Source organism: Psychrobacillus syltrankelensis, from assembly GCF_055454035.1.
In genome coordinates, this window is sequence record NZ_CM144227.1 from 1,268,266 (window position 1) to 1,498,951 (window position 230,686).

Here is a 230,686-nt window from a genome sequence, read left to right on the forward strand (position 1 = left end):
CCAGCAATAACCTTACCTTCGATTTGATTGCCACGACCATGCTCTTTTGCTTTCGAACGTACATACATCATTGGTAGTTCTAGTACATCACTAACCCATGCGGCATGTGGAATTCCTGCTGTTGCAGTTCCTGCTACGACTTCTGTTCCTGGGTAGTTTTTCTCGATTGCTTCCGCTAAACCATTAGCAATTTCCTTACGAATGGCTGGAGATGACATCGTAATGCGATTATCACAATAGATTGGTGATTTAATACCCGAAGCCCATGTGAAAAGATCATTTGGTTTTAATTCAACCGCTCCTACTTGAAGTAGGGCTTTTGCTATTTTATTTTCTAAAGTCATACGTGTTCCTCCCACATTTTTAAAATATTTTCGTATGCTTGAACTGGATTTTCTGCTTTTGTGATTGCACGACCTACGACAATATGTGATGAGCCTAGTATCCTAGCGTTTACTGGAGTAGCAACTCGGACTTGATCGTGTGCATCTCCTTCTGCTAATCGAATTCCTGGAGTTACACGTAAGAAGTCATTACCACATAATTGAGCAATTTTTTTCGCTTCTAGTACCGAGCAAACAACGCCGTCTAGGCCCGCAATTTTTGCTAAATTTGCATAGTGAATAACGGAGTCTTCAATCGTCTTATGAATAAGTTGTTCTTTTTGCATTTGTTGTTCGGAGGTAGATGTAAGTTGTGTTACAGCAATAATAGAAGGTCTCTTATCACCAGCTGTTGTTCCTGCTTCTAAACCTTCTTGAGCAGCAATCATCATTTCTTTTCCACCAGCTGCATGCACATTTACTAAGTCTGCTCCTAGTCGTGCTAACCCTTTCATCGCTTGACCTACCGTGTTTGGTATATCGTGCAATTTCAAATCAAGAAATACATCATGTCCCATTTCTTTCAATTTATAAACAATGGAAGGGCCTTCTTGCAAATAAAGCTCCATACCGACTTTTACAAATAGGGATTGGTCGAATGGTGATAAAAATTGGAATACATCTTCTGAAGTAGCAAAATCTAATGCGATAATTGGACTGTTTTTCATAATCGATGGCTCCTTCCAACTAAATCTGATACAGTGTTAAATCCAAGTTCATCTAACTTTTTTTGTAGCTGATCAATTAAATTTGGACAAATAAATGGATCAACAAAGTTTGCTGTTCCTACTGCTACTGCACTAGCACCTGCTGAAAGAAAATCAATTACATCATCTATTGTAGAGATTCCGCCCATTCCGATAATTGGAATCGAAACTTGTTTAGCAACATCATATACCATTCGAAGAGCAACGGGTTTAATAGCAGGTCCGGATAATCCGCCTGTAATATTAGCAATTACAGGACGACCTGTTTTCGTGTCTAATCGCATACCAAGTAATGTATTAATCATCGTAATACCATCAGCTCCACCTGCTTCCACTGCTTTTGCTATGTCATTTACGTTCGTAACATTTGGTGATAGCTTTACATAAACAGGAACGGAAGATACTGCCTTAACAGCTCTAGTTAATTCTTCTGCAACTATTGAATCTGTACCAAACGTAATTCCACCTTGCTTCACATTTGGACATGAGATATTTAACTCAAGAGCATGAACATTAGGGGCTTTTGAAATTGCTTCTGCAACAGCAACATAATCTTCCGATAATGTGCCAGCAACATTTGCAATTATTGGTACATCAAATTGCTCTAACCATGGAAGTTCATTTTGCATCACTTTTGAAAGTCCTGGATTTTGTAACCCAATGGCATTTAGCATTCCGGCAGGTGTTTCCGCCACTCGTGGAGTTGGATTTCCTAGTCTTGTCTCGAGCGTTGTTGCTTTAATCATAATCGCTCCAAGCTTAGACAAATCATAAAGTTGAGCATACTCTTTCCCAAATCCAAAGCAACCGGAAGCTGGCATAATTGGGTTTTTCAATGAAAGTCCTGGCAATTCAACCGCTAATCTATTCATATACGAACCACTCCTGACTTGAACACTGGACCATCTGAACACACTTTCACATAATCAGCTTCTGTACTTTCCGTTGTTTCACAAACACATGCAAAGCAAGCACCAATTCCACAACCCATTCGTTGTTCAAAAGATAAATATCCTTCTTTTTCTGGATACATTTTTTCAAGTGCTGTAAGCATTGGTGTTGGACCACAGCTATAATATACAGAGAAATCTTCTTCTAAATTTTCTAACACATTTGTAACAAATCCTGCATGACCATAACTGCCATCTGCTGTTACAATAAACGTTTCACCTAGTTCATTAAATTGCTTTTCGTAAAAGACAACATCTTTCGATTGAAAGCCAAGAACGTGAATTGGCTTTACTCCTTTTTCTACTAGTCTCTTAGAAAGTTCATACAATGGTGGTACTCCAATTCCCCCCCCAACGAGAAGAGCTTTTTGACCTGATTCTACATTATCAGTAGGAAAACCTTTACCAAGAGGTCCAAGTACATCTACTTGGGCCCCTTGTTTTTTTTCAGATAGGAGAGTTGTTCCTCTTCCATCTGCACGGTAAATCATTGTGAATTCCAATGTTTCTTTATTAATAGAGGAAATACTAATTGGTCTTCTTAGTAAAGGTTCCATTTGATCAGACACACGTATGTGGACAAATTGTCCTGGCTGGTTCATATCGATTACATGCTGTCCATTTAATGTTAGTTCAAAAATGTTCGTAGCAATTTCACTCTGTTTCACGACTTGCATTTGTCCTTGTCTAATCATGCACGAACCTCCTGATGTTTCATCGTCTCTGTAGAAAATGTCATGGATTCAATCACTCGTAGCATCGCCTCAGCAGTATCTAAAGAAGTTAAACATGGAATGCCATTCTCCACAGATTCTCTTCTGATACGGAATCCGTCACGTTCTGGCTGCATGCCTTTTGTTAGAGTATTAATAACAAATTGTGCATTTCCCTTTTGAATAACATCTAACAAGGTAGTTCCTTTAGACCCAATTTTATCAACGACATCAACTGGGATACCAGCTTTTTGTATAGCTTCTGCCGTTCCTTGTGTAGCAATGATGCGGAAGCCAATGTTATTGAATCGCTTCGCTATCTCCGTTGCTTCTTCCTTATCTTTATCTGAAATAGTCATTAAAACGGAACCATGATCTTTAATTTCCATTCCTGCAGCTACTAGACCTTTATATAATGCTTTTTCTAAGGTAATATCTTTCCCCATTACTTCCCCAGTAGATTTCATTTCTGGTCCAAGCGTAATATCTACTCTGCGTAATTTTGCAAAACTGAAGACAGGAACTTTTACATATACGCCTGGACTATTTGGAGCAAGTCCTGGTGTGTATCCTTGTTCTATGATCGATTGCCCTAATACTGCTTTTGTTGCGATATTCGCCATTGGGATCGATGTAATTTTACTTAAAAATGGTACTGTACGACTTGAGCGTGGATTTACTTCGATTACATATACTTCATCTTTTGATATGACATATTGGATATTCATCAACCCAACAATTTTTAAACCTTTCGCGAGACGAGTAGTGTAGTCCACTAGTGTACCAATATGTTTTTGTGATAATTTTTGTGGTGGATATACTGCGATTGAGTCACCAGAGTGTACTCCTGCTCGTTCAATATGCTCCATAATACCTGGTATTAAAACATTCTCCCCATCACAAATTGCATCAACTTCCACTTCTGTTCCAGTTAAGTAACGGTCGATTAGCACGGGTTTTTCAGGGCTTGCTTCTACTGCATGTTCCATATAATGTTTAATTTCATGCTCGGTATAGACGATTTGCATTGCACGACCGCCAAGTACGTAAGATGGTCTTACTAATACTGGGTATCCTATTTCTTCGGCTATCACTACTGCTTCTTCTACTGAAACTGCTGTTTTTCCAAGTGGTTGAGGTATACCTATATCGTGAAGAGCAGCTTCAAACTTGTTACGATTTTCAGCACGGTCTATATCTTCTAGAGTAGTACCTAAAATTTTAACTCCTCTTTCTTCTAGCGCTTCCGCTAGATTAATAGCAGTTTGTCCACCAAACTGGACAACTACCCCTTTTGGCTGCTCCAGATCAATAATATGCATAACATCTTCTATAGTTAATGGTTCGAAGTATAATTTGTCAGAGATAGAGAAATCTGTTGAAACTGTCTCTGGGTTATTATTGATAATAATTGCTTCATATCCTGCTTCTTTAATCGCCCAAACGGAGTGTACAGTTGCATAGTCAAATTCCACCCCTTGGCCAATACGAATTGGACCAGAACCTAATACGATGACACTTTCTTTATCTGTTCGGATAGATTCATTTTCTTCTTCATATGTTCCATAAAAATAAGGAGTTTCCGATTCAAACTCTCCTGCACATGTATCTACCATTTTGTACACTGGTACGATTCCGTGTTCCTTCTTAAAATTATATACGTCGATTTCTTTTACATCCCAATATTTTGCAATTGTTTTGTCCGCAAAGCCCATACGTTTTGCTTTGTATAATACATCCCGATCAAATGAATTTGATTGGATTACTTTCTCGAATTGAACGATGTTTTGAAGTTTGTTTAAGAAAAATACATCTATTTGACTCCATTCGTGAATTTGCTCCACTGATACTCCGCGTCGAAGTGCTTCTCCTATGAAGAATAAACGCTCATCTCCTGCACGACAAATACGCTTTTTCATCCATTCATCTGTTATAGACTCACTGTTTTTCATTTCTAAATGGAAATGTCCAGTTTCAAGCGATCGCACTGATTTCAGTATAGCTTCTTCGAATGTTCTTCCTAAAGACATTACCTCACCGGTTGCTTTCATTTGAGTGCCTAGATTACGTTTGGCAGATTCAAATTTATCAAATGGCCATCTCGGAATTTTAGCAACAATGTAGTCTAGCGCTGGCTCAAAGCATGCATAGGTTTTTTCTGTTACAGGGTTCATCATTTCATCTAACGTTAAACCTACTGCTATTTTCGCTGCAAGTTTAGCAATTGGATAACCAGTTGCTTTGGATGCTAGCGCTGAAGATCGGCTTACACGTGGGTTAACTTCGATAATATAATAGTTGAAACTAAGTGGATCGAGTGCTAATTGCACATTACAACCGCCTTCAATTTTTAACGCTCGAATTATTTTAAGAGAAACATTTCGAAGCATTTGGTTTTCACGATCAGATAATGTTTGAGTCGGTGCAACAACTATAGAGTCTCCAGTATGAATACCAACAGCATCAACGTTTTCCATATTACATACTACAATTGCATTATCTGCAGAGTCCCTCATTACTTCATATTCAATTTCCTTATAACCTGCAATGGATTTTTCAAGTAGGCATTGTGTAACCGGGCTATATTTTAAACCACTCGTGACGATTTCTACTAAGTCTGCATCGTTATGGCAGATTCCACCACCAGTTCCCCCTAATGTAAAGGCAGGACGCACAATAACTGGGTAACCAATTTTCTCAACAAATACTTTTGCTTCATCCAAATTATGAATGATGTCACTTTCCGGAACGGGTTCATTTAATTCATTCATTAATGTTCGGAATAAATCACGGTCCTCTGCTTTATGAATTGCTTCTAGTTTCGTACCTAAAATTTCGATTCCTAATTCATCTAATATACCTGATTCATCAAGTGCAATCGCCATATTCAAGCCGGTTTGACCACCTAGAGTTGGTAGAATGGCATCTGGACGTTCTTTTCGAATAATCTTACTCACAAATGGTAGTGTGATTGGTTCAATATATACCTTATCTGCGATCTCAGTATCAGTCATAATCGTTGCAGGATTAGAGTTCACAAGAATAACACGATATCCTTCTTCTCTTAGTGAAATACAAGCTTGCGTACCAGCATAATCAAATTCAGCAGCTTGACCTATGATAATCGGACCAGATCCAATTACTAATATTGTTTCTATATCTTTACGTTTAGGCATGTGAATTCTCCTTTTTGCTCTCTAGTATCATTAATTCGATAAACTGATCAAATAAGTGTGTAGAATCTTCCGGACCCGAGGATCCTTCTGGGTGGAACTGGACACAAAATACAGGGAATTTCTTATGTCGTACTCCTTCCACAGTACCGTCATTTAAAGCAATATGTGTAATTTCCAAGTCTGTATTTGCAATGGAATCTGCATCAATTGCATATCCATGGTTTTGAGAAGTTAGTTCTGTTCTTCCAGTAGTTAAATCCTTCACTGGGTGATTTCCTCCACGATGTCCAAACTTCAGCTTAAAAGATTTGGCGCCACTTGCTAGTGAAATAAGTTGATGACCAAGACATACCCCAAAAATTGGAACCTTCCCAATTATTCCTTTGACCATTTCGACTACTTCTGGGATATCTGTTGGATCTCCTGGTCCGTTTGAAAGCATTACACCATCTGGTGCCATTCCTAAAATATCTTTTGCAGATGTATTATAAGGAACGACGATAATATCGCAATCACGCTTATTTAATTCTCTTAAAATACCGTGCTTCATACCAAAGTCTACAAGTACAACTCTTTTACCGCGCCCAGGGCTTGGATATGGACGAGTGATGGAAACCTGTTCAACTACGTTTTTTGCAATTTCGGTAGCTTTCAATGTTTCGATTTCTTTATCCAAGTTCACTTCTTCTCCTGCTTTTGTTAGTAGACCTTTTAAAGATCCGTGTTTGCGAATAATACGTGTTAACTTTCTAGTATCAATTCCTTCAATTCCAGGAACATTTTTTGCTTCTAAAAATTCACTTAGTGTGCTAGTACTTCTAAAATTAGAAGGTTGATCCGCAAGCTCTCTAACAACTACTCCAGATAGACCAATTTGAATTGCTTCAAAATCATCAGGATTCACCCCATAGTTACCCACCATTGGATACGTAAAAGTTAATATTTGACCACAGTTGGATGGGTCCGAGATTGATTCTTGATAGCCGGTCATTGCGGTAGTGAAGATGACCTCACCGATTGTTCCTTCTTCACTTCCAAATGCATTACCTTTAAATACAGTGCCGTCTTCTAATATTAAATATCTCGTTTTCATGCTTTTTCCTCCTGCCATACGATTTCTCCGTTAAAAATGGTAACTTGCGGCCAGCCTGAGCAAACCCAACCGTTAAATGGTGTGTTTTTACCTTTTGATAAAAATGCTCCTTTTTCGATTGCTTTTTCTTTTTCTAAGTCAATTAAAACTAAATCTGCTGGTGCTCCAACTTCTAATTTTCCAAATTCAAACCCGAAAACATTAGAAGGTTTAGTAGTTAAATATTCTAAAAGTTGTTTTAAAGTCCACTCTCCACTTTTCACGAAATGAGTATATAAAAGTGGGAACGCTGTCTCCAAACCGACAATTCCAAATGGCGCCTTTTCAAATCCTGGTGCTTTTTCTTCCTCTGTATGTGGCGCATGATCCGTTGCAATGAAATCTAAAGTTCCGTCTAATAAACCTTCCCGTAAAGCAAGCATATCCTCTTTTCCTCTGAGCGGAGGATTCATTTTCCAGTCTGCATCATTGGATGGTATATCGTCTTCACAAAGTAATAAGTGATGAGGACTTACCTCTGCTGTTACATGTATTCCTGCTTTTTTTGCATCTCGTATTACACGGACAGATTCTTTCGTACTAACATGACAAACATGGTAATGAGCTCCAGTAGCTTCCGCGAGTAAAATATCCCTTGCAATATGTACTGACTCTGAAACAGAAGGGATACCTTTTAACCCAAGCTCCTCGTTTCGTTTTCCCTTATGCACTACACCACCGTAAATTAGCGTATTATCTTCACAATGTGCAACAACTGGTATACTAAATTTTGCTGCTTCCTCCATTGCTTCTAACATCGTCCCAGCAGCTTGTACTCCTACCCCATCATCTGTTAGAGCAAAAGCCCCTAACTGTTTAAGTGCTTCAATGTCTGTTCTTTCTTTTCCAGCTTGGCGAATTGTAATCGATGCGTATGGTAAAACTCGAATAAGTGCATTTTTTTCAACTAAATCTAACACATGGGAGAAGTTTTCAACTGTATCTGGTACCGGTCTTGTATTTGGCATTGCACAGATTGTCGTATAACCGCCTTTTGCTGCTGCCCATGTTCCAGTTTCAATTGTTTCTTTATGTTCGCCACCTGGCTCACGTAAATGTACATGCACATCGATAAACCCTGGAGATAGTAGCATTCTCCCTCCGTCAATAACGTCTGCTCCATCTATGGATGCATTCGCTTCGATTTTAGTAATTTTACCTTCTTGTATGACAACGGAAGTAATCTCAAATTCTCCTTTATTGTTAACTATTTGAACGTTATGAATAATTTTTGTCATTCTATTCTCTCCCTTTCAAAATCATTTCAATGATTGCCATACGAATGTAAACGCCATTTTCCATTTGCTTAAGAATTCTAGAACGATCGCATTCTATTAATTCGCTAGCAATTTCAACGTCTCTATTAAAAGGACCTGGATGCATGATAATAGCATTTACCTTCATTCTTTTTTCTCTTTCTTCGGTTAATCCAAAGGTCGTGTGATATTCTGCCTTCGAGAAGTTAGATATTCCATGATGTCTTTCATGTTGAACTCTTAACATCATAATGACATCACTCGTATTAATTACTTCATCAAAGTCGTTTTTTGCTTCAAACTCACCTTGCCATTTAGGAGGACATACAAAATGTACTTTCGCTCCAAGTCTTGTAAGTGCGTCAGCGTTGGATCTAGCAACACGACTATGTCCAATATCGCCAACAATACTTATTACTATGTTTTCTAACGTTCCAAACTCTTGCCATATTGTATAAATATCAAGTAGGCTTTGAGTTGGATGATTTCCTGTTCCGTCACCGCCATTAATGATGGCTGGTTTTACTTTTCCAATCAGTGATTCAAAATAATTATTTTGTTCATGTCTTATTACTAATGCATCTATTCCGATTGATTCTAAAACTTTTACGGTGTCATATAGTGTTTCGCCTTTTAATGTACTTGAAAATCCTGATTCGAAGGGGAGTACATTTAAATTTAACTTTCTTTCTGCCATTTCAAAGCTCATTTTCGTTCGTGTGCTAGGTTCAAAAAACATATTCGCCATTGTATAATTTTGTTTTAATTGCGAACTCGCACCTTCTTGGAATAATTGTGCTTGTTTTAAAATAGCCATTATTTGTTCTACAGATAAATTTTTCATTGATACTAAGTTTTTCATCTATATCCCCCTCTTTCAGCAAAAAAATGGACCTTATCGATAAGTCTCGAAAAGGTCCGTTTTTTGCATGCACAAGTAAAGGTTACTTTTCTAAGTACCATTACTCATCTAGCCGAACCTTTCGTTGACTCTCTGGACAACTATTTAAAAGGTCATTTATTCAATTTGATCCATACCTGCTATTTGTTCATCTTTTCTACCTGGTAATACTAAGTTTAATATAACCCCAATGATCGCGGCTAAAGCCATTCCCTCGATACTTAATGATTCAGAAACAACAAACTTTGCTCCTCCGATTCCGATTACTAAGATGACGGATGCAATAACTAGATTTCGACTATTTCCAAAGTCTACATTCGCTTCCACTAACATGCGTAAACCACTTGCTGCGATTATTCCAAATAGCAAAATGGATACTCCACCAAGAACTGCTGTTGGAATCGTGGCAATGACAGCCATAGCCTTTCCAAAGAACGATAATAAAATAGCTATCACTGCTGCACCCATAATGACATACACACTATAAACACGTGTAATCGCAAGCACACCTATATTTTCCCCGTATGTCGTTTTCGGCGGACCACCGAGCAATGAACTTACTAATGTACCTAGGCCATCACCGAGTAATGATCTATGTAACCCAGGTTCTTTAATATAATCACGATTAACCACTTTACCTAAGACAAGCTGATGACCAATATGCTCTGAAATCGTTACGATGACAATTGGCACCATAACCAGTAGAATTTTAGGAGTAACTATAAATTCATAATGTATACCAGGTATCAAGAAATCTGGTAATGCGAACATTTTTGCTTCTCTAATGGGTTCAAAATTAACAATCCCAATTATAATGGAGTAAATATATCCAACTACTAAACCGATTAAAATCGGCATAGTACTTAATATATTTTTAAAATAAATTGTACAAAAAATTGCTGTAAACAATGTTACAAGAGCCGCTGAAAAATGTAAGAAACTATATTCTTTTAAATCTGTACCTTCAATGGGAATGTTCATTGCCATATCAACCGCTACACCTGCAAGACCTAGACCAATTACCATAATTACCGGTCCCACCACGATAGCAGGCAGTAACTTCATAATCCACTTGTAACCACTCTTCCAAATTATAAGGGATACAATACCGTATACTAACCCGACGAACATTGCACCGATCATTGCATTTCCTGGATCAGTCTTACCATTCGTCGCAATAATAATCGGTGTGATAAATGCGAATGATGAACCTAAATATGCTGGAACTTGAAATTTAGTTACTATTAAGAAGATTATTGTTGCTATACCGCTTGTTAGTAAAGCAATTGCAGGACTTAATCCAACGAGCTGTGGTACTAATATTGTCGAGCCGAACATGGCGAACATATGTTGAAAACTTAACGTGATCAGTTGTCCACCTGATGGCTTTTCATTAACATCTAAAACTGTATTTGACATGGATTATACCTACCTTCTCCAAAAGACTTCTTATTCAAAAATTGTTACTGCGTCCATTTCATCTATTTCTATTACTTTTACAACAATACGTTCATTGCTAGATGTTGGAATATTTTTTCCAACATAATCTGCTCTTATCGGCAACTCTCGGTGTCCTCTGTCTATTAAAACAGCAAGTTGAATTTGAGCTGGCCTTCCTAAATCCATAACAGCATCCATAGCTGCGCGAACCGTTCTCCCCGTGTATAACACATCATCTACTAAAATAACTTTTTTATTTGTTACATCATGCGTAATATCTACTTGTTGAACGAGTGGCTCATTTGAATCATTTTTTAGAGATAAATCATCTCTATATAGCGTAATATCAAGTTCTCCCGTTTTAATAGCTTTACCTTCTATAATTTCAATTTTCTTCGCTAATCTCTCTGCTAAAAAAGCACCTCTAGTTTTTATACCAACTAAAATACATTCCTCAATTCCTTTATTACGTTCAATTATTTCATGTGCAATTCGTGTTAGTGCTCTATTAATTGATTGTTCATCTAAAATACTAGCTTTCTCCGCCATTGTTCTCCTCCTATATTGACAAAATAAAAAACCTCTCGAGCAGAGATGCCCAAGAGGTTGTATGTGCGCAATAAATTATAGTAATTACACAATAAAATCCGCAGACCTATAGTGTTAATCACTTTCACATGTACCTTCTCAGCCTCTCTGGACCGTTATTAAAGGTGAAACTATTCACTTGAAATTAGTATAAAGCATTAATCTTCTTTAATCAATGATTGTTTTCTTAAATCTTGTATTAAATTTGAGAAATCCTCTGGAATTGGATAAGAAAACTCTAAATATTCGCCAGTTTTAGGTTGAATAAATCCTAGTAAGCCAGCATGTAAAACTTGACCATTAAAATCGATTGTCTTCTTAGGTCCATACTTTGGATCTCCTGCTAGAGGATAACCAATATACTTCATATGCACACGAATTTGATGTGTTCTTCCAGTTTCTAATTGGCACTCGACCAATGTAAATTTATCAAAACGTTCTAATACTCGAAAATGTGTAACAGCATGTTTACCGTTGTCTACTACTGCCATACTTTGTCGTTCCTTTTTATCTCGACCTATAGGAGCATCAATTGTCCCTTTATCATGGGGAATACGACCATGTACGAGTGCAATATATTTACGGGTAACTGTTTTCTTCACTAATTGATCAACTAATGAAACATGAGCTATGTCATTTTTCGCAACCATTAATAATCCGGTTGTATCTTTATCAATCCTGTGTACAATCCCAGGACGCATAACTCCATTGATACCTGATAAATCTTTTATTTGATACATTAGGCCATTCACAAGCGTTCCACTAATATGTCCTGGTGCTGGATGAACAACCATTCCACGTGGCTTATAAACGACAAGCACATCTTCATCTTCATACACAATTTCTAAATTTAAGTTTTCAGCAACAATATCAAGCTCAATTGCTTCAGGAGGAGCAACAACAATAACGTCGCCTACCTTCACTTTATAATTTGATTTGGCTACTTCGTTATTTACGAGTACATGTCCTTCTTTTATAAAGTTTTGAATCTGTGTACGTGACCATTCTGTTTCATAAGATGCAATCGCTTTATCAATACGCTCTTTTGCTTGTTCTTTTTCTATTATAAATGTAAATTCTTCCATTACTTCACCTTTTTCTTTCCAGCTCGTTCTTCTTTTAAAATGAATAATATGATAATTACAACACCTATTGTTAATGATGCATCAGCAATATTAAAAATAGGGAAATCATAATTAATAATTGGTATTAACACATGGACGAAATCAACTACTTCGTTTCTCCAAATACGATCGATAAAATTCCCAATCGCTCCACCTAATAACAACATTAAACCAACTTGAAACATTGGCTTTCCTTTAGCTTCTTTATGAAAATAATAAATGATTGCAATAATTACGATAATCGTAATTATTGTAAATAAACCCATTTGTCCTTGTAACATTCCCCATGCGGCACCACGATTTCGATGAGAAAGTAATTCAAAATAAGGATCTAATATAGAGATTCGTTCTCCATAAACCATATTTTTTACAATGAGCCATTTTGTCCACTGATCAAGCGCTATAACAAATGCAGCAAGTCCATAAAATTTCCACACAATAGTTCCCCCGATTTAACATAATCTAAACTAGTTTACCACATATAGTAACCACAAGTAAAAAAGCAACATAAAATTCATCCTAAATTAGAAAAGCACAAGCGCCCTTTAAGTGCATCTTGTCTTCTCTATATCTAGAGTGCTTTGGACTAACCCTCCGCTACACTATGACCGTAGTAATTTGGCTCGTGAAGTGACTGCGTCACTTCACGAGCCATTTTTTCGGTAATCTTGTGGCGGATGTTTGTCCCTCACCATCTTGGAATTTGTGAAGACATGGTGCTTTTGGTTTGGATAATGAAAGATAATATCCTAACCATTCAAAAACAAACTAATTTATATTTACTTTGGACAGTGAAATGAAAGGCATTACTTTTAAGCACCTATAAAACCTATTTCCACCTAAAAAGTCGTTATAAGCACCTAACCTGGGCCCATCAGCACCTAAAGTAAGTACATAAGCACCTATAAAACCTGTCTCCACCTAAAATAGTCGTTATAAGCACCTAACCAGGTTCTATCAGCACCTAAAGTAAGCCCATAAGCACCTATAAAACCTGTCTCCACCTAAAAAGTCGTTATAAGCACCTAACCAGGTTCTATCAGCACCTAAAGTAAGCCCATAAGCACCTATAAAACCTATCTCCACCTAAAAAGTCGTTATAAGCACCTAAAGTAAGTCCATAAGCGCCTAACAATTTTATCTTCACTTAAAAAGCGTTTATAGAACCAGTTTATTATTTCGACATGTCTTTTATTATTGAACTTTTTATTTAGCGACTCCTAGGGGATTAGCAAGCAAATCAAGAACCTGGCTGTTGCGTAGCGAAATTAATTTCTGTGACGAGTAACTGCAGGAGCTACGAAAGTGCCTCGGTTCTTTCCCTCTAATGAAGCGTCCGCATGCAGCGGAAATCAACCTGTTTTTTTCATGAAAATTCATATACTTTATTGAACAAAAAATGTGGTCCTACTAAATTCGGACCACATTCATTACATTAGATATAATGTTTTTCTATTACATCCGCACAACGAGTACATAATGTTGGATGTTTTTCATTCGCTCCAACTGTTTCAGAAATTGTCCAGCAACGCTCACATTTCTCTCCGTTAGCTTTTTCAATTAATACTGATGCATTTTCAAGAGCTAAACAATTTTCAGGTGCATCTTGTTTAACACCACCAAGTGTAAATTGAGATACAATGAATAATTGAGCAAAATCAATTGTATCTGTGTCAAACAACGGCTTAAATTCATCTTTTACAAACAACGTTACTTTCGCTTCTAAAGATTTACCGATTGTTTTAGCATTTCGGGCTTCCTCAAGTGCTTTCAACACATCATCGCGTAATTCCATTATTTTATCCCATTTCGCAGCTAATGCATCGAATTCTGGATATTCAACAACTTCTGGCATATCTGTCAATTGAATGCTTTCTTCCGTTTCATTATCTAAATAAGCCCATAGTTCATCTGTTGTATGAGGTAAAATTGGCGTCATTAGTTTCAATAAAGCGAGAAGTGTATCATACATTACCGTTTGCATTGCACGACGATCTGTATGATCTTGACCATAAATATAGACAACGTCTTTTGCAATATCTAAATAGAATGAACTTAACTCGCTTGATACAAAGTTATTAACTGTATGATAAACGCTCGCAAAATCATAACGCTCATATGCTGCTTCTACTGTTTTAATAACTTCTTGTAATTTCATGTATAAATATTGATCTACTTCACGAAGATCTTTAAATTCTACACGGTCATTAACAGGATGGAAATCACTAACATTACCGTGTAAGAATCGGAATGTATTACGAATTTTACGATAAACTTCCGATACTTGTTTAAATATAGCATCTGATACACGAACGTCAGCAGTATAATCTACAGAAGCAACCCATAATCGAACGATATCTGCTCCAAGTTGGTTGATCACTTTGGCAGGTACGATTACGTTTCCAAGTGATTTACTCATTTTACGTCCATTTCCATCTAACGTAAATCCATGGCTTAATAAACCTTTGTACGGAGCATGCCCAAACATTGCAGTGCTTGTGATTAAAGAAGAGTTAAACCAACCACGATATTGGTCAGATCCTTCTAAATACAAATCTGCTGGGAAAACTAAATCATCACGTTCTTCTAACACACCTTGATGTGTTGAACCAGAATCAAACCAAACGTCCATAATATCAGTTTCCTTCGTAAAGATACCATTCGGACTTCTAGGATGTGTAAATCCTTCTGGTAATAATTCTTTTGCTTCTTTTTGGAACCAAATATTAGAGCCATGTTCACGGAATAACTTTGATACATGAGAAATTGTTTCTTCTGTCAGGATTGGTTCCCCATCCTCCGCGTAAAATACTGGAATAGGAACTCCCCATACACGCTGACGAGAAATACACCAGTCTCCACGATCGCGAATCATGTTATAAAGTCTAGTCTCACCCCAAGCAGGTGTGAAGGATGTATCACGGATTGCTTGTAATAACTCATCTCTAAATGATTCAATTGATGCAAACCATTGTGCAGTTGCACGATAAATAACTGGTTTTTTTGTACGCCAATCATGAGGATATGAATGTGTAAAGAATGTAAGTTTTTCAAGAGCCCCTACTTCATCAAGTGCTTCAGTGATTGCTTTGTTTGCTGTATCATAGAATAATCCTTCGAATCCTGGTGCTTCTGAAGTCATAACACCACGATCATCTACTGGACATAGTACATCTAGTCCATAAGCTTTACCAACGTAGAAGTCATCTTCCCCATGTCCAGGAGCTGTGTGAACACATCCTGTCCCTGATTCAGTTGTAACATGCTCTCCAAGTATTACAAGCGAATCTCGATCATATAAAGGATGTTTGGCAACAAGTCGATCCATATCTTTCCCGACTACAGTACGTTCTATCGAATATTCTTCCCAACCAAGCTCTGTAGCTACAGATTCTACTAAATCTTTTGCCACCACAAATTTAGAATCTTTTGCACTAACTACAGCATATTCTACTGCTGGATGCAATGAGATAGCCAAGTTAGCTGGAATTGTCCAAGGAGTTGTCGTCCAAATAATAATTTTAGTACCCTCTTCAAGAACACCTTTTCCCTCTGTTATAGCAAAGCTAACATAGATAGATGGTGACTTTTTGTCTTGGTACTCAATTTCTGCTTCCGCTAGTGCAGATTCACTTGAAGGTGACCAATAAACCGGTTTTAGACCTTTATATATATATCCTTTTTTCGCCATTGCACCGAAAACCTCGATTTGACGAGATTCAAAAGCTGGAGTAAGGGTTACATATGGATTCTCCCAATCTCCTCGCACTCCTAGACGCTTAAATTGAGAGCGTTGGTTATTAATTTGTTCATACGCATATTCTTCACAAAGCTTTCTGAACTCTGCTAAAGACATTTCTTTGCGCTTTACTCCTTTATTAGTAAGTGCTTGTTCAATTGGTAAACCATGTGTATCCCAGCCAGGAACATAAGGGGCATTGAAACCACTCATTGATTTATAACGAACAATCATATCTTTTAATACTTTGTTTAGTGCGTGTCCCATGTGCAGATCACCGTTTGCATAGGGAGGGCCATCATGTAATACGAAGAATGGACGACCTGCTGTTCTTTCCTGTACTTTTCTATATATGTCCATTTCATTCCATTTTTCTTGAACATCTAATTCTTTCACTGGTAAATTTCCACGCATTGGGAAATCTGTTTTTGGCATTAATAACGTGTCTTTGTACTCCATTTAATAATTCCTCCTTAATTTAATCAAAATCGCCTTGGTTTCTTGCTTCCGAGTCACTTTGTTCAGATAGGCAGAAAACATTTGCTTAAAGTGCAAGCATTAATTTTCTCAATTAATTGTTTCTACTTGAAACAAATAAAAAAACTCCTCATCCCAAAAAGGGACGAGAAGTTATTGCTCGCGGTACCACCCTACTTGCGATTTACAAAAAAATCGCCGCTTAGTATGCCATAACGGGACATAAACCGAAAACACTTACCTTTAAGTTCAGTGTCTTTGCTCCAAAGTGATAATCTAAAAAGTTTCATTGCTTGAGCTTTCACCATCCTCAAGTCGCTATTTCTAAAACTCATTTAGACGTCTTTTTCAACGCATAATTATATGATATGAAATTATTATAGGAAAAGTATGTGCATCAGTCAAGAATGTATTAGTCCTCTGTGATAGAAATGCGATCTATTTCTGTTGTATCCACATCATATTCCATTAAATGATTCCAGTCATCGGTATTAATCAAGTCTAATTGTGCTTCGACAAGCATTTTGAAACGATTCCTGAAAACTTTAGATTGTTTTTTCAGTTCTTCAATTTCAAGAGCTATCCTTCTTGCTTTTGTAAGTGCTTCGTTCACAATTCGGTCCGCGTTTTTTTCTGCTTCTTTTACAATTAGCTTAGCTTCTTTTTGTGAGTTGCGGCGTACTTCCTCTGCAGCTTCTTGTGCGACAACAATAGATTTATGTAAAGTTTCTTCAATCGATGTAAAATGCCCAACTCTTTCGCTTGATGATTTAAGTTTTGTTTCTAGTTCTTTTTTTTCTTTTAATAGAATTTCAAGGTCCTTCATAATTTGATCTAAGAATTCATTTACTTCATCCTCATTGTATCCTCTGAAACCTTTACTGAATTCCTTGTTATGTATATCAAGTGGTGTTAATGGCATATATTCCATCTCCTTTACTGTAGTTTCCTAGCATTCTTATTTTCTATTATACATTTAGGAGCTAGCGAATACATCAAAATTCGAACATATTTATTGATTATTTAATTTTTTGTTCTAATCGACCTATTTGTAGTCTAATTTTGTCTTTTTTTGTCCTACCTTCAATCATTAATATTTTTACTCTTCCTAACCCTCTAATAGAGATTAAATCTGATTCTTGAAGCTCCATGGAAATTTGATCTTTTTCAGACCAGTTCACTTTTACTTTACCACTTTGTATGAGAGCTGAAGATTTCTGGCGAGAAATATTAAAGACTGCTGAAATAACTGTGTCTAATCTTAAGGAACTTACTATTAAAGATTCAGATGTCCATTCCTCATGCTGCTGAAAATATTTTAATCGATCCTCCACAATTTCAATATGAACTTTTACTTTTCCAATACCAACAAAATTTGCTCGCACATAATCTATTACTTCCGTTGCAACAACAAATTGAATTGCACCGTCTTCGACACGAATATCCCCAAATTTACTGCGATCAATTCCTAATGACATCATTGAACCTAATACATCCTTATGACGTAAGGTAACAAACTTATTAGGGTAATGAACTTCTACAACGGTCATAGCAAAATCATCATTGGTAGGTACATAGTAGGTTGGATATAAAAGAACTCTCTTTCGCTCTACATCCTCCAATGCACCATCTGAAACAGATTCTATATCTCCATATTGTCTTCTTATAGAGTCTACAATAAATTGCTGCCTAGGATCTAAAAAATCAGTTAACTTCGGAGCATATCGATCCTCTACTTCACGCATAATATTCACAACTTGTTCTATGAATGGCTGCTCTTCTTTTCTAAAATGCTGTAATACATTTTCCATTATAATATTCCCTCTCGAAGATAGTAAAAAACCTCACAGAAGTGAGGTTTATAAAAAGTAGTTTGCTAATGATATTATTCCTTTAAGTGCAATATTTAATACAAAAATTGCAACAATTGGAGAAATATCAATCATACCGATTGGAGGAATAATCTTTCTAAATGGTTCTAAATATGGTTCGCATATTCTTCCTAACAAACGTCCAAAACTTGATTGTTGAATACTTGGTACCCATGACATGAATATGTAGATGAATAATGCATAGGTATAATATTGTACAAGTTTACTTAACAAGATTAATACTAAGATCATGATAATATTTACTCCTCTTTCAATCTAGGTCGTTATAATAATAATCCGATATTGCTCCAGCAACTTCTACAGAATCTGGTGCACAAAGGAATATATCCGTACCTATCCGCTGTATGTCTCCTCCTAAAGCGTACACTGTCCCACTTAAAAAGTCGATGATTCTTATTCCTTGTTCTTTATCAATGCGTTGTAAATTTACAATAACAGCCTTTTTACTTTTTAAATGTTCGGAGATATCTTGAGCTTCTGCATATACTCTTGGTTCGATTAGAATCACTTTAGATGACTTTTGTACATTTTGAATACTTACAAGATTAGATGCAGCTGTTTCTTTAGGTGCTGTATTATATTTTCTTTCTTTAGTGGAGGGTCTAACCGGCTGCTGTTTTATATTACTTTCCACTGGCTTCTGTTGTTGAGTTCTTAGTTGCTGATCTGTTGAATTTTCTTCATCTTCTTCCAAGTAAAAGAAATTTTTCATCCAGTCTTTCATGCTCATTTAGTATCCTCCCTCTCTTTACCGACTAAAGCTGTACCTATTCTAACATATGTTGCGCCTTCTTCTATTGCAATCTCATAGTCACCTGACATACCCATTGATAATTCCGTACAAGGTGCATGTGCTAAGCTTTGTTTTGAAATTTTCTCCTGTAGTTGTCTTAAGTTATGAAAGACCTTTCTAATAACTGACTCATCCTCAGTATTTGGAGCCATTGTCATTAAACCTATAACTCGTATTCGTGAATAACTTTCTAGTTCTTTTATAAAAGATTCTACATCATCTATGGCTAATCCATGTTTGGATTCTTCTTCAGCTACATTCACTTGTACAAAGCATTCCTTAACCGACGTCGCTCTTTTTTCTATTTCCTCCGCTAAACTTATTCGATCTAATGAATGTAAAAAATCTATATTATTAATGACCGATTTTACTTTTCTTGTTTGCAGTGTTCCTATGTAATGCCATTTGACATTTTCTTTAATGGCATCTAATTTATTTTTTAGTCCTTCAGGACGATTCTCACCTAGATGTTTCACTCCAGCTTGAATTACCTGTTCCGTTCTTTCTACAGAAACTTCTTTCGTAACAGCAATAATAGTCACCTCTGAAAGGTTACGATTCCCACGTAAACTAGCAGTTTTCATATTATCAATTATCTTTTCTAAATTTTGTTGAACATTTGTCATGTAAAAACCAACTTTTCATCAATTGTTTTTGTTTATTGTATCAATGAAATAGCGTTTTATCAATTATGAATCAATCTAGTAACATATTTTTTGAGACAATTATTACATCTTTACCAATTATCGATATATTTTGAACAGCAATTTTTTTCGTTTCGTTCTTCTTGTTAAAAAAATTTGGATATGTTCCTTGTGCTTCTACTATGAACGATAGGATGAAACCAGTATCTTTATCAATTTCCGCATCAACTATATATCCCAGTAATTGACCACTATTCGCTTCAATAACTTCTTTTTGTTGTGCATCAGAAAATTTCAACCCAACTCCCCCTTTTTCTTATTATATGAATAAAAAATACAAAAAAAAACGCTTTTTCTTTTAAGAAAAAGCGAAATACTAGTATTAAGATTCTTTTGGGTTCAACTGTCCTTGAATAATTGATAGAGCACTTTTTTCAAGTCTCGATATTTGTGCTTGTGATAATCCTAGGTCCATCGCAATTTCTGTTTGTGTAGCACCATAGTAAATGCGTTTTGTCAAAATCTTCTTTTGCCTGTTATCTAATTTTTGAAAAGTTTCTTTCACTGTAAAATAAGTAACCCATTGCTCTTCCGATACATCATTATCACATAATTGGTCCATCATATAGATAGCATCTCCCCCATCGCTGAAAATTGGTTCTTGTAGGGAAACGGGGTCTTGTATTGCATCTAATGACAACAATATATCTTCCACTGGTATTTCTAATACTTTGGAGAGATCTTCCAAAGTCGGTTCTTGCAAATGTTCGTTAATATATTGTTCTTTTGCTTTCATCGCTTTATATGCAATATCTCTTAATGATCTAGAAACTCGTACGGAATGGTGGTCTCTTAAATGCCTTTTTATTTCACCAATTATCATAGGAACAGCATATGTTGAAAACCGAACATTATGCTTTAAATCGAAGTTTTCAATTGACTTGATAAGCCCTATACACCCAACTTGAAATAAGTCATCTGCTTGTTCACCACGATATGCAAATCGTTGAACAAGACTTAATACTAATCGTAGATTACACATAACCAGTTCATCTTTTACTGCATTTTCTCCTGCTTGTAAACGGATAAAGAGTGCCTTCATTTGTTCGTGGGAAAGTAAAGGAAGCTTAGATGTATCAATGCCGCATAATTCTACTTTTGTTCTCGTCATAGATCTTCCTCCGGACTTTTTAATTGTTCTTAATCAGTTTGTCCGGTAGGTTGAACTTTATTCGGAAGGAGCGGCATCCAATTTCACCCATCAGGCAATTGGTTCATTTAACAGCTCTTTTAAATCTAAAATTATTTTTTTCTCTAAACGAGAAATATACGATTGTGATATTCCTAAATGATCTGCCACTTCTTTTTGAGTCATTTCTTCCTTTCCATTCAGTCCAAAACGACATTGCATAATATACTTTTCTCGATTACCAAGTAAATTAATGGCTTCGAAAACATGTTGTCGTTCTAATTTCTTTTCTACATCTTCAATAATTAAATCTTCACTTGTCCCTAAAATATCTGACAAGAGCAGTTCATTACCATCTGAATCAGAATTTAATGGTTCATCAAAAGAGACTTCTGATTTCATTCGGTTCGTTTTGCGTAAATGCATTAAAATCTCGTTTTCAATACATCTTGAAGCATATGTTGCAAGTTTTATACCCTTATCCAAATTAAATGTCTCTACTGCCTTAATAAGACCGATTGAACCAATACTTATTAAATCTTCGATATTTGTATTTGTTTGGTCAAATCTCCTTGCAATATACACTACAAGTCTTAAATTTCGCTCAATTAATACATCTCTCGCATATTCATTTCCATCCATAAAAGCAAGAAGCATTTCTCTCTCTTCATCTCTGGATAATGGTTTAGGGAGTGATTCATTACCGCCGATATAATGTACTCCACTTCTTCTTAAAGAGAGGAACCAAAAATAAATTCTACGAAAAAATTTTAATATCATCATCCTAAACTCCTTTTCTTTAGATGGTAATATGCTGAGCTATGTAATATCCCTTCAACTCCATGTGGAAATTTATCACGTAGCTTTGTCATAACAATATATCCTTTGGGCAAATCCTGTCCGTCTACTTTCCAATTCTCGTATTTTATCCCAATTACCCACGTTTTTTCTTGTTGAATCGTTGCAATTGGTATTAATCTTAATTTGGTTACGAACTCTTTTGGTAGATTATCCAAACCAACTTTTCGATCAAATTCCCATTTGCTAATTGCTCGAAACAAAGATTCGGGAAGAATCTCCTGTAACACTTCAGCAGCCACAAAATGAACTGGGTCATTAGAAAGTGGCTCTTTGCAAACATTACCTGAGTCAATAAAAAGAGTAAGTTCTTTTGCTTTGCCGAATAATGTGACACTAGAAGAATACAATAACCCTCTTTCCGTTTGAGCAATATTAATATTCAATAAATGTTTTGTTAATAGATACAAGCCTCCAGTAACAATTAAAGCAAAATTGATCAACATAAAGAGATAGCTACTATTACGATAGAAAGATGAAATTGCAGTTAATAATCCTCCAGCAAAAAGACTTGCTAGCAATGTTAACGAAATGGCTTTAATGATTTGCGTTCTTTTATGCCAAAATGCAATTCCAATCATTAAAAAGAATGATAAAAAAACAGTAATGAAATAGTTGGAAAATGTAACAGTTAAAATTCCTGCAACCAAAGAGGCAAGAAACAAATATCTTCTTTTGTTTTCAATCCAGCCAATTCTGTTTGCAAATTCTAACATGGTATAATTAAAAAAAGTATTGGTTGCAATCATTACTTCTGCGTACATAGCTTCCCTCCTTTGTTTAAATCGTAACATGCGTTTTGTAAGAAAATTGTCAAATGAGCAGACCAATTGATTCTTTTTTTACGACATTAATTGCATGAGGTTACTTATTTTGGATCTCTAATGATAAATAGCCCCCTTGATTAGTTCATAATCCTATTTTCCTCTTTAGTGAGTGCTTAGAAGAATTTGTGTTTTTTACTTCTATAAGAAAAGCCTAGAAAAACGCTCGATCCTTTTAAGATGTGAAGCATGTGAATGCCATTACTATCCGCTACAGTGGACGCTTTTCGCAGGCATTGCTTCAGTCTCCTAGGTCAACAGGATGTTGGTCATGAAGGCGTTTCCTCAGGGAAGAGGCGTCTTTAGCCTTCCTTCCCTCTCATGCCTTCCTGCGGGGCCGCTTCGCTTTAGGTGCAGGAATATCTGCTATTCCCACAGAAGTCGCCTCCTACGCTCCATTAACTAGAATGTATGGATTTAATTATAATTGCTTAGATAGATTACATTTAGATCTTTTGAACATTAGTTAGAGAACTAAATTTTATCCAGATACACAAAATTCCACAAAAATTTTTAAAAGCAATAGCATCTCTTATTCGGATTAGACTAATTCTATCCTCTTAGTGATAGATGAGATAAATCTCCTTGTTAGTCACTACTCACTTAATGGATCGGAGTGAAAGGTAGCGACTCCAGTGAGACAGATGAGCCATCACAATGAACGCGTGACATCTTCACGAGCTATTCCTACAAAAAAGTTTACCTTTAGTTGATGGAGTGAAAGGCGGAGACTCTTAAGGGGCCTAGCATTCAAATCAAGACCAGGTGTCGTGCGCAGCGAAATTAATTTTTACGATGAGCTTGCGCAGGAGCACATATCTTTTTGCTCCTGCAGAGGAATTCTACCTGTTCACTAGATAAAAAAAAAAGCAACCACCTAATTGGTGATTGCTTTCTAAAAGTATTAGTTTCTTCTTTGACGATTTCTTAAGAAAGTTGGAATATCTAATGCATCCTCTTGTTGATGATGTGTATGTGAAGCTGGTCGTTCTTGATGGATCGGTTGTTGTTCTTCTTTTCGTTGCTCCCGTACTGGAGTTGTAGCTGCTTGTTGTGCTCTTGCTGCTCCAAAACCAGCGTTTCTTGGTTTACTTTGGGTGATTACTTCTTCATTAAAACCCGTAGCAATTACGGTAACAATAATTTCATCTTTTAAATTATCGTTTATAACGGAACCAAAAATCATGTTTACTTCTTCATCTGAAGCGGATGCAACGATATCTGCTGCTTCTTGAACTTCAAATAAACTTAAATTTGAACCACCTGTAATATTCATAAGTACACCTGTAGCACCATCAATCGATGTTTCTAGTAGTGGACTTGAAATTGCTTTTTTCGCGGCTTCTGCAGCGCGATTATCTCCACCAGAGATTCCGATACCCATAAGTGCAGCACCTTTGTTTGACATAATTGTTTTTACGTCAGCAAAGTCTAAGTTGATAAGTCCAGGTACTGCGATTAGATCTGAAATACCTTGAACCCCTTGACGTAGCACATTATCTGCTTCTCTAAATGCTTCGAGCATTGGTGTATTTTTGTCAACAATTTCAAGAAGACGATCGTTTGGAATAACAATAAGTGTATCTACAGCTTCCTTCATCATTCCAATACCACCAATTGCTTGTGTTGAACGTTTGCGACCCTCGAATGTAAATGGACGTGTTACAACCCCAACTGTAAGTGCACCAATATCACGGGCAATTTGTGCTATAACAGGAGCTGCTCCTGTTCCTGTTCCACCGCCCATACCAGCAGTAACGAAAACCATATCAGCGCCTCTTAAAGCTTCTTCGATTTGTTCTTTGCTTTCCTCTGCTGCTTTTTTACCAACCTCTGGATTTGCACCTGCTCCCAGTCCTCTAGTTAGTTTTCCCCCTATTTGAAGCTTTACTTCAGCTTTAGACATATTAAGTGCCTGAGCATCTGTATTAACTGCAATAAAATCCACGCCTTGAACTCCATGTTCGATCATCCGATTTACTGCGTTATTTCCGCCGCCACCAACTCCAATAACTTTAATGATGGCTAGTTGGTCTTCGTTCGTTTCAAATTCTAGCATGCTATTGCCTCCTATATTCTTTCAACTATGTTAAATGTATTTTTATTCAAAAAACTTGTCGAAAAACTTTTTAGCTTTCGTCATTGCACTTTCTTTGTTTTCATTATTTGAAGTTTGAGAAGCTTGTTTATGTTTCTTAGGTATAGAAACGGCCTCACTTGGCGCCATTTGTGATAAAGCATGGCTGCTACCAATTTTACCATAAAAAAGGTCTTCTTTATAGGCATATCTTATAAGACCGACAGCCGTCGTATATTGGGGTTCCCGTACTCCAATATAATCAGGCGTATATAAGCGAACTCTTGTTTGTAGTATATGCCTTGCAAGCTGACCAATACCATCTAGTTTGGCAACTCCTCCAGTAATTACAACACCACCGGGTAAGTCTTGTAGACCCATACGATAAAATTCTTCTAAGACGAGTTCAAATAATTCTTCTAATCGAACGCCAATTATTTCAGCAATATATCGCTGAGAATATTGTTCTTTCATATCTGCACCAATAACAGGAACCTCGAAAAGTTCATCATCAGATGCATCATCGTAGAAGGCATGTCCATATTGAAGTTTAATCATTTCTGCTTGTTCGGTAGGCGTTTTTAGTACGATTGATAAGTCTTTTGTAATATGTTCGCCCCCTACAGGGATTACAGAAGTATTGATTAAATGACCTTCGCTGAATATAGCAATCGTTGTTGATCCTCCACCTATATCAATATAAGCGGTACCATGGTTTTTTTCATCTTCGGTAAGTGCGAAATAACCACCAGCTAATGGTTGTAAATAGATTTCTCTAATTTGAAGTCCTGCACGTTCCACACATCTTAACACATTATGTAAAATTGTTTTCGATGTAGTCATCATAATTCCGTCCAATTCAAGTCGAGTTCCAATCATTCCCCGTGGATCTTTGATTTCATCTAAATGATCAACGATAAATTGCTTGGGAGCAATATTGATAAGCTCTCGTTCAGGAGGAATAGACATTACTTGTGCAGATTCTATGACTCTATCTAAATCTGTATCTGTAATTTCCCGATCCTCCCGATTTACAGCTACTACACCTTTAACGTTCTGTATGTTTGCTAGATTGGCTGGGATACCAAGTACAATTTCATGAATAGACATCCCAATCATTCGTTCTGCCTCACTCACAGCTTTTTTAATGGACTGTACAGTTGCGTCTATATCGACAATAGATCCTTTCCGGATACCATTTGATTTAACATTTCCTACACCTATAACATGCAGCGAGTCCTCACTCATTTCTCCGATTAATACTTTTATCGAAGACGACCCAATATCTAATGAAACGTATAATTCTGATTGATTCAACCCGTGGCACCTCCTAATTACTCTTTATATATTATTCTATTGTAAAAAACGTATAAAGTCTAAAATTTTCTAAACAAATAGTTAATATTTCATTGCTTTAATCAAAATTTCCTATTTATTTTTTCTTTCGGACCATTTAGTTAATAACAATCGACGAATTACAGCTATATTTTGAAATAAACGAACTCCAAAAGCAAAAATTGCGGCTAAATATAAATCTACTCCTAGATGGACTCCTAAAAATGCTAAAGCGGCTGCTAAAGCGATATTAAAGAAAAATCCTGAGACAAATACTTTATCATTATACACATGTTGTAATTGTGCTCTAATACCGCCAAACAAAGTATCTAACGCAGCCAATACAGCTATAGATAAATAACTTTCATATAATTCAGGAATTTGAATATCTGTTAAGAGACCCAAAGAAATTCCAAGTATTAGACCTAATAACGGTAACCACATCTCATTTTTCTCCCCCTGGAATTTCTAATAGAAATTGTTTACTGATAGACTGATCATATGCGGCTATTTTAATATTACTTTCAGGTTGTCCAATATCTAATTTTAAATTATCAATGTAAAAGTCATCTCCAATAGAAGAAGCTTCTAGTTGATTATACATTTTTTTAGCATCTTCGAAGGTGGAAGTGCCTATTCTTATTAAAAATGGTGCTTTTTTAATGGCAAGATTATTAACAGTTGTTTTGCCATTAACATCTCTAATTGCGGATGAATAAATCATTCTTTTCCCATCCACTTCAATTGCTTTAGCTTTGAATCGATTTATTTCGTTAATTAATCGGACTAGTAAGTCTGGAGTTATTCCTTGGATAGGTTGTCCCACCGCTATGCTTTCTAAAGATGGTTCGACCTTTATCGTGAGACCAGGCCCATTAAAATCTTCTAATCCAATTTCTTTTTTTAAAAGTTTCACTGTGTCTTTTAATGCGATTTCTGGACTTTCAGTTACCATATTCTCATATTTACCAAGGGTTTGGTCTAGGCCACGCACTTCGGACAATAACTCTGAGTGTAATTCTGTTTCTTTAGCTAACTCTTGTCGAACTGCCCATATGTCTCTTGTATCCCGTGTCTCTGGATTTTGAACAGTATTATATTGGACTGCTAACATAAACCCAACAATTAACAAAATTAATGTAAACCGAATATAGACGGTTTTTTTCATTATTCGGCCTCCTTCACTTTGTTTAGTTCTTCTCATCCCTTAAAGCAGGCATTGCTATTCTCCCTTTTTCTTCAACTGTAACTACAATATTATCGCTAGTTAATTGATCCACTACTCCACCGCTAAGATTAACAGAAGCGAGTAATACATTTGGATCACCAACTGCTTCAACCGTAAAAGGTGCGGGAAAGGTTTTTCCATCAACCGTAATAACTGGACCAGTACAACGGATATATGAATTCGAATGAAGCCTTTGACCATTTATAGAGATAGCTTCTGCACCAGATATTTTCAGTTCATTAATAACCTTAAATAGATGACTTTCATGAACAATATAATCATTGGGATTTTCTTGTGAAGGATTATATGCACCATCTTGCAGTGAAACTGAAACCCCTTTTCCTTGGGAAGGTATATCGCCAATTAATAGTCGCAGCATTTCAGCTTCTTTCACTAACTCCTCTACACTTGTTTCACTACTAGCAAATGATTTTTCATAATTTCTAATATCTTGTTGTTTTGCATTTATTTCTTCTGTTAGCTCTTTGTTTCTCTCTTTTTGGTGAATCAATTCTTGTTTATATTTTTCTTGTTCATTAAATCCAACAGAGTTTGAAGGATTTTGTTCTTTATTCGCTGAGGAAATACTATAAGAGTATGCAAGTATAAATCCCAAGACTAAACTAACTAATGAAATCAATACTAGACCTCTGGAAGGAATTCTAAGGAGTTTGTTCTTCTTCAATCTCCATCGCCTCCTCTTCGCCCGCTTTTTCATTCATATCTTTAAATGGTTGAAAATAAGAACCAACTTCTAAATCAATAATTCCTTTAACGTCTGGGTTGAGCTGTGCCACAATGGATGGATAAAAATTCATTTTTTTAGAGAAGGATGGAATGATTGCTTGTACTTCATTACCATCATTCATGAATACTTGGATAGAATAAGCATCATTCTCAGTAGGAGTATAATTGATTTGTGAAATTGTCATTAATACTTCTGAGTTAAGACTTTTTAATTCTTTTAAGAGTCGGAGTCTAATTTTCTCGTCTTCAAATCCTGATAAAATTGGTCCATCCATTGGTACAACTTGTCCATCTGTCTCAATTTTCTTTCCATTTTCTAAAATTATGTCAAGATTATTTCCATTTTCTTCATATCCGATTTTTTTATATTCTTTGACTTGAATATTTACTCCCGTTAACCAATTTCGATGAACTTCTGCAGAAGCTATCCATTCGTTTTGCTCTATTAACTTCGAAATCTGGTTTTCTCTAAAGCTCCACATCGAATCACCTAGATTTAAAGTACTTTGCTTTATGTACTGTTCTTTTGGTACAAGAACTGCTCCAAAAACTCTGATTGTTTGAATTTGACTATAACTAGATTGAAAATAAAGTACTACAAGTAAAGTTGTGACAAAGAGAAAAAGTAGAATGGAAAACTTTTTATTTGTCCTTCTTCGCCTACGTTCTTTTAGAGTGGGTATTCTATCTTCAATATCTATGATTTTTTCCATTCTACCGCCTCCCTTCTTTTGAAGTATCATTTGCCAAGTTTAATATGATTCCTATTATCCCCCAAGTAGTTACTAATGAAGACCCACCATAACTAATAAATGGTAATGTAACTCCTGTAACAGGAAGTAAACCCGTAACAACTCCCATATTTAAAAACGTTTGTATAGCAAGTAAAGAAGTAAATCCAATTATCGTTAATTGGGAAGATCTTGTTTTCACTTGGGAAGCCAGAGAAAAGCCGGTTGTAAAAAACACAATAAATGCAGAAATAATGATGAAACCCCCGATAAAACCTGTTTCTTCCAGTAAAATCGAGAAAATAAAGTCATTTTGTGGCTCTGGCAAGTATAAGAACTTTTGTCTACTATTCCCGTATCCGAATCCAAACAAACCCGCAGGTCCTACAGCAAGTAATGATTGAATTGCTTGAAACCCAGTACCTAACGGATCTTTCCATGGGTCCAGATAGGATTGAATTCGAGCAAGACGGTATGGCGCAGAAGCGATTAATCCAATTAGAGCAATGATTCCTGTCATTCCAATCGTGAAGAAAAACTTTATAGGCAAACCTGCCGCAAATAGTAATATAAATGATGCAACAATTAAAACAAAAGCAGAACCAAAATCTGGTTGTAGCATGATTAGTGAAATTGGTAGTAATAATATTACAGCAGTCTGTGTATAGAGTTTTAGCTTTGACTTTTTTTCATTCGCTAGTGAAAAAGAGAGCATCCCTAATACCGCAATCTTGGATAATTCCGCTGGCTGAAAGTTAATAATACCTAGTGAAATCCAGCTTTGTGAGCCATTACGCACAACTCCTATTCCAGGGATCATAACTCCTATTAAAAATAAGATAGATAGTACGTATGTCATTATCCAGAACTTAGGGAGTCTTACAAAGCTTTTATTTCTTATAAAAAACGCTCCAAGAATGCCGACAACTAAATAGCTAGCTTGTTTAAAAGCAAATGGCAATTGATTCTTATAATGCACTTCACTCCAGTATGAGCCGGCAGAATGAACAAAAAGAATACCTATAATGGATAGGAAAAGGACAGACGTCAAAAATAAGATTATTCTTTTATCTTTCGATTACTTCATCCCTTCGTTATTCGTTTAAAGCTAACACTTGCTCTATAAATTCATCACCACGAATCTCAAAACTTTCGTATTGATCCCAACTTGCACATGCTGGAGACAGTAAAACTATGTCTCCTTCTTTCGATATTTTTACAGCTTCGGCAATAGCTTCTATAAGGGTATTTACTGATACAACAGAAGGAATTAATTGTTTTTCTCCAAATTCCTGTAAGCGTTCTGTTGTTGCACCATAGTGAATTAACGCTCTCACATTTTGTAAATGCGGTATTAATTCATCAAAAGAATGGCCCCTATCCACCCCGCCAGCAATTAGTACAACTGGCTCCGAAAAACCTTCTAAAGCACTTTTCGTTGCCAGTGCATTTGTTGCCTTTGAATCATTATAGAACTTTCTATTTTTCCACTGACGAACAAATTGAGTACGATGTTTTACACCATGAAAAGTGGAGAGGACTTCTTTAATATTTTCTATGGAACAATCAAATATAAGAGCAGCAGCAGTCGCTGCTAATACATTTTCTAAATTATGCTTTCCACGAAGTCCAATGATGGATCGTTCAAATAGCTTTTCACCGTTCCAATATACATATAAATCATCTGCACTTATGCCCTCTTTCATTTTTCCACTTACATAAAAAGGAACCTTACGTGCTTTACTTTTAGCTGCATAATCCGTCACACTTTTTTGTTCTCCATTGTATATAAACCAGTCGGATGCATCTTGTTTTTTCGTAACATTAAATTTTGCATCTGTATATTCTTTAAAATTGGTGTGATAATCCAAATGTGCTTCATATAAATTCATCAAAACGGCAACTTTTGGTTTAAGTTCTACTGTCCCCATTAACTGAAAGGAGGATAATTCCGTTACAATAGTATTCTCTTCTGTTGCTTTGGATGCTACAGCACTTGCAGCTGTACCAATATTACCAGCTATCAGTGGTTGTTTCCTTCCTACTTCTAGCATTTCAAATATTAATGTAGTTGTGGTTGTTTTTCCATTGGAACCAGTTATTCCAATCATCGGTGCATCACTAATACGATATGCTAGTTCGACTTCCGTCCAAACAGGAATGCCTCTTTTTATAGCTTCAGCTATAACTGGATTCTTATATGGAATACCTGGATTCTTTACTATAAGACTGAAACCCTCGTCTAAAAGGCTTTCTGGATGACTACCACAAATAACGGTCATCCCTTTTGAAAGTAAATATTGAGCATTTTCATTTTGTTCAAAAGGTTTGGAGTCATTCACTGTTACAAATGCACCTAATTCATGTAAAATCTCAGCAGCAGCTGTACCACTTTTTGCGAGACCTAATACAAGAATTTTCTTATGATAGACTAATGGTAATTGCTTCATTTTATAAAACCTCCAGGAATACAACAATCATTGCCGAGATAAAACCAATTGCCCAAAACACCGTTACTATTTTTCTTTCAGACCAACCAGAAAGCTCAAAATGATGATGAATAGGACTCATTTTAAAAATGCGCTTGCCTGTTGTTTTAAAACTTATAACTTGTAGAATAACGGACAATGTTTCAATGACAAAAATGATACCTACCAATAGTAGGATAAGTTCTTCCTTAACAAGGATTGATACCATTGCTAATGCCCCACCTAGTGCAAGCGAACCTGTGTCACCCATAAAAACTTTTGCCGGGTTTTTATTGAATAACAAAAATCCTAACAGTGCACCTGAAACACTAAAAGCAAAAATTGCAATATCTGTTTGCTCATAAGCAAGCGCAATAACACCAAAAGTTGCAAAAGAAACAGATGCAGTTCCAGACACTAACCCATCTAATCCATCTGATAAGTTTACCGCATTAGAAAATCCAACCAACCAAAATATAAGAAAAGCTACGTAAAATTGGCCAAGTGATATTACTATTTTTGTAAAAGGAATAGCAAGCGTTGTATCAAATGGTCCTAGCTTCAACAAAAAATAAGCAATTACAGAAATAATAATTTGGCCAATCAATTTTTGTATAGAAGTTAAACCTAAATTTCTCTTTAATACAACTTTAATGAAATCATCTAAAAATCCAATAAGTCCAAAACCTACTAAAATAATAAGTAGTACTATCGTTTGTGTCGTTAACTTATCGAAGTAAAATGATATCGCTAAGGTTGATATAATAATAGATAATAAAAATATGATTCCACCCATTGTTGGCGTTCCAGCTTTTTTTTGATGAGATTCTGGCCCTTCTTCTCTAATACTTTGGCCAAATTTCATTCTTCTTAAATACGGAATAACAATTGGTGCAAGAATAACAGACAATAAAAAGCTAAAAATAATTGTAATAATAGTTGTAGATAATGTCATAAAAAATCTCCTTAATTGCAATCAACTATCAATAAGTGAACTATAGTTGATTATTTTGTGTAAACGTGTATTTTTCCATCAATTGGAATTAAACTATTCTCTTTTGGTAATTGAGAAAGTATTTCTTCTCCGTCACCATGCCAAACAATTTGAAATGAATACATGTACTCGGTTATTTCTTTTTTCTTCGTTCCTACTAAGTTTGGTACACGAACTTGTTGGATATCCCCCCAACGATATTCTTTTTCTAGTTGAGTTCCACCACCAGTTACTTTTAATGAATCTTCGATAATTTGCCCAACAATAGGGGCTGCTATTACTCCTCCAAATTGAGAACTATGTTTAGGATTATCAATCGCTACATATACAATTAACTCTGGATCATCTGCTGGAGCAAAACCGATAAAGGAAACGATGTACTCTCCGTCCATATATCTCCCGTTTTGCACTTTTTGTGCAGTACCAGTTTTACCACCAATGCGCAACTGATCTCTATAAGCATTCCGACCTGATCCTTCCGCAACTACATGTTCGAGCGCATCTCGTACCTTTGCTGACGTTTCTTCACTAATTACTTGATGCTTTAGTTCAGGTTCAGAACTAGATAAAACTTCATTTGTTTCTCCATCTAAAACGTTTTTAACAATAAATGGTTTATATAAATAACCCCCATTTACTGCAGCTGCTACCGCCTGCACTTGCTGGATTGGTGTAACAGAAATACCTTGACCAAATGACGTAGTAGCATGTTCAACTGGACCATATCTTTCTTTACTAAATAAAATACCCGTTGATTCTCCAGCCATACCAGATCCTGTTGACTGACCAAATCCAAATTTACGTATGTAATCCTGAAGCTTTTCTGGACCAACTCTTCTTCCTAGTTCTATAAATCCTGGATTACATGAATTTTCTACAACTTCTAAAAATGTTTGATCGCCATGACCTTCTCTTTTCCAACAACGAAGACGTGACCCTTCTACCATCGTGTATCCAGGATCATAAAAATGATCTTCTTCCAAATCGACTACATTTTCCTCAAGTGCAGCACTTAAAGTAATAATTTTAAATGTAGAACCAGGTTCAAAAGTCATCCAAACTGGTAAATTACGATTATAGATGGTAGAGTCCACTTCTTGATAGGAGGATGGATCGAAATTTGGTGTGGAAGAAAGCGCAAGTATTTCACCATTCTTAGGATTCATCACAATTGCAATAGCTTGCGTCGCTTCGTATTTTTTCATTGCTTGCGAAAGTTCTCTTTCTACGACCTCTTGAATTTTCAAATCAATAGTTAGTTGGACGTGATTTCCTGAAACACCATTTTTTAAACCATCATCTACATGAGGAAGTGGCACGCCTTTAGCATCAGTGTACATTCGAATTGCGGAGGATTTCCCCTTTAATATAGAATCGTATTGGTATTCAATTCCCGCAAGTCCTTGTGTATCATATCCTGTGAACCCTAGCAATCTAGAAAGCATATTTCCATGTGGATAGTCTCGTACATAATCGACACCTGAATATAAGCCTTTAATATTCATATCTTGAATTTCCATTGCAAGTTCAGCAGAAATATTTTTTCCAGCTGGTGCAATTTTTATGATAGACTTCCTTTTATTGAGTTGTTCAAATAATGCTTCTTTTTCCATGTTAATCAATGGTGCAATTTGTTGTGCCACTTTCTCCGGATCATCATTTTGAGAAGGCATGTAAAATAATGTTGGCGAAAGCTTATTTCCAACAATCACTTCCCCATTTCTATCCAAAATATTACCTCGAAGTGATGCATAAGGTAATTCTCGATCCCAGCTTTCTTTTGCTTTCTTTGTCAATTCGTCAAATTGAAAAAATTGTAGCTGGATTAATTTCAATATTACTGCTAAAAATAGCAATATGGTAATTACCCAAATAACTCGCAGACGCATTATCTGTTTTAATTTTGAAATTACATTTTCTCCTTTTATTCGTTTTAGATAACGTATGAGAAAATGACACTAACTATTCTATCACTAATTTAGTCTTGTGAAGAGGTTTCCATATTTTGCTTTACTTCGGACTGAGTTTCTAATTCCTTAGGCGTCGATAAATGAACGACAACAGGGGTATTAACTGAAACAGCAGATCCTGCTGTAAGACTTTGACTTGTCACAAAACCTTCCCCAACGATTTCAATTGGAACTTTTGATAACGATTTGTATATCATAAGATTTCGTTTAGACCACCCAGAAAAATTGGGTAACTGAATTTCCCCATCGCCTTTAACAAATACGCTACCACTTGCTAACATGGAAGTTCCTTCAGCAGGGAATTGTTCTCTAACTTGCTCCTCTTGCCCAATTATAACAGTTTTTAAACCTTGCGACTCTAGTAAACTCTGACTTTCTATTACATTTTTACCAACTACATTTGGCATTTTAATAGGAGATGCAAGCTCTAAATTCTCAGGCTGAATATTTAAGTATTTCAAGCTATTTTCTACAACAGATTTAAATATCTCTGAAGTAGGTTCAGAACCCACTTCCGAACCTTCCAATTGTGGTTTATGAACTGCCACATACACGATTAATTTTGGGTCTTCTACAGGCGCCATACCTAAGAAAGAATATAAAAAGAAATTACTTCCCCAATAATATCCTCCACCAGGTTTGGCTATTTGCGCAGTTCCAGTTTTTCCAGCAGTTGTATATTCATTTAATTTAAATCGCTTTGCTGTACCATGTTCAGACGTCACTGTACTTGCTAGTATTTCTTTCACTTGATCAGCTGTTTTTGCTGAAATTGGAGATTTCTTTTCCGTTGGTTTGTGATCAGTTATAACTTCCCCTGTGTTTGGATTGACAATTTTATCGATAACATACGGCTGCATCATTTTTCCTTTGTTCGCAATAGAAGTCATACCCTGTATTAGTTGCACTGGAGTAACTGTTGTTCCTTGACCGTACGTAGTTGTTACTCTGTTGATTGGATACTGATCACTTACCGTTCCACTTGCTTCATGTGGTAAGTCAATGCCTGTTTTTTCACCGAAACCAAATCGATGGATATATTCTATAAATGTTTCGTCTCCGATTCGGTTTAATAAGTAAGCCATTGAGACGTTAGATGATCGCTGAAATCCTTCTAAAAATGTTATTGTTCCCCATCCATATACATTATGATCTCGAATTGTTCTATCATACACAGTATATGAACCAGATTTATAAGTAGCATTTGGTTGCCATACACCTTCTTCAATAGCTGATGCCAATGTGAAAATTTTCATCGTTGACCCAGGTTCGATTGTTTGCTCTATCGCTTCATTTAACCAGTTCGTAGAAAGACCATCTCTTGTATTAGGTTCAAACGTTGGTCTTTGAGACATTGCAAGAATCTCACCTGTTTTTGGATTCGCAACTATCGCAGTCATCTTTTCAGGATTGTATTTTTCTTGTGCTTTATTTAGTGCATCTTCAAGAAAATTTTGAATCGTTTTATCAATTGTTAAATAGATCGTGTCTCCGTCTTGAGGTTTCGTGATCATTTTTTCTGCATTTGGTAATAAAAATCCTTTCGTATCACCCTTAAATTCGACTTTTCCTGGCGTGCCAGTTAATTCTTTATCATAGATATATTCAAGCCCCATCTTTCCAACTGCAACCGCTTTCCCATCATCTTTCTCTTCTTTTAAAGCAAAGCCTATTAGATGGGAAGCAAACTGTCCATTTGGATATAGTCTTTTCATGTCTTGAATAAAAATAATACCTGGAAGTTTATATTCTTTTATTTCCATCATTTTTTTATAACTAATATCGCGTCCAGATTTTCCAAATTCTACTTGATACGTCTTTCCGTTTTTTATATTTTTATTGAGTAAATTAACAATTTCTTGTTCTGACATATCTATATACTTGGATAATACTTGCGCTGTTTTTTCTGGATCGGTTACATGGCGGGGATTATTACTATTACTAGTTGCCTTAGGACTAATAACGGCAATTATTTTGTAACTTAGTGTGTCTTCTACAATTACTTCTCCGTTACGATCCACTATTTTTCCCCTATTTGCTTGAATCAATTGCTCTCTATTATACTTTGATTCTGCTCTAGCTGATAATACTTGCCCGTCCGCAGTCCCTGTTACTTGTATAAATACAAATCGACCTAGTAATAGAAAAAAGAGCCCTCCATATAGTAAAAACATTAGAAAGGCTCCCCATTGAAAACGAAATTTTTTATTCATTGTCCTGGTACTACCTTTACGTTTTGCTCATTTAATTTCAAACCGAGCTCTTCCGCCTTTTTCCAAATACGATCATAGGTAGATAATTCGCTTACTTGTATGGACAAGTCTGTATTCTCTTTTGAAGTATTATCGATTTGTTTTTCCATAAGTTGTATATCCGCACTCGTTGTACGAACGGCAGCCTGTGTTTGAATGATAAATATCGAAAGTATTGTTACTACAGATAATAAACCGAGAAATAGAATTTTTTCACCTTTTGTTAATAACTTTTTATGTTGTTTTGCCTGCTTCTTTATATGTGGTTGTTCAGGAAAAGAAGGGCGACTTATGTATGTTTGTGACTGGTGTTTGCGTAAAGCCATTTAGACACTTCCCTTTTCATAAATTTTTTCCACAATTCTTAGTTTAGCTGACCTAGAACGGTTATTTACTTCTAATTCTTCTTCTGAAGGTAAAATTGGTTTTCGTGTTATTAGTTTCAAAGTTGGCTCCATACCTGCCGGAATAATTGGTAAGTTTGGTGGTAAATCAGGTAATGAAGCAGCTTCCTTAAAAATGGTTTTTGTTAATCTATCCTCAAGAGAATGGAATGTAATAACACTAATTCTTCCACCTACTCTTATTACCTTAATAGCATCTTCTAAAGACTCTTCTGCTGCCCCTAATTCATCATTTACAGCAATTCTTATTGCCTGAAAAATTCGTTTGGCAGGATGTCCACCTGTTCTTCTAGCTGCAGCAGGAATTCCAGCTTTTATTAAATCCACCAGTTGAAATGTTGTTTCAATTGGAGCTATTTCTCTAGCCTGTTCTATTTTTCGAGCAACTTGCTTTGAAAACTTTTCTTCTCCGTACCGAAAAAAGATTTTCACAAGCTTTTCATATGGCCATTCGTTTAGTACATGATAGGCAGTCAACTCGCTCGTTTGATCCATCCTCATATCGAGCGGAGCATCATAGTTGTAACTAAAACCGCGCTCTGGTGTATCAAGCTGAGGTGAAGAAACACCTAAATCATACAAAACTCCATCTACTTGGTAAATTCCAATATTCGCAAGTTCTTCTTTTAGATAACGAAAATTAGCGTGAATAAATGTCACTTTATCCAAATGAGGAGCTAATCTTTTTTTAGCATTTTCAATAGCAGTTATATCTTGGTCAAAACATATTAACCTACCGTTATCATCTAGTTGCTTTACTAAGTATTCACTATGCCCCGCACCACCAAGTGTACAGTCCACATAAATACCATTAGGACGAACGGCAAGTCCATCTACCGTTTCTTTTAATAATACCGTTGTGTGATGAAACAAACCTTTTTCCTCCTCTTTTCTAATTCGCGTAGCTAATTATGAGTCTAAATTGTTTGAGAGCTAGCTCTATAAACATCTCAAATAGTTCTGTGACATCCGTCTAGGCTATAACTTTATCTCCAGTCTTAATATCGCAGAGTTAAGTTATATATCAAAACCAATCATATTTTCAGCAATATCATTGAAAGAATCCTCGGATTCTTCAAAGTAATTCTCCCACGCATCCTTCGCCCAAATTTCTAGACGATTTGAAACACCAAGAATGATACATTCTTTATCCATCTTTGCATAACTGCGCAAATTACTAGGGATATTAATACGACCTTGTTTGTCAATTTCAACTTCCGTTGCACCTGAAAAGAAAAATCGAGTAAAAGCACGAGCATCTTTTTTAGTAACTGGAAGTTCTTTTAATTTTTCTTCGAGTTTTCGCCATTCATTCATAGGATAACCAAATAAACAATTATCAAGACCACGTGTTAAAACAAAGCAATCTTCTAAATGCTCCCGAAATTTGGAAGGTATGATTAACCGGCCTTTCGGATCAACGTTATGTTGATACTCACCCATGAACATGCTACTCACCCCACTTTATGAGATTAACATACCACATCGCCCCACTTTCCTCCACTCATTTTTAGAATTTAGGCATTATATTTTTTAAAATGCGTAAATAGTACTTGTTGAGATAACTGAAAAGAAGAAAATTTTAAAAAAACTGTGTAAAATCAAGATATTTTACCCATATAAAAAGCCTCCAAGTTTTGGAGGCTTAAAAACTAAATTAACACTATATGATGTTTTCCGTTAAATTCAAATGGTATCTCTAAAAGATCTTTAATGAGGTTCGCTCCAACCTCATTTAATAGTTGAAGTGGGGAATACGTTCTTTCTTGTAATCCACCATCCGGTATCAATTCCATAATCAATCGATCATAACGATGAATAGAAGCATCGATCTTTCCAAGGAATGTATCCTCAATTGCATTCTGGATAAAAATTAATTGTTTTTCGTGATAACCCAAATTTTTATTTATTAATGGAACTAACTTTAAATCTTCGTTTTGAAGAAGTTTCTCAAGTTCTTGGTACTTGGCTGATAATTCTTGCTTAATAGTTCCTATAAGCTCAGGTATTTTTTCATTTCTATGCTCATTAATAAATTGTTGTTTAGCTGCTTCTACTTTGCCTTCCCATACATCTGGAACAGAAAAAGAAAACTTTTCCAACAAGTTTTGGGTTTTCGAATTCACAATTGTTATGCTTAATCTCGGCATAATAACGGGCATTTTCATGTTAAAGAGCTCAAATGCTGTTTTTAATGTACCCCAATAAGCAATTTCCCCAGGTCCACCGATAAAACTTAAAACAGGGAAGACCATTTCTTGCATAATAGGTCTAGTTACGACATTATTACTTAACTTTTCTGGATAATTTTTAGCGAGATTTATCATTTCTTCTTCTGAAAAAGATATTCCTTTTGCTTCATGGACAAAATTTTCATTTTTTCTTTCAAGCAAAAATCTTTCCCCATCTTCTACATAAAATAAATTAGCTGCACTCTCTTTTGTTTGAATTGGTGTACCAAATCCCTTTTGTTCAAATGCCACTTCATTTTCAAAAACAACCTTTGCGAGTTGCGCAGAATTCTTCACCATAAGTTGAAAATATTCACTTTCTAGTTGTCGAAAGGGTTCATATGCTGCATCTATTAATAGTAAACCTTCCTCTTGGAAAAGATAGTTCATAAACGCCGCAAAAAAATCACTGTACGTTAAATTACTTTCTAACAGTAAGGTAACCTTTTGGAATAATTCTTTTGTGTTTAATGTTTCTGGCAAGCTTTGAAATAATTCATCTAAGTAAGAGTTCATAATTTCTTTATCTAAAGTGGTTTGAGAAGCCATTTTTTTTATTTTGGATACTTCAGGATATACAAACTTTTGAAGTCTTCTTCCTCTTTCTATGTACACATGATTTATCTCGTCTATATCATGGTCTTCTCCAGCTATCCAAAATACTGGAATTACAGGTACTCCAAGAATTTCTCTTTGCTGCTTAGCTAAAGTAATAACTGAAATCGCCTTATGAATGGAATACAACGGACCCGATATTAATCCCGCTTGTTGTCCACCAATAATGACAATTCCGTTATCTTTCAATTCTTCTAAATGCATATTGCTTTTTTTAGATATTCCAAATTGACCCATATAATTTTTTAATACTTTAACAAGGTCACTTCTTTTATGCTTATTAAAATCAGTTTCCCGTAGCCTATTGTTTAATGCCTTTTGATTCCATTCATAATGAAAGAAAGAAGACAAACTTGCTGGATCTTCTAAATATTTCTTATAAAATGAGGAAGCGAATGGTTGTGTGTATTGCTCTACTCGCACGTTTTTTCCACCTCTAATTATTAAATTCACCTTGGCTTCTATATTCTGTTTCATCCTAAAAAGCTACACAGAAAATTGACTTCGCACTAGGCATAAACTTTTGCAGGAAACAAACACTGCAAGATTAGTTTAATTACCTTAAAAGTATATCACTTCGATGTACCTTGTTAAAAATTATTAGCTTGAGTTAATTTCATAAAGGCGTTTAATTATTGAAAAACGAACTATACTTAATTTGCTGATTGGAGCGACAGGCGGCGGTGATGGCTCATCGCTTACCCCGCGGAATGCGTCCACTTATAGCGGAAATCATGCTGATTTATGAAAAGTATATTATACATATTTATACATTTCACATTCATATAGTTCGTGTTTTATGCTCTAAATTTGAATCATAAAATTGATTTAGCTTATATATTTTAAAACATACTGGAAAACACCGATAAACAAAATCAATGCATATGTCACGCATAATAATATAAATAACAATCTCCATATTTTTCGAAGGAGAGGCATGACTTCGATTTCTTTTTGGTTTCTCCAATCTAAATATGTAAATATTGTTGCTATTAGCAGAGAGATAATGATCATCAACAAAGAGATACTTTTTGAAAATACAATAGAAAATGCATTAGAGACAGAGAAAAATAATAAAAAGGTGGTCACATCCGCTGCAACACCGAATGATTTTTTTCTTTTATGTAATAAGTATTTCGAAATTGTAAAGGATAAGATAAATATAATTACAGGAAATAATATAATAAAGGAAAGTATTTTAGTAATGATGATCACCTACCTTGTTCATTTCTTTTAACATTAAGTAGAAAGTGTGCAACACAGCCAATTCTTTATCTCGTTTTTTCGCTTCGTCAATTACCGCCCCGACAATCGTATCAATCTCCATTAAACGACCATTCTCATAATCCGTAAGCATAGAAGAACGATTAAATTCCGTATTTTTACACAGTTCTACAACCTCCTCCCAAGCAAGTAGCTCTCTCCACTCCTCGAAGGCACCCATTAATTCTTCATACATATTTTTTAAAATAATTCTATAGGAGTCATTTTTTATTAATACTCCATTTTCAACTTGAGTGATTGTAGTTAAAGGATTTATTAAACAATTTAGCAAGGCTTTTTTAAAAAGGATAACTTGAATGTTAGTAGTTAAAACAATAGGAAACTTGTTAGAAGAACATTGTATTAAAGCGTCTACCTCATCCCAGACACCTCTATGAATCCCAATAGTTGTAATCCCAATTCCAAGATGACGAACAGTATTCTGATTTACTTTCGTAGCACCGTGCAATACAGAACCAATTAAGATGGTCGTTTGCTTTAATAGATCAGCAAATGGTACATGGAGTAAACCGTTTTGTACAAATAAAAGTGGTATATTTATTGGTAGTAAATCTAATTCACTTTTTAAATGATTTAAATGATGATACTTCACTGCGATAATAATCATATCTACCTCAAACAAATCTTCTATTTTATATACTTGATTACAAACGATACGTTCAGGAACGTTTGGTTCTTTTTCTATGTATAAATTTTCTATTTTATTATTCTTACGTACATAAAATAATATGTCATTTTTCTGATCTGCTAAATATGCACCAAAAAGCATTCCTACCGCCCCAGCACCAATAATACCGATTTTCAATTTTCCCACCTCATCTTTCTTGTTTGTAAGAAAAGCGCAAGCGCCCTTAAAGTGCATCTTGTCTTCACCGTTATCAGAGTGCTTTGGACGAAGCATTGGCTACACTATTACAGCGGGAATTTTGGATCGTGAAGTGACTGCGTCACTTCACGATCCATTTTCTCGGTAATCTTATGGCGGATGTTTGTCCGTCGCCCTCTTGGAATTTGTGAGGACATGATGCGTTTGGTTTGGATAATTAGAGAAAAATACTTCTCTACTCTTTTAAAAGCTTCCGAAGATACCATTTCGGAAGCTCTTCACTTCTTTATCGGTAAATACTACCTATTTTTCTCTGTTTCCGCTTGCCATATTGATAAACAAAGAAAAGTACCAGTTCATTATTTCTATCAAGCATATTTCCTTGCTTATTTGCATTGTTGATTGAAGCGGAAGGCGGCGACTCCTAGGGGATTAGCAAGCAAATCAAGACCCTGGACTGAGCGCTCAATTGTTCAAAGGCTAAGAGCGCCACATCGTGTGGCAACGCCTTTGTGACCAACGTCATGTTGGCCCGAAGCGGCTTGATGCTTGCCCCCTGGAAAGCGTCCGCCTGCAGCGGAGATCAACCTTTTCATGTAATAGTAGTGAAATATACCATAAATACTAGGTTCATTGCACAAAAATTCATTTTAAAAAAGGCCAACCATAATGGTAGACCTTTTTTTATCAAATTACTAGACAATTAAACCTAATTTTATTACCGTGAAAGTTGTTTTTATTAAACTGGAAGCACTGGATGTTTTCTAGGTGCCACCGCAATTTCTTTATTTTCGTAGTATCTAAAACGATTTGCAAGTTCGTTGCGCAGATCACTTGGCGCAACAATTTCATCAATAATCATTTCAGATGCAAGTTTGTAAATATCAATTTCTTCTTTATATTCGGCATGCTTTTCTTGCACAAATTTTAACCGTTCTTTTGGATCTTCGATTGCTTCAATTTTATTGGAGTATACAGCGTTAACTGCTGCTTCTGGACCCATAACCGCAATTTGTGCAGTAGGTAATGCTATACATACATCCGGTTCAAACGCTGGACCTGCCATTGCATATAAACCTGCTCCATACGCTTTTCGCACAATAACAGAGATTTTTGGAACTGTTGCAGAACTCATGGCAGCAATTAGTTTCGCACCATGTCGAATAATTCCCGCGCGCTCTACCTTTGTTCCAATCATAAACCCAGGGACATCTGCTAAAAATAGTAATGGAATGGAAAATGCATCACAAAGGGATATAAACTTCGCAGCTTTATCTGCTGAATCTACAAAAAGTACTCCACCCTTTGCTTTTGGTTGGTTCGCGATAATACCAACTGCTTGTCCTTCGATTCGAGCAAACCCTGTAATTAATTCTGGTGCGAATAACTTTTTCACATCAAAGAAAGAGTTTTCGTCAATTAGGGCATCTATCGCTTCATACATATCAAATGGTGCATTTTGATTTTCCGGAATAATCGCTTCAAGCGTTCTTCCCTCTTTTATTGCTTTAGGTTCTACTTTTTTAGGTTTTTCCGTGTAGTTCGCTGGGAAATAACTTAAATATCGTTTTGCTTCATAAATTGCTTCTTCTTCCGAAGTTACTAGGACATCACCACATCCACTGACAGTACAGTGCATGCGAGCTCCACCCATTTCTTCTAATGTCACTTTTTCACCAATAACCTTTTCAGCCATCCGCGGTGAACCTAAATACATTGATGCATTACCTTCTACCATTATAACTAAGTCACAAAAAGCCGGTATGTATGCTCCGCCTGCTGCAGATGGTCCAAATAACAAACAAATTTGCGGGATAAAACCAGAAAGTCTTACTTGGTTATGAAATATTTTTCCCGCTCCCCTACGATTAGGAAACATATCTAATTGATCTGTTATACGAGCACCTGCCGAATCTACTAAATACAACATTGGTACTCTATTTTTTTCAGCTATTTCTTGAATTCGAATAATTTTCTCAACAGTGCGTGATCCCCATGAACCAGCTTTTACCGTTGAGTCATTTGCCATAACACAAACTGTTTGTCCGTTCACTTTTCCAGTAGCAGTAACAACACCATCTGCTGGTAAATCACCAGCTTCTACATTAGCAAAGCGACCATCTTCAATATATTCCCCATTGTCAAAAAGTAAAGCTAATCGATCACGAACAAATAATTTCTTTTGTTCTTTCATTTTTTCATGGTACTTCGAATGCCCACCAGCAAAAATGGACGTCAGCTTTTCTTCTAATCGTTCATTATATACCTTATTTTCTCCCACTTTGAATACCCCCTTAATAAAGAAATCGAAACATACTTGATAAAGCTTCTTGGTCGAGGTTAGTCGACCTACCCGACGCTAAGGCGGAAAGCATTTATCTTTATTTTTTATTCAAATGTCACTAGAACATCGCCTTCGTTAACGAAATCTCCTTCTTTTGCATGAATGGTAGCTATCTTTCCTGCCATTTCAGCTTCTACCGGAATCTCCATTTTCATTGATTCTAATACCATTACTATTTGACCAGCGGATACCTCTTCCCCCACTGTTACGTTTACAGTAAATACTGTTCCTGCCATTGTCGATTCTAAATTTTTCATTTTAAACTTCCTCCCTTTGTTGTTGCATCCATTCCCCTAAAACGGATGTTGAATAAATTCCACTCTTAAAGCTGTCTGCATCTAAAAATTGTTTAAACAATTCAATATTTGTTTTCACACCTTCTATTTTAGCAGAAGAAAATACTTTTTGCGCTTTCTCGATTGCCATTTTTCTATTTTCTGCGTGGATAATAACTTTTGAAATCATTGGATCATAAAAAGGAGTTACTTTGTTCCCCTCTTCATATCCTGCATCAAATCGAATTTCTGCGGAATCTCCCCAGTATTCTTTCGTGATTGTTCCTGGTGAAGGAAAGAATGTCTTTGGATCCTCCGCATAGATTCTAAATTCTAATGCATGTCCATTTGAAGTAATTAATTGTTGGTCTTTTACAGGCAAATCTTCTCCAGCTGCTACCTTTAACTGCCATTCTACTAAGTCAAATCCTGTAACCGCTTCTGTTACTGGGTGCTCTACCTGAAGTCTTGTATTCATTTCTAAAAAATAAAATTGATGATTTTGATCCACTATAAATTCTACTGTTCCTGCATTTACATAATCTACTGCTTTCGCAGCTTTAACTGCAGCTTCAAACAATTTTTGTCGTGCTTCCTGCGGGAAATTAGGTGATGGTGACTCTTCAAGTACTTTTTGATTTCTGCGTTGAACAGAGCAATTACGTTCAAATAAATGAACGATATTTCCAGCTTTATCTCCAAAAATCTGCACTTCAATATGTCGGGATGCATCGATAAACTTCTCTAAAAATACGACATCATTACCAAAGTAAGATTTTGCTCTTGTTTTAATGGACTCAAAGTGTTTCTCTAGAGTCTCCACATCGTCACAACGAATCATTCCGATTCCACCGCCACCAGCACTTGCTTTAAGCATAATAGGATAACCGATTTTTAAAGCGGCCTCTTTTGCATCCGTAATAGTCGCTAAACCTTCTTCAGTTCCAGGAACAACAGGAACTTCTGCTTTAATCATTGTCAAACGAGATGCAATTTTATCTCCCATCTTTTCAATTGTTTCTGGTTTAGGACCAATAAATGTGATTCCAGCTGCTTCCGCTTTTCGAGCAAAATCCGCATTTTCTGATAAAAAACCATATCCTGGATGGATGGCATCAACTTGCTCTTTTATTGCAAGTTCAATAATTTCGTCTACTTTTAAATACGATTGTTGAACTGGATTAGGTCCGATTAAAAATGCATAATCTGCTTCTTTCACATATGGTAGCTCTTCATCGGCCTCCGAAAATATTGCGACAGTTTCAATGTTTAACTTTTTACATGTCTTTATAATACGTCTAGCAATTTCTCCCCTGTTTGCAATTAATACTTTTTTCATTATCTTACCCCCTAAGTTAAAGAACGTGTTTATCCATCTCTATTAGTCTATACGAATTATGAAAGCGAATTCAACTAAATATCATATTTTTTATAAAAAAAAGCCTCTACTATTAGAGACTTCATTTGTACCTTATTCTATATGCGTTATTCCTTGTTTCACCCAATTTACTAATTGTTCATAATCTCTTTTTAACAAGTTGTAGGCGTTAGAAATTTCATCATAGGACTGTTTCATTTCATCATAACTTTCCATAGCCAACTGCAGATGGTTTTGTAAAGTAGATGAGTCTGGAACTTCTCTTGCTCTCACTTCTCTAATAGATGTTTTTCTTTGAAGGACAATTGGCCGTAAGTTTTTGTTCCATCTAAATGCACATGCCTGTTTGGAGCGACCTAACAAAATGCTTGCTTCTTCAAATCCTGAAATTTGGGTATGACCTTGCTCTATTTTCTTTAATACTAATTCTTTTAATAGATTGTCTTCTTCCACAGTCCAGCTATCTTTTCTAATTTTAACATTCATGTTTATCACCCTTTGCTTTTTTACTAATATATGCAAAGTGGGTACAAATAGACTCTAGATTTTATTTCTTTTTCTCTAAAAATGAATCGACTGCTTCATGGTGAATTTCTTGCTCCCAAAGAACAGCACAAGTTGCGACTTCTTCCATAACTCGGTTAAATAATTTCTCTTGTTCCCATTTTCTTATGACTTGGGACTTATAAGCTTTTAAAACAGATGCATGAGGAATAATCATGTTTCGGGTAAACTTATTTAGAGCAACTAGTTTATCTCCCTCAAAAAGTTCGGTTGCCCAACCAATCGACAAAAGGTGATCAGCAGGATAAGGAACTGCTTCTGTTAGCATCCGAAGTACATAATCATGTCTCATTCCCTTTTCAAAAAGATAGGTTCCACCACCCCATCCCGAAGTAATCGCTAATTTCCCTTGAATAAATCCGCATTTCGTTTCTTTTTTTACTAGACGATAATCGCAAAGTGTTGCTATTTCACAACCACCCCCAACTGCAGTTCCATTGATTAAAGCAATTGTCGGAATTGGTAATGTAGCTATTTCGTATAAAACGTTAGCTATATTAGCTAACATTACATAAGATTCTTTCTCCGTTTTTAATTTATGGAAAACAGATAAATCTCCTCCTGAACAGAATGATTTTTCACCTGTGCCAGTTATTACTGCCAATTTAATTGTTTCATTTGTTTTTACACTATGTATGAATTGCTTGAATCCCTCAATAACTTCTTCATTGATGGCATTATGAATGGAAGGTCTATTTATTTCAAAAATAATCATTTCATTTTTAATTTCGATTGAATAAGCCAAAGTTAGCACCCCTTTTCGAAAATATAAATAGAGAAAAAGGCTACCGAAGAGCCATGGTCTCTTTGGTAGCCTTTTAAGGAACAAATACTGAATTATTTGCTCACTACTTCTTTCCCTTTGTATTGACCGCATGATTTACAAATTCGGTGAGCCAATTTCATTTCACCACAATTTGGACAAGCAACCATACCAGGTACGGATAATTTAAAATGTGTACGACGTTTTCTTTTTACAGTTTTAGAAGTTCTTCTAGCTGGTACTGCCATTGGTGGCACCTCCTTACAGATCTATTATTCGTCTGTTTGATCAAAATACTTAGCTAATTCAGCAAGTCTTGGATCCAATTTTGGTTGATCATTTTCTTTTTCATCATTTAGATCTTCGTCTGTTGTATATGACCAGCCGGTTCCACCTTCGTGTTTAAATTGGTCTGCACCTTCTTTATACACTTGCAAAGGAATTTCTAATAGGATTAACTCCTCTAGAACTGGGTCTACTTGAATAACATCGCCTTCTACGATATGAAAATTATCATATGCTTGTGCAGATGCTAATGCAGTTTCAGACCAGCTGAAAATTTCATCAGATTGAATTTCAAATGGGTATTCTACATCTTCCCACGTGCGAGCACAGGGTAATATGAGCGTCCCAGAAAGTTGAAAATGACAAGTCATTTGCGCTGCACCAAACGTGCAGTGCCCTTTTACATGAACGGGTGAAATACTTCGAACGTCTGGGTTTCGTTCCTTCACATTTTGGAGAGTAACGAATTCATCTAACGTCATCCCGTTATCACGATATTTAGCTAATTGATGAATTGCCCATTTCATACGATTATCACCTCAAGACAACAAAGTTGATTATATAATGACTGGTTTTAGATGTCAAGATAATTTCTTGTCACTACATTATTTTAACATTATAATTGGAGAAAGAAAAGCGAAAGTGTCAATGTCTGCCCCGACAGGCAAGTGTAGGTCTGCAAAATTCGCCACATCCTGTGGCAAAGCAGACATGACCCGCGTCGTGCTCCCCAGCCACTACAAACGCATTGTTTGCGGCGAACTTCCGCGGAGCAAGGCGCTGTAGTCTGGACATTAACGAAAGGATTTGATGGATGGTGAAAGCTACAGGAATTGTTGTAGAATACAACCCTTTTCATAATGGTCATTTACATCACTTACAACAGTCTCGATTAAAAACAAACAGCGACATTATTGTAGCAGTTATGTCTGGAAACTTTCTACAACGTGGAGAACCCGCACTTGTTGATAAATGGATGCGGGCTAAAATGGCAATCTCTGCTGGTGTTGATTTAGTTATTGAATTACCATATGTGTTTGCAACTGCCCAAGCAAGCGATTTTGCAAAAGGCTCCATTTTTTTGTTAGACGCATTGAAATGTGATTCTTTTTGTTTTGGAAGTGAAGAAGGCTCTTTAGAAGCATTTCAACATACTTATCATTTATTATCGACCAAAAAAGAAGAATATAATACTGCTATTTCAAATTTTATTAAACGAGGCATAAGTTACCCAAAAGCATTGAACGAAGCATATAAAGTTATCTCAGAAGATTCAACGATGTCTTTAGTTGATCTGTCTAAACCGAATAATATATTAGGATATCACTACATTGAGGCTGCTTATCAGTTAAATGCAGCAATTAGACCCGAAACGATCCATCGAGTTGTTGCAAACTATCACGATGAAGCAAAACCTTCCGAAACTATTGCAAGCGCTACAGGGATAAGAAAAGTATTATTTAATGAAATGGATCTTACATCAATAAAACACTTTTTGCCAGAAACGAGTTTAAACGAATTAAAAGAATGGAAAAATACTTTCCAAACATTCGGAAGTTGGGAGGTATTTTGGCCAACTCTTCGTTTAATAATATTACGTCATTCAAAAAAACAACTTGCCAACTACGCTGAAGTAACAGAAGGTATGGAAAACGCTATTTGGAATGCTGCAATGAGAAGTAATTCTTTTCAGGAGTTTATGTTACAAATAAAATCGAAACGATTCACTTGGACAAGAATTCAACGAATGATGACTCATATATATACGGGGTTTACTTGGGAACAATTAAAAACGATCGATTTGCCAACTTATATTCGTCCTCTTGCCATGAATAAAAGAGGTCAGAATTATTTGCAATCGATAAAAAAAGACTTACCACTACCACTAGTTAGTAGAGTAGCAGCATTTAAAGAAATTGATATGCTAGGACTTGATCTAAAGGCTGCAAATTTATATTATTTAGGTTTACAAACTGAGTATGCACAAAAAATGATTGGAAGTGATTATAGCATCACCCCAATCATTCAATAATTACATCTTAGGTTCTAATTTATCCAAGTACGCTAGAGCATCATCTACAGTTTTGACTGGCACAATTTTCATTTTTGTGCCAATTTTTTTTGCAGATTTTAATGCCTCTTCATAATTGGATGTGAGTCCTGGATTGTTTGCTAAAATTGCAGGATCAATTTCATCGTTAGGAGCAAACATAATTTCAATCCCTTTTCGATCAGCTGCTATTACTTTTAGTTCGATACCACCAATACGTCCAACTGTTCCATCTGGTTTCATTTCTCCAGTTCCAGCAATGTTATATCCTTTTGATATATCCTCTGGTAAGAGCTGGTTTAATATCTCTAATGTAAACATCAAACCAGCAGACGGCCCTCCAATGTCCTCTGAGTTCATATGAACAACTGGGGTAGTTTCTACTTTTTTATCTTCGGTATACGATATCCCAATACCTGGTTTATCTAAAACGCCAGGTACTTTCTTTAATGTCACTTCTTTATTTAGTGTTTCTTTGTTTCTTTCAATTTTTAAATGGATTGCATCACCTTCACCTTTCCCACTTAAATAGGTTTTTAATTTTTCCTCTGTTAGATCCTTTAAATCATCTAATGCAATTATTTTATCACCAGGTTCTAAAATACCATCCGCTGCACTATCCTTTAAAACATTAAAAATAAATATCCCATTATTAATTATGTGATAAGTCTTATTTGCACGATTATACGCTACAGATATTGCATTAAATTGAGAATCAGACATAAGCTTTAATTGACGAATATTATATTCTTTTTCATTTTCGTTTGGATTTCGAATTTGTTTAGCTTTATAAATTTTCCTATTGTCAGCTATTTTTGCATACAAATAAGTTAATGGAGTCGCTTTTGATAAAGATATAGTTAGAAGACTCATCTTTCCTTTATCATTTTTATCTCCGCCTTCTACTTGAACAAATGGTGATAGTTCATATGCTCCACCAGGTTTGGATATATAAGAATCCATTGGATAAAAGGTTAGGGATGCAACTATAGCTAAAATTAATAGGAAAATTATCGGTTTTTTATTGAACATAATTTATTTATCCCTTCCTTTCTTTTTCATACTCATAAGTTTATCACTTCCATTTTTTTCTGACAAAACAAAAGTTAAATAAAAATAATATGATTTCGTTAATTTTTAGAACGATATTTTCTATTAAGCTTTTTAAGGGGAACGCCTATTTATGGGACGTTCTAAGTAGGAATAATGGTTTTCTATTGTATAGGATGCTTACCAATGACTAAGCAGAAAAAAATTCAGATCAGATTATAAAGGATGAATTCATTTGCACAAAATAGTGACGTTTAGTAGTTGGGCACTCATTATTCTTCTGTTTTTGCAACCAGGTGTTGCTCATAAGGGAGCAATTGAAGGAATGCGGATATTTACAACAGCTTTACTCCCTTATTTACTTCCATATCTTGTTATCACTCAGATGTTTATTCGATCACAAAATACTTTTTTAAAAACCAAAAATAAGTTCAAATTGTATATAAATATCTTCCTTTTGAGTGCTATAGGGGGCTTTCCAAGTGGTGCAGCCATTATTTCATCTCTTAAGGAAATGGGGACTTTAAATAATCGAAATGCAAGTTGGTTGTTGGGAATTTGCCATGCACCAAGTCCTATGTTTGTCATTGGATTTGTAGGTATTGAAATTTTCCAAGCAGAAATTCCCGGATTAAAGTTGTTAATCATTATCCACGCTCTAAACTTTTTATTTTTGTTAGTATTCATCATATTCTCTCCCTCTATTCAAATGAATGTTGAAACAGTTAAAACATCATCTTCACCATTTCAAGAAAGCATAAGAGAAACCTCTCAAATATTAATGCTTATTGGTACAACTGTTGTATTTTTCACTACCGTTAGTATTATTGTTTTCGAATCCGTAAAAGAGATACTTCCTGCCATATCACCGTTGTTACTTGTATTTGTTGCCTCTTTCTTTGAAATGACTGGTGGTATTAGTCTCGCAGGAGAAATATTATCTGGAAAAGCCATGCTTCCTATAGTCGTCGCCCTAATCATTGCATTTAGTGGGATAAGTATTCACATGCAAATAATCGTTTTAGCACAAAAAGCAGGCATCTCTATACGTAAATACCTACTTTTCCGCATACTCCATATAATCCTTATCCCTACTATCTTCTTCTTCATTGCATGATTATTACAAAGATGTTACTGGTGCCTGGCACCAGTAACATCTTTGTAATAACTTAGAGGTAGGTGGAACTTTTTAAGCAAAAAAATAAACCTTGCAATGTCTGCAAGGTTAGTTTGTTTTATATTTGGACTTTAGAGCTGCTTCAACTTGTGGAGGTACAAGCTCACCAATGTATCCTCCGTATTTGGCAACCTCTTTTACAATACTTGAACTTAAAAATGAGTATTGGTTTTTGGTCATGATAAAGAATGTTTCAATTTCATCATTTAATACTCGGTTCATTGAAGTGATTTGCATTTCATATTCAAAGTCTGATACTGCTCGTAATCCTCGAATGATTGCGCTCGCATCAACGCTTTCAGCATAGTCCATTAATAATCCAGAAAATGTTTCTACTTTAACATTTTTAAGATGAGAAGTTGCATCTACGATGAGCTCCATTCGTTCTTCAACTGTAAATAAAGGATTTTTAGATGAGTTATTTAACACAACAACATTCACTTGTCCAAAAATAGATGCTCCTCGACTAATTATATCTAAATGCCCATTTGTAATCGGATCAAAACTTCCTGGTACGACTGCAATTTTAACCAACTTAATTCCCCTCTTCCATACTTTTACGATAAATTGAAATAACAGTACTTCCATAAGTTTCTCGTCTAACAAGCATAAAAGTTCCTAAGTTATCTTCTAAACTAACAGTTTTCTCATGTTCGCAGACAATAATACCGGTATCCTTCATACATCCAATTTCAACAATTTTTTTTGCTAAATCATAAAACATTTCTTTGCTATAGGGGGGATCTATAAATAACAAATCAATTAAAAGTTCTCTCTTTTCAAATGCTTTTACTGCTCTAGAAGCATCGATTTTATATAGTTCACTGTCTTCTTCAAATCGACATTTCTTTAGATTTTCTAGAATGGTTTGAAGTGCTTTTTGGTCTTTTTCGATAAAAATACAAGTATCTATTCCTCGACTCATCGCTTCAATGCCCAAACTTCCACTACCAGCAAATAAATCGACAGCAATCCCACCATCGAAATAAGGACCAATCATATTAAAAATAGATTCCTTCACCTTATCTGTTGTAGGTCTCGTATTTGTTCCTGGAACTGCTTTTAAAGGCAATCCTTTTCTTGATCCTGATATTACTCTCATATCATTTCTCCTAGCATCAAATTCTTCTAGAAGGATTTGTTTCCCAGAGTAGCTTTCCTTCTTGAAGTTTAGCCTCAAAGGAATCATTGAACCCCACTGTTTGTATACTTTACATTTACTAATCCGATTAAAATAAAGCAGATTGCGTTATATTAATCCTTTTATCTTGCCTTTCAATATCAACTAAAAACAAACGAATCATCCATGATTCTTCAATATAATAATCAGATCCAATTTTTTCGAATGGTTCTGACATCGCATTATATCTTTTTTTGTTTAATACATAAAAAGATTCATGGATCGGAAACCGAAAAGCTCTCGTGTCATTTTGAATGTATAGTCCTTTTTCTGTTTCTTTAAAGGTGTATCCCAAAGTCTCTAACAATGGTTCAGCTCCAAATAAGACTTTCCCATCTTTTAACAATACTTTCATATCTTCTTGTTGTAGTTCATTAATATAAACAGTTCGACTGTCTTCAAATAATAATGGGAAATATTCCTTCCCAGCCTGCAAATTAAAAGAAAAATAAGAAGTTTTTAGACCAATTGTATTGGACAATAACTTATCTAACTTCTCAGCATCTAATTTTCGAGTTCTGTTAACTTTTGAGTTCCAATCAGCCAGTTGATCTGATGTAAAATAATTATTTAGAGTTTCATACATCGAAATAGCCTTCTCCGATCCAATTGGATGATTGACTAAATAACTACTAATAACCTCAGCTAACAATAAATCGGAAGAATCCACCCCATATTTTAACAAAACATTTTTTACGATTAATTCTCGTTGTACAGTGGCAATGTCTTCACTATCAATAAAAGTAATCCTTGCAGCATTTATATCTTTATTATTTTTTTCCATAAGAACAGATACATGTTCTCTATTTGGTACATGTAGTCCTTGTAATGTAGTAATAAATTCTTTAGAGAGATCTTTCTGTGAATAAATAGTAAAATAATCATCTTCGTATTTTACAGGTAACATATCTTTTTGCCAATATAAATCCGAAATATCACCTGGACCATATGAAAGTGAGTAATCAATTAAGTTTAAAGAGGTGCTTCCAATAATAGGCAGACCACTTACCCACATTCCACCTCGTTTTAGCTCGTCTGTGATATGAAGAGTTGTATATGAAGACTCACCATTTTCAATTTTGGCAAGAAACCCAGAGAATAAATTTCCATCCTGAAAAGCTTCAGTAAATGGTAGTTCATAAGATATACTTTGTTGAGAAGATTCACCCTCTTTAAAAACAGTTAAATCCTCGGATAAGCGTTGACAACTCTCTCCTATACTTAAATCACAACTTCTATTTTCGCTTGAGATAGGCCATAAAATAGTCGTTTGCTCTTTTGGGAGATTATTAAAATGTTGTTTAACAATGATCTTATTACTTTTCAATTTCAATTCTATCTCTTGTTCATAATAAAATGATGTTCCATCCTCTTCCAAAGTTGAGGAGTAAACGTGATATTGAAATAGTAAAAGAACACTATTCGTAACAATGAGTAACATAGATAAAAAACTTATAACAAATTTCATAGAACTGTCCTCCAACAAAGTGGTAAGATGGATTGGAAAGGAAGTGTTTTCAATGATTCAACGATTTATTGAACTTGGTGAGGGCTATGGAGATATATTTGAGCTTTGTGAACTTGCTAAAGTTAACAAAAGTCGAATTTACCGGGCTTTTATCTTTACCTCTAAAAAACAAGAGCAAGAATATTGTTCTATCGCAATTGCCCTTAAACCAGTCAATAATGCTAATTTTTTTCCGATTTACATAAGTCTTGAAGGAATACCTAATGTAACACCAATATCCAAAAGGCTTTCTACCTTTAATGAAACTCTAGAAGAGCTAAGTATTGTGCCCGTTCATATGGATATTAAACATTCAACGAGCTTTGTTGATAAAGGATTATTCTATCAGTATGTCATCGGAATTCTCCGTTTAAATCATTTTATACCGCGATTACAATAGTTTAAGTTATAAACCGATTTTATAATCGTATTCTTTCGCTTTATCTGGCTTACTATTTTCAAATTCAGTCTTTAAAAATGGACGATAAGATTCCAAAATTTCTTTCACAAAAGGAAGTTTATTCATCTTTTGTTTAGCATTTTCTATCTGATCTTGATCGCAATATAAGACAACATATTTTAGTCTTTTCGAAATATAATGGACATGTCCATATTTGCGTAAAGATTTTGCTTGTTTTAAATGATGCACATAGACAATTAATCCTTGTCTTTCTGTCATACAATTCCCCTCATTTCTTCCTTTCAAGGATAACATATGCATGAATTTGTTAGCAACAACAACTAGCTGACAGTTTGAAAGCATTTCGATATAATAAAAACTACCTTTGGATTTAAAAGGAGGATTAAAAAGTAATGGGTAAAAAAACGAACGTAGCCTTTGCCATTGCAGCAGCCGCTGGAGCAGCTTGGGCTAGTACAAAAGCATTTTCCAAACCTCAAGTTCGCTCAGCAAAAGAAGCTCTTGAATACGAACATCCCATTATTCTTGCGCATCGTGGAGGATCAGCACTCGCACCAGAATGTTCACCTTCCGCTTTTGAGATTGCAGCAAAACTAGGAGTTCATGGATTTGAAATAGATTTAAGATTAACAAAAGATGAGGAAATCATTGTATTTCATGATGAGTATTTAGGTAGAGTTACGAACCTTTCAGGTAGGGTAGCAGACTATCCATTACACGAACTAAAAAAAGCTGATTTAGGATACCATTTTGTAGATTTAGAAGGGAAAAATTCTTACCGAGATGGTGGAGAGCAAATAATGACATTAGGTGAACTTCTAGATAAGTATCCTCAGATGTTGATAAATATCGATATTAAAGATGCTCCACAAACATACGAGGGTAGTTTAATGCCTTCTAAACTTTGGAGATTACTTGAAGAGAAAGAAGCATTTCAACGAGTTGTTGTCTCGAGTTTTTATGATGAACAAATTGATCGCTTTAACTTATATGCTCAAAACACTGTAGCACTTGGGGCTGGAGAAAGAGAAGTACGTAAAGCCTATACAGCATTTACTAGTCAATTTAAACATTTATACCATCCTAAGGCTGACGTTTTTCAGATACCTGTAAGATCAAGTATGTTTCCTTTAGACAGTGCGCATTTCATTAAATTTTTAAGTTCATTAAACATTCCAGTTCATTATTGGACAATTGACGATCCTATTATGATGAAAAAGCTTATTAAAAACGGAGCAAAAGGAATAATTACAGATCGACCAGATTTAGCAATCGAAGCATTAAAGCTAGACTAAGAAACTAGAAAAACGCAAATGCCCATAAAGTGCATCTTGTCTTTACTATTTCCAGAGTGCTTTGTACAAAACACCAACTACACTATTATCGTTGGAATTCTTGTGGATCGTGAAGTGACCGCGTCACTTCACGATCCATTTTTTCGGTAATCTTGTGGCGGATGTTTGTCCGTTGCCCTCTTGAAATGTGTAAAGACAATGTACATAAGGTTAGGATAATGAAAGAATAAATCCTTTCCTATTCATATTAAAAGCGGACGAAGATATAATTTCGTCCGCTCATCGCTTCGTTAGTAATGGATGCTATCTATTTTTCTCTAGTCCTCCTACTCTAATCATACACCCACTGATTCATGTATACTGTGTACAGTAAAACTAAAAAAAGCAAGCGACCTTTAAGTGTATCTTGTCTTCATCAATCCCAGAGTGCTTTGAAAGTAACATTAGCTACACTATAACCGGAGAAATTTTTGTGGATGGAGAAGTGAATGCGTCACTTCTCCATCCACTTTTTTCGTTTATATTGTCGCAAGTATTGTCCGTCACACTCTTGGAGTTTGTGAAGACATGATACGATTTAGGAGCTTCGGCGTTCACACCACGGAAAGCGAATAAATCAGTGAAATCTAGACAATAACTATATAGTAACGTTATACTAAAAAGGATGTGTGCTAGTTTGCACACATCCTTTTATTTTATTATGCAGAACATGAACATGATCCACCTGTTCCACAACCGCTTCCACAGCTAGAACCGCTTGATGCGAAGAATGGATTACTTACCGGTACTTTAACGCCTTCTGAAACAGATTTACCGATCAACAAGCTTACTTCATCTAACAAGTCTTGCAAGTCGTTTTCAGCAACTTTAAGTGTTGCAATTTCATCCACCATATCCAGTTTCCTTTTAGTTAATCGGATATCCTTCATGACTTTTGAATAATCTGGATGATATTTTCCGAACCGTTGAACCTCTTCATATTGGTCTTTTATTTTCGTGAAGTGATTTATTTCACTAACTAGGTTCGAATTTGTATATACAGCACGATGTGCATCTAAGTATCGATAAAATAGTTCAGAGGAAAGAATCATTTTACATAGTTTATCTGAGTGGTCCATTAAAATAGCCCATTCATTGGTCATAATCATTTGACAATCCTCCTGTCCTATTTATCATAACAAAAACTAAAACTAATTGCTAAACTATTATCTTATTGTTGGGAGTAATATAATGAATGAATTACAATCATTGATCCACCAAGTTACTAAAAATGCTTCAGATGTTGAAATAGATTTACTTACTGAATTTTTGAAAGGCATACAAAACAAACAACAAAATGACGCACCCACATATTTAAATGCAGTTTTCCATATGGATACTCAATTTATAGAGGATACATGTGTCGTAACTTTACCAGTAACTCCTCTATCCTTTAATAGCTTCGGAATGCCACATGGTGGAGTTATAGCGACTCTTTCAGATAATGCAATGGGATTTCTAGTTAATAAAAACTTAAGTTCTGAGGGTAAGGGTGCGGTGACTGCAAACATGACGATTCATTTTGTCAAAGCATCTACAGAAAAAACGTTGATAGCTACTGCTTCATACTTACATAAAGGGCGTCAAACTGTAGTAGTGGAATGTACAGTGACACAGCCAGATGGTAAAAAAATTGCTTATGCAACTGGATCATTTTTTGTTATCACTCCACCTAACTCATCGAAATAATTTCGTACAACTTCATGATCAGAAAAAGGGACTACAAGTTCATTAATAATTTGTTCTTGTTCATGTCCCTTTCCTGCTATTAACACAATATCCCCTTTTTTAGCATTGTTTAAAGCAGTAATAATTGCTTGTTTCCGATCCGTTTCAATGATAACCTTATCTGTATCTGCCCCTTTTAAAATATCTTCAATAATATCGATAGGGTTCTCATTTCTTGGATTATCGTTCGTTATAATAGCAGTTGTAGCATATTTTGTGGCAACCTCTCCCATCCACTTTCTCTTTTGCTTATCTCTATTTCCGCCACACCCAAAGACAACATATATATTCCGATGGGCATAGGCCGATACGGTGGATAGACTTGCTTCTAATGCATCGGGAGTATGAGCATAGTCAATTATTACTTCAATTCCTTTATCATTATGAATTCGCTCTAACCTTCCCTTTGGAAGATCTACCTTTTTCAATTGGTCAATTTTAATGTTTAAAGCTTGCATTACCGCAATTGCAGCTGCTAGATTCATTCCATTATAATAACCATTATTATTCATAACTACTTGCAATTCTTTTTCTTTCATAAAATATTTATATCGAACTGTTTCTGTTGTATAATCCCTAATTTGATAAACAACATCACTTCTTTCATTATCTCCAAATCGAATTACCGGTAAAAAGGAATTATCTCCAATCGATTTACACCACTCATCATCCTCATTAATAACAAGTTTCTTAGAAAGGTAAGTGAGCAATTCCTTCGACTTTTTATAGGGAACCATCCCTCCGTGAAACTCAATATGATCTTTCCCAATATTTAAAAATACACCAACGTCTATGGGGTAATTACCAAGTCTTTGATCTAACAACCCTTGAGAAGAAGCCTCTAACACAATATACTCCACATTATTTTCATAACAATATTTAACTACTTGGATAAAATCATAAAATGGTAAGGTTGTATTATTACGTAAATAAGAATCTAGTTTTTCACCGTTTATATAGACTCCTAAAGTTCCAATAACACAGACAGATTTTTTTTGTTGCATTAATAATTGACCTACAAAAGAGGCTACAGTAGTTTTGCCGTTTGTTCCGGTAATACCGATTGTTTTAATTTGTTTTCCATAAAGTTTATATGAAACAATAGATACTCTTCGCATAAAATGGTCCATTTCAGAAGGAATTATTATTTGCGGAACAATACAATCATGGATAAAACGTTCTGTTAAGATCGCAATTGCTCCTTTTTGAATTGCTTCCTCGATAAATGACCGACTGTTTGTCAGAGATACAAAAATATCCCCTTCTTGAACTTGTTTAGAATGGTCTATCCATCTATATATCGTTAAATTTGACACATCTCCAATAATCTCATACTGCAATCCACCTAATAATTCTCTTAAAGAATAAATAATTCATCACTCCCTACACCATTCTTGTATGTTCGCATAAAGTAAAATGATTCCTTGTATCGTATGAACGGAGTGAATAAAATGTCACGAGTAAAGTGGATGAAGTTATGATTATTCAAAAATATGGTGGTATTGCAATGCAAGATCATCAAAGCAGGCAATTAATCATTAAGCATATTCAAAAAGCAATGAGAAATCATGAACAAGTGTTGGTAGTTGTTTCTGCCATGGGAAGAAGAGGTCAGCATTATTCAACCGATTCGCTTTTAGACCTTATTCCAACAACTCTTAGTAGTGTTGAGTCAGATCTACTCTCAGCTTGCGGTGAATTAATTTCTGCGTCTGTTTTATGTGCAGAATTAAAAAAAGGAGGAATTAACACTACAGTTCTTTATGGACGGAACGCCGGAATCATCACAAATGAAGCATACGGAAACGCAAATATAATAGATGTGAATACGAATATATTAAATTCTACATTCAATGATTTTCCATGCATTATAGTACCTGGATTTCAAGGTATATCTGAAAAAACACACAATTTCACAACACTAGGTAGAGGTGGAAGTGATTTTACTGCGGTTGTATATGGGCATCATTTAAAAGCGGAGGTTGTGGAGTTTTATAAAAATGTTCCTGGTGTAATGACATCAGATCCTTCTACAAACCAAACGGTCGAATTAATACCTGTAATGTCTTACGAAGAACTTCAAACTATAATAAGTGCACCTGTTGAAATCATTCAAAAAAGAGCAGCTAAATTTGCTGCTCTGTACAGAGTTCCATTGCATATACGCTCGTTATATGAAGAGGAAGATGGAACTTTCGTCTTTCATTAGTTATTGCCTACCCTCTTTAGCAATCAATCTTTCAATAAGGTTTTGAGTATAATAATTTCCATACACTCCTACACCAATGTGAGTGTACTTTCTCCCTAATATGGTATCACGATGACTTTTTGAATTTATCCAGCCATTTACCGCTTCTCCAGCATCAAAATAAAAAGCAGCAGTATTCCCACCAGCTCTTGAAAACTCTATGTCCGATTCTTTTAAAGTATCACTCAAACTAGGAATTTCATTTGATTCATTTATTACAACATTATTTTTAGCCATTTCTTTACTTTGCTCTCTAGCAATATTTTGTAATGCCATATCTGACTCCAATACACTTACACCATGTCTAAGTCTAAATGCATTTGTAATTTCATAAATTTGTCTTTCATTTGCTCGATCTACTGCAATTTGGAAAGATGAAGATGGTGTAGGAGTTTCAATCATCGAACCACTATACAAAATATCATATGGTTTCTGTAATAAAAGAGTCTCTGGATCAGAGAATCGGACTGCTTCTAATAGTTTATCATTTACATCAATATATAAAATAGCAAGTAAATTATCAAATTGGACTAAAATTCGATCATTTATATCTTCTTCATTTAACGAAAAGGTATATGTATTTGAATCGATAGTAATGGTAATTTCAGATTGAACAAGTGTAAAACGATAAATATCTTCAATAGATTGGCCAATATTATATGGTGTGACATCCACTTTATTACCTATAACAAATACTTGTTTTACTTTTTCATCTGAAATTCCAATTAATTGATAACTCGAAAAAGAAGTATTATATACCCACCAATCATAACCATATGCAGATGGCTCAATTCTTGTTGGTTTTCCCAATAGCTTAATTACTTCTGAAGATGGTCGACCAACTAATACGGAAATACCCGTTTTTGGCCTGGAAAAAATACTGTTGTTTTCGACAATTTCTTCTGTTTCTTGCGGAATTATCTGTCCTTTGTTATTCGATCCGGTAAGTAATTCATTCTCTTGAATAGGATTATCAAAATATATAAATAACACTAGTATAATAGCAATAGCGATTAAAATACGAAACAGAATTTTCATCTTATTTAACTCCTTAGTTTTTAATCCATTTTCACTAGTATATCAAGCTTACACACAAAGACACAATGTTGTCATTGCAACATATTCAATTTTGAATTAATATTAATAAGAACGTATTCTTTGGTAATTTGAAAGTGAAGGAGGACAATTCAATGGATTTCGAAAACACAGGTATAGAAAACACTGTCATTGATCTTAACGTATTAGATGATTTAATGAAACAGCACGGTTTAATTCGTGCGGGTCAATGGGATTATGAACGCGTTACTTATGATAAAAAATATGAAATAAAAGAAGGTATCTTTTATCTTCGTGTATTTGGATTTACAAAAGACGGTGACGTTGGATCACATGATGCAAATATCACATTATTAAAACCTGCTCTTGGTAAACACTACTACCCACACGGTATTGAATATGGTGAAAACGAGGTTTTTCCTAATCATTTAGTCAAATCTTGTGAGAAAACATTAACTGCACTTAAAGCTGATTTAAAAGCTTTTGAAATAAATGCATAATTTGAATGCGCTAGAGAAAAAAGTTCTCTGGCGTTTTTTCTTGTTCAAAAGTATAAATTTTGACTATACTTAATATAACAATCATAAGAAGGTGGTACTGCAATTGATAAACAAAGTGTATATTAAAAAAAATATTAAATACTTTTTTCTTCTTTTGTTCCTTTTTTTGATTGCATTTTTTATCTTGCCCGTCTCGGTTCCAATTGTATTAGCTTTACTTACCGCGATTGCGATTGAACCTCTAGTTAAGTTCACACAATTAACTTTCAAATGGAATAGAAAACTTGCTGTAATTACAAATTTTTCCTTCTTTTTATTGATTATCTCCGTTGGTTTATATTTTGCCATTACTAAACTTATCTCGCAGTTAATATACACAACAAAAGTAATTCCAAATTATCTAAACAATGTTACTGGAATGTGGATAGATATTCAAAATAACTTATTTAAATATACAGACGGATTACCATCGGAAGTGGTATTGTCTATACAGAATAAGTTGGAGGATACTTTAGTAAGTTTAAAAGAATCTTTACTTGATTTATTAAGCTACTCGAATATCACTGCCCTGCTTACAAATATCCCAAATTTTTTAGTTAGTTTCCTCGTTTTCATAGTAGCATTATTTTTATTTATGCTTGATTTAGAACTTTTACGACTAAAGCTTTTTCAATATTTTTCCGACACTACTGCTGAAAAAGTACGATTCATGGCAAAGGGAATTAAAAAAGTTGTCATTGGCTTTTTAAAAGCACAAATATTGGCAAGTTTTTTCATTTTAGGAGCTACTGTTATAGGATTAATGTTAATTGCTCCAAAGCACGCAATAATCATGTCAATTATTATTTGGATTATTGATATAATACCAATTTTAGGTTCTATCATTATTCTTGCACCCTGGGCTCTCTATCATTTCTTTACTGGGGATGTCGTTTTAGGTACAAAACTTACTATTCTCGCTGTTATTTTAATCATTATTAGAAGAACAGTTGAACCTAAATTAATGGGTTCACAAATGGGGATTTCACCATTAGCAGTCCTCATTGCAATGTTTGTAGGTGCTAAGTTATTTGGTTTCCTTGGATTTATAATAGGACCAATTATAGTAATTATATTTATTACGGCAAAAGAATCTGGAATGATTAGACTTAATTTTAAAGTATAAAAATGCGCAGTTACACAACATTTGCCAAACTATTAAAAAGACATTAGGGGGAAGTGACTACGTCACTCCCCCCTTTATTATCGGTAATCCTGTGGCAAATGTTTGTCTATCGCCCTTTTTGAATTATTTGAAGTCCCGGTGCTTTTGGTTTGGAGTAATGAAAGATAATATCCTGTTCTACTGTTTATCAATTGTTACTACTTATCTTTGTGCAACCGATTATAACTGTGTTAATTGATATCATAAGACCTACGGGAATAGAAAAACTGAAGAGACCCCACCTGCTGTATCGTCCTAAGGCCATGCCTTCATGACCAACATTGTAGGATGAACTATTAATGAAAAGCAAGATATTCAACAATTCAATTGTCGAATACCTCACAAAATTTCCGATGCCTTTTGAACGTTAATACAAAGTCGCTAGTGTTATAAAATTCAAAATTTTCCTGGTAATTATTAATATCCAAAAAGATTAAAAAAGTAGCCTGCATCGTTATACAGGCTACTTTTTTTATTCTTTTTGTGTTATCCACCAATTATTGCTTTTATTACAGAGGTAGTTTCTCCACCATGATAAAATACATACAATAGTAAATAGACAGCTACTCCTGTTATTGCAACAAAGAACCAAATGACACTTGTAATTGGTCCAATTTTACGGTGCTTTGTGATATTATTCTTTAAAGCTAAATAAATAGTCACAATTCCAAACACTGCCCCTGTAGTAGCTAATGTAATATGAAAAATCAAAAAGATTGTATAATATATTTTGATATCTTCAGGTCCACCAAAAGCAGTATTACCAATAAAGATTGTTCGTGAAAGGTAAATGATAAAAAATACTAAAGCAGATATAGCAGCAGCAAACATCATTTTCTTATGTGCTTCTATTTTTCTTTTTTTTATCAATACCCAACCTATTGCAATTAATATAGCACTTAGCACGATAAAAAAAGTGCTGATGGTAGGTAGTATAGGTAAACTCATCCTCATTCTCCTCAAAATACTTTGTTATTTTAACTAAGCAAAATTTAATTTTATCCTTGATTTATTATGCTCTGCTTGAATTATGCAAATCATCCAATGCTTTTTGTGTAATATCATCCGCATTTTCTTGTTCATTCCGATACCACGCAAAGAAAATCGAGAATAGTACAAACCCATAAATAATTTCTTGAATAATTTTCATAATAACTCCACCAAGTTGTTGATCCTCAAAAGGAGGCATATTGGAAAATAGCTCTGGTCCAGATAAGGAAAGACCAGCTAAAGTACTATTGGGTACACATAATGCCATAGCTTTTAACCACGCATCCGGATTTGTATATGTTGCGTACATTGGTGTATCAGAGAAGATAATAAGCGCACATGCAGGAGTTATCAAAACCGCACTTGCGATTATGTAGCCTATTTTCTTTAACCCATGTAATTTATTTTCTACCCCATTAATATCGATAATTGACCACCACATAAAAATTGCAGAAATAAACAATATGAACGTATAAGTTCCATGTAAGCCTTCATTTAATTTAATATAATCAAAAATTAATGGAATATGGTAAAGAGAAAATAGACCAGAAAATAACACTAATGCAAACAAAGGTCTTGTAAAAAAAGTAAAAACCTTTTTAACAACTGGTAATTCTATTACCGCTTTCCATACCCACCATGGGATCCCCTTCATCATAAGAGGTGGGACTAGTAATAACAAGAGTGCCATTTGCGTCATGTGAAAAGAAAACATAATATGACCCATTAAATCTATAGGAGAGCCTTTCACAATATATAAAAGGACTAGACTAATTAAAAAATATACTGCTTCTATTTTTTTCAGTGGTTCGGAAACTTTAAAGTCTTTTCTCCATTTAACTGTAATTAAGAAATATAATATTGTTATTAAAATTAAAACACCAATCATGATAGGACTCCACAATGCTTGAAAACCAAATATACTTAAAGGCATTAGATACCTCGCTCCTTCCTACATTACTTTACCTATTATAATGCTCTATACCTATAACTTCAATGAACGAACTATGACAAATACAAATAAGAAAAACACAAGTGTTCTTTAAGTGCATCTTGTCTTCGTTAATTCCTGAGTGCTTTGGACGAACCATTTGCTCCTGCGGTTAATCGTCGCAAAACTACACTATTACCGGTGGATTTTGTCATCTTGTGGCGAATGTTTGTCCGTCGCCCTCTTGAAATTTGTGAGGACATGATGCGTTTGGTTTGAATAATTAGAGAAAAAAACCTTTTTTACTCAATTTAAAACTTCTGAAGATAACATTTCGGAAGCTCTTCCCTTCTCTACCTTTAGATACTATCTATTTTTTCTCTGATTCCACTTGCCATATGGATAAGCTTTAGAAAGTGCCAGTTCATTATTTCAACTAAGCATATTGTCATTATTATTTGCACTGTGGATTGTAGTGAAAGGTGGCGACTCCAGACGGAGGACAACAGGATGTTGGTCACGAAGGCGTTACCACACGATGTGGCGCACTTAGCCTTCGTTCCTCGGAGTCAGATGAGCCATCACAACGAACGCGAACGCGGCGGTGATGGCTCATCGCTCACTCCGAGGAACCGCGTCCACCTGTAACGAAAATCCCCGGTATTATTTAATTCTTTCAAGTACTATGAACTGGTTTCGCAGGACGATATACCATAAACTTTCTTAGCTTTCAAAAAAATATCAAAGATCCCTTTAAAATCAAAAACGAGACTAAGAATAATCCTAGTCTCGTTTTATGAATTGACTTACCACCAAACAATCGTTAAGAATGTAAGGATAAAAGTAAATGCAAATGTAGCACCTAGATATAAGAAGAACGCAGTAATACCATGATTCTTTTCACTCATATGCATGAAGTAGTAAAGTTGTAATACTACCTGGATTGCAGCAAGTAATAAAATAATTGGTACAACAAAGTATTTTGAAAAGTCAGCTGCAACAGAAGTAAATGCAACTAAAGTCATAAAAATCATAATTGCAAATGTAGTTACTTGACCACGCATTTCTTCTCTTCTTTTACGACGAGTATATTCATACTCTGTTTGAGATTTGACATAAACGTGAGCGTCATGAGACATATTAACGAACAACTCCCATCAAGTATACTACTGTAAAGATAAATACCCACACAACGTCGATGAAGTGCCAATATAAAGAAGCAGTATAGTATTTTGGTGCATTATATAAGCTAAATCCGCGTTTAGAGTTACGTAAAAGCAGTAAAACAATCCAACCTAGACCAATTACTACATGGAGTCCATGCGTTCCAACCAATGTAAAGAAAGCGGATGAAAATGCACTTTGACTATAATTAAATCCTAAGTGAACGTAATGATTAAACTCATAAATCTCTAAAGCTAAGAATCCAAGACCTAGTAAAACAGTAACCGCCAACCATGTTTGCATTCCTTTAAAGTTATGGTTCTTCATATGATACATTGCATATACACTTGTTAAAGAAGAAGTTAAAAGCAACATAGTCATAACAAAAGCAAGTGGCAACTCATAAAGAGAATGAGTAGAAAATTCCATTCCACTTGGTCCCTTATCTTTAAGAGCTAAATAAGTAGCAAACAAACTAGCGAACAGTACAGTTTCTCCACCTAGAAATAACCAGAAACCTAAGAATTTATTTTTACCTTCTAAGGTAACTTGCTCTGGATGATCTGGCCAAGATTGTGGGGTGTACTTCGTATTATAGTCCATTATTATTTACCCCCTTTTTCATTCAATAATTCTTCTTTATGAATATGATAACCGTGATCATCTTTAACTGAACGAACTGCCATTGAAATTAAAGTAATACCTATACCAATTACAATAACTAGTGTACCTAATGAACTTTGAGCATGATATAGTGCACCAAATGCGGCTACAAATAAACCAAATGACATTACGAAAGGAATAAATGAGTTGTTCGGCATATGTATGTCAGAAATTGGTTCTGCATATGTCATTCCTTCTTTATTACCTTCTTGTTTCTCAATCCAGTAAGTATCTAGTCCTCGAACAAGTGGTGTTTGTTTAAAGTTATAATAAGGAACTGGTTGTGGGATAGCCCATTCTAACGTACGGCCATCTTCCCAAGGGTCGTTTCCAACTTTTTCATTTTTAGCAATAGTGATAATGATGTTAATAACTAAAATGATTACACCAATTGCCATTAACGCAGCTCCTAAAGAGCTTATTAAGTTGAATAAATCCCAACCTTGACCTTCTCGGAATGTAAATACGCGACGTGGCATACCCATTAGTCCTAAGAAATGTTGAATAAAGAAAGTGCAGTGGAACCCAAGGAAGAAGAACCAGAAAGTCCATTTTCCAAGCTTTTCACTTAACATTTGGTTAAACATTAAAGGCCAATATAAGTGTAATGCTGCTAAAATAGCAAGTACTACTCCACCTACGATTACGTAGTGGAAATGGGCAACGATAAAGTATGAATCATGTAACTGATAATCAAGTGGAGCGGCAGCTTGCATAATACCAGTAACTCCACCTGCTACGAATGAAGGAATAAATCCTAAAGCATACAGCATAGGAACTGTGACTTTAATACTTCCTCCCCAAATTGTAAGCAACCAGTTAAAGATTTTCATACCAGTAGGTACAGCGATAGCCATTGTAGCAACGGCGAATATAGCATTAGCTGTTGGTCCTAAACCAACTGTAAACATATGGTGAGCCCAAACCATGAATCCTAAGAAACCGATTAATACAGTTGCAAAAACCATGGATGAATAGCCGAATAAACGTTTCCGTGAGAATATAGAGAAAATCTCAGAGAATATTCCAAAAGCAGGTAATATTAAGATATATACTTCAGGATGCCCGAAAATCCAGAATAAATGCTCCCAAATTATTGTATTACCACCCATTGTATGGTCAAAGAAGTTTGCACCGAACATACGGTCAAAAATTAAGAAAAACAATCCAACTGTAAGTGGTGGAAAAGCAAATAGAATTAACGCACTTGCAACAAATGTAGTCCAAGTCATTAATGGCATACGCATATATGTCATACCTGGAGCACGCATATTAATGATTGTTACAAGGAAGTTAATACCTCCAATATAAGTTCCGGCACCGGCTATTTGAAGTCCTAGTGCGTAAAAGTCAATACCATGTCCTGGTGAAGCTAACGATAATGATGCGTATGAAGTCCACCCTGCATCAGGAGCACCGCCTAAGAACCATGATAAGTTAAGGAAAATCCCTCCGAATAGGAATAACCAAAAACCTAGAGCATTCAGAAATGGGAATGCTACGTCACGCGCACCAATCTGCAATGGCATAACGGCATTCATAAATCCAAACAATATTGGCATCGCCGCTAAGAAAATCATCGTTGTACCATGCATTGTTATAATTTCATTAAATAAGCCAGCACTTACAAAATCATTATCCGGTTTTGCTAATTGTATACGAATTAGCATTGCCTCGAGACCACCGATTACGAAAAACAAACCGCCGGCAGCGAGGTAAAGGATAGCGATTTTTTTATGGTCTACTGTCGTTAAGAAGTCCCATACTGTTGCGCCAAAGCCTTTTTTCTTTGCGATTGAACTCACAACTTTAACCTCCTTTAATTTTATCTATTGCATTACTTTTCAACAGATAATCCCATTAAATATTCAGCAAGAGCATCTAATTGCTCATCAGTAAACGGTTTGCCATTGTTTAGTGTTTCAGGTTGTGGCATTTTGTTACCTGGTTTATAACTTTGTGGATCATTAATCCATAATTTGATATTTTCTTTTGTATGATCCATGAATCCAGCAACACGATTACGGTCTCCAAATGCACCTAAGTTAGGACCCATGCCTCCACCTGAACCTGCTGTAGAAACTGCGTGACATCCGATACAACCTGCACCGGTGAATAGAGCTTCACCTTGCTTTGCAGTGTCTCCAACTGCAACGTGTTCTGTAGTTTTCGCACTTGCTACCCATGCATCAAAATCTTTAGGATTCATTGTTTTTACTTTGAAGTCCATTAACGCATGAGAAGGACCGCAAAGTTCAGCACATTTACCATAGAATACGCCTTGCTCTAGCCCAGCAGATTCTTTATCAAACTCCAAATAAAATTGGTTTACATTATCTACGTTTGTATCCATTTTACCACCAGCTGTTGGAATCCAAAATGAGTGTTTTACATCAGCTGCTTTTAAATTGAAGTAAACTTTTTGGTTTGTAGGTACTACTAATTCTTGTGCAGTCACTACCCCTAAATCAGGGTATTCAAACTCCCACCAATAAAGTTTAGCAGTTACATTGACAGTAAGAGCAGTTTTATTACCTTCTGCATTTACTTCTTGCATTCCAGCTACGTCTGCATGTTTATACGTATAATAGACTGTAGGTACAGCAAGAATTAATAGAAGAATAATTGGAATAACTGTCCAAACTATCTCTAATGTATGGCTTCCTTCAACTTGTTTAGGAATAACATTTTCTCCTACTTTTGAGCGACGGAATTTCACGATAGCAAGTACATAGATAATTACTACTACAATAATAACTAAAGCCATAATAGCAGAAGAAAGTAGTAATAAATTAAATTGATCTCTTCCAACTTGTCCAGCAGGTGTAAGCGTAGATAGGTATTCTTCGCCACAACCCGATAGGAAAATCGTTAGAGCTGCTAACACTGAAAAAAGTCGCCATTTTTTAAGCCCTTTCATCATAGCTAAATCAAACCCCTCTTTCATAGTTGTATTCATGTGTTGTTGGACTGTGGTTCATTTTATATGAATTCTTGTTGACTAAAGAAAGAATTCCACTAGTTAAATAAAAATTGAAAAGATAATCATTGATACGAATAGAATGGTCATATAGTTTAGTGAATAAACAAACATACCAGTTGCCCATTTCAAGTCATCTTTTACCCTGAATCCTTTAATTGCAAGTAATAGCCAACCTATATTTAGTATAGTAGCTAAAACTATAAAGACAATTCCTAAATCCATTAATAAAAATGGTAAAGGGAAAAGAAAGATTACCCATAAAAGCATTGAACGTTTAGTACGTGCAAATCCTTTTATAACTGGGAGCATTGGAATACCAGCAGCTCTATATTCTTCTGTTCGTTTCATTGCAAGTGCATAAAAATGCGGTGGTTGCCATACAAACATAATTAAGAATAGTGCGAGAGCTCCATAACTTAAACCCGGCTCAACTGCTGCCCAACCGATCAGAGGTGGTATTGCTCCTGAAATACTTCCTACTACCGTATTACTAACATGCTTTCTTTTTGACCACATAGAATATAGAACTACATAACTAATGATGCCCGCCAGTCCCCAAACTCCAGCAGATGTTGAAGCAAGGAATAACAAAATTTCGCCTACAACTAATAAAGTAAGAGAAGTTGTCAGCACGGCAGTCGGTTTAAACCTTCCGGTAACTGTTGGTCTTGCTCTTTTACTTTTCATTATAGGGTCAATATCACGATCTATGTAATTATTCATCGCACCTGATCCAGCAATTATTAATGCTGCACCAAAAAGGGTATAAAACAATAGATCTAATTCCTGAAGAAAATTACGGTTAGTAAATTGAAAAGCTAACCAGATGCCAGTAAACGTCGTTACTAAATTCGAATTGACAATCCCAATCTTAATAAGTGCTAGAAAGTCTTTGATGAAAGAAGTTGTTTCTGGAACTTTGTCAGTCTCGGTAGTAGCGGTAATTGATTGACTATTTGACATGCTGCCCCTCCTTTCAAAGTTGTAAGCATATTCCGCTATCCTTTACTATATCGAAAAACCTTATTAATTTCCATAGTGAATAATGTTTTTTCGAATAGTTCTAGAAGATTACTCTTAATAATAGAACAATATCAATAGTAAATCATTTCTTTTACTCTTTTGTGAAGGTTCGAGCACGAATTTATGAACAATTTGTGAAATGGTTATGTCATCTTTTACTGTTCAATGTATAAACATTGTTTTTTCTTTCATATTTCGATATTATCAAAAAGCAGATACCGTCTTTTTAGACGATCAAGATACATAAAGTAGGTGGCACATTGCATATTCATAAAATTTTAAAATGGTTAGCTGTAGCTTCTACTGTTGGAATGCTTCTCATTCTATTAGGAGGAGCTCTTGTTACAAAAACCGACAGCGGTATGGGTTGTGGAAGACATTGGCCCGGCTGTAATGGACAACTTATACCAGATAAAATAACAACAGAAGTACTTATTGAATTCTCACACCGAGTAGTTACGGGTGCTGTTGGAATACTAATTGTTGCTTTAGCAATTTGGGCATGGCGTGCTTTAGGGCACGTTCGTGAAACAAAGTTTTTATCAATTATGGCGGTTTTCTTCTTAGTTCTACAGGCACTAATCGGTGCAGCTCAAGTAAAATGGGGACAAGGAGATTTTATACTGGCTTTGCATTTTGGTATATCCCTCATTTCATTTGCAGCAGTTCTATTACTTACACTACTTATTTTTGAAGTAGATAGAAAATTTGACACGGATAAAATAAGAATAGGTAAAACATTAAAGTTTCATACAATTGGAGTTGCACTTTATTCCTATATAGTTGTATACACAGGCGCACTTGTTCGTCATACAAAATCAAGTCTTGTCTGTAAGGATTGGCCACTTTGTAGAAATAATGAATTTACGTTACCTACAAATTTATACGAGTGGGTCCAAATGGGACATCGAGCTGCAGCCGGATTGATTATTTTATGGATTCTCATTATTGCCATTCATGCTATAAGAAATTATAAAGAACAACGAGCAATTTATTGGAGTTGGATTATTGCATTAATTCTAGTTCTCTGCCAGGCTTGCACTGGTATGTTAATAGTATTCACTAAACTAAATTTGTATATTGCATTGTTGCATTCTTTATTTGTTTCGTTACTTTTTGGATTGTTGTGCTATATGGTATTACTTCTGTCCAGAAGTCGGTTAAAAATTTAAAAAAGCGCACCTTGTCTTTTTCAATTCCCTAGTGTGCTTTGCACTAAACCTTGACTACATTATTTTCAGTAGATTTTGAGGAGTTGGAAGTGATTACGTCACTTCCAACTCCTCATTTTTGTTCATCTTGCGGCGAATGTTTGTCCGTCGCCATCTTGGAATTTCCCAGGACATGATGCGTTTGGTTTGGATAATTAGAGAAAAAAATACTTTCCTACTCTTTCAAATGCGTCCGAAGATACACTTTCGGACGCGGTTTTGATACTTTATCAATGGCTACTACCTATTTTTCTCTATGTTCACTTGCCTAAGTAGCCCAGTTCATTGATTGGACGAGGCATCTTGCCTTTCTTATTTTCACGGTTGATTGGAGCGCAATACATCGACTTCTAGAGAATTTAGCTAGCAAATCAAGACCCTGGAAAGCGTCCGCATGCAGCGGAAATAAACCTGTTCATCTCATCCCAATTGGTATACATCTCTCAAAAAAGACTGTAGACCAACTCTTTTGAGGAGTTTTTCTACAGTCTTAGGTGCTTGGCAATCTTAATTGTCAAACACCTTTTTTATTCTTTTTCAATTTCGATTAACAAGTCTCCAGTAGCGATTGCTTCACCTGCAACTACATGAATCTCTTTAATCACTCCATTGAATGGAGCTTGGACTGTCGTTTCCATTTTCATCGCTTCTGTAATAAGTATATGCTGCCCTCTTTTTACTTTACTACCAATAGACACAGCGACTTTCAGTACAGTTCCTGGCATTGTGGCTCCAATATGTTGCTCATTCGCCACTTCGGCTTTTGCTCTAGATAAATGACTCACTTCAATTGTCATATCTTGAATCGAAATTTCACGCGGTTGACCATTTAATTCAAAGTAAATAATTCTATTACCATCATTCGTTGGTTCACTTATTGAAACTAATTTAATTATTAGCGTCTTCCCTTTTTCGATTTCAACTTCTATTTCTTCACCGAGTCTCATTCCATATAAGAAAGTTGGAGTGTCCAGTACAGATACATCACCAAAACTATTTTCCATTGCAGAATATTCATCAAATACTTTTGGATATAACGTATATGCTAGTATCTCTTGACTTGTAACAGGACGACCTAATTTATTGAATAGATTTTCTCTAATAGTTTGAAAATCCGCTGGTTCAAGTAACTCTCCAGGTCTGACTGTAATGGCTTGGCGATCTTTTAAAATCACTTTTTGTAGCTCTTTTGGAAAACCACCGTACGGTTGACCAATATATCCTTCAAAAAACTCGATAACAGAATCAGGGAAGTCTATTGTTTTCCCTCTAGTTATCACTGAAACTTCATCTAAATTGTTTTGTACCATGAATAATGCCATATCCCCAACAACTTTAGAGGAAGGTGTAACTTTCACTACATCACCAAATAGTAGGTTTACACGGGAGTACATCTCTTTTACTTCTTCCCATCTTTCCCCTAAACCAACTCCTTTTGCTTGTTGCTGAAGATTACTATATTGACCGCCTGGCATTTCATGTATATAAATCTCTGTATGCGGGCTAATCATGCCACTTTCAAAGTCTTTATAGTATTTGCGAACATCTTCCCAATAATAGGAGATTTTTTCAAACGCATTTACATCACCAATCACTTCTCTACTTCCGCCATTTAACGCATAACTTAAAGTACTTGCACTAGGCTGAGAAGTTAATCCAGCCATTGCACCTATTGCAGTATCGACGATGTCAACCCCAGCTTCAATTGCTTTCGCGTACATAAAGATGCCGTTTCCACTAGTATCATGAGAATGTAAGTGTATTGGTAAATCTGTCGCACTTTTAAGTTCGCTAACTAGCCGATATGCAGCTTCTGGTTTTAATAGTCCAGCCATATCTTTAATAGCCAAAATATGCGCTCCTGCAGCCTCTAATTCTTTTGCCATGTCTTTATAGTACTGAACTGTATATTTAGCTCGAGTGTCATTTAAAATGTCTCCTGTGTAACATATAGCCGCTTCTGCAATCTTACCCGATTGTCTAGTAGCGTCGATTGCTACTTCCATTCCTTTAATCCAGTTCAAACTATCAAAGATTCGGAATACATCAATACCCGCTTCCGCTGATTCTTGGATGAACTCACGAATTACATTATCAGGATAGTTTTTATAACCAACCGCATTTGCACCTCGAAATAACATTTGAAAAAGAACATTAGGAATCATTTCTCTCATTTTTAATAAACGATCCCAAGGATTTTCTTTTAAGAACCGATAGGCAACGTCAAATGTTGCTCCACCCCACATTTCATAAGAAAATAAATCATGCATCCCTCTTGCTGATTCTTTAGCTATTCCAAAAATATCATGTGAACGTACTCTTGTAGCAAGAAGCGATTGATGTGCGTCCCTAAATGTAGTATCTGTTAATAGAACTCCTTGCTGTTCCTTCACCCATTTAATAACACCTTGTACTCCCTGTTGTTCTAATATCTGCTTTGTGCCAGCTATTGGTGGAATGGAAATATCCATCTTTGGTTTTCTAACAGCATTAAAAATAGGTTTAGATTTTTGTTCTATTCCCGGAAAACCATTAACTGTTACATTCCCAATATAACTTAATAATTTTGTTCCACGATCCTTTCTATTAGGGAACAAGAATAATTCTGGTGTAGAATCTATAAAACTTGTATTAAAATTACCTGATAAAAAACTCGGATGCTTCACTACATTTTCTAGAAAAGGAATATTTGTTTTAATCCCCCTTATTCTGAATTCCTGCAAATTTCTGACCATTTTAGCTGCAGCTTCTTTAAATGACATGCCCCAAGTAGAAACTTTAACTAATAATGAATCGTAATAAGGAGTAATGACAGCACCTTGGAATCCGTTTCCAGCATCTAAGCGGACTCCAAATCCTCCTCCAGATCGATAAACCATTAGTTTTCCTGTATCAGGCATGAAATTATTTGACGGATCTTCTGTTGTTACACGGGATTGAATAGCGAAACCAAAAAGCCGAATATTTTCTTGACTTGGTATTCCCATTTCGTCACTATTTAACGCTAAACCATCCGCAATTTTAATTTGCGCATGGACGATATCTACACCTGTAATCATTTCCGTAATCGTATGCTCCACTTGAATACGAGGATTTACCTCAATAAAGTAGAACTCATCATTCGTTACTAAAAATTCAACAGTACCTGCATTTATGTAGGATACCTTTTTCATTAATTGAACTGCAGCTTGACATATTTTATCACGGAGTGCTGGACTTAAAGAATTTGAAGGAGCTATTTCAACCACCTTCTGATGTCTTCTTTGGATCGAGCAATCACGCTCGTATAAATGAATTAAGTTACCTTTTGTATCTCCAAGAATTTGGACTTCAATATGCTTTGGTTGGTCAATAAATTTCTCTACATAAACTTCATCGGAACCAAATGCCGCTTTTGCTTCAGATTTAGCTCGTTCATAGGCGCTTTCAAGTTCTTCTTCAGAAGGAATAACGCGCATTCCACGACCACCTCCACCTAGAGAGGCTTTAATCATAAGCGGATATCCGTGCGTTTGACCAAACGCTTGAACTTCTTCAATACTTCCAACTGGACCATCACTACCAGGAATAATAGGAATTCCAGCCTTGACTGCCTGCTCACGTGCTTTAACTTTGTCACCAAACATATCTAAATGCTCGGAAGTTGGCCCAATAAAAATAATTCCTTCTTCTTCACAACGTCTTGCAAAATCTACATTTTCAGCTAAAAAACCATATCCTGGGTGAATTGCATCTGCTTTACTGTCTTTTGCAATCCGAATAATATCTTCAATGTCCAAATAAGCATCAATAGGCTTTTTTCCTTCCCCAACCAAATATGATTCATCTGATTTAAAACGATGGAAGGACCCACTATCTTCTCGGGAATAAATAGCAACTGTTCGAAGATTTAACTCCGTACAAGCACGAAATATTCGAATCGCTATTTCTCCTCTGTTTGCAACGACAATTTTATTAATTCTCCCCAAAACTAACACCCCTTACCCCTTGGTTTTTTCATACTTTACAAACATAGAAACATTCATCAATATACCAATTGCAGCAGATAATAATATAACGGAAGTTCCCCCATAACTTATAAAAGGTAGAGGCACTCCAGTAAGTGGGATTATTCCCAACATGCCGCCTAAGTTCACGAATGTCTGAAAACCAATAATACTACCAATTCCCGCAGCAATCATTCGTGCTTGGGGATCTTTTGTAGTTATAGCAATCTTAATCGCTTTGAAAACAATGAAAAATAGTCCACAAAGAACAATTAGTACTCCTATTAAGCCAAGTTCTTCCGCAATAATGGCCATGATAAAATCTGTATGTGGTTCAGGAAGATACCCAAATTTCTGATTGGAATTTCCTAAGCCAAGGCCTTTTAAACCACCGCCACCTATTGCAATATAACCATTAACAATTTGATAACCGTAGCCTTGTTCGAAATCAAAAGGATGTAAGAATGCTTCTAATCGACCAAGTCGTTTCTCAGTAATCAGTTTGTCTTTCATCATATAAATTACAAACAGACCAACCGTTAAAACAACACCTATTAATCCAATAAATTTTGCAAATGACTTGAATTTTATACCACTTGCTGCAATAACAGAAATTGCAACAAAACCAATGATCATTGTATTCCCAACATCGGTTTCCAGCATTACGGAAACAAAAACAAAAAACAATACAATTAGTGGTGGACCAACTGATTCGTTTAACTTATCTAACGTTCCATTTTCATGTTTTTTCGCAAATATTCCAGCAAAATACAAAACAATTATTATCTTTGCAACTTCTGAAGGTTGTATGTTTCCAAAACCTAAATGAATCCAACTCTGAGCACCACTTTCTCCACCAGTTCCGATAATGTGCACTAAGAATAAAAGAGTAAACATGATAAATAGCATTATTTTCATCATTTTTTTATTTTTATAATGCTTATATGGGAAAAAAGCAGTTAAAAAAAACGCAGGTATGCAGAGCAATAGATTTAGTCTTTGTTTTTTAAAGAAATAATCAGGCTCCCAGCCATAATTAAGCACTGACCAGCCATAACTAGCACTATAAATCATCACAAGGCCAAATAAACACAGGGCTAAATAAATAAAAAATAAGGAATAATCAAAGTTTTTTAAATAACGTTTAATATATGGAATCATTTTGTAAAACCTCTATTTCATAATTTGGAGCAAACATATTAGTCTATGAATATATTAAATATTTCTAGTAAAAAAACTCAAACAGAAATTTTGTTTGAGTTTTGTAATTATTTTTCTGTATGGATCTCATGTAAAATTGATAACTCTTTTTCAAGTGAAGCTATAATTTCTCTTCCTTCACCCTTCTCTAAAAGTCCTAGCTTAACTGCAAAATCAATTTCACGTGATAAACCAAACATTTGAGTGTCTAGAACCTCTTCATATAGAGGACATTGAGGCATAGTTAAATTATCCATCTGCACTTTTATAAGCTGTGCGATTTTTTCGGCATCTTTTTTTAATAGTTCTAATGCTTTGTCTTGATATGAAAGTTGTATATTAGTATCCATGAGGACGCCCCCATTATTTATAATTTCTAATTCTTTACCTCCCTAAAGTGTATCTTTTGCGGTGAAAAAATGCAAGTTTTCTCTCATTCACATTTTAACAGATTGTAATTTATATCTTTTAGTTTGCAACTATTTATACTTCACCACTTATTCTTAAAAGCATCTATCGCCGGCTTTTTCTTTTTTAGTTAATTATTCTTTTAGACTTCTCCATTTAACGGTATACTTAATTAGATTAGATAGTTTAGAGGAGGCAATTTTTTTGGAACGTATTATCCCTATTAAAGGTGCTGTCAAATTCAACATTACACTCGATCCTACAGTATGGATTTTTGATGATCGAAGAATCGACTTAGATGACTTTTTTTCTGGTAAGTATGAATATAAGGATGAGTTAGAAGAATATACAAAAGTGACTTCCGCTCATTGGTCTCGAGAAATTATAGAAGGCGCTACTTTCCCCCCAACCCTTCAAACAGAAAAAAAATATGAGCGTACTAAAGTATTAACGAGTAGTTTTGGTGTTGAACCGAAACAATTTATATTAAATGCTGAGCCACTAAAAGGTGCCACTACGCTTGTTATTGAAACTATAGAGGGAGAACATACATTTCCTTTTAGCGAACTAGATTCTTTGTTATTAAAGTTTAGTCATAAAGGAAAACCACTTCGTGAAGATGGGCCAGTTCATGTTCTCAAAAAAGACGGATCCAATATCAATAATCCGATAAAGCATGTTATAGCATTCCGCATAGAATAGGAGTTGTTTATATGAAGGTACAGTGTGCCATTTGCGATCGAATTGATGAACTTTCTAATGATTTGCCACTTGCGAAGAAATTGAGAAATCGTCCTATTCACACTTATATGTGCCCTACATGTCACGACCGAATTGAAGAAAAAACAAAAGCTAGATTAGCTACAGGTAAATTCATTTTTTATAAAAGCTCCAAGCTCATTGAAAATGAATTTTAACTAAGAAAAGCCCAAGCCTTTTAAGTGCATCATGGGATCACTAATTCCTGAGTACTTTGGGCGAAACATTGGCTACACTATTACCGGTAGATTTTGAGGAGTTGGAAGTGACTACATCACTTCCAACTCCTCATTTTCGGTCATCTTGTCGCGAATGATTGTCCGTCTCCCTCTTGGAATTTATGAGGACATGATACGTTTAGTTTGGCAAATTAGAGAAAAAATACTTCCCTACTCTATTAAAGAGGTTGGGACAAAACTCTCTACAAAAATAAATAGCCCCGAAAATTTTACGACCAGTAAAGTTTTCGGGGCTTCTATTGAAATTTACCTGTAGTTGTTTTCCGTTACGGCGGACGCTTTCCGGGGGCACGGCTTCAATCTCCTCGTCGCTTTGCTCCTGCGGGGATTTCAGCTCGCACTGTTCCCCCATGAGTCGCCGCCTTCACTTCAAACAACTAGTATAGAAAGGCTTCTAACATAAAAATCTGATTGAAAAGTCAAATCAAAATGCTTGCCCCATAGATAGCGCCCGCCTGCAGTGGAAATCAACCTACTCATCGCATCACAATTAATATACATTATCTTAAGAGCGTATATCTTTTCCATACTTAATATTTCCAATAAAAAAATAAAAAAACTGAAGGCAAACTCGAGTTTTTACCGAGTCTACCTTCAGTCTGAAGCTCCACTACTATCGCAGCTAGAGCTAGTTTTATTAATCTATAAATCTTTTCTATGCAGTCGGACTTTGTTTTCTTTCTAGTCGTAAGCGAATTTTATATATGATAAGGATTAATGCAGCTACAATTAGACCTTCTACTACTGGAAGGAAAAACGCTAAGAATGTTAACATTAAACACCCTATCAACAAAAATGCATAAATGACTATGTTTTGTCCTAAACGTAATTTTTTTGCAAATCCAAGCTTGTAAACAACCACAGAAAGCAAGAAAATTACTAAAAATAATACATAACCCGCTATAGCGTAAGTTGGCATAGTTTCATAAATGAATCTTGCAATACTAGACATTCTGCCAAATACGAATTGCTTTTCCTCCAAGGTTTTTCACCCTTTCAGTTACTATTCAAGTTCTGCACTTTTCTTTTTCTTCGTAACACGTTCACGTTCACTTTTCTCTAGAATTTTTTTACGTAAACGAATAGATTCAGGTGTTATTTCACAGTACTCATCGTCATTTAAATATTCAAGAGATTCTTCTAATGTCATTAGACGTGGTTTTTTCAGTGTTGTTGTTTGTTCCTTATTTGCAGAACGAATATTGTTAGCAGCTTTTACTTTTGTAACATTGATTGTTAAATCGTTATCACGAGTATGCTCCCCAACAATCATACCTTCGTATATTTCAGTACCAGGTTCTACGAAAATTGTACCACGGTCTTCAACACCTAAAATACCATAAGTAGATGCTGTACCAGTTTCCATTGATACAAGAACACCCTTACTACGACCACCTACACGGCCTGCAGCCATAGGTCGATAATCTTCAAACGTATGGTTAATAATACCATAACCACGAGTTAAAGTTAAAAATTCTGTAGTATAACCGATAAGTCCACGTGCTGGAACTAAGAATACTAAACGAACTTGTCCACTGCCGTTATTTACCATATCCAACATTTCGCCTTTACGAGCACCCATTGACTCAATAATAGAACCAACGTTTTCTTCAGGTACGTCAATTTGTACACGTTCTACCGGCTCACTGCGAACTCCATCAATCACTTTTACGATTACTTCTGGTTTAGAAACTTGTAATTCAAATCCTTCGCGACGCATATTTTCGATTAAAATCGATAAATGCAGTTCTCCACGACCTGACACAATCCAAGCATCTGGAGAATCAGTAGGATCTACTCGTAAAGATACATCTGTTTGAAGTTGTGCATCTAAACGCTCTTGAATTTTACGAGATGTTACCCATTTACCTTCACGACCAGCAAACGGACTATTATTTACTAAGAAAGTCATTTGAAGAGTTGGCTCATCAATGTGTAAAATTGGTAGTGCATCTGGATGCTCTACTGGACAAATTGTTTCTCCAACATTGATATCTTCCATACCTGAAATAGCGATTAAATCCCCAGCAGAAGCTTCCTCGATTTCCACTCGTTTTAATCCCATAAACCCAAAGATTTTTGTAACACGGAAGTTTTTCACGGAACCATCTAGTTTCATAAGTGATACTTGTTGTCCAACATGAATTTTCCCACGGAATACACGACCAATACCGATACGACCAACATAGTCATTATAATCAAGTAATGATACTTGGAATTGTAATGGATCTTCACTGTTATCAATTGGCGCAGGAATTTTATCTACAATCGCATCGTATATAACTTGCATGTTTTCTTCTTGATCAGCAGGATCATCAGAAAGACTTGCTGTTCCATTAATACCAGATGCATATATAACAGGGAATTCTAATTGTTCATCGTTTGCATCTAGCTCAATGAATAATTCAAGCACTTCGTCCACTACTTCCGCAGGACGTGCAAAGTCACGGTCAATTTTGTTCACAATTACGATTGGTTTAATATTTTGCTCTAAAGCTTTTTTCAACACAAATCGAGTTTGTGGCATACAACCTTCATATGCATCTACGATTAATAGAACACCATCTACCATTTTCATGATACGCTCTACTTCACCACCGAAATCGGCATGTCCAGGTGTATCTAAAATGTTGATTTTTGTTTCTTTATATTGAATCGCTGTGTTTTTTGCTAATATAGTAATCCCACGTTCGCGTTCAATATCTCCAGAATCCATAGCTCTTTCATCCACATGTTCATTCGAACGGAACGTACCAGATTGTTTTAATAATTGGTCGACTAATGTCGTTTTCCCATGGTCAACGTGTGCAATAATTGCAATGTTTCTTAAATCTTGACGTAATTTTGTCATATTTCCACTCCATATTCTTTTTTCGAGTCCATAACTGTGTTATTATATCACAAGTGAAACTAAAGTAATAATATTTTTAAACATTATTTTTGGAGGTAATGAATTGGGCAATATTAAATGGATCTTTGTTCTATTTTCTCTAGGCGCTATTTTGGCTATGGCATTTATCGGTATTGCAGTTGCATTAAGAAGTATCCCTCTAATTATTCTTGGCATTGTTCTACTTTGTTTAGTAATGGGCTATGGTTTTAAAACTAAGAAAAAAATGCGTGATCAAGGATTATTATAGTAAGAGTCGGCAAATTTTTTGCCGACTTTTTTATTATTTCAAGCGAATGTAATTGGTTACTAATTCCTTATGTAAACCTGGTTTAGAAATTATAAAAGTATTTTGTTCTAATAAATTGATTGGTTCATTTGCAAGATTTGTCACAATTGCCCCTACCTCTTTAGCAATTACCATTCCTCCTGCTATATCCCAAGGCGATAAACGCATCGACATATAGGCATCTAATTTACCAGTCACCACATACGATATCTCTATTGCTGCGGAACCATATGATCTCGTACCTCTAACTTTTTGTAACAGCTTTATCATTCCTTCATGATCAATGTGTTTATTTGGAACTACCCAACTTGCGTTAATACCAATAATAGATTGTTCCATGTTCGCTTTTTTAACAGATGGAATACGTACATCATTAAAATACGCTCCCTCATCCATGGTTGCTGATATTAATTCGTCTTCCATAACATTATAAATGTAACCAAGTATTCCAATACCATCTTTGTAAATACCTAGTGAGATTGCAAAATTCTTTTTTTGATGAATAAAATTCATTGTTCCATCAATTGGATCAAGTATCCATATATATCCTTCTAAATCATGTAAGTCATCTCCAAAACCTTCTTCCCCCAAAATACGATGGTTTGGAAAATCTCGTTTAATATGATGAATAAAAAATTGTTCTGTTTCTTTATCGATATTTGTGACTAAATCATTTGCCTCTGATTTCGTTTCAATTAAAAGATCTGTCGTAAAAGAGGATTTTATTCTTTCTGCTGCTACCTTAATTAATGATTTTGCATACTTATCCAATCTATGTAAATTCACTATACCCATCCTTTCTTCCCATTGCCTTCTAAGTATAAAGAAAAAAACACCGGCTGTCTTTCCATTTAGCAGGTGTTTTTTAAGTGGTATTCATTAATAACCGTTCAGTCAAGTGCATTTAATTCTCGTAGTAAATCATGAATTTCTTTTAGTCTTACTTTGGAAGCATGTATTTCTTTTTCCATTTTACTATTAATAGCATCAAAAAGCGTTGCCAATTCATAATCCAGCTCTAATTTCAATGTATTAATCTTTTCTTTTTCCATGTCATTTTTACGAATAATATGAACAACCTGTCTCATCACTACACCCCTTCGCCTTTTATATCATAATATTCAAAATTTTTATAATGATTTACGCTTTCTAGAAATTAATAAACATTTATTAACCAAAAATTCTACTTACATGATTTTTACCCATAATTGCTATAAAATAAACATGCAAAGGGAAAGGAGTTTATAAAATGAGTAAAAGTTTTTGGGAAGACAAAGATTTCAATGTATTCCAAATAGATGGGTTGGAAAATCGAATGGAAGCGTTAATTAAAAATATACGACCAAAATTTGAGGAACTAGGAAAAAAGTTTAGCTTATACTGTTCCGGCGTTCTAGGGGATGAATATTTTGACCATGTTGCAAAACACGCTAGGCGATCTGTAAATCCTCCTAAAGATAGCTGGGTAGCATTTGCTCCATATAAAAGAGGCTATAAAGCATTACCTCATTTTCAAATTGGTTTATGGGGGAGTCATTTATTTATTATCGTAGCTGTTATATATGAAGCTCCTGATAAGGTAGCCATTGCCGAAAGACTATTAAAGAAAAAATCATTGTTAGCAAGACTTCCAAGTGAATTTATTATTTCTGGTGATCATATGAAGCAAGATGCAATTTCTTTGAAGGACGCCAAAAAAACTGATATTGACCATATATTAACTAGGATGCGTGATATAAAAAAAGGAGAATTTCTTGTGGGTAGACATATAGCTAGAGAAGAAGCAGTAAAACTCTCTGAAGAGGAGTTTTTACTTCTAGCAGAAAAGACTTTTGAAAAGTTAATACCAATTTATAAAATCATGATTAATTTTAAGTAAAAAGATGCCTCCAATAACTTGCTTAATAAACAGCTATTGGAGGTGTTTTTCAGCCTCTAATTAAAACTCCATCCTCATTTTCTTTCATTTTTTTTATAATCGGATAACTTTCATAGCCGCTTTCTTTTTCAAAATCTCGAAAATAAGTTTTTTCCTCGGCAATTGATGGAACGATTTCTTTAAAACGGCGATACTTTTTTAATAGTTCTTCTCGCTTAACACCTTTTTCATAAGCATTTTCGATTGCCTCAAAAAACTGAACGACATCAACTATTTCATCTGTCGACCAATCTAGAGAGAATGGATAAGTATATTCCATTTATGTAGCCTCCTATAATTTCCATTTTTCTCGTATCTCTGTTGCCTCATTTACCATTCTCATAATTAAGTCTTCAACAGTAGGTATATCTTTTATCAAACCTACCGCTTGACCTGCCCATCCAAATCCTTTTTCTGAATTACCTTCATAAATAAATTGCTTATTTGCCTTACCACTAATGTAGTCCTTTAAAGCATCATATGTTGGATTCTCTTTTTCAATACTTAGAATCATTTCTGTCCAACTATTTTTAATAGCTCTAGCAGGGGCCCCTATTGAACGTTTAATGACAACAGTATCCATTTCTCCACTTTCTAATATTGCATTTTTATATGCATTAGATGCATGAGCACATTCTTTTGTAGCGATGAATCGTGTGCCCATTTCAATTCCCTCTGCTCCTAGTGCGTGAGCGGCCATCCAACCTCTGCCATCTGCAATTCCTCCAGAAGCTATTACAGGTATAGATACCGCATCAACCACTTGAGGGATTAACACCATTGTGCCAGTGTCATCCCTCCCTAAATGTCCTCCTCCCTCCTGACCTACAACCATCACAGCATCAGCACCAAGTTGTTCAGCCTTTTGCGCTTGACGTTTTGCCGCTACTAATACAAGCTTTTTAATATTTGTATTTTCAAGTTTCTTTAAAATTGGAGATGGGTTTCCTCCTGTCATCGTAATAACTGGAACATTCTCATCTATAGCAACCTGCAACATATGCTCATAAGGTCTTCCCATTTGTCCTATAGCGAAATTTACACCAAAAGGTTTATTCGTTAAATCTCTAACCTTTTTTATTTCATTTCTCAGTTCTTCTGGTGTTGTTAAGCTCATTGCTGTAACTTGACCCAGTCCTCCTGCATTCGAAACAGCTGCACATAGTTCGGAATAAGCTAAATAAGCAAGTCCTCCCTGGATAATTGGAAATTCAATTCCTAACAAATCTGATATCCTCGTATGAAATGTCAAATTAATCCCCCCATTGTCCTTAAGTGTAAAAGAAATAGCAATCTGATTCAATTAACAAATATTTTTATAGTCACGTAGGTAAGGAAATGCTATAATTCACTTGTTTTAAAAAAAGTGCAAGGTGCATTTAAGTACGACAGGCAAATGATGGTTTAAAAAGGTATATCTCCTGATATCCAACTTCTTTTGTTTATGATGAGCTTGAACGGAAGCAACTTGCATTGATATGTTAAGAAAATAATATTAGAGGTGGTATGAACGTTGTCACAATTAGAAACTCCTTTGTTCGATGCATTACTAAAGCATCGTAACCGTCATCCTATCCAGTTTCATATTCCTGGGCATAAAAAAGGGAAAGGGATGGATCCTGCATTTCGAGAGTTTGTTGGAGATAATGTACTTTCCATAGATTTAATCAATATCGCCCCTTTAGATGATTTACACTCCCCTAAAGGTGCCATCAAACAAGCACAACAATTAGCTGCTGAAGCATTTGGTGCAGATCAAACATTTTTTTCTGTTCAAGGTACAAGCGGAGCAATTATGACAATGATCCTAACTATTTGTGGACCTGGCGATAAAATATTAGTCCCACGAAATGTTCATAAATCTATTATGTCAGCAATCGTTTTTGCAGGAGCTATTCCTGTATTTATTCATCCGGAAGTAGATAAAGAGTTAGGTATTTCTCATGGTATTTCCGCAGAATCTGTTGAAAAAGCCTTGGATGCTCATCCAGATGCTAAAGGGTTACTCGTTATAAACCCAACATATTTTGGCTTTGCTGCAGACTTAAAAAAAATAGTTGATATGGCACATGAACATGGAATTCCTGTAGTCGTAGATGAGGCTCATGGAGTACATATTCATTTCCATCCCTCCTTACCAGTTTCTGCAATGTCAGCTGGAGCAGATATGGCTGCTACTTCCGTTCATAAACTTGGCGGATCAATGACACAAAGCTCTGTTTTAAATGTAAGAGAAGGTTTAGTTTCAGCAAAACGTGTTCAATCCATTATATCTATGCTAACAACAACTTCTACTTCCTACCCATTATTAGCATCATTGGACACTGCAAGACGACAGTTAGCTATCCATGGGGAGGATTTAATAGGAGATACAATAAGGCTCTCAAAGGATACACGGAAGCGAATTAACTCAATACCACATCTTCGTTGTGTAGGAGAGGAAATTTTAAATTCTTCCGCAACATATGACATGGATCCAACAAAACTATTAATAAGCGTGAAAAATTTAGGGATTACTGGATATGCAGCTGAATCGTGGTTAAGAGAAAATGCAAATATCGAAGTAGAACTGTCTGATTTATACAATATTCTTTGCTTGTTTACAATAGGAGATACTAAAAAAGAAGCAAACTTACTCGTGAATGCACTTGTTAGAATGGTAACTGCTTTCGAATCCGATGCAGTTATAGTAGAGCCGTCCGTTACTTTACCTGATATTCCTGGACTAGCGATGTCTCCTCGTGATGCATTTTATGCTCAAACGGAATCTATTCCTCTAAAGAAAGCTGAAGGACGGATATCTGCTGAATTTGTGATGGTTTATCCCCCTGGAATTCCTATTTTTATTCCCGGGGAAATAATTACGCAAGGAAATATCGATTATATCCAAATGAATATAGAAGCTGGTCTGCCTGTTCAAGGTCCAGAAGATGATACGTTAGAAATGATTCACGTTATTAAAGAGCAACAAGCGATTAAATAAGTAAAACGCAATCAACCTTTAAGAGCACCTTTTCTTAACAATTTCCAAGTGCTTTGGACGAAACCTTGGCTACACTATTACTGTTAGATTTAGAGAAGTTGAAAGTGACTGCGTCATTTCCAACTTCTCTATTTTCGGTCATCTTGTGGCGGATGTTTGTCCGTCGCACTCTTGGAATATGGAAATTCAAAGTACATAAGGTTTGGATAATGAGGAATAAATCCTCTCCTATTCTCTTAAAAGCGGACGAAAATGCAATTTCGTCCGCTTAAGCCTTCCTTATCAATGAATACTAACTATTTTTCTTAAGTTCCTTCTTAATATACTTACTTAAATTTTATAAACTTTGTGAAGTAAAGATAAGAAAACAATACCTACTTTTAAAAATAACAAATAATCAAGCACAGATAATAACGAATTTCTGTTTTTTCGCAAGGTCTTCAGTGCTATAGTTGGATTATCCTGTTACGAACTACTTTGGCGGATTCGTAATCATATAGGATATCGTGTTGAATAAGGTGAAATGCGACTTTCAGGAACTTATTCACACATGCGATTACCGCAACCTTATGATGCATACTCTGAGGTTGCTTTTTTAGTTGATCATAATAATCTACAATTTGATTTTCTGAACTTTTTCGCTGCGAAATTATCGACATTATCAAGGTCTGTTTGGCATGCAAATTAGAAGGAAAAAATCCTAATAGAGTAATTAATTTTAAAGGTGATTATTGATAAGTCCCCTTTTTTAGTTTTCAGGCACTCGACTCCTGTGGGAATAGCAGATGTTTTCCTGCACCGAAAGCGAAGCGGCAGGTGCATGTGCTTTGAGACCCCGCAGGTAGCGAAGCGAACGAGGAGGCTCAAGCCATGCCCGCGGAAAGCGAGCGCAGGAACGGAAAGCAACAACTCGTTGAATGGATTACTATCTTTAATTTGCTTTTTATAGAAATTACTCTTGACTAGAGGTAAGAATGCGTCCGCCTGCAGCGAAAATCAACCTGTTTATGGCAAAAAATATTTGCGTGAAATGATATTCACGCAAATATCTTATCCCAAATTATTATATTCCCTTAATCGTATGCGGATCGATAAAATCATATCCTTTTTCGCGGAAACCTTCCACTATTCCTCTTAGGGCTTCAGCTGTCCACTTTCTATCATGCATTAATAAATTTGCACCGTTCGTTAAGTACTCTGTATTTAGCATAATATCTGTTAATTTAGCAGAATCCATATATTGTTTTTCCCAATCATATCCATACGTCCAGTTCATAAGGAGCATTCCTTCACTTTGAACAAGTGCTCTACTGAAATCCGTATTTACACCAAAAGGAGCGCGGAAGAATTTAGGTTTTTCCCCAGTAATAGCTTCCACAGTCTCATTTACTTTAAGAATTTCTTCCTTTTGTTGTTCCTCGGAGCTATTTTTTAAATTGGCATGTGTTTGCGTATGATTTCCAATTAGAAATCCCATATCTTGAATAGCTTTTAGATTGGCTTTTCCTTTTTCCGAATCGAGAAAATGACCATTAACAAAAAATATAGCGGGTGCATTTAATTCTTTTAAAGTCGTAGCCATTTCTACTGCATATTTATCTGGTGCATCGTCTATTGTAATTAGTACTACTTTTGGATTGGCATCACCTATAGGTTTAAAAGTCCAATTTGCAGGGTTTAATTCGTAGAGAATTTCTTGCTTCTCCTCTTCTACAGGTTGTTCTATGTTTTCTTCAGGTGCTACCACTACAGTTTCTTCTGATGCCACTTCCGATGGTTGTTCACTTTCTTTATCTTTCGTTTTTTCTTTATCCACTGCACATGCCGAGAGGACAAGCAATAATGCTGCAAATACGAACCATTTTACAAGTTTCAATTTAATCACCATTCCTTCCACCCTAATTCTACCATTAATAAAAGATGGCTGTGTAGAGTATATCCACACAGCCATTTTAAGTATCTTTAGTTATTTGAACCTTTTTTTCTTCTAAATTTTGCAAAAAATTCATATACCATAGGCACGAAAATTAATGTTAATAAAGTCGAACTTGTTAAACCACCGATAACCGTTACTCCTAAACCTTTCGAAATAAGTCCGCTACCTTCCGCTCCGATAGCAAGTGGTATTAAAGCTCCTATTGTAGCAAGTGCAGTCATTAAGATTGGTCGAAGTCGTGTTGCACCAGCTTCTAAAATAGACTCACGTGTGGAAAGCCCTTCTTTTTCTTTATGAATTACTCGGTCAATTAATACAATGGCGTTTGTTACAACAATACCAATCAACATAAGCAATCCGAGCATCGAGGATACACTTAATGTTTCACCAGCAATCGCTAAGCCTACTAGAGCCCCAATAGCAGTGAATGGTAAAGAGAAAAGGATTGCAAATGGTGCAAGACCTCCACCAAAGGTAATAACCAATATTAAATACACTATTGCAATGGCAGCAAGCATTGCTAAACCTAATTGTGTAAATGCTTGTGCAATATCTTCCGTAACCCCAGCAGTATTGATTTCCACTCCTGCAGGTACATCTAATTTATCAATTTTAGCTTGAATATCTTTCGTAGTTTTGGCTACATCTTTGGCAGTTAAAGTACCAGAAACACTAGCAAAGATTTTTCCTTCTCTACGACTTACTGTGTCTGAACTTTTTCCTTCTTGAATTGTTACTAATTCAGAAATAGGAACTTCAAGTCCGACTGGAGTTGCAACAGTTTGTTTTAGTAAGTCATCTACGGAAGATGGTTTTTCCTTCTGCTGATCGATATACACATCCACTGTCTGATTATCTTTTGTGATAGTTGTTAACACTTCACGTGGGACATTTGGGTTTAACTTCATACCAATTTGTGCTGTTGTTAAACCATATTGTGTCAATTTTTCTTTATCAACAACAAATGTATATTCTTTATATGATTTTGATAAGCTTGTATCTACATCTTTTAAATCCTTTTCATCTTCTAATATAGATGCGATTTTTTCAACTACTGGTTCAATATCTTTTTTATTGTTTCCGTAAACGTAATAACTTACTTGGTTACTTGAACCACTTGTAGAGAATTCTTGTGATTTCCATTCACCTTTCACATCAAATGCTTGAATATCTTTCAATGCATCTTCTTTTACTTTGGAAAATTCCGCTGTATCTGAATCGAATGTGACATACATTAACGCGCTATTAGAAGCTCCTGGAGACATTGGATTAGCTCCACCGATAGATACTTGAACTATATCCACTTTGTCTTTTTTCAAGAAATAGTTTTCTACTTTTTCGACACTAGCGTTTACATCCTTAGTAGTTTCACCAGCGTCAGGTGTGTATGTTACATACATCATTTTTTGTTCTTCATCAGGCAAGAAGCTTACTCCTACAACAGGGATTAAAAACAAACTAGCTACTAAAACAATTACAGCTAATATAGACGTGATTGCCTTGTGGTTTAATGCACCATTTAATATTTTTTTATAACCTGATGCTAGTTTTCCTTGTGTTTCTTTATGAGCTCCTACCCCTTTTTCCATATTCTTTCTGAATAAAGTGTGGGATAGCATTGGAACTATCGTTACTGCAACTAAAAGAGATGCAAGTAGAGCAAATACCATCGTTAATGCAAATGGTAAAAATAACTCTCCTACCATGCCACTTACTAAGCCAAGTGGTAAGAATACCGCAATGGTTACTAAAGTGGACGACATAATAGGAATAAACATTTCTTTAGTTGCTTCACGAATTAAATCTCTACCTTTTAGTTTTTCGCTTGGTAAACTCATACGACGATAGATATTCTCCACTACAACAATCGAATCATCAATTACCCGAGCTATCGCAACCGTCATCGCACCTAAAGTCATCATATTTAGCGTAATATCCATTTGGTTTAGCAAAATAAACGCAATTAATATGGATAGTGGAATTGATATAATGGAAATAATTGTTGACTTAAAGTTACGTAAAAATAACAAAATGACTAAGACTGCAAATAATGCTCCAAACAACGCCTTATTAATCATCGTATCAACAGAGGCTTGGATTGGTTCTCCTTGGTCTAATGTTATTTTAAGATCTAAACCGTCAAAATCTTTTTTTAACTCTGGAATTATATCTTTAACAGCATTTACCACTTCTACCGTATTTGCGTCTTGCGCTTTAACTATTTGAATGGCAATTGCCTCTTGGCCATTTGTACGAGAAATAGATTCCGCTTTTCCAATAAAGTTAATTTTAGCGATTTCCTTTAGCGTAACTGAGGTCATCCCCGCTGGATTCGCTACCGGAATCTTAATATTTTCTAAGTCTTCTAATGTAGTAACTTTCCCGTCTACTACAACTGATTGTTCTTCATCTTCAAATTGAAATAAACCTAAAGGCATTGTTACATTAGTTCCTTGTACGATCATTTTAATCGTAGATTCATTTAGTCCTAATTGAGCCAATTTCTCTTGGTCAAAAACTAAACTTACTTCATCTACTTGTTGTCCTGAAACTGCTACAGAAGACACGCCTTCAATGCCTTTTAGTTTAGGAACAATTATTTTTTCTACATCGTTTGTTAACGACTCTAAATCTTTTTGTTTATTTGAAACACTTAAAGCGATGACCGGGAATGCATTTATGCTAATTCTTGCAACAGAAGGATCTTTCACATTATCTGGTTTCTTTATCTTGTCTAATGCGTCTTTTACTTCGGTTTCCGCTTCCTTCATGTCAACTCCATATGTATACTCGATTTGAAGTGAAGAGGCATTTTGAAAAGAAGTGGAACTAACCGTTTTCACACCTGCTAGATTACTAACTGCTTTTTCAAACGGTTCAGATACATCTTGTGCAACTTGTTCAGGTGTTGCACCGGGATAAACAGTTGTTACAGTAATTACAGGTATTGTTATATCTGGAATTGTTTCAAGCTTCATTCGCGTTCCTGCATAAATACCTGCAACCGTTATTATCAATGTTAAAAGCCATACCGCTAATTTATTCTTCATTACGAAGTTAATTATGGAATTCATTATTCTCCCCCAGGTTTGATTATTTTGACCACTCAGTCACATTACTTTATAATAGTAAATGACCAGTCAGTCATTCGTCAACTATTTAGAAAGCAGGGTGTTCATTTGCCAGATAAAAAATTATTAATAATCGAAAAAGCAGTTGAACTTTTCGCAAAAAACGGCTTTGAAACAACTTCTGTTCAAGAAATTACGGAAGCTTGCGGCATTTCCAAGGGAGCATTTTATTTATATTTCAAATCAAAGGAAAGTTTACTTTTCTCCATATTTGAATTATTTATTGACAGAGTTTCTAAAAAAATTAAGAGCGTATATGATATGGATAGTTCACCAAAAGAGAAACTTAAACTTTTTTTATGTATTCAATTTGAAGAAATAGATCAATATTCAGACTTTATATTAATGCTTTTGAGAGAACAAACAAAGCCTGATGACAGAGAGTTGTTCATATTAATGAAAGAAATGGATAAACAACTAAATGATGCTTTGAAAGCTTTGTTAGTGGAGGCATATGGTTCAACAATACAAAGTCATGTTGCTGATATGACTGTGATTATCAAAGGCATCATTAAGGGTTATGTGGAGTTAATTATTATGTATAATAAAAAATTTGATTTTAAAAAGTTAGCAACTTTTCTACTTGCTAGAATCGATTCTTTAGTGGCTGGTTTGACGACTCCTTACTTAGAAGTGGAATTTTTAGTGAATATAGAAAACAAAAAAACTACTTGAAGATGAAAATTTCATCTATCAAGTAGTTTTTCTTATAATTTTATTTTGAAAGGATATGGATTGGATGCCCCATAACAACTTCTGCAGCTTCCATTGCAATTTCTCCAAGAGTTGGATGTGCGTGAATTGTCATTGCAATATCTTCCACAGTCATACCAGCTTCAATTGCCAAACCAAGTTCAGCAATCATATCTGAAGCACCTTGACCTACAATTTGTGCTCCAAGAAGTAATCCATCTTCTTTGCGAGAAACTAGTTTAACGAAACCATCACTAGCATTTAGTGCAAGTGCGCGACCATTTGCACCAAATGGGAACTTCCCAGCTGCAACGTCATATCCTTGCTCTTTTGCTTGTGCTTCATTTAAACCAACTGTAGCCATTTCTGGATCTGTAAAGCAAACTGCAGGGATTGCTAAATAATCTACAACAGAAGATTGACCAGCAATCGCTTCTGCAGCAACCTTACCTTCATATGATGCTTTATGAGCAAGTTGAGGACCTGCTACAATATCACCGATTGCATAAATGTTATTTATGCTTGTACGGCATTGTTTATCTACCTCTAATAATCCGCGTTCAGCAAATTTGATACCCAGCTCTTCTAGACCCATTTCATCAGTGTTAGGTCGACGTCCAACAGTAACTAATACATAATCAGCTTCAACTTTTTTCTCTTCTCCGCCAACTTCATATGTTACTACTACACCAGTTTCCGATTCTTCCACACCTTTTGCAGAAGCTTTAACCGCGATTTCAACGCCTTTTTTCTTCAAGCCTTTTTTAACGATAGTTGTCATTTGTTTTTCGAAGCCAGCTAAAATATCATCGCCGCCTTCAAGAATTGTTACGTTTGATCCTAAGTTAGCAAATGCAGAACCAAGCTCCGTACCAATATAACCTCCACCGATTACAACAAGGTTCCCTGGGATTTCAGGTAAGCTTAAAGCTCCCGTTGAATTAAGTACACGTTTAGTGTATTTAAACGTAGGAATTTCTACTGGACGAGATCCAGTTGCAATAATTGCATTTTTAAATGTATACGTTTGAGCAGATTTTTCATCCATAACACGAACAGTGTTAGCATCAACAAAATATGCTTCACCCATAACTACATCAATTTTGTTTCCTTTTAAGAGACCTGAAACACCGCTAGTTAATTTTTTTACAACGCTATCCTTGAAAGCTTGAGCTTTTGAAAAGTCAATTTTAACATCAGTAGCTGTTATACCCATATCATCTGCATGTTTCGCTTGTTCAAAACGATGTCCAACAGAAATTAAAGCTTTAGATGGTATACAACCAACGTTTAAACAAACGCCACCGATATGTTCTTTTTCTACTACTACTACTTTTTGTCCAGTTTGTGCAGCACGAATTGCAGCTACATATCCCCCGGGACCGGAACCAATAACTAAAGTGTCTGTTTCAATCGGGAAATCTCCTACTACCATTTTTTACGCCTCCATTAATAATAATTCTGGACTGCTAAGCAAACGTTTAATATGGTTCAACGCATGTTGAGCAGTCGCACCGTCGATCATACGATGATCAAAGCTCAAAGATAATGCTAACACAGGAGCCGCTACAATTTCACCATTTTTTATCACAGGTTTTTCAGAAATTCGTCCAATTCCAAGTATAGCAACCTCTGGATGGTTAATAACTGGTGTAAACCATTGGCCACCAGCAGATCCTATATTCGTAATTGAGCATGAAGCACCTTTCATCTCAGCAGGTGATAATTTTCCATCACGTGCTTTACCTGCAAGTGAGTTAATTTCATCTGAAATAGCAAATACTGATTTTCGGTCTGCGTGTTTAATGACAGGAACTAATAATCCCTTGTCCGTATCTGCAGCGATTCCAATATTGAAATAATGCTTTTGAATAACTTCACTTGTTGCATCATCATAAGATGTGTTCAATTGAGGGAATTCACGTAAAGTACTAACTAATGCTTTTACAACATATGGTAAATAAGTTAATTTAATATTTTTCTCAGCAGCAATGTCTTTAAACTTTTTGCGATGTACTACTAATTCTGTTACATCTACTTCGTCCATTAATGTTACATGAGGAGCAGTGTGTTTAGAATGTACCATTGCCTTTGCAATTGCTTTACGAATACCAGAAATCTTTTCTCGCGTTTCTGGGAATTCACCTTCTAATGAAATTGGTGCAGAAGCTTTTACTTCTTTATTCGTTTCTTTCGGAGCTTCGTCCGTTTTTGTTTCGATTGCAACTTCAGCCGGTTTTTGATCACCTGATAAGAAAGCTTCGATATCTTCTTTTAGGATACGACCATTTTTCCCAGTACCAAGAACTTCAGCGATATTTACTTCGTTATCACGTGCAAATTTACGTACTGATGGCATGGCTATTATACGTTTGCTACCTTTTGCTACTTCTTTTGGCTGTTCATTAGATAATTCTTTCTTCTCAGGAGCTTTTGTTGCTTCTTTATCTATCTCTTGACCTGCTTCTGCTGTAGATTGAACTTGTGCTTCTGTTTTTTCAGTTGCAGCATTAGACTCGTGGTCATGGCCTTTAAAATGCAAATCTTCATATCCAGGAGCATCTAATCTTATTAGTACGTCTCCAACTACCGCTACTGTACCTTCGCTTACTAAAACTTCCGTAACTTTCCCTTTAACAGGGGAAGGAATTTCAACGACTGCTTTATCGTTTTGGACTTCGCATAAAATATCATCTTCTGCAACTTCGTCTCCTGCTTTCACAAACCATTTAACGATTTCGCCTTCATGTATACCTTCTCCGATATCCGGTAATCGAAATTCAAATGCCATAGTATTCACCCTTTCTACCTAAAAATTGTGTTATTAAAATGTTAATACTTTTTTAGCTGTTTCTACTATATCCTTAACTCCAGGTAACCAAACTGTTTCTGCTTGAGAGAATGGGAATACAGTATCTGGAGCAGTAACGCGTAATACTGGAGCTTCTAAACTTAAAATAGCTCTGTCTGTTATTTCTGCAACTACATTTGCCGCAATACCAGCTTGTTTTTGTGCTTCTTGAACAACCATTGCGCGACCTGTTTTTTCAACTGATGCAATAATTGTTTCAATATCAAGTGGTTGAATTGTACGAAGGTCTACAACTTCTACAGAGTGACCTTCTTTCTCTAACTCTTCAGCAGCTTTTAAGCTCTCATGGACCATTGCACCATAAGAAATGATGGTTAAATCAGTTCCTTCACGTTTTACATCCGCTTTACCTAGTGGAATTGTATATTCTTCTTCCGGAACTTCGCCACGGAATGAACGATATAACTTCATATGCTCCAAGTAAATAACTGGATCATTGTCACGGATAGCTGAGATCAATAAACCTTTTGCATCATAAGGTGTAGAAGGTATAACAACTTTAACTCCAGGAGTTGATGTCATTAATAATTCTAAGCTGTCTGCATGCATTTCAGGTGTATGTACTCCGCCTCCGAAAGGTGAACGAATCGTAACAGGGGCATTAAATACTCCTCCTGTACGGAAACGCATACGAGCAAGTTGACCGCTAATAGAGTCCATTACTTCAAAAACGAAACCAAAGAATTGAATTTCAGGAACTGGACGGAATCCTTGAAGAGATAGCCCTACTGCTAATCCACCAATTCCTGATTCAGCTAGAGGAGTGTCAAATACTCTATTTTCTCCAAATTCTTTTTGCAATCCTTCTGTCGCACGGAATACTCCTCCGTTAACGCCAACGTCTTCACCGAAGACTAGAACGTTTTCATCATTTTTAAGCTCTGTACGTAGTGCTTCCGTAATTGCTTGAATCATCGTCAATTGTGCCATCGGTTACTTCGACTCCTTCTCAGTGTAATAAGCTAATTGCTCATCTAAGTTATATGGATTTTCCTCATACATGATATTAATCAAATCAGTTACTTTTTGTTTTGGTGCGCCATCTGCTTTTTTGATAGCTTCTTTAATTTCTTCTTTTGCCTTCTCAATAACTTCTGCTTCTTTTTCTTCATTCCATAAACCTTTACCTTCTAAGAAAGTACGGAAACGAACAAGTGGATCTCTTTTTTCCCAAGCAGAGTCTGTTTCAGAAGTACGATATCTAGTTGGATCATCACCAGCCATCGTATGTGGGCCATAACGGTAACATACAGTTTCGATTAATGTTGGCCCTTCACCTCTAAGCGCACGTTCTCTTGCATCTTTTGTTGCAGCATAAACTGCTAATGGATCCATACCATCTACAACGACACTAGGAATCCCTGCAGAAATACCTTTTTGAGCAATTGTTTTCGCAGCTGTTTGTAATTCACGAGGTGTAGAAATAGCATACTGATTGTTTTGAACGATAAACACTGCAGGTACTCGGAAAGCTCCAGCAAAGTTAATTCCCTCATAGAAATCACCTTGTGAAGATCCACCGTCTCCAGTGTATGTAATTGTAATCGCTTTCTTACCACGTTTCTGCATTCCAAGGGCTACACCTGCTGCTTGGATGAATTGTGCACCAATAATAATTTGAGGTGGGAAAACATTTACACCTTCAGGAATTTGGTTCCCCATGAAATGTCCTCTTGAAAACAAAAATGCTTGCCATAATGGTAACCCGTGCCATACGATTTGAGGAACATCACGGTAACCTGGTAGGATAAAGTCTTCTTTTTCAAGTGCAAATTGAGAAGCTAACTGAGAAGCTTCTTGCCCAGCTGTTGGAGCATAGAACCCTAAACGTCCTTGACGGTTTAAAGAAATAGAACGTTGATCTAGAATTCGCGTATAAACCATACGACTCATTAATTCTACTAATTCTTCTTCTGATAAATTAGGGTTTGCTTCTTCGTTTACAATTGTCCCTTCTTCGTTTAAAATCTGGAACATTTCAAACTTTTCTTCAATTTCTTGAAGCGTTTTCTGTGGATCTAACTGCGGTGAATTGTTTGCAGCCATAATAGCAACTCTCCTTTTCTTCTGTATTAAAATTTCTTATTATAATAAGTGATACAACAATATTTCTTTTTTAGTATACTCAAGTTTAAAACATCGGTCAATCATCTAAAACGAACGATTTCTGTTGAAAGAAAATTGAAAATATTCATCACTGTACTAGTATATATTTTTGTCTGTATTATATCAGACTATCAATCTAATAATAAATATATAACACAAATATTGGTTACTAAGACTTTAAACAACCACTAAAAAATAAACAGTAAGACAAAGTGAATCTGGAAAAGATGTTCGCTTTACGCGTACGAATAATCGGCTACCCTTTCAACTCACGCTTAAGTGAACAGAAAAATTATAAATTAGATTTTTAATTAGCAACTATTCGATGAATTTTTCAATTAAAATAGGATTTAGTTTTTCGAAAAGCTTGTGCTGGAGCATGTGAGCAATGGGACTAGCCACAAAAGAGTCTTCGTATAAATACCTCCATATTGTTTAATTAGTATTCTATACCCGTTTTTCAACGTAAAATGCTTTTTATTTCCCTCACTTCTTTAGAAGCGAAGGTGGAGACTTGTCGCTAGTACGTTCTTCCAGAGTGCTCTCCAATAAAAATCAAAAGGAGGTTGGGACAGCTCTCCACAAAAACAAATAGCCTCGAAAATTTTACGACCAGTAAAGTTTTCGGGGCTTCTATTGAAATTTACCTGTAGTTGTTTTCCGTTACGGCGGACGCCTTCCGGGGGCATGGCTTCAATCTCCTCGTCGATTTGCTCCTGCGGGGCTTTCAGCTCGCGCTGTTTCCCCAGAGCTTCTTCAAAATGAAATCACTCCAGATAAACTTGCGGAAATATATACTAAGAGGGTAAACTCTTGACGACGTATTTCCAAAAATGAAGTAAAAAGCGTGAAATCGAGTTACCGATTTCACGTTTTTTTAATTTATAGATTAGTTATGTCCCAGCCTCGATTAGTTATGTCCCAGCCTCTTTTGTCCTCAAGCTAGTTCTATTTTAATCTTCTTTTGTTATTTATCTTCTTTTTCTAATGAAGCAAAAACTTTCTCTTTTACTTGGTTTAATTGTGTAGTAAGCTCGTTAAATTTGTCTACTGCTTTTTGGACAACTTCATTCTGTTCATTAACTTTTGCAACTTTATCTTGAATCGTCTTAACTTCCGCGTCTTCATCTATCAACATGTTATATAACTCATCTTGTAAATTAGCAAGATTATTATATTGATCTGTTAATGCATCGTAGGCAGCATATCTATTTTTCAATGCTTCTTCCATTTTTTTAAGATTATCCTTATCCGAATCATCTTTTGTGTTGGAAATAAGTGTATCAATATCTACCATTTTTTCAGATGCTTTTTTAATAGATGCAGATTCTTTTTTCACTAGTTCTAAACGCTTTTCCAATAATTTTGCATTTTCTTCTACCTGTTGTGTCAATTTCTCTTTTTGATCTTTTGTTAGCTCCATCATACTTTGAAAATTTGTTTGTTCCTTTTTCTCAGTTTCGCTTAGTTCTAATTGCACATTTCTATAATCCGACTCTGAATTATAAATTTCAGTTAAGATGTTGGATAACTTTTCTTCCGTATTTTCTCCGAAAGAACAAGCTGATAACAATAAAACTAAGCTCACCGTTACAATATTTTTAATTCTTTTCACAAAACACCCTCCCATATTTATTTCACTATAATTGTTCTAGCTTCTAAATTCAACTGACTAATTGGCTCTTTTTGTTTAGTTAATGATCATTTTTCGATATAATAGAAATATGAAATTTGAAAGGACGATCCATATGATATTAATGAAAGACATTGTGAGAGATGGTCATCCGTCTCTTCGTAAAAAAACACCAGAAATGACTTTTCCATTATCGGAAGAAGATCAAAAACTAGCATCTGAATTATTAGAGTATGTAATTAATAGTCAAAATGATGAAATGGTAGAAAAATACAAATTAAGACCAGGTATAGGCATTGCCGCACCTCAGGTCAATGCTGAAAAAAGAATGTTTGCATTACATTTAACAGATGAAGAAGATAATATAGTAAGCTTTGTTGCAATTAACCCAAAAATTATTAGCCATTCTGTAGAAAAAACTTATATTACTGCTGGTGAGGGTTGTCTATCTGTAGATGAAGTTATTGAAGGTTATGTTCCAAGATATTCCCGTATCACTGCAACTGGATTTTTCCCTGACGGAACACCATTTAAAAAACGTTTAAAGGGACTAACTGCAATAGCTTTCCAACATGAGTTAGATCATTTAAATGGCATAATGTTTTACGACCATATTAATAAAATTAATCCGTACGCAGAAATACCTGACGCAGTACCGTATGATCGTGCTTAATAAGAAAAGAGCAATCGTCCTAAATGTACATCTTGTCTTCACTAATTCCTGAGTGATTTGGACTAAACCTCACCTACATACCGGTGTATTTTGAGGAGTTGGAAGTGATATTATCACTTCCAACTCCTCATTTTCTGTCTTCCTAAGGCAAATGTTTTTCCGTTGCCCTCTTGCTCTTGGAATTGTGAGGAAATGCGTTTCATTTGGCTAATTAGAGAAAAAAAGCTTCCCAAGATACCATCGGAAGCTCTTCTCTTATTTACCTCTAGATACTACCTATTTTTTCTCTGGTTCCGCTTGCCATTTGGATAAGCAAAAAATCACCAAACTTTACGACGTTCACAACGAAACGTGTGAGCTGTGGTGATGGCTTATCGCTCACCCCGCGGAACGCGTCCTCCTAAAACGTAAATTCGCGGTATTATTTAATTCTATAATCTACGATGCACTCTGGTTTCTCAGGGGGATGATGCATATACATTCTTATAAAAAAGTTCTAACGATCTATTAGCGTATCTTATTCTTCACTATTTCAGAGCTTTAGTTAACGTGTGGGAAACTATGTGACTATAATAGCAAAGCATCTTAAAACGCGTTCATTTATGACTTGTAAATGAGCGCGTTTTCTTTTTAAATATTCAATTCCTCTATTCGAGGCATTGCTGACAATGCTCCAAACTTTGTTGCACAAATGGCACCAAGCTTATTGCCAAATGAAATATAGTCCACCCACTCATCTTTTGATTTTGGTTTTCCTTTCAAATGAATCTGACTAAGTATACCTGCCATAAATGCATCCCCTGCTCCCGTAGTATCAACAGGTTCTACTTTTTTAACAGGGACATGTGTCAATTCCTTATTTATTACCGCATAAGTGCCTTCTTCACCTACAGTTATTAGTACAACTGGAATTTGATACATTTGTAAATGTTCAATTCCTGCTTCCAAGGTTTCCGTTTTAGTTAGAAAGAATAGTTCTTCTTCTGTTAATTTTAATAAATCTACCTGTGAAAAAAATGAAATAATTGTTTCTCTACAAATTTCTTCGCTTTTCCATCTTAACGGTCGAATATTTGCATCAAAAGACAAAAATCCATTCAAATCCTTAATTTTAGCTACTATCTGTTTTGTAGTATTAAGTGCTATTGAGTGGAATAAAGTGCCAGAGCAAAAATGAAAAACGGATGCCTTTTGAAAGGCTTCTTCCTCCAATAAAGAGAATTCTACTTGAATATCTGGCGTTTCATCCTCATATGAATGAAAAATTCGATCATTATTTTCGGTTAAATGAACATATACACCACTTACCCGTTTTTCGGGATTTATTATTGCATAGGACAGATTTACCCCTTCCGCTTCAAGTTCTTCAATAACAAATTTCGACACTGGGTCTTCTCCTGTTATTGTTATAAAAGATGAATAAGCTCCAAGTCTAGAAATACCGGCTACAACATTGACTGTGGCTCCTCCTAAAAACTTGCTAAATTGCTTATTAGTCGAGTCATCTGCAATATAATCAACAAACGCATCTCCGTAAATTAATATATGTTTTATTGGTGAACTGCTCATGTAAATCTCCTTACTATTATTAAATGAGTTGTAACTGTTTCATTGCGTTAATAAGACCATTTTCCGAAACATGATCTGTAATTAATGTTGCATATTTTTTTAATTCCTCAACAGAATTCCCCATCGCCACACTAGTTCCTACATATTCAAACATTTCTAAATCGTTTAGTCCATCGCCAAATGCTATAGCATCCTCTGGTGTTTTATTTAAATAAGACAGAAGCAATTTTATCCCTTTGGCTTTGGACACATCTTTTGGGAGAACATCACATGATACTCGGTGCCAACGGACAAACTTTAAATTTGGAAAAGTTTCTTCATATAGCTTTTGATCATGAAAATCACAAAAAATTAGTGCTTGATGAATATCATTTGATAAAAAAAACTTTTCTTCAGTCCGCGGCATCGAGATTTTCAAAGTGGACAAACTTTCAAAAACGTATTCACTATTCGGTAGATTCGACACAAACTCGGAATTATCCATATAAACTACTGGTTGCTCCCGTCTTTTTGCAAAATCAGTTAATTTCTGTAGCTCATTTTTACTTATTATACCGTTGTGTATAACTTCTCCTTTAAACTGAACGATTTGACCATTATAACAAATGAATGAGTCTATGTTTAATTGATCTAAAACGCTTTTTGCAGTGAAAGGTGCCCTCCCTGTCGCAATAACTATCTCATGACCGTTTTCTTTTGCTACACTAATAGCTTCACTTACTCCTACAGGTATATTTTTATCTTCATCTAAAATTGTTCCATCAATATCAAAAAATAATATTTTCTTCTCCATAATAAAACCTCTTTTCATATAACTAATTATTTGACTTTTCAGTTAAAATACTTTACATATTTTTCAATCCCGTATATAATGGAGTTTAAGGAGTGGTTGGCCATGTTGAAACGCCTGAAAAGGAAATTGTTGAGACGGCTCGGTGGAATGCTCAGAAAAAAAACGATAGCATAAATTTTTATGCCCTTCATATTTTGGAGGGCTTTTCTTTATTTTAAATAAGCGGCATGATAATATAAAGAGAATTGATTTATTTTGAACGTGAAAAAGGAGAGTATAAAATGATTTATAAAGTTTATTATCAAGAAAATGCACTAGAAGTACCAGTTCGCGAAAACACAAAAAGCCTATATGTTGAAGCAGAATCAGAGCGTGATGTTCGTTCTATTCTAAAAGATCGTAAGTATAATATCGAATTAATTCAACTTCTTGAAGGTAATCATTTAGAATACGAACAAGCAAGTTTGAATTTTAAAGTCGAGAAGATATAATCTATGAAGTTTGTAAAGAATGATCAAACAGCAGTTTTCGCCCTCGGCGGACTAGGCGAAATCGGCAAAAATACTTATGCTGTTCAATTTCAAGATGAAATTATTTTAATTGATGCTGGGATTAAATTCCCAGAGGATGATTTATTGGGTATCGATTATGTTATCCCAGACTACACGTATTTAGTAAAAAATGTGGATAAAATTAAAGGTCTTTTTATTACACATGGTCACGAAGATCATATTGGTGGAATACCTTATTTACTGAAGCAAATCAATGTACCTGTTTATGGTGGAAAATTAGCTTTAGGCTTACTTCGAAATAAATTAGAAGAACATGGATTACTTCGTCAAACAAAAATGAATGTTATCGAAGAAAATGATGTCATTAAGTTTAGAAAAACAGCAGTTAGTTTTTTTAGAACGACACATAGTATTCCCGATGCGTTTGGAATTGTTGTAAAAACACCACCTGGTAATATCGTACATACAGGTGATTTTAAATTTGATTTTACTCCTGTTGGCGAACCAGCAAATTTGACAAAAATGGCTGAAATCGGAAGTGACGGCGTTTTATGTTTACTTTCAGATAGTACCAATGCAGAAGTTCCTAACTTTACTATGTCAGAACGTAAAGTTGGAGAAAGTATGGATTCCATCTTTAGAAAAGTAAATGGTCGAATTATTTTTGCTACCTTTGCTTCAAATATTCATAGACTTCAACAAGTAACAGATGCAGCTGTACAACACGGCCGTAAAATAGCGGTTTTTGGTAGAAGTATGGACAACGCAATTACGATTGGTCGTGAATTAGGCTATATTACTGCACCTAAAGAAACATTTGTCGATGTTAGTACATTGAATCGTTTACCTGCCAACGAAGTACTAATTTTATGTACAGGTAGTCAAGGAGAACCAATGGCAGCGCTTTCTCGAATTGCGAATGGAACTCATCGCCAAATTCAAATTCAGCCAGGAGATACTGTTGTATTTTCTTCTTCTCCAATCCCTGGTAATAGATCAAGTGTTAATCGTACAATCAATCTCCTTTACCGTGCTGGAGCAGAAGTAATACATGGTTCTCTGAATAATATCCATACATCTGGACACGGTTCTCAAGAAGAACAAAAGCTTATGCTTCGTCTAATGAAACCAAAATTTTTCATGCCGATTCATGGTGAATATCGTATGTTGAAAATTCATACAGAACTTGCTGTAGACTGTGATGTACTTCCTGAAAATACCTTCATTATGGAAAACGGGGATGTTCTTGCGTTAAGTGCAAATGAAGCTCATGTAGCTGGTCGAATCCCTTCTGGAGACGTATACATTGATGGAAGTGGTATTGGCGATATAGGGAATATTGTCATTAGAGATCGCCGTATTTTATCAGAAGAAGGTTTAGTTATCGTAGTAGTAAGTGCGGATATGGAAAAGAAAAAAATTGTTTCTGGACCAGATATCATTTCCCGTGGATTTGTTTATATGCGTGAATCCGGTACAATGATAAATGAAGCACAGCAAATGTTAAACAAACATTTACGCTTTACAATTCAAGATAAACCTGTTGAATGGTCTGAGCTAAAAAATGAAATTACAGATGTTTTAAGTCCATATTTATATGAAAAAACAAAAAGACGTCCAATGATTTTACCTATTATAATGGAAGTATAATAAGTCAAAGTAAACCTCAGATTTTTTAATCTGAGGTTTTTTATTTTGTAGATTTTTTTTGCGTCTATTCAGTTGTACAAGGTACCTTCTGTGAATATGATACAAGATATCTATTTAGATGGAGGACATAAAATGAACTCAATTTTCACCTATATCCTTTTAGGAATTTCTTTAGCTGCACCAGTTGGCCCAGTTAATGCAGCACAATTAGATACTGGAATAAAAAATGGTTTTTTTCACGCATTTATTTTTGGAGTTGGTGCATTAACGGCTGATATTATTTATATGATTATGGTTTATTTTGGAGTTGGTCAATTCATCGATTCGCCTTTTATAAAAATATTCCTTTGGTCTTTTGGTTGCTTTGTTCTTACTTATACTGGTGTAGAAAATTTACTAGCACTTAATAAGATTACTTTAGATATGAAATACGGAAAACGTATTCGTATAAGACAGGCATTACTGTCTGGATTTCTAATCTCCTTATTGAATCCTTTGACAATTCTATTTTGGTTAGGAATATACGGTTCTGTTCTTGCGGAAAGTTCTAATTCACTCGAAGAGAAACAATTAATTATTTTTAGCTTAGCAATTATTTTAGGAATTGTTTTATGGGATACATTTATGTCTATTCTTTCGAGTGGTGCAAGAAAATACCTGTCAATCAAGTTCTTAATTTTTATTTCTATAGTCTCTTCCCTATCAATGATTGCATTTGGTATATACTTTGGTATTCAGGCTTATCACACACTCTTTTGAGACTCTTCTCTTTTCCAACGCTTACGTAACACTAATATCACAAGTGCTATCACAATTATGAACGCTAAACTAATAAAAAAACCAGGTCTACTTGTTGAGTGAAAAAGTGATCCGCTCACGGCAGCGGATACAAGAATTATGCCGATAATTCTTTTTACTTTATCCGCATTAGTAGGCTCAATCAATTTGTGATAAAACATCAAAATAAATAACCAGTTATAAAGCAACATTAATGCTGCAGCAGTTGTTATATATTCATATACTTTATCAGGTAATACTAAAGAAGTTACTATAGATATTACAAGTCCTATGGAAGTTAGTGCAATTGCAGGTAGTGGCATTTTGAATTTTTTTTTTGTTTGTTTACTGAATATTGCTGGAGCATCTCCCTCTTCCGATAGCGTCGTGAGGATTGTGGTGACTGAAAATAGAGAAGCAGACATTGTTGAAAAGCCAGCAATAATAATTGCCGCAGTAAAAACGTGTGGGAAAAAATCTAAATTAAAATCCGCTAATGCAGTAACAAAGGGACTTTTCTTATCTTTAAATTCGGTATAAGGAACGAGCAATAGCGCCAAAGTAAGTGAAGTTACATAAATTAAGCCAAGAAGGGCTAACATTACTTTCCCGGATTTTGGTGCATCTTCTTTCTTTTTTAGATGAATAGCCATAACACCCATTACTTCTATTCCACCATGAGCGAAAAAGGCAAACAAAAGTGCACTCCAAAATCCAAGGACTCCTTTTGGGAAAAATTCACCAAATGATTTAGGAATTTCTCCTTTTGGATTGCCATCGATTACACCAGTTAGCGCTAAAATGGCAATAACAATAAACATAAAGATGGCTGCAATTTTCATAATAGCGAATATACTTTCTACTTTTCCAAATGCCTTTGCTCCAATAAAAAGAACAATAAGTCCACAAATAGCGTATATTAAAGCAAAGCACCACAACCGAACATTTGGGAACCAAAGTTTTGTTAAAAGCGAAATTGCAGTCAGCTGACTACCTATTATTAGTATTTCAGAACACCAGTAAACCCATCCACTACTAAATCCTGCCCAGCGTCCATATGCTTTTTTTGCGTAAGTTCGAAATGTACCTTTTTGGGGATCTTTAGCTGACATTTTTGCAAGAGCTTCAAACACAATATACGTCCCAGTAGCTGCGATAAAAAAAGCTAAAATAACGGATGGTCCTGTCATTTGAATTGCAATACTAGATGCCAAGAAAAAACCTGTACCAATGATACATCCTACTCCAATTAAGGATAATTGCCACCAAGCAAGATGACCTTCATTTTTACTTTTTCCAGAACTTTGTTTTGACACCCACTAGCACCTCCATGTATTCGTAGTATTACACAAGGATTTATAAATATGTAGTCTTCGTTGGTGTAAAAAATGGATAGTCTACTTCTAAAGATTAATCTATTAAGAAAAGCCCAAGCGCCCTTTAAGTGCGTCTTGTCTTACCAATTTTTGAGCACTTTGGACCATTTGCTCTTGCTCTTACTCGCCGTAAAATTTGTTGCAGAAAGTGACTACGTCAATTCCAGCTATACTTTTTCTGGTTATCTTGTGGCGGATGTGTCACGAGCCCTTTTGGAATTTGTGTGGACATGATGCGTTTGGTTTGGCTAATAAGAGAAAAAATACTCGCGGAAAACGTCCACCTGGAAAGGAATTCAACGGCACTATTTAATTCTTTAAAGTACTAAGAACACAGTTTTCGCAGGATGATAATCCATATAATATCTTATTCTGTAAGAAAAACCGGGTAAAAAAGAAAAAGCATAGAAAAGATAAAGAAATAGGCAACTTCTTGTTTAAAATCGAACAAGAAGTTGCCTATTTTTGTTTGAAAAACCAATGCTAATTAAAAAAAGTAAGTTTTTCAGTGCACTCCAAAAAATGCCTAGTCTTTTTTTGAGAAGCAACTTGAATAGCATTTTTTCTATTATATTTACGACAAAACTTTTTTCTCAAAACGATTAATATCTACATCTGCACCAATTATAATTAGTACATCATTTAATTGCAGCTGCTCATCTGCTTGTGGAGATACAATAATATTGTTTCCTCTTTTCACAGCAACAATATTGATTCCATACCTAGCCCGAATATCTAAATCGATTATAGAATAACCTGCAAGTTTTTCGTTTACTTTTATTTCCATTATCGAGTGCTCATCAGAAAGCTCTAAATAATCGAGGACATTATTAGAAATAATATTATTGGCAATTCGAATTCCCATATCACGCTCTGGATGCACCACCTGATCAGCACCAATTTTCCGAAGTACTTTTTCATGATAATCATTTTGGGCTTTTACCGTAATCTTTTTAACTCCTATTTCTTTTAACATTAGTGTAGTTAATATACTAGATTGAATATCATCACCTATTGCTATAATTACATGTTCAAAGTTTCGAATACCTAAAGATTTTAATGTTGCTTCATCTGTAGTATCTGCTACAACAGCCTGGGTTGCAATTGGAGCAAATTCATCTACTCGCTCAGCTACTTTATCAATTGCCATCACATCGGCGCCCTGATCAACTAATTCCCTTACTATACTTCCTCCAAATCGCCCTAAACCAATGACAACAAATTCTTTTTTCACGCCAAGACCTCCCTACAATTCAATGCACTAAGTTTACCATAACAAAATGAATAGTAGATAGGGATTGTACCTCATTTTTTTTGTTCGTTCATAAGATATATTAGTCGTCTTTCCAACATTTGCATTCCTTGTTCACCTGATTGATAATGCCTTAGCAAAGCTTTCTTATCAAATAAATAATAGGCAGGAACAGTTCTATTTTTAAACAATTTAGTTACTAATAGTTCGTGATCCAGACATATCGGGTTAGTCAAGTTCAATTGATATGCAGTTTGCTTGATAAGATAATCATTTATATCTTCAGACGTTCTAGGCATATGAATACTAATTATTTTAAACCTGTCACCATATAAACTTTTCCATTTATTGATGTATCCCATCGCATTTATACATGAATTACAGCTGATAGACCAAAAGTGTATAATTACTGGTACATCTCCTTTAATTTGCTCGTTTGTTATTTGACCATTAATCCATTGCAAACGCCGTGGAAATTCTGGTAACTCCTCTCTTAACTTCATTAGTTCACTCCCCCTTTGTATAGTCCTCAGCTATTGTATGCAATTTACATAAAATTGACTGTTCTTCTAGCTACTCCAATACTGTTAAAGTTCAATACTTATATAATCTACCGTTTATTCGGTGGAAAGCCGAATAACATTTTAATTGCTGCTGTTAATATCCTAGCTTCTATTTTATTTTTTTGAATAAAATCAAATAAATTGTTAAAGTAAACTTAAAGTTGTGTTAAAATAAACTTTGTTTGAAATTAGAACGTCATTTTACTTCCAAAGGAGGTTCTATCTATGCAAATCGGGAAGAAGATTAAACGTTTACGACTAGAAAAAGGATTAACCCAAGAAGAACTAGGAGAAAGGACAGATTTGAGTAAGGGTTTTATTTCTCAATTAGAAAGAGATATTAACTCTCCTTCAATCGAAACACTTTTTGCTATATTAAATGTGTTAGGATCTAAACCGAAAGACTTTTTTGATGATGAACATGCACGAACAAAAGTCGTTTTTTCAATGAATGAACAAATAACTTTTGAAGACGAAGACAAAAACTATAAACTAAGGTGGCTAATTTCTGAATCTAATGAAAATGAAATGGAACCAGTTCATATTACATTAGGAATAGCAGGCCAGTTTAAACAATTTGAACCTTCTCTTTCCGAAACATTTATCTATGTGTTACAAGGGAATGTAAAACTGACTCTTGGAAAACAACAATATACAGCCTCAAAAGGAGAATCCATCTATTTTGAAGCTTCAGATAACCATTTATTAGAAAACATATCCGATGCCGAATCACATGTTATTTATGTTGTCACAAACTCTTATTTATAAAAAGTGTGCAAGCATCAAAATACAAATTGGAGGATTATTATGCTGGAGACATCTATTATTCGTTTCGAAAATGTTACAAAATTTTATGACGAAAATACTACTGTTTTAGATAGTATTAATTTTGAGTTGGAACGTGGCAAGTTTTACACTTTATTAGGACCTTCGGGTTGTGGGAAAACCACCATCCTACGATTAATTGCAGGATTTATGCAACCCTCAAGCGGGAACATTTATTTCAATGGAAAACTTATCAATAACGTGCCAGCAAATGAACGCCAAGTTAATACAGTATTCCAAGATTATGCTTTGTTTCCACATTTGAATGTATTTGAAAATGTAGCATTTGGTCTTCGAATAAAAAAATTAGGAAAAAAAGAGATTGAACAAAAAGTATTAGAAGCACTTAAGTTTGTTAACTTAAGTGGATATGAAAATAGAGAAATAGTTGAAATGTCTGGTGGCCAAAGACAAAGGGTTGCGATTGCAAGAGCAATTGTAAATGATCCAGAGATTATTTTACTAGATGAGCCTCTATCCGCTCTAGATTTAAAGCTCCGTTCAGAAATGCAATATGAGCTTCGTGAATTACAACAACGTTTAGGAAAAACATTTATATTTGTTACGCATGACCAAGAAGAAGCGCTAGCAATGTCTGACGAAATTTTCGTATTGAACGAAGGACTTATTGAACAAAGTGGAACACCAATGGATATTTATGATGAACCTATTAACCGATTTGTTGCTGACTTTATTGGAGAGTCAAATATTGTTTCTGGAACAATGGTAGCTGATTTCCGTGTACAAATTGGAGGTAAAGAATTTGAATGTGTAGACCAAGGGCTGACACCAAACGAACATATTGATATTGTTATCCGTCCAGAAGATTTAGAAATTACAAGCGTAGAAAAAGGAAAGATGAAAGTAAAAGTGGATACGCAATTGTTTAGAGGTGTACACTATGAACTATCAACGTATGATGATGAAGGAAATGAGTGGCTCGTACATTCTACTAAAAAAGCAGAAGTTGGAGAATTTATTGGTTTAGATTTTGATCCAGAATCGATACATGTTATGCGATTAAATGAAACAGAAGAAGAATTTGATAAACGATTAGAATCATACGGAGAAGACGCTTATGCAGACTAAAAATACTAAGTCTCTTTATCTAATCCCGTATTTTGCATGGATTGTTTTATTTGTCATAGCTCCCATTGTACTAGTTACTTACTACTCTTTCTTCGATTTAAATGGTAATTTTACAATAGAAAACTATAAAAATTTCTTTACATCTGTTTATTTAACTTTAACAATTAGCTCGTTTTGGTACGCTTTTCTAATAACACTATTCTCTTTAATAATAGCCTATCCAACCGCCTACTGGTTGACAAAAACAAAGCATAAACAATTGTGGTTATTGTTAATTATTATCCCTTCTTGGATTAATCTACTTTTAAAAACATATGCGTTTATCGGAATTTTCGGTTTATACGGACCAATTAATGCGTTTTTAAATGTGTTTGGAATAGGGGAAAAGCAAATATTATTTACGGATTTTAGTTTTATTTTTGTATCCGTCTATATTTTTATACCATTTATGATCCTTCCTATCTTTAATGCTTTAGATAAGTTAAGTCCTTCTTTAATTGATGCTAGTAGAGATTTAGGTGCATCTAGTTGGACAACTTTTTCAAAGGTTATATTCCCGTTAACCGTTAATGGGGTAAAAGCAGGGATTCAAGCAGTATTTATCCCTTCCCTTTCTTTATTCATGATTACTCGGTTAATTGCCGGAAACAAAGTTATTACTTTGGGTACTGCAATTGAACAACAATTTTTAGTTACTCAAAACTGGGGCATGGGTTCTACTATTGCTGTTTTCTTAATTATTTTCATGGTTATTATAATGATTATTACCGGTCAAAAAGATAAGGGGGCTATTTATCATGGAAAAAACAAGTAAAACCGCTAAGTTTTATTTAGCCCTCGTTTTTATTGTTTTATATACGCCGATTCTCTATCTTATCTTTTATTCATTCAATAGTGGCGGCGCAATGAACAATTTTGAATCATTTACATTGGAACACTATGCCGCGGTATTTTCTGATACAAGACTTATTATGATCCTTATAAATACGGTAATCGTAGCTTTACTTTCTGCATTATTGGCAACGATAATTGGTGTTTTTGGTTCCATTGGAATTGTTTATATGAGAAATAAATCTATCCGTAATTCCATACTATCGCTGAATAATGTACTAATTGTTAGTCCAGACGTTGTTATTGGAGCTTCCTTTTTAATTCTCTTTACGATGATTGGTGTTAAATTAGGTTTTGCATCTGTATTAATTTCGCATATTGCATTTAGTATTCCGATTGTTGTTCTAATGGTTTTACCAAAACTACAAGAAATGAATAGTTCACTCATTGATGCTGCTGCTGATCTTGGTGCAACGAGAAGAGATATTTTTACGCGTGTTATTATTCCATTTATTAAACCAGGGATCTTTGCAGGATTTTTTATGGCATTAACTTATTCACTTGATGATTTTGCTGTTACTTTTTTTGTTACTGGAAATGGATTCAGTACATTATCTGTTGAGATATACTCAATGGCTCGTGCAGGTATTACATTAACGATTAATGCATTATCTGGTATTATCTTTATCGTTACACTTGTTCTAGTGGTAGGGTATTACTTTGTGAGCCAACGTGGTAAAAACCCTATTGGAATGGGGGTTCGAAAATGAAGGATATTGTAAAAGCAATAATTGCTATTGTTATTGTTTGTATCTTACTATTTGTTGCAAACGACTTATTAGACAAGAGCTCTGGTAAATCAGGAAGTGACACCGTAACTATATTCAATTGGGGTGAATATATTGATCCGGATGTAATTGCTCAATTTGAGAAAGAATCAGGGTATCGTGTTGTTTATGAAACATTTGACTCGAATGAAGCAATGATGACAAAGATTGAGCAAGGTGGAACTTCATATGATATTGCAGTTCCATCGGAATACGCGATTGAAAAGATGAAAGAAAAAAATTTACTTTTACCAATTGATCACTCCAAAATACCTAACTTAAAAAACATTGATCCATATTTCTTAGATTTATCATTTGATCAGAAAAACGAATTTTCTATTCCTTATTTTTGGGGAACTGTCGGTATTGTTTATAATCCTACCTTGTTAAATGGACAAACCTTTACCAGTTGGGATGCACTTTGGGATCCTTCTTTAAAAGGTAAGGTTTTATTAGTTGATAGTGCTCGTGAAGTAATTGGAATGGGGTTAAATAGCTTAGGTTATTCTTTGAATTCTACTGATGAACATCAATTACAAGAAGCATCGGCCAAGCTGAAAAAACTTACTCCAAATGTAAAAGCTATAATTGGTGATGAAGTCACTCAACTTATGGTGAATAAAGAAGCAGCTGTTGCGCTCACTTGGTCAGGACAAGCAGCCGATATGATGTCAGAAAATGAAGACCTTGACTATGCAGTACCTGAAGAAGGTTCCAACTTATGGTTTGATAATATGGTTATTCCTAAAACGGCCGCTAATATTGAGGGTGCTCATGCTTTTATCAATTTTATGCTTAAACCGGAAATAGCTGCACAAAATGCAGATTATGTTGGATACTCCACTCCTAACAAGGCTGGAATGGATTTAATGGATGAAGATGTGATTTCCGATGAGCGTTTTTATCCCACAGAAGAAATGCGAGACAACTTAGAAGTCTATAATAATCTTGGTCTTAAAATGCTTGGGGAATACAACGAGTTGTTTTTAAAGTTTAAAATGGGGACAAACTAGTATCTAGAATCGTCTATAATAGGCGATTCTAGATTTTTTTATTTAGGCTTTATAAAAGATAATGAAAACTGCCCGCTTTCCGCGCTCAAGCCTCCTGGTCAATATGAAGTTGGTCATGAAGGCGTTCCCTCAGGAAGAGGTGACATTAGCCTTCCTTCCTATTGCTAGCTCGCTACAGGGTCTCTGTAACTTATTTTCCGAAGGAGCCTCGAATTTTTGTCCCAAAATATATGCTTCTAAAAAACCATAATTTGATAGAGCCTGTATAAACCATTTTCAATTATTCGTGACACGAAGGTTTTTATTCTTTTGAGAGTATGGTAGAATCGATAGACGTTGATAAGAATTAATGAGAAAGTAGGAAATATCCGTTGAAGAAATCAAATCAATTTGCACTTTACATACTAATGTTCAATATGTTTATTGCAACGGCAGGAATAGGTCTAGTTATTCCGGTAATGCCTCAATATTTACAAACGTTCGGTGTTGCAGGTCAAGCACTTGGTTTTATTATTGCATCATTCGCCTTAGGACAATTTTTACTATCACCTTTAGCTGGAGATCTATCTGATACTTTTGGACGCAAAAAACTTATTATTACGGGGTTAGTCATCTTTTCGGCTTCTCAATTATGGTTTGGAGTTGCTACTCATGAGTGGATGCTTTATGTTGCACGCTTTATAAGCGGTATTGGAGGAGCTTTTTTAATTCCTGCTACGATGGCATTTGTTGCAGACCTCACAACGATTGAAGCCCGTGGAAAAGGAATGGGCTTAATAGGTGCCTCGATGTCTTTAGGTTTCATGATTGGACCAGCAATAGGAGGATTTTTAGCGAAAGTTAGTTTAACCTTCCCATTTTACATTGCCTCTTTAGTGGCTATCCTTTCTGCAATTGTCTCACTTTTCATTTTACCTGATATTAAAAATGCAATCTCTTTAGAAAAGAAAAAGAGTGAAAACATTTTAGCTCAAATGAAAAGATCGGTTAAAACACCTTATTTTATGATGTTAATCATCATTTTTGTTTTCTCATTTGGTCTCGCAAATTTCCAAACTACATTTTCTTTATACGTTGATCATAAATATAATTACACCCCACAAGATATTGCTATTGTTTTAACTGTTGGTGGATTTATAGGTGTTATTGTCCAATCTTTCATTGTTGGAAAATTATTTAAACGTTTCGGGGAGTTAAATGTTATTTTAGTCAACTTAGTTGTTGCCGCTTTAGCACTTTTACTATTCTTCCTAGTAAATGGCTTCGGGTTTGTATTAATCGTAGCTGCTATTTTTTCGACTGCAACAACGCTAATTCGCCCTTCCGTTAATACAGTCGTTTCAAAGCTAGCAGGACATGAACAAGGTTTTGCAGCAGGAATGAATAATGCCTACATGAGTTTAGGCAATATGATTGGTCCGGCACTTGCTGGTATGTTTTTTGATATTAACATCAATCTTCCGTTTATGATTGGTTCGGGTATTTTATTAAGTGCATGGGTAGTTACATTACTCTGGATAAAGAAAAGCAAGCCAATTATATAAATATAGAAACGAAAACGCCATTTAAGTGCCTCTTGTCTTCACTAATGCCCGAGTGCTTTGGACAAACATGGGCTACACTATTACCGATGGATTTTAGGAGTTGGAAGTGACTTAGTCACTTCCAACTCCTCATTTTCGATTATCTTGTGGCGAATGTTTGTCCGTCGCCCTCTTGGAATTTGTGAGGACATGATTCGTTTATTTTGAATAATTATTGATAATATCCTATCCTACTTTTTAAGAGCATCCGAAGATACAATTTCGGATGCTTATCACTTCTTTATCAGTAGATACTACCTATTTTTTCTCAGTTTCCGCTTGCCAATTTGATAGTCAAAGGAAAGTACCAGTTCATATTTCAATGACGCAAATTGTCTTTCTCATTTACACTGTTGATTGGAGCAGAATGCGGCGACCTCTACGGGATAGGATCCTGTCCTACTCTATTAAAAGGGGACGATTCGACCGGTCAGCACTCTTTTATATATAGATGCTGCTTATTGCGATTATACTTTGTGGAATGTAAAAACAGGCACTTTTTATACAGATATCAGTAAGTTTAAAGGGAAAAACTGGATTAAAGCAACCAATTATAAGGTGAAAGCTACCAATTTTATACGTAGACCAACTAATTCCGTGACAAGAGCAACCATTTCTCAATCATAAGAGTTAACTTTAAATGAGATGTCGAAAAACACCAAGTACAACTAAAATTGCCATGTATCAGGAATCATATCGTTCCTAATTTTCAACAAAAACTGGAAGTGAGTTTTTTCACTTCCAGTTTTTTATTATCTTTTCTTTTTCTCTTTTACAAGCTTTTCAACATTACTTGTCACAGTAGTAGTCTCTATTGATTTTTTATTCTGCTTCATTCTATAAAGAGGATCAACTAATTGTCTAAAACCAAATCTTCTAATTGTAATATCAATAAAAAATAATAGTATTGCTGCTAGAATGAGTGCTTGCTGGATGGATTGCTTCTCTGCGCTTTTTATGTCCATTGGGCGGAATATCTCTGAGGCATCTGTAAGCATCTTTCCACCTGTTCTACTTGTTATTAATTCTAACTTACTCGTGTTCGGCTTTTGCAACTTATATTCTTCACTATAAGGTATAGAAACACCTGCTTGATACACCGCATTTTGTTCGTTTGAAACTCGGAAGAATATAAGTCCAGGATCGCTTTCAATCGTAACACGAGATTTTCCAGGAGCAAGAGGCTCTGAGCTAACAGGTAGTTCCTCTCCTTTCTCATTAACAGCAGCTACTTCAATAAACGAAGACTTTCCGGATGGATCAGTGACTGTATAGCTGCCATCACTCGCTTTTTGAATTTGAAAAGGAACTTCACTATATGCTGGTAATAACCGTGAAACAGCTGTATTCCAAAAATTCCCCCAATTATTCCATCTTGCAAAATCCCCGCTCCACTCCCCGGTAGAATCTGATGTAAAAGCAATTGTTCTACCTAGCCCATACATCCATTCTGCTATTATTGGATCCTCTTTCTCACTTTCCGCTATTATGGATGCCGTTTGCTTAGGAGTTGTTGCAATATAAGCATTCATCTGTGGAACCCCTTCAGCAAATAAACTACTCCATGATGGATCACCATAAATAATCGGATAGAAAGGATTATCTTCAATGTATGTGCGAGATATCATCGCAGTTTCAGTCGACATGATAGCAGGAATGGTTGATTCATCCGAAACATCATAGAAGGTCCCCCCTCCCATCTCCGCTAAACTTTCTAGTAGTGCTCGATCCGCATCTTGTCCGACCGCTACAGTCGAAACTGTAATATTGTCCTTTGCCCCTTCTTCAATTAAAGTTTGGTAATCACTTCGTGTATATGACTGCCCATCGGTTAATAATATGACATGCTTCCGCTGAAGTTTTAATGGAGTTAAACGTTCATAGGCAAGTGCAAGACCCGGATAAATTTCAGTTCCACCACCAACCCCAACCGATAAAATAGTATCCAAAGCTTCTTCTTTATTTGTAAGAGGAGCTGGTTCAATTATTTCCCATGGTCGATCATCAAATGCAATAAATCCAAGTGTATCTCCTTCGCGCAACATTTCAACCGAACGAGCTGCTGCTTCTTTTGCATATTCAAATTTAGAGCCACTCATACTACCTGATCGGTCCATAACAATAACTAATCCAAGCGATGGCAACTGATGTTTTCCCTTAATTTCCATTTCCACGGGGAGTAACTTTTCAATTGGTGTTTTAAAATAACCGCCTAAACCAAAACTGTTCTTACCCCCAACCATCATAAATCCGACACCGAAATTTTTCACTGCTTGTTCAAGTACCTTCATTTTTTGTTCTCCAACAACATGACCAGGAACATTATCGAAAATTATTGCATCATACGCTAAATAATTTGATAAATCAAATGGAAGCGCTGTTGCGTCAATAACATCTGTTTTAATTGTGGCTTGATCAATAACGGTAGGAATATTAGAGCTATTCTCATCATTTGTGACGATTAATAATCTTGGAGATCCTTCCACGTTCGTTACGCTCGTTAGTTTATTATTTTCAATTAATCCGTCACCTGGAACTATAACTTGCACCTCATATTTTAATAATCCTTCCCCAGTAGAGGCATTTCGGAATGTAAAACTATTTGTACCTTGTTCCAACGAAACTTGTTCACGGGATAACAGCTGATCATTTTGATAAAGAAGTAGTTCTCCTTTTGTATCGGTAGTCGCTTCTAGTTTGACATTTAGTTGTTGCTGCTCCCCTTCAAATGCAACTGGTGGTGTTTCAAATGAAGTGATTGCAACATCTTCAGAAGCTATTCTTTCCAATTGCACGACATCAATTGTGATATTCCCACCAGCTATTTTCCCTAACTCATCTGAAACAGAACCGCTTGTTTCTAACCCATCCGAAAAAAGGACGATTCTAGTTGCTTTATTAGGTTCTACAATACCTGTTGAGAGTTGCAATGCTCTTGCAATATCTGTCTTTCCAGAAGCTTTCATTGGTGTGAAAACTGGTAAATTTACTTCCCCTGAAGTTAATGCAACTTCTGTTTGAAAGTCTTCAGCAAATGTATATACTCCAACTAGATGGGAATTCTTTCTTGACGATAAACTTTTTTCTATCCATTCTACCACTTGTTGATCTGTTCCTTGAACAGAAGCAGATCGATCAACTAAGAAGATTACTTGTTCGTCTTTAATTGGCAATAAAAGATAAGGATTCGTTAATCCTAAGACTAAACATAAGATAGCCAAAAGACGAATAAATAATACTACTTTTCCTTCACTTCGAAATACTTTCATATCTTTTCTCCATGTCCAAAAAAAGTACATGAAAATTGGCAGTAGTAACAGGAGCCATAGTGGTTGGTCAACTCGTAAATCCACGTCGTCTTTGCACCTCCCACTCTATTACAAATAAAAATAACAATACTATTAATAGATATGGAACAATCGAATGCTGATTATAATTTGCTTTCGATTCTATCAGTTTCCCAGTTAATTTATAGGATGTTCCCTTTGTAATTTCTTTTTCTTTTTGAGATAAAGCAACGGCAAAGTTTTTTTCGGTACCCTTCGAAATAAGCCTGTACAACCCAGGCTTTTGTGGTGCGATAAATGCTCCACCATTTTCTATTGAATATTCATAGGTGTCGTTCATCGTGTATATTTCCCATTCATTCGCAACACTTCCAAGAGATAATGGCTTTCGTTCATTTGGTGAAAAAGTACCTAAATACGTGTTTCCGGCAGAAAGCTGTTCTTTCACACTCCATAAAAAGAGAGGGAATGATGGGCTTAGCGGCCAATCAGTCATTTGAATATCGGACAGTATTATGATATCTCCGCGTGGTGAAACTTGTATAAATGGATCTTCTCCCACAGATGCAATTGTTTCAAAGCCCTCTATAGGAGGGTAAACAGCACTGACATAAATTTCGGATAAATTAGCAAAAGAAAATATGGGATGATCCTTCGTTTGGACTCTTCCATTTACATCCTTTGCTGAAGAATCATTTCTTCCGATAAATAAGGTAGGGCGATCCAATTTATCAATCGATTCAAATTGATTTGTTACGAAAATGCCTTCTTCCTGTAGCAATCCAACTTGTTCAGTAGGGATACTGCTTACTTCTATATCCATCGATTGAAACGCAGTCTTTACAAGTGAGTGCATGGAAGAATCTATAAACACTTTCGATAATTGATTTTGCATAAATACTATCATGGAATTATCTAAAACATATTGATCGTTAATATCAATGGAGGCGTTTAAAAAGGATGATTCCACTAATTCATTAAAGGACAATGTAACAATATCATTTGGTAGTATCTCAACCTTTTTTTTCACTAATTTATTCTGTTCATTCGAAATCGTTAGTTCTGTAATTTGTTCTATATTGGATTGATTCTCAAGTTGAATCAATGCAGAAATACCACTGTTCGTTTTCGTAGCCCCAAATCTTTTAATAGATACATTTGATACTTCAGTTGTTAGTCCTTCTACATTCCAACTTACATTTTCATATTGTAAGGGTATCGATTGACGATCTAAATGATCCGTAAAAATATAAACCGATGTAGCTTTATTTTGAAAAAAAGATTGAGCAAAATCTAATGATTTCAACATATTTTCATCTTCATAACTTACTTCTAGTTTGCTAATCTCATTTTTAATTCGGTTAAGATTTGTCTCTTGCCGAACAATGACTTTCGGTTGATTTCCTGTAGTAATAATTGTTAAGGGCTTTCCAGATAACTCCTCAACAAGAGATGTCATTTGTTTTTTATGTTGATCGAAAAGAGTTGAATTATTAGTATTTACTTTCATCGTAGCAGAAGTATCTACAATGAATACGATTTGTTCGCCAGTAAGCCCTTTTGTTTTCCAAAATGGTTGCAGTAATGCTATGACAAGTAAAATCATTGAAATCATTTGTAAATAAAATAAAGCATTGCGTTGTAGATGTTGCAAATAGGGTGAAGCCTTCGTTTCTTTCATCACTTCTTGCCAAAAAAGAGTGGAGGAAACTGACTGCTTTGCATATTTTTTTCGAAAGAAATAATAAAGAAGTACAGCTATAGGAAAAATGCCAGTCCATAAAAATATTAATTGATTAAACCCCAAATAATCTCACCTCATTGCACCCAGTTTGCCCGTAGTAGCTGATGGAATATGACATGTGAAATACCATCCTCGACGTTTACTTGAAGTAGTTTCACTCCAAATTTATTACATAATATTTCTAGACCTTGCTGGTGTAAATTTCTTTCGCGCACATATGCTTCAATTACTTTGGAAGACATAGATACATTTAGTTGGTGTGTTGTTTCCACATCTTCTAATTGAACATCACCTGCGAATGATGGTAGTAGCTCATCCTTTGTTACAATTTGTAGAATACGAATATCTCCTGCAAACTTAGGCAATTTTTGTAGAAGCTTTTCGAAAGATACAAGGCTTTCCAAGCAATCAGAAAGAATGAATAGTACCGTACTATCCTTCGGAATGAATGATATAGCATTGTTAGAAAATGGTTGGTTCATAGTTGGCTCTTTTAAATCGGAAATAGTTTGAGTGAACGCCTTTCGAAAAGTAGCTCCTTTACGTCTAAAAAGCGAGGACGTTTCCTCTGTTACCGCCGAAAAAGATAATCGATCATCCCTTTGCAATACAAGTATTCCAAGAGAAAGAGCAAGCTGTTTTGAAAAAGTCCACTTCAATTCATCACCCATAGATTTCGTTGAATCGAGTAAAATATGTACTCGCATTTCTTGTTCATCTAAGAATCGTTTAATAAAATATTTATCTGTTCTAGCATACACATTCCAATCTATTTGGCGAACATCATCACCAGGAGAATACTCACGAAAATCCGAAAAATCCAGTGATGCACCGAAACGTTGTGAACGATGGGATCCTTTATGCTGTCCTCGAAGCTTTGATTTGGTGGAGATCGATAGTCGACTCAATTTTCCAGCCCAATCTTTTGGAACTAATGAATCATTGCTCATACGATTTGACCTTGTTTAATTGTTTGTAATATTAGATCTATCAGGTTATCAGCTGTTTTCCCTTCTGCCTCTCCTTCGTAATTAAGTAATAAACGATGTCTTAGCACAGGTTTTGCAACTGATTTTATATCCGCAATCGACACATGATATCGACCAGCAATTAAAGCACGTGCTTTGGCAAGTTTAATTAAGCTTTGCAAACCCCGAGGTCCACTTCCATATTGGATATATTGAGTTATTTCAGGAATAACAGAAGTTTCTGGTTGTGTAGCAGAAATGATTTCTACAGCATACTCCAACATATCATCAGCAATTAATACTTCTCTCACCATTTGTTGAGCATGCACAATTTCTTCCGCTCGCATAATTTTATTCAACACAACGGACTGACCACCTGTAGTGCGTTTTGAAATTTCCATAAGTTCCTCTTTTGTTGGATACGATACAAGAATTTTGCAGAGAAAACGATCCATTTGAGCTTCAGGGAGTGGATATGTTCCTTCCATTTCAATTGGATTTTGTGTAGCAAGTACAAAGAATGGTCTTTCCATTTGCTTTGTTTCACCCAGTACTGTCACCGTTTTTTCACCCATTGCTTCTAATAATGCACTTTGAGTTTTGGGGGTTGCGCGGTTTATTTCATCCGCTAAAACCATTTGACTAAATATTGGTCCTTTTTGAAAGGTGAATTGTTGTTTACCATTTTCTAATCTTTCAATCATACTAGTTCCAGTAATATCGGATGGCATCAAATCTGGAGTGAACTGTATTCGTGAGAATGACAAATCAAGCACCTCTGATATTGTACGAATAAGCATCGTTTTACCGAGACCCGGTAATCCTTCAAGAAGTGCATGGCCATCCGCTAAAACACAGTAAATCGAAAACTCCACTGCTTCTTTTTGACCAACGATAAAATGACCGATTTCGGTTCGAACTTCTTCTAAACGTTTACTCATATTGATATAATCTTCCGTTGTAAAAGTCATAAGTTACCTCCTCTATTCCTTATTCTCAATTGATGAAAAATAATTTTGTACTAGCCTTTGTAAGTCTGATGGTAATTGCATTCTCTCCGAGCTTTTTAAATACGATTCTGAGTATTCATTGACTATTGCTTCGTATGACTTCACTGATCCACGAGTCACTGGTACCTCACCAGGTTGCTGACTTGCAGATTCCCCTTCTCCAAGTTTACCTCCATCTATAGTCGTTTCACCCTTCCCTCCAATTCTAGATGGAATAGAAAGCAGGTCTCTCCCACCAGAGCCTTTACCTGCTCCTCCCGCTCCTTGACCATTACCTTTCCCATTGCCTTGACCTTGACCCTGACCTTGGCCATTTCCCTTGCCTTGACCTTGACCTTGACCTTGACCTTTGCCTTGACCTTGAGCTTTGCCCTTGCCTTGACCTTGGCTTTGATTATTTTTATCGTTATTTTTACTTCCCTCAGAGCCTGTTTGTTCTTCATTTCCAGACTCTGAATTCTTCGGATTACTTTTATTATTATTCGAATTCGCATTTTCCTGAGCTATCTCACTCGGAGTAAATGGGAATGATTTACCCATTTTACTTAATGCAGTTTGAGTAGAAGAGGAACTTTTAGATAAAGCATTGTTTACATCCTCTAACGAAGCTAATTCTTTTTGTTCCTCTGCAGATAAAGAGGATTCCATGGATTCCTCTTGTTCTGAAAGCTCTTTCTTTTTTTCCAGTTTCTGTTCTTTCAAAGCCAATTCTTTTTGCTTTTTCACTACTTCACGTAACGCTTCTTCGGCAGTGTCTACTTCTTTTAATTTTTCTTTTAGTTCTTTTAGCTCTTTTTTAACTGATTTAGCTAAGTTTTTTTTCTCTAACTTTTCTATATCTTTTTTCATGTCACTGACAACTTGATGTTCTTTTTCAATATCTTTTGCTTCTAGTTGAGTTGTTGCAGGAAATACATACAAAACAAGTACAACGGTAAAAGAAAGGATTACTCCTATAAGCCACTTAGGTTGTATATATTTTTTTTCGCGTTGCTTAAACTTCTCAAATGCTTCTTTACTTTCTTGATTTGCCTTTTCAAGTACCCCTTTAATAAGTAAAGATTTTTCATAAAGAAACGAAATTGCGGTAATTAAAATATTGTTTTGATAAAAAGAATCCAGTTTTTGTAGGGCATCCTCATACGATGGCCTCTTCAAAAATGCATACAAGAACACTGTTACAAAGCAAATTGCTCCGACAATAGCAGCTGTCCGAATATAGTAAGGAAATACAAATAAACGAGAAACTAGCAGAATAGCCGCAGCAAAAGTAAATCCACTAAACAATGCTGCCTGAAGCATTCTAATATAATGCTCCATAGCAAGTCTAAGCCTAGCTTTTTGGATAAAACGAATAAACTTATGTGGAGTACTCATCCAAAGTTCCTCCTCATTTAGTACGTTTCATATTAACGCGTAGTTTTTTCACAGAAATAAAGATAGTTACTATAGTCAAACAAGCATAAAAGATCGTATATCCTGCCCAAATGGGAAATTCTATTTGTGTAGATTGTGTAATAAAACTATCAGATCCTTGAGAAATAAGCGTAAGCATTAAAACTACTGGATTAATACTTGCAAAAAAGTGACCAACTGGTGAGGCAGTTGGTGCTCCAGTTGCCATAATATTCATTCTAGTTATAACTAGATAAATAAAGCCAGTAACTGCTGTTAGAAAAATCATCGTTCCATATGTTGCAATCATTGCAACAATCGTTTTACGGATAATCGTGGAAAACATAATTCCTATTCCAGCAATAGCAATCATCGTTAGAAAGTAAAATAAGAAAATGATTCCAAGTTGTCCTGGTGAGACACCACCAAATAGGAAAACTAAACTATAGATAGGTAAGCCAGCTATTACTAATAAGAGAAGAAATGCGATTGACGACGTGAGCTTTCCTGTTATTATTTGAAACGAAGTTTGAGAAGTTGTTAATAATATGTTTAATGTTTGCTTCTCACGTTCCGAACTAATTGCTCCAGCAGTTAACCCAGGAGTGATAAACAGAATAAGCCCTAGTTGAATAAACGTCAGCATGGAGAACATAAAAAAGCTCTCATCTGGTCGAAAATAGCCAGTACCTGTAAAGGAAGTGGTTAACATAATAAACCCAAAAACAAAAATACACATCGCTATTAAATAAAAGAGAATTCCAGTAAAACTTTTAAGTGAACGAAAACGTAATTTAATCTCTTTTTTCAATACTGGATTAGTAAAGGCTTGTTTCATATTACTTAGCCCCCTTTGTAATTTCCATAAAGACATCTTCAAGGTTAGTTTCTGTTTCAGAGAAAGAAATAATTCTTATATTATGATCCAATGCTTTCTTTAATAAGCTAATTTGATCTTCTTCTGTTCCGCGGTAATTGAAAATAACACTATTTTTTTCTTGATGGATTTCTACTTTGGAAACGAAAGGATCTTCTTCAAAAAATGTAACTGCATATTCTAATAATCCTTTTATTTTGACTGAAATTTGTCTTTCACCAGCAAGCTGTGCTTGAATTTCCCCAACGGAACCATGTGCAATTAATCTCCCTCCATCGATTACTCCAATTTCGTCGCACATCTCTGCAAGCTCAGGTAATATATGGGATGATATTAATATTGTTTTACCCATATTCTTTAATTGTCTTAAAATATCCCTCATTTCCACTCGTGCCCGTGGATCAAGTCCAGATGCAGGTTCATCCAGTATTAATACTTTCGGATCATGTATTAATGCACGAGCTAAACATAAACGTTGCTTCATCCCTCTTGATAAAAGGTCCACGTATTCGTAGCGCTTATGTGTCAAGTTAACAAGCTCTAATAATTGAGGTATTAATTTTTCTCTTTCTGATTCTGAAATTCCATAACTTGCTCCATAAAAGTCAAGGTATTCATTTGCTTTTAATTGATCATATACACCGAAAAAGTCTGGCATATAGCCAATTTGCTTGCGCACTTCATGCGCTTCTGTTTTCACACTTTTTCCATTAACAAAAGCATCTCCAGCAGTTGGTTGTAAAAGAGTTGCTAAAATCGAGAATGTTGTAGACTTACCTGCTCCATTTGCTCCAACAAAACCGAATACAGTTCCTTCATTTAAAGTGAGGTTTAAATCATTTAAAGCATAAAAGGAGCCATATTTTTTTGTTAATCCTTTAATCTCAATCATAATTAAACCTCTCCTTTTAAACGAATCTCTGGAAGTCTAGTGTACGAATCACCTTGAACCGATTTTTTATGCAATTTATAATATATTTCCCCTGAATCGTTAATATAATTTTTTATATTTTCGGTTACTGTATAACGACTTTGATCAATTTCTTCAAATGCTTGAGTGGCAACATTCCAGATTTCAATTGTATGGGAATTACGATCTGTATTCGCTATCTGTAATTGAGTCCATGTTACTTTATCTATAGGAATTGAATCTGGAACTTTCCAAAATACGTTATAATCCCCGTCTTCTAAATACCACTCTAAATTACTATTTTCAACAGGTTGCATATACTTTCCGTAAGCATCTGTATTTACATTTACAGTAAACGTATTTGCTGGAAGTACAAATTCACCCGCTAAAGTTGTTTTAGCTTTAAATGGTTGAATGATTAAATGTAGGGAAGACATTTCAACTTTTTTGTTTTTCAATTCAATTGGAATTATATTACCATCTGTAAATGCGGTTACAGCTGGACTAGTACCAAGCTGATTAAACATTTGACTAGAAGAGAATAGTGATTGTTTTCTTTGATCGATTAAATCGTCTAAATTAGTAACTGGCATACCATAGTTTCTATTAATATACGGATTAGAAGTTGGTGTCAGCATAACAGAACCTAGTTCTTTATTCACTTCTATCTTTTCTCCCGGTTGAAGGTCTCCTAATTTAATTAATTTACTTCCCGACCATATAGCTGCATCTTTTAGGGTAAAAGGAAAATTATTTTGAACTGTTCCAATTACTTTACTTGCTTCTACGCGTAAATCTATCCCAAAACTCCCCACATCTTCGAGATGTGCATCACCTAAAAAAGAAGAAACAGACCAGTAACCTACGTCTCTAAAAGTTAACTCACTATTTGTCGCATGTTTTTCTAAAATAACTTTTTCATGAATGTTAGGAGATTGCCCAGTGAATGAATTCATATTTCTTTGAGCTACCATTAAAGTAGACGACGGAGCTACAAAAGAGAATTCTCCACTTTTATTGCTTAAAAGAGATTCAGTATAATATCCATTTAAGCTTTTATCTTCGTTGACATATAGAAAGGAAGATTGCTGAACTTGAGGGCGGGCAATACGATCCTTAGCCCCGTAACCAAAGATTGCAGCTGACGCAATAATGGCAGTTAAAGGAATTATTCCCCATGCATACTCTCTTTTATCTTTTCGCTTCAATATTAGATATAATAGTGGTCCAACTAATATCATATAAACTATAACAATACCAATCATTAATGGTGTGGATACTTTAAACGAACTAAATAAGGAATTTGTATTACCTAACTCATACACTAATTGGTCCTTCCTGTTGTTTCCATACATATTAGAAGGTGTTTGTACTTTAACAGACTGCAAAATAGTAGACATTAAATCGCTATATACTGGATCTTTTGCTAAAGGGTCATCTCCAAGGGAAAACGAAGTTTGGATGATTAATCCACTACCTAATTTTTTCTTTGCAGCTAATATCGTACCGTTTAGATCGATTAATGTTGTTGCTCCTTCGTTCAAAGAAGAATTATGAACCTTTAAATCATTTGACAATATATTATTGGAAGTAAATGCACTCACTTTCTCCGCAGCTAATGATTGAGTGCTTGTTTGCAAAGACAAAGGTAAATAATTCCCTAGTTTTCCTAGCTCCGCAGCAATATTATCAGAAGCCCCTACAACAATAATTCCTCCTGTACTTACATAATCAATAAGAGCTTGTTGCTGTTTTTCAACTAAGTCTGCCAAAACAAATTCATCGATTAATATGTAGTCAGCCATTTGCCAAGCTTCCGATTCCGTTGGTAGTGTAAAATTGCTTAGTTGTGCTACATGGATTACTTCACTACTTAATTGATTTTGTTGTTTGATTTGACTAAGTATTTTTAGACGATCAGCACTATTTGTTAATGTAAAATAAAAAGGAGTAGCTGGGTCTAAAAAAGTAGCTTTTAAATTTTTGGTTCCTTTATAATCGATTGACTTTCCTTTTTTCCAACCACCTTCGTAAAAGTGGATCAATTGGGCGTTTGAACCCTGATACATATAGTCTTCGGTCAATCCTGATGCAGCAATTTGAATTGTCTTTGTCTCGCCTGCACCAACTTCAAAAGGGATTGCTTGAGCATTACCGAGATTATAAGACTCCAAAACATCGAGTACGATATCTCCTGAAAATGCATCTCCTTTATTTTCTACCGTAATAGTAATTGGCAAGCCTTCTCCAAATTTAACTTTGCCATTAAACCCAGCAGTAGCTTTTACTTGTAAATTAGGAGCAGCTAAGGCATTAATCGTCGGTAGTAATAGAAGGAATATTAATAGTGCTGATATAACCAACGCAAACTTTCGGAAATACATATTTTGTCCTCCTTTATCTTTATATGTATTAGTACGTTAATTACAAATGGAAGTTCCTTTCTCAAATGGTTATTGAAACTTTTTTGCATGTTTATTAACTATATTAACAAACGCATCTACTTGAGGAAGTTCAAATGCGGCGTCGTAACCTATTAGCCAAGTATCTCTAGTTAACTCAAATTGTTCTTCTTGATTTGTTAAAGGAATTTTATGTACATCTTCATGACCATTTAGTGTTATAGATGGCAGGATAGCATAACCAATTCCGTTTAACGCCATTTGTTTACATGTTTCAATTTGATCAACTATTATTTGTCTTTTTGGATTAGTGGAAAAGTGTTTTTGCCACCATTGTTGTATTTCTTGATAATAGTTTGAATCACTTTTAAACTGTATAAATGGCTTCTCTGTCGTTAATACATCATCGATAGAAGTCATTTCTTTATCTACTAAATAAAGTGTATCTCGGAAAAGATGTGTTTTTGTTCCTTTCCAATCGGTTTGTCCACGGACAATACCAATATGAGCTTCACCATCATAGAGAGACTTTACAATTTCAGAACTCCATCCAGTAAGTAGGGAAATTTTAGCTTCTGGATAGGTTTGAACAAAATCCTTTAATACTTTTGGCAACCAATTTTGTCCAACTATCGAGGCACAGGCAATTTTTAAAGTTCCATGGACTTTAGATGTTAAAGATTGAATATTTTCCAATACTTCTTCTTTTTGTTGCAACATATTGTTTGCAAACTCTATAACAAGCTCACCTGCTGGAGTAGGAGTTACCCCTTTTTGTGAACGTAAAAAAAGTTTAGCATTCCAATCTTTTTCAATCGTTTGCAAACGTAACGAAAGTGCAGGCTGAGATAAAAAAAGTCGCTCCGCTGCTTTTCGCATATTTTGTTCTTCCGCTAATATCTTAATTATTAGAAAATCTGATGTCATTTTTATATCCCTTTCTTTTTAGGTATTCCAAATACAAACACAAAGCTAATTAAAGCAAATATAAAAGATGCAATAAATACAGCATGAAGAGCTTGGTCTAATCCTATTTGTAAATAGGACAGTTGTTCTATCGAGAAAGTTTTTCGCTTTTCTTCATCAAGCAATTTATCTACTACACTTAAACTGTATAATTGGCCATCTTTTTTTAAATACTCACTTAATGAATGGTTAACTATCATTCCAAGAAGTGCAGCACCAACCGTATTCCCAAAGTTGCGCATAAATAAATTGCTTGCCGTCACAACTCCTCTTAGTTCACGTCCAACTGCCCCTTGAATAGTTACAATAAATGATGTACTAGTTAAACCCATACCTATACCAACTAAAAAACTACAACTAGCAATAATAATTGGACTTAATGTTGAACTAATTAATACAAACGAAAAAGTACCAACCATCAAAAATAGTGTACCTACAAACGACAGTTTATATGTACCATATTTAGGTAGAAGTCTCCCAGCAATCGTCGAAGCAAGTGGCCATCCAATGGATACAGAGGTTAAAGTAAAACCGGCTATAATTGCTTTTTGTTCCATTACTCCTGTAACATACATTGGTAAATAACTTGATAATCCAATTAATATCACTCCTGTAAAAAAGGAAATTACATTCGCAAATAAAATCGTTTTATTCTTCCATATTGATAACGGCATAAAGGGATCCGTTGCTTTTTTCTCAACTTTCACAAATACATAAAAACCGCCAATCGCGATAAACAATAGGGTAAAACTTGCTAAAGAATTCCAAGGGAAAGTTTGTCCACCTTCTACTAACCAAAATAATAAAGAAGATAAGATAGCTGCTAATAGTAACGCCCCTTTATAATCAACTATCGGCTTACTCTTTTGCACTGGTTCATGTAAATAAAGCGCGATACCTATCATAGAAATAATCCCAATTGGAATGTTAACCCAAAATACATATTCCCAACCAATCGTTTCAACTAATATTCCACCGATTGCTGGACCAGAGACTGCAGATATTCCCCATACACTCGATAAATATCCTTGGATTTTTGCTCGATCATTTCCTTGATAAATATCCCCAATAATTATTGTAGCCATTGGTTGAACCGCTCCTGCACCTAATCCTTGAATTAATCGAAATACAATAAGCTGCTCCATAGAACTAGCAAAACCACATAAAAAAGATCCTATTAAGAACAAACTTACACCTATATAAAAAATAATTTTTCTTCCAAACAAATCAGCAAGCTTACCATAGATTAAAACCATAATCGTGCTCATTAATAAATACGCTGAAAAAGCCCAACTATATCTTGAAAAACCTCCTAACTCAGCTGTAATAGTTGGCATAGCTGTAGCAATAATAGTTGCTTCCACAGCACTCATAAACATAGCCAGCATAATAGCTATTAACACAAAAGAACGTTTCGTTACTTTACTATTCAAAAAAATCCCTCATTTCAAAAAAAAGAAAGCCTCTGGAGCTAGGCCTTCTTCCATTTCCCTATTTTCCTTATTACTCATGTGATTGGTATAAGTATTTTTTCATTTGCTTTAGAATAACTCTTCTTGTTAATATTCCTAAAAAAGTGCGTTCATCGTCGACAACACATACATAAGGATTGTTTACTAATAAATCTAGACCTCTTTGAAATTTTTCTTTAACATGAATTACTGCTAGATCTGTTTTCATTATGTCATCCACTTTTAAGAATGGTAGTCTCTCGTATTCAATATGCTCTAATCCTAAAATTTCATCGGTTATTTGTTGGGTACTTATTAATCCTTGCAGTCTGTATTTTACATCCAGAACAGGAATAGATGAGTATCCAGTTTTAGTTAATACTAACAACGCGTGCTCCGCATTATTACCTAATTGGACATGCGCTACTTTCTCCGCAGAGATGATATAATCCTCAATCGGAATTTGTAAAAAGTCTTTGTTGCTTACAGATAACATTCGCATTCTACTCCTTTGTTTGTTTTCATTTTATGAAAACATAACCTATATAACTATAATATCATATGCAAGGAATAAAAAACTATGGAATCGCTTACAAACTGTTTATATATTTTTAGAATGGAAATTGATTCAACCACTGCCCCCCATCTAATGTTACGATTTCACCATTCATATAAGAAGCCTTTTCAGACAAGATAAACGTTGCAAGTTCGGCAATTTCCTCAGGTTTGCCAAGTCGTCCTAGTGGCACCGATTTAAGCGTTCTTTTCGCAGCTTCCTCTGACTCCCAAAGTTTATCGGCTCCACCTGTACGTTCAATGGGACCTGGGGCAATACCGTTCACTCTAATTCCATATTTTCTACCCCACTCTACTGCAAGAGTTCTTGTAAGAGACATAACTCCGGCTTTTGCTGCCGCTGAATGAGCTATGCCTGCTCCAGCTCCCCATGCATAGGTAGCAAGCATATTTAATATAGAACCTTTCGTGCCTTTTTGAATCCAATAGTTGCCAACTGCATGTGAACAATAGAATGTTCCATTTAACACAATATCAATTACTGTCTTCCAACCATTTGGAGAAAGTTTTTCTGTTTCTACAATAAAGTTCCCTGCTGCATTATTTACTAAACCATCTATTTGACCATATTTCTTATCAGTAAACTCGATCATTGCCTCCACATGTTCGGGATTGCGTACATCCATTTGAAAAGTAGTAATTGTAGTCCCATTTGCTTCAATTTCTCTTTTGGCAATTTCCAACCTTTCTAACTCTCGGCCAGTTATTACAACGTTTGCCCCTTCAGAAACAAATTTCATTGCCATATACTTTCCCATTCCATTTGATCCACCAGTAACTATTATTGTTTTACCTTTCAACATCAATCCACACCCCTTATAAATTGAATGAACATTCACTCAATATTTTATCACACCATTTATAGAAAAGCCGTAAATCTCTTAAAAGAAATTTACGGCTTTGTAATTTACATATAAATTGCGTCAATTGCATCGATTGGTACTGGACGACTAAAATAATAACCCTGGGCTTTTTGACAATTTGCTTCTCTTAAGATTTCTACTTGTTTGTCCTTTTCAACTCCTTCAGCAATAACTTCCATTCCTAAGCTATGGGCAAGCTGAATTATTGTAGTTGCAATGGCTGCATTTTTTTCATCTATTTCAATATCTTTAATAAATGATTGATCAATTTTAATAATATCAATCGGATATTTTTTTAAATAGCTCAATGAAGAGTATCCAGTGCCAAAATCATCAATAGATATTATTACACCAATATCCTTCAACTCTTTTAACATAGTAAAAGTATCTTGCATATCAGTCATTGCACTTTCCGTAATTTCTACTTCCAATGAATTAGGACTAAGTTGATATTTATTAAGTTTTTCTCGAATTTTTAAAGCAAAATTCTCTTGTTTAAATTGTTTTGGTGAAATATTAACAGCGATACGAACAGGACGATACCCCTTATTTTGCCAACATTTTAATTGCTTACAGACTTCATCTAATACCCAATCCCCAATTTGCATAATAATACCCGATTCTTCAGCAAGCGGAATAAACTGCAAAGGTTTCACGTATCCAAACTTTCTATTATTCCAACGAAGTAAAGCTTCAAAGGAATTAATTTCCCCTGTCACTAAATTTACTTGTGGCTGAAAATGGATAGAAAGTTCTTCTTTTTCAATTGCTCTTCTTAAATGAGACTCCATTAATACTTCATTTGGAAAAGACAGGTTCATTTGTTCTTGGTAGAAACGGTAATGTGCTCTTCCTCTATCTTTAGCAACATATAAAGCTTGATCGGCTTTAATGAGTAACTCATCCATCTTTTTACCGTCATATGGGAACATAGAAATTCCGATGGATGCAGTAACAAAATACTCTTGGTGATCCAAGAAGATTGGTTTCGAAAGTTCTTTTAAAATATTCTCTGCAAACAAACTTGTTTCTTCTCGCGATTTCCCCTTCAAAATATATACGAATTCATCTCCACTTTGCCTGTATAAATTATTTGACTTGTCTATGTATGGAATAAGTCTATCTGCAATTTTCTTCAAGAACTCATCGCCATAATTAAATCCAAGAGATTCATTGATCAGCTTGAAACGATCTAAGTCAATACGTAAAATCGCTATTTCATTTGTTAAACCATCTTCTTGGATTAATATTTCACGTAAATGCTCTTTTAAAGCTCGACGATTCCATAAACCAGTTAAATGGTCGTGATAAGCTAAAAAATATAGTTGATCCTTTTCTTCAGAGTTGATTGTCGTATCTCTTAGAACTAAATGAAATTCCTTAACATTATCTTGATGTTGAACTGGTATTGCTTTCAAATATAGATGTAAAAAATGACCTTTTTCATGTTGAATGAGACAATTTTGCATTTCGCTAGCGTAACCACTTAACGACTGCTTCATCATAATTTTAAAATTTCTCACAGAGTTTTCCTCAATCAATTGCTCAATTGAATGTTTTAACAGTCTTTCCAAACTATAACCTAAAATTTTTAAAGCTATCGAATTGGAATATTGAATAATCCCTTTTTGATCAATTAACAAAACGGGATCTGTGTTATTATCTAACAAAGAATAGTATTTTTCTTTTATATTTGTTAAAGCGAGTTTTTCCTTTTCACTTTCCGTCCTATTGTTCATTGTTATTCCAAATACTTCAGTTGCTTTATCTTGAAATGAGACAATTGTAATATCAAAAATATATAAACTATTTTGATAAATAATAGGAATATTATAAAACGTATTTTGTTTTTCAACTAAAGAAATATTTATTAATAGGTACAACTCATTCCAAACTTCCTCTGAAAAAAATTGTTGTGAGCTTTGAATAGTGTTAGTAAAAAAATTTGCAGCCGCATTATTAACGTATATAATAGAGAACTCATTTTTTGGATTTTTTCCAATTAATAAAGTATATAAAAACGAATTTTCGTGTATTAGATCAACTAAGTTATTGTGAATAGCAAGACCTCTTTTGTCTGAATTGTACATATAGTCCTCCAATACATAGTTCGTACGGTAAAAATATAAAAGTTTACTTCATATTATTTTATCGACAAAATTCTTTATAACTTTAGCTTAATGCGACTTAGTATATTTTCATATAATTATTTGATATTTGTATACTATTTCACTGAAAATTGGTATGATATTCTAAATACTAATCTTATTAGGTGGGATTTCATGATAAGGACAACAGATGAAGAACGTATTGCTACGGCAATATATACCGTTAATCGTCATGCAAAAACAGCAATTGATAACAAACCACTATATGAATTAAAAAAATTAGCTCTTCAAAAAATGTTAAAAGAAAACAAAGCAAAAAAAGTAGGTCTTCACTTTGTCCGTAATCCCAAGTTTAGTCAGCAGCAATCCTCTGTATTAATCCAATGTGCTGACTATTTTTTCCATGTCATTCCAGTAAAAGAAGATTTTAAAAACCTACCTCACCTTGGCCATTTAGACGACACCTATCGAAATCCTATTCGAAAAATGAATTTACGTATGGCTAAGCAATTACTTTCTGATTATATAGGACCTCAACCGCTCATTAGGAAAACCACTACTCAATCTCCTATGTATACAAAGAAATTTTCCAGAACTAACAGTAAAGCAAATCAATCATATTTAGACCGATGAGTGAAGAATTTATTCGTCATTTTCAATAGATAAAAAAAGAATTCGAGAATGTCTAACATTCCCGAATTCTTTTTTATTCTCTGCTTGTTTTGACTTTCTGACAACATCGAAGAACACACCATGATAATTTAGAAAAGAAATGGGTTTGTCGAAAAAGTAAGAAAAACGCAAGCGTCCTTTAAGTACAAAACCTATTTCAATCGTTTCCAGAGGGCTTTGGATAATCTCGAGCTATATCATTACCGAAGGCTATAGAAGAGGCAGGTAATCTTATGGCTATCGTCTGTCCGTCGCTCTCCTCCGACTTTAGAAATACGTTTAAACCCTTTTTGGATAATGAAAGAAAAGATCCTTTCATACTCATACAGGAAACTCCCGAAGATACAATTTCGGGAGTTATTTTCATTCTTTATTCGATGTATGCTTCCTATTTTTCACCAGCGTATTCCTACATATAAGTTTACCTTTAGTTGATTGGAGTTGAAGGCGGGGACTCTTAGGGAATTGCAAGCAAATCAAGACCCTGGACTGAGCGTTCAATTGTTTAAAGGCTAAGCGCTACATCGTTTAGCAACGCCTATAGAAGTTATTCTTGACTAGTGGTAAGAAAGCGTCCGCCTCCAGCGGAAATCAACCTGTTCATGGCAGAAACTTATTCTGTAAAAAAACTAGCGTGAAATAGTTATATTTCACGCTAGTTTTTATAAAATAAATTGATCAATTTTTAATACTAACTCTGCAATTTCTGGTTTACTAATTTGGTCTTCTGCCCCTACTTGATCGCCCTTATGTCGAAGATCTTCTGTTATTAAACTAGAGAATATTAGAACAGGCAGTTTAGATAAATTACCACTTTCCTTTACTTTTCTAGTTAAAGTATGTCCATCCATTTGTGGCATTTCAATATCAGTAACTATCATTTGGACATGTTCCGAAACATCTGGCGACACTTTTTCTAGGCTTTCAAGATAATCTAATGCATCTTTTCCATTTTCAAAAAAATCTAAGTTTATGTAACCAGCCTCATTTAATGTATCATGTAAAAGTTTTCTTAGAAGCGGTGAATCTTCAGCAATAACAATCTTCTTATTTGAACGCTCTCGATTTCCAAGCTTTTTTATTGAATTCACATTAATACCCGATTCTGGATTTATATCTACAATGATGCGCTCAAAATCTAGTAATAGAATCATTTCATCGTCTCGTTTTATAACACCAATTACATGAGAAGAACTCCCTTGATATATATCAGAAGGCTTCTCAATTTGATCCCATGAGATACGATGAATTTGTGTTACATTATCTACATGAAAAACGACTCTTTGTTTGTTAAATTCCGCAACAATATATTTTTCCTGTTCATTTCTAACTACTACAGGTAGTCCTAAAACCTTCGCCATACTAACTACTGGAAGAACTTCTCCACGAAGTTGAACAATTCCCTCCACATGTGGATGTGCATGTGGAACAAATGTAACTGTAATTGGCTGAATTATTTCTTTTACTTTAATAACATTTATACCAAATTTATTAGAACTTACTTGAAATTCTACTATTTCTAATTCATTTGTTCCGCTTTCAAGTAAAATACCTTTATGATCATTCACACGAATCGCCCTTTCCTGCCCATTGATTTGTATCTATTGTATCATAAAGTAGTAATTATCCCCTATATCATTCGTATGATTTTATTAATGTTTGTGTACCATTATCCTCGTATCCATGTGCTACTAATTCATCATACATAGATTTTGTAAGCTGTAATCCAGGAAGTTGTAAATTCATCTTTTCTGCTTCATCTAATGCAATCTTCATATCTTTCACAAAATGTTTAATATAAAAACCAGGTTCAAAGTTTCCAGCTATCATTCGAGGAGCTAAATTACTCAATGACCAAGAACCTGCTGCTCCTGTTGATATGGAACGTAACACTTGGTCCAAATCTAATCCTGCTTTTTTTCCGTAGGCAAGTGCTTCGCAAACACCAATCATTCCTGTCGCTATCGTAATTTGGTTACACATTTTCGTATGTTGACCCGCACCCGATGGTCCTTGGTACAAAATTGTTTCGCCAAAGAGACTCAAAACAGGAAACACTTGATCGAATGTTTCTTTATCTCCGCCGCACATTATAGAAAGCTTTCCTGATCGGGCACCAATATCTCCACCCGAAACTGGTGCATCGAGGGCAAGCATTCCTCTTTCTTTCGCTGATTTATCAATTTTTTGAGCAAGTGTCGGTGTAGAGGTAGTCATATCTATTACAACTAATCCTTTATTGTCTGCTCCTAAAATACCATTCTCACCAAAATATATTTCCTCGACGTCGTGTGGGTACCCAACCATAGTAAATAAAATTTGAGCGTTTTTAGCTACCTCATGTGGCGAACTTGCCCAAGTTGCACCTATAGAAACAAGTTCTTCAGCTTTTTCTTTCGTTCTCGTGTATATAGCTAGTTCATGACCCGCTTTCAATAAATGCTTAACTAAACTTTTCCCCATAACTCCAGTACCAATAAAACCTATTTTTAAATGCTCTGACATGTATATTCCCCCAGAAGTATTTTTTATATCTATAGTGTACCAAAAAAAGAGGATCACCCAAATATTTTTGGGTAATCCTTAAAAAGGGGGAAATGAGAATGTTGCTGTGTTCTATATTAATATGCCCCGTTTACTTATTCTTTAAACATCTTTTTCAATAAAAAAATTATTTTTTGTTTCATTTAAGGTCCCCAAAAATAGTTCCGCTTTCTCAGCACTAATCGATTGTTTTCCATACCTCACTTCTTCGTATATTTGAAAAAAGTCATCTTCTACTTTCCATCCCATTCTTTTAAACCATTCTCTTACTGTTTCACTTTTATTTCTCTCTATTTCAAATGACCGAGCTTCCATTTCAAACGCTAAATACTTTTCACGCAAAAGTGATGTTTCAACTTTGTATAAGGAGTTTGATTGGCTCTTTTGTTTTTCTTCTTCATTTAATTGACTGTTATCATAATCAATTTCAATTTGCTCGACTTCGAATTTGTCTGGTTTATTTTTTAGCAAATATCGTATGAAAAATAAAACTACAATTACAGCTAGTCCAAAATATATCCATTCGAAAGGGAAATGTATGGTAGTTTCGTTAACAATAATATCTTTTGTCTCAAGTTTACCTAGCTCCCCTACCTCTGTTTGGTTGTCCTCTTCCATTTCTCTAATTTGGAACATATCAATCAAACCTTCCATATAACCCATTAGAGGTCCAAAAGGGATGAGTACTACATGGAGGATAGCTACAAACAGAACATCAAACATTTTACGCAATATTGGAGCTAAGAAATAAATAAAAACAGAAATACATGTCATCGTAACGATACTAACAATATAAACACCTGCTAATTTCATTATTGGAAGAGAATTTTGCTTGTCCGTGTTTATCAAAACAGAGAATAATCGTATCCCAACAAATAGAGCAATACCTGTTAAGAACACTGTATAAAGAAGGAAACGATACCCTTCATATCCTAAAATAAAACAAATAAAATGAATCAAAAGAAAAAAAGCGATAAATAGGAGTGAAAAGCTACTATCTGTAGTTTGCATATTTTGAATTGTATTAAATCTTGCTTGAATTCGCCATATCGAAAAGGCGACAGCTAGTATAAACAACCAAAAAGGAGCTCCAAAAAGGAAAAGGATTAACAAAGTTATCGTAGGGATAATAAACGGAATAACCATATTTGGGCCTGTTTTTCTGAAAATAAACAAGCTAGCAACAGCAATGACTAATTGTAGTCCAATCCAAATAAAAGGTAAGACTTTAATTGTTTCATTGGAAATCAATACAAAAACCAATGCAATGATCCATATATCTCTCATATAGTTTCCAAATGACTGTACTTGAATATTAATATTGCGGATGGAAGTATTCACTAAGCGCTCCCCCCTTCTCCTATAACTGTGGGGTATAAAACGTTTGTACGTTGCTCCCAAGGGCTTAGGTAAGGTAAAAACTTCACTAGGTCATGTGTCATTATATACACTGCAACAGGAAGCTCTTCATGTGAATCAATGAAATTAATTATCTTTTCAAATGGAATAAGAATATCACTTACAGACAAGATGGATAGAATTTCTAGTGCTTGTATCCGATGCGCATCTCCACTACCAATAGGTAAATAAACAAAAGGAATTTTTCCAAAGGTTCGTATATTGATTGCAAAAGAGAAAGGTATATCTTTTTTATAACAAGCGTCTATATGAGAAGCGAGCCACTCGATTTTTTCTTCAAAATCTGCAACTACACTAAATTGTTCCTTAAGATTTACAACAAATAGAACGGAGACATTTGCTACTTTCGTAAAAATTTTCGTTTGTAGCTCTTGTGTCTTAGCACTAGCTTTCCAGTGAATATGATGGAATTGGTCCCCCGGCTCATATTGTCTTGTTCCTACTGGAAAAAAAGGATCATCAAATAAAGATGAATTTAATTCTAAATGTCCTTGCTTAAACTTTGATGGCATAAGCTCTTCATTAATGGTATAGATTTGTGGAAAAACAATTGCATCCATTAAAATAAATGACTTGAAACTAAGCATTATTGATCCATCCGTTAAAGGATGCGGAATTTGAAGTTCAATTTCTTTAATCCTAGCGAGACCTCTATGAACACCTTTTATAGGAATTTTTAAAGTTACTCGCTTTTTATATCCAATCGAAAAAGGTACTTGTACTTCATGAAAACCACCAACTGATACATGCTGAATACCATTTGGTGATATATCATTCTGAAAAGAGATTAATAGAGTAGCATTCCAAATAGGCAAACCTTTATTTTGGAAAGTTAGTACTATATTAGAAGCTGTATCTTTCATTAAACGCACTCTTTTTTTTTCATTTAACAGCTCTAATTTCTCTCCAACTTTTCGAGAGTAATAAACTTGCACAAGAGCAATGATTAGTAAAAACGAAATAACCGATAAAAAGACATATTGCTTTAAGAGAAAACTAAGGAAAAATATGATAACTAATATATTTACATATATTTTCGTATACCTCAGATCGATATCTTGCCGCTTCCAATTCATCGAATATATGCCTCTACTGGAACTTCAATCTCACTTACTAAATCTCTCATAACTTCTGCTAGGTTATGAATGAGCATTCCTTGCGAAGAAAGCTTCATACGATGTAAACACACTGGTTCTATAACATTCTTCACATCATCCGGTGTTACGTACATTCTATCGTTTATAAAAGCGGATGCTTTAGCTGCTTGCAATAGCGCAAGAGAAGCTCGACTACTTAAGCCTAATTCAATATATGGGTGGTTTCTCGTTCTATGTACAATTTGAATGATATACGTCATGATATCGTCATGCACAGCTACTTCCTTTACTTTCTCAGACCATTCTTCAATTTGTTCTAACGTCACTATTTTTTTAGATTTTACCTCTCCAGGTGAACGACCAAATTGTTGAAGTATAACCCTTTCTTCTTCCAGTGATGGATAATCGATTGCTATTTTAAATAAAAATCGGTCTAATTGTGCTGCAGGAAGTGGAAAAGTCCCTTGTTGTGACTCTACAGGATTTTGAGTAGCTATAACCATAAAAGGAGAACGTAATTTTATTGTTTCTCCATCGATTGTAACTTGTTTTTCCTCCATTGCTTCCAGTAAACTCGACTGTGTTCTTGGCGTAGCCCGATTTATCTCGTCTGCGAGCAGTATATTACTCATTACCGGTCCAACCCTAAGTACAAATTCTTGTTTTTGTGGATGAAAATAGCTAATTCCAGTTACATCGGATGGTAAAACATCTGGAGTAAATTGTAGTCGCTTAAATTCTCCTTGAATTGCTTCAGCAAATGACTTAGCCATCATTGTTTTACCAGAACCAGGTACGCTTTCTAAAAGTACATGCCCTTGTACTATAAGACCCATTAGCATTAATTTAATTTCCTTTTTCCTTCCAACAATAGCTTTGTTCAATTCCTCTTGAAGCAACGAAATACCACTCATAACCACTTCTCCCTTTATAAGTCAATCTATCTTTGCTTTAATCGTATCACAATTATCTAAATATTGAAACTCATTTAAAAGCTGATCCAACTCTTCACTTAAACGAATTGTTTCTTGATTGGAAACTCCATTTTCAGTAGCAGACTGTATCATTTTTTCTCTCGTATATTCTACTCGCTTCAAAATAGATTCTAGCATATAGAATCGCTCCTTTAACAATATATACATTCTTTTCAGTATACCTTTTGCATGAAGTTTTAAACCGAGAACTTCTCGACAATTTTAGACAATTTAACTTCTTGGGATTTTTAAATAAGTAAATACCACTTGAGCACCTTGCATTGCATTTCCAGAAAAATGTTTAAAATCTTCTCTTTTGATCAATACTTCTCGAAAAGCAAGAAAATCATTTTTTGCAATTTCTAATGTTTGAATTTCTCCACTTTTAAGTTGCTCTAACATTTCTTCATATGTTTTCATCTAATCATTCCTTTCTTTTATTGAATGATGTATTATTTTAATGCTTTTGACTAAAATACTTTACGAATACCTTTTTTTAGGGCAAACTGTAATGTAATAAGTTCTAAAAAGGGGAGGGACAGTCTGTGAAAGTTGCAGAAGTTGGTAATATAATAGAATTTAGTGATGGTCTTCAAGGTATTGTTGAAAAAGTTAACGAAAACTCTGTTATAGTAAATTTAACATTTATGGAGAACTTTGATGAACTCGAAATAGAAGAAAAAACGGTAGTAAATCATAAACGTTATAAAATATTATATAGCAATGAAGATTAAACGTCATGCCGTTCCTCTTTCATAGATGAACGGTATTTTACATAATTGTTAGGATGTGTTTTTTTATGAATAGTCAGATACTAGTTAGATTAATACTGTCTTTGTTTTTTGCTTACTTATTCACTTGGATATCATTTTCAAATGAGAAAGAATTTTGGTACTTTTACACTTTTACGATCCTTTTCCTCATGTCTATTGCTTATTTTTATACTAAAATTAAAGACGAGGTCAAAACGCTTTCTTATATTTTTTGGGGTTTAATTTATGGAACGCTTATATATGCTATTATAGCATTTGGTTACAAATTAATCCATATATTGCCTATAATTTCAGCTTCAGGTATAAATGATTTTATTACCAAATTTGCTCCATCTTCTATTTCACAATATGTATTCCTTTTCATTCTTATCGCACCAGGAGAAGAATTATTTTGGAGGGGTTATATTCAACAACAATTAAAGAATTGGTTTAAACCTTTTTATGCTGTTGTTATCAGTTCTGCATTATTTAGTCTTTCTTTAGTTTTTAGCGGATTTGGGTTAGGAATTTTAGGTGCTTTCGTTGTAGGTATCCTTTTTGGTCTTTTATATGAATGGAAAAAAAGTATGCAACTTATCATATTGGCACATATAACCATGTTAGTATTATTATTTTTAGTGTTTCCACTTATATGAAACATTTATCTACTTTTCTCGTCTATTTAGAAAAGAGATAGTCGCATAATTTGTGGCAATCTTGCTCAGGTGTCTATTAGTATTTGAGCCTTGAAGCTAGACATCATTTTTTGGAAAAGTTATACTAGTTAATCATTAAAAAGGAGATGAATGATCATGAAAAAAATAAACTCATTACTTTCCATTCTATTAATTACTGTATTATTAGCTGCATGCGGTACAACTACAGGAAACGAAAAAGCCAATCAACCTGACAGTGAAATTAAGAATGCAGAACAAACAGAAGCAGCAGGAAATACAACGGAGACAAAAGAAGAACTTAAAGGAACTTCAGCTAAAAGTGAAAGCCAAAACTATTCTGTTACACTGATGGATGGGTTTGAATTAACTGGAGAAGAGCCAAATAAAGATATGATTTTTAACACCGAAAACGATGCACAATCCATGAGAATTGAAACATTCGATTCTCATGAGGTCAACTTAGATGAAGTTACGAATAATTTAGTAGACATTCTTAAGGCATCCAATGAAAATGGGAAATTGGTAGAAATTTCTGATGAAGATCAACTTCCTAAAAACGAAGGTATTAAAGAAGTTAAGGGTTATCAAATAGATACACCTGAAGGTATGGTTTCAGGATATACATTTGAACGAGAAGGATTAATTATAAAACTTACTGTATTTGATACAAATGAAAATCCTGCTTTAGATAAGTTCGTTAAAATGGCAGAAACAATTAAGAAAAGCGCAAGCGCACTTTAACTGCATCTTGTCTTCCCTAATTCCTGAGTACTTTGGACGAAACATTTGCTCCTGCGGTTACTCGTCGCAGAAAAATATTGGCTACACTATTACCGTTAGAATTATGGATCGAGAAGTGACTGCTTCACTTCTCGATCCATTTTTTCTGTAACCTTGTGGCGGATGCTTGTCCGTCGCCCTCTTAGAATTTGTGAGGTCATGATGCGTTTAGTTGGGATAATGAGAGAAAAATACTTTTCTAATTTTAAAAGCGGATTTCTTCACAAATAATAAAACAAGCTTCTAACGTAAAACAGCGTTGGAAGCTTGTTTTATTAGCTTGAAAGATCTTTAATAGATAGTCCAAGCTTCTTTACTAACTCAATTACTACTTGCTTTTCTTCATTGGACAAGGCGCTCATTAGCTCAACCAGTTGCTCTTCATGTCTAGGAAAAAGTTCATTCATGAAAGTAGTACCTGCTGTTGTAATTTCCGCAAAAGTGACACGGCGATCTGTCTCGCTTGAAACTCTACAAATATAGCCCCTAGCCTCTAACTTGTCTACTACATAGGTAATAGAACCGCTCGCTAATAAAATTTTATTACCGATTTGTTGAAGTGGCTGTTTTCCTTTATGATATAAAAGTTCTAAAACTGCGAATTCTGTAGGATTTAGTCCATTTTCTTGAAAAAAATAATTTGTACTTTCATGAATTACTTTATGTGCTCTTGATAAAACAATAAATAACTTTAACGCAGCGTTCGATTGTTCATTTGACATTTATCGTCATCCTCACCTAGATATAATACATTAACAACTATTATATAGGTCATACATTCAAATTGTCAAAATAGGTTTATTTTGTACTTTACTAGGTAGAATAAATTTAAAAACGGTTCCTTTTCCAACAGAACTATCGACTTCTATGGTTCCACCATGTGATTCAATTACTTTGTAAATGTGTGGTAAACCAAGACCTGTCCCTCCTGTTTTTGTGGAAAAAAAAGGATTGAAAATTTTTTCTAAATTCTTTTCTTCTATTCCATACCCGTGATCTTCTACGGAAACACATAAGAATGAATTATCTTGTATGTCTATTTCCTCAGAAATGTTCACATTAATATTACCACCCATCGGCATTGCTTCGATTGCATTTTTAATAGCATTTATAAAAACTTGTTTCAATTGGTTCCGATCACCTAAAATTTCGCTTTCCTTTGTAACTCCGTAATTTATAGATAAATTGATATTTTTCAATAGAGCCTGGGGTGCCATAAAATTAACAACTTCATGAATCAAGTCCCTCATCTCAAAATTATAAAATTTATAATTTGTCGGCTTTGAAACTTGTAAAAATTCTGTTAAAATTTCTTCCATTCGCTGTAATTCATCATTAATAACTGCTAAGTATCTTTTACCGTCCTCATTTGCTGTTTTATAAAGCAGCTGAGTAAAACCCTTTAAGGAAGTCATTGGATTACGAATTTCATGTGCAATGCTCGCTGCTAGTTGCCCAAGTGTACTAAGTGATTCGCTATGATCTAATCTTTTTTTCATACTCATCTTTTCCGATTCATCATGAACCTCAGTTAAATATAATTTAGTATCTTTCTGTTTAGATACCCTAATTCGTATATACTTTAATTCACCTAAGTTATCTTGAATCTCACTAAAAAGCTCAGCTTTTCCATCCCTAAGTAAAGCTTGGATAAAAGTTTTTTTATCCTCAAAACTTTTCTTTAACTTTTCTAATAGTCGAAGAGCATTCATACCACATAATTCGCTTCTACTTATTTGAAGCATTTCTTCTATAGTAGTATTAACCTCTAAAATTATCCCTTTTTCATTGATGAAAATAAGCCCGGATGAATAAAACTGAAAGACATGTTCAAACTTTTTTTTATATTTGTACTCAGCTAGCACCAATACCACCAAACCTCTCCTTGCGATTGAAAAACCATCTCCATAAAAAGAAAAATAATTAATGGAGTAAAACTCAATTAATAAATAATAGATTAAATTTTTCATCAACTAATTCAAATGTTTGTTAATTCTGATTATTTCATAACCTTTTTGAGAAAGAAATGATTCCATTTTCCTATATTGTCGACAACTATATTCATTGTTACAATATATATACGTAAAAAAGGAGTTTAAAAAATGAATATAATACTAACTACACTAAATGCAAAATACATTCATACAAATTTAGCTTTGCGCTGCCTAAAAGCCTATGCTGAACCTGAATATTCCCCCCTCATTACTGAATATACAATAAAAGATCCAGCTTTTAATATTGTTGCTGACTTATATCAGAAAAAACCTGATATTGTAGGATTTAGCTGTTACATTTGGAATATCGAAGAAACTATTAGGGTCATAAAGATACTAAAGACTGTAGATCCCTCTGTAACAATCATTTTAGGAGGACCAGAAGTTTCTTATGATACAAATGTATGGTTAAAACAAGTCAAAGAGATAGATTATATTGTTGTTGGAGAAGGAGAACATTCTTTTAAAGAGTTATTAAACTTCTTACATAAAAAACAATCCATAAAAGATGTTCCTGGAGTAGCATATGTACAAGACGACAAATTTATTCTAAATGCGCTACCACCAAAATTAGATTTAAGAGAATCACCAACACCTTTCCGTTTTGCCGAAGATATTCCTAATCTGTCGAAACGTATCGTTTACATTGAAACTAGTCGTGGTTGTCCTTTCTCCTGTCAATTTTGTCTCTCTTCCATCGAAGTGGGAGTACGTTATTTCAATAGAGATAAAGTAAAAGAAGACATTCGCTTTTTGATGAATAACGGAGCGAAAACGATAAAATTTGTAGATCGAACATTTAATATTAGTAGAAGTTATGCAATGGAGATGTTTCAATTTTTAATTGATGAACATTTACCAGGTGTTGTATTTCAATTTGAAATAACTGCTGATATTATGCGACCAGAAGTAATAGAATTTTTAAATGAAAATGCTCCGGCAGGACTATTCCGTTTTGAAATTGGTGTTCAATCTACAAATGATCTGACCAACGAACTTGTAAAACGTAGACAAAATTTTGAGAAGTTAAAACGAACTGTGACAATGGTCAAAAGTGGAGGAAAAATTGATCAGCATCTCGATTTAATCGCTGGTCTACCAGAAGAAGATTATAGTTCCTTTAGACGAACTTTTAATGAAGTATTTGAAATGCGTCCAGAAGAATTACAACTTGGCTTTTTAAAATTACTAAGAGGAACTGGATTGCGTGTAGAGGCCGAAAAATACGGTTATGTATATGTGGATCAAGCACCGTATGAAATATTCTCTAATAATGTATTAACATTTGATGATATTCTTCGCATAAAACAAGTGGAAGATGTATTAGAAAAATATTGGAATGCTCACAGAATGGATCGTACACTTGAGTATTTATTCGAGCACATATTCGATACACCATTCGACTTTTTCCAACAGTTTGGAACGTTCTGGGAAGAACGAAATTGGTCGAAAATTGGTCATCAATTAGAGGATTTATATATAAGATTAAATTCCTTCTTAGCAAATATAGAAAACATCTCATTAGAAGTTGTTCAAAGTGTAATGAAACTAGATTATTTATCCAAGCAAAAGTTTCAGCCCCGTAAACCATGGTGGGAAAATGATATGAATAAAGAAGAGCAATCGTATCATTATAAACAGCTATTAAGTGATCCGTCTATTGCAGGAGTAGAGTTTGCAAACCTACAATTGAACGAACGTGAATTATATAAGCAAACATTTATTACACCTATCTCCATTTGTATAGATTCTTACAAAAAAGGAATAATCCAAGAAAAAGAAGGCTACTTACTAACTACATTTGGAAAAAGCAATGCACCCCATCTTTCTTATATAAAGAAATAAGTAGAAATTGCTTCCCCTCGATAGAGAGAATGCTCTATCCACTCATATTAAGGGAAAGTGCTTTCGAATAATTGGGAATTGCGCGTTCTAGGAATAGTAAAAACTGTCCTTATAAGTAAAATCGAGCTTAAAGTCTAGTGATGGACTTTATGCTCGGTTTTTTTAACCAATAATAACTCGCTCTTTAGGGTAGCGGAATTTTGTTTTATTACTTTTCCCACCTAATGAATATAAAAATGAAATTAAGCCTACACGCCCAATAAACATTAGAACCATAATAATTACTTTTCCTGTATTGGACAGGTCCTCCGTTATTCCAAGAGACATCCCACAAGTTCCGAAAGCTGATGTTATTTCAAAGATTAAAGAAGTAATTGGAACATTTGTTTCAGTAACTGATAATAATATAGTAGCAGCAAATACCATTGCAAATGCTAAAATGATCACTGCAAATGCTCGAAATATGTCGATTAAATGCACTTCACGATTAAAAATTTGCACACTATCTTTTCCTCTAGAAAAATTTATTAGAAATAATACAGCAATAGCAAATGTTGTCGTCCTAATTCCTCCACCGACTGAGCTTGGGGATGCGCCAATAAACATGAGTACACTCATTAAAAAGTTAGTACCTTCCTGAAACTGTGTAACATCTATCGTGGTTAATCCTGCAGAACGTGTAGAAACCGAATGGAATAGAGCGGTAAAGAATTTTTCATGCCACGGCATTCCTTTAAATGAATAGAACATTTCTAGTAAATAAATCATTATGGTGCCAAAGACCAAAAGAATGGCATAAGTTAGTGTTGTAAGTCTTGTAAATAGAGAAAAACGAAATCCTTTATTCTTATTCGATAGAAATTCTTTCACTTCTATTAGAACAGGGAACCCAATAGCTCCAAAAATGATAAGAAAAATTGTAATCATTTGTACAAAATAATCATGATGATAAGGAATTAAGGAATCTCCTGTAATATCAAATCCCGCATTTGTAGTAGCAGATACTGATGTAAAAATACCATGTGTCAAAGCTTCTTTGAACGAATCGTAATATTGGGTAAAATACAAGGTCAACAATGACGCTCCTATTACCTGAAGTAGCAATAATATTTTTACGATTTCTTTAATTAAGTTTACTACTCCGGATATACTGGATTGGTTGTAATCTACCATTATCAGTTGGCGTTCACGAAGTCCAATTTTTTTACCCGAAATTAGCCAAACAAACGTACCTAAAGCCATGATTCCAATACCACCTAATTGCAGTACGAGTATTATCATAAAATATCCAAATACGCTGTATGTTTCAGAAATATTAACCGTTGATAACCCTGTGACACTTACAGCACTTACAGCCGTAAATAAACTATCAATAAAATTAACATGAATTCCCGGCTTGTGAACACCCGGTAATCGAAGAAGTATTACTGAGATTGCGATTGCAATAAAATAATAAGTCACAATCGCTTGGGCTGGAGTAGAATTTAATTTTGTTTTAAGGCGTTTTTTTATCATGGAAGTAATTTCCTTTCGGTGAACGAAGAGACTGTTCCCTCATTGTAAGAAAAAAAAGCATAAAAAGATAGCTAAAACCATCTATCTTTTATGCTTTTCCACTTAAATACTATTTGTAAACTTTTTTGTTTGATACCACACCAAAAATATAACCCAAAAGTGCAATGCCTAATAGAACCGTCCAAAACGTAATCTCCCAAGGAGCTGAGTGTGGGAAATGTTCATCTAATATATGAACTTTTGGATGTGAAAGTGTCAAAACAAGTAGTTTTACTCCAACCCATCCTACGATTAAGAAAGCAGCTGTTTCTAATGAAGGATATTTTTCAAGCAATTGAACAAATTTATGAGCAGCAAAACGCATTATGACTAGCCCAATTACTCCTCCCAAGAACATTACTGCAAATTGCCCACCATTTATTCCCCCAATATGTAATTCACCAAGCTCTGGCAAAGTAACCGCAATAGCTACAGCAGCAAGCATCGAATCAATAGCAAAGGCGATATCAGCTACCTCTACTTTTAATACAGTAAACCAAAAACTTGATCCATTTGATGTTTTCCCATCAAAATTAGGATGAGCTTCTTGTTTATTTTTCGATTTATCATAAATATGTTTTAAAGAAATAAACAGCAAATACGCTGCGCCTAGAGCCTGTACTTGCCACACATTCACTAGGAATGTGATCATAAAAAGTGCCAAAAACCTAAATATAAAAGCTCCCACTAATCCATAGAATAATGCCTTTTTCTGTTTATCCTTTGGTAAGTGTTTTACCATCACAGCCATCACTACTGCATTATCTGCTGCAAGTAAACCTTCCAATCCGACTAATACAAGTAATACCCATCCATACTGAAATAAAATTGCTTCCATTAATATCCTCCTTTTTGCATATAAAAAGACCTTTGCCTTTAAAAAGGCAAAGGTCTCGCTAAGCAATTGAATAATTACTATCATAACCGATGGCAAAAGCCATGTAATGACGACTATGAAATAGGTTTCCCTATAGCTACTCCCCTTTGACATATGTCAAAAGTCTATTTAATTATGTTATTCATTATATCATACTGATTAAAATTATAGAAGTAGAACTATTTATTTGTCTTAGGGAAAATCCTTCTTAAGCACAAGTGCATCTTGGCTTAACTAATTCCTGGGTTCTTTGGACAAAACATTGCCTACACAATTATCGTTAGAGGTATGGATCGTGAAGTGACTGCTTCACGATTCATTTTTTCAGTAATCTTGCGGTGGATGTTTGTCCATGCCTTCTGAAATTATTTGAAGTCAAGGTGCTTTTGGTTTGGATAATGAAAGATATTATCCTGTCCTACTCTTTTTAAAGCGGGCGAAGATACGATTTCGTCCGTGGCTTCACTATTCTATTAATCGATACTACCTATTTTTTCATTGTCCATTTGTTCTATAGATAAGCAAAAGAAAGTACTTCATTTCATTGATTGGGCAAAGCATCTTGACTTTCTTATTTCCCCTAAAAGGCGGCAATCCCTAGAGGATTTGCTACCCCCAGAAAAGTTAATTGGAACTAGCTTTTTTCCTTGTTTCTTTATCAAATAAACTGTAAATAACAGGGACAACATATAAAGTCAAAAATGTGGAACTAATTAATCCTCCAACTACCGTTATTCCCATCGGTTGATTAATCTCGGTTCCTTCTCCTATCCCTAGTGCAAGCGGAACTAGTCCTAAAATGGTCGTTAGAGCCGTCATTAGGATTGGACGAACGCGATCCCTTACGGAGGTTATTATCGCTTCATAAGATCCCATACCAGATGCTTTTCGTTGATTGATATAATCCACTAGGACTATCCCATTGTTTACAACAATACCGACTAATATAAGTATACCGATTACTGCAGAAATACTTATAGGTGTATTTGTTGAAAATAGACCAATGAAAATTCCTATAGTAATAAGGGGGACAGTGAACATAATAACGAAAGGATATTTATATGATTCAAATTGTGCAGCCATTACTATATATACTAAAACTATGGCTAATAATACAGCTAAAATCATATCATTTTTTGCATTATCCAATAATTCTCTATCTCCTCCAAAAGAAATGAGAACATTGTCTGGTAATTTAGCCTTGACAATTGCTTCATCCACCAAATCGGATATTTCACCTAGAGAGTATTGAGATCCATATTTTAGTGTGAACGTAACGGCACCAGTTTGATTTACTCTTCGAATCGTTAAAGGACCTTCTGCTATTTTGATGTTAGCTACATCTTGTAATGTAATATATTGACCGGAAAGAGTTCTTAACTTCAATTTTTTCAGTTGTTCCACACTATTACGGTAAGCTTCATCATATTTCACATAAACCCCGTATACTTCTTCTTGTTCAGAAATAATTTGGGTAGCAAATACACCTCTCGTCACATTGTTTACCATTTGAGCAATCTGAATGGGAGCAAGTCCATATTCTGTTGCTGCATCTTTGTTTACAGTCATTTGTACTTCATCGATAGTTTCTGTTAGATCATTTCTCATACTTGTGATGCCATTAATCTTTTCAACTTGTTTCGAAACTGAATTTACAGCTTTATTCAAATTATCTTTGCTTGCAGATGATAATGTAAACGATAAGGAGTTCGGTGATGAACCTGCAGCCGTCTGCATATTAAAATTTACTTCTACATTCTTTCCTGCTACTTGAATTACTTTTGGTCGGACTTCATCTACAAAAGTGAAAGTAGATCGTTTGCGCTTATCTAATGGAATTAGCTTTACAGATATTTCTGCAATATTCGACTTAGATGTTCCTCTAGATTGTCCTTCTTGGTTTCCTCCAACAAAACTAACATATACTTCTACATCTTTCTCTTTTTGCAATTCCTTCTCAATATTCTTAACAACTTTGTCAGTTGCTGCAAAAGATGCTCCATTTTCGAGCCTTACTGCAATCGTCACAAACCCCTCGTCTGTAGCTGGCAAAAATTCTGTTCCGATGCGGAATAAACCAAACGTTGAAATCGCTAATAAAATAAATGTAATGGAAAGAACTAAAGCACGATGAGACAATGACCATCTAACTGATCTTTCAAAATTATTATATGCTTTCGAACGTCGTCTTCTTGCTTCCAAATCCCCTTTTGGTTTCTTCAGCATTCTACTAGCCATCATAGGAATTACCGTAATTGCCACAACTAACGAAGCAAATAAACTAAACGAAATAGTCAATGCAAATTCCGTGAAAATCTGTCCAATTAAGCCAGAGAGAAATATTACAGGCACGAAAACAGCAACCGTAGTTAAAGTAGAGGCGGTAATAGCTCCCACAACTTCTTTTGTTCCAATATAAGCTGCTTCTCTAGGATTTTTACCTAGCCCTAAATGCCTTTCAATGTTTTCTATTACAACAATTGAATTATCAACTAACATTCCGATACCAAGCGCTAATGCACCAAGTGTCATTATATTTAAGGAAAATCCCGCAAAGAACATCAATACGAATGTTACTATTACAGAATATGGAATAGCTACCCCAATTATAATTGGACTCTTAATCCCTTTTAAAAATACAAACAATATGAGCATCGCTAAAATCCCGCCAGTTAAAAGCGTTGTTCCGATATTATTTATCGCCAATCGAACATAATCCCCTTGGTCAAATAATATATTCGCTTTTACACCGCTATACTCTTTTTTTGACAGTAGCTCGTCCAATGATTGTTTAAATGCTTTTGACACATTGGCTGTATTTGCTTTCGATTCTTGAAAAACAGATAATAAAACGGCAGGTTTGCCATTTGCCCTAGTTTCAGAATTCTGCTCTGGTTCCGTCAGTCGAACCGTTGCAATGTCTGCAATCGTCACCTTTTGACCGTTGAGTGGATTAACAGTAACAACTAGATTTTTAATATCATCGACAGTTGTAAGTGTGCTGACTATTCTTGTTGTTAGCATTTTATTGTCTTCTGTTTCTATAGGATTCCCGGGAAGTGAGATATTATTTGCTTGTATTAGTTGTACAATGTCGTTCTGCGTTAATCCTTTTTCTTCTAACTTATTCTGATTAAGAAGGATTTGCACTTCTTCTACAATCTTACCGGAAACATTTACACTAGCGACTCCTTTTGTGCTAATTAGTTCTTTTTCTAATTTCTCTGCGACTAATCTTATATCTTCATTAGCTTTTGAACCGCTAAGTGACAACTGAATTACAGGAAACTGAGCTGGATCAAACTTTAAAAACTGTGGTTTTGCCGCTCCGTTTGGCATTGGTGTTATGTCAATCCGCTGCATAACATCTAATTCAATTTCATCCATATTCGTGGTCCATTCAAATTCCAATAATATAAAGTTTGCCCCTTCTTGAGAAGTGCTGTTAATGGATTTTATTCCTGGTAATGTACTTAAGGAAGTTTCTAATGGTTTCGTAATTTTCTCACTAACTTCAATTGGATTCGCTCCAGGATAACTTGTAACCACTATTGCGATTGGAGGGTTTAAGTCTGGTATTAAAGTGATGGGAATTTTAAAAAATGAAACACCACCGAGGATGATGATCAAAAACATTATTACTGTGGTGAATACTGGCCTTTTTATGGAGAAATCACTTATTTTCATTTTCGGGGACCACCTTTATATTTGCTATTACTATCATATTCCCCATTAACGAAGAGTTCAAATTTTTAAATAAGTATCTTGTGAAGAGGAGTAGCTATTTTGCGATTTGGGTGTGGGATCTTACGATTCGGAACAATCTTCAGATTCGTTGATGGTTCTTGCGATTTAGTCGCACTACCTTGCGATCATAGTCTATCTTGCGATTTAGGGCAATTTTTCTCCATTTGAGTTTGCCTTTCCATAAGAAATGCGCAAGCGTCCTTTAAGTGCATTTAGTCTTCACTATTTCCAGAGTGCTTTGGACGAAACATTGGCTACACTATTAACGAAGTCTTTTATGGAGGATCTGGAAGTGACTTCGTCACTTCCAGATCCTCTTTTTTCGGTAATCTTATGGCGAATGTTTGTCCGTCGCCCTCTTGAAATTTGCAGAGACAAGGTACATAAAATTTGGATAATGAGAGAATAAATCCTTTCCTATTCTTTTAAAAGCGGACGAAGATGCAATTTCGTCCGCTCAGCACTGCTTTATCAATGGATACTATCTATTCTTTTAGGTTCTACCAACTTTAATCATCTGCCCACTTATTCCTATATACTGTGGACGTGAATAAGTAAAAACATATAGAAAATCCTACTAAATACAGACACCAGAAAGCACTTCAAGTCGTTGTGAATACTGGATGCAATAGCATCTCTTATTCAACAACGATTACAGGATGACATGATCACTACGTTTACTTAACTATTTCTATCCTTTTAGCGATAGCTGGGCTAAATCTTCTTATTCGGTACTACTCACTTAATGAATTGGAGTGAAAGGTGGCGACTCCGGCTGGAGGCCAACAGGATGTTGGTCACGAAGGCGTTGCCACACGATGTGGCGCTCTTAGCCTTCGTTCCTCTAAAGACAGATGAGCGATCACAAACGACGCGAATGCGGAGGGTGATGGCTCATCGCTCACCCCGCGGAACGCGTCCACCTGAAACGGAAATCCGCGGTATTATTTAATTCTTTAAAGTACTATGACACTGGTTTCGAAGGACGATAATCCCATATATTTTCTTAATCTTTTTAAAAAAAGACCACCTTAACTAAAGGCGGTCACTCATCTTAAAGAAGATTATATAATTTAATATGCTCATACTTATCTTGGAACCATCTTGTTGCAAATTCATTCTCAAATAAGAAAACATAATTATCGTAACGATCTCTCACTAGCATACTTCTTGGACCAGTCATCGATTCTTTTACTTCTTCTTCATTTTCTATCCATCGAGCTACTTTTGAACCGATTGGCTCCATTCGTACATCAACATTGTATTCATTTTTCATACGGTGCTCAAACACTTCAAATTGAAGTTGACCAACTGCACCTAAAATTATTTCTTCTGTATGAAGAGTTTTGTAGTATTGAATAGCACCTTCTTGTACTAACTGAAGAATACCTTTATGGAAGTGCTTCGACTTCAATACGTTTTTAGCTGTTACCTTTACAAAAAGTTCGGGTGTAAATTGAGGAAGCTTTTCATAATTAAATGCTTTCTTTCCTCCAACGACTGTATCACCAATTTGATAATTTCCTACATCATATAGACCAATTATATCTCCAGCGACAGCTACATCAACCGTCTCACGATCATCTGCTAGAAACTGTGTGGATTGTGTTACTTTGAAATTTTTCCCAGTACGAGCAAGCGTGATATTCATACCTCTTTCAAATTTACCAGATACGATTCGGACAAAAGCAATACGATCACGGTGAGCCGGATTCATATTCGCTTGAATTTTAAAGATAAACCCTGAGAATTCTTCATTCAATGGATTTACTTCATCCTCATTATCGGTTTTACGAGACTGTGGCGTAGGTGCAAATTGTAAATATGTTTCTAAAAATGTTTGCACTCCAAAATTCGTTAACGCACTACCAAAGAAGACAGGAGTTAAATCTCCTGAAAGTACTTTTTCTTTATCAAAATCATTTCCAGCTTCATCTAAAAGTAAAATATCTTCCATCGCTTGTGTGTAATACGAAGTTTGTTTCATGGAATGATCAACTGCAAGTTCGCCGTTTTCATCTAAAGGAAGATATTTATCTGATTCTTCTACTCGGAATTGTTCAATCCGCTTATTGTAGCGATCATAAATTCCTAAAAATTCTTTTCCCATACCAATTGGCCAGTTCATCGCATATGATTGAATGCCAAGAACCTCTTCTAGCTCTTCCATTAGCTCCAATGGTTCTTTACCTTGTCGGTCAAGTTTATTAATGAATGTGAAAATCGGAATCCCTCTCATACGACAAACTTTAAATAGTTTTAAGGTTTGTGCTTCAATCCCTTTTGCCGCATCAACAATCATAACAGCACTATCAACTGCCATTAATGTTCGATACGTGTCTTCACTAAAATCCTGATGCCCAGGAGTATCTAATATATTTATACGACAATTGTTAAAATCAAATTGCATGACAGAAGAGGTAACCGAAATACCACGCTGCTTTTCTATTTCCATCCAATCCGATGTGGCAAATTTCCCGGATTTTTTCCCTTTAACTGTTCCCGCGTCACGAATCGCTCCACCAAAATATAAAAGCTTTTCTGTAATAGTTGTTTTACCAGCATCCGGATGGGAAATGATTGCAAAGGTTCTTCTTTTTAATATTTCATCTGTTAAATTTAAGTCCATTTATTTTGTATCTCCTTCTTATTTACTTTTTTATCATATGGATTTGAGCACTAAAATACAAGTAAAAAAAGAACCAGCTTCCCGTTTTCTAACGAAATAAATCGCAGAAACGGCTGCTGATTCAACTAGATTTATTAATGTTTTATAAAACCTTTCTAATATCTTATAACATTTTAGAGTTTATATAAGCATATAAAAGTTTTGCAGTTTGTTCTAATGATTCCACATGCGTCCGTTCATATGCATGGGAAGCTTCTATTCCTGGTCCAAATAATGCATGTTTCACATCGTAACCTGCGCGAATAGCAGCCGAAGCATCTGAACCATAATATGGATAAATATCTAACTTATAATCGATATTTTCTTCTTTTGCAAGTTCCACTAATTGACGAGTTAATTCGTAATGGTATGGTCCAGATGAATCTTTCGCACAGATAGACACTGTATATTCGTCGGATGTTTGCCCGTCTCCTATTGCACCCATGTCTACTGCAATATACTCTACTACTTGTTCTGGAACATTCGAGTTACCACCGTAGCCTATTTCCTCATTATTCGAAATATAGAAATGTGTTGTATTTGGAAGAACAATACTATTTTCTTTTATTGACTTAATTAATTGAAGTAATAAAGTAGTACTCGCTTTGTCATCTAAATGTCGAGATTTGATAAAACCAGTTTCTGTTTCTTCAAAACGAGGATCAAAAGAAACAAAGTCTCCAACTTCTATTCCTAACAAACGTGTTCCCTCAGCATTCGTTACTTTTTCATCCACACGAACCTCAATGTTCTGCTCATCTCTTGCCAATCCACTAGCATTTTTATAGACATGCACAGTTGTTTGATGCATAAGAATGGTTCCTCTGATCTTTTTACCGTCAGCCGTATGAATTGTGCAATATTCGCCTTCTACTGCATTCCAATTAAATCCACCAACCATTGTAAGTTTTAATCTTCCACTTGATTTCACTTCTTTTACCATCGCCCCAAGAGTGTCCGTATGGGCGGTAAGTAAACGATGGTTTACATCATCTTTACCAATAATTGTAGCTATTAAAGCCCCTTTATTAGTACGTTTATAAGATACTTGTAAATCTAATAAAATCTTCTCCATAAAGTCCATAATTTCTTTTGTATATCCAGAAGGACTAGGAATTTCAACTAATTGCTTTAACAATAAAACCGTTTCTTCTTTATTAAAAGTAAATGACACTTTACTTCCTCCTTTTATTTACCTCTATATCTTACCAAAAATTATTATTTTCTTATAGAACTAAATGAATTAGTATTAGACACATATATAGACATGAGGTGGAAAATGGAAACCAAGAGTTTTATAAAAGTATTATTTACTTGTTTCCATTTAATTACTTCATAATACATCGAAGAAAAAGGTACGAGACTCCTGTGTAAAAACAACCAGCGAAACCATGGACAAACTTGTACTGCCGAGTCGGCTTAACGGTTCATACGTTGAAAGAGAGGCTCTTTATCTTGTTTGATACTTCCTACTTTCTATATTATAGATAATAGATAATTTACTTGAGAAGACTTCTAACAAGCTTCACTTTGTTTTTATAAGGTGGAAATATAAGATTTACTGGTAGCTTTGTACTTTTTTTCATTATAGACTTTTGATGAGTGAATAAAGTAAAGCTTGCTTCTCCATGATAAGATTGAGTTCCAGAATTTCCAATACCACCAAACGGTAAGAAAGAACTTCCGACATGTGAAAGTGTATCATTTATACATCCCCCACCAAACGAAAATTCCTGTAAAAAATAGTTCTGAGCTCTTTCATTCTCACTAAAAAAATAGGCAGAAAGAGGTTTTGGTAATTTACGGATTTTTCGAATAATGGTTGGTAAATCCGAATACGAAATAATTGGTAATAAAGGCCCGAAAATTTCATCTTCCATTGATGGACTTGAGAAACTTATTCCATCTAATAAAGTTGGTTCAATATATAAATCATTTCTATCAGAATTCCCTCCAAATATAATTTGATCTTTTTCAATTTCGAGAATTTTTTTTAAACGATCGAACTGGCTTTCGTTCACAATTCTTCCTAAATCCAAACTTTCCTGAATCGAATTACTAAAAAATTTATGAATCGTTTGTTTTAAAAGTCCAACAAATTTCTCTTTAACTTTTTCTTCAACTAATACATAGTCTGGTGCTACACATGTTTGACCTGCATTCATTAACTTGCCCCATATAATACGTTTTGCTGCTACTTCTAGATTAGCAGTATGGTCTACAATTGCCGGACTTTTCCCACCAAGTTCGAGTGCTATTGGAGTTAAACGTTCAGAAGCAGCTTTCATCACAATTTTTCCGACTTTAACGCTTCCGGTAAAAAAGATAAAGTCAAAAGGTGCATGGATTAATAACGATGTGACTTCCTTTTCACCTTCAATCACTCGAATGTATCCTGATTCGAATGTTTCTTCAATTATTTTCTTAACAATTTGAGAAGTATGCGGTGTTGCTTCAGAAGGTTTAATTATGGCACAGTTTCCTCCTATTATGGCTCCTAGAAGTGGTTCCATCACTAATTGAAACGGATAATTAAATGGCCCAATTATTAAAACAGTACCGTACGAATCGTTAACAATCCAACTTTTAGATGGCAGTAAAGCTATAGGAGTCTTGACTTGCTTTGGTTCCATCCATTTCTCAAGATTTTTCATCATATAAGATATATTGTCATAGACAAGTCCAATCTCCGTTGTATATGCTTCAAATTCACTTTTTCGCAAATCCTTATAAAGTGCTTGAATAACTTCTTTTTCATATTTTTTTATAGAGTTTTTTAACTTTTGTAGTTGATCTATTCTAAACTTAGCAGTTCTAGTTAATCCTGAATAAAAAAATGTTTGATGTTCCTCAATTAAATCCATTATTTGTTGTGTTGTGAAATCCATAAAAAACATCTCCTTTTCTTTATTAAAAAAATAAATCAACTGTCTAATCTGAATCATACTATTCTTTTTGAGTGTAGGAAAGATACTAGCAATACGGTTTTTATATATTTGTATTAGAAAATACATGAAAGATATGAAATGTGGAAATACTCTTTATGTAGTAAGAAATTCTTTTCTACACTTTTCAATTCATTAGTCTATAAGTATTACTTTGGATGCATGATATTTGATTCATTTTCTCAATACAAGTTTATTGTGAAAACTGAAAAGGGTATATATTGGTCAAATGGACAATGAGAATTTAAAGGAGGAAATGAAGATGACAGAAACAGAAACATGGTGGGAAACTATATTTACAGGTGCATTTGCAATGGGAATAAATAAGGAACGTTTATCGGAATTAGAAGAAGAATCATTTTTATACTTTAAAGAAGAACAAGGCGAAATGGAGAATAATAATTGAATAATTATTCTATATAAATTCAGCTTTTCCACAAAATATAAAGGAAAAGCTGATTTTTTTATTCAATATTTCTCCATAAGTACAATGCTGCATAACTTAGAAATGGAGACCAAGCTTCGAAATGGATTTCTATTTCTTCTTTGGTGGGCTTTTTCTCCAATTTCCAAAGTTGTTTTAATGAGTTTTGGAGTCCTACATCTGCAACTGGAAATAAATTATTTCTACCAAGTCCAAACAGTAAAAAACTTTCCGCTGTCCAAGGACCAATTCCTCTATATGTAGTTAATTTTTTTATAATATTTTCATCCGTTTCTAGACTTAATGCTTCTAAATTTAACTCTCCACACGCTATTGCTTTCGACACCCCTATAATATACTCGGCTTTTCTGGAACTAAATTGCATACTTCGAAGGGTTTCGACATCTATCACTGCTATTTTCTCTGCTGTAGGAAAAAACCATACATCATCCACTCGTTCGCCAAATGTTTGAACAAATCTTGTAGTTAAAGTTCTTGCAAAAGATAAATTCAATTGTTGATGGATGATACTTTTAATTAGATTCGCATATAAAGAATAATCGGTAATAATCGGTGTTCCCACAAATTTGCTAAATAAATTTTTTAAGTTTGTTTTGGAAAAGTGATCATTGACTGATTCTAAACTACGATCAAAATGAAAAATGGATGAAATGCGTTGAATCTGTTCATTCGATTTGATTCCCGAAAGTTGGAATTTAGGTTCAAGAAATGATCCAACACTTTGAATCGTTATTATCGAATCCTCTAAAGGAACTTTTACTAATTGTTTGTTTATATCTACCGTATTTAATGGATCTATAGCTAATCTTGTAATTGCTTCATCAAAACGATAAGCAAAAGGTAATTCAATTGTATGCATCCTCATTTTCTCACCTTTCTATGTTATAAAAATTTTCTAGGTAGCTTACAATCTCTCTTTGATATGATAAATTTAGATTTAAAAAACCCCAAGTATTTAAATAAAAACTTAGGGCTTCTCTTATTTAGTTCTCCTTATGTTCGCGCACCTTTAATATTTGTTTCTGGTGCAGTTTCTTCTGGTGGAATATCTTCAAAGGTTTCATTTGCTTCTTCTAAATCTCTGGTACGATGAGCTAGTCGAGAAGCGGCACATGCTGCAATACTTCCTACTAAGTCATCTAAAAAGGTATGAACTCCACCACCGGTTTTTGTATCCAGTTTTGAAATAATCCCAATTTTATTTTTATCCAAATGTCCAAATGTAGTTACAGCAATACTTCCATACGTATACACTGATCCTAAAGCGATTGTTTCATCTACTCCAAATAATCCTTCGTCTGCTTCTACAATTTGTTGCAATGGTTCTGATAATAGCTTTTTCTCTGCAAGCTCATCTAATTCTACCCCAACAAGAATTGCATGCTGCATTTCCCTTTTTTTCAATACACTTTTAATCGATTCAATACAGTGTTCCAAAGTAAGTCCTTTATTGTATGGAATTTGCATTTCATAAACGATTTTAGCTATTTCTTCAATGGTAACACCTCTCCGAAGTAACGCATCATTAGCAGCCTTCTCTACGGTTCTCGAATGAACTCTTGATGTTTGTCTATCCAAATTGATAATCTCCTTTATTTGAAAGTTTTTCTTTGTTACTTATTCGAGTAACAGTCGCTTTTGAATTCTTAATTGGTGTTCATTATACCTCTGATCATGTATATGTTACAATTTCTATACAACATGATTACTTTCTAGGAGGAACTATATGAACCGTGGAATTGTACAAGATTTGACACTTTTTAGCGAAGCTCTTCAAGAAGAAATGCAACTACTTATTTACTTACCACCAAATTATTCTCCATTATATAAATACAGTGTACTTATCGCAAATGATGGAAAAGACTATTTTCAATTAGGCAGGATTTCTCGTGTAACGGATGAGTTATATGAAGAAAAGGAAATAGAGAATTTAATAATTGTAGGTATTCCTTATAAAAATGTAAATGATCGAAGAGAAAAGTATCATCCAGATGGACAAAAACATCAAGCTTATATAAGGTTCTTGGCACAGGAACTTGTTCCTTACATTGATGCAAATTATCCAACGTATCAAATTGGTATGGGGCGAGCTTTAATTGGAGACTCTCTTGCTGCCACTGTATCATTATTAACAGCACTTCAATATCCTAATACATTTGGAAAAGTTATTTTACATTCTCCAATGATAAATGAATACGTATTGTCTCAAGTTGAAAATCATAAAGAAATACATGGATTTTCTTTATATCATGTAATTGGAAAAGAAGAGACTTCCGTCAAAACAGGTGATGGATTAATTACTGATTTTGTTACACCAAATAGAGAATTGCACAATTTGTTATTAAAAAAAGGATTTTCGACATTTTATGACGAATTAGAAGGAGATCATACTTGGAAGCTATGGCAACCAGATATGAAAAGATCACTCAAAAGAAATTTCAGCTTGTAAATGGTATAATGTTAATGTAATCTGCTATAAAAATAAGAGGAGGTAATGAAAAATGAAATACGGTATTGTTGCTTTCCCATCAAAAAAAGTTCAGGACTTCGCTAATTCTTACAGAAAGCGTTATGACCCGCACTACTCACTGATTACACCTCATATGACAGTTAAAGGTGTATTTGAAGCCGATGAAAATGAAATCAAAACAATTGCTGAAAAAATTGCTGAAGTTGTGAAAGATCATAAACCATTTACATTAAAAACTGCTAAAGTAAGTTCATTTGCTCCTGTAACAAATGCAATTTATTTTAAAGTAGAACCAACTGATGAATTGATGGCTTTACGTGGTGACTTAAATGCCATAGAATTTAACGACACAGAAAATTATGCATTTGTACCCCATATAACAATTGCTCAAAAAATGAATTCTAGTGAACATGATGACATTTATCCACAGTTAAAAATGATTGGAGCGGAATTTGAAGAAGAAATTGATCGACTTCATCTGCTTTATCAACTTGAAGACGGTTCTTGGACTGTTTATGAAACATTTAGATTGTCTGGAGCTGAGTAATAATTGGTTAATGCAAAAATTGTGGAAACAGAGAAAGAATATCAGGATGCTGTATCTATTAGAAGAAAAGTTTTCGTAGAGGAACAAGATGTTCCTCTACATTTAGAACTGGATGAATATGATCAGGAAGCTATTCATTTTGTTGCTTATGATAATGAAATACCATTTGGAGCAGGAAGAATTAGAACGGCAGAACCTTTTATAGGGAAAATAGAACGTGTATGTATTCTTCCCGAATTTCGAGGAAAAAATTTAGGTAATTTAATCATGCAATGTATGGAAGAATATGCCCAATTAAATGGCTACAAGAAGCTCAAATTGAATTCTCAAAGTTATGCCATTCCATTTTATGAGAAAAGAAGCTATTCGATTACATCCCCCGAGTTTTTAGAAGCTGGTATACCACATAGGGCAATGGAGAAGCCCTTGAATTAGATGAAACAAGTGAGATGATTGTATTTTAATCATCTCACTTGTTATATATATTGCTGATGTGTAATAAAAGTTAATATAAAATTGTAACCTTTCTTGTTAGAACAACATATATATAGAGAGAAAGACTTTGAAAAAATGACTTAGATGTTTTATATAGCAATATGTGCACTCAACTAATGTTGGTTGATTCATGTTTTTTTTATTCTTTATCCTATACTAATAGTTATAGGATTGTATTATTATAACATCTGGAAGGTTAATCATTGATAGCATGAGGATTCTTATTATCAACATCTTAAACTCCCTTACTTTTACAAGATTCTTACTAGGGAATAAGGTTTTTTAATAATGGATTCTTTTATTTTTTTCTAAATTTTAATTTGAATTTTGATAACACATACTCTGTAAAATATAAATATGTAGGAAATCAAACTAATTGAAGATTTCCTAACATACCTACTATATATCACTTTTATATTTCGAGATTTAATTTACAAAAACCAATTGTACCCAAAAATATAAAAACGTAAGCGTTACAATTACTGTAAATGGTATGACGATTAATGTAACACTTAAATAGTCTTTCCATGTGATTTTTATCTTATTTTTCCTTAGTATATGCATCCAAATAAGAGAAGCCAGTGTACCAATAGGTAATAGCAATGACCCCATGTCGCTTCCAATAATATTTGCTAGATAGATGGTTTTTAAAGTTATTGGATCTAACCCCATTTTTGTTAAAGTAATCGTTCCTATCATTAAAGCCGGGTGATTATTAAAAAGATTAGAAAGTAGCGATACTAATCCTCCCATGATAAAACTAGCTTGAAATAACCCTTGGTTTACAATTGGTTCACACAATTGCACTAATAATGCTGTAAGGCCAACATTATGCAAGCCATAAATAATCACATACATTGAGAAAGCAAAAATTAGAATGTGCCAAGGAGTCTTCTTCAAAATGTCAACAGGGTTAGTTCGTAGATGGTACCACCTCCAACATAGCAGGACTACAGAGCCAAGAACTGCAACAATTTCAATTGGAATGTTCATATAAGATGCAACAAAAAGTAAACTTCGAGTAACAAAGACGAATAGCAATATCTTTAACATAAATTTAGTTCGTTTTCGTTTTGTTTCAACGGAGATTTTCGTTTTCAATGGATGAAAATTTTTTAAGAAAAAAGATTCTTCTATATCAATAACTGAAACTGGTAATGTTTTTGGTAGTTTTTTCTTTACAACTAAATACATCAAGTAAGACATGAACATTAATCCAAGTGTAGCAGGAACAAACATCATTGCAGTGTGCATCCAAAGTGACATTTCTACAATATTTAAGGCGATTAAGTTAACTATATTACTAACACCAATAGGTGTACTTGAAGCAGTTGCAATTAATGCGCCACTCAATAAATACGGTATTTGTTGATGAGGTTTTATCCCCATGTTTTTTAAAAGCATTATTAATATAGGAGTTGTTATTAATATACTTCCATCGTTATTAAATAATAATGTCATTAAAAAGCATAACAACTGAATATACCAATAGAGTCGGTATCCTGACCCCTTTGCCAAACCTATTATTCTTGCAGCTGCCCAGTTGAAAAAACCAAAACTCTCTAATATAACTGCCATTACAACAGTTGCCATTATAGTAATTGAAGCCCCACCAATTTTACCAGTGATGTCTACAACATCATTTAATGATACAATTCCTGCTAGTAAGATAATTACTGCACCAATTGATGCTGGCCATGCCTCGTTAATTCCTCTTGGTCTCCAAAATATTACCAACATTGTTGTTAGGAACACCAAACTGGCGACTCCAACTTGAAAACTCATACATATACCATTTCCTCTCTTTTTTATGTTTGTCCGTTTCTTTGTATGTATATTCATTTCGAACTACGAGAATCGAGGTGTATGTCCATATACGTGAAAATATATTCTTGTATAAAATAAATCGCCTTCCATAACGGAAAGGCGATTTTATGTATTTGGTTCTTGAGATTAATTTTCAAGAAGCATGAAAAATTCCATGCTTCTATTATTTAGTTTTGAAGAGCTAAATATTAGTTTATACTTTGTGCAGAGTTTTAATATGATCTAAGTTTAGAAACACCGAATGTGATCTTGCTTCTTGAATTTCCATAATATGCTCATGTACATTATTAATTTTTCCTATGTGACCTTTACTACCTCCTAAATTTAATACTACAACTGTATCTTTTAAATTTTCAATTTGGGATTCAAATGTGCTAGCCAACAGTTCATTACTTATCTGTAATGGATGATTTTTGTATTCTATACCATATGGTTTTTCATTTGGAGAATAAGGAATTAGCCACTTTAGATGTTTTATAGAAATATACATCGTCTTATATATAGGAGAAAAAAATTCAAAATAGTTATCCATGATCTGCATTATATAACCATGAAGTGGTTTATCATTTGTTACAAAAATTTCAACATTATTTGCTTTAGCTTGAGTAAGAACTTCTTTTAAAGATAATTCTTCTTTACCTTCATCTCCAATAATACTTGGAAACTCTATAGGTTCAAGAATATCGAATTCAGTTTTACTTCGTACGCTTAAACTTTGAATATGATTTAAAGGGATGTACATAAAATTTGCACCATTAAAAAGTACCAATATGTCACTCCCCAAATCAATAATAGTTCCATTAATTAGTTTCTTTCCTGAAATTTCTATATCAACTACTTCCTTAATAAGGCTTTGAATAATCTTATTCAAGGTCACATCTCCTTTATTTCTAGTTGATGTTCTCTTACCTGATAATACATCTTTGCCGCATGCATCATTAATGAATAATACTGTTTTTCCATCATTTCAGCTTCTTCGTTTGATATTGTTGATTGATGCATTGTATATTTTTTTAGTGTTATAGGTAATTCGCTATGCTCTATATTATTTTTGCTTTGTTTAAACTTCGGATAATGAAAAGAATTTTTTCGAACAGATTGTTGCTCTAACCAAATTAGTTTTTGGGCTTTATTTGCTGCATATTTCATTAATGCAAAATATTGCTTCTCTAACATTTCTCTTTTTTCTTTTACACTTAATTGTTTTACAGGTCTAGGAAGGATTTTTTTTTCAGCAAGCGTTGTTTCTTCATTCAATGACGAATCTTCATCGACATCTTTCTGTTTATTGCTAGTGATATTTTTATTTTTATTAGTTAATTCATTTTCCAAAATTTCTTCGATCTTAGTTAGGTTTCCTTGTTGATCTCGATTTTCACTATTTGAATTGGATTTTTTGGAGATCGGAATTGTAGATTGATCACTATTTAAGGCACTCCAAGCAGTAAGTAGTATTCTTTTTTCTCTGTGCTTTAGTCGAGTATCTCCCTGTATTAATTGCTCTTCTTTCGAAGAACTATTATCTTTTAAAGTTTCTTGTTCTTTTGAATTAATTTTTTGAATAAATTCTTCATTACTCTCTACGGAATCAGATGTATCCAATTGTAATAAATTTTTTTCAATTATTGCAGTGGAATTTGTGATGAGCTCTTCCACGATCATTTCATTATTATAAATGGTAGTTTGTACATCTATCTTTACATCCTCTGTTTCCTCTAGTTGAAAGAAGGCTACCTGATCCACTGGCTCGTCATTATTATGAGTTGAATTCGGGTCAGTACTAATAATGGAGCCAAAATTAGATTCGTGGGGTTCTATATTAACTTTACTATCATCATTAATTGAGGTCTCAATATTACTAATGCCAACTTGTCTCTCTAATTGATGACCTAGTTTTCCCTCCTCCAGTAAAGGGTCGAGCTGCACTTCTAACTCATTGTTCATAGGAAAAACGTAGTCCTGATGAACTTTTTCTTGACTACTTTCCAGGCAATACTCTTTTGTTTCTAATGTTTTATTTATGTTAGCTTTATATATCTGTTGAATATTAAGTTGCTCTTTGTTATTTAGTATATGAATATCATCTATCGATAAATGGCCATAAATATCTGAAATATATGATTTGGGAATAAAAAGTAATTCCTTACTATTAATTAAGATAATGTGATCTTGCAATATCGTAGTTAGAACACCATTTAATGCATCATTTCTTAGACTATTAATGGTGACCCAATTGTATCTTAGAGTTATAAATACATCTGTTAAGTCATTTCTATCGATGTAATCACAAAGTCTTGGAAAAACACGAAACTCTTTAGCATTTTTAGAAAGGGCTTGGATATTATTTATTGACAAATATATTATTTTCCGATTCACTTCAACAACTAGATGGTCTTGTTTGACATCAAACAATATTCCTTCTACAAATTGATTGTCACTCAGATAAATACCTATCTTCATATTCTTATGAGCGCATAATACTCCCCTAAAGTTTTCCCCTAGCAAGATTTGGATCCTCCTTCCTAGAATATTCGTCGCTCATATCCATAAAGCGACGAATGCCTACCTAGCTATTCAGTCTCTTTTTCTCTCTTCTTCACTATTATATTACTTTTCTTCTTTTTCCTTTTTTTCTATTCCTTCTTTATTTTCTTTTCCTTCTTTGTTCTCTTTTCCTTCTTTGTTTTCTTTTCCTTCTTTGTTTTCTTTTCCTTCTTTGTTTTCTTTTCCTTCTTTGTTTTCTTTTCCTTCTTTGTTTTCTTTTCCTTCTTTGTTTTCTTTTTCATTGGACTTCTTGTTTTTAGGTTCCTTTGTTTTTTCAACTTTTACACCATAGCTTATATTACGAATATGGAACAACGAAACCCTAATAATTTCTTCATTTGCTACTATTATTACAAAATCATCCGAAACACAGTCCATAACACCCTCTAGTGTTTCTGGTCCACCACGATTAATTTTTACCCAATGTAGTGTTAATTCATCCAAAATTCCTTTGAAATCATTTGCTTTTATGAAATCAAAGTCTTTTGGAATTTCAAGGTTAAAATCTACTTGATTTTTCGTATTATACGTTAGGCTCTTCACATGCTGTGTATTATAATAAACAATTCCATCATCTTCTGTTAACAAAGTAAAGTGATCATCCGCTGCAGATAATAGCATACCAACACGAGATTCTGGACCACCTCTATCTACCTTAATAACCTTATCTACTAGAGAAAGTAGCATCTTTTTATTCATTTTTCCTAACCCCCTTTTATAGTATCTTAATATTTATATGTAACTTGACTTGTCAAAGCATTGGTTAAACGCCCACATTAATATAATTGTTTAAGCTCTCTTACATTTTGCTGAAATGACTTCAAAAGCAAATAAATATTTCCAAAAAACACTTATTAATTGAACAGAATAACACTATTTTACATAGTCTGTAATAATGACATAACATTATAGAAAGTAGTGAAAAGTTTTGACGGAAAAAGAAAATAACAAAAATGAAAATGAACCGCTTTTGTCGGAAGGTATTCAAAAATCAAAAAAGGGCCATCACCAAAAGAAAAGTAATAATCATAATCTTACTGACTTAACTGAAAAAGAATCATTACACAAGAAAAGTGCTGGCGACAAAAAAGAACCCCCACATAAAAGGGACTCTAATGATAGTGAAAATAATGAAGCTGGTAATAAAAAAGAAATTATCGAAAAAAAGGATAGTCATAAAAAACAAGAGGTAAGTCCTGGCCAAAAAAAATCTGTACCTGAAAGAACCATTGAGGATGAATCCAACAAAAAAGAGAACGTTCATAAAAAAGGCAGTGGTAACAAAAAAAACACTGAGCATAAAAAAACTAGCACTGAAAAGAAGAAATAAATGCTAAAACCTTTTAATTTCCATTAAAATTGTATTAATTTAATATTTTTCGGTCCATCAATCTTATATCAAGGTTGTTGGACCTTTGTTTGTTTGTCTGGAATGTAATACTTTAAATATAAAAAAAATGTCGATGAAAATATCGACATTTTTTAACTAGATATAAAAGTTTATTGTGTTTCCTTTACCGTTAATTTTTGCGATATCAGGTGATAAATTTACTGGATTTGGCTGGATAAAGCTTTTAAACAGTGGTGGGAAAGATGGTTCTTCAGGATTTAGTAGTTGCTCCTCTTTATTATCTTCAAGTTGCCTTTGTTGATCAGCAAGACGTTCATCAAATATTGATTTCATTCTTATACCATTAATATTATTAATAAAAGCAAAATTATAATCATCCATTAACAAACGATTTGCATAATTTTTAGACTGAATTGGTTGAACTGGAATTATATAACCCATTTTCTCCACCTCCTAGTTTTTAAAAACTAATACCCTTTACCTCCTCTAGTGAAACCCCAAAAAAATATTTAGTTTACAATAATTTTTCAATGTCAGTTAGACTTAACGAGTTTCCTTTTTGTAATATGGATTTTGTAAGCTCATCTTCTAGCTCTTTGGAAACTGGTTTCTTTGCAACTTTTCCAACTTTACGTACAATTTTACGAACTTGATCTTCATCCGTAAAATCTGCAGATGAGACCGTATTGGCAAGCGTAAAAAGTTCTTCCATTGAAACACCTGTTTTATTTTCAATTGCTTTAAAAAATGAATTTTGCATTTATTTTCCCCCTCACATTTTGATTATCATGGTTTAAGGGAGAAAGCTTCTACCGACAATGATTAATAATATAAATAATACAACGATTAACACAAAAGTTGAGCTTCGGCCATAGCCATAACCAGGTCCAGGTCCATAACCAGGATATCCTCCACCACAGTAGCCATACATACTCTTTCCCTCCTCTCCTCATAGACTTATTGTATGCAAAGTCAAGAAGGAAAAAAGGGCAAAACAACTAGTAAGTAGTATTACGTTTCTGAAAGATAAATGCACCAATTACTCCAAATAATATAGCTGCGCTAATACCCGAGCTTGTAACTTCGAACATTCCTGTTAATACACCTATTAGACCATGTTTTTCCGCTTCTACTAATGCTCCTTGGGTCAATGAATTTCCAAATGATGTAATTGGAATCGTTGCACCTGCTCCTGCAAAATCAATTAAACGCTCATATAATCCAAGCCCTGCTAAAACTGAACCGCTTACAACCAATATACATAATGTATGCGCTGGTGTGAGCTTGAATGCATCCATTAAAATCTGCCCTATAACACAAATAAGGCCCCCGACAATAAATGAAATAATCAATGAAGAAATCATATTATCCTCTCTTTTCCATACGGCATTCAATGGCGTGAGCAATACAAGGGATTGTTTCTCCTTGTTGAAAAGTCAAAGGTGATAATAGTGCACCAGTTGCGACAAGTAATACGCGGTTATATACACCATTTTTTAATTGTTTATACATATGACTAAAAAAAACTGCAGCGGAACATCCTGCACCACTTGCCCCAGAATTAAAAAAAGTGTTTTCTCCATAGAATTGTGCTCCAGCATCTTGTAAAATTACTCCACTATTTTCATCTTGAAACATTTCTCTTAAAATTGACAACCCAATTTTTCCTAGATCACCTGTCATAATAACATCATAATCCGCCATCCTACTGTTTGTATTCATTAAATGTCTTTCGATAGTATCTCTTGCAGCAGGTGCCATGGCAGCACCCATATGTAATGGATTTGTTTGGCCGCCATCCACTACTCTTCCAATTGTTGCATGTGAAATAATAGGTGCGTTTTGCACTTGTTTTTGCAATAAAGCAAAACCTGCTGCAGTTACAGTCCATTGGGCAGTTCCCGGTTTTTGAGAGCCATATTCATTTGGATATCTAAACTGTCTTTCTACTGCTGGATGATGACTAGAGGCTCCAGCTAATACAGATGATGCATTGCCTGATTCTATTAAAAGGCATCCGAGAATAACCGATTCCATTGAACTAGCACAAGCAGAAAATACTCCCAAAAAAGGAATAGCCAATTGGCGTGCAGCAAAATTAGTAGGAGATAGTTGATTTATCAAATCTCCTCCGATAAATACATCAATGTTTTCCATTTGCTCGTTACCCTTGCGAATTGCTAAAGCACAAGCTTTTTCAATAAACCTACTATTTCCTTGTTCAAATGTCTCATCTTTTTCATTCTCTAATGGTAAAACTTCATCAAACGAGTCGGCAAATGGGCTATCTTTTTCCATTGGGCCGACAATAACAGCTGCGCTGGCAATACTTGGATTCCCCTTAAATTGTATAGTTCCGACAGTATTTACCACGAGATCACTCCCATTTTCACTAAAATTGTTTTAATTAATGCAACAATAAAAGCAGAAAGTACTCCAAAAACAATGACAGAACCGGCTAGCTTGAACATATTTCCTCCAATGCCTAGTACGTACCCTTCTGACTTATGTTCGATTGACGCGGAAATAACCGCATTGCCGAATCCAGTTACAGGTACCGCCGACCCTGCGCCGCCAAATTGAGAAATTTTTTTATATAACCCGGTACCAGTTAGAAGCATGGCAATGAATACCATAGTTGCCACTGTAGGATTCGCAGCTGTACGTTCAGTAAATGGGAAAAAACGTATATAAAATAAAGTGATAATTTGTCCAATTGTACAAATTATTCCTCCTACAAAAAAAGCTTTTAAAATATTCGCGAAAAGTGGTGCTTTTGGTGTTTGGTTATCGACAATTTTATCGATTTGCTTTTGATCCATTACGTCGCTTCCTTTGACAGTGATTTTATTTGATCAATTGATTTTTTTAGTTTATCTGTTTGCATCTTTTCTTTTATTATTTTTTCAACTTCCCATCTTATTTTTAAATCCCCTGTAACAAGAACATCTTTTTCCGGAAACTTTTCTTCTAATTGTTTCTTTATTTTATTCTCGATTTTTTCTTTACTAAATCTGCTCATTCTTCGAATATCAATTGCAACGATAACATCATTTTTATCTGTAATGCTTTTGTATCCGTTAATCGACTTATTATCATTCAATACTTGTACAATTTCCGGCACATCATTTTTCGGATATATTTCTTGAGCCACATTATTTGAACATGAAGTTAAAAGGACGAAAGGAATTGACCACCAAACAATTTTTTTCATCAGATAATTGCTCCTTTTCGAGTTAGTATGAGCATTCAAAAATGAAATATACGAAGGCATTTGAGATATTTGCCCTTCCCTTAATGGTGAAGCTACATAAATTAGAAAGAGAGAAAGAGGAGGTGAAAATTAATGGGATGTGGAAGAATTGAAGACGTAGCGGAAGTACAAAATAACAATCGTTGTGTTTGCGATGTTGTTCGAGCAATTAAAGATATTCAAGACCAAGCGGTATCTAATGATTGTGATTTTTGTCCAACAAATTGTTTTTTAGAACCTCTTGGAGGACTTGTTAGTCCTGCTCGTCGTCACCAAGCGGACACCCGAGTTTTTATGCTACTAACGGAAGATGGTACTCCATTCAAAGCGTTTTTCCGCGACAGAGATGTTTGTGATAACGATTGTATTTCTGTATTTTTCCGAGTAGAAGATATTTTTGATAGTTGTTGTGCAACTTTACGTGTTCTAGAACCACTTAATAGTGAAAGACGTGAAGTCGATTTATTGAATGCAGATGGAACTAAATTAAATTTAAGAAGACTATGTGATGTAAGAAACTTTAGACTAACAGGTAGCTGTATCACAGTTGACTTAAACTGTTTCTGCGCTATTGAATGTGTAGCAGACGTATTTTTAGATGTATGTGACTAATCGTTTCCCCCTTGCAGTGTCTACTCCGTTCGGGAATTACCCGGACGGTTTTACTTTGTACCGAAATGTCACTAAGGTCTTTATACATAAGAAAATGCAACGTCCTTTAAGTGCTCTAGTTTTCACCTTTTCCAGAGTGCTTAGGACAAAACATCAACTACACTCCCACTTTTCCCCATATTCGATGTATGGTGTTCTACCTGTGAAGCTAGTGTTCATCAAACTTGAAAGAAAAAATACCGGGGATTTCCGTTTCAGGTGGACGCGTTCTGCGTGGTGAGCGATGAACCATCACCGCCCTTATCGGGTACGATGTGATGTTTCATCTGTCTTCGAGGAACTGAGGCTAAGAGCGCCACATCGTGTGACGACGCCTTCGTGACCAACATCCTGTTGGCCTCCGTCTGGAGTCGCCACCTTTCACTCCAATCAAATAAAATAATTGATGCTATAGCATTTTATATATTTTAGTGAAATTTTGTGAAACCGGGTAGAATATAGGTCTCTACTGAATGTTCGGATATAAATGACTTCTATCTTCGAAGCAATTATAAATAGTCCTATGCACACTAGCTGATTCCAGTATTCACATCGACTTAATATGCTTTTTATTGGTTACTACGTTAAGCAGGATTTCGTATATGTTTTTCTCTTAAGAAACATTGGCTACATTATTACCCTTAGAGTAATCTTGCGGAAGTTGTGACTTCCTCTTCAATTTATTAAAGTCAAGGTGGGTTTCGTTTAGATAATGAAAGATAATATCCTGTCCTACTTTTTTAAAAGCGGACAAAGATACAATTTCGTCCGCGGCTTAGCTTCCTTGTCAATTCGATACTGCCTATTCTCTCTACTTCCGCTAGCCATATTGTAAACAAATGAGAGCATCAGCTCATTATTTCGACGAAGCATATTACCTACCTTGTTTGCCCTGTTGGAGCAAAAAGACAAAGACTGCTTGGTTATTAGCAAGCAAATCAAGACCTAAGCATCGCGCGCAGAAGCAAAATATTTTCTGCGCCGAGCTTGAACAGAAGCAAGGGGAGCAGATTGATGCTTCCCACATAGATTGAGTCATCTGGAGAGGAAATCAACCTTTTAAATGGAATAACTATTAACATGATTTTATTTTTGCAAAAAAAACTATCCACAAAGGATAGTTTTCGAGATTCACTTCATTTCTGTACCTCGCCAAACGATTTTATCAACTTGATCAACTCGATAAGTAATCGATTCTCCTGACCCAACGGCAAAAGTCACAAATTCATCATCTACTTTCTCAACCTCACCTTGAAGATAGACTCCTCCTGCAATATGAAAAACAAGCGGACGATATGCTCTTCGTTGAAATGGTTTTGCTAGAAAAATTAGCTTATCTAATATTGCGAGAGTTTTCTTGGACATACTGCTACGTATTTCATATATCGATGTGCTTTCGTCTAGTACTTCTACTGGTACCTCCATTGGTGATACCTCAAGACCTGCATCCATCACAGCCTCCATCTGTATATTAGACTGTATCGGATATAGGTGAAAAACAGGTGGACCTTTTATATAAAGTAAAGGATCATTGAAAGAATTCACAGACACATCCTTTTTCCTTTACTTTATGCACCTTTAGTTAAATGTGTGAAAAAAGCCTATTCATGATATAGAAGAGATAAATAATGTTGCAAGTCCAAGGTATATTAAAATACTAATAACATCATTAATTGTAGTAATAAAAGGACCAGATGCGACCGCTGGATCTATTTTCATACGGTGAATTAATAATGGAATAAACGAACCACCAATTGTTGCAACAAAAATAGAACCTAGAAGTGCCGCTCCAACTAATAACCCAATTACCAAGTCATGTTGCCAAAAGAAAACAATCCCCACGACGATTATTGCACATAATAAACCAGTGATTAAACCTGTTCCAGCCTCACGTAATAATAATTTTATTTTACTTTCCTCTTCAATATCACCTGTTGCAATACCACGAATAGCTACAGCTAAAGATTGTGTCCCACTATTTCCTGCAGTCCCAGATATTAAAGGAATAAAAACAGCAAGCAATGCTACTTTTGATAAAGTAGCCGTAAAAATACTCATAAGATTTGCCGTCATCATCCCTAAAAATAATAAGATGATAAGCCATGGCAACCTCTTTTTTGCAGCTTGAAACGGACTTTTATCAAATGTATCCATGTCAGATACCCCAGCAAGTTTAGAGTAATCATCCGATGCTTCTTCGTCTAAAACATCGATAATGTCATCAACTGTTACAATTCCGAGTAGATGTTGTTCAAAATCAACAACGGGTACTGCAAGAAAATTATAATCTTTAATTGTTCGTGCTACTTCTTCTTGATCCTCACTCACTAAAATACTTACTACACGTTCATTCATAATGTCTTTTATAAGGGTATCTTCTTCCGCGATTATTAAATCACGTAATGATATTACTCCCGTTAGTTGATGTGATTCATTTACCACAAATAGATAATAAATCGTCTCTGCATTTGGTGCTTCGTTTCGTAAAATGGTCATTGCAGAACGACACGTTGAGTTTTCTGGAATCGCTACATATTCTGTTGTCATGATAGAACCAGCAGTATATTCTTCGTAATGTAAAAGGTCTTTTATTTCCTGTGCAGATTCCTCATCCATTATACTTAAATAACTGGCTACTTGGTCTTTCCCTAACTCGTTTAAAACGTCCACTGCATTATCCGCATACATATAAGAAAGCATATCAGCAGCGTAAGTTGTATCCATTTCTTTTAAATAATATTCATAATGTTCTTCATCAAACTTTGTCGCTTCAAAAAGCTCCGCCATTTCCTTAGGAGAGAGGTAGTGAAAGATTTTCTTTCGTATATCTGGCTCCACCTTTTCAAAAAATAACGATTGGTCATATGGGTGAAGCTGCATAAATTCTTCTCTAAATTCATCCATTGAATCATTACTTAAAAATTCAATTAAGTGCGACTCTTCTAATTGTAGCTGATCCATTTCTTCTTTCACGTTTCTCACTCCTTTCCGCGGTTATCCTTATTTATTGTATGGGGTTTATTCCGATTAAGCAACCAGAAGAAAAGCTAAAACAAGTATTTGAGAAGAATTTCCTTCTATATTAAATCAATCTTTTAGAGATCCAGTAAAAGAAAAATGAAGTCTGTCTCTCTAATTATTCCCTGGGAAATTAAAGCCCTGACTCAGCAGGAATCGGTTGGCCAATAAGTGTTGAAACTCTTCGACCAGTTCATTAATAGGGAGAAGTGTATCCTTTCCTTTTTTGATTGTTGATTGGAGCTGAAGGCGGCGGCTCCAGCAAATCAAGCCGCATCCCCCTGGAAAGCGTTCGCATATAGTGGAAAACAATAAGAATCTATAGAGTCTTTGTACGAAACATTTGCTACACTATTATCATGTGAATTTTTGTGGCGGATGTTTGTCCGTCGCCTTCTTGAATTGGTAAAGACATAATGAATTAGGTTTGGATAATGAGAGAATGAATCCTTTCCTATACATATAAAAGCGGACGAAGATGCAATTTCGTCCGCTAAGCGTTTTTTTATGAATAGATACAATCTACTTTTTTAGGTTCCACCAACTCTAATCATCTGGCCACTTATTCATATATACTGTAGACAGTAAAAATAAAAACATATAGGAAATCCTTCTTAACGTAGTCACCAATAAAAAACAATTCCAGTCATTATGAATACTGGATTTCTATTATTTCCATTTCGTATACAATCTCTCAAAAAAAACTACTAAATTCACCAGTTTTAATGGATGATTTAGTAGTTTTCATATAATATTTCAGACATATCTTGAGGAAAAGCTGCTTGAATCTGAATCACTTCATTTGTAAAAGGATGGACAAATCCTAATTCTTTCGCATGCAAAGCTTGTCTCTTGATCAACAAGTGAGATCCTCCGTATAAATCGTCTCCTATAAGTGGATGACCAATAGATTTCATATGCACTCGTATTTGATGTGTTCGGCCAGTATGGAGCTTTAATCTAACATGTGTTATTTTATCTCCTTGAATAGATAACCTTTTTATTACTTCAACGGTTGTTTTAGCAGTTTTTCCATCTGGTGAAATTATTCGTTCAATAATGCTACCATCTTTACGACCAATTGGAGCATCAATAGTCAGCTGATCTTCTTTGAGATGACCATGAACAATTGCTTCATATGTCCGAAAAATTTCACGTGATTTCTGCATCTTACTTAACAAATGATGCGCATGACGATGTTTTGCAATACAGATAAGACCCGAAGTATCTTTGTCTAGTCTCGTCACTATATGAACAGTCGAAGTTAGTCCGCTTTCCATCAAATAACCAGCTACATAATTTGCAATCGTGCCATTTGGATGCTCCCTGGAAGGAATTGTACTTATACCAGCTTTTTTCGAAAGTATTAGTAAATGTTCATCCTCAAAAAGGATAGGAAATTCTCCTTTTTCTGCAACCAATCCTTCACTTTTCTTTTCGTTTGGAAAAGTAATTGTAACGACATCCCCTATTTCTAGAATATGTCTAACCGTTCTTTCTTCCCCGTTAACAAGAATGTTACCACCATCAAATTTTATACTTGTCAACGCTTTTTTAGAGATACCATATTTTCTTATGGCATCTCGTAATACAACGTTATGTTCTTTCATTTCAAAAGATAAAGTTACTCGTTTGTTTTTCATTTTTCAAGATCACTATCTATAAATGAATCGTGCACTCTTGTCCAGAATGGAAATGCTCTAAATCTGGCAAAACGAATTTTTTCATTTGCAACTCGGTACATAATAGACTGGACGTCTTTATGTAATAATTGCAAATGATCCACCGTTACCATAAAGTCTGGTCCTTTTACTGGCTTTAACAAGCAAGAATGATGCTTTGGTAAAACTAAAGGAGATCCAACTGTACGAAACACCCGATTATTTATAGAAGCGATTTCTGCTAATTGCATTGCTTCTAAGGACGGATGTACAATGGCTCCGCCTAAAGCTTTATTATACGCAGTACTACCTGTGGGGGTGGACATACATAGTCCATCCCCTCTAAAACGCTCGAAATGGGTTCCATTCAGTTCTACATCCATTACTAAAGTTACATCAGGAGATTTTACTGTTGACTCATTTAACGCAAGATAAACAGAACTGTCTTCCCCATGACGATAGTTAATAGTCACTTCAAGTAAAGGATATTTAATCACCTCGTACTCTTTTTTTGCAATACTAATAACTAATTTTTCAATTTCAGCAGGTTTCCAGTCGGCGTAGAAACCTAAATGACCAGTATGAATACCAACAAATGCAACAGATGATGCCAAATGCTTGTACTTATGAAATGCATGTAAGAGGGTACCGTCTCCACCAATGGATAATACAATATCCGGATTTTCTTCATCTAAAATTAGACCAAAGTCCACTAAATACGCTTTGGCACTCTGCATTAACTTATTAGATAATTCATCATTTCGAGACTGTATGAAAAATTTCAAAGTCCGCGCCTCTCTTCCGTTTTACTTTCATGTATCCGTGGGGTGGACAATTCTTTGTTAGCACTAAAGTATTTCTGTGCGTCTTGTATTTCTCCACGTATTAGAGACATTTCCTCGTCTAACCGAAATGCTGCTTCAGCAGCATATTGTAGTCTTTTTTTTATTTCTTCTGGAAAAATGCCTTTATATTTATAGTTTAACGAATGCTCGATTGAAGCCCAAAAGTTCATCGCAAGCGTACGGATTTGTATTTCTGCTAAAATATTTATCTCACCGTGTATAGTTTGAACAGGATATTCAATAATCATATGATAAGATCTATATCCACTTTGCTTTTTATTTGAAATATAATCTCGCACTTCGACAACTGTTAAATCTTTTCTAGCTCGTAACAATTTCACGACTGTCTCGATATCATCAACGAATTGGCACATCATTCGTAAACCAGCAATATCTGGAATTTCTTTTGCTAAAGTCTCTGAAGGTTCAAAAACAATTCCTTTTCCAAGTGATTTATCGTAAATACTCGCTAATGGTTTTACTCTCCCTGTTACAAATTCTATGGGAGAATTGGTATTTTCAATTTCGAATTGTGAGCGCATTCCTTTTAGCTTAATTTTCAATTCAGAAACTGCTTGCTTGTAAGGCTCTAAAAAACGTTCCCATTGCCCCATAAGCGCCACCTCCACTTCACATGACTTTTTCTACGCTTTAAGAATCTCTTCAAATGCATCTTCTACTGCTTGAGAAAATTCAGCCCCGTAGTTATCATTTCCTTCAATATTGAATATAAGCATTTCGAGTTCTTCTCTAAACCTATTCAAAGTTAGCTCAGCATCTCCAATTTGTAAAGTTGGTTCATCTGTCCCTTTTAATGTACTTACAAGCATTGGCCAAACATCCTGGCCGAACTTTAAATAATGATATCCTGTTTCATCTTCTAACAAGTAGATAAAAGCAAACGAATCAGAATCAGTAATCATTTGACCTCCTGCTGCTATATTTTCTAACACTGAATTTTCTTCCAGAGTAAAACGAATATCGTTCTCAAATTGCACGCCACTGTGCACATTATATGTAATAGGCAAAATAAATCTTTCCTTTCTGTCCATTCTTCCACTATTTTAACATATTGAATCCCTTTGCAAACGGTCTATAATAGAAATAATATGAAAGGTCGTGAAATAATGCATACCGAAAAAGAAATTGAATTTAAGAACTTATTGACAATGGATGAGTTCCAAAAGTTAGTTAAACATTTCAATATAAAGCAATCTGAGTTCCAAATGCAAACCAACTATTATTTTGACACACCAAATCACTATTTTAAAAATAACAAAATGGGCTTTAGATTGCGTGTGTTGCCTACTCGAAACGAACTAACGCTAAAAGTCCCAGAAAAAGAGCATGTTATGAATGAAACAACCCATCTACTTTCGGATATAGACAGAGATAACATTCTAAACAATTTACAATTCCCATCTGCACCCTTTCTTCAACAAATAAAAAATGAAGGTCCCCTTGCCTGTATTGGTAGCATGCAAACAAATCGTGCACAAATATGTTATGAAAGTGGCATTTTATTTTTTGACCATTCCATTTATAGCCATACGGAGGATTTTGAGGTAGAATATGAAAGTAAAGATGTCGAAAATGGACGAAAAAAGTTTTTACAACTTTTAACAAATCACAGAATCCCTCTTCGACATACCGATAAAAAGATTGCCCGCCTTGTAAACTATAATAATTCGTTGAAAGGTTGATACCTTATGGATGTTCAATCATTAAAAACATTAATGGAAATAAATGCAATGCAGTCGTTAGGTGCAGTCCAAAGCTCTAAAAGTTCAAGTAGCGCGTCCCTATTTTCAGAGTTACTTGGAGAAGTTCTTCAAAATAGTGATAGCGAATATTCCTCCAATTTTGATTCTTCACTATATTACAATGGGAGCTCATCAGTATTTATTCCATCTAATATTTCATTTACAAATGAAAATTTAGTCAAGACTACTTCAACTTATCTATCAAATGGTTCTTCAAATTCTAACTATGATGAAATAATTCAACGTGCAGCAGAAAAATTTAATGTACCGGAAAAACTTATATCTTCTGTCATCAAACAAGAATCAAATTTTGATGCTTCCGCTATAAGTTCTGCTGGAGCTTCTGGATTAATGCAATTAATGCCTGGAACGGCAAAATATTTAGGAGTCAATAATTTGTTTGATCCTGAAGAAAATATTATGGGTGGAGCAAAATATTTAAGACAAATGCTTAATCAATTTAATGGAAATATTGAAGTAGCACTTGCTGCTTACAATGCTGGACCTGGTTCCGTAAAAAAACATGATGGCATTCCTCCATATAAAGAAACCCAAAATTACGTGCAGAAAGTAATGAATTATTTTCAGGCATAACTAGGAAAAGCGAGGAGGCAACTCTCCAGCACCCAAACGCCATTGGTTGAGACGAGCTTGCGTAGAAGCAGATTTTTCACATTTGACCCCGATGAGCAAGCCGCTGGAGAAATGCGTATACTTGCTTTTCTTTTGAAGATAAATACAATAGCCATTTAAGAATATTTTCTAATGATCAATACCTGGGTTCATCGAACTATTACCTTATAAGGAGCGTGAAGTGACTTCACTTTATGCTCCTTAATTCTTGTATACGTGAAGTGAAAGTGCTTTTATTTTCAATATTTGAGAACAAATCCTGTTCTTTTTTTTGCGAGCATCCGAAGATAAAATATAATTTCGGATGCTTTACACTGCTTTAATTGCTGTCTCATGGAATATTACAATCTAAATGTTCTTAACCTTATTACAAAAGTGATTGCCTTTTAATGTACCTTGTTAAGACCGTGGAATTTATCAGCTACGCTAAGGTATAGTTAGTCCAAAAGAGGTATGATCTGAACAATTTACTCAATAGAACATAGACAGACGTAAGCCTATTTGCTTGCGAAGGAACAACTCTTATTATTAATTCAGTCTAATTGTTTGAGATATTTGTTTCTGATTGATAGAATGTAAATAGAGCAAAGCAAAGGAGTAACAAATATGACAGAGAAACCAATACTTCCATATGAAGAAATCGGTGAAGATAAATTATCCCAACTTGTCGATACTTTTTATGAAAATGTAGCTAAACACCCTATGCTTAAGCCAATTTTTCCAGCTGATTTAACGGAAACAGCGAGAAAGCAAAAACAATTTTTAACTCAATATTTAGGTGGACCTAATTTATATACAGAAGAACACGGACATCCGATGCTGAAAATGCGTCATAATCCATTCCCTATCACCCCCGAGCGGGCAGAAGCATGGCTAGCTTGTATGAGTGATGCGATGGATACAGTAGGGCTTGACGGGAAATTCCGAAATGTTTTTTATAGAAGACTTGAACTTACTGCCAACCACATGGTTAATCAAATGAATCATGAGGAGGAAAAAATGTGACAAGAATTCAAATTCCGACTGAAACGATTGCTCCTTCTTTTTTGAACAAGCCAATTGAAATGTATATTTTTCTTGATCCTCTTTGTTCAGCATGTTGGGATTTGCAACCAATCATTCGGAAATTGCAAGTGGAATATGGACAGTATTTTACAATTCGTACTGTACTTAGTACTCAGCTAAGTAAATTGAACAATTTTTGTAACAAGCAAAATGACCAGATATTAAAAAGTCAATGTGACATTTCCGAATTAGATCACCCAGTACTTCCTTCTATTGCAGTAAAAGCCGCAGAATTTCAGGGAAAAAGAGCTGCTCTTCGATTTTTTAACAAAATTCAAGAATATCTTTTTTTGAAAACAAAGAATGTAACATCATTTTCGGTTCTACAAAGTCTTGCAAATGAAGTCAATATAGACGTAAATGAATTCACTAGTGATTTTCAATCGAAGGAATGTGCTCGTTCTTTTCAAAATGATTTATCTATAACTAGTGAAATGCAAGTTACTTCCTTTCCAAGTATTGTTTTCTTTAATGAAAACATTGAAGATGAAGGAATTAAAGTTTCCGGTATTTATCCATACGAAATATATGTACAAATCTTACAGGAAATGCTTTATGAGGAACCACAAAAACAGCAACCACCAACTCTAGAAAAGTTATTTGACCGTTTTCACTCATTAACTACTAGTGAAATAGCTTGCTATTATGATATTACAGAACAGCAAGCAGAACGTGAAATGAAAAAACGTCTTCTATTGCAAGAAGTAGAACGTTTCGTTTTACAAGACACTATATTCTGGAGATTAAAATAAATTCAAGCAGCCTAATTCTTTTAATTAGACTGCTTTTCTATTACTAGAATTTAAATATCTGTTAAAGAACAATTAGCTCATCGAAGAATTATCTCTTCCTATTTGAATATAATTCCTTTACTGTTTAAGTAGATTCTAATAAATTTAATCGAAACCAAACATCTCAATAAAAAAAAAGAAAATGCCCTTTCCTCCAACTGAGGAAAGGGCATTTTCTTTTTTACAAAGGGGATGGGAGAAATGTTCACGTTCAAACAAAGGGGTGTATGTTATCTTGTGATTTATTTCACACTCTTACTTTAACATGTCAGTTTAATAAATACAATATATTAGATACTCATTTCACAAATTCGTCATAGATTGGACGTCTAACTTCTAATAATCGCGTCCTTTAAGTACATCTTGTCTTTACTGTTTCCAGAGTGCTTTGGACGAAATATTAGCTACACAATTACCGTTGGAATTTTTGTTGATCGTGAAGTGACTGCGTCACTTCACGATCCATTTTTTTCGGTAATCTAGTGGCGGATTTTTGTCCGTTGCCCGCTTGCAATATGTAAAGACAAGGTACATAAGGTTTGGATAATGAGAGAGTAAATCCTTTCCTATTCTTTTAAAAGCGGACGAAGATACAATTTCGTCCGCCAGATGCTTCTTTAGTAATGGATGCTATCTATTTTTCACTAGTACCACTAACTCTAATTATACACCTACTAATTCATGTATACTCTGGACGGTAAACTAAAAACATCAAAATCAAGCCCTTGAAATTATACTATGAAGCCTTAATATTACTGGATTCCTAGCATCCAAGATTCATATACTTTCTTATCTTTTAAGAAAAACCGGGCAAAAAGACGCCCGGTCCTTTCAAGAAGAGTAGCATATGAATGTCGTTGCCTCAGGGAAGAGGCGTCTTTAGCCTTCCTTCCCTCTACTGCGTTCCTGCGGGGCCTTCCGCTCATGCTCATGCACCTGCCGCTTCGCTTTCGGTGCAGAAAACATCTGCTATTCCCGCAGAAGTCGTCCTATGAATATTAGTAGAGAACTATATTTTATCGGATGCACAAACCAAAATTTTAAAAAGCAATAGCTCTCTTATTCAACAACGCTTAAAGGATGGATTGATCACTACGTTTACTTAAACTAATTCTATCCTCTTAGAGATAACTGGGCTAAATCTTATTGTTAAGTACTACTCACTTAATGGATTGTAGTGAAAGGTGGCGACTCCAGCGGGATGAGTGAGACAGATGAGCCATCACAACGAACGCGTAGCGGCGGTGATGGCTCATCGCTCACCCCGCGGAACGCGTCCACCTGAAACGGAAATCCGCGGTATTATTTAAATCTTTCAAGTACTATGAGCACAGGTTTCACAGGACGATAGTCCATATACTTTCTTATCTTTTTAAAAAAACCGGGCAAAAGACGCCCTGTCCTTTTAGCATAAGTAGCATAAGAATACAGCCTAATTTCCGCTATGCAGACTCTTTACATAGAGTTCATATCACCAAATTACATAAATAAAGGCGCTATTATATGTGGAATGAGTATATGCAACACAATATCGGTGGAAAAGTGAGCAATCATTGCAGACTCTAGCCCCTTTTTCCAGTAGAGCCAACCATAAATAATGCTGATAGAGCCGTTAAGTAAAACCGCCCGGAGGATTACGTCACCGGTAATCGCTGTCAAAGCATTCGTGATTCCAAGATGACCGATTCCAAAAATAATACCTGTTATAATTATGGCCATCCACACACCTATTTTAGTTGGGTCTCCATCCTTCGTCTTTTTGATTTTAGTAGTAATCCAAACTAAAACCGTCATCAAAAAAAGCCGGAATAATATTTCTTCCGCAGTGCCACCATAGAAAATCGCAAGTGCGGATTTCCAAACCGGCACTGCCATTTCCGCCTTCAACAGTTCAACGGACATATTCCAAAACGGGATGCACAATAAAACTACAAGCACACCACCAAAAATACCCCAAAGGAAAGATGCACCGAGTATAGATTTCAAATAGCCCTTTCGCTTTTCGCCGCCTGTAATTCCCTCTAGAATGGGTGTCCCAAATCCGACTCGCTGTGCAAGAAGCAATCCAAAAAAGCTCGCCAGCACACTCAACACCACTGTTTGTGCAATCTGCGCCGCTATGATTATCTGAATAGGTGCGTCATCTGGCAATGGTGCAAGCTCAAATGTAAAAGGCAGAACCATTACTCCCGTCACAGTGCACACTATAATAAGCAGTAAGAACAGTTTCCAGTTTATTATTTTTTTCATGCTTCTGTTTCCTCCAAATAAATTCTGTCTATCATTCTTTCAAACTAATTTCTAGGTTAATACTTTTCCCATACATAGCAATTGTATAGCAGATCTATAACCTAATAAGTACTACAATGGATTGTAGTGAAAGGTAGCTACTCCAGACGGAGGCCAACAGGATGTTGGTCACGAAGGCGTTGCCACACGAGGTGGCGCTCTTAGCCTTCGTTCCTCGGAGACAAGTGAGCTATCACAACGAATGCGAAAGCGGTGGTGATGGCTCATCGCTCACCCCGCGGAAAGCGTTCGGTATTAATCTTTTCTTTGAAGTACTATGAACACTGATTTCGAAAGGCGATATTCCATATATTTTCATTTTAAAAAGGTCTGGCATATGCCAGACCTTTAAATTATTGTTCTAATAGTAGTTTTTCTAGTTCATTTAGTTTTTCTTCAAAGACACGACATGCTTCTTCAATTGGAGCAGCTGTATTCATGTCTACTCCAGCTTTTTTCAAAACTTCTATTGGATAATCTGAACATCCCGCTTTTAGGAATTCATTAATATAGCGTTCTACTGCTGGCTTTCCTTCAGTTAAAATTTGTTTACTCAGAGCTGTTGCAGCACTTAAGCCAGTTGCATATTGATATACATAGTAATTGTAATAGAAATGAGGAATTCTCGCCCATTCCAATCCAATTTGTTCGTCAATAATTATTTCATCACCGAAGTATTTTTTATTTAAATTATAATATTCTTCTGTTAACTTTTCTGCAGTCAATGCTTCTCCGTCCTGGTCGAGCTGATGAATGATGTGCTCGAATTCCGCAAACATTGTTTGACGGAAAATCGTTCCACGGAAGCCTTCTAACCAGTGATTTAATAAATAAATCCGCTTTTTAGGATCTTCAATGGTTTTTAATAAGTAATCATTTAACAACGCTTCGTTACAGGTTGAAGCAACTTCAGCAACAAAAATAGAATAATCCCCGTACACATAAGGTTGATTAGTACGAGTATAGTAACTGTGAATACTATGTCCAAATTCATGCGCAAGCGTGAAAAGATTATCTACGTTATTTTGCCAGTTCATTAAAATATATGGGTTTGTTCCATAAGTACCTGACGAGTATGCTCCTGAACGTTTACCTTTTGTTTCAACAACATCAACCCAGCGATTTTCCAACCCTTGTTTCACAATAGATACATATTCTTCACCAAGTGGTTCAAAGCTTTTAAGCATTGTTTCACAAGCTTCTTCATACGTATACTCCATATCTACTTCTTTTACAAGTGGTGTGTATAAATCCCACATATGAAGCTCTTCAAGACCTAAAACTTTTTTACGTAATCCCACGTATTTATGAAGTAAATGAACATTTTTATTGATAGTTTCTACCAAATTATCATAAACACTTTCAGGTATATGATTTTGTGACATTGCTGCTTGACGAGCAGATGCATAGTTACGAATCTTTGCTTGTACATTATCCCCTTTAACATTTCCTGTTAGCGTAGATGCAAATGTATTGCGAAACTTTCCATAAGTATCATATATTGCTTTAAATGCGTCTGCACGTACACGGCCATCTTTGCTTTCGAGGAAGCGAGAATATCTCCCATGAGTTAGTTGTACATCATTTCCTTCTTCGTCTTTAATAAATGGAAATTCTAAATCCGCATTATTTAGTTTGCCAAACGTATCCGATGATGCACCAGCAATTTCCGAGAACTGTGCAAGTAATGCCTCTTTTTCCTGTGAAAGCACATGAGGACGTTCTTTATTGATTTCTTCTAGTAGTTGACTATATACTTTTAAGTCTTCATTCTCTATTAAATATTGAGAAATTACCGCCTCATCGACAGATAAAATCTCTGGTACTAGAAAGGATAATTCTGTAGAAATCTTTACATAGAGTGATTTAATACGACTTTCCATCGCTTGATATAAGCTGTTAGCAGTATCTTGATCATGGCGCATATGTGCATATGAATAGAGCTTGCGTAAGCGTCCAGTTAGTTCATCTCTGTATGTTAAAGCAGTTAATAAAGCATCAGCACCATTTTCAATTGTTCCTTGGAAAGTAGAAGCTTTTTGAGAAAACTCTGAAACTTCTTTAAATTCCTTCTCCCATACGTCATTAGAAGCGAAAATGTCTTCTAACTTCCATGTTAAATGCTCTCCTACTTCTTCTCTTGTTAATATCTTGTTTTTTGTTTCTGTTGTCAAGATGAAATCCCCTTCCATTTGCCTCTAGATTCTTATAACACTTACTATTTTCTCAATATTCTAGTCAATTTGCAAGAAATTCTCTATAAAGTAACAAGTTCATTTCTGAATAGTTCATTTTGGACAAATATAATTCCGATTCCAACTTAATAACACTTTTTCTCAAGACCTGAATATATGCATTTACTGCTTTTAGCTTTTGACACATATCATTTGATCCCATTGGACGATCGTATAGAAATTCCTCACAATGAGATTCATTTACTTGATAGATGGTGATATTTCTTCTCTTTAAATAATCGACTAATTGAAGTTGCCATTCAACTGCATGAATATGAAATGCTTCAGCAAATGAAGTCGGTATTCCTATAAACAAAGGAAGTTTATTAGGGTAAATTTGCCATCTATAACAAATTTGTAAAAAGACAGATTGTATACCTCTTCTATTATAGTAATATAAATTCTCTAATTGCCAAAATCTTTGTTTACGATAGATTTCTAAATACTTTTTATACTCCACAAAAGATATACGTTTAACTAATGCAAATGGCCATTTTTGATTATCCAAAGATAATTTTTTTGTTTTGACAATGAAAGTATTTGAACGTATATGAAGTGTGTTCGAAATATAGTGAAAAAACTTTGTTTGGGGACAATAAGTGAGAATAATTTTACCGAATGTGGGATATGATTGGAAGAACTGTTGTTTAAACACTGACAGTTTCATAATTCCTATTTCACTAGTGGGAAACTCGGAAATCGCTGGGGATCTTAATATCCAAAATGGGATTATGGAATGATTTTGATATCCTTTGGACCTTTCAGTAATTATAGAGGTCGAAATTTGACTACATTGAAATTCAATAGCAATCATATTTTCTTTACTACGTATTAATATGTCTGGACGTTGATTAATAGATGGGATAGATGCTTCTAATTGAACTTGGACATTTTGTCGCTTAAAAAGTTCATATAATTGGAGTTTTCCGTTTAAATGATCTTCCGTTTCTCCTTCAGAAAATGATTTAATGCATTGTGATTTTCTTTTATGAGCAAAATGTGGAATATTAACCCTTCCATTTTTTAATATGACCTCTTCCTGACATTGCATGCATAGAAAAGAAGTATTTTTATTAATTTCAGTTAGTTGTTCTTGGGTATACCTTGCAGGAATTAAAAGATGCCCCTGTTTCGTAACCGCTGATAAAATTTTGACCAACTCCTTCCTATATCAATAGTATGAATTTTCCGTAAAAATAGCAAGTACAACAATTAAGAAAAGCGCAAGCGTCCTTTAAGTGCATCTTGTCCTCACCGTTTCTAGAGTACTTTGGATGAAACATTGGCTACATCATAACCGCTATAATTTGACTCGTGAAGTGACTGCGTCACTTCACGAGCCTTTTTCTCGGTAATCTTGTAGTGGATGTTTATCCGTCGCCCTCTTGGAATTTGCAAAGACATAGTGCATTTATTTTGGTTAATGAGAGAATAAAGGCTTTCCTCTACTTTTAAAAGCGGACGAAGATGCAATTTCGTCCGCTCAGCGCTTCTTTATCAATAGATGCTGCCTATTTTTATGAGAAGGGAAAACTTAAAAACTGTCATAGAGCGACTAATTGTAAGGTGAAAGCTACAGATTCTACAGTGACTTTGTGTGAGATGGCGCAAATCAGTGTTAAGAAAAAAAACTGTGCTACTAAAACACTATGAATACAGGATTTTCAGTAGTCCAATTTTATATACTTTCTTATCTTTTGAAGAAAAATCGGGCAAAAAGATGCCCGACCCTTTTTAGAAGAGTAATCCTAGAAATACTGTTGAGTTCCATGTAATAGTAATGAAAATACCATAAATACTAGGTTCTTCGAAAAAAATACTTTTCTATCCCAAACAAAAAAACCTTCTTTTTAAGGAAGGTTTAAAAATGTTTATTTAGCTCAGTAAATACATCGTTTGCTATTATTTCTTTACCGTATTCTTGAATGACATGAATTGTCTTGTTTGTACGGTTTGCAAATTCAGATATCACACTTAGGGTATCCAGAATGGTAACAATTTCATTCATATCAAAGTTAAAATAAACGTTTAAATAATATTTATCCTCGTAGTGATATAACGATGATTGAATATTCTTTTTATCCATTTTTTTGGCCAGTGGCAGAATATCATCAAAATTGTTAAAAACAAAGGTATAATCCGATGGTAACTCTTCTAAATCATCCATATAGCTAGGGAAATCTTCAAATTGATGATTATCCATAGAATTCGAAGTACCGTTTTTAAAAATTTTACCTGTATGGTCTTCCATTTCAAAACTTGATTCTGATCGATCGTTCCCTTTGGTCATTTCCGTGCGGGTGACAATCACTTCCAAACCTTTTTCCATCGCATGAACTTGAATCCATAATGGACCATCTAATTCTTCAAAATGATCATCATCATGAACCTCATCCATCATCTCCCAAAAAAGCTGCTCGCTCTTATCTTTGTTAAACCAAATTTCATCTCGGCTGAAGCCTCTTTCTTCAATGTCGATGTATGAAATGTATACTTTGAAAGTGTTATCATTGATACGCTCGATATCCATTTAACACATCTCCTTTCGCTTCCTACCGTTTTACCTATTGCAATGTCTACTACTATTGTATGTTGTTTAACAAAAAAAGAAAAGGATTCGTGCTCACCTTTTTCATAATAAAACCGAGATTATATGCATTCTAATTAAGTTTAAATAACAATGCAAGAAAAAAATTAAAAAACGCACAACAAAATCTAGGCAGTCGCCATTGACCCAGCATGCGTTTTATAAAAAGTTACGTAAAATCAAATGTTTAAATAGCTGATTGCTTTTCAATTGTTTTGAAAAGCAATCAGCTAATTTTTTAGTTTACAAGACGTTGTGCTTCAAGCAATTGATAAGCACGCACTTTTCTTGGTAAAAATCTACGTATTTCATCTTCATTGTACCCGACTTGAAGTCGTTTTTCATCCAAAATAATTGGTCGACGTAATAATCCAGGATATTCCTGAATTAACTCGTAAAGACGTTGTAGTGGAAGACTTTCCACATCTACATTTAATTTTTGAAAAATTTTAGAACGTGTTGAAATGATTTCATCTGTACCATCTTCTGTCATTCTTAAAATTTCTTTTATTTCACTTATGCTAAGTGGTTCAGAAAAAATGTTACGCTCTGTATACGGAATATCATGCTCTTCCAACCACGCTTTTGCTTTTCTACATGAAGTACAACTAGGTGAAGTAAATAATGTTACCATCAATAAAAACACTTCCTTTCAGTAAGTGATTGTGTTATATAAAGTAGATTATAATTAGTTTAATGTAATGCTTTACTTTCCAAGTATACACCAATTTTTTGATATTTAAAATATGTTTAGAAGAAAAAAATAACTATTTAATAACGCAGACACAATTTTGAAGAAAATATAAGCTATGCTTACACTTAAAAGGTATATAATTTATATATTCATCTTATACCCATCTCTTTTCTACTTTAAACATCCTTTTTCAAAGAAATTATTAATATTCTCAATTAAGAATACAATTGAAAATGACTGTTATACTAAATAATACGTTTCCTATGAAATAAAGTTTCAAAAAAAACAAAAAAAGACATGATTTTTTTTCAATCATGTCTTTTTTACGTTTAATTAAGGTGTATAGTCAACACCAGGAGTATACTTATTTCCGGCATTCCACAGTAAATATTCCTTTATTCCAGCTTCTTTAAGAGCTTTAATTTGTGCCTCCACTTGTGATTTCCCATATACTTGATAATTCCCTTTACCCAAGTAAGATGCAGTAAAGTCTTGAATCCAAGGACGAGAAATAGGTGGATTCTTCAATTCTGCCAGTTTAGCATTTTCAACTTTTGCATATTCTTGGACTAAACGATATGGTTCCAAATCTGGCTTTGCAATTCCAAAATAAGACGTCCAATGACTTGGATAGATCATCGATGAAATAACATCTACATTTTCTGAGATTTTAGAAAAATTCTGTCCAATACCTGGTGCTTCTGGAAGAGTTGCAGAGTAGCCAAATATATCTACTGAAACTTGAGCACCATATGGTTTCAATTTCCCTCTTGCATACTCAACAAAATCAGTAACAGCTTGCACTCGTCTTTGTACAGGATCAAGTCCTGATGTTTCATATTTCCCCATTGAGTATTTGAGTGTATCTTCTCTTTTTTCAAATCCTTCCGGGAATCGTACATAGTCAAATTGTATTTCTTTAAAGCCCATTTTTGCTGCTTCTATCGCTATTTCTACGTTATGATCCCATACTTCTTGTAAAAATGGATTAACGAATGCCTCTCCACGTCTATTTTTCCAAACCGAAGATCCATCAACAAAGGACAATTCTGGATGTGTTTCAGCTAGTTCGGTATCTTTGAAAACTACGATACGAGCTATAGGATAAATTTGCTTTTCTTCCATTACTTTAAGCACCGAACGAGGATCTTTTATGTATGGTTTTCCAATATTTTTCTTAGCTAAGGTGGATTCCTCACTTGGTATATATGTTAAGTTTCCAAAATCATCTTTAATGTCAATTACCATTGCATTTAGTTCTGTAGAGTCCATTAATTTCAATAAGTCGTTAAACCTCGAACCACCAGCAGAATGTCCGGTGACATATACTCCTCTAACAGCATCTGGATACTTAAAAGTAAGACCAGAATCGAAAATAAATAACTTAGAAGTCGAAACGAGGGACTCGTTAATTTCCTGAAAGCTAAATTGTTTAATCGAGAAGTCCTTTGAGAAAAAATTTCCTTCTGCGGAAACAGATCTAGGAATTAATAATGCTGTAAATAGACTCAATGAAGCTAGCCATTTAAAAGTGTTCATCATTTTATAATAACCCTCCTTTTCTACTTTATTCCTTCATTCTATCAATTCTACAAATCAAATGAAAGAGTATTTCGAATTAAGAGTACAAGTAAATTTAAGGTGTATTTTATCGATTGCTTGGACAAATAGTCGGCTACACGATTCTTTCAAGAACTTGGAACACTGGTTTCGCCGGATGATATTCCATATACTTTCTTTAAGAAAAACGCAAGCGTCCTTTAAGTGCATTTTGTCTTCACCGTTTCTAGAGTACTTTGGATGAAACATTGGCTACATCATTACCGCTATAATTTGGCTCGTGAAGTGACTGCATCACTTCACGAGCCTTTTTCTCGGTAATCTTGTAGTGGATGTTTATCCGTCGCCCTCTTGGAATTTGCATTCGTCCGCTCAGCGCTTCTTTATCAATAGATGCTGCCTATTTATAAAGAAGGGAAAAGTTAAAAACTGTCATAGAGCGACTAATTGTAAGGTGAAAGCTACAGATTCTACAGTGACAGCAACCAATCTCGAGACGAAAGCAACCAATTTTATCTTGAAAGCAACCATTTCTACATATAAAGAGTTAACTTTGTGTGAGATGGCGCAAATCAGTGTTAAGAAAAAAAACTGTGCTATTAAAACACTATGAATACAGGATTTTCAGTAGTCCAATTTTATATACTTATCTTTTAAGAAAAACCGGACAAAATCTTATTGTTAAGTACTACTCACTTAATGGATTGTAGTGAAAGGTGGCGACTCCAGACGGAGGCCAACAGGATGTTGGTCACGAAGGCGTTGCCACACGATGTGGCGCTCTTAGCCTTCGTTCCTCGGAGACAGATGAGCCATCACAACGAACGCGTGAGCTGTGGTGATGGTTCATCGCTCACCCCGCGGAAAGCGTCCACCTGAAACGGAAATCCGCGGTATTATTTAATTCTTTCAAGTGAGCACAGGTTTCGCAGGACGATATTCCATATACTTTCTTTTAAAAAAAGACTGTAGATAAACTCGATTATTATCGAATTTGTCTACAGTCTATAAGGGAATTCAACTATCAATGTCCATATTAAATTATGGACATCAAACACACCTAATTATTATGATCGTGAGATTGAAATAGCCTTCATCGTTTCATATTCTTTTTGAGAGCAATAAACAAAATGCCCTGGTGTAACTTCACGCATCGCTATTTCTTCTCCTTCTTGATAATTATGAGAAGCGGGATCGTAAGATTTACGAACACGAGTACGTTCATAGTTTGGATCAGGAAGTGGAATAGCAGAAAGTAACGATTGCGTATAAGGATGCAATGGATTGTTATATAAATCTTCTGCTGAAGCAAGTTCAACGAGTTTACCAAAGTACATAACACCGATACGGTCGGAAATGTATTTTACCATAGATAAATCATGAGCAATAAATAAATACGTCAATCCTTTTTCCTTTTGTAATTCTTTTAATAAGTTAACAACCTGTGCTTGAATTGATACATCAAGCGCTGAAATTGGCTCATCGGCAATAATAAATTCAGGGTTTACCGCAAGTGCTCTTGCAATACCTAAACGTTGACGTTGGCCGCCAGAAAATTCATGCGCATATCGATTAGCATGTTCCTTGTTTAATCCAACCGTCTCTAAAAGCTCTTCTACACGCTTTTTACGTTCTGTTGGGTTTTTCACAAGTCCGTGAATATCTAAACCTTCTGCAATGATATCTAAAACTTTCATACGTGGATTAAGCGAAGCGTATGGATCTTGAAAAATCATTTGCATTTTCCGGTTAAATATTTTCAAATCTTGTTTAGATTTTTTATCATGAACGTTCACACCATCGTAGATTACCTCGCCGTCTGTAGCGTCGTATAAACGGATAATTGTACGTCCTGTTGTTGATTTACCACAACCAGATTCTCCAACAAGCCCTAATGTTTCACCTTTGTAAATATCAAAGCTTACATCATCTACTGCGCGAACTTCGTTTGGCTTACCTTGATTGAAATATTGCTTTAAATTTTTGATTTCTAGTAATTTCTCAGCCATTAGTAAGCACCCCCTTCAGTTCCTTCATAATATCGGCTTCCTGGAAACTTCTTCATACGTTCAATTACAGAAATCGGTGGATCTACTTGCGGAGCATCGGGATGTAATAACCAAGTTGCCGCATAGTGTGAATCACTTACTTTAAAAAATGGTGGTGATTCTTCCAAGTCTATTTTCATTGCATAGTCACTACGCAGTGCAAATGCATCCCCTTTTGGTGGAGATAATAAATCCGGAGGAGTACCGGGTATTGCATATAGTTTTTCTTCTTCCACATCTAATGAAGGCATGGAGCTTAATAGTCCCCATGTATATGGATGTTGTGGATTATAGAAAATTTCATCCACTGTACCAACTTCTACAATTCTACCGCCATACATAACCGCTACTCTATCTGCTACGTTTGCTACAACACCTAAATCATGTGTAATAAAGATAATGGACGTATCAATTTTTTTCTGTAAATCTTTCATTAGCTCTAAAATTTGCGCTTGAATCGTTACATCAAGGGCAGTTGTAGGCTCATCTGCAATAAGAATTTGCGGATTACATGCAAGAGCAATTGCAATAACAATACGTTGACGTTGCCCACCTGAGAATTGGTGTGGATATTGTTTAATCCGTGCCTCAGGCTTTGGCATTCCAACTAAACGTAATAAATCGATTGCTACTTTTCGAGCTTCTGATTTACTTACTTTGCGATGCTTTAAAATAGGCTCCATAATTTGCTTACCTATTGGCATTGTCGGATTCAGCGAAGTCATTGGATCTTGGAAAATCATCGAAATATCTTTTCCACGAATCTTTTGCATTTCCTTATCGGATAACTTAGTTAAATCTCTTCCATTAAATAAAATTTGACCTTCTTTAAATTCAGAACTATGCTCTGGTAATAATCGCATAATTGCTTTTGTTGTAACTGACTTTCCTGAACCAGACTCTCCAACAATTGCAAGAGTTTCCCCTTTTAATAAATCGAAATTAACGCCACGAATAGCCTTAACTTCTCCTGCAAATGTGTGGAAGGAAAGCTCTAAGTCTTTAACTTCCAATATTTTTTCCATTATCGCTTTCCTCCTTTAGTCTTTCATCTTCGGATCGAATGCATCGCGTAAACCGTCACCAATTAAGTTGAACGCAATCATCAATAAACTTAATATTAAAGATGGATACACCAAAACATGTGGCTGGTATCTAATCATTTGATAGCCATCATTAATGAGTGTTCCTAATGAAGCAGTTGGTGGTTGAAGACCAAGTCCTATAAAACTTAAGAAAGCTTCTAAGAAAATTGCTCCTGGAATCGTAAACATCATATTAATAATAATAAGCCCTAAAATGTTTGGTAGTATATGCTTCGAAATAATTCGGCCATTGCTTGCACCTAAAGTACGGGCAGCTAGAACAAATTCCTGGTTTTTAAATTTCAAAACTTGTCCACGCACAATCCTAGACATACCAATCCATCCAGTTATCGTAATAGCAATGATTATTGCCGTAAGACCGGGTTCCATAACGAGCAACATTAAAATAACGATTACTAATGTTGGAATACCAATTAAAATTTCTACAATACGTTGCATAATATCATCTACACGACCACCATAGTAACCCGAAATCCCTCCATAAGTCACTCCTATAATCATATCAATTACAGCAGCCACAAATGCGATAAATAGAGAAATTTGAGTACCTTTCCAAACACGTGAGAACATATCGCGACCAAGTCCGTCTGTTCCAAACCAATAATACGTGTCGGCTTTTTTTAGTGCATATAAATCTACTTCTTTACCTGCCATAACACCGTAACCATCTAATATACCGAGCTTTTCAATTCCCGGTACTTTTGGCGGTAAGTTTGCGTGAGTAAGTGTTTGGGTTTCACCATCATGAGGGCTAATCATAGGTCCAACAAAAGACATAATAACGATGAATATTAAGATGAACATACTTACGATTGCAGCCTTATTTTTTCGAATACGTAACCAGGCATCTTGCCAAAAACTTAAGCTAGGTTTCGTAATTTTTTCTGCATGTGAGCTATCAATTTGAATTCTTTCAAAAGAATCAGCAGGTAATTTTTTTATATCTTGACTCATTATTTACTACCTCCTGACAAACGAATACGCGGATCAATTATTCCATAAAGAATATCTACTACGAATATTACAATAATTAAAAACGCAGAGAAAAACAAAGTTGTTCCCATTATGATAGAAAAGTCATTTGAACTAATCGACTTAACGAATTGCTCCCCAATTCCTGGAATAGCAAATATTTTTTCGATTACAAGAGAACCTGTTAGTAATCCAGCTGCTAACGGTCCTAAAACAGTTACAAGCGGTATTAAAGCATTTCGGAAAGCATGCTTAAAAGCAATTTCAAACCCGCTCGCACCTTTTGATTTAGCTAACGTAATATAGTCGGAACTTAAAACTTCTATCATTTCTGTTCGTATAAAACGTGATGCTGTTGCAAGTGGCCCCATTGCTAAAGCAATAGAAGGAAGAACGCTAGACATCCAACCGTCTTTCCATAAAGCTACAGGAAGTATTTGCCACTTAACACCAAACCAATATTGTAATAATGTTGCGAAAACGAAAGATGGAACTGAGATACCAATAATAGCAACAAATGTACTACCGTAATCCCAAATAGTATTTTGCCTTAAAGCTGCAATCATTCCGAACAGTATACCAATTATCACTCCGAGAACTAATCCTTGCGATCCAATTTGAAAAGATGGACCTAAACGTTTCAAAATTAGCTCGGTAACATTTGCATTTTTAAACTGGAATGAGTTACCTAGATCACCTTTCACTAAATTTAACATGTATTTACCATATTGCACTGCAACAGGTTGATCTAATCCATATTTCGCTTCCACCATCGCAAGTTGGGAAGGGGATAGTTTTGGAGCAGAGCTTATCGGGGAACCTGGAAGCGCCTTCATTAAGAAAAACGTTGCTGTTGCAATCAGGAAAAACGTAATAAACATATAAATAACACGTCGAATAATATATTTCGCCATCGTTGCACCTCCTAAATAAAATATGTTCTCTGAGATTATATTAATCTATATATATCTAAACAGAAAAGCTTAGCAATTGTCAAAACCAAAAAAAATAATAAAATATTTTGTGAATTCTGATTCATTTAAAAAGAGAGTATATGACCCAAAAGGATTCCATATACTCTCTAACTATGAGATTTTTAAGACTTAAAAATACTTTTAGTTTTTACCTTCAATATAAGCCCATTTGTAGCTATAATCCCCACCGAATGGGTGTTTAGCAATACCTTTTACATATGGTTTTTGTAAGATTCTTGCACCTTTTTGGTAAACTGGTCCAATCGCGTACTCTTCTCCTACAACGATTTTTTCAGCTCTTGCCATTGCTTCCCAACGAGCTTGTGGATCAAGTGCAAGTTTACCGTTAATATCTTTTAATAATTGATCATACTCAGCGTTTGAATATCCCATGTGGTTGTTTCCACCATTTGTTTCCCATAAAGTTAAGAACGTATATGGATCTTGGTAATCTGGACCCCATCCAGCAAATTGGATGTCATAGTCTTGTTTAGTATCTAATTCAAGACGAACTGAGAATGGAACTTCTTTAAGTGTAATTTTTAGACCTTTTAAATTAGTTTCTAATTGAGATTTTAAGTACTCATCCATTTTTTTAGAAAGGTCAGAGTCGCCTCCAAGAATTTCTAAAGAAAGTTCTTTTACACCTAACTCAGATAAACCTTTTTCCCATGCCGCTTGCGCTGCTTCTACATTGAATGCAGTCATGTCGCCATTAACATCGCGGAAATCGTTTCCATCTTCATCAAAATAGAAATCTTTTGGAATTAAGTAGCCAGCTGGCATAGAACCATTTGCTAAAACTACAGAAGTTAAATCTTCTTTGTTAAATGCTTTTGAAATTGCTTCACGAATATTTACGTTAGCAAGTGGAGATTTTTTACCAAGACGCTCTTGGTTATATTTGAAATAGTACACAGCAGTATCTGGTTGATTGATAAGTTCTGGATCATCAGCATATTGCATTGCAAATTCCCCTGAAAGACCAGTACGATCTTTTTCACCGTTTTGATATAAGTTAACCATAGTTGAATTTTCTTTTACAACATCCCAGTTAATTTGTGTAAGTTTTACTGTATCTTTATCCCAGTATTGTTCATTTTTAAGATATTTCCAAGTTAAACCTGTTCCATCCCAATCAGCAAGTGTGAATGGGCCATTATATAATAATGCATCAGAGTTTTTCGCATAGTTATCGCCTTGAGCTTTAACGAACTCTTCTTTTAATGGATAGAATGTTCCGAATGACATTAATGATAAAAAGTAAGGAACTGGTTTTTCAAGCGTTACTTCTAATGTTTTTTCATCAAGAGCTTTAACCCCAAGTTCATTGAAATCCATTTTACCTTCTGAAATTTCAGTAGCATTTTTGATAACGCCTGACATCATGTATGGACCGTATTCTGAAGCCATATCCGGGTTCATCGCACGTTTCCAAGCATATTCAAAATCGTTAGCTGTTACTTTAGAACCGTCTGACCAGTTAGCATCACGAAGAGTGAAAGTGTAAACTAATCCGTCTTCAGAAATTGTTGGTTCACCTGCAGAAATTGCAGGAACAGCAACATTCTCAGCGTTCAAACGATATAAACCTTCGTTTACGTTATTAAGAACTACGAAACCAACTGTATCAGTCATTAGAGATGAATCCATTGTTGGAATTTCTGCAGACTCGATTAAGTTAAGAACTTGCTCCTCATCTAGTGCAGCTGGTTCTTCTGTTGTTGTTGAATTGTCTTCTGGTTTGTCAGTAGTAGTTTCAGTAGCTTTTTCTTTGTCGCCACAAGCAGCAAGGAAAATACTAAGAACTAACATTAGGCTAAAAAGCCATAAAAATTTGCTATTCTTCAATAGAATAACCCCCTTTAAATATTCTGAAAAATTCATTACATTCTTTATTATACATTTTCCTTTTAACTTGTACAGGTTTTTTAAAGAAGTTTTTACAGATTTGTAACAAAATCATTACATTGTCCTAACAATTGTGAATCTTTGGTAAAGGAATTTCTTGTTTTTTGCAAATATTTAACTAAAGTTTTGATTAATTTTATTTTATCTTCTATAATCTATTCTTGTAGAGGTGAAATATGAAAACAAAAATTATCTTTTTTTTAGGTTTACAACTTCTTATTTTCCTACTAACGTTTTTAGTATATGGAAATTGTAACCTAGTTTCTTATGCAAATATGTCTTTTTATATTGGAGGATCAATTACATTCTTCGGCTTAATATCTTATGTTGTCTCGGGTGGTTTTTTTGATTTTTTCATAGAGAGTTCAAGAAAAGTTTTTACTCCAAGACATATAAAAAATGAAGTGAATCAAATGCGTTTACCTTCTGAAGTCTTTTCATTTCCTTATAAGCCGATAATTGCATTAGGATTATCTAGTTTACTTTGTATGTGTATTGCTTTATTTGTATATTATAGTTAGTTTTTTAACTTGATTATTAAGTTTCTCCTATACTATAATGTTTTAAACAATATTAGATGCTATGACAAAGAAAAGTATATTTGAAATTGTATGTGGAGAGAGTCTGTGGTTGGTGCAAACAGAACATACGTCAAATAGAATGGGCTTTTGAGCAGTATATGTGAATTATGAGTAGCATATACCGACCCCTTCACGTTACGAAGAAGAGTGGCTAATTTACTTTTAGCAAGCTGGGTGGTACCACGGATTATACATCATTCGTCCCTTTTTTAGGGATGTATGGTGTTTTTTTATTTTATTAAGGAGGAAAAATGATGAAGAAAATATTTTCAGGTGTACAACCGACAGGAACAATCACTCTAGGTAATTATATTGGAGCTTTTCGACAATTTATAACACTACAAGATGATTATGAATGTGTATTTTGTATAGTCGACCAACATGCTATTACTGTACCACAAGATCCACAGGAATTAAGTAAACATATTCGTTCACTTGCTGCATTATATCTTGCTGTAGGAATCGACCCAGAAAAATCAACATTATTTATTCAATCGGAAGTACCCGCACATGCTCAAGCCGGCTGGATTATGCAATGCGTCTCTTATATTGGAGAATTAGAAAGAATGACACAGTTCAAAGATAAATCTGATGGAAAGGATGCAGTTTCAGCTGCCCTTTTAACCTACCCCCCATTAATGGCGGCAGATATTCTTTTGTACCAAACCGATATCGTTCCAGTTGGAGATGACCAAAAGCAACATGTTGAATTAACACGCGATTTAGCAGAAAGATTTAATAAACGCTACGGGGATGTCCTTATAATCCCTGAAATTCAGCTTCCGAAAAGTGGTGCACGTATTAAATCACTTCAAGACCCTCTTAAGAAGATGAGTAAATCCGATCCAAATCTAAAAGCAACAATTCGTATTTTAGATACACCAAAAGAAATTGAAAAGAAAATTAAAAGCTCTGTAACCGATTCAGAAGGTATTGTTGCTTACGATCCTGAAAATAAACCTGGGGTTTCCAATTTATTAACGATCGAAGCTGCGTTAACAAATGTAACGATTGAATCGCTTGTACAAAAATACGAAGGAAAAGGCTATGGTGATTTTAAGGCATCGGTTGCCCAAGTGATAAACGATCACTTTGCTCCAATCCAAGCTCGTTATGAACATTTATTAAACTCTTCAGAGCTTGATGACATTTTAGACCAAGGTGCAGAAAAAGCGAATACCCTTGCTCAACAAACCTTGTCTAAGATGGAAGCCGCAATGGGCCTCGGAAGAAGACGATAACCGATAAAGAAAGAAGCGATAAACAGAATACAACAAATTCATTTGAACTTACTATAAAGAGTACTACAGAATTCCAAGAGTGACCTAAAGTTAAAAAGTTCAAATACAGTACTAAATGAGAACAGCTAATTACAGCTAATCCATAACTGATTAAAAAAAGTAAAAGTCTAATATGTATCACATCCTTCTTAAACCATATGAAAAACCGTTCCTAAACTTTCGTTTAGGAACGGTTTTTTATTAATTATTTTGTAGATTTAACTCCAGTATCAGAAACTAATTCAATGTCTTGTAATTCTGTTGGATTAGCATAGTCAATATTGTAGTTTTTCACACGTTTGTTAACCGGTACTAATTCATAACGATACAAAGTAGGAATAACAGGAGCTTGTTCAGCCATGTATACTTGCCATTCACGGAACTGGTCAGCTCGGTATTTAGCATCAAATGCTTCCGGTGAGTCAATATTTGCTAATGTTTTCTCTAAGAAATCAGAAGAGAAACGGCTAAAATTATATTGAGCTGCTTTTGAATAAAGACCTGATGGAGATGGGTTTGTTCCTGTTCTCCATGCAGCCATGAAAATATCAATTTCAGGATCATCAGCTTCTACTTTATCATAGAAGCTATTGAATTCGATTGTACGACCGGTAGTTAATGTCACATTTAAGCCAACATCTTTCCAGTTTTGTAAGTAGAACTGTGTGATATCTTCTGCAACATCATCACCTGACATTGTTGCAAACTTGATTTCTAAAGGTTTACCATTTTTGTCTTCACGAATTCCATCGCCATTAACATCTTTGTAGCCAGCCTCATCTAATAACGCTTTAGCTTTTTCTGGATCATATTTATAACCTTCTAAAGTAGCGTCATAGAAAGATGCGAAAACTGGTGGAATTAAAGAGTTAGCGCGTTCACGCAATCCATTATAGTAAACTTCCGCAACTTGTTCTACATCAAGTGCATATCCCATTGCTTGACGTAATTTTACATCACCCATTTTTGATCCTTCAATATCCGTAATAACTTCACCTTTATCAGTATCGTATTTACCTAGTTTGAAGCCTAGGTAAGAATAAGAAAGTTCTTTGCGTCCTAGGATACTAATATTATCAAAGTCTTTCACTTCTTCAATCTTTGTAGCACTAAAGTGCGAAGCAATATCGTATTCTCCTGATTGGATTGCTTTAGAAATAGAGCTGGTTGGTACAACTTTCACTAATACTCCGTCTAGTTTAGGTCTACCTTTCCAATAATTTTCATTGGCTACATATTGAACAGATTCTCCTGGTGTAATTTTATCAAATTTAAATGCACCTAAGGTAACTGGGTTTTTACGAACTGCATCAGATTCAACTAAAGTCTTAATTGGAAGATCTTTTAATATATGACTTGGTTCAGCAGAACTCCACAGTCCGTCTCCACCACTAAATATAGCAGGAGATAATACTTTAAATGAAATTTCTAAAGTTGATTCATCTAATTTCTTAAGTCCAGAAATTGTGTCTGCTTTTCCTTCATGATATTCAACAGCACCTATTATATTTTGGAAGTCTGCATCATAACGAACTCCAGTATAATCTTTATGACCAATAATTAAGTACGGTTGAATTAAGTCTTCAATTATAAGTGGTTCGCCGTCAGACCATTTTACTCCATCACGAATCTTAATAATTACTTTGCTATTATCTTTATCAACTTCCATACTTGCAATACCTTTATCAGTTAATAAGAAATCTCCATCTGTTTCAAATATAGAGTTACTTGCATAAGAAGAAAGATCACTATCATATGCATCATCTGATAAAACGTCAGAGAAGATACCTAGGAAAGGTTCATCCTTAGCCATTGCAACTTTTAAAATACCGCCTTTAATTACATCCCCATCATTTGTAACTTCTTTTGGGAATAATGCATCAGGTTCTTCAGCTACCGTTTCTTCCGTTGTTTCTTCTGTTTTACCTTCTTCTTTATTGCCTTCTTCTGTTTTGCCTTCATCGGTACCTTTTGCAGGCTCTTCGCTATTCTTGTTACAAGCACCAAGAACAAGCATGAAAGCTATAAGTACTGCTAGTAATGTCCAAAGCTTTTTATTCATTTCTATTTCCTCCTTTTTATTCTCTATTCTTTTTATATCAAACGGTAAACGTTTAATACCAAATCCGAATTGGTTTTATCCAAGACGTTGTTTTGCATCTGCCGAGCGGCGTAATGCCTGCCCTACATAGTTGATTCCTAACATCATAAGTAAGATAAATATCGATGCAGGTAACCATACCCACCACTTCTGTTCTAATACAAGCGGGTTATTTGCATAGCTTATAAGTGTTCCTAAACTTGGAGTGGTAGGTGGTAACCCAAATCCAAGAAATGATAAGCCTGTTTCAATACCAACGTTACCGGCAAAGTTTAATGTCATTTCGACAATTAATATGGAACTTAAATTGGGCATAATCTCTTTAAAAATAATAAGGAATCCATTAGTACCCAACGTTTTAGACGCATTGACATAATCACGTCTACTTTCAGACAAAGCCTTACTTCGTACAAGACGTGCAGTAGGAGGCCAAATGAAAATACTCAAAATCAAAATGAATGCTGTAATTGAATATTTAGGTACAATCGTAACAAATACGATGATTAACATCAGTGATGGTATAGTAATGAAAAAGTCGATAATTCTCATAAAAAGATTATCAATCCATCCACCAAAATAGCCACAAATTAAACCAACAATTATACCGAATATACCGGTAATAATTGTAATAGAAATAGCGATTGCAATTGAATTTTTAGCTCCGATTACAAGTTGCCCAAGTATATCTTTACCACCTTGGTCAGCACCTAAAAAAAACTTATCCCCAGGGGAAGCATATTTATCTCTTAGGCTAACTCGCATTAAAGTCTCTTGATCAATAAGCTTTGCCCAGATGAAAACTCCAATAATTACTATAAATAAAGCTATAAGTGAAAACATTGCTAATTTATCTTTTTTAAACTCTCTAAAAATAACTTGCATCCCAGTTGCAGGTGCGTTTACTTCCACTTCTTCTTTCTTATTCGCTTCAATTTTCATGCTTATTCACCTCTCCTTAACATATAATTCGCCTATTCTATCCTTATTCTTGGGTCAACAATACTCATGATAATATCGGACAATAGACTACCTAATAACGTTAAGAAGCCATATAACATAACAAGTGCAGTAATTACACTGTAATCACGTGAGTTAATAGATGAAATAAATAGCTGTCCCATCCCTGGATAACCGAAGATTGTTTCAATAAAGATAGATCCACTTAATAATCCGGTTATTGTAAAACCGAAGAAAGCTGCAATTGGGAGCAAAGAATTTCTAAAAATATGTCTTGAATAAACCTTTCTAATTGGAATACCTTTACTTCTTGCTGTTCGTACATAATCTTGACTTTTAGAATCAATTATTTCCGACCGTAAATATTGAATAACTCCTGTAGTAGCTAGTACTGCATAAGTTATGGCCGGCAACAACATATGGTACAGTTTACTCCATATGTATCCAAAAGTACCTGGATCGTATTGAATATCAACGCTACCGACAGTTGGGAACCAATGTAATTTATATCCGAAAAGAAATAAGAAAATTAATGATAATACAAATGTCGGAATTGCATAAACGATAAAGCTATACAATACGATTGCCTTATCTAATAATGTATCTTGATAACGGCCAGCTAAAATCCCAAGAGGAATGGCTATTAAATATAGTAAAATAGCACTAACTAAAGATAGCCAAAAAGTGTTTATAGCTCGTTCACCAATTACTGATGATACTCCCATTTTATAGGTATAACTTTTTCCAAAATCCCCTTGCACGGCATTCGCGATCCAACGTGCATATTGTTCATACCACGGATCGTTTAACCCTGCCAATTCACGAAGCTCCGCTATACGAGAAGCATCTGTTTCAGGTGTTATCATCCCTGTAAAAGGATCTCCAGGCATAAATTTAGCCATAATGAAAATTAATAAACTTAAAACCAACAACTGAGGAATCATGATTAAAGTACGTCGTACAATAGTTTTCCACATATTACATGCCCCCCTTTTCGTGAGCACTCATCGCTACAAAATGCGTATCTGTCAATTGTTTTAAGTCAAATACTCTTCCGTTTGGATCATAATAATTTTTATGCTCAATTACATAATCTGATTCAACCTTAATTCGTTCTCTTTTTCGAATATCCCGACCTATTGGGTTAACATTAGGAATAGCAGACAATAATCGCTTCGTATAAATATGTTCTGGATTCGTATAAATATCTTCTCTATTCCCAGACTCAACGAATCTACCTTTATACATGATAGAAATATGATCACACATATGTTTAACTACACCTAAATCATGGGAGATAAACAAATAGCTTAAACCAAATTCCTCTTGAATATCTTTCATAAAGTTCAGTACTTGTGCCTGCACTGAAAGGTCTAAAGCAGATACGGGTTCATCCGCTATAATTAGCTTAGGATTACAAGCAATCGCACGTGCAATTCCGATTCGTTGCTTTTGGCCACCTGAAAATTCATGTGGGTATTTTACTTTCGCATCTTCGCCCATACCAACGATTGCTAATAACTCATTAATCTTTCTTCTTTCTTCATCTGGTGTAAGGTTTAGAAAATTACGTATTGGCTCTGCAATAATATCTTGAACCCGTTTGCGTGGATTTAGACTTGAATTCGCATCTTGAAAAATCATTTGAATGTCACGATTGAAAGCTGAATTTGGGTTACGACGCTTATTTGTTACGTCTTCCCCTTCATAAATAATGCTCCCAGAAGTTATTTTCTCAAGACCAATTATTGATTTGCCTGTTGTTGATTTTCCACAGCCAGACTCACCAACTAATCCATAAGCCTTCCCTTTTTCAAATTCTAAGCTGATCCCATCTACTGCATGAACATTATCGATAACAGTATTGAAAAATCCACCACGAATTGGATAATGGACACGTAAATCATTAATTTGCATAAAACTCATCGTGTATTCCCCCCTTCTTCACCTTCAAAATGAAAGTGCTTCCAGCAAGTACATCTAACCAAATGACCTGGAGAAACTTCATGAAGTGTGGGGTTTTCCTCATGTGCGATACCTGGAATCCATGGAATCCTTGCTGCGAAACGACAACCAGATCTCGGTAATTTCATGAGTGAAGGCACCATGCCTTGTATTACTTGAAGTTTTTCATTTTCACTATTCATTTGTGGTATAGAGTTGAATAATGATCGTGTATAAGGGTGCTTTGGATTTGAAAATAACTCATCTACGGGAGCCTCTTCAATAATTTCACCTGCATACATAACCGCAACACGATCAGCAACTTCAGCCACAACACCTAAATCATGTGTGATTAATATAATACCCGCACCTGTTTCTGCTTGAAGATCTTTTAGCAAATCCAGTATTTGAGCTTGTATTGTAACGTCCAAAGCAGTTGTCGGTTCGTCTGCAATAATAACTTTTGGTTTACATGAAATTGCAATGGCAATAATAACACGCTGTCTCATTCCACCAGATAACTGATGAGGAAATTGCCTTGCTGTCCTCTTAGGATTAGGGATACCAACCTGTGCTAACAGTTCAAGAACACGTTTTCCCCTATCATCTCTAGTCATTTTCGTATGATAAATTAATCCTTCTTCAATTTGCTCACCTATACGCATAAGTGGATTTAATGCAGATAAAGGATCTTGGAATATCATTCCAATTTCTTCACCTCTTACTTTATTAAACTTTTCTTCATCAAGGCGTGCTAGGTTTTCTCCGTTGTAATTAATCTCACCTTGTACTCTTGTTTTATTGTGATCATGAAGTCCAATAATAGATGTTGCTAAAGTACTTTTCCCACAACCGGACTCTCCAACTATTGCCAGGATTTCATTTTTCTTCAATGTAATCGAAACACCATCGACTGCATCATAGTATGTATCTTTTATGCGAAAACCAGTGTGTAAATCTTTAATATTTAAAAGTTCATTTGTCATGTTAAAAATAAAACTCCCTTCTAGATTCAGACTTTGATCTATTCACTTCCGTTTTTTCATGACGTTAAATTTTTTTAAAAGTGGTATTTTCTTTAGAACCTTTTTTATTTTATACACAACCACGAATTCCAATTTTTCAGTTAATTCATCTCTCGTGTAAATTCTATTACAGTATCATTACAATCGCAATACATTTTTTTATTATTCCCTCAATTTACTCTTTTTTGAAATTGAAGAATTATCTATAAAATCTGTTATATCAACGATTTGTTACGAAAATTGGAACTAGATAAATTATTTAAATAAAATAAAAAATTCGCACAAATTCTTTAATGAACAGCAAGCAACTGGAAACTTTGGAATCTAAATTTTAGTGATTTAACCCATTGAAGTATCTAAGCTTTTTAGACAAAATAAAAAAGTATTTTCCATTCAATTTGGAAAATACTTTTTTAATTTTACTATGCATTATTTAACATTATTTTTTGAATAAAATACTCGCATTATGACCACCAAAACCTAATGAATTGCTCATTGCATACTGAATATCAGCATTTCTAGCGGCATTTGGTACATAATCCAAATTACATTCTGGATCTGGGGTTTCTAAATTCATCGTTGGAGGTAATATTCCTTCTTTTAAAGCTAGTACTGTAAAAATAGCTTCCACTCCACCAGCTGCTCCAAGTAAATGACCAGTCATTGATTTTGTTGAACTCATCGCTAATTTATATGCGTGTTCGCCAAATACTGATTTTACAGCCATTGTTTCAAATTGATCATTATACGGGGTGCTCGTTCCATGTGCATTAATATAATCGATTTGCTCTGGTTTAATACCTGCATCTGCAATTGCTTGTTGCATTGCACGAGCAGCACCTTCTCCTTCTGGCGCAGGAGCAGTAATATGATGAGCATCACCTGTTGATCCATACCCAATAATTTCTGCATAAATTTTTGCTCCACGGGCAACTGCATGCTCATATTCTTCTAAAATGATAATTCCTGCTCCTTCTCCAATGACAAAGCCATCTCGGTTTGCATCAAATGGTCTTGAAGCAGTTTGAGGATCCGTGTTTAAAGTAAGTGCTGTGTTTGAGCAGAATCCAGCAACAGACATATGTGTTATAGGTGATTCCGCACCACCTGTAATCATTACATCCGCATCACCACGTTCAATTACTTTAAATGCATCACCAATCGAATTGGTTCCAGATGCACAAGCTGTTACGGTACATGAATTAACCGCTTTCGCTCCAAAATGAATAGAAACTTGACCTGCCGCCATATCTGGAATCATCATTGGAACAAAAAATGGACTAACACGACGAGCTCCTTTTTCTAAAAATACACGGAACTGTGCTTCGTATGTTTCCATCCCACCGATTCCTGAGCCAATCCATACTCCAGTTCGAAGTCCAAGCTCCTCAGTAATCGTTAAATTAGCATCTTCCACAGCCATAATAGACGCTGCAAGCGCATAGTGAGTAAAACGATCCATCTTACGAGCGTCTTTTTTCTCAATATATTTCTCAATATCAAAGTCTTTTACTTCGGCTGCCACTTTTGCGGAAAATTGGTTTGCATCCAATCGTGTAAGCATGCCGACGCCTGATTTTCCTTCTTTAATACCTGACCATGTTGTTTCTATATCATTTCCTAGTGGTGTAACAGCACCGACTCCTGTTACAACAACTCTACGTTTTGTCATGTATAATCATCCTTCCGATGTTTAACTTTTATTTTCCCCATTTTAATGTAATAGCGCCCCAAGTTAAGCCGCCACCGAAACCAACCATAACAATAATGTCGTCGTCTTTTACTTTTCCATTCACTACTTCTTCTTTAAGTGAAAGTGGAATAGAAGCAGATGAAGTATTCCCATACTTATGGATAGTTTTTGACATTTTTTCGACAGGTAATCCTAATCTTTCTCTTGAAGAATCCATAATACGAATATTCGCTTGATGCGGGATTAACATATCAATATCTTCTTTTGAAAGACCAGCTTTCTCTATAACATTAACTGCTGACTCACCCATTTGTCTAACTGCAAACTTAAAAACTTCACGGCCATTCATCGCCAGATAAGGTCCATCTTGGAATAAATACTTGCCCCCATTGCCATCTGCTCCTAGCTCAAACGACAAGATTCCACGACCTTCTGAAACTTTACTAATAACAGCAGCTCCTGCTCCGTCTCCAAACAAAACAGCTGTATTTCGATCTTCCCAATCTGTAATTTTTGAAAGCTTTTCCACTCCAACAACAAGTACATGAGAATACGTGTCAGACTCTACGAATTGTTTTGCAGTAACTAAACCATACATAAAGCCTGCACATGCAGCAGAGATGTCCATTGCTGCTGCATTTTTTGCACCAAGTTGATCTTGAAGCATTGTAGAAACACTTGGAAACGGACGATCAGGTGTTACAGTTGCTACAAGTATAAGTCCGATTTGATCAGGTGTAATACCTGCATCTTTAATTGCTTCTTTAGCTGCTTCAAAAGCTAAGTGAGATGTATCTTGTTCAGGTCCCGCTATTCTTCTTTCTTCAATACCAGTTCTAGTTCGAATCCATTCATCGGATGTATCTACTTTTTTCTCAAGGTCTTCATTTGTTAAAATATGCTCTGGTGAATAAGTTCCTAATCCAATTATTCCTGCATTCACGAAAGTTCCTCTTTTCTTATAATCTATTATTAGTACCTGGTAATAATAATAACGAATTAGTGAACATTTTTCAACAACATAGTTTGAATCTGCAAATATTCTTTTGAAATGATTGACGTTATGATATGATAAACATAGTAAAAATAGCTTGAGGTGAAACAAATGAAATATATTATGACACTTATTTGGTCCGTAATACTAGTTTCTATGTTAAATTACGTAGTAAGCTCAGTACAAAATGTAGATTTTGTATTATCTAATGGCTTGATCATGTCAATCCCTGTTGCAATTATGATTTTTATCATCTCTGCAATTATTCCAAACGAACCAACTACATCAGAACATCACTAAAAAAGCTCCCTTTTCGGGAGCTTTTTTATTTTAGCCTTCGCAAACTCTAAGTGATTTTTCATTACCGAGCGTGCGTATCGCAAAATCAGTTCTCTATAACGCAAATTAAAACAGAGTAACGCAAGATCAACCTTGTGTATCGCAAACTCTAAGTGATTTTTCATTACCGAGCGTACGTATCGCAAAATCAGTTCTCTATAACGCAAATTAACAACAGGATAACGCAAGTTCAACCTTTCATATCGCAAACTCTATGTGATTTTTTATTACCATACGTGCGTATCGCAAATCAGTTCTCTATAACGCAAATTAAAACAGGATAACGCAAGATCAACCTTGTGTATCGCAAACTCTAAGTGATTTTTCATACTAAACGTGTAATATTGCGATTTTAGGTAATTCTATTTTACGATTTTTTCAAGTTAACACTTGAATGTTGCAATATTCTATTTAATAACTAGTTGGCCATCTTCAATAGAAGCAGTAATTGTACTTCCTGGAAGAATGGTTCCTCCGATTAACAGTTTAGCTACTGCGGTTTCTAAGTTTCTTTGGATAAATCGTTTAAGTGGTCTTGCACCAAATGCAGCATCCGTACCTTCTACTACAATCCATTCAATAACTGCTTCATCCACTTGTAAATTAATTTCTTGTTCGCGGACACGATCTTGAAGTTGTTTGACATATTTCTCAGCTATTTTTTCAAAATGTTGTGTGGTTAAAGAGTGGAACATAATAATGTCATCTAAACGATTTAATAATTCTGGTTTAAAATGCTCCCTTAAAGAAGCCATTACAAGGCTTTCTTCCTCTTCACTAATAATTCCAGTAGTATTTCCAAGAAATTGTGAGCCGATATTAGAAGTTAATATTACGACAGTATTCGTAAAATTAACTATTCTACCTTGACTATCTGTTATTCGACCATCATCCATTAATTGTAATAAAATATTTGCAACATCTGGATGTGCCTTTTCGATTTCATCTAATAGTACTACAGAATAAGGGTTCCTACGTACCGCTTCGGTCAGTTGGCCACCTTCTTCATATCCAATATATCCAGGAGGGGCACCCACTAACCGAGATACACTATGTTTCTCCATATATTCAGACATATCAATGCGGATAAAATGCTCTTCCGAATCAAATAAATTTGCAGCGAGAGACTTGGCTAGTTCTGTTTTCCCTACACCTGTTGGACCTAAAAATAAGAAAGATCCAATAGGCTTTCTAGGATCTTTAATACCAGCTCGTGCACGCCATACAGCTTCTGTTACTAATTGCACTGCTTGGTCTTGTCCAACTACTCTTTCACCAAGTGTTTCTTTTAAACGAAGAAGCTTCTCCCGTTCACCTTCCACTAATTTTGTTACTGGAATTCCAGTCCATCTAGAAACGATGGACGCAATTTCTTCAGCAGTTACTTCTTCCCGTAATAAGCGAGATTCTGTTTCCTCGCTTACTTGTTGTTCATATACTTGAAGTTCTTTTTCTAACGGAGGAATTTTGCCATGACGAAGTTCGGCAGCCTTATTTAAGTCGTACTTGTTTTCTGCGTCTTCTAATTCTCGACGATATCTATCAAGTTCTTCTCTCTTTTGTTGAATAACTTGAATTGATTCTTTTTCCTGTTGCCACTTGTTACGCATTTCACTTGAGGATTGTTCTAATTCTTTCAGGTCTTTACGTATTTGTTCAAGTCTTTTTTTACTTGCAGCGTCTTTTTCCTTCATTAACGCTTGTTCTTCAATTTGAAGCTGCATCATTTTTCTTGTGACTTCATCCAACTCTTGAGGCATCGAGTCAATCTCTGTTCGAATCATTGCACATGCTTCATCTACTAAATCGATTGCTTTATCCGGTAAAAAGCGTTCCGTAATATAACGGTTAGATAATTCCGCAGCGGCAACAATAGCTCGGTCATGAATGCGAACTCCGTGATGTAATTCAAAGCGCTCTTTTAGTCCACGTAAAATAGAAACCGTGTCTTCTACAGAAGGTTCTCTTACAAGTACTTGCTGGAATCTTCTTTCGAGAGCTGGATCTTTTTCGATATACATCCGATATTCATCTAATGTAGTTGCCCCAATACAATGCAATTCACCTCGTGCAAGCATAGGTTTTAACATATTTCCTGCATCCATTGCTCCGTCCGTTTTTCCAGCTCCTACAATTGTATGAATTTCATCTATAAATAAAATAATTTGACCTTCGCTATCTTTCACTTGTTTTAATACAGCTTGAAGTCGTTCTTCAAATTCTCCACGATATTTCGCACCTGCGATTAAAGAACTCATATCTAGTTCAAATATTTCCTTTTCCTTTAATCCTTCTGGAACATCTTTTCTCACTATTCTTTGGGCTAAACCTTCTACAATTGCTGTTTTACCAACGCCAGGTTCCCCTATTAACACAGGATTATTTTTTGTTTTTCTAGATAATATACGAATAACGTCTCTTATTTCTTGATCACGTCCAATAACAGGATCCATTTTTCCGTCTTTTACAGCAGTAACTAAATTACGTCCATATGTCTCTAACGGACTTTTTTCGTCTTGTTGCTTCATTTGCATACCAAACATCTCCTCAACTATTACTTCTCGGCTTCATACCTGTCAAACCCAGCTGTAGGCAGTGAAATGTGTTTTAAAATACTCACAGCATAACACTCGAAAAAGTTTGACCTTCTTTGACTAATATGATTATAATATTTTTTCATATAATTTGTAAAGAAAAGTGATCATTAGAATAGGTTTATTATGCTATTATTGTTTTATGAATGGAAAGGTTGTGATTTTATATGAATGAGAATACTCCTATATTCATGGGGATTTACTCATTATTTGAACAATTTGGTTCCATTAACAAAATAGAAAAAGAGCGTCCAATATTTCATGAAGGAGAACGTTCCGATGAAGTATATTATGTTTTAGAAGGTTCAGTAAGAATTACGAAAGATACGGAAAGTGGTAGAATATTCACACTAAAAATTACTAATTCTCAAAGTATTCTTGGAGAAACATCTGTTTTTTGTGAAACTCTTTATCATTCTGTGTCTGCTCATACGATAGAGCCTACAAAAATTGTATCCCTTTCCCGATCTCAACTGGAAAAGTTTTTAAGCACTTCTCCTGAACTTATGATGGAATGGATGAAATTTATTCAATTAAATCATTTAAAAAACGAGACAAGATTTCGAGATTTACTTCTACATGGTAAAAAGGGAGCTCTTTTTTCAACATTAGTTCGTCTTTCTAATACTTATGGAATTCCCCAAGAGGATGGAAGCATCCTTATAGATCATTATTTGACCAATCAAGAATTAGCTAACCTATGTGCAACTAGTAGAGAAGTTGTAAATCGAATGTTAAACGATATTAAAAAGTCACAGGTCATTTCGCTTAATAAAGGGCTAATAACTATTAATGATATAAACTTTTTAAGAAAAGAAATTGAGTGTGATAATTGTCCACTACATATTTGTCGGATAGATTAGAAATATTTTTAAGAAAAACGCAAGCGTCCTTTAAGTGCATTTTGTCTTCACCGTTTCTAGAGTACTTTGGATGAAACATTGGCTACATCATTACCGCTATAATTTGGCTCGTGAAGTGACTGCGTCACTTCACGAGCCTTTTTCTCGGTAATCCTGTAGTGGATGTTTATCCGTCGCCCTCTTGGAATTTGCAAAGAAATAGTGCATTTATTTTGGTTAATGAGAGAATAAAGGCTTTCCTATACTTTTAAAAGCGGACGAAGATGCAATTTCGTCCGCTCAGCGCTTCTTTATCAATAGATGCTGCCTATTTATAAAGAAGGGAAAAGTTAAAAACTGTCATAGAGCGACTAATTGTAAGGTGAAAGCTACAGATTCTACAGAGACAGGAACCAATCTCGAGACGAAAGCAACCAATTTTATCGTGAAAGCAACCATTTCTACATATAAAGAGTTAACTTTGTGTGAGATAGCGCAAATCAGTGTTAAGAAAAAAACTGTGCTACTAGCAATAGCATCTCTTATTCAACAACGATTACAGGATGGCATGATCACTACGTTTACTTCAACTAATTCTAACCTCTTAACGATGCTGAACTAAATCTTCTTGTTAGGTACTACTCACTTAATGGATTGTAGTGAAAGGTGGCGACTCTAGACGGAGGCCAACAGGATGTTGGTCACGAAGGTGTTGCCACACGATGTGGCGCTCTTAGCCTTCGTTCCTCGAAGACAGATGAGTCATCACAACGAACGCGTGAGCTGTGGTGAAGGCTCATCGCTCACCCCGCGGAAAGCGTCCACCTGAAACGAAAATCCCCCCAGTATTATTTAATTCTTTCAAGTACTAGGAACACTGGGATCGCAGGACGATATTTCATATAGTTTCTTATCTTTTAAAATAAAAATTAGGGAAACTCTCACAATAAGAGTTTCCCTAATTTATACGTGATAAACATTATATCTAGCAGCAATATCTTTATATCGTGATCCTTGCGTTTGTTTTGTTGGATAAGGGAGACTTTTATCGAATCCCTAGTGCAATTTTCGCATAACGAGACATATTTTCTTTTGACCATGGTGGATTAAAAACAATATTAACTTCTGTTTCTTTTACTTCAGGTAATTCACCTAGTGCCGTTTTTACTTGATCTACTATCATTGGTCCCATTGGACAACCAATTGAAGTAAGAGTCATCTTAACAGTTGCAATTCCTTCGTCCGTTAACTCAACATCATATACTAATCCTAAGTTTACAATATCTATCCCTAATTCCGGGTCAATTACATTTTCAAGAGCACTCATCATACTATCTTTCATATCTTGATCCATTTTATAAACCCCCTTACTACTTTTCTTCATCATAACAAAGTACTCTCGTTATGCCAAATTGTTTGCAAGCCATTTAGTTGCAGCTAGCAATCCTTTCCGATTAACTGCATGACCTGCCGATTTTTCTTTCATAAAGACAAGATGTTCATTTCCAAATTGTTTTTCAAAAGCCTCAATAAAAAGAGCAGTTGACTCAAAAGGTACGACAGTATCTTTTACTCCATGCCAAAAAAACAATGGTTTATTTGATAGTTTTTCCATATGAATGGAAGCATCAAATGTAGATAATGTATTGAACATATCCTCTTTTTCCTTTGAATTCAATGGAATTTGAAATCCCTTTTGCTCGATTTGTTCAATTTGTGCTTTCGCAAGTTGAACATAACATGGAGTTCCCATCATAATGCTGGCAGCATTTATCCATGGATAAATAGTTAAGCAACCAAGTGTAGTGATACCACCCATTGATGTTCCACCAATACCAATTTTTTGGCCGTTCAAAAATCCACGTTCCATAAGCTCCTCTTTTATTTTTCCTACCTCTTCAATGGAAGTTAAAACAGTTTCCCAAAAGCGAAGACTTATTTCTATTTGGTCTAATTTTTCATCTCTGTCACCGTGTAAATGTGCATCAGGTAAAATTACTCGACACCCTTGATTTACTAACTGATAAGCATAGTGCAGATTGTGCTCTTTCGCACTTTCAAAACCATGTAAAAAAATCACAATAGGAGAGTGATTATTTGTCTGATCATTATAAATATGTAGTAAAGGTATATTACCCCATGATTCTATTTGTACAATCATTCATAAACCACCTCTCTTTTCTAATTATTATATTAACAAAGTAAATTGAAATATACAAAAGCATAGGTACTACCATTTTGACGTTTAAAGTGGAAAACGATACACTTTAATAGAAGGAAAGGAGATTTATTATGCAACGTCACTTAATTGTTTTGGATTTAGATGGAACCTTATTAACAGATGAGAAGGTAATTTCACATAAAACGAAGAATATATTACAAGAAGCCAAAAATCAAGGTCATGAAGTAATGATCGCAACTGGAAGACCATATAGATCAAGTGAGATGTATTATAAGGAGCTTGGTTTAAATACTCCGATCGTCAACTTTAATGGAGCATTTGTGCATCATCCAACGAATTCTTCCTGGAATACCATTCATAAACCAATAGAACTTCAAGTTGTTAAAGAAGTTGTAGAAGCTGTTCAAAGCTTTTCAATTAAAAATATGCTCGCCGAAGTATTAGATGACGTGTACTTGCATCATCATGATGAACAAATGATTTCTGCTTTTGCACTTGGTAATCCACATATTACTACAGGTGATTTAAGGACCTTTTTGAAAACGGATCCAACAAGCTTGCTAATTCATGCCGAGGAAGATTCAGTAGACTTAGTTCGTAATCATTTACGAGATGTTCATGCCGAAGTAATTGATCATCGTCGTTGGGGAGCTCCTTGGGACGTAATTGAAATAGTTCGACATGGATTAAACAAGGCAGTTGGCTTAGCAAAAGTATCCGAGTATTTAGACATTCCAAGAGAACGAATTATCGCTTTTGGAGATGAAGACAATGATTTAGAAATGATTGAATATGCTGGAGTTGGCGTAGCAATGGGAAATGCAATTTCGCCACTTCAACAGATTGCAAATGAAATAACTTTAACCAATAATGAAGAAGGTATTGCTGAGTTTTTAATGGAGAGATTAAAGTTAAGAGAATTGTGATAATTGAGGAGGATGGAAATGAAATTATTCGCTGATAGCGCTAGTGATTTACCTAAATCTTTTTTTGAATTACATAATGTAGAATTAATACCACTTAGAGTGCATATAGACAATGATGAATACGAAGATATTATAGGGATAGATTCTAAAGAAGTATACGCAGCAATTAGAGCTGGAAAACAACCAAAAACATCTCAAGCTTCACCAGAACTTTTTTTGAAACTGTTTGAAGAACTTGCAAAGTCAGGAGAAGAAGGTTTCTACATTGCCCTCTCTTCTGCTCTTTCTGGAACATATAGCACAGCGGTGATGATGAAGGAACAGCTAATGGAAACATATCCTGACTTAAAGTTAACTATTATCGATTCAAAATGTGCATCACTTGGAATTGGACTTCTAATAAAAGAGGCAGTTCGTTTAAGAGATGAGGGACTTGCCCTATCAATTATTGAAGAGAAAATCAGATTCTCGGCTACTCATATGGAACATCTTTTCACTGTAGAAGACTTAGATTATATGGCCCGTGGTGGAAGAGTTTCTAAAGCAAGTGCATTTATTGGTGGACTACTCAACATTAAACCTCTTCTTCATGTCGAAGAAGGTAAACTAGTTCCAATTGAAAAAATACGTGGACGTAAAAAAGTGATCAAACGCATGATAGATTTAATGGGGGAACGTGGAGATCATTTAGAGGAACAAAATATTGCTATTAGTCACGGTGATGACGAAGAAACAGCACTTGAACTAAAGCAATTAATAGAAGAACGATATCATCCAAAAAGCATTGATATTCATCTGATTGGCTCAACTGTTGGAGCACATGCAGGTCCAGACACATTGGCATTATTCTTTTTAAATAAATTATCTTAAAATGTTTAGTCGGAATTCTATTAATCTATAGAATTTCGGCTTTTTTTTTTCTGAATAGTTCTATCACTTCTACACATAATAACAATACGTGAAGAAATTCATGAATTTATTTAGGAATTGGAGTGTAAATATGGGAATTTTAAGTGGAAATTCGAAAGATGAACCTTTGCATTATGGTGAAGTATTCGGCATTTGGACGAATGTAGCTACTAACAATGGCCTAATAGCTGCTTATCAAACATTTTTTAATCACACAGGCGATGATGAATTAAAGAAATTAATCGAAGAAGCTGTACAAAGTATGGAAGATGAGAACAAACAATTAGAAAAGATATTAAAGGTGAATGCAGTTGGACTGCCTCCTGCTCCACCTGCACGTCCAGTTGCACGTTTGGAAGACATTCCAGTAGGTGCAAGATTCAACGATCCAGAAATAAGTGCAGCACTTTCTATGGATGTAGCAGCAGGTTTAGTTGCATGTAGCCAAGCTATGGGAATGTCGGTACGAGAAGATGTAGCGATGATGTATGGTCAATTTCATACAAATAAAGCACAGCTTGGTGCAAAGTTATTAAGATTAAATAAAAGTAAGGGTTGGTTAATACCTCCACCGCTACATGTTGACTACCCAGAAAAAAGTTAGGAAAAAATGAGCTGACTTTAGAAACTAGTCAGCTCATTTTTAATTAGTTATTTTGCTTCGAGTTTTTTTGTTTTCCTTTTTTCCAAACAATAATTAAAAATAGGATAAACATTAGGTAAGCAACACACATTGCTACTATATAAGATGTATTTAAACCTTTACGGTCGGTTACTTGATAAAGTTCGACTAGTTCACGATCTAGTACTAACTTATACTTTCCATCCTTGTCTGGACGAACCACATCTTGTTCAAAGATACCTCTAAGCTCTTTATTTTCTCCCACAACATCACTAGATAAATCTATTCTTTGTGTAGCACTAGTATTATTTATAACTACTATGAATGTTTCTTTATCAGAATATCGTTTAAATACAATATAACCATTCTCATTTTTCAACAATTCTGTTTTACCAGAACGAAGCGTTTCCGATTTATTGCGAATGGAGTTGATATCTTTTAAATAATTTGTAATATCTTCATCCACTCGAAAATTCATTACTTGATGACTTTCTTGAGACACTTGTCCATTCATAGCAATTTCCGTTCCGTAACTCATATACGGCACACCTGGCAGAGCTAGAATTGCACCCATTGCTGTCTTAATACGTGTTGGTGGGAACATATTCTCAAGTGCACTAAAGTAAGTAAATCTCTCTGTATTCAATTGATCAATCATTAATAAATCACTGTCATTTGTAGAAGCAATTCCTTCTGAAGGTAAATCTGTATTTTTAAATGCTTCTCTAAAATCTACGAGTAATTGATCGGAATAATGGGTATCAAAATTTGCATCCGATTCTTCTAAAGAGATAGCATACATTGGATTACGTACTTCTTTTATTCCAGCAATCATATCATTAATAAAAGAAATAGGTGCACCTTGTAGTTCAGAAAACTTAACACCATCAATTTCATATTTTTTAGTGAAATCTACAATGATTTGTTTCAGTGCTTGTTGGACATTTGGATTGGTAAGGTCTACTTGCATAACACCATTTTCAGTTTTAACAATCCAATCTTTTTTGGAAGGATCCATACTCCAATTATGATTTTCACTATAATTATTCAATGGAAATCCTACGACAATTTTCATTCCTTTTTTATGCGCTACTTTTATTAGTTCTTGAAACTCTTCAGGCGTTCCGAATCTTTTTTCAATCTCATTGAAATCTAGAATATGCTTTCCATCATATGTTTCTGTAGCAAAAATCGGTCCGATCGAAATAATAGTGAATCCCATATCTTTAATATGATCCATCTTTTCTATAATCCCAAGAAAATCTCCACCTGCAAATGCATTAGGATCTTGAGCATTCACATCCACATCATTAGAAACTACTTTGTTAAAATAACGATCTACTAATAAATCATAAATACTTTCGTTATGTATGGAACCATTCGGCTCAGCATTCGTATTTTGAGTAGTTGTTAACCAAAAACCACTTATTAAAAATATGGTTACAACCAACTTCTTTAAGTTACCGTTCACGTAAAGTCCTCCTCTATTTAAAAAAGCTACAGTATATCATTTTCCTCCAGTAATCCAAAACTGCATGAATCTGAGGCTAGTAATTAATTGGAACATAACAACGTTATTTTATCAAAGCTACATTTTAATCGCTATCGTTTAAGCACGAAAGTACAAAAATTAGCTTATAATTCGTCCAAACTGTGTCATCTTGGAAGTATTTTGCGCATATGCTTCGGAATGTTGCGAGTAGCTCGTCAGATATTGCGAGTAACCAACAAAATGTTGCGCTTACCTTAGATATTGCGCAAATTCATCGGAATATTGCGAGTAACTCGCTAGATATTGCGAATACCTATAATATTGTGCTTAACTAGTATAGCTCGACTCGACACTATTTCACATTAAATGGATGTTCAAGAACAATTCAGTAGTCTCTTTCAAAATTGGAAAAGCCACCATTTATTTTGGTGGCTTTTCCGAATTAGCATACTGATTATTAATACTTTTATGTACAAAATCCAGTTCATTTCCATTAGAATTGGACGTTTGTTGCTTCGAAAGGAAAAATGAAGCGATAACAAATAATAGCATCAACAATATGACGAATATAAGTAAGAATAAACCTAACATTTGCCGCTCCCACCTTTTCATTTATATTTTCAAATTAACATATTTTAAAATAAATGAAAAGGAGCTTTCCCTAAGCGGTGAAAGCTCCTTTTTGATACTCCTACGCTACTCGTCACATAATATAAATGCCGGCGGACCCGAGAGCGTTTGCTCCTGCGCAAGCTCGTCGCATAAAATAAAAGCGGGCGGAGCCGCTTTTATTTTATGCTAAGAAATGAATACCCATCGGTAATTTGAATCCTAAGAATAGAGCAATTAAGAAAAAGACAAAAAACAATACAACAAATGTAGTGAATGGTTTTCCTTTTTTCTTTTTCACTAAGGACATTTCCATCATACCAATGACAAGAATACCAGCTAAAAATTTCAGTCCGTAAAGCATTCCTTGACCAAAGTCCATACCTTTAATGAATAAAGCAACTCCTGAAACAATGATCAAAATATAAAATACTCGTAAAATCATGTGAATTACTTTTGGGTTTTTCATCGCTAATGCTACAAAAAACAAAATGATTGCAATTACCCATGTTGTTATGTGTAAATCTGTCCTTGCTAAAAAATCCATATATTTCACCTCTATCGTTTTCCTTACATTTCTATCTTACCATTTCGGCTAATATATTACTCGAATTTGTTCACTAGAGTACCAATTCCTTCTATTGAAACTTTCACAATATCGCCCGATTTCAAGAACTTAGGTGGATTAAAACCATTTCCAACACCTGCAGGGGTTCCTGTTAAAATAACATCACCTGGCTCTAATGTCACTGTTTTCGAAATTTCTGCGATAATTTGCTCGACAGAAAAGACCATATCCGATGTCTTTCCATTTTGACGAATTTCATCATTCACTTTCGTAACTACCGTTAAGTCTTGAGGATTCGGAATCTCATCTTTTGTAACAATAAAAGGTCCAAGTGGACATGAGTCATCTAAGCTTTTGCCTAAGAAATATTGTTGATGTTTCTTTTGAATATCACGAGCAGTTAAATCATTTGCAATTGTATATCCGAATATATAATCATACGCAAGTTTTGAAGGAATATCTTTTCCTTTTTTGCCGATCACTATTGCAAGTTCTCCTTCATAATCATATGAAGAGGTTTTATTTGCATGTACAGAAAGCGTTTGTTCGTCCGCCGCAATAGCAGTTGGAGATTTTGTAAATACGACAAAAGTATTCGCTACTCCTCCCATTTCTTTTGCATGATCAGCGTAGTTCTTACCTACAGCCATGATATTTTTGGGAGTTCGGGGAATGGGTGATAGCCATTCGATTTCTGTAAATGGATGTTTAAAATTATTGGGATTGTCACTTTTTAAAGCTGCTTCTACTAATTTTCTAATTTGTTCAACGAAATCAATACCAAGACTTACTCCTTCGACAATAGTCTGCGGAAAGCTTGGTAACACTTGAAGGGTCTCTTGAATACTAAGTACATCCCATACTGCTTCTTCTTTTTTTACTTTTGGTCCGAAGTAAATCCCATCATTTAACCGGTATGATAATAATTTCATCCTGTTGACACTCCTTCAAATTGTTTTGAAACCTATTCTTAGTCTATAATAAATTAACTTTCTTTTCACCTTTTTTCGACAACTTTTCAGAAAAGCTCTATTGACCTGAAAGTGCATCTTGTCTCCACCTTTTTTAGATTGCTTTGGACGAAATATTGGCGACACTATTACCATAGGTATTTTTGTTAATTGTAAAATCCATTTTTGTGGTAATCTTGTGCGGATGTTTGTCCGTCGCCCTCTTGGAATTTGTGTGGACAGGATACGTTTGGTTTGGCTAATTAAAGAAAAAATACTCGATTACTTTGTAATATAGACAACATCTAATTCCTATGTAAATAGTAGGAACATAATATTTCACCAATTTAAAAAAGTATAAACAATACTTATTCAGGTACTACTTACTTAATGGATTGGAGTGAAAGGTGGCGAGATGAGTGAGACAGATTAGCCATCACAACGAACGCGAAAGCGGCGGTGATGCCTCATCGCTCCCCCCACGAAACGCGTCAACCTGAAACGAAAATCCGGTTTGAGTTATCCTTTAAGTACTTGGAATCATTTTTTTTACTTAGAAACAGGATAAGTCAGTTTTCTCCACAAAGCTTCTATTGGTCCTTGCTTGAACTTTATAAACCATATTTCCGCAAATACAAGTTGTAATACAAAAATACCTATTGCCATCCAAGTACCAGTTTGAATATCAATCTTTCCATAAAGTCCAAATCCATAAGAATAAAAAATAGTTGTAGCGATAATCGACTGCATTAAATAGATGGTCATAGACATACGGCCTGCTTTTGCAAAAGGGGAAAGTAGTTTTTCCATAACAGGAATTGTACAAAGAAGTGCAAGGATTCCTGCATAGGCTATTGCTTGTAATGGGCCTCCAAATGTATCCTGTACTGAAACTGTGAATATATTTGCTTCACTTATATAAGGAATCCATTTAATAGCAGTTCCAATGATTAGTGAAATTAAGATCGTTACAATCCAAAATACTTTTAATTCCCTTACTCGTTCTATTAGCTTAATCTTTGCAGCTGCTGCTCCAATCAATAAAAACGGAACAATCGTAATTAACATTACGAGAATAAATGCTCCATTTTGGGTCATATATAACCAATCATTTAAACGTTGCCCAAAAATGTCGTCCCAAGATCCATGAGAATATGCGGCAACAGATCTTTCAATCTCTTGTATCCCTGCATAAAGGATGACACTATTTGGATCTAATTTAGACATTAAAAATAATAGTACATGTAGTAATCCATTTGGAATTAAAAATAAGACTGCACTTATTAAAAACAACCAAACTGGCTTTAATCGTATCATTAATAACAACACAAAACCTGCCAATGCATACGTAATTAGTATATCTCCCGCCCAAATAAGAAAAGCATGAACACATCCAATTAGAAGTAATACCGATAGTCTTCGAACTGCTAACTTTTTAAACGAAGTACCTCTCTCCTTCGTTTTCATGAACTGCATAGAAAGGCCATATCCAAACAACATAGAAAACAATGGATATACACTACCTTGAACAAAAATATCAATCCACTTGTACGTTTCAAAATCGCCTCTCATATGAAACCATGTATACGGATTAAAGTATAGTATTGGTGAGTGAAAAAACAGCATATTAACGATAAATATTCCTAGAAGTGCAAAACCCCTCATCACATCAATCGAAAAAACTCGTTCTTTCAACTCTGTTGGACGCATCAACAATTTTTTTTCCTCCTATAATGAAACCGTTTTGTCTATATCAAATAAATAAAGAACTTTCTCTTTTATCTCCACTTTCATAATAGATTCAATTGCTTGTGCGTAAAGGGATAATTGGATATTATAACGATTTTTCATCTCTTGTATTAAATTAGGTTCGTTCGAGACTAAGTGCAGTACCCGGTCTGTTTTGTAATCTAGTAATACCCAACGGCCATCCTCTTCTAAAAACAGGCAATCGACAACACCTTGAATAATTTGACTATCGCCTTCTGCGTCTTTTAAAGAGTAGGTAAATGGAAACTCTCTCATAACTTCTTTCGCTTTTTTTAATCGCTCTGCCATTTCTGATTCAAAAAAAGGAACCATTTTCTTTGGATCAATTGCAGCTTGTTCTGCTTTTGTTAATATTTCTCTTTGGACAAGCGTCTCAGCAAATGCCTCGACTTGTTCTATCGTTTTTGACTCGCTTAAATCTACGTTTTGCATAAAAGCATGGACGGCTGTCCCTACTTCTGCTCCTGTCAATTTTTCTTGTTGGAGGAAAAAAGGTCTTTGTGCAATACGAGTCACACTCCCAATAGGACTACCCATTTGAAAATAATCTTGATCTTCTCTTTCTTCTAACAGTTGAATTTTCTTTATTTCACTAACGGATTGTTTTGAACGTTTATGTGTAGAAAGTTCAAAAGGATAAGCTGTTTCAAAACGATCTTTAATAGTAGTTAATGAAGGTAATTTGTCTGTATTTAATAGTGCATCCAACGTTAATTTTTCAGGTACTTCTACTTCTGTATGCATTTTCAATTCATCTATGGATTTCGTAACAATCTTCCACTTAGATTCACTTTCCACCACGTTCGCTTCCATTACATTGCCAATTTGTTTATAGTCTGCATGTCTAGCAATTGCTGGTCCTATCCAATCTAAATACCCTTTTGCTTTTGCACGTAAATAGCCCGGCAACATTTCATTTGATAGAATCGATTGCGCATCTTCCCATTTTGTAAGAGTCTTTGCTAAATCTTTTATAGAGGCGATTAGGAATAAATGCTCCTTCGCTCTTGTCATCGCAACATATAGAACGCGCATTTCTTCAGCCTTTAACTCCATTTGTTTCTTTTCCTTCATAGCTAAGAAGGGCAAGGAAGTAAAGGAGATGCGTTTATCAGGATCGATTGCTTTTACTGCAAGTCCAAATGACTGATCAAATAAATAAGCTTCGTTAAAGTCCATTTGGTTAAATGGTCTGCCCATTCCCCCAAGAAAAACAACTGGAAACTCAAGTCCTTTTGAAGAGTGAATCGTCATCAATCGTACAACATTTTCTTTTTCACTAATGGCACGGGCTGCACCCAAATCATCGCCTCGTTTTCTCATACGATCGATGAAACGTAAAAATCGAAATAACCCTCTAAAAGAAGTTTTCTCATAATCTACTGCACGGTCATGTAGAACGCGTAGATTAGCTTGCCGCTGCTTTCCGTTTGGCATAGATCCTACCATTTCATAATAATTCGTATCCAAATAGATTCGCCAAATCAAATCTGCAAGAGAACCTCTTCTACTTAGATTTCGCCAATCTTCAAACTGCAGTACAAAACGCTGAAGCTTTTCTTCTGTGTCCGCTGACATCCCAACTCTACCAGTAGCTATAAAAACTTTTAGTGCCTCATAAAAAGGTTCTTTCGGAGCAGCTAAACGAATAAGCGCAAGTTCAGACTCTGATAAACCAACAAAAGGAGAACGTAAAACTGCCGCTAACGAAATATCTTGATATGGATTATCGATTGTTCGTAGTGTATGAAGCATAATGAGTACTTCAATTGCTTCGAAATAACCTTTCGATAGTTCTGCATATAAAGGAATGCCTGCATCCTTAAATTGATCCGTTACTTCTTGTGACCAAGTCATCGAACGCATTAAGATGACAATGTCACTATATTGAATGGGACGAGTTGTTTTCTTCCATGGATCGTACACGGTTACTCCTGTCTCTATCATTTCTTTAATTTTTGAAATAATATAACGTGCCTCTGCTTGCGATTTTTTTAACTCTTCTTCTGCACTAACTACTTCATCTTCTGAAACTTCCGCATCGCCGTCCTCTACTTCATATAGAAGTGCTAGTTCAACCGTTGCTTCTCTTTCGTCATATGGTGCCCGTGGTTTTAAGGAAGCAGCATCGTCATAATTTATTTCCCCAACGTTTTCACCCATAATTTGCTGGAAGATATAATTTGTTGCATGTAGCACTTCTTTTCGACTTCTAAAGTTTGCATTTAAGTCAATTTTCACACCAGAATCTATTGGCATTTCGTTAAAAATCAAATACTTTCCTAAAAAAAGCATCGGTTCTGCTAATCGGAAGCGATAAATAGATTGTTTAACGTCACCAACCATGAACATATTACCGGTTTGCTCATCGCCACTTTTCACAAGTTGCAAAATAGTTTCTTGCAATCTATTTGTATCTTGATATTCATCGACTAATACTTCTTTGAAACGTGCTTGATATTCTTTCGCAATCTCAGAAGGACCTAGCTCTCCGTTTTCTTTACGTTCACTTAATATATCCAATGCATAATGCTCTAAATCGGAGAAATCGACAAGTCCTTTATCGTTTTTAGCAGCAGAATATCTCTCCCCATACTTAATTGCTAAGTCGACTAATGTTTCTAGTTGAGGTGTCATCCGTCTCATTTCTTCTAATAATCGTTCTGGTGTTCTCGTAAAATAATTTTCTTTTAATTCGTTGACAATTTTCTTCACTTTATTTCGTTTATCTGTTGCTTGTTTTTTCGTTGTTTCATCACAAGAATCTTTTTTGATGGTAGCAGCTTTTCCCCATGAAAGACTTTGAAAATAATGAAAAACGTCTTGCCATGATCCATTTTTCATCAACGAAATTGCTTCTTGAATCATGTGTTGATCATTTACCGCAGTTACTGCTAAAGGAGCAGGACCATTCGGCAGATTTGCTAGCCTACAAATTTCTTCTGTCACTGCTATGGCCTCTTCTAAATGATGTATAATTGCGAGCTTAAGTGGTCCAATAAACGGAAGATCATCAATCGACGTATCTTCCGTTAAAGAATATGCTTCAGGAATTGCAAGTAACCATTTCTTCGGTTCAGGGTGTACTCGCGCATACGTGTATAATTTTTCAATCATTGTCTCAATTGACTGGTCGTCTCGATCTGAAGTAAAACTATCCGAAAGCCGATACATCGGTTCAGGATTTTCTACATGATAAGCTTCTTCCAGTACTTCCGCTAGAATATCGTCACGCATTAATGCTGCTTCTGTCTCATTTGCTATTCGGAATCCAGGATCAATCGTCAGCATATAGGAATACTGGCGTACTATATTTAGACAAAACGAATGAAGTGTAGAGATCTGTGCTTTATTTAAAAGATTTAATTGCTTCCGTAAATGACTAGATGATGGATCCTTTGCAATTGCTTTTTCCAATGCCTCTCCCATTCGATGACGCATTTCAGCAGCTGAAGCATTGGTAAATGTCACTACTAATAATTCATCAACGTTAATGGGATTGAATTCTGCAATTACTTTTTGAATAAGTCGATCGATTAATACAGCGGTTTTACCTGACCCAGCAGCCGCAGAGACTAACACATCTGAACCAGTAGCCCAAATTGACTTCCATTGTTCTGGTGTCCATGTTAATTCTTCTGGCATATTAGGAATGTTCACTTGGACCCATCTCCTCTTTCATTTTTTCAGTCACTATTTCTGGATTTTCTGTTTTCAATAAGCGTACTTGTTGGTCAGGATCTTGCGGATCAAACTGACATACACTGCGGTAGGAACAATACGTACAAGGCATTTTGTCTTTTAAACGATATGGAAAAACACGTGTGTCTCCTGCATTCATACCATTTCCAGCTTGTTCATGTTTCTGACGTACGAATGATTGAAGCAATTTCATATTTTCTTTGTCTACTACTTTTGACGACGATCTTGATAAATTGCCATCTTTATTCATTCGTACCGGAATAACTTTCGAAAATCCTTCTATTTGCTCATCCATTTCCATAATGACTTCAGGTTCATCTAGTAATAATCCATTCATTTTGTACGATTTATATATGGCATCTTCTAGCTCTGCCTCTGCCATTTCTTTTTTTGATTGAATAAAAGGATTATGAAGATGTACATACAAAACCCCTGCAGGATCTGCATCCTCCTGCAACCAAATCGAAGCATTCTCTATCGCTACATCTAAATAGGTCAGCATTTGAAGCGATAAACCATAATACACTTCATTCAAATCAATGCCTTTTTTAGAAGATTTATAATCCACAATTCGTACAAACATATTGCCGTTCACATTTGCTGCATCTACTCGGTCAATTCTTCCGCGCAATTGCATTTTTCTTTGATGCTTAAGTGGAATTTCTAAAGAAGGTAGAGCTTCCCCAGGACCAAATCCCGCTTCAATTGCAATAGGAACGAAGGTAGAAACGTTAGAATGCTTACTTAAAGCTATTAATGTGGATGCTACAATTTGCTCTAATTTCCGCTGAATATATCGATAACGATTTGTACTTAATAACAGCTGATGGACAAATATCGGTACAATATGATCGACTGCTTGTTTTGCAAGTTGCACACACTGTGCCTTCGAAAGTTCACCCCATTTTAGATTCAAACGATTTGTTTCATCTGAAATCCATTTTAAAGCAGCATGGAATAAATCGCCCATTGCTGGTGCTTCCAAACGGTATTCTGCACGTTCCTCTAACTTTAATCCGTAAGCTGCAAAATGAGCAAAAGGACAACTATAATATTTTTCTACTCTAGAAACACTAGAAATGATCGTTTCCCCATAAAGAGAAGATGTCATGTCTTGTGTAAGTCTTTCGGTTTTATTGCCATGTATAAGTGGTTTTATCACTCTTTTTAACAGCTTAGACCAATATGGATCCTTCATATAGTAGTGATAAACCGATTGCCAAACTTCAGATAGTTCTCCAGTCTCCAGCGCATTCCTCAATTGCATAACGACATAAGGCAATGTTGTTCTGGGATGACTAATCGTTGATAGATCAAACGTGCCCTCTGTGAAATCACTCGGATCTATCACTGCTAGTTCAACTTGGACGTTTCCTACCATTTGCTGAAGCTTTTTTATATACATGGAAGGGAGCAATGCTTTTCCTTCACTATCTGCAATCGGGTACGACACAAATAAATAATTTGATGAAGCAGTAAATGCTTTATAGACCAAATAGTTTTCATCGAGTAATCGCATTTTAGATGTCGGAGCAAGCTCAAAGCCAATTTGGGTGAACCATTCACGTTCGGTGTCCGACAATAATCCCTCATGATCCATTCTTTTTGGAAAAACACCATCGTTTACACCTAGAACAAAAATAGCTTTTATATTCGTAATTCTTGCGATATCTACATTTGCTACAACTACTTGGTCAACTGTCGGTGGTATGCGAGAAAATTCTAGTTGGTCATATCCTTCATCTAAAATTTTCGAAGCTTCCTCCAATGTCATTTCTTTCTCTCCAAACATCAAAACGAATTGGTCTAATACATTGATCCATTCATTCCATGCTTGTTCATGTTCTGTCGCAAGTAATAATTGTCCTTCTTCCTCTTCCGACTGCTTTAATAATTGTAGTTTATCGTAAACTTGTAAGGTTTCGATAAATGTAAATAATGCTGTTGCAATTTCAAGCCCCGTCTTACTCGCTTCTAGCTGTTCAGCCAATGTTTTTAAAGGATTTACAACTAAATCTCTAACTGCATGAATATCCGCTTGAATACTTAATTCCTCGTCTGTTTGAACTTTCGAATAAAATTCAAGGCCACGATACTTTTTATATATCCAACGTCTATCATCAAACCATCTATCACCGTAAATACCAAACGACAGTACGAAATTTTCTAATCGATCCGCACGTTCTCTCCAGTCTCTCTTTGCAGCATTAACAGGGAAAAACAAATCCGTTTTAATGGCTCGAAACACCGGCTCGTATTTCCAATCCATCCGAATAATCTCCAACACAGAACGACTTAACTCAATTAATGGATGATGAAGCATTGTTTTTTTCTGGCTAATAAACACAGGAATATCATATTGAGCAAAAATAGTTTCGATTAAACCTTCGTATGCTTCCGCTTCTCGATGTAAAATGGCCATCTCTTTAAAACGAACATCTTTTTGTTGCATTAGCCCCCGAATATTCCTTGCTACTGAATGTACTTCCGCGCGTCTATTTGAAGCTTCTAATATATGAAGATTGCCTTCCGTTGGGATTTCTTGAGGAGGAAGCTGATCGAAGTTTGCTTCTATATGGGCTAATTCCATAGACACATAACGCTTCTGCTTTGTTTGATGCACAGTCGTTTCCACATCCACTTTTTCATTGCTTGCAATATCTAGCAATCTATTACATGTGGACGCAGGTTGATAAAATAAAGACTGCTCATCAAATGCATTCTCAATGGATTCCATAGGTAGAGCAATCGTCAAACGTTTTACTTTTTTCATTAGTTCCTGGATTATTTCCAATTCTCTTGTCGTAAATGAAGTGAATCCATCTATATAAATTTCTGCTTTTGCAAGTAATGAAAAATCTTTAATTTTCTGTGCGAGTAATGTTAAATACCCTTCTCCGTCTATATAACTCGTTCCTAATTTCTGTTCCATCAATTCGAGCATCATAACTAAATCAGACGATTTATCAATTAATGTTTTCGGTGCCTGCACATGTTCTAAATCATTTAGCACATTAGACATAGCTTCATAATCTAAGCAGTATCGATTGAATTCTTTTAAAAGTACTTCGATTTGATCTGTAAATCCTCGCTTAGTTGCTGCTCTTTTAAATAATTTAAATTGATCTTTATTATCTTCTAGCAAACTTCGGATAAGCATTCGATAACCGAATCCACTAATTTCCTCTTTTGCTATGCCTCCTGTTTCTTGCAGTATCCTCCATGCTAACCGTTTAAATGTCGTTACTTGTGCTCGTATTAAACCAGCAAGTCCAGAATCTGCCGCAAGAGTATACTCACTGGTGAAAGACATTTGGTCGGGTACAATATAAAATATAGGATCTCCAATAGGAGTCTCCTGTAATGTATCAATTATTTCTTGTTGCATAAACTTAGTTTTTCCTGAACCTGACCGCCCACTTACTATTCTTAATGACAATTTTGCACCTACTTTCTTGATTTTAGATGATTGAGAAAAGCGCAAGCGCACTTCAAGAGCACTGGGGGCTCCACTCATTTGTTTTCCGAAGCTTACCGCTCGCTTTCCGCGGGCGAAGTATCGAGTCTCCTAGGCCAACACGATGTTGGTCATGAAGGCGTCGCCTCAGGACGAGGCGCCCTTAGCCTTCCTTCCTATGCTCTGCTCCTGTGGGGTCTCGATTACTCCGCTTTCCCGCAGGAGTCGAGCGGACGCTTCTCCAAACAACTAATATAAGTCCGAACGCTTGGTACACCAATTAGATGTGAACCTTAGGTAAAAAATATATGGGCAACATTCTTGCCATTACCCTTAGCCTTATAGACATATTCGCAAGATAGAGACTACAAATTGCAAAGTCAGCAACGAGAAACACAAAATAGCTTTTATCTTGGAGTGTGCCATTTAATGCTTTAAGCTTTCTATAGGATTCCATCACTATCTCTCTTTACTACTCATAAGGAGATAGCGCGGCAGTACGAGACTCCAGCGGGATCAGCGAGACAGACGAGACCCCGCACGAAGCGTTTAATAGGAGGAAGGCTTAAGACGGCTCATCCTGAGGCAACGCCTTCATGACCAACGTCGTGTTGGCCCGAGGCTCGTCGCTCGCCCCACGGAAAGCGAATACCAGAGCGCTAAATTCGGGGAAACGTTGCGGATGTTTGTCCGTCGCCCTCTTGGAATTTGTGAAGACATGATGCGTTTGGTTTGGCTAATTAGAGAAAAAATACTTCCCTACTCTTTTAAAAGCTTCCGAACACCATTTCGGAAACTCTTCACTTCTTTATCGGTGTATACTACTTATTTTTCTCTAATTTTGCTTACCGTATGAATAAGCCAAAGAAGTACCAATTCATTATGTCGCTAAGTTTGCTCAGGAGTTAGAGAAGCTGCTTGATGTTTGCTCCCTGTAACGCCTCCACCTGCTGCGGATTTCAACCTGTTCATAGCATAATAATTTATATCTTAAGTTAATTTCATAAATAGCATTTAATTATTAAAACACGAGCAATACTTAATTTATTGATTGGAGCGACAGGCGGCGACTCCTGCGGGATGAGTGAGACAGATGAGACATCACAAACGACGCGAATGCGGCGGTGATGGCTCATCGCTCACCCCGCGGAAAGCGTCCGCCGATAGCGGAAATCATGCTGATTTATGTAGAGTAATTTATACATATTCTCACATTTCGCTTTAATATTGTTTGTGTTTTATGCTCTATCTTTAAATTATGAAATTGATTCATCTTATAAAAAAAACGAATAATTTCCCTCTCTCTATTGTACAAAACATACAGTAGAGAAGGAAATTATTCGAAGTTAAAATTTAAAGTTTCTTTAGAGGGTGGCAGGTATCTTGCCTTCACTTTACCAATATTAGATGAATTATCTTTAAAGTGAAAATATCGGTATTTAGGCGGTTTCCGATTTACCGATTACTTCATAACCTCTTGCTATAAAATCCGGATAGTAAACACTACGATAATATCAATCATGATAGCAACTAAGTTACTCAAATCTTTTCACCTCAGTGCTCCGTCTCTCGTCACGATTTAATTTATAGTCCTCTTCCAACTTGTTATTTATTCTTTTTTCCACACTTTTCCCAACAAACCAAAGCATAACAACAATTAGAACTACTATTATCGTTCTTACAGGCTGCGTTACAAGTGCTTTGATATCAGATCCAATGAAGCTTACTACTAATATCATGATCAATTTACCTAATGTGACCGTCCATAAGTACGTTTTCTTTTTTATGTTAGACAAGCCCGCAACTATATTCACAAGTGCAGATGGAGTAAAAGGAAAACAAATGAGTAAAAATAATGGTCCAAAACCATTTCTCTCCACCCATAATATTAACTTTTGGATTTTCTCATGTTTTGTTATAAAGCCTAACACTCTAGCACGTCCATACTTGCGAATAACTA

Annotated in this window: 207 protein-coding genes, 2 pseudogenes, 1 riboswitch and 2 other annotated features (2 of these 212 running past the window's edge); of the genes and pseudogenes, 49 read left to right on the forward strand and 160 right to left on the reverse strand. The window is 35.0% G+C overall.

Going from position 1 to position 230,686, the window contains the following annotated elements:
- From pyrE to ACTSKG_RS06630, 39 genes are all read right to left on the reverse strand, one after another.
- On the reverse strand, positions 1 to 344 hold the 5' portion of the coding sequence (gene pyrE, locus ACTSKG_RS06440; protein WP_464757310.1) for an orotate phosphoribosyltransferase. The gene continues 289 nt to the left of window position 1, outside the view; only the first 344 of its 633 coding nucleotides appear in the window; it begins with the start codon at positions 342 to 344; the stop codon falls past the left edge of the window.
- On the reverse strand, positions 341 to 1,051 hold the full coding sequence (pyrF, locus tag ACTSKG_RS06445; RefSeq protein WP_464757311.1) for an orotidine-5'-phosphate decarboxylase: 711 nt from the start codon (positions 1,049 to 1,051) through the stop codon (positions 341 to 343). Before pyrF ends, pyrE begins: the two co-directional genes overlap by 4 nt.
- A complete protein-coding gene (locus ACTSKG_RS06450; RefSeq protein ID WP_464757312.1) occupies positions 1,048 to 1,962 on the reverse strand; it encodes a dihydroorotate dehydrogenase in 915 nt (304 codons plus the stop codon). Before ACTSKG_RS06450 ends, pyrF begins: the two co-directional genes overlap by 4 nt.
- The gene (locus ACTSKG_RS06455; RefSeq protein ID WP_464757313.1) at positions 1,959 to 2,735 is read right to left on the reverse strand and encodes a dihydroorotate dehydrogenase electron transfer subunit; all 777 of its coding nucleotides are present in this window, start codon (positions 2,733 to 2,735) and stop codon (positions 1,959 to 1,961) included. The genes ACTSKG_RS06450 and ACTSKG_RS06455 overlap by 4 nt, the downstream gene beginning before the upstream one ends.
- On the reverse strand, positions 2,732 to 5,929 hold the full coding sequence (gene carB / locus ACTSKG_RS06460) for a carbamoyl-phosphate synthase large subunit (RefSeq protein ID WP_464757314.1): 3,198 nt from the start codon (positions 5,927 to 5,929) through the stop codon (positions 2,732 to 2,734). The genes ACTSKG_RS06455 and carB overlap by 4 nt, the downstream gene beginning before the upstream one ends.
- Complete coding sequence (locus ACTSKG_RS06465; protein ID WP_464757315.1) at positions 5,922 to 7,022, reverse strand: carbamoyl phosphate synthase small subunit; 1,101 nt, start codon at positions 7,020 to 7,022, stop codon at positions 5,922 to 5,924. Before ACTSKG_RS06465 ends, carB begins: the two co-directional genes overlap by 8 nt.
- On the reverse strand, positions 7,019 to 8,299 hold the full coding sequence (locus ACTSKG_RS06470; RefSeq protein WP_464757316.1) for a dihydroorotase: 1,281 nt from the start codon (positions 8,297 to 8,299) through the stop codon (positions 7,019 to 7,021). Before ACTSKG_RS06470 ends, ACTSKG_RS06465 begins: the two co-directional genes overlap by 4 nt.
- Position 8,300: 1 nt before the next feature.
- Positions 8,301 to 9,179 carry an aspartate carbamoyltransferase catalytic subunit gene (locus tag ACTSKG_RS06475; RefSeq protein WP_464757317.1) on the reverse strand — a complete coding sequence of 293 codons (879 nt, stop codon included), beginning with the start codon at positions 9,177 to 9,179 and terminating at the stop codon, positions 8,301 to 8,303.
- A 156-nt stretch (positions 9,180 to 9,335) separates the two neighbouring features.
- Entirely contained in the window at positions 9,336 to 10,637 is a 1,302-nt protein-coding gene (locus tag ACTSKG_RS06480; RefSeq protein ID WP_464757318.1) for a solute carrier family 23 protein, read from the reverse strand.
- A 30-nt stretch (positions 10,638 to 10,667) separates the two neighbouring features.
- Positions 10,668 to 11,207 carry a bifunctional pyr operon transcriptional regulator/uracil phosphoribosyltransferase PyrR gene (gene pyrR / locus ACTSKG_RS06485; RefSeq protein ID WP_464757319.1) on the reverse strand — a complete coding sequence of 180 codons (540 nt, stop codon included), beginning with the start codon at positions 11,205 to 11,207 and terminating at the stop codon, positions 10,668 to 10,670.
- A 197-nt stretch (positions 11,208 to 11,404) separates the two neighbouring features.
- Positions 11,405 to 12,331: an RluA family pseudouridine synthase gene (locus ACTSKG_RS06490; RefSeq protein WP_464757320.1), complete on the reverse strand. Its 927-nt coding sequence runs from the start codon at positions 12,329 to 12,331 to the stop codon at positions 11,405 to 11,407.
- Positions 12,331 to 12,807 carry a signal peptidase II gene (lspA, locus tag ACTSKG_RS06495; RefSeq protein ID WP_464757321.1) on the reverse strand — a complete coding sequence of 159 codons (477 nt, stop codon included), beginning with the start codon at positions 12,805 to 12,807 and terminating at the stop codon, positions 12,331 to 12,333. Before lspA ends, ACTSKG_RS06490 begins: the two co-directional genes overlap by 1 nt.
- 998 nt (positions 12,808 to 13,805) lie before the next feature.
- The gene (gene ileS / locus ACTSKG_RS06500; RefSeq protein ID WP_464757322.1) at positions 13,806 to 16,568 is read right to left on the reverse strand and encodes an isoleucine--tRNA ligase; all 2,763 of its coding nucleotides are present in this window, start codon (positions 16,566 to 16,568) and stop codon (positions 13,806 to 13,808) included.
- A 156-nt stretch (positions 16,569 to 16,724) separates the two neighbouring features.
- Positions 16,725 to 16,947: a binding site (T-box leader), on the reverse strand.
- A 51-nt stretch (positions 16,948 to 16,998) separates the two neighbouring features.
- A complete protein-coding gene (locus ACTSKG_RS06505; protein WP_464757323.1) occupies positions 16,999 to 17,508 on the reverse strand; it encodes a DivIVA domain-containing protein in 510 nt (169 codons plus the stop codon).
- A 97-nt stretch (positions 17,509 to 17,605) separates the two neighbouring features.
- Positions 17,606 to 18,397 carry a YlmH family RNA-binding protein gene (locus tag ACTSKG_RS06510; RefSeq protein WP_464757324.1) on the reverse strand — a complete coding sequence of 264 codons (792 nt, stop codon included), beginning with the start codon at positions 18,395 to 18,397 and terminating at the stop codon, positions 17,606 to 17,608.
- Between the two features lie 48 nt (positions 18,398 to 18,445).
- The gene (locus ACTSKG_RS06515; protein ID WP_464757325.1) at positions 18,446 to 18,709 is read right to left on the reverse strand and encodes a YggT family protein; all 264 of its coding nucleotides are present in this window, start codon (positions 18,707 to 18,709) and stop codon (positions 18,446 to 18,448) included.
- 19 nt (positions 18,710 to 18,728) lie between these two features.
- Positions 18,729 to 19,208 carry a cell division protein SepF gene (locus ACTSKG_RS06520; protein ID WP_464757326.1) on the reverse strand — a complete coding sequence of 160 codons (480 nt, stop codon included), beginning with the start codon at positions 19,206 to 19,208 and terminating at the stop codon, positions 18,729 to 18,731.
- Complete coding sequence (locus tag ACTSKG_RS06525; protein ID WP_464757327.1) at positions 19,205 to 19,897, reverse strand: YggS family pyridoxal phosphate-dependent enzyme; 693 nt, start codon at positions 19,895 to 19,897, stop codon at positions 19,205 to 19,207. Before ACTSKG_RS06525 ends, ACTSKG_RS06520 begins: the two co-directional genes overlap by 4 nt.
- Before the next feature lie 70 nt (positions 19,898 to 19,967).
- Positions 19,968 to 20,213: a YlmC/YmxH family sporulation protein gene (locus ACTSKG_RS06530; protein ID WP_464757328.1), complete on the reverse strand. Its 246-nt coding sequence runs from the start codon at positions 20,211 to 20,213 to the stop codon at positions 19,968 to 19,970.
- Positions 20,214 to 20,297: 84 nt separating this feature from the next.
- Complete coding sequence (gene sigG, locus ACTSKG_RS06535; protein ID WP_464757329.1) at positions 20,298 to 21,086, reverse strand: RNA polymerase sporulation sigma factor SigG; 789 nt, start codon at positions 21,084 to 21,086, stop codon at positions 20,298 to 20,300.
- Between the two features lie 90 nt (positions 21,087 to 21,176).
- Positions 21,177 to 21,884: an RNA polymerase sporulation sigma factor SigE gene (gene sigE, locus ACTSKG_RS06540; protein WP_464757330.1), complete on the reverse strand. Its 708-nt coding sequence runs from the start codon at positions 21,882 to 21,884 to the stop codon at positions 21,177 to 21,179.
- The gene (locus ACTSKG_RS06545) at positions 21,884 to 22,726 is read right to left on the reverse strand and encodes a sigma-E processing peptidase SpoIIGA (protein ID WP_464757331.1); all 843 of its coding nucleotides are present in this window, start codon (positions 22,724 to 22,726) and stop codon (positions 21,884 to 21,886) included. Before ACTSKG_RS06545 ends, sigE begins: the two co-directional genes overlap by 1 nt.
- A 964-nt stretch (positions 22,727 to 23,690) precedes the next feature.
- A complete protein-coding gene (ftsZ, locus tag ACTSKG_RS06550; RefSeq protein ID WP_464757332.1) occupies positions 23,691 to 24,845 on the reverse strand; it encodes a cell division protein FtsZ in 1,155 nt (384 codons plus the stop codon).
- 42 nt (positions 24,846 to 24,887) lie between these two features.
- Complete coding sequence (gene ftsA, locus ACTSKG_RS06555) at positions 24,888 to 26,180, reverse strand: cell division protein FtsA (protein WP_464757333.1); 1,293 nt, start codon at positions 26,178 to 26,180, stop codon at positions 24,888 to 24,890.
- Positions 26,181 to 26,291: 111 nt separating this feature from the next.
- Positions 26,292 to 26,642: a small basic family protein gene (locus tag ACTSKG_RS06560; RefSeq protein ID WP_464757334.1), complete on the reverse strand. Its 351-nt coding sequence runs from the start codon at positions 26,640 to 26,642 to the stop codon at positions 26,292 to 26,294.
- Position 26,643: 1 nt separating this feature from the next.
- On the reverse strand, positions 26,644 to 27,366 hold the full coding sequence (locus ACTSKG_RS06565; protein ID WP_464757335.1) for a DUF881 domain-containing protein: 723 nt from the start codon (positions 27,364 to 27,366) through the stop codon (positions 26,644 to 26,646).
- A gap of 22 nt (positions 27,367 to 27,388) precedes the next feature.
- Entirely contained in the window at positions 27,389 to 28,111 is a 723-nt protein-coding gene (locus tag ACTSKG_RS06570) for a DUF881 domain-containing protein (protein WP_464757336.1), read from the reverse strand.
- Positions 28,089 to 28,886: a cell division protein FtsQ/DivIB gene (locus ACTSKG_RS06575; RefSeq protein WP_464757337.1), complete on the reverse strand. Its 798-nt coding sequence runs from the start codon at positions 28,884 to 28,886 to the stop codon at positions 28,089 to 28,091. Before ACTSKG_RS06575 ends, ACTSKG_RS06570 begins: the two co-directional genes overlap by 23 nt.
- A gap of 1 nt (position 28,887) precedes the next feature.
- Complete coding sequence (locus ACTSKG_RS06580; protein WP_464757338.1) at positions 28,888 to 29,955, reverse strand: FtsW/RodA/SpoVE family cell cycle protein; 1,068 nt, start codon at positions 29,953 to 29,955, stop codon at positions 28,888 to 28,890.
- Between the two features lie 43 nt (positions 29,956 to 29,998).
- Complete coding sequence (murD, locus tag ACTSKG_RS06585; protein ID WP_464757339.1) at positions 29,999 to 31,354, reverse strand: UDP-N-acetylmuramoyl-L-alanine--D-glutamate ligase; 1,356 nt, start codon at positions 31,352 to 31,354, stop codon at positions 29,999 to 30,001.
- Position 31,355: 1 nt separating this feature from the next.
- Positions 31,356 to 32,327: a phospho-N-acetylmuramoyl-pentapeptide-transferase gene (gene mraY, locus ACTSKG_RS06590; RefSeq protein ID WP_464757340.1), complete on the reverse strand. Its 972-nt coding sequence runs from the start codon at positions 32,325 to 32,327 to the stop codon at positions 31,356 to 31,358.
- A gap of 50 nt (positions 32,328 to 32,377) precedes the next feature.
- The gene (locus tag ACTSKG_RS06595; RefSeq protein WP_464757341.1) at positions 32,378 to 34,255 is read right to left on the reverse strand and encodes a stage V sporulation protein D; all 1,878 of its coding nucleotides are present in this window, start codon (positions 34,253 to 34,255) and stop codon (positions 32,378 to 32,380) included.
- 89 nt (positions 34,256 to 34,344) lie between these two features.
- Positions 34,345 to 36,510, reverse strand: coding sequence for a peptidoglycan D,D-transpeptidase FtsI family protein (locus tag ACTSKG_RS06600; RefSeq protein WP_464757342.1), 2,166 nt, complete (start codon positions 36,508 to 36,510; stop codon positions 34,345 to 34,347).
- 35 nt (positions 36,511 to 36,545) lie between these two features.
- Entirely contained in the window at positions 36,546 to 36,914 is a 369-nt protein-coding gene (gene ftsL, locus ACTSKG_RS06605; RefSeq protein ID WP_464757343.1) for a cell division protein FtsL, read from the reverse strand.
- Complete coding sequence (rsmH, locus tag ACTSKG_RS06610; RefSeq protein ID WP_464757344.1) at positions 36,915 to 37,865, reverse strand: 16S rRNA (cytosine(1402)-N(4))-methyltransferase RsmH; 951 nt, start codon at positions 37,863 to 37,865, stop codon at positions 36,915 to 36,917. It abuts the gene before it with no gap.
- Between the two features lie 144 nt (positions 37,866 to 38,009).
- Positions 38,010 to 38,441 carry a division/cell wall cluster transcriptional repressor MraZ gene (gene mraZ / locus ACTSKG_RS06615; protein WP_387579355.1) on the reverse strand — a complete coding sequence of 144 codons (432 nt, stop codon included), beginning with the start codon at positions 38,439 to 38,441 and terminating at the stop codon, positions 38,010 to 38,012.
- A gap of 203 nt (positions 38,442 to 38,644) precedes the next feature.
- The gene (gene bshC / locus ACTSKG_RS06620; protein ID WP_464757345.1) at positions 38,645 to 40,261 is read right to left on the reverse strand and encodes a bacillithiol biosynthesis cysteine-adding enzyme BshC; all 1,617 of its coding nucleotides are present in this window, start codon (positions 40,259 to 40,261) and stop codon (positions 38,645 to 38,647) included.
- A gap of 405 nt (positions 40,262 to 40,666) precedes the next feature.
- A complete protein-coding gene (locus ACTSKG_RS06625) occupies positions 40,667 to 41,053 on the reverse strand; it encodes a DUF3397 family protein (RefSeq protein ID WP_464757346.1) in 387 nt (128 codons plus the stop codon).
- Positions 41,037 to 41,927, reverse strand: coding sequence for a 2-dehydropantoate 2-reductase (locus ACTSKG_RS06630; protein WP_464757347.1), 891 nt, complete (start codon positions 41,925 to 41,927; stop codon positions 41,037 to 41,039). Before ACTSKG_RS06630 ends, ACTSKG_RS06625 begins: the two co-directional genes overlap by 17 nt.
- A gap of 225 nt (positions 41,928 to 42,152) precedes the next feature.
- Between ACTSKG_RS06630 and ACTSKG_RS06635 the strand changes: the two genes are divergently transcribed.
- On the forward strand, positions 42,153 to 42,350 hold the full coding sequence (locus ACTSKG_RS06635; protein WP_464757348.1) for a hypothetical protein: 198 nt from the start codon (positions 42,153 to 42,155) through the stop codon (positions 42,348 to 42,350).
- Between the two features lie 337 nt (positions 42,351 to 42,687).
- Here ACTSKG_RS06635 and ACTSKG_RS06640 read toward each other — a convergent pair whose 3' ends face one another.
- The 7 genes from ACTSKG_RS06640 to ACTSKG_RS06670 form a co-directional block, all read right to left on the reverse strand.
- Positions 42,688 to 44,229, reverse strand: coding sequence for an acyl-CoA carboxylase subunit beta (locus ACTSKG_RS06640; protein WP_464757349.1), 1,542 nt, complete (start codon positions 44,227 to 44,229; stop codon positions 42,688 to 42,690).
- Positions 44,230 to 44,336: 107 nt separating this feature from the next.
- Entirely contained in the window at positions 44,337 to 44,549 is a 213-nt protein-coding gene (locus ACTSKG_RS06645) for an acyl-CoA carboxylase biotin carboxyl carrier protein subunit (RefSeq protein WP_464757350.1), read from the reverse strand.
- Between the two features lies 1 nt (position 44,550).
- Positions 44,551 to 45,906 (reverse strand): acetyl-CoA carboxylase biotin carboxylase subunit, encoded by a 1,356-nt coding sequence (locus tag ACTSKG_RS06650; RefSeq protein WP_464757351.1) that lies wholly within the window; start codon positions 45,904 to 45,906, stop codon positions 44,551 to 44,553.
- Between the two features lie 132 nt (positions 45,907 to 46,038).
- Positions 46,039 to 46,431, reverse strand: coding sequence for a transcriptional regulator (locus ACTSKG_RS06655; protein WP_464757352.1), 393 nt, complete (start codon positions 46,429 to 46,431; stop codon positions 46,039 to 46,041).
- 61 nt (positions 46,432 to 46,492) lie between these two features.
- A complete protein-coding gene (locus ACTSKG_RS06660) occupies positions 46,493 to 47,254 on the reverse strand; it encodes an enoyl-CoA hydratase/isomerase family protein (RefSeq protein WP_464757354.1) in 762 nt (253 codons plus the stop codon).
- 92 nt (positions 47,255 to 47,346) lie between these two features.
- Positions 47,347 to 47,520: a 50S ribosomal protein L32 gene (gene rpmF / locus ACTSKG_RS06665; protein ID WP_053590111.1), complete on the reverse strand. Its 174-nt coding sequence runs from the start codon at positions 47,518 to 47,520 to the stop codon at positions 47,347 to 47,349.
- A gap of 24 nt (positions 47,521 to 47,544) precedes the next feature.
- Complete coding sequence (locus ACTSKG_RS06670; protein ID WP_464757355.1) at positions 47,545 to 48,084, reverse strand: YceD family protein; 540 nt, start codon at positions 48,082 to 48,084, stop codon at positions 47,545 to 47,547.
- 290 nt (positions 48,085 to 48,374) lie between these two features.
- Here ACTSKG_RS06670 and ACTSKG_RS06675 point away from each other — a divergent pair, with 290 nt between their 5' ends.
- Positions 48,375 to 49,589 (forward strand): nucleotidyltransferase, encoded by a 1,215-nt coding sequence (locus ACTSKG_RS06675; protein ID WP_464757986.1) that lies wholly within the window; start codon positions 48,375 to 48,377, stop codon positions 49,587 to 49,589.
- Here ACTSKG_RS06675 and ACTSKG_RS06680 read toward each other — a convergent pair whose 3' ends face one another.
- Entirely contained in the window at positions 49,590 to 50,639 is a 1,050-nt protein-coding gene (locus tag ACTSKG_RS06680; protein ID WP_464757357.1) for a SepM family pheromone-processing serine protease, read from the reverse strand. It abuts the gene before it with no gap.
- A gap of 253 nt (positions 50,640 to 50,892) precedes the next feature.
- Here ACTSKG_RS06680 and ACTSKG_RS06685 point away from each other — a divergent pair, with 253 nt between their 5' ends.
- Positions 50,893 to 51,774 (forward strand): hypothetical protein, encoded by an 882-nt coding sequence (locus ACTSKG_RS06685; RefSeq protein ID WP_464757358.1) that lies wholly within the window; start codon positions 50,893 to 50,895, stop codon positions 51,772 to 51,774.
- A 108-nt stretch (positions 51,775 to 51,882) separates the two neighbouring features.
- Here the strand turns inward: ACTSKG_RS06685 and coaD are convergent, their stop codons facing one another.
- The 3 genes from coaD to ACTSKG_RS06700 form a co-directional block, all read right to left on the reverse strand.
- The gene (coaD, locus tag ACTSKG_RS06690; RefSeq protein WP_464757359.1) at positions 51,883 to 52,368 is read right to left on the reverse strand and encodes a pantetheine-phosphate adenylyltransferase; all 486 of its coding nucleotides are present in this window, start codon (positions 52,366 to 52,368) and stop codon (positions 51,883 to 51,885) included.
- A gap of 1 nt (position 52,369) precedes the next feature.
- Positions 52,370 to 52,936 (reverse strand): 16S rRNA (guanine(966)-N(2))-methyltransferase RsmD, encoded by a 567-nt coding sequence (gene rsmD / locus ACTSKG_RS06695; RefSeq protein ID WP_464757361.1) that lies wholly within the window; start codon positions 52,934 to 52,936, stop codon positions 52,370 to 52,372.
- A 127-nt stretch (positions 52,937 to 53,063) separates the two neighbouring features.
- Positions 53,064 to 54,482 carry a hypothetical protein gene (locus ACTSKG_RS06700; protein WP_464757362.1) on the reverse strand — a complete coding sequence of 473 codons (1,419 nt, stop codon included), beginning with the start codon at positions 54,480 to 54,482 and terminating at the stop codon, positions 53,064 to 53,066.
- A gap of 52 nt (positions 54,483 to 54,534) precedes the next feature.
- Between ACTSKG_RS06700 and ACTSKG_RS06705 the strand changes: the two genes are divergently transcribed.
- The gene (locus ACTSKG_RS06705) at positions 54,535 to 54,921 is read left to right on the forward strand and encodes a DUF7147 family protein (protein ID WP_464757364.1); all 387 of its coding nucleotides are present in this window, start codon (positions 54,535 to 54,537) and stop codon (positions 54,919 to 54,921) included.
- A gap of 6 nt (positions 54,922 to 54,927) precedes the next feature.
- On the opposite strand, the gene ACTSKG_RS06710 is transcribed toward ACTSKG_RS06705, so the two are convergent.
- Positions 54,928 to 55,200 carry a YlbG family protein gene (locus ACTSKG_RS06710; protein WP_464757365.1) on the reverse strand — a complete coding sequence of 91 codons (273 nt, stop codon included), beginning with the start codon at positions 55,198 to 55,200 and terminating at the stop codon, positions 54,928 to 54,930.
- A gap of 134 nt (positions 55,201 to 55,334) precedes the next feature.
- Here ACTSKG_RS06710 and ACTSKG_RS06715 point away from each other — a divergent pair, with 134 nt between their 5' ends.
- Positions 55,335 to 56,237: a glycerophosphodiester phosphodiesterase gene (locus ACTSKG_RS06715; protein WP_464757366.1), complete on the forward strand. Its 903-nt coding sequence runs from the start codon at positions 55,335 to 55,337 to the stop codon at positions 56,235 to 56,237.
- Positions 56,238 to 56,935: 698 nt separating this feature from the next.
- Here the strand turns inward: ACTSKG_RS06715 and ACTSKG_RS06720 are convergent.
- Positions 56,936 to 57,385 (reverse strand): YlbF/YmcA family competence regulator, encoded by a 450-nt coding sequence (locus tag ACTSKG_RS06720; RefSeq protein WP_464757367.1) that lies wholly within the window; start codon positions 57,383 to 57,385, stop codon positions 56,936 to 56,938.
- An 82-nt stretch (positions 57,386 to 57,467) separates the two neighbouring features.
- On the opposite strand from ACTSKG_RS06720, the gene ACTSKG_RS06725 reads away from it, so the two are divergent.
- On the forward strand, positions 57,468 to 57,965 hold the full coding sequence (locus ACTSKG_RS06725; protein WP_464757368.1) for a PaaI family thioesterase: 498 nt from the start codon (positions 57,468 to 57,470) through the stop codon (positions 57,963 to 57,965).
- On the opposite strand, the gene ACTSKG_RS06730 is transcribed toward ACTSKG_RS06725, so the two are convergent.
- Positions 57,914 to 59,344: a UDP-N-acetylmuramoyl-L-alanyl-D-glutamate--2,6-diaminopimelate ligase gene (locus ACTSKG_RS06730; protein ID WP_464757369.1), complete on the reverse strand. Its 1,431-nt coding sequence runs from the start codon at positions 59,342 to 59,344 to the stop codon at positions 57,914 to 57,916. The genes ACTSKG_RS06725 and ACTSKG_RS06730 overlap by 52 nt on opposite strands.
- Positions 59,345 to 59,481: 137 nt before the next feature.
- Between ACTSKG_RS06730 and ACTSKG_RS06735 the strand changes: the two genes are divergently transcribed.
- Complete coding sequence (locus ACTSKG_RS06735; protein ID WP_464757370.1) at positions 59,482 to 60,213, forward strand: amino acid kinase family protein; 732 nt, start codon at positions 59,482 to 59,484, stop codon at positions 60,211 to 60,213.
- Here ACTSKG_RS06735 and ACTSKG_RS06740 read toward each other — a convergent pair whose 3' ends face one another.
- Positions 60,214 to 61,290, reverse strand: coding sequence for a CAP domain-containing protein (locus tag ACTSKG_RS06740; RefSeq protein WP_464757371.1), 1,077 nt, complete (start codon positions 61,288 to 61,290; stop codon positions 60,214 to 60,216).
- A 152-nt stretch (positions 61,291 to 61,442) separates the two neighbouring features.
- Here ACTSKG_RS06740 and ACTSKG_RS06745 point away from each other — a divergent pair, with 152 nt between their 5' ends.
- Complete coding sequence (locus tag ACTSKG_RS06745) at positions 61,443 to 61,808, forward strand: YugN family protein (protein ID WP_464757372.1); 366 nt, start codon at positions 61,443 to 61,445, stop codon at positions 61,806 to 61,808.
- 103 nt (positions 61,809 to 61,911) lie between these two features.
- The gene (ytvI, locus tag ACTSKG_RS06750; RefSeq protein ID WP_464757373.1) at positions 61,912 to 62,973 is read left to right on the forward strand and encodes a sporulation integral membrane protein YtvI; all 1,062 of its coding nucleotides are present in this window, start codon (positions 61,912 to 61,914) and stop codon (positions 62,971 to 62,973) included.
- 525 nt (positions 62,974 to 63,498) lie between these two features.
- On the opposite strand, the gene ACTSKG_RS06755 is transcribed toward ytvI, so the two are convergent.
- The 7 genes from ACTSKG_RS06755 to cyoE all read right to left on the reverse strand — a co-directional run bounded on the left by ACTSKG_RS06755 (position 63,499) and on the right by cyoE (position 70,706).
- On the reverse strand, positions 63,499 to 63,960 hold the full coding sequence (locus tag ACTSKG_RS06755; RefSeq protein ID WP_464757374.1) for a DUF420 domain-containing protein: 462 nt from the start codon (positions 63,958 to 63,960) through the stop codon (positions 63,499 to 63,501).
- A 64-nt stretch (positions 63,961 to 64,024) separates the two neighbouring features.
- Positions 64,025 to 64,936: a cytochrome c oxidase assembly factor CtaG gene (gene ctaG / locus ACTSKG_RS06760; RefSeq protein WP_464757375.1), complete on the reverse strand. Its 912-nt coding sequence runs from the start codon at positions 64,934 to 64,936 to the stop codon at positions 64,025 to 64,027.
- An 803-nt stretch (positions 64,937 to 65,739) separates the two neighbouring features.
- A complete protein-coding gene (gene ctaF / locus ACTSKG_RS06765) occupies positions 65,740 to 66,072 on the reverse strand; it encodes a cytochrome c oxidase subunit IVB (protein WP_464757376.1) in 333 nt (110 codons plus the stop codon).
- Between the two features lies 1 nt (position 66,073).
- Entirely contained in the window at positions 66,074 to 66,700 is a 627-nt protein-coding gene (locus ACTSKG_RS06770; protein WP_464757378.1) for a cytochrome (ubi)quinol oxidase subunit III, read from the reverse strand.
- Positions 66,701 to 66,702: 2 nt separating this feature from the next.
- Positions 66,703 to 68,565, reverse strand: a complete 1,863-nt coding sequence (locus tag ACTSKG_RS06775) for a cytochrome c oxidase subunit I (protein WP_464757379.1) — start codon at positions 68,563 to 68,565, stop codon at positions 66,703 to 66,705.
- Positions 68,566 to 68,597: 32 nt separating this feature from the next.
- Positions 68,598 to 69,683, reverse strand: coding sequence for a cytochrome c oxidase subunit II (gene coxB, locus ACTSKG_RS06780; RefSeq protein WP_464757380.1), 1,086 nt, complete (start codon positions 69,681 to 69,683; stop codon positions 68,598 to 68,600).
- 99 nt (positions 69,684 to 69,782) lie between these two features.
- Complete coding sequence (gene cyoE / locus ACTSKG_RS06785) at positions 69,783 to 70,706, reverse strand: heme o synthase (RefSeq protein WP_464757382.1); 924 nt, start codon at positions 70,704 to 70,706, stop codon at positions 69,783 to 69,785.
- A gap of 320 nt (positions 70,707 to 71,026) precedes the next feature.
- Between cyoE and ACTSKG_RS06790 the strand changes: the two genes are divergently transcribed.
- Complete coding sequence (locus tag ACTSKG_RS06790; RefSeq protein WP_464757383.1) at positions 71,027 to 71,938, forward strand: COX15/CtaA family protein; 912 nt, start codon at positions 71,027 to 71,029, stop codon at positions 71,936 to 71,938.
- A gap of 566 nt (positions 71,939 to 72,504) precedes the next feature.
- On the opposite strand, the gene pyc is transcribed toward ACTSKG_RS06790, so the two are convergent.
- The 3 genes from pyc to ACTSKG_RS06805 form a co-directional block, all read right to left on the reverse strand.
- Positions 72,505 to 75,945: a pyruvate carboxylase gene (gene pyc, locus ACTSKG_RS06795; RefSeq protein WP_464757384.1), complete on the reverse strand. Its 3,441-nt coding sequence runs from the start codon at positions 75,943 to 75,945 to the stop codon at positions 72,505 to 72,507.
- 12 nt (positions 75,946 to 75,957) lie between these two features.
- Complete coding sequence (locus tag ACTSKG_RS06800; RefSeq protein WP_464757385.1) at positions 75,958 to 77,124, reverse strand: FtsW/RodA/SpoVE family cell cycle protein; 1,167 nt, start codon at positions 77,122 to 77,124, stop codon at positions 75,958 to 75,960.
- A 107-nt stretch (positions 77,125 to 77,231) separates the two neighbouring features.
- On the reverse strand, positions 77,232 to 77,513 hold the full coding sequence (locus ACTSKG_RS06805) for an Fpa/YlaN family protein (protein WP_464757386.1): 282 nt from the start codon (positions 77,511 to 77,513) through the stop codon (positions 77,232 to 77,234).
- Positions 77,514 to 77,775: 262 nt separating this feature from the next.
- Here ACTSKG_RS06805 and ACTSKG_RS06810 point away from each other — a divergent pair, with 262 nt between their 5' ends.
- Together ACTSKG_RS06810 and ACTSKG_RS06815 are read left to right on the forward strand one after the other, a co-directional pair.
- Positions 77,776 to 78,273 carry a peptidyl-prolyl cis-trans isomerase gene (locus ACTSKG_RS06810; protein WP_464757387.1) on the forward strand — a complete coding sequence of 166 codons (498 nt, stop codon included), beginning with the start codon at positions 77,776 to 77,778 and terminating at the stop codon, positions 78,271 to 78,273.
- 11 nt (positions 78,274 to 78,284) lie between these two features.
- A complete protein-coding gene (locus ACTSKG_RS06815; RefSeq protein ID WP_464757388.1) occupies positions 78,285 to 78,488 on the forward strand; it encodes a YlaI family protein in 204 nt (67 codons plus the stop codon).
- Positions 78,489 to 79,224: 736 nt separating this feature from the next.
- On the opposite strand, the gene ACTSKG_RS06820 is transcribed toward ACTSKG_RS06815, so the two are convergent.
- Positions 79,225 to 79,551 (reverse strand): YlaH-like family protein, encoded by a 327-nt coding sequence (locus tag ACTSKG_RS06820; protein WP_464757389.1) that lies wholly within the window; start codon positions 79,549 to 79,551, stop codon positions 79,225 to 79,227.
- Positions 79,552 to 79,572: 21 nt separating this feature from the next.
- On the reverse strand, positions 79,573 to 81,420 hold the full coding sequence (typA, locus tag ACTSKG_RS06825) for a translational GTPase TypA (protein WP_464757390.1): 1,848 nt from the start codon (positions 81,418 to 81,420) through the stop codon (positions 79,573 to 79,575).
- 103 nt (positions 81,421 to 81,523) lie between these two features.
- On the opposite strand from typA, the gene ACTSKG_RS06830 reads away from it, so the two are divergent.
- The gene (locus tag ACTSKG_RS06830; RefSeq protein ID WP_464757391.1) at positions 81,524 to 81,709 is read left to right on the forward strand and encodes a YlaF family protein; all 186 of its coding nucleotides are present in this window, start codon (positions 81,524 to 81,526) and stop codon (positions 81,707 to 81,709) included.
- Between the two features lie 33 nt (positions 81,710 to 81,742).
- Here the strand turns inward: ACTSKG_RS06830 and ACTSKG_RS06835 are convergent, their stop codons facing one another.
- Both ACTSKG_RS06835 and ACTSKG_RS06840 read right to left on the reverse strand, forming a co-directional pair.
- Positions 81,743 to 82,534, reverse strand: coding sequence for an inositol monophosphatase family protein (locus tag ACTSKG_RS06835; protein ID WP_464757392.1), 792 nt, complete (start codon positions 82,532 to 82,534; stop codon positions 81,743 to 81,745).
- Between the two features lie 104 nt (positions 82,535 to 82,638).
- A complete protein-coding gene (locus ACTSKG_RS06840) occupies positions 82,639 to 82,836 on the reverse strand; it encodes a hypothetical protein (protein WP_464757393.1) in 198 nt (65 codons plus the stop codon).
- Between the two features lie 161 nt (positions 82,837 to 82,997).
- On the opposite strand from ACTSKG_RS06840, the gene ACTSKG_RS06845 reads away from it, so the two are divergent.
- A complete protein-coding gene (locus tag ACTSKG_RS06845) occupies positions 82,998 to 83,627 on the forward strand; it encodes a YktB family protein (RefSeq protein WP_464757395.1) in 630 nt (209 codons plus the stop codon).
- 49 nt (positions 83,628 to 83,676) lie between these two features.
- Here ACTSKG_RS06845 and ACTSKG_RS06850 read toward each other — a convergent pair whose 3' ends face one another.
- Positions 83,677 to 83,946 carry a UPF0223 family protein gene (locus tag ACTSKG_RS06850; protein ID WP_464757396.1) on the reverse strand — a complete coding sequence of 90 codons (270 nt, stop codon included), beginning with the start codon at positions 83,944 to 83,946 and terminating at the stop codon, positions 83,677 to 83,679.
- A gap of 12 nt (positions 83,947 to 83,958) precedes the next feature.
- Complete coding sequence (locus tag ACTSKG_RS06855; RefSeq protein WP_464757397.1) at positions 83,959 to 84,918, reverse strand: NAD(P)H-dependent flavin oxidoreductase; 960 nt, start codon at positions 84,916 to 84,918, stop codon at positions 83,959 to 83,961.
- A gap of 261 nt (positions 84,919 to 85,179) precedes the next feature.
- Here ACTSKG_RS06855 and ACTSKG_RS06860 point away from each other — a divergent pair, with 261 nt between their 5' ends.
- Positions 85,180 to 86,649 carry an aminotransferase class I/II-fold pyridoxal phosphate-dependent enzyme gene (locus tag ACTSKG_RS06860; protein ID WP_464757398.1) on the forward strand — a complete coding sequence of 490 codons (1,470 nt, stop codon included), beginning with the start codon at positions 85,180 to 85,182 and terminating at the stop codon, positions 86,647 to 86,649.
- Positions 86,650 to 87,095: 446 nt separating this feature from the next.
- Here ACTSKG_RS06860 and ACTSKG_RS06865 read toward each other — a convergent pair.
- The 3 genes and pseudogenes from ACTSKG_RS06865 to ACTSKG_RS06875 all read right to left on the reverse strand — a co-directional run.
- A pseudogene (locus ACTSKG_RS06865) lies at positions 87,096 to 87,275 on the reverse strand (IS110 family RNA-guided transposase); the annotation flags it as partial.
- A 437-nt stretch (positions 87,276 to 87,712) separates the two neighbouring features.
- Positions 87,713 to 88,525 carry a polysaccharide deacetylase family protein gene (locus ACTSKG_RS06870; protein WP_464757987.1) on the reverse strand — a complete coding sequence of 271 codons (813 nt, stop codon included), beginning with the start codon at positions 88,523 to 88,525 and terminating at the stop codon, positions 87,713 to 87,715.
- Positions 88,526 to 88,611: 86 nt separating this feature from the next.
- Positions 88,612 to 91,659, reverse strand: coding sequence for an efflux RND transporter permease subunit (locus tag ACTSKG_RS06875; protein ID WP_464757399.1), 3,048 nt, complete (start codon positions 91,657 to 91,659; stop codon positions 88,612 to 88,614).
- Positions 91,660 to 91,764: 105 nt separating this feature from the next.
- On the opposite strand from ACTSKG_RS06875, the gene ACTSKG_RS06880 reads away from it, so the two are divergent.
- Positions 91,765 to 92,391, forward strand: coding sequence for a TetR/AcrR family transcriptional regulator (locus ACTSKG_RS06880; protein WP_464757400.1), 627 nt, complete (start codon positions 91,765 to 91,767; stop codon positions 92,389 to 92,391).
- Positions 92,392 to 92,431: 40 nt separating this feature from the next.
- On the opposite strand, the gene lpdA is transcribed toward ACTSKG_RS06880, so the two are convergent.
- From lpdA to ACTSKG_RS06905, 5 genes are all read right to left on the reverse strand, one after another.
- Positions 92,432 to 93,844 (reverse strand): dihydrolipoyl dehydrogenase, encoded by a 1,413-nt coding sequence (gene lpdA / locus ACTSKG_RS06885; RefSeq protein ID WP_464757401.1) that lies wholly within the window; start codon positions 93,842 to 93,844, stop codon positions 92,432 to 92,434.
- Between the two features lie 3 nt (positions 93,845 to 93,847).
- Entirely contained in the window at positions 93,848 to 95,200 is a 1,353-nt protein-coding gene (locus ACTSKG_RS06890) for a dihydrolipoamide acetyltransferase family protein (RefSeq protein WP_464757402.1), read from the reverse strand.
- Positions 95,201 to 95,233: 33 nt separating this feature from the next.
- Positions 95,234 to 96,211, reverse strand: a complete 978-nt coding sequence (locus ACTSKG_RS06895; protein ID WP_464757403.1) for an alpha-ketoacid dehydrogenase subunit beta — start codon at positions 96,209 to 96,211, stop codon at positions 95,234 to 95,236.
- Positions 96,212 to 96,214: 3 nt separating this feature from the next.
- Complete coding sequence (gene pdhA, locus ACTSKG_RS06900) at positions 96,215 to 97,327, reverse strand: pyruvate dehydrogenase (acetyl-transferring) E1 component subunit alpha (protein ID WP_464757404.1); 1,113 nt, start codon at positions 97,325 to 97,327, stop codon at positions 96,215 to 96,217.
- Between the two features lie 1,027 nt (positions 97,328 to 98,354).
- The gene (locus tag ACTSKG_RS06905; protein WP_464757405.1) at positions 98,355 to 99,002 is read right to left on the reverse strand and encodes a YkyA family protein; all 648 of its coding nucleotides are present in this window, start codon (positions 99,000 to 99,002) and stop codon (positions 98,355 to 98,357) included.
- Between the two features lie 133 nt (positions 99,003 to 99,135).
- Here ACTSKG_RS06905 and def point away from each other — a divergent pair, with 133 nt between their 5' ends.
- Positions 99,136 to 99,693, forward strand: a complete 558-nt coding sequence (gene def, locus ACTSKG_RS06910; RefSeq protein WP_464757406.1) for a peptide deformylase — start codon at positions 99,136 to 99,138, stop codon at positions 99,691 to 99,693.
- Positions 99,694 to 100,323: 630 nt separating this feature from the next.
- On the opposite strand, the gene ACTSKG_RS06915 is transcribed toward def, so the two are convergent.
- Both ACTSKG_RS06915 and ACTSKG_RS06920 read right to left on the reverse strand, forming a co-directional pair.
- Complete coding sequence (locus tag ACTSKG_RS06915; RefSeq protein WP_464757407.1) at positions 100,324 to 101,262, reverse strand: carbohydrate kinase family protein; 939 nt, start codon at positions 101,260 to 101,262, stop codon at positions 100,324 to 100,326.
- 19 nt (positions 101,263 to 101,281) lie between these two features.
- A complete protein-coding gene (locus tag ACTSKG_RS06920) occupies positions 101,282 to 102,055 on the reverse strand; it encodes a Cof-type HAD-IIB family hydrolase (RefSeq protein WP_464757408.1) in 774 nt (257 codons plus the stop codon).
- Positions 102,056 to 102,336: 281 nt separating this feature from the next.
- Between ACTSKG_RS06920 and ACTSKG_RS06925 the strand changes: the two genes are divergently transcribed.
- The 3 genes from ACTSKG_RS06925 (at position 102,337) to ACTSKG_RS06935 (ending at position 104,976) form a co-directional block, all read left to right on the forward strand.
- Complete coding sequence (locus tag ACTSKG_RS06925; protein WP_464757409.1) at positions 102,337 to 102,546, forward strand: DNA-dependent RNA polymerase subunit epsilon; 210 nt, start codon at positions 102,337 to 102,339, stop codon at positions 102,544 to 102,546.
- A gap of 3 nt (positions 102,547 to 102,549) precedes the next feature.
- Complete coding sequence (gene rnjA / locus ACTSKG_RS06930; protein ID WP_464757410.1) at positions 102,550 to 104,217, forward strand: ribonuclease J1; 1,668 nt, start codon at positions 102,550 to 102,552, stop codon at positions 104,215 to 104,217.
- A 132-nt stretch (positions 104,218 to 104,349) separates the two neighbouring features.
- Entirely contained in the window at positions 104,350 to 104,976 is a 627-nt protein-coding gene (locus tag ACTSKG_RS06935) for a LysE family transporter (protein ID WP_464757411.1), read from the forward strand.
- Here ACTSKG_RS06935 and ACTSKG_RS06940 read toward each other — a convergent pair.
- The 3 genes from ACTSKG_RS06940 to ACTSKG_RS06950 form a co-directional block, all read right to left on the reverse strand.
- Positions 104,961 to 106,310, reverse strand: coding sequence for an amino acid permease (locus tag ACTSKG_RS06940; protein WP_464757412.1), 1,350 nt, complete (start codon positions 106,308 to 106,310; stop codon positions 104,961 to 104,963). The genes ACTSKG_RS06935 and ACTSKG_RS06940 overlap by 16 nt on opposite strands.
- A gap of 634 nt (positions 106,311 to 106,944) precedes the next feature.
- Positions 106,945 to 107,604 carry a potassium channel family protein gene (locus tag ACTSKG_RS06945; RefSeq protein WP_464757413.1) on the reverse strand — a complete coding sequence of 220 codons (660 nt, stop codon included), beginning with the start codon at positions 107,602 to 107,604 and terminating at the stop codon, positions 106,945 to 106,947.
- Between the two features lie 71 nt (positions 107,605 to 107,675).
- The gene (locus ACTSKG_RS06950) at positions 107,676 to 108,125 is read right to left on the reverse strand and encodes a thioredoxin domain-containing protein (RefSeq protein WP_464757414.1); all 450 of its coding nucleotides are present in this window, start codon (positions 108,123 to 108,125) and stop codon (positions 107,676 to 107,678) included.
- Positions 108,126 to 108,410: 285 nt separating this feature from the next.
- Between ACTSKG_RS06950 and ACTSKG_RS06955 the strand changes: the two genes are divergently transcribed.
- From ACTSKG_RS06955 to ACTSKG_RS06980, 6 genes are all read left to right on the forward strand, one after another.
- Positions 108,411 to 108,953 carry a helix-turn-helix domain-containing protein gene (locus ACTSKG_RS06955; protein WP_464757415.1) on the forward strand — a complete coding sequence of 181 codons (543 nt, stop codon included), beginning with the start codon at positions 108,411 to 108,413 and terminating at the stop codon, positions 108,951 to 108,953.
- A gap of 39 nt (positions 108,954 to 108,992) precedes the next feature.
- Entirely contained in the window at positions 108,993 to 110,099 is a 1,107-nt protein-coding gene (locus ACTSKG_RS06960) for an ABC transporter ATP-binding protein (protein ID WP_464757416.1), read from the forward strand.
- A complete protein-coding gene (locus ACTSKG_RS06965; RefSeq protein ID WP_464757417.1) occupies positions 110,089 to 110,913 on the forward strand; it encodes an ABC transporter permease in 825 nt (274 codons plus the stop codon). The genes ACTSKG_RS06960 and ACTSKG_RS06965 overlap by 11 nt, the downstream gene beginning before the upstream one ends.
- Positions 110,897 to 111,700, forward strand: a complete 804-nt coding sequence (locus ACTSKG_RS06970; protein WP_464757418.1) for an ABC transporter permease — start codon at positions 110,897 to 110,899, stop codon at positions 111,698 to 111,700. The genes ACTSKG_RS06965 and ACTSKG_RS06970 overlap by 17 nt, the downstream gene beginning before the upstream one ends.
- Complete coding sequence (locus ACTSKG_RS06975) at positions 111,697 to 112,770, forward strand: ABC transporter substrate-binding protein (RefSeq protein WP_464757420.1); 1,074 nt, start codon at positions 111,697 to 111,699, stop codon at positions 112,768 to 112,770. The genes ACTSKG_RS06970 and ACTSKG_RS06975 overlap by 4 nt, the downstream gene beginning before the upstream one ends.
- Before the next feature lie 371 nt (positions 112,771 to 113,141).
- Positions 113,142 to 114,314 carry an MFS transporter gene (locus ACTSKG_RS06980; RefSeq protein ID WP_464757421.1) on the forward strand — a complete coding sequence of 391 codons (1,173 nt, stop codon included), beginning with the start codon at positions 113,142 to 113,144 and terminating at the stop codon, positions 114,312 to 114,314.
- A 791-nt stretch (positions 114,315 to 115,105) separates the two neighbouring features.
- Here the strand turns inward: ACTSKG_RS06980 and ACTSKG_RS06985 are convergent.
- The 13 genes from ACTSKG_RS06985 to ACTSKG_RS07045 all read right to left on the reverse strand — a co-directional run bounded on the left by ACTSKG_RS06985 (position 115,106) and on the right by ACTSKG_RS07045 (position 132,892).
- Positions 115,106 to 117,622, reverse strand: coding sequence for a VWA domain-containing protein (locus ACTSKG_RS06985; RefSeq protein ID WP_464757422.1), 2,517 nt, complete (start codon positions 117,620 to 117,622; stop codon positions 115,106 to 115,108).
- A 67-nt stretch (positions 117,623 to 117,689) separates the two neighbouring features.
- Entirely contained in the window at positions 117,690 to 119,447 is a 1,758-nt protein-coding gene (locus tag ACTSKG_RS06990) for a vWA domain-containing protein (protein WP_464757423.1), read from the reverse strand.
- 11 nt (positions 119,448 to 119,458) lie between these two features.
- Positions 119,459 to 120,334, reverse strand: a complete 876-nt coding sequence (locus ACTSKG_RS06995) for a DUF58 domain-containing protein (RefSeq protein WP_464757424.1) — start codon at positions 120,332 to 120,334, stop codon at positions 119,459 to 119,461.
- Positions 120,331 to 121,323: an AAA family ATPase gene (locus tag ACTSKG_RS07000; RefSeq protein ID WP_464757425.1), complete on the reverse strand. Its 993-nt coding sequence runs from the start codon at positions 121,321 to 121,323 to the stop codon at positions 120,331 to 120,333. Before ACTSKG_RS07000 ends, ACTSKG_RS06995 begins: the two co-directional genes overlap by 4 nt.
- A 12-nt stretch (positions 121,324 to 121,335) precedes the next feature.
- Positions 121,336 to 122,739 carry a hypothetical protein gene (locus ACTSKG_RS07005; protein WP_464757426.1) on the reverse strand — a complete coding sequence of 468 codons (1,404 nt, stop codon included), beginning with the start codon at positions 122,737 to 122,739 and terminating at the stop codon, positions 121,336 to 121,338.
- 13 nt (positions 122,740 to 122,752) lie between these two features.
- Entirely contained in the window at positions 122,753 to 123,595 is an 843-nt protein-coding gene (locus ACTSKG_RS07010) for an ABC transporter permease (protein WP_464757427.1), read from the reverse strand.
- A 1-nt stretch (position 123,596) separates the two neighbouring features.
- Complete coding sequence (locus tag ACTSKG_RS07015; protein WP_464757429.1) at positions 123,597 to 124,526, reverse strand: ABC transporter ATP-binding protein; 930 nt, start codon at positions 124,524 to 124,526, stop codon at positions 123,597 to 123,599.
- A 2-nt stretch (positions 124,527 to 124,528) separates the two neighbouring features.
- Entirely contained in the window at positions 124,529 to 126,928 is a 2,400-nt protein-coding gene (locus ACTSKG_RS07020) for a hypothetical protein (RefSeq protein WP_464757430.1), read from the reverse strand.
- A 69-nt stretch (positions 126,929 to 126,997) separates the two neighbouring features.
- Positions 126,998 to 127,873, reverse strand: a complete 876-nt coding sequence (locus ACTSKG_RS07025; protein ID WP_464757431.1) for a LysR family transcriptional regulator — start codon at positions 127,871 to 127,873, stop codon at positions 126,998 to 127,000.
- Between the two features lie 2 nt (positions 127,874 to 127,875).
- Positions 127,876 to 129,345, reverse strand: a complete 1,470-nt coding sequence (locus ACTSKG_RS07030) for an MDR family MFS transporter (protein WP_464757432.1) — start codon at positions 129,343 to 129,345, stop codon at positions 127,876 to 127,878.
- A gap of 70 nt (positions 129,346 to 129,415) precedes the next feature.
- Positions 129,416 to 129,859 carry a cyclic-di-AMP-binding protein CbpB gene (gene cbpB, locus ACTSKG_RS07035; protein ID WP_464757433.1) on the reverse strand — a complete coding sequence of 148 codons (444 nt, stop codon included), beginning with the start codon at positions 129,857 to 129,859 and terminating at the stop codon, positions 129,416 to 129,418.
- 115 nt (positions 129,860 to 129,974) lie between these two features.
- Positions 129,975 to 130,742 (reverse strand): 2,4-dienoyl-CoA reductase, encoded by a 768-nt coding sequence (gene fadH / locus ACTSKG_RS07040; RefSeq protein WP_464757434.1) that lies wholly within the window; start codon positions 130,740 to 130,742, stop codon positions 129,975 to 129,977.
- Between the two features lie 104 nt (positions 130,743 to 130,846).
- On the reverse strand, positions 130,847 to 132,892 hold the full coding sequence (locus tag ACTSKG_RS07045) for a sensor domain-containing protein (RefSeq protein ID WP_464757435.1): 2,046 nt from the start codon (positions 132,890 to 132,892) through the stop codon (positions 130,847 to 130,849).
- A gap of 192 nt (positions 132,893 to 133,084) precedes the next feature.
- Between ACTSKG_RS07045 and ACTSKG_RS07050 the strand changes: the two genes are divergently transcribed.
- On the forward strand, positions 133,085 to 133,543 hold the full coding sequence (locus tag ACTSKG_RS07050; protein ID WP_464757436.1) for a YkyB family protein: 459 nt from the start codon (positions 133,085 to 133,087) through the stop codon (positions 133,541 to 133,543).
- Positions 133,544 to 134,244: 701 nt separating this feature from the next.
- Here ACTSKG_RS07050 and ACTSKG_RS07055 read toward each other — a convergent pair.
- From ACTSKG_RS07055 to ACTSKG_RS07085, 7 genes are all read right to left on the reverse strand, one after another.
- Positions 134,245 to 135,150 carry a chemotaxis protein gene (locus ACTSKG_RS07055; protein WP_464757437.1) on the reverse strand — a complete coding sequence of 302 codons (906 nt, stop codon included), beginning with the start codon at positions 135,148 to 135,150 and terminating at the stop codon, positions 134,245 to 134,247.
- Between the two features lie 67 nt (positions 135,151 to 135,217).
- Positions 135,218 to 136,087 carry an NAD(P)-dependent oxidoreductase gene (locus ACTSKG_RS07060; protein ID WP_464757438.1) on the reverse strand — a complete coding sequence of 290 codons (870 nt, stop codon included), beginning with the start codon at positions 136,085 to 136,087 and terminating at the stop codon, positions 135,218 to 135,220.
- A gap of 141 nt (positions 136,088 to 136,228) precedes the next feature.
- Positions 136,229 to 137,467 (reverse strand): hypothetical protein, encoded by a 1,239-nt coding sequence (locus ACTSKG_RS07065; protein WP_464757439.1) that lies wholly within the window; start codon positions 137,465 to 137,467, stop codon positions 136,229 to 136,231.
- Complete coding sequence (locus tag ACTSKG_RS07070) at positions 137,467 to 138,621, reverse strand: DUF58 domain-containing protein (RefSeq protein WP_464757440.1); 1,155 nt, start codon at positions 138,619 to 138,621, stop codon at positions 137,467 to 137,469. The genes ACTSKG_RS07065 and ACTSKG_RS07070 overlap by 1 nt, the downstream gene beginning before the upstream one ends.
- Entirely contained in the window at positions 138,618 to 139,556 is a 939-nt protein-coding gene (locus ACTSKG_RS07075) for an AAA family ATPase (protein WP_464757441.1), read from the reverse strand. Before ACTSKG_RS07075 ends, ACTSKG_RS07070 begins: the two co-directional genes overlap by 4 nt.
- A gap of 21 nt (positions 139,557 to 139,577) precedes the next feature.
- Positions 139,578 to 139,754 carry a Spo0E family sporulation regulatory protein-aspartic acid phosphatase gene (locus ACTSKG_RS07080; protein ID WP_464757442.1) on the reverse strand — a complete coding sequence of 59 codons (177 nt, stop codon included), beginning with the start codon at positions 139,752 to 139,754 and terminating at the stop codon, positions 139,578 to 139,580.
- Positions 139,755 to 139,847: 93 nt separating this feature from the next.
- The gene (locus tag ACTSKG_RS07085; protein ID WP_464757443.1) at positions 139,848 to 140,036 is read right to left on the reverse strand and encodes a hypothetical protein; all 189 of its coding nucleotides are present in this window, start codon (positions 140,034 to 140,036) and stop codon (positions 139,848 to 139,850) included.
- Between the two features lie 125 nt (positions 140,037 to 140,161).
- Between ACTSKG_RS07085 and ACTSKG_RS07090 the strand changes: the two genes are divergently transcribed.
- The 3 genes from ACTSKG_RS07090 (at position 140,162) to ACTSKG_RS07100 (ending at position 141,786) form a co-directional block, all read left to right on the forward strand.
- A complete protein-coding gene (locus tag ACTSKG_RS07090; protein ID WP_387579149.1) occupies positions 140,162 to 140,350 on the forward strand; it encodes a YkvS family protein in 189 nt (62 codons plus the stop codon).
- A gap of 65 nt (positions 140,351 to 140,415) precedes the next feature.
- Positions 140,416 to 141,024 carry a lysostaphin resistance A-like protein gene (locus ACTSKG_RS07095; RefSeq protein ID WP_464757444.1) on the forward strand — a complete coding sequence of 203 codons (609 nt, stop codon included), beginning with the start codon at positions 140,416 to 140,418 and terminating at the stop codon, positions 141,022 to 141,024.
- A 156-nt stretch (positions 141,025 to 141,180) separates the two neighbouring features.
- Complete coding sequence (locus ACTSKG_RS07100; RefSeq protein WP_464757445.1) at positions 141,181 to 141,786, forward strand: LptM family lipoprotein; 606 nt, start codon at positions 141,181 to 141,183, stop codon at positions 141,784 to 141,786.
- Positions 141,787 to 142,100: 314 nt separating this feature from the next.
- Here ACTSKG_RS07100 and ACTSKG_RS07105 read toward each other — a convergent pair whose 3' ends face one another.
- Both ACTSKG_RS07105 and ACTSKG_RS07110 read right to left on the reverse strand, forming a co-directional pair.
- Complete coding sequence (locus ACTSKG_RS07105; protein ID WP_464757446.1) at positions 142,101 to 142,547, reverse strand: MarR family winged helix-turn-helix transcriptional regulator; 447 nt, start codon at positions 142,545 to 142,547, stop codon at positions 142,101 to 142,103.
- Between the two features lie 57 nt (positions 142,548 to 142,604).
- On the reverse strand, positions 142,605 to 143,699 hold the full coding sequence (locus tag ACTSKG_RS07110) for an ATP-binding protein (protein ID WP_464757447.1): 1,095 nt from the start codon (positions 143,697 to 143,699) through the stop codon (positions 142,605 to 142,607).
- Positions 143,700 to 143,927: 228 nt separating this feature from the next.
- Here ACTSKG_RS07110 and ACTSKG_RS07115 point away from each other — a divergent pair, with 228 nt between their 5' ends.
- Positions 143,928 to 145,664 carry a B12-binding domain-containing radical SAM protein gene (locus tag ACTSKG_RS07115; protein ID WP_464757448.1) on the forward strand — a complete coding sequence of 579 codons (1,737 nt, stop codon included), beginning with the start codon at positions 143,928 to 143,930 and terminating at the stop codon, positions 145,662 to 145,664.
- Positions 145,665 to 145,826: 162 nt separating this feature from the next.
- Here the strand turns inward: ACTSKG_RS07115 and ACTSKG_RS07120 are convergent, their stop codons facing one another.
- From ACTSKG_RS07120 to ACTSKG_RS07145, 6 genes are all read right to left on the reverse strand, one after another.
- On the reverse strand, positions 145,827 to 147,179 hold the full coding sequence (locus ACTSKG_RS07120) for a TrkH family potassium uptake protein (protein WP_464757449.1): 1,353 nt from the start codon (positions 147,177 to 147,179) through the stop codon (positions 145,827 to 145,829).
- Between the two features lie 109 nt (positions 147,180 to 147,288).
- Positions 147,289 to 148,056 (reverse strand): TerC family protein, encoded by a 768-nt coding sequence (locus ACTSKG_RS07125; protein WP_464757450.1) that lies wholly within the window; start codon positions 148,054 to 148,056, stop codon positions 147,289 to 147,291.
- Positions 148,057 to 148,116: 60 nt separating this feature from the next.
- Positions 148,117 to 148,213: riboswitch (yybP-ykoY riboswitch) on the reverse strand.
- A gap of 506 nt (positions 148,214 to 148,719) precedes the next feature.
- Positions 148,720 to 151,782 carry an efflux RND transporter permease subunit gene (locus ACTSKG_RS07130; protein WP_464757451.1) on the reverse strand — a complete coding sequence of 1,021 codons (3,063 nt, stop codon included), beginning with the start codon at positions 151,780 to 151,782 and terminating at the stop codon, positions 148,720 to 148,722.
- Between the two features lie 1,114 nt (positions 151,783 to 152,896).
- On the reverse strand, positions 152,897 to 154,471 hold the full coding sequence (locus tag ACTSKG_RS07135) for a peptide chain release factor 3 (protein ID WP_464757452.1): 1,575 nt from the start codon (positions 154,469 to 154,471) through the stop codon (positions 152,897 to 152,899).
- A 163-nt stretch (positions 154,472 to 154,634) separates the two neighbouring features.
- Positions 154,635 to 155,684 (reverse strand): M42 family metallopeptidase, encoded by a 1,050-nt coding sequence (locus tag ACTSKG_RS07140; protein WP_464757453.1) that lies wholly within the window; start codon positions 155,682 to 155,684, stop codon positions 154,635 to 154,637.
- 325 nt (positions 155,685 to 156,009) lie between these two features.
- Entirely contained in the window at positions 156,010 to 157,398 is a 1,389-nt protein-coding gene (locus ACTSKG_RS07145; protein ID WP_464757454.1) for an aldehyde dehydrogenase, read from the reverse strand.
- A gap of 319 nt (positions 157,399 to 157,717) precedes the next feature.
- On the opposite strand from ACTSKG_RS07145, the gene ACTSKG_RS07150 reads away from it, so the two are divergent.
- The gene (locus ACTSKG_RS07150; protein ID WP_464757455.1) at positions 157,718 to 157,861 is read left to right on the forward strand and encodes a hypothetical protein; all 144 of its coding nucleotides are present in this window, start codon (positions 157,718 to 157,720) and stop codon (positions 157,859 to 157,861) included.
- Positions 157,862 to 157,919: 58 nt separating this feature from the next.
- Here ACTSKG_RS07150 and ACTSKG_RS07155 read toward each other — a convergent pair whose 3' ends face one another.
- A complete protein-coding gene (locus ACTSKG_RS07155) occupies positions 157,920 to 158,765 on the reverse strand; it encodes a DNA-3-methyladenine glycosylase family protein (protein WP_464757456.1) in 846 nt (281 codons plus the stop codon).
- A gap of 128 nt (positions 158,766 to 158,893) precedes the next feature.
- Positions 158,894 to 159,478 (reverse strand): phosphatidylglycerophosphatase A family protein, encoded by a 585-nt coding sequence (locus ACTSKG_RS07160; protein WP_464757457.1) that lies wholly within the window; start codon positions 159,476 to 159,478, stop codon positions 158,894 to 158,896.
- Between the two features lie 148 nt (positions 159,479 to 159,626).
- Here ACTSKG_RS07160 and ACTSKG_RS07165 point away from each other — a divergent pair, with 148 nt between their 5' ends.
- The 3 genes from ACTSKG_RS07165 to ACTSKG_RS07175 are packed head-to-tail and all read left to right on the forward strand — an operon-like array spanning position 159,627 to position 161,352.
- Complete coding sequence (locus ACTSKG_RS07165) at positions 159,627 to 160,349, forward strand: alpha/beta hydrolase (protein ID WP_464757458.1); 723 nt, start codon at positions 159,627 to 159,629, stop codon at positions 160,347 to 160,349.
- Between the two features lie 52 nt (positions 160,350 to 160,401).
- Positions 160,402 to 160,917, forward strand: a complete 516-nt coding sequence (locus ACTSKG_RS07170; RefSeq protein ID WP_464757459.1) for a YjcG family protein — start codon at positions 160,402 to 160,404, stop codon at positions 160,915 to 160,917.
- Between the two features lie 3 nt (positions 160,918 to 160,920).
- The gene (locus ACTSKG_RS07175; RefSeq protein ID WP_464757460.1) at positions 160,921 to 161,352 is read left to right on the forward strand and encodes a GNAT family N-acetyltransferase; all 432 of its coding nucleotides are present in this window, start codon (positions 160,921 to 160,923) and stop codon (positions 161,350 to 161,352) included.
- Positions 161,353 to 161,838: 486 nt separating this feature from the next.
- Here the strand turns inward: ACTSKG_RS07175 and ACTSKG_RS07180 are convergent, their stop codons facing one another.
- The 4 genes from ACTSKG_RS07180 to ACTSKG_RS07195 all read right to left on the reverse strand — a co-directional run bounded on the left by ACTSKG_RS07180 (position 161,839) and on the right by ACTSKG_RS07195 (position 166,482).
- Positions 161,839 to 163,197: an arsenic transporter gene (locus ACTSKG_RS07180; protein ID WP_464757461.1), complete on the reverse strand. Its 1,359-nt coding sequence runs from the start codon at positions 163,195 to 163,197 to the stop codon at positions 161,839 to 161,841.
- Between the two features lie 235 nt (positions 163,198 to 163,432).
- Positions 163,433 to 164,110, reverse strand: coding sequence for a DUF2642 domain-containing protein (locus tag ACTSKG_RS07185; RefSeq protein WP_464757462.1), 678 nt, complete (start codon positions 164,108 to 164,110; stop codon positions 163,433 to 163,435).
- A gap of 2 nt (positions 164,111 to 164,112) precedes the next feature.
- Positions 164,113 to 165,744, reverse strand: a complete 1,632-nt coding sequence (locus ACTSKG_RS07190) for a hypothetical protein (protein ID WP_464757463.1) — start codon at positions 165,742 to 165,744, stop codon at positions 164,113 to 164,115.
- Positions 165,745 to 165,846: 102 nt separating this feature from the next.
- Positions 165,847 to 166,482 carry a hypothetical protein gene (locus ACTSKG_RS07195; RefSeq protein ID WP_464757464.1) on the reverse strand — a complete coding sequence of 212 codons (636 nt, stop codon included), beginning with the start codon at positions 166,480 to 166,482 and terminating at the stop codon, positions 165,847 to 165,849.
- Between the two features lie 229 nt (positions 166,483 to 166,711).
- Here ACTSKG_RS07195 and ACTSKG_RS07200 point away from each other — a divergent pair, with 229 nt between their 5' ends.
- Entirely contained in the window at positions 166,712 to 167,113 is a 402-nt protein-coding gene (locus tag ACTSKG_RS07200) for a hypothetical protein (protein WP_464757465.1), read from the forward strand.
- A 156-nt stretch (positions 167,114 to 167,269) separates the two neighbouring features.
- Here the strand turns inward: ACTSKG_RS07200 and ACTSKG_RS07205 are convergent, their stop codons facing one another.
- The 7 genes and pseudogenes from ACTSKG_RS07205 to ACTSKG_RS07235 form a co-directional block, all read right to left on the reverse strand.
- Positions 167,270 to 167,575 carry a hypothetical protein gene (locus tag ACTSKG_RS07205; RefSeq protein WP_464757466.1) on the reverse strand — a complete coding sequence of 102 codons (306 nt, stop codon included), beginning with the start codon at positions 167,573 to 167,575 and terminating at the stop codon, positions 167,270 to 167,272.
- Positions 167,576 to 167,648: 73 nt separating this feature from the next.
- Complete coding sequence (locus tag ACTSKG_RS07210) at positions 167,649 to 167,894, reverse strand: stage VI sporulation protein F (protein ID WP_464757467.1); 246 nt, start codon at positions 167,892 to 167,894, stop codon at positions 167,649 to 167,651.
- A 33-nt stretch (positions 167,895 to 167,927) separates the two neighbouring features.
- Positions 167,928 to 168,002 (reverse strand): annotated as a pseudogene (locus ACTSKG_RS07215) (YjcZ family sporulation protein); the annotation flags it as partial.
- A 130-nt stretch (positions 168,003 to 168,132) separates the two neighbouring features.
- Positions 168,133 to 168,498: a stage V sporulation protein AE gene (spoVAE, locus tag ACTSKG_RS07220; protein WP_464757468.1), complete on the reverse strand. Its 366-nt coding sequence runs from the start codon at positions 168,496 to 168,498 to the stop codon at positions 168,133 to 168,135.
- A gap of 1 nt (position 168,499) precedes the next feature.
- A complete protein-coding gene (locus ACTSKG_RS07225; RefSeq protein WP_464757988.1) occupies positions 168,500 to 169,432 on the reverse strand; it encodes a stage V sporulation protein AD in 933 nt (310 codons plus the stop codon).
- Between the two features lie 68 nt (positions 169,433 to 169,500).
- Entirely contained in the window at positions 169,501 to 169,956 is a 456-nt protein-coding gene (spoVAC, locus tag ACTSKG_RS07230; RefSeq protein WP_464757469.1) for a stage V sporulation protein AC, read from the reverse strand.
- Entirely contained in the window at positions 169,956 to 170,348 is a 393-nt protein-coding gene (locus tag ACTSKG_RS07235) for a YhcN/YlaJ family sporulation lipoprotein (protein WP_464757470.1), read from the reverse strand. Before ACTSKG_RS07235 ends, spoVAC begins: the two co-directional genes overlap by 1 nt.
- 132 nt (positions 170,349 to 170,480) lie before the next feature.
- Between ACTSKG_RS07235 and ACTSKG_RS07240 the strand changes: the two genes are divergently transcribed.
- Positions 170,481 to 170,999: a CotY/CotZ family spore coat protein gene (locus ACTSKG_RS07240; protein WP_464757471.1), complete on the forward strand. Its 519-nt coding sequence runs from the start codon at positions 170,481 to 170,483 to the stop codon at positions 170,997 to 170,999.
- A gap of 1,170 nt (positions 171,000 to 172,169) precedes the next feature.
- On the opposite strand, the gene ACTSKG_RS07245 is transcribed toward ACTSKG_RS07240, so the two are convergent.
- From ACTSKG_RS07245 to ACTSKG_RS07270, 6 genes are all read right to left on the reverse strand, one after another.
- Positions 172,170 to 172,583 carry a hypothetical protein gene (locus ACTSKG_RS07245; protein ID WP_464757472.1) on the reverse strand — a complete coding sequence of 138 codons (414 nt, stop codon included), beginning with the start codon at positions 172,581 to 172,583 and terminating at the stop codon, positions 172,170 to 172,172.
- A gap of 60 nt (positions 172,584 to 172,643) precedes the next feature.
- Positions 172,644 to 173,999, reverse strand: a complete 1,356-nt coding sequence (gene mgtE, locus ACTSKG_RS07250; protein WP_464757989.1) for a magnesium transporter — start codon at positions 173,997 to 173,999, stop codon at positions 172,644 to 172,646.
- A 791-nt stretch (positions 174,000 to 174,790) separates the two neighbouring features.
- Positions 174,791 to 175,699 (reverse strand): RluA family pseudouridine synthase, encoded by a 909-nt coding sequence (locus ACTSKG_RS07255; RefSeq protein ID WP_464757473.1) that lies wholly within the window; start codon positions 175,697 to 175,699, stop codon positions 174,791 to 174,793.
- Positions 175,696 to 176,502, reverse strand: a complete 807-nt coding sequence (locus tag ACTSKG_RS07260; RefSeq protein WP_464757474.1) for an NAD kinase — start codon at positions 176,500 to 176,502, stop codon at positions 175,696 to 175,698. The genes ACTSKG_RS07255 and ACTSKG_RS07260 overlap by 4 nt, the downstream gene beginning before the upstream one ends.
- Complete coding sequence (yjbM, locus tag ACTSKG_RS07265) at positions 176,499 to 177,176, reverse strand: GTP diphosphokinase (protein WP_464757475.1); 678 nt, start codon at positions 177,174 to 177,176, stop codon at positions 176,499 to 176,501. Before yjbM ends, ACTSKG_RS07260 begins: the two co-directional genes overlap by 4 nt.
- A 30-nt stretch (positions 177,177 to 177,206) precedes the next feature.
- Positions 177,207 to 177,590, reverse strand: coding sequence for a UPF0738 family protein (locus ACTSKG_RS07270; RefSeq protein WP_464757476.1), 384 nt, complete (start codon positions 177,588 to 177,590; stop codon positions 177,207 to 177,209).
- A 99-nt stretch (positions 177,591 to 177,689) separates the two neighbouring features.
- Between ACTSKG_RS07270 and ACTSKG_RS07275 the strand changes: the two genes are divergently transcribed.
- The 4 genes from ACTSKG_RS07275 to ACTSKG_RS07290 all read left to right on the forward strand — a co-directional run bounded on the left by ACTSKG_RS07275 (position 177,690) and on the right by ACTSKG_RS07290 (position 180,775).
- Positions 177,690 to 178,265: a CYTH domain-containing protein gene (locus ACTSKG_RS07275; protein ID WP_464757477.1), complete on the forward strand. Its 576-nt coding sequence runs from the start codon at positions 177,690 to 177,692 to the stop codon at positions 178,263 to 178,265.
- A 6-nt stretch (positions 178,266 to 178,271) separates the two neighbouring features.
- Complete coding sequence (locus ACTSKG_RS07280; RefSeq protein WP_464757478.1) at positions 178,272 to 178,919, forward strand: lytic transglycosylase domain-containing protein; 648 nt, start codon at positions 178,272 to 178,274, stop codon at positions 178,917 to 178,919.
- A gap of 645 nt (positions 178,920 to 179,564) precedes the next feature.
- Positions 179,565 to 179,963, forward strand: a complete 399-nt coding sequence (locus tag ACTSKG_RS07285; protein WP_464757479.1) for a globin domain-containing protein — start codon at positions 179,565 to 179,567, stop codon at positions 179,961 to 179,963.
- Positions 179,960 to 180,775, forward strand: a complete 816-nt coding sequence (locus ACTSKG_RS07290) for a DsbA family protein (RefSeq protein ID WP_464757480.1) — start codon at positions 179,960 to 179,962, stop codon at positions 180,773 to 180,775. The genes ACTSKG_RS07285 and ACTSKG_RS07290 overlap by 4 nt, the downstream gene beginning before the upstream one ends.
- A gap of 1,518 nt (positions 180,776 to 182,293) precedes the next feature.
- On the opposite strand, the gene ACTSKG_RS07295 is transcribed toward ACTSKG_RS07290, so the two are convergent.
- From ACTSKG_RS07295 to ACTSKG_RS07345, 11 genes are all read right to left on the reverse strand, one after another.
- Entirely contained in the window at positions 182,294 to 183,064 is a 771-nt protein-coding gene (locus ACTSKG_RS07295) for a CPBP family glutamic-type intramembrane protease (protein ID WP_464757481.1), read from the reverse strand.
- 392 nt (positions 183,065 to 183,456) lie between these two features.
- The gene (gene pepF, locus ACTSKG_RS07300; protein ID WP_464757482.1) at positions 183,457 to 185,295 is read right to left on the reverse strand and encodes an oligoendopeptidase F; all 1,839 of its coding nucleotides are present in this window, start codon (positions 185,293 to 185,295) and stop codon (positions 183,457 to 183,459) included.
- Between the two features lie 46 nt (positions 185,296 to 185,341).
- Positions 185,342 to 186,496, reverse strand: a complete 1,155-nt coding sequence (locus ACTSKG_RS07305) for a competence protein CoiA (RefSeq protein WP_464757483.1) — start codon at positions 186,494 to 186,496, stop codon at positions 185,342 to 185,344.
- Between the two features lie 702 nt (positions 186,497 to 187,198).
- Positions 187,199 to 187,867: an adaptor protein MecA gene (gene mecA / locus ACTSKG_RS07310; RefSeq protein ID WP_464757484.1), complete on the reverse strand. Its 669-nt coding sequence runs from the start codon at positions 187,865 to 187,867 to the stop codon at positions 187,199 to 187,201.
- A 295-nt stretch (positions 187,868 to 188,162) separates the two neighbouring features.
- The gene (gene spxA / locus ACTSKG_RS07315) at positions 188,163 to 188,558 is read right to left on the reverse strand and encodes a transcriptional regulator SpxA (protein WP_053590237.1); all 396 of its coding nucleotides are present in this window, start codon (positions 188,556 to 188,558) and stop codon (positions 188,163 to 188,165) included.
- A gap of 393 nt (positions 188,559 to 188,951) precedes the next feature.
- On the reverse strand, positions 188,952 to 190,157 hold the full coding sequence (locus ACTSKG_RS07320) for a putative glycoside hydrolase (RefSeq protein ID WP_464757990.1): 1,206 nt from the start codon (positions 190,155 to 190,157) through the stop codon (positions 188,952 to 188,954).
- A gap of 1,088 nt (positions 190,158 to 191,245) precedes the next feature.
- Positions 191,246 to 192,187: an ABC transporter ATP-binding protein gene (locus ACTSKG_RS07325; RefSeq protein ID WP_464757485.1), complete on the reverse strand. Its 942-nt coding sequence runs from the start codon at positions 192,185 to 192,187 to the stop codon at positions 191,246 to 191,248.
- Positions 192,187 to 193,251 carry an ABC transporter ATP-binding protein gene (locus tag ACTSKG_RS07330; RefSeq protein ID WP_464757486.1) on the reverse strand — a complete coding sequence of 355 codons (1,065 nt, stop codon included), beginning with the start codon at positions 193,249 to 193,251 and terminating at the stop codon, positions 192,187 to 192,189. The genes ACTSKG_RS07325 and ACTSKG_RS07330 overlap by 1 nt, the downstream gene beginning before the upstream one ends.
- 15 nt (positions 193,252 to 193,266) lie before the next feature.
- Positions 193,267 to 194,286, reverse strand: coding sequence for an oligopeptide ABC transporter permease (gene opp3C, locus ACTSKG_RS07335; RefSeq protein ID WP_464757487.1), 1,020 nt, complete (start codon positions 194,284 to 194,286; stop codon positions 193,267 to 193,269).
- Positions 194,286 to 195,218 carry an oligopeptide ABC transporter permease gene (gene opp3b, locus ACTSKG_RS07340; RefSeq protein WP_464757488.1) on the reverse strand — a complete coding sequence of 311 codons (933 nt, stop codon included), beginning with the start codon at positions 195,216 to 195,218 and terminating at the stop codon, positions 194,286 to 194,288. The genes opp3C and opp3b overlap by 1 nt, the downstream gene beginning before the upstream one ends.
- Before the next feature lie 201 nt (positions 195,219 to 195,419).
- A complete protein-coding gene (locus ACTSKG_RS07345; RefSeq protein WP_464757489.1) occupies positions 195,420 to 197,129 on the reverse strand; it encodes a peptide ABC transporter substrate-binding protein in 1,710 nt (569 codons plus the stop codon).
- Positions 197,130 to 197,365: 236 nt separating this feature from the next.
- Between ACTSKG_RS07345 and ACTSKG_RS07350 the strand changes: the two genes are divergently transcribed.
- Positions 197,366 to 197,710 (forward strand): DUF3899 domain-containing protein, encoded by a 345-nt coding sequence (locus ACTSKG_RS07350; protein WP_464757490.1) that lies wholly within the window; start codon positions 197,366 to 197,368, stop codon positions 197,708 to 197,710.
- Positions 197,711 to 197,762: 52 nt separating this feature from the next.
- Positions 197,763 to 197,979, forward strand: a binding site (T-box leader).
- Positions 197,980 to 198,024: 45 nt separating this feature from the next.
- Positions 198,025 to 199,011 carry a tryptophan--tRNA ligase gene (gene trpS / locus ACTSKG_RS07355; RefSeq protein WP_464757491.1) on the forward strand — a complete coding sequence of 329 codons (987 nt, stop codon included), beginning with the start codon at positions 198,025 to 198,027 and terminating at the stop codon, positions 199,009 to 199,011.
- Here trpS and ACTSKG_RS07360 read toward each other — a convergent pair.
- The 8 genes from ACTSKG_RS07360 to ACTSKG_RS07395 form a co-directional block, all read right to left on the reverse strand.
- On the reverse strand, positions 198,971 to 199,192 hold the full coding sequence (locus ACTSKG_RS07360; RefSeq protein WP_464757492.1) for a hypothetical protein: 222 nt from the start codon (positions 199,190 to 199,192) through the stop codon (positions 198,971 to 198,973). The genes trpS and ACTSKG_RS07360 overlap by 41 nt on opposite strands.
- A gap of 63 nt (positions 199,193 to 199,255) precedes the next feature.
- Positions 199,256 to 201,112 carry an oligopeptide ABC transporter substrate-binding protein gene (locus ACTSKG_RS07365; RefSeq protein WP_464757493.1) on the reverse strand — a complete coding sequence of 619 codons (1,857 nt, stop codon included), beginning with the start codon at positions 201,110 to 201,112 and terminating at the stop codon, positions 199,256 to 199,258.
- A 75-nt stretch (positions 201,113 to 201,187) separates the two neighbouring features.
- Positions 201,188 to 202,090 (reverse strand): ABC transporter permease, encoded by a 903-nt coding sequence (locus ACTSKG_RS07370; protein WP_464757494.1) that lies wholly within the window; start codon positions 202,088 to 202,090, stop codon positions 201,188 to 201,190.
- Between the two features lie 32 nt (positions 202,091 to 202,122).
- The gene (gene opp4B, locus ACTSKG_RS07375) at positions 202,123 to 203,085 is read right to left on the reverse strand and encodes an oligopeptide ABC transporter permease (RefSeq protein WP_464757495.1); all 963 of its coding nucleotides are present in this window, start codon (positions 203,083 to 203,085) and stop codon (positions 202,123 to 202,125) included.
- Position 203,086: 1 nt separating this feature from the next.
- Positions 203,087 to 204,034 (reverse strand): ATP-binding cassette domain-containing protein, encoded by a 948-nt coding sequence (locus tag ACTSKG_RS07380; RefSeq protein WP_464757496.1) that lies wholly within the window; start codon positions 204,032 to 204,034, stop codon positions 203,087 to 203,089.
- The gene (locus ACTSKG_RS07385) at positions 204,031 to 205,038 is read right to left on the reverse strand and encodes an ABC transporter ATP-binding protein (protein ID WP_464757497.1); all 1,008 of its coding nucleotides are present in this window, start codon (positions 205,036 to 205,038) and stop codon (positions 204,031 to 204,033) included. The genes ACTSKG_RS07380 and ACTSKG_RS07385 overlap by 4 nt, the downstream gene beginning before the upstream one ends.
- A gap of 478 nt (positions 205,039 to 205,516) precedes the next feature.
- Positions 205,517 to 206,749, reverse strand: coding sequence for a beta-ketoacyl-ACP synthase II (gene fabF, locus ACTSKG_RS07390; protein WP_464757498.1), 1,233 nt, complete (start codon positions 206,747 to 206,749; stop codon positions 205,517 to 205,519).
- Between the two features lie 28 nt (positions 206,750 to 206,777).
- Entirely contained in the window at positions 206,778 to 207,713 is a 936-nt protein-coding gene (locus ACTSKG_RS07395; protein ID WP_464757499.1) for a beta-ketoacyl-ACP synthase III, read from the reverse strand.
- 162 nt (positions 207,714 to 207,875) lie between these two features.
- Between ACTSKG_RS07395 and ACTSKG_RS07400 the strand changes: the two genes are divergently transcribed.
- Positions 207,876 to 208,064 carry a YjzD family protein gene (locus ACTSKG_RS07400; RefSeq protein ID WP_464757500.1) on the forward strand — a complete coding sequence of 63 codons (189 nt, stop codon included), beginning with the start codon at positions 207,876 to 207,878 and terminating at the stop codon, positions 208,062 to 208,064.
- A 446-nt stretch (positions 208,065 to 208,510) separates the two neighbouring features.
- Here the strand turns inward: ACTSKG_RS07400 and ACTSKG_RS07405 are convergent, their stop codons facing one another.
- Positions 208,511 to 210,637 (reverse strand): ATP-dependent Clp protease ATP-binding subunit, encoded by a 2,127-nt coding sequence (locus ACTSKG_RS07405; RefSeq protein ID WP_464757501.1) that lies wholly within the window; start codon positions 210,635 to 210,637, stop codon positions 208,511 to 208,513.
- Positions 210,638 to 210,864: 227 nt separating this feature from the next.
- Here ACTSKG_RS07405 and ACTSKG_RS07410 point away from each other — a divergent pair, with 227 nt between their 5' ends.
- Together ACTSKG_RS07410 and ACTSKG_RS07415 are read left to right on the forward strand one after the other, a co-directional pair.
- Complete coding sequence (locus ACTSKG_RS07410) at positions 210,865 to 211,560, forward strand: Crp/Fnr family transcriptional regulator (RefSeq protein WP_464757502.1); 696 nt, start codon at positions 210,865 to 210,867, stop codon at positions 211,558 to 211,560.
- A gap of 361 nt (positions 211,561 to 211,921) precedes the next feature.
- Complete coding sequence (locus tag ACTSKG_RS07415; protein ID WP_464757503.1) at positions 211,922 to 212,161, forward strand: hypothetical protein; 240 nt, start codon at positions 211,922 to 211,924, stop codon at positions 212,159 to 212,161.
- A 423-nt stretch (positions 212,162 to 212,584) separates the two neighbouring features.
- Here ACTSKG_RS07415 and ACTSKG_RS07420 read toward each other — a convergent pair whose 3' ends face one another.
- A complete protein-coding gene (locus tag ACTSKG_RS07420; RefSeq protein ID WP_464757504.1) occupies positions 212,585 to 212,893 on the reverse strand; it encodes a metal-sulfur cluster assembly factor in 309 nt (102 codons plus the stop codon).
- 48 nt (positions 212,894 to 212,941) lie between these two features.
- On the reverse strand, positions 212,942 to 213,700 hold the full coding sequence (locus tag ACTSKG_RS07425) for a prolyl oligopeptidase family serine peptidase (protein ID WP_464757505.1): 759 nt from the start codon (positions 213,698 to 213,700) through the stop codon (positions 212,942 to 212,944).
- Between the two features lie 131 nt (positions 213,701 to 213,831).
- On the opposite strand from ACTSKG_RS07425, the gene ACTSKG_RS07430 reads away from it, so the two are divergent.
- The 3 genes from ACTSKG_RS07430 to ACTSKG_RS07440 all read left to right on the forward strand — a co-directional run bounded on the left by ACTSKG_RS07430 (position 213,832) and on the right by ACTSKG_RS07440 (position 216,160).
- Complete coding sequence (locus tag ACTSKG_RS07430; RefSeq protein WP_464757506.1) at positions 213,832 to 214,647, forward strand: Cof-type HAD-IIB family hydrolase; 816 nt, start codon at positions 213,832 to 213,834, stop codon at positions 214,645 to 214,647.
- Positions 214,648 to 214,665: 18 nt separating this feature from the next.
- Positions 214,666 to 215,517 carry a DegV family protein gene (locus ACTSKG_RS07435; RefSeq protein ID WP_464757507.1) on the forward strand — a complete coding sequence of 284 codons (852 nt, stop codon included), beginning with the start codon at positions 214,666 to 214,668 and terminating at the stop codon, positions 215,515 to 215,517.
- Between the two features lie 130 nt (positions 215,518 to 215,647).
- Positions 215,648 to 216,160: a DUF3231 family protein gene (locus ACTSKG_RS07440; RefSeq protein ID WP_464757508.1), complete on the forward strand. Its 513-nt coding sequence runs from the start codon at positions 215,648 to 215,650 to the stop codon at positions 216,158 to 216,160.
- A gap of 43 nt (positions 216,161 to 216,203) precedes the next feature.
- Here the strand turns inward: ACTSKG_RS07440 and ACTSKG_RS07445 are convergent, their stop codons facing one another.
- The 8 genes from ACTSKG_RS07445 to ACTSKG_RS07480 form a co-directional block, all read right to left on the reverse strand.
- Positions 216,204 to 217,649, reverse strand: a complete 1,446-nt coding sequence (locus ACTSKG_RS07445; protein WP_464757509.1) for an alpha-amylase family glycosyl hydrolase — start codon at positions 217,647 to 217,649, stop codon at positions 216,204 to 216,206.
- Between the two features lie 441 nt (positions 217,650 to 218,090).
- Positions 218,091 to 218,261 carry a hypothetical protein gene (locus tag ACTSKG_RS07450; protein WP_464757510.1) on the reverse strand — a complete coding sequence of 57 codons (171 nt, stop codon included), beginning with the start codon at positions 218,259 to 218,261 and terminating at the stop codon, positions 218,091 to 218,093.
- Positions 218,262 to 218,463: 202 nt separating this feature from the next.
- Positions 218,464 to 218,826 carry a YisL family protein gene (locus ACTSKG_RS07455; protein ID WP_464757511.1) on the reverse strand — a complete coding sequence of 121 codons (363 nt, stop codon included), beginning with the start codon at positions 218,824 to 218,826 and terminating at the stop codon, positions 218,464 to 218,466.
- 56 nt (positions 218,827 to 218,882) lie between these two features.
- Positions 218,883 to 219,779, reverse strand: a complete 897-nt coding sequence (locus ACTSKG_RS07460) for a fumarylacetoacetate hydrolase family protein (RefSeq protein ID WP_464757512.1) — start codon at positions 219,777 to 219,779, stop codon at positions 218,883 to 218,885.
- Between the two features lie 567 nt (positions 219,780 to 220,346).
- The gene (locus ACTSKG_RS07465; RefSeq protein WP_464757991.1) at positions 220,347 to 221,507 is read right to left on the reverse strand and encodes a DUF418 domain-containing protein; all 1,161 of its coding nucleotides are present in this window, start codon (positions 221,505 to 221,507) and stop codon (positions 220,347 to 220,349) included.
- Positions 221,508 to 221,525: 18 nt separating this feature from the next.
- Positions 221,526 to 225,212, reverse strand: coding sequence for a helicase-exonuclease AddAB subunit AddA (gene addA, locus ACTSKG_RS07470; RefSeq protein WP_464757992.1), 3,687 nt, complete (start codon positions 225,210 to 225,212; stop codon positions 221,526 to 221,528).
- A 1-nt stretch (position 225,213) separates the two neighbouring features.
- Positions 225,214 to 228,708 carry a helicase-exonuclease AddAB subunit AddB gene (addB, locus tag ACTSKG_RS07475; RefSeq protein WP_464757513.1) on the reverse strand — a complete coding sequence of 1,165 codons (3,495 nt, stop codon included), beginning with the start codon at positions 228,706 to 228,708 and terminating at the stop codon, positions 225,214 to 225,216.
- A gap of 1,553 nt (positions 228,709 to 230,261) precedes the next feature.
- A protein-coding gene (locus ACTSKG_RS07480; RefSeq protein WP_464757514.1) for a TVP38/TMEM64 family protein crosses the window boundary here: on the reverse strand, positions 230,262 to 230,686 show its 3' portion. Its footprint extends 217 nt past the window's final position; only the last 425 of its 642 coding nucleotides appear in the window; the start codon falls outside the window, past its right edge; it ends in the stop codon at positions 230,262 to 230,264.

Coding starts and splice junctions, on each gene's coding strand:
- pyrF (WP_464757311.1), bottom strand. CDS start 1,051: ATGAAAAACAGTCCAATTATCGCATTAGATTTTGCTACTTCAGAAGAT.
- ACTSKG_RS06450 (WP_464757312.1), bottom strand. CDS start 1,962: ATGAATAGATTAGCGGTTGAATTGCCAGGACTTTCATTGAAAAACCCA.
- ACTSKG_RS06455 (WP_464757313.1), bottom strand. CDS start 2,735: ATGATTAGACAAGGACAAATGCAAGTCGTGAAACAGAGTGAAATTGCT.
- carB (WP_464757314.1), bottom strand. CDS start 5,929: ATGCCTAAACGTAAAGATATAGAAACAATATTAGTAATTGGATCTGGT.
- ACTSKG_RS06465 (WP_464757315.1), bottom strand. CDS start 7,022: ATGAAAACGAGATATTTAATATTAGAAGACGGCACTGTATTTAAAGGT.
- ACTSKG_RS06470 (WP_464757316.1), bottom strand. CDS start 8,299: ATGACAAAAATTATTCATAACGTTCAAATAGTTAACAATAAAGGAGAA.
- ACTSKG_RS06475 (WP_464757317.1), bottom strand. CDS start 9,179: ATGAAAAACTTAGTATCAATGAAAAATTTATCTGTAGAACAAATAATG.
- ACTSKG_RS06480 (WP_464757318.1), bottom strand. CDS start 10,637: ATGTCAAATACAGTTTTAGATGTTAATGAAAAGCCATCAGGTGGACAA.
- pyrR (WP_464757319.1), bottom strand. CDS start 11,207: ATGGCGGAGAAAGCTAGTATTTTAGATGAACAATCAATTAATAGAGCA.
- ACTSKG_RS06490 (WP_464757320.1), bottom strand. CDS start 12,331: ATGGAAGAATTTACATTTATAATAGAAAAAGAACAAGCAAAAGAGCGT.
- ileS (WP_464757322.1), bottom strand. CDS start 16,568: ATGGAGTACAAAGACACGTTATTAATGCCAAAAACAGATTTCCCAATG.
- ACTSKG_RS06505 (WP_464757323.1), bottom strand. CDS start 17,508: ATGCCATTAACACCACTTGATATACATAACAAGGAATTCAGTAAAGGT.
- ACTSKG_RS06510 (WP_464757324.1), bottom strand. CDS start 18,397: ATGGAAAATGTATTACAGCATTTTAGAAAAGAAGAGCAGCCATTCATA.
- ACTSKG_RS06515 (WP_464757325.1), bottom strand. CDS start 18,709: ATGATCTTAGTATTAATCTTGTTAAGTAAACTTGTACAATATTATACC.
- ACTSKG_RS06520 (WP_464757326.1), bottom strand. CDS start 19,208: ATGAGCATGAAAGACTGGATGAAAAATTTCTTTTACTTGGAAGAAGAT.
- ACTSKG_RS06525 (WP_464757327.1), bottom strand. CDS start 19,897: ATGACAAATGTTCAACAAAATTTAGAAAAGATAATTGATAATATGAAA.
- sigG (WP_464757329.1), bottom strand. CDS start 21,086: ATGACGAGAACAAAAGTAGAATTATGCGGCATTGATACATCTAAGCTT.
- sigE (WP_464757330.1), bottom strand. CDS start 21,884: ATGATATTAAAATTTTTTCGTAGAATTTATTTTTGGTTCCTCTCTTTA.
- ACTSKG_RS06545 (WP_464757331.1), bottom strand. CDS start 22,726: ATGTACGCAGAAGTAATGATTGCAACCAATACTTTTTTTAATTATACC.
- ftsZ (WP_464757332.1), bottom strand. CDS start 24,845: ATGCTAGAATTTGAAACGAACGAAGACCAACTAGCCATCATTAAAGTT.
- ACTSKG_RS06560 (WP_464757334.1), bottom strand. CDS start 26,642: ATGTGGTTACCGTTATTAGGTCTAATACTTGGAATTTCTTTGGGTCTC.
- ACTSKG_RS06565 (WP_464757335.1), bottom strand. CDS start 27,366: ATGAAAAAAACCGTCTATATTCGGTTTACATTAATTTTGTTAATTGTT.
- ACTSKG_RS06575 (WP_464757337.1), bottom strand. CDS start 28,886: ATGGAAAAAATCATAGATATTGAAGATAGAATACCCACTCTAAAAGAA.
- murD (WP_464757339.1), bottom strand. CDS start 31,354: ATGAAGCAATTACCATTAGTCTATCATAAGAAAATTCTTGTATTAGGT.
- mraY (WP_464757340.1), bottom strand. CDS start 32,327: ATGACATTATCTACAACTATTATTACAATTATTTTTAGCTTTTTATTG.
- ACTSKG_RS06595 (WP_464757341.1), bottom strand. CDS start 34,255: ATGCGTCTGCGAGTTATTTGGGTAATTACCATATTGCTATTTTTAGCA.
- ACTSKG_RS06600 (WP_464757342.1), bottom strand. CDS start 36,510: ATGTTTTTACTATATGGAGGGCTCTTTTTTCTATTACTAGGTCGATTT.
- ftsL (WP_464757343.1), bottom strand. CDS start 36,914: ATGGCTTTACGCAAACACCAGTCACAAACATACATAAGTCGCCCTTCT.
- mraZ (WP_387579355.1), bottom strand. CDS start 38,441: ATGTTCATGGGTGAGTATCAACATAACGTTGATCCGAAAGGCCGGTTA.
- ACTSKG_RS06645 (WP_464757350.1), bottom strand. CDS start 44,549: ATGAAAAATTTAGAATCGACAATGGCAGGAACAGTATTTACTGTAAAC.
- ACTSKG_RS06650 (WP_464757351.1), bottom strand. CDS start 45,906: ATGAAAAAAGTATTAATTGCAAACAGGGGAGAAATTGCTAGACGTATT.
- ACTSKG_RS06655 (WP_464757352.1), bottom strand. CDS start 46,431: ATGAATGTTAAAATTAGAAAAGATAGCTGGACTGTGGAAGAAGACAAT.
- rpmF (WP_053590111.1), bottom strand. CDS start 47,520: ATGGCAGTACCAGCTAGAAGAACTTCTAAAACTGTAAAAAGAAAACGT.
- ACTSKG_RS06670 (WP_464757355.1), bottom strand. CDS start 48,084: ATGAAATGGGCAATTCATCAATTAGCTAAATATCGTGATAACGGGATG.
- ACTSKG_RS06680 (WP_464757357.1), bottom strand. CDS start 50,639: ATGTTCAATAAAAAACCGATAATTTTCCTATTAATTTTAGCTATAGTT.
- rsmD (WP_464757361.1), bottom strand. CDS start 52,936: ATGAGAGTAATATCAGGATCAAGAAAAGGATTGCCTTTAAAAGCAGTT.
- ACTSKG_RS06700 (WP_464757362.1), bottom strand. CDS start 54,482: ATGAAATTTGTTATAAGTTTTTTATCTATGTTACTCATTGTTACGAAT.
- ACTSKG_RS06705 (WP_464757364.1), top strand. CDS start 54,535: ATGATTCAACGATTTATTGAACTTGGTGAGGGCTATGGAGATATATTT.
- ACTSKG_RS06710 (WP_464757365.1), bottom strand. CDS start 55,200: ATGACAGAAAGACAAGGATTAATTGTCTATGTGCATCATTTAAAACAA.
- ACTSKG_RS06715 (WP_464757366.1), top strand. CDS start 55,335: ATGGGTAAAAAAACGAACGTAGCCTTTGCCATTGCAGCAGCCGCTGGA.
- ACTSKG_RS06720 (WP_464757367.1), bottom strand. CDS start 57,385: ATGATTATGACCAATGAATGGGCTATTTTAATGGACCACTCAGATAAA.
- ACTSKG_RS06725 (WP_464757368.1), top strand. CDS start 57,468: ATGAATGAATTACAATCATTGATCCACCAAGTTACTAAAAATGCTTCA.
- ACTSKG_RS06735 (WP_464757370.1), top strand. CDS start 59,482: ATGATTATTCAAAAATATGGTGGTATTGCAATGCAAGATCATCAAAGC.
- ACTSKG_RS06740 (WP_464757371.1), bottom strand. CDS start 61,290: ATGAAAATTCTGTTTCGTATTTTAATCGCTATTGCTATTATACTAGTG.
- ACTSKG_RS06745 (WP_464757372.1), top strand. CDS start 61,443: ATGGATTTCGAAAACACAGGTATAGAAAACACTGTCATTGATCTTAAC.
- ACTSKG_RS06755 (WP_464757374.1), bottom strand. CDS start 63,960: ATGAGTTTACCTATACTACCTACCATCAGCACTTTTTTTATCGTGCTA.
- ctaG (WP_464757375.1), bottom strand. CDS start 64,936: ATGCCTTTAAGTATATTTGGTTTTCAAGCATTGTGGAGTCCTATCATG.
- ctaF (WP_464757376.1), bottom strand. CDS start 66,072: ATGTCTCATGACGCTCACGTTTATGTCAAATCTCAAACAGAGTATGAA.
- ACTSKG_RS06770 (WP_464757378.1), bottom strand. CDS start 66,700: ATGGACTATAATACGAAGTACACCCCACAATCTTGGCCAGATCATCCA.
- coxB (WP_464757380.1), bottom strand. CDS start 69,683: ATGATGAAAGGGCTTAAAAAATGGCGACTTTTTTCAGTGTTAGCAGCT.
- cyoE (WP_464757382.1), bottom strand. CDS start 70,706: ATGTCAAATAGTCAATCAATTACCGCTACTACCGAGACTGACAAAGTT.
- ACTSKG_RS06800 (WP_464757385.1), bottom strand. CDS start 77,124: ATGATTCCATATATTAAACGTTATTTAAAAAACTTTGATTATTCCTTA.
- ACTSKG_RS06805 (WP_464757386.1), bottom strand. CDS start 77,513: ATGGATACTAATATACAACTTTCATATCAAGACAAAGCATTAGAACTA.
- ACTSKG_RS06815 (WP_464757388.1), top strand. CDS start 78,285: ATGAAGGTACAGTGTGCCATTTGCGATCGAATTGATGAACTTTCTAAT.
- typA (WP_464757390.1), bottom strand. CDS start 81,420: ATGACAAAATTACGTCAAGATTTAAGAAACATTGCAATTATTGCACAC.
- ACTSKG_RS06840 (WP_464757393.1), bottom strand. CDS start 82,836: ATGAGACAGGTTGTTCATATTATTCGTAAAAATGACATGGAAAAAGAA.
- ACTSKG_RS06845 (WP_464757395.1), top strand. CDS start 82,998: ATGAGTAAAAGTTTTTGGGAAGACAAAGATTTCAATGTATTCCAAATA.
- ACTSKG_RS06850 (WP_464757396.1), bottom strand. CDS start 83,946: ATGGAATATACTTATCCATTCTCTCTAGATTGGTCGACAGATGAAATA.
- ACTSKG_RS06875 (WP_464757399.1), bottom strand. CDS start 91,659: ATGAATTCCATAATTAACTTCGTAATGAAGAATAAATTAGCGGTATGG.
- lpdA (WP_464757401.1), bottom strand. CDS start 93,844: ATGGTAGTAGGAGATTTCCCGATTGAAACAGACACTTTAGTTATTGGT.
- ACTSKG_RS06890 (WP_464757402.1), bottom strand. CDS start 95,200: ATGGCATTTGAATTTCGATTACCGGATATCGGAGAAGGTATACATGAA.
- ACTSKG_RS06895 (WP_464757403.1), bottom strand. CDS start 96,211: ATGGCACAATTGACGATGATTCAAGCAATTACGGAAGCACTACGTACA.
- pdhA (WP_464757404.1), bottom strand. CDS start 97,327: ATGGCTGCAAACAATTCACCGCAGTTAGATCCACAGAAAACGCTTCAA.
- def (WP_464757406.1), top strand. CDS start 99,136: ATGATATTAATGAAAGACATTGTGAGAGATGGTCATCCGTCTCTTCGT.
- ACTSKG_RS06915 (WP_464757407.1), bottom strand. CDS start 101,262: ATGAGCAGTTCACCAATAAAACATATATTAATTTACGGAGATGCGTTT.
- ACTSKG_RS06920 (WP_464757408.1), bottom strand. CDS start 102,055: ATGGAGAAGAAAATATTATTTTTTGATATTGATGGAACAATTTTAGAT.
- ACTSKG_RS06925 (WP_464757409.1), top strand. CDS start 102,337: ATGATTTATAAAGTTTATTATCAAGAAAATGCACTAGAAGTACCAGTT.
- rnjA (WP_464757410.1), top strand. CDS start 102,550: ATGAAGTTTGTAAAGAATGATCAAACAGCAGTTTTCGCCCTCGGCGGA.
- ACTSKG_RS06935 (WP_464757411.1), top strand. CDS start 104,350: ATGAACTCAATTTTCACCTATATCCTTTTAGGAATTTCTTTAGCTGCA.
- ACTSKG_RS06950 (WP_464757414.1), bottom strand. CDS start 108,125: ATGAAGTTAAGAGAGGAGTTACCAGAATTTCCACGGCGTTTGCAATGG.
- ACTSKG_RS06955 (WP_464757415.1), top strand. CDS start 108,411: ATGCAAATCGGGAAGAAGATTAAACGTTTACGACTAGAAAAAGGATTA.
- ACTSKG_RS06960 (WP_464757416.1), top strand. CDS start 108,993: ATGCTGGAGACATCTATTATTCGTTTCGAAAATGTTACAAAATTTTAT.
- ACTSKG_RS06965 (WP_464757417.1), top strand. CDS start 110,089: ATGCAGACTAAAAATACTAAGTCTCTTTATCTAATCCCGTATTTTGCA.
- ACTSKG_RS06970 (WP_464757418.1), top strand. CDS start 110,897: ATGGAAAAAACAAGTAAAACCGCTAAGTTTTATTTAGCCCTCGTTTTT.
- ACTSKG_RS06975 (WP_464757420.1), top strand. CDS start 111,697: ATGAAGGATATTGTAAAAGCAATAATTGCTATTGTTATTGTTTGTATC.
- ACTSKG_RS06985 (WP_464757422.1), bottom strand. CDS start 117,622: ATGAAAGTATTTCGAAGTGAAGGAAAAGTAGTATTATTTATTCGTCTT.
- ACTSKG_RS06995 (WP_464757424.1), bottom strand. CDS start 120,334: ATGAGCAATGATTCATTAGTTCCAAAAGATTGGGCTGGAAAATTGAGT.
- ACTSKG_RS07000 (WP_464757425.1), bottom strand. CDS start 121,323: ATGACTTTTACAACGGAAGATTATATCAATATGAGTAAACGTTTAGAA.
- ACTSKG_RS07005 (WP_464757426.1), bottom strand. CDS start 122,739: ATGAGTACTCCACATAAGTTTATTCGTTTTATCCAAAAAGCTAGGCTT.
- ACTSKG_RS07010 (WP_464757427.1), bottom strand. CDS start 123,595: ATGAAACAAGCCTTTACTAATCCAGTATTGAAAAAAGAGATTAAATTA.
- ACTSKG_RS07015 (WP_464757429.1), bottom strand. CDS start 124,526: ATGATTGAGATTAAAGGATTAACAAAAAAATATGGCTCCTTTTATGCT.
- ACTSKG_RS07020 (WP_464757430.1), bottom strand. CDS start 126,928: ATGTATTTCCGAAAGTTTGCGTTGGTTATATCAGCACTATTAATATTC.
- ACTSKG_RS07025 (WP_464757431.1), bottom strand. CDS start 127,873: ATGACATCAGATTTTCTAATAATTAAGATATTAGCGGAAGAACAAAAT.
- cbpB (WP_464757433.1), bottom strand. CDS start 129,859: ATGTTATCTGTAAGCAACAAAGACTTTTTACAAATTCCGATTGAGGAT.
- fadH (WP_464757434.1), bottom strand. CDS start 130,742: ATGTTGAAAGGTAAAACAATAATAGTTACTGGTGGATCAAATGGAATG.
- ACTSKG_RS07045 (WP_464757435.1), bottom strand. CDS start 132,892: ATGTACAATTCAGACAAAAGAGGTCTTGCTATTCACAATAACTTAGTT.
- ACTSKG_RS07050 (WP_464757436.1), top strand. CDS start 133,085: ATGATAAGGACAACAGATGAAGAACGTATTGCTACGGCAATATATACC.
- ACTSKG_RS07060 (WP_464757438.1), bottom strand. CDS start 136,087: ATGTCAGAGCATTTAAAAATAGGTTTTATTGGTACTGGAGTTATGGGG.
- ACTSKG_RS07070 (WP_464757440.1), bottom strand. CDS start 138,621: ATGAATTGGAAGCGGCAAGATATCGATCTGAGGTATACGAAAATATAT.
- ACTSKG_RS07075 (WP_464757441.1), bottom strand. CDS start 139,556: ATGAGTGGTATTTCGTTGCTTCAAGAGGAATTGAACAAAGCTATTGTT.
- ACTSKG_RS07080 (WP_464757442.1), bottom strand. CDS start 139,754: ATGCTAGAATCTATTTTGAAGCGAGTAGAATATACGAGAGAAAAAATG.
- ACTSKG_RS07085 (WP_464757443.1), bottom strand. CDS start 140,036: ATGAAAACATATGAAGAAATGTTAGAGCAACTTAAAAGTGGAGAAATT.
- ACTSKG_RS07095 (WP_464757444.1), top strand. CDS start 140,416: ATGAATAGTCAGATACTAGTTAGATTAATACTGTCTTTGTTTTTTGCT.
- ACTSKG_RS07100 (WP_464757445.1), top strand. CDS start 141,181: ATGAAAAAAATAAACTCATTACTTTCCATTCTATTAATTACTGTATTA.
- ACTSKG_RS07105 (WP_464757446.1), bottom strand. CDS start 142,547: ATGTCAAATGAACAATCGAACGCTGCGTTAAAGTTATTTATTGTTTTA.
- ACTSKG_RS07115 (WP_464757448.1), top strand. CDS start 143,928: ATGAATATAATACTAACTACACTAAATGCAAAATACATTCATACAAAT.
- ACTSKG_RS07120 (WP_464757449.1), bottom strand. CDS start 147,179: ATGATAAAAAAACGCCTTAAAACAAAATTAAATTCTACTCCAGCCCAA.
- ACTSKG_RS07125 (WP_464757450.1), bottom strand. CDS start 148,056: ATGGAAGCAATTTTATTTCAGTATGGATGGGTATTACTTGTATTAGTC.
- ACTSKG_RS07130 (WP_464757451.1), bottom strand. CDS start 151,782: ATGAAAATAAGTGATTTCTCCATAAAAAGGCCAGTATTCACCACAGTA.
- ACTSKG_RS07135 (WP_464757452.1), bottom strand. CDS start 154,471: ATGGACTTAAATTTAACAGATGAAATATTAAAAAGAAGAACCTTTGCA.
- ACTSKG_RS07145 (WP_464757454.1), bottom strand. CDS start 157,398: ATGGATTTCACAACACAACAAATAATGGATTTAATTGAGGAACATCAA.
- ACTSKG_RS07150 (WP_464757455.1), top strand. CDS start 157,718: ATGACAGAAACAGAAACATGGTGGGAAACTATATTTACAGGTGCATTT.
- ACTSKG_RS07155 (WP_464757456.1), bottom strand. CDS start 158,765: ATGAGGATGCATACAATTGAATTACCTTTTGCTTATCGTTTTGATGAA.
- ACTSKG_RS07165 (WP_464757458.1), top strand. CDS start 159,627: ATGAACCGTGGAATTGTACAAGATTTGACACTTTTTAGCGAAGCTCTT.
- ACTSKG_RS07170 (WP_464757459.1), top strand. CDS start 160,402: ATGAAATACGGTATTGTTGCTTTCCCATCAAAAAAAGTTCAGGACTTC.
- ACTSKG_RS07180 (WP_464757461.1), bottom strand. CDS start 163,197: ATGAGTTTTCAAGTTGGAGTCGCCAGTTTGGTGTTCCTAACAACAATG.
- ACTSKG_RS07195 (WP_464757464.1), bottom strand. CDS start 166,482: ATGAATAAAAAGATGCTACTTTCTCTAGTAGATAAGGTTATTAAGGTA.
- ACTSKG_RS07205 (WP_464757466.1), bottom strand. CDS start 167,575: ATGGGTTATATAATTCCAGTTCAACCAATTCAGTCTAAAAATTATGCA.
- ACTSKG_RS07210 (WP_464757467.1), bottom strand. CDS start 167,894: ATGCAAAATTCATTTTTTAAAGCAATTGAAAATAAAACAGGTGTTTCA.
- spoVAE (WP_464757468.1), bottom strand. CDS start 168,498: ATGATTTCTTCATTGATTATTTCATTTATTGTCGGGGGCCTTATTTGT.
- ACTSKG_RS07225 (WP_464757988.1), bottom strand. CDS start 169,432: ATGGAAAAAGATAGCCCATTTGCCGACTCGTTTGATGAAGTTTTACCA.
- spoVAC (WP_464757469.1), bottom strand. CDS start 169,956: ATGGATCAAAAGCAAATCGATAAAATTGTCGATAACCAAACACCAAAA.
- ACTSKG_RS07235 (WP_464757470.1), bottom strand. CDS start 170,348: ATGAAAAAAATTGTTTGGTGGTCAATTCCTTTCGTCCTTTTAACTTCA.
- ACTSKG_RS07240 (WP_464757471.1), top strand. CDS start 170,481: ATGGGATGTGGAAGAATTGAAGACGTAGCGGAAGTACAAAATAACAAT.
- mgtE (WP_464757989.1), bottom strand. CDS start 173,999: ATGGATCAGCTACAATTAGAAGAGTCGCACTTAATTGAATTTTTAAGT.
- ACTSKG_RS07255 (WP_464757473.1), bottom strand. CDS start 175,699: ATGAAAAACAAACGAGTAACTTTATCTTTTGAAATGAAAGAACATAAC.
- yjbM (WP_464757475.1), bottom strand. CDS start 177,176: ATGGGGCAATGGGAACGTTTTTTAGAGCCTTACAAGCAAGCAGTTTCT.
- ACTSKG_RS07275 (WP_464757477.1), top strand. CDS start 177,690: ATGCATACCGAAAAAGAAATTGAATTTAAGAACTTATTGACAATGGAT.
- ACTSKG_RS07280 (WP_464757478.1), top strand. CDS start 178,272: ATGGATGTTCAATCATTAAAAACATTAATGGAAATAAATGCAATGCAG.
- ACTSKG_RS07285 (WP_464757479.1), top strand. CDS start 179,565: ATGACAGAGAAACCAATACTTCCATATGAAGAAATCGGTGAAGATAAA.
- ACTSKG_RS07295 (WP_464757481.1), bottom strand. CDS start 183,064: ATGAAAAAAATAATAAACTGGAAACTGTTCTTACTGCTTATTATAGTG.
- pepF (WP_464757482.1), bottom strand. CDS start 185,295: ATGGAAGGGGATTTCATCTTGACAACAGAAACAAAAAACAAGATATTA.
- mecA (WP_464757484.1), bottom strand. CDS start 187,867: ATGGATATCGAGCGTATCAATGATAACACTTTCAAAGTATACATTTCA.
- spxA (WP_053590237.1), bottom strand. CDS start 188,558: ATGGTAACATTATTTACTTCACCTAGTTGTACTTCATGTAGAAAAGCA.
- ACTSKG_RS07320 (WP_464757990.1), bottom strand. CDS start 190,157: ATGAACACTTTTAAATGGCTAGCTTCATTGAGTCTATTTACAGCATTA.
- ACTSKG_RS07325 (WP_464757485.1), bottom strand. CDS start 192,187: ATGGCTGAGAAATTACTAGAAATCAAAAATTTAAAGCAATATTTCAAT.
- ACTSKG_RS07330 (WP_464757486.1), bottom strand. CDS start 193,251: ATGGAAAAAATATTGGAAGTTAAAGACTTAGAGCTTTCCTTCCACACA.
- opp3C (WP_464757487.1), bottom strand. CDS start 194,286: ATGAGTCAAGATATAAAAAAATTACCTGCTGATTCTTTTGAAAGAATT.
- opp3b (WP_464757488.1), bottom strand. CDS start 195,218: ATGGCGAAATATATTATTCGACGTGTTATTTATATGTTTATTACGTTT.
- ACTSKG_RS07350 (WP_464757490.1), top strand. CDS start 197,366: ATGAAAACAAAAATTATCTTTTTTTTAGGTTTACAACTTCTTATTTTC.
- trpS (WP_464757491.1), top strand. CDS start 198,025: ATGAAGAAAATATTTTCAGGTGTACAACCGACAGGAACAATCACTCTA.
- ACTSKG_RS07365 (WP_464757493.1), bottom strand. CDS start 201,112: ATGAATAAAAAGCTTTGGACATTACTAGCAGTACTTATAGCTTTCATG.
- ACTSKG_RS07370 (WP_464757494.1), bottom strand. CDS start 202,090: ATGAAAATTGAAGCGAATAAGAAAGAAGAAGTGGAAGTAAACGCACCT.
- opp4B (WP_464757495.1), bottom strand. CDS start 203,085: ATGTGGAAAACTATTGTACGACGTACTTTAATCATGATTCCTCAGTTG.
- ACTSKG_RS07380 (WP_464757496.1), bottom strand. CDS start 204,034: ATGAGTTTTATGCAAATTAATGATTTACGTGTCCATTATCCAATTCGT.
- ACTSKG_RS07385 (WP_464757497.1), bottom strand. CDS start 205,038: ATGACAAATGAACTTTTAAATATTAAAGATTTACACACTGGTTTTCGC.
- fabF (WP_464757498.1), bottom strand. CDS start 206,749: ATGACAAAACGTAGAGTTGTTGTAACAGGAGTCGGTGCTGTTACACCA.
- ACTSKG_RS07400 (WP_464757500.1), top strand. CDS start 207,876: ATGAAATATATTATGACACTTATTTGGTCCGTAATACTAGTTTCTATG.
- ACTSKG_RS07405 (WP_464757501.1), bottom strand. CDS start 210,637: ATGCAAATGAAGCAACAAGACGAAAAAAGTCCGTTAGAGACATATGGA.
- ACTSKG_RS07410 (WP_464757502.1), top strand. CDS start 210,865: ATGAATGAGAATACTCCTATATTCATGGGGATTTACTCATTATTTGAA.
- ACTSKG_RS07420 (WP_464757504.1), bottom strand. CDS start 212,893: ATGGATCAAGATATGAAAGATAGTATGATGAGTGCTCTTGAAAATGTA.
- ACTSKG_RS07425 (WP_464757505.1), bottom strand. CDS start 213,700: ATGATTGTACAAATAGAATCATGGGGTAATATACCTTTACTACATATT.
- ACTSKG_RS07430 (WP_464757506.1), top strand. CDS start 213,832: ATGCAACGTCACTTAATTGTTTTGGATTTAGATGGAACCTTATTAACA.
- ACTSKG_RS07435 (WP_464757507.1), top strand. CDS start 214,666: ATGAAATTATTCGCTGATAGCGCTAGTGATTTACCTAAATCTTTTTTT.
- ACTSKG_RS07440 (WP_464757508.1), top strand. CDS start 215,648: ATGGGAATTTTAAGTGGAAATTCGAAAGATGAACCTTTGCATTATGGT.
- ACTSKG_RS07450 (WP_464757510.1), bottom strand. CDS start 218,261: ATGTTAGGTTTATTCTTACTTATATTCGTCATATTGTTGATGCTATTA.
- ACTSKG_RS07455 (WP_464757511.1), bottom strand. CDS start 218,826: ATGGATTTTTTAGCAAGGACAGATTTACACATAACAACATGGGTAATT.
- ACTSKG_RS07460 (WP_464757512.1), bottom strand. CDS start 219,779: ATGAAATTATTATCATACCGGTTAAATGATGGGATTTACTTCGGACCA.
- ACTSKG_RS07465 (WP_464757991.1), bottom strand. CDS start 221,507: ATGCGTCCAACAGAGTTGAAAGAACGAGTTTTTTCGATTGATGTGATG.
- addA (WP_464757992.1), bottom strand. CDS start 225,212: ATGCCAGAAGAATTAACATGGACACCAGAACAATGGAAGTCAATTTGG.